The 224,363-nt window shown below is 65.8% G+C and carries 205 protein-coding genes, 1 tRNA gene and 1 pseudogene (1 of these 207 only partly in view); 47 read left to right on the top strand and 160 right to left on the bottom strand.

Annotated elements, in window-relative coordinates:
• From H0A72_RS22015 to H0A72_RS13475, 5 genes are all read left to right on the top strand, one after another.
• The coding region (locus tag H0A72_RS22015; protein ID WP_218953321.1) for a hypothetical protein at positions 1–195 on the top strand (195 nt) is incomplete at its 5' end.
• A complete protein-coding gene (locus H0A72_RS13490; protein WP_246814998.1) occupies positions 149–556 on the top strand; it encodes a hypothetical protein in 408 nt (135 codons plus the stop codon). The genes H0A72_RS22015 and H0A72_RS13490, both read left to right, overlap by 47 nt.
• A 2-nt stretch (positions 557–558) precedes the next feature.
• Positions 559–885 (top strand): hypothetical protein, encoded by a 327-nt coding sequence (locus H0A72_RS13485; RefSeq protein WP_128667427.1) that lies wholly within the window; start codon positions 559–561, stop codon positions 883–885.
• A 445-nt stretch (positions 886–1,330) separates the two neighbouring features.
• Positions 1,331–1,627: a type II toxin-antitoxin system RelE/ParE family toxin gene (locus H0A72_RS13480; protein WP_048279626.1), complete on the top strand. Its 297-nt coding sequence runs from the start codon at positions 1,331–1,333 to the stop codon at positions 1,625–1,627.
• 5 nt (positions 1,628–1,632) lie between these two features.
• Positions 1,633–1,947, top strand: coding sequence for an addiction module antidote protein (locus H0A72_RS13475; protein ID WP_172773523.1), 315 nt, complete (start codon positions 1,633–1,635; stop codon positions 1,945–1,947).
• Positions 1,948–2,135: 188 nt separating this feature from the next.
• Here the strand turns inward: H0A72_RS13475 and repC are convergent, their stop codons facing one another.
• The 5 genes from repC to guaA form a co-directional block, all read right to left on the bottom strand.
• Complete coding sequence (repC, locus tag H0A72_RS13470) at positions 2,136–3,035, bottom strand: replication protein C, IncQ-type (RefSeq protein ID WP_180156133.1); 900 nt, start codon at positions 3,033–3,035, stop codon at positions 2,136–2,138.
• The gene (locus H0A72_RS13465) at positions 3,022–3,912 is read right to left on the bottom strand and encodes a helicase RepA family protein (protein ID WP_425502540.1); all 891 of its coding nucleotides are present in this window, start codon (positions 3,910–3,912) and stop codon (positions 3,022–3,024) included. Before H0A72_RS13465 ends, repC begins: the two co-directional genes overlap by 14 nt.
• Before the next feature lie 15 nt (positions 3,913–3,927).
• Positions 3,928–4,158 (bottom strand): helix-turn-helix transcriptional regulator, encoded by a 231-nt coding sequence (locus H0A72_RS13460; protein ID WP_074182203.1) that lies wholly within the window; start codon positions 4,156–4,158, stop codon positions 3,928–3,930.
• Between the two features lie 282 nt (positions 4,159–4,440).
• Positions 4,441–5,649: a tyrosine-type recombinase/integrase gene (locus tag H0A72_RS13455; RefSeq protein ID WP_180156131.1), complete on the bottom strand. Its 1,209-nt coding sequence runs from the start codon at positions 5,647–5,649 to the stop codon at positions 4,441–4,443.
• 308 nt (positions 5,650–5,957) lie between these two features.
• Positions 5,958–7,544, bottom strand: a complete 1,587-nt coding sequence (gene guaA, locus H0A72_RS13450) for a glutamine-hydrolyzing GMP synthase (protein WP_180156129.1) — start codon at positions 7,542–7,544, stop codon at positions 5,958–5,960.
• A gap of 108 nt (positions 7,545–7,652) precedes the next feature.
• On the opposite strand from guaA, the gene H0A72_RS13445 reads away from it, so the two are divergent.
• The gene (locus tag H0A72_RS13445; protein ID WP_180156127.1) at positions 7,653–8,816 is read left to right on the top strand and encodes a YbfB/YjiJ family MFS transporter; all 1,164 of its coding nucleotides are present in this window, start codon (positions 7,653–7,655) and stop codon (positions 8,814–8,816) included.
• Here the strand turns inward: H0A72_RS13445 and guaB are convergent, their stop codons facing one another.
• The 14 genes from guaB to H0A72_RS13375 all read right to left on the bottom strand — a co-directional run bounded on the left by guaB (position 8,817) and on the right by H0A72_RS13375 (position 29,119).
• Positions 8,817–10,277 (bottom strand): IMP dehydrogenase, encoded by a 1,461-nt coding sequence (gene guaB / locus H0A72_RS13440; RefSeq protein WP_180156125.1) that lies wholly within the window; start codon positions 10,275–10,277, stop codon positions 8,817–8,819. It lies immediately after the preceding gene.
• Positions 10,278–10,357: 80 nt separating this feature from the next.
• The gene (gene purL / locus H0A72_RS13435; protein ID WP_180156123.1) at positions 10,358–14,413 is read right to left on the bottom strand and encodes a phosphoribosylformylglycinamidine synthase; all 4,056 of its coding nucleotides are present in this window, start codon (positions 14,411–14,413) and stop codon (positions 10,358–10,360) included.
• A 94-nt stretch (positions 14,414–14,507) separates the two neighbouring features.
• Positions 14,508–15,062, bottom strand: coding sequence for a transcription elongation factor GreB (gene greB / locus H0A72_RS13430; RefSeq protein ID WP_180156121.1), 555 nt, complete (start codon positions 15,060–15,062; stop codon positions 14,508–14,510).
• Between the two features lie 4 nt (positions 15,063–15,066).
• Entirely contained in the window at positions 15,067–15,897 is an 831-nt protein-coding gene (locus H0A72_RS13425; protein ID WP_180156119.1) for a 3',5'-nucleoside bisphosphate phosphatase, read from the bottom strand.
• 30 nt (positions 15,898–15,927) lie between these two features.
• Entirely contained in the window at positions 15,928–16,878 is a 951-nt protein-coding gene (locus H0A72_RS13420) for an alpha/beta fold hydrolase (RefSeq protein WP_180156117.1), read from the bottom strand.
• 69 nt (positions 16,879–16,947) lie between these two features.
• A complete protein-coding gene (gene lpdA, locus H0A72_RS13415; protein ID WP_180156115.1) occupies positions 16,948–18,345 on the bottom strand; it encodes a dihydrolipoyl dehydrogenase in 1,398 nt (465 codons plus the stop codon).
• Positions 18,346–18,350: 5 nt separating this feature from the next.
• Positions 18,351–19,748 carry a dihydrolipoamide acetyltransferase family protein gene (locus tag H0A72_RS13410; protein ID WP_180156113.1) on the bottom strand — a complete coding sequence of 466 codons (1,398 nt, stop codon included), beginning with the start codon at positions 19,746–19,748 and terminating at the stop codon, positions 18,351–18,353.
• Positions 19,749–19,750: 2 nt separating this feature from the next.
• On the bottom strand, positions 19,751–20,842 hold the full coding sequence (locus tag H0A72_RS13405) for an alpha-ketoacid dehydrogenase subunit beta (protein ID WP_180156111.1): 1,092 nt from the start codon (positions 20,840–20,842) through the stop codon (positions 19,751–19,753).
• A 2-nt stretch (positions 20,843–20,844) separates the two neighbouring features.
• On the bottom strand, positions 20,845–22,080 hold the full coding sequence (locus H0A72_RS13400) for a 3-methyl-2-oxobutanoate dehydrogenase (2-methylpropanoyl-transferring) subunit alpha (RefSeq protein ID WP_180156109.1): 1,236 nt from the start codon (positions 22,078–22,080) through the stop codon (positions 20,845–20,847).
• Positions 22,081–22,206: 126 nt separating this feature from the next.
• On the bottom strand, positions 22,207–24,693 hold the full coding sequence (locus H0A72_RS13395; RefSeq protein WP_180156107.1) for a DNA internalization-related competence protein ComEC/Rec2: 2,487 nt from the start codon (positions 24,691–24,693) through the stop codon (positions 22,207–22,209).
• Between the two features lie 98 nt (positions 24,694–24,791).
• The gene (locus H0A72_RS13390; protein ID WP_246814997.1) at positions 24,792–25,532 is read right to left on the bottom strand and encodes an SDR family NAD(P)-dependent oxidoreductase; all 741 of its coding nucleotides are present in this window, start codon (positions 25,530–25,532) and stop codon (positions 24,792–24,794) included.
• 32 nt (positions 25,533–25,564) lie between these two features.
• On the bottom strand, positions 25,565–26,542 hold the full coding sequence (locus H0A72_RS13385; RefSeq protein WP_180156097.1) for a Bug family tripartite tricarboxylate transporter substrate binding protein: 978 nt from the start codon (positions 26,540–26,542) through the stop codon (positions 25,565–25,567).
• Between the two features lie 147 nt (positions 26,543–26,689).
• Entirely contained in the window at positions 26,690–27,406 is a 717-nt protein-coding gene (locus H0A72_RS13380) for an SDR family NAD(P)-dependent oxidoreductase (protein ID WP_180156096.1), read from the bottom strand.
• Between the two features lie 9 nt (positions 27,407–27,415).
• The gene (locus H0A72_RS13375; RefSeq protein ID WP_180156094.1) at positions 27,416–29,119 is read right to left on the bottom strand and encodes a thiamine pyrophosphate-binding protein; all 1,704 of its coding nucleotides are present in this window, start codon (positions 29,117–29,119) and stop codon (positions 27,416–27,418) included.
• Between the two features lie 132 nt (positions 29,120–29,251).
• Here H0A72_RS13375 and H0A72_RS13370 point away from each other — a divergent pair, with 132 nt between their 5' ends.
• Positions 29,252–30,277, top strand: coding sequence for a LacI family DNA-binding transcriptional regulator (locus H0A72_RS13370; protein ID WP_180156092.1), 1,026 nt, complete (start codon positions 29,252–29,254; stop codon positions 30,275–30,277).
• A 31-nt stretch (positions 30,278–30,308) separates the two neighbouring features.
• Here H0A72_RS13370 and H0A72_RS13365 read toward each other — a convergent pair whose 3' ends face one another.
• Complete coding sequence (locus tag H0A72_RS13365; protein WP_343060243.1) at positions 30,309–31,019, bottom strand: FadR/GntR family transcriptional regulator; 711 nt, start codon at positions 31,017–31,019, stop codon at positions 30,309–30,311.
• 143 nt (positions 31,020–31,162) lie between these two features.
• Between H0A72_RS13365 and H0A72_RS13360 the strand changes: the two genes are divergently transcribed.
• Positions 31,163–32,032: a fumarylacetoacetate hydrolase family protein gene (locus H0A72_RS13360; protein ID WP_180156088.1), complete on the top strand. Its 870-nt coding sequence runs from the start codon at positions 31,163–31,165 to the stop codon at positions 32,030–32,032.
• Positions 32,033–32,061: 29 nt separating this feature from the next.
• The gene (locus tag H0A72_RS13355; RefSeq protein WP_180156086.1) at positions 32,062–33,060 is read left to right on the top strand and encodes a tripartite tricarboxylate transporter substrate binding protein; all 999 of its coding nucleotides are present in this window, start codon (positions 32,062–32,064) and stop codon (positions 33,058–33,060) included.
• A gap of 1 nt (position 33,061) precedes the next feature.
• Here the strand turns inward: H0A72_RS13355 and H0A72_RS13350 are convergent, their stop codons facing one another.
• From H0A72_RS13350 to H0A72_RS13340, 3 genes are read right to left on the bottom strand one after another with little or no spacing between them, the layout of a single operon-like run.
• Positions 33,062–33,892, bottom strand: a complete 831-nt coding sequence (locus tag H0A72_RS13350) for a TatD family hydrolase (RefSeq protein WP_180156084.1) — start codon at positions 33,890–33,892, stop codon at positions 33,062–33,064.
• A 12-nt stretch (positions 33,893–33,904) separates the two neighbouring features.
• Entirely contained in the window at positions 33,905–34,621 is a 717-nt protein-coding gene (lolD, locus tag H0A72_RS13345) for a lipoprotein-releasing ABC transporter ATP-binding protein LolD (RefSeq protein WP_180156082.1), read from the bottom strand.
• On the bottom strand, positions 34,614–35,882 hold the full coding sequence (locus H0A72_RS13340; protein ID WP_180156080.1) for a lipoprotein-releasing ABC transporter permease subunit: 1,269 nt from the start codon (positions 35,880–35,882) through the stop codon (positions 34,614–34,616). The genes lolD and H0A72_RS13340 overlap by 8 nt, the downstream gene beginning before the upstream one ends.
• A gap of 40 nt (positions 35,883–35,922) precedes the next feature.
• On the opposite strand from H0A72_RS13340, the gene H0A72_RS13335 reads away from it, so the two are divergent.
• Complete coding sequence (locus H0A72_RS13335) at positions 35,923–36,873, top strand: hypothetical protein (protein WP_180156078.1); 951 nt, start codon at positions 35,923–35,925, stop codon at positions 36,871–36,873.
• Positions 36,855–38,561: a single-stranded-DNA-specific exonuclease RecJ gene (gene recJ / locus H0A72_RS13330; RefSeq protein ID WP_180156168.1), complete on the top strand. Its 1,707-nt coding sequence runs from the start codon at positions 36,855–36,857 to the stop codon at positions 38,559–38,561. Before H0A72_RS13335 ends, recJ begins: the two co-directional genes overlap by 19 nt.
• A gap of 35 nt (positions 38,562–38,596) precedes the next feature.
• Here the strand turns inward: recJ and H0A72_RS13325 are convergent, their stop codons facing one another.
• The 3 genes and pseudogenes from H0A72_RS13325 to H0A72_RS22195 all read right to left on the bottom strand — a co-directional run.
• On the bottom strand, positions 38,597–39,475 hold the full coding sequence (locus H0A72_RS13325) for a DMT family transporter (protein WP_180156166.1): 879 nt from the start codon (positions 39,473–39,475) through the stop codon (positions 38,597–38,599).
• A gap of 127 nt (positions 39,476–39,602) precedes the next feature.
• The gene (locus tag H0A72_RS22200) at positions 39,603–40,145 is read right to left on the bottom strand and encodes a VOC family protein (protein ID WP_246437065.1); all 543 of its coding nucleotides are present in this window, start codon (positions 40,143–40,145) and stop codon (positions 39,603–39,605) included.
• Positions 40,146–40,160: 15 nt separating this feature from the next.
• Positions 40,161–40,550: pseudogene (locus tag H0A72_RS22195) on the bottom strand (YybH family protein); the annotation flags it as partial.
• Between the two features lie 122 nt (positions 40,551–40,672).
• Between H0A72_RS22195 and H0A72_RS13315 the strand changes: the two are divergent.
• Positions 40,673–41,344, top strand: a complete 672-nt coding sequence (locus H0A72_RS13315) for a winged helix-turn-helix transcriptional regulator (RefSeq protein WP_180156074.1) — start codon at positions 40,673–40,675, stop codon at positions 41,342–41,344.
• A gap of 13 nt (positions 41,345–41,357) precedes the next feature.
• Here H0A72_RS13315 and H0A72_RS13310 read toward each other — a convergent pair whose 3' ends face one another.
• Entirely contained in the window at positions 41,358–42,257 is a 900-nt protein-coding gene (locus tag H0A72_RS13310; RefSeq protein WP_180156072.1) for a DMT family transporter, read from the bottom strand.
• 140 nt (positions 42,258–42,397) lie between these two features.
• On the opposite strand from H0A72_RS13310, the gene epsC reads away from it, so the two are divergent.
• Positions 42,398–43,357, top strand: a complete 960-nt coding sequence (epsC, locus tag H0A72_RS13305; protein WP_180156070.1) for a serine O-acetyltransferase EpsC — start codon at positions 42,398–42,400, stop codon at positions 43,355–43,357.
• Between the two features lie 22 nt (positions 43,358–43,379).
• Here epsC and H0A72_RS13300 read toward each other — a convergent pair whose 3' ends face one another.
• From H0A72_RS13300 to H0A72_RS13290, 3 genes are read right to left on the bottom strand one after another with little or no spacing between them, the layout of a single operon-like run.
• Complete coding sequence (locus tag H0A72_RS13300; RefSeq protein ID WP_180156068.1) at positions 43,380–44,345, bottom strand: Bug family tripartite tricarboxylate transporter substrate binding protein; 966 nt, start codon at positions 44,343–44,345, stop codon at positions 43,380–43,382.
• Between the two features lie 42 nt (positions 44,346–44,387).
• On the bottom strand, positions 44,388–44,705 hold the full coding sequence (locus tag H0A72_RS13295; protein ID WP_180156066.1) for an AtuA-related protein: 318 nt from the start codon (positions 44,703–44,705) through the stop codon (positions 44,388–44,390).
• Between the two features lies 1 nt (position 44,706).
• Positions 44,707–46,044 carry an acyclic terpene utilization AtuA family protein gene (locus H0A72_RS13290; RefSeq protein ID WP_180156064.1) on the bottom strand — a complete coding sequence of 446 codons (1,338 nt, stop codon included), beginning with the start codon at positions 46,042–46,044 and terminating at the stop codon, positions 44,707–44,709.
• A gap of 128 nt (positions 46,045–46,172) precedes the next feature.
• Between H0A72_RS13290 and H0A72_RS13285 the strand changes: the two genes are divergently transcribed.
• A complete protein-coding gene (locus tag H0A72_RS13285; protein ID WP_180156062.1) occupies positions 46,173–47,117 on the top strand; it encodes a LysR family transcriptional regulator in 945 nt (314 codons plus the stop codon).
• A gap of 11 nt (positions 47,118–47,128) precedes the next feature.
• Here H0A72_RS13285 and H0A72_RS13280 read toward each other — a convergent pair whose 3' ends face one another.
• From H0A72_RS13280 to H0A72_RS13260, 5 genes are all read right to left on the bottom strand, one after another.
• Complete coding sequence (locus tag H0A72_RS13280) at positions 47,129–47,821, bottom strand: aspartate/glutamate racemase family protein (protein WP_180156061.1); 693 nt, start codon at positions 47,819–47,821, stop codon at positions 47,129–47,131.
• A 71-nt stretch (positions 47,822–47,892) separates the two neighbouring features.
• A complete protein-coding gene (locus tag H0A72_RS13275) occupies positions 47,893–48,723 on the bottom strand; it encodes a type 2 periplasmic-binding domain-containing protein (RefSeq protein WP_180156059.1) in 831 nt (276 codons plus the stop codon).
• Positions 48,724–48,733: 10 nt separating this feature from the next.
• The gene (locus tag H0A72_RS13270; RefSeq protein WP_180156057.1) at positions 48,734–49,507 is read right to left on the bottom strand and encodes an ABC transporter permease; all 774 of its coding nucleotides are present in this window, start codon (positions 49,505–49,507) and stop codon (positions 48,734–48,736) included.
• Positions 49,508–49,628: 121 nt separating this feature from the next.
• Positions 49,629–50,624 (bottom strand): ABC transporter substrate-binding protein, encoded by a 996-nt coding sequence (locus H0A72_RS13265; RefSeq protein WP_180156055.1) that lies wholly within the window; start codon positions 50,622–50,624, stop codon positions 49,629–49,631.
• On the bottom strand, positions 50,621–51,394 hold the full coding sequence (locus tag H0A72_RS13260) for an ABC transporter ATP-binding protein (RefSeq protein WP_180156053.1): 774 nt from the start codon (positions 51,392–51,394) through the stop codon (positions 50,621–50,623). Before H0A72_RS13260 ends, H0A72_RS13265 begins: the two co-directional genes overlap by 4 nt.
• Positions 51,395–51,634: 240 nt before the next feature.
• On the opposite strand from H0A72_RS13260, the gene H0A72_RS13255 reads away from it, so the two are divergent.
• Positions 51,635–52,183 carry a hemerythrin domain-containing protein gene (locus H0A72_RS13255; protein WP_180156051.1) on the top strand — a complete coding sequence of 183 codons (549 nt, stop codon included), beginning with the start codon at positions 51,635–51,637 and terminating at the stop codon, positions 52,181–52,183.
• A gap of 7 nt (positions 52,184–52,190) precedes the next feature.
• On the opposite strand, the gene H0A72_RS13250 is transcribed toward H0A72_RS13255, so the two are convergent.
• Positions 52,191–55,685, bottom strand: coding sequence for an ATP-binding protein (locus tag H0A72_RS13250; RefSeq protein ID WP_180156049.1), 3,495 nt, complete (start codon positions 55,683–55,685; stop codon positions 52,191–52,193).
• A 2-nt stretch (positions 55,686–55,687) separates the two neighbouring features.
• Positions 55,688–56,950 carry a metallophosphoesterase gene (locus tag H0A72_RS13245; RefSeq protein ID WP_180156047.1) on the bottom strand — a complete coding sequence of 421 codons (1,263 nt, stop codon included), beginning with the start codon at positions 56,948–56,950 and terminating at the stop codon, positions 55,688–55,690.
• Between the two features lie 193 nt (positions 56,951–57,143).
• Here H0A72_RS13245 and H0A72_RS13240 point away from each other — a divergent pair, with 193 nt between their 5' ends.
• From H0A72_RS13240 to H0A72_RS13220, 5 genes are all read left to right on the top strand, one after another.
• Complete coding sequence (locus tag H0A72_RS13240; RefSeq protein WP_180156045.1) at positions 57,144–58,874, top strand: methyl-accepting chemotaxis protein; 1,731 nt, start codon at positions 57,144–57,146, stop codon at positions 58,872–58,874.
• An 83-nt stretch (positions 58,875–58,957) separates the two neighbouring features.
• A protein-coding gene (gene prfB / locus H0A72_RS13235; protein WP_180156043.1) for a peptide chain release factor 2 occupies positions 58,958–60,062 on the top strand; the annotation gives its coding sequence in 2 pieces (ribosomal slippage) (positions 58,958–59,038 and positions 59,040–60,062; 1,104 coding nt in all).
• A 2-nt stretch (positions 60,063–60,064) separates the two neighbouring features.
• Complete coding sequence (locus H0A72_RS13230; protein WP_180156041.1) at positions 60,065–60,817, top strand: SDR family oxidoreductase; 753 nt, start codon at positions 60,065–60,067, stop codon at positions 60,815–60,817.
• A 13-nt stretch (positions 60,818–60,830) separates the two neighbouring features.
• The gene (lysS, locus tag H0A72_RS13225; protein WP_180156039.1) at positions 60,831–62,351 is read left to right on the top strand and encodes a lysine--tRNA ligase; all 1,521 of its coding nucleotides are present in this window, start codon (positions 60,831–60,833) and stop codon (positions 62,349–62,351) included.
• Between the two features lie 71 nt (positions 62,352–62,422).
• A complete protein-coding gene (locus H0A72_RS13220; protein WP_180156037.1) occupies positions 62,423–62,968 on the top strand; it encodes a DUF2799 domain-containing protein in 546 nt (181 codons plus the stop codon).
• 37 nt (positions 62,969–63,005) lie between these two features.
• Here the strand turns inward: H0A72_RS13220 and H0A72_RS13215 are convergent, their stop codons facing one another.
• The 7 genes from H0A72_RS13215 to uvrB all read right to left on the bottom strand — a co-directional run bounded on the left by H0A72_RS13215 (position 63,006) and on the right by uvrB (position 69,524).
• Positions 63,006–63,893 (bottom strand): methylglyoxal synthase, encoded by an 888-nt coding sequence (locus tag H0A72_RS13215; protein ID WP_180156035.1) that lies wholly within the window; start codon positions 63,891–63,893, stop codon positions 63,006–63,008.
• A gap of 43 nt (positions 63,894–63,936) precedes the next feature.
• On the bottom strand, positions 63,937–64,260 hold the full coding sequence (gene iscA / locus H0A72_RS13210; protein WP_180156033.1) for an iron-sulfur cluster assembly protein IscA: 324 nt from the start codon (positions 64,258–64,260) through the stop codon (positions 63,937–63,939).
• 3 nt (positions 64,261–64,263) lie between these two features.
• A complete protein-coding gene (iscU, locus tag H0A72_RS13205; RefSeq protein WP_180156031.1) occupies positions 64,264–64,650 on the bottom strand; it encodes a Fe-S cluster assembly scaffold IscU in 387 nt (128 codons plus the stop codon).
• A 26-nt stretch (positions 64,651–64,676) separates the two neighbouring features.
• On the bottom strand, positions 64,677–65,891 hold the full coding sequence (locus H0A72_RS13200; RefSeq protein WP_180156029.1) for an IscS subfamily cysteine desulfurase: 1,215 nt from the start codon (positions 65,889–65,891) through the stop codon (positions 64,677–64,679).
• A gap of 18 nt (positions 65,892–65,909) precedes the next feature.
• Positions 65,910–66,413: a Fe-S cluster assembly transcriptional regulator IscR gene (gene iscR / locus H0A72_RS13195; RefSeq protein WP_180156027.1), complete on the bottom strand. Its 504-nt coding sequence runs from the start codon at positions 66,411–66,413 to the stop codon at positions 65,910–65,912.
• Between the two features lie 265 nt (positions 66,414–66,678).
• The gene (locus tag H0A72_RS13190) at positions 66,679–67,170 is read right to left on the bottom strand and encodes a low molecular weight protein-tyrosine-phosphatase (protein ID WP_180156164.1); all 492 of its coding nucleotides are present in this window, start codon (positions 67,168–67,170) and stop codon (positions 66,679–66,681) included.
• A gap of 332 nt (positions 67,171–67,502) precedes the next feature.
• Positions 67,503–69,524 carry an excinuclease ABC subunit UvrB gene (uvrB, locus tag H0A72_RS13185; RefSeq protein WP_180156025.1) on the bottom strand — a complete coding sequence of 674 codons (2,022 nt, stop codon included), beginning with the start codon at positions 69,522–69,524 and terminating at the stop codon, positions 67,503–67,505.
• A 79-nt stretch (positions 69,525–69,603) separates the two neighbouring features.
• On the opposite strand from uvrB, the gene H0A72_RS13180 reads away from it, so the two are divergent.
• Entirely contained in the window at positions 69,604–70,806 is a 1,203-nt protein-coding gene (locus H0A72_RS13180; RefSeq protein WP_180156023.1) for an amino acid aminotransferase, read from the top strand.
• Between the two features lie 57 nt (positions 70,807–70,863).
• Positions 70,864–71,538, top strand: a complete 675-nt coding sequence (lexA, locus tag H0A72_RS13175) for a transcriptional repressor LexA (RefSeq protein ID WP_180156021.1) — start codon at positions 70,864–70,866, stop codon at positions 71,536–71,538.
• 31 nt (positions 71,539–71,569) lie between these two features.
• On the opposite strand, the gene H0A72_RS13170 is transcribed toward lexA, so the two are convergent.
• The 9 genes from H0A72_RS13170 to H0A72_RS13130 all read right to left on the bottom strand — a co-directional run bounded on the left by H0A72_RS13170 (position 71,570) and on the right by H0A72_RS13130 (position 79,576).
• The gene (locus H0A72_RS13170) at positions 71,570–71,776 is read right to left on the bottom strand and encodes a hypothetical protein (protein WP_180156019.1); all 207 of its coding nucleotides are present in this window, start codon (positions 71,774–71,776) and stop codon (positions 71,570–71,572) included.
• Between the two features lie 160 nt (positions 71,777–71,936).
• Positions 71,937–72,015 (bottom strand) — tRNA-Ile (locus H0A72_RS13165).
• A gap of 49 nt (positions 72,016–72,064) precedes the next feature.
• A complete protein-coding gene (locus tag H0A72_RS13160; RefSeq protein ID WP_180156017.1) occupies positions 72,065–72,958 on the bottom strand; it encodes an alpha/beta fold hydrolase in 894 nt (297 codons plus the stop codon).
• 19 nt (positions 72,959–72,977) lie between these two features.
• Complete coding sequence (gene dmpG / locus H0A72_RS13155; RefSeq protein ID WP_180156015.1) at positions 72,978–74,048, bottom strand: 4-hydroxy-2-oxovalerate aldolase; 1,071 nt, start codon at positions 74,046–74,048, stop codon at positions 72,978–72,980.
• A 10-nt stretch (positions 74,049–74,058) separates the two neighbouring features.
• Positions 74,059–75,009 (bottom strand): acetaldehyde dehydrogenase (acetylating), encoded by a 951-nt coding sequence (locus H0A72_RS13150; RefSeq protein ID WP_180156013.1) that lies wholly within the window; start codon positions 75,007–75,009, stop codon positions 74,059–74,061.
• A 38-nt stretch (positions 75,010–75,047) separates the two neighbouring features.
• Entirely contained in the window at positions 75,048–75,836 is a 789-nt protein-coding gene (mhpD, locus tag H0A72_RS13145; RefSeq protein ID WP_180156011.1) for a 2-keto-4-pentenoate hydratase, read from the bottom strand.
• Positions 75,836–76,801 carry a 3-carboxyethylcatechol 2,3-dioxygenase gene (locus H0A72_RS13140; RefSeq protein WP_180156009.1) on the bottom strand — a complete coding sequence of 322 codons (966 nt, stop codon included), beginning with the start codon at positions 76,799–76,801 and terminating at the stop codon, positions 75,836–75,838. The genes mhpD and H0A72_RS13140 overlap by 1 nt, the downstream gene beginning before the upstream one ends.
• Positions 76,798–78,570: an FAD-dependent monooxygenase gene (locus H0A72_RS13135; protein WP_180156007.1), complete on the bottom strand. Its 1,773-nt coding sequence runs from the start codon at positions 78,568–78,570 to the stop codon at positions 76,798–76,800. The genes H0A72_RS13140 and H0A72_RS13135 overlap by 4 nt, the downstream gene beginning before the upstream one ends.
• Before the next feature lie 16 nt (positions 78,571–78,586).
• Positions 78,587–79,576: a Bug family tripartite tricarboxylate transporter substrate binding protein gene (locus H0A72_RS13130; RefSeq protein ID WP_180156005.1), complete on the bottom strand. Its 990-nt coding sequence runs from the start codon at positions 79,574–79,576 to the stop codon at positions 78,587–78,589.
• A gap of 131 nt (positions 79,577–79,707) precedes the next feature.
• Between H0A72_RS13130 and H0A72_RS13125 the strand changes: the two genes are divergently transcribed.
• Together H0A72_RS13125 and H0A72_RS13120 are read left to right on the top strand one after the other, a co-directional pair.
• The gene (locus tag H0A72_RS13125; protein WP_180156003.1) at positions 79,708–80,523 is read left to right on the top strand and encodes a DNA-binding transcriptional regulator; all 816 of its coding nucleotides are present in this window, start codon (positions 79,708–79,710) and stop codon (positions 80,521–80,523) included.
• 41 nt (positions 80,524–80,564) lie between these two features.
• Entirely contained in the window at positions 80,565–80,963 is a 399-nt protein-coding gene (locus H0A72_RS13120) for a VOC family protein (RefSeq protein WP_180156001.1), read from the top strand.
• 73 nt (positions 80,964–81,036) lie between these two features.
• On the opposite strand, the gene H0A72_RS13115 is transcribed toward H0A72_RS13120, so the two are convergent.
• From H0A72_RS13115 to H0A72_RS13090, 6 genes are all read right to left on the bottom strand, one after another.
• A complete protein-coding gene (locus H0A72_RS13115; RefSeq protein ID WP_180155999.1) occupies positions 81,037–81,369 on the bottom strand; it encodes a hypothetical protein in 333 nt (110 codons plus the stop codon).
• Between the two features lie 308 nt (positions 81,370–81,677).
• Entirely contained in the window at positions 81,678–81,887 is a 210-nt protein-coding gene (locus H0A72_RS13110) for a cold-shock protein (RefSeq protein ID WP_180155997.1), read from the bottom strand.
• A 183-nt stretch (positions 81,888–82,070) separates the two neighbouring features.
• Positions 82,071–82,511, bottom strand: a complete 441-nt coding sequence (locus tag H0A72_RS13105; protein ID WP_180155995.1) for a hypothetical protein — start codon at positions 82,509–82,511, stop codon at positions 82,071–82,073.
• A gap of 95 nt (positions 82,512–82,606) precedes the next feature.
• Positions 82,607–83,212, bottom strand: coding sequence for a DedA family protein (locus H0A72_RS13100; protein WP_180155993.1), 606 nt, complete (start codon positions 83,210–83,212; stop codon positions 82,607–82,609).
• Between the two features lie 79 nt (positions 83,213–83,291).
• Positions 83,292–83,513, bottom strand: a complete 222-nt coding sequence (locus H0A72_RS13095; protein ID WP_180155991.1) for a hypothetical protein — start codon at positions 83,511–83,513, stop codon at positions 83,292–83,294.
• Positions 83,514–83,632: 119 nt separating this feature from the next.
• The gene (locus H0A72_RS13090; RefSeq protein WP_180155989.1) at positions 83,633–85,204 is read right to left on the bottom strand and encodes a bifunctional aminoglycoside phosphotransferase/ATP-binding protein; all 1,572 of its coding nucleotides are present in this window, start codon (positions 85,202–85,204) and stop codon (positions 83,633–83,635) included.
• Between the two features lie 139 nt (positions 85,205–85,343).
• Here H0A72_RS13090 and H0A72_RS13085 point away from each other — a divergent pair, with 139 nt between their 5' ends.
• Complete coding sequence (locus H0A72_RS13085; RefSeq protein WP_180155987.1) at positions 85,344–86,948, top strand: M10 family metallopeptidase C-terminal domain-containing protein; 1,605 nt, start codon at positions 85,344–85,346, stop codon at positions 86,946–86,948.
• 40 nt (positions 86,949–86,988) lie between these two features.
• A complete protein-coding gene (gene purT, locus H0A72_RS13080; protein ID WP_180155985.1) occupies positions 86,989–88,191 on the top strand; it encodes a formate-dependent phosphoribosylglycinamide formyltransferase in 1,203 nt (400 codons plus the stop codon).
• A 132-nt stretch (positions 88,192–88,323) separates the two neighbouring features.
• Here purT and H0A72_RS13075 read toward each other — a convergent pair whose 3' ends face one another.
• From H0A72_RS13075 to H0A72_RS13030, 10 genes are all read right to left on the bottom strand, one after another.
• A complete protein-coding gene (locus tag H0A72_RS13075) occupies positions 88,324–89,319 on the bottom strand; it encodes a Bug family tripartite tricarboxylate transporter substrate binding protein (RefSeq protein WP_180155983.1) in 996 nt (331 codons plus the stop codon).
• Between the two features lie 56 nt (positions 89,320–89,375).
• Positions 89,376–90,941 carry a hydantoinase B/oxoprolinase family protein gene (locus H0A72_RS13070; RefSeq protein ID WP_180155981.1) on the bottom strand — a complete coding sequence of 522 codons (1,566 nt, stop codon included), beginning with the start codon at positions 90,939–90,941 and terminating at the stop codon, positions 89,376–89,378.
• A 43-nt stretch (positions 90,942–90,984) separates the two neighbouring features.
• The gene (locus tag H0A72_RS13065; RefSeq protein WP_218953302.1) at positions 90,985–93,105 is read right to left on the bottom strand and encodes a hydantoinase/oxoprolinase family protein; all 2,121 of its coding nucleotides are present in this window, start codon (positions 93,103–93,105) and stop codon (positions 90,985–90,987) included.
• On the bottom strand, positions 93,102–94,259 hold the full coding sequence (locus H0A72_RS13060) for an NAD(P)/FAD-dependent oxidoreductase (protein WP_180155979.1): 1,158 nt from the start codon (positions 94,257–94,259) through the stop codon (positions 93,102–93,104). Before H0A72_RS13060 ends, H0A72_RS13065 begins: the two co-directional genes overlap by 4 nt.
• Positions 94,259–95,104: an NAD-dependent epimerase/dehydratase family protein gene (locus H0A72_RS13055; RefSeq protein WP_180155977.1), complete on the bottom strand. Its 846-nt coding sequence runs from the start codon at positions 95,102–95,104 to the stop codon at positions 94,259–94,261. Before H0A72_RS13055 ends, H0A72_RS13060 begins: the two co-directional genes overlap by 1 nt.
• 37 nt (positions 95,105–95,141) lie before the next feature.
• The gene (locus tag H0A72_RS13050; RefSeq protein ID WP_246437055.1) at positions 95,142–96,356 is read right to left on the bottom strand and encodes a pyridoxal phosphate-dependent aminotransferase; all 1,215 of its coding nucleotides are present in this window, start codon (positions 96,354–96,356) and stop codon (positions 95,142–95,144) included.
• Positions 96,357–96,363: 7 nt separating this feature from the next.
• Positions 96,364–96,963: a thiamine pyrophosphate-dependent enzyme gene (locus H0A72_RS13045; RefSeq protein WP_180155975.1), complete on the bottom strand. Its 600-nt coding sequence runs from the start codon at positions 96,961–96,963 to the stop codon at positions 96,364–96,366.
• A gap of 4 nt (positions 96,964–96,967) precedes the next feature.
• Positions 96,968–97,507, bottom strand: a complete 540-nt coding sequence (locus H0A72_RS13040; RefSeq protein ID WP_180155974.1) for a thiamine pyrophosphate-binding protein — start codon at positions 97,505–97,507, stop codon at positions 96,968–96,970.
• A gap of 23 nt (positions 97,508–97,530) precedes the next feature.
• Positions 97,531–98,979: an aldehyde dehydrogenase family protein gene (locus tag H0A72_RS13035; RefSeq protein WP_180155972.1), complete on the bottom strand. Its 1,449-nt coding sequence runs from the start codon at positions 98,977–98,979 to the stop codon at positions 97,531–97,533.
• Between the two features lie 122 nt (positions 98,980–99,101).
• Positions 99,102–100,010 carry a TrmB family transcriptional regulator gene (locus H0A72_RS13030; protein WP_180155970.1) on the bottom strand — a complete coding sequence of 303 codons (909 nt, stop codon included), beginning with the start codon at positions 100,008–100,010 and terminating at the stop codon, positions 99,102–99,104.
• Between the two features lie 243 nt (positions 100,011–100,253).
• Between H0A72_RS13030 and H0A72_RS13025 the strand changes: the two genes are divergently transcribed.
• The 6 genes from H0A72_RS13025 (at position 100,254) to accC (ending at position 106,789) form a co-directional block, all read left to right on the top strand.
• On the top strand, positions 100,254–101,216 hold the full coding sequence (locus H0A72_RS13025; RefSeq protein ID WP_180155969.1) for a Bug family tripartite tricarboxylate transporter substrate binding protein: 963 nt from the start codon (positions 100,254–100,256) through the stop codon (positions 101,214–101,216).
• A gap of 173 nt (positions 101,217–101,389) precedes the next feature.
• The gene (locus H0A72_RS13020; protein WP_180155967.1) at positions 101,390–102,925 is read left to right on the top strand and encodes an acyl-CoA carboxylase subunit beta; all 1,536 of its coding nucleotides are present in this window, start codon (positions 101,390–101,392) and stop codon (positions 102,923–102,925) included.
• A 28-nt stretch (positions 102,926–102,953) separates the two neighbouring features.
• A complete protein-coding gene (locus tag H0A72_RS13015) occupies positions 102,954–103,175 on the top strand; it encodes a biotin/lipoyl-binding carrier protein (RefSeq protein WP_180155965.1) in 222 nt (73 codons plus the stop codon).
• Between the two features lie 39 nt (positions 103,176–103,214).
• Entirely contained in the window at positions 103,215–103,931 is a 717-nt protein-coding gene (locus tag H0A72_RS13010; protein WP_180155963.1) for an acetate--CoA ligase family protein, read from the top strand.
• 6 nt (positions 103,932–103,937) lie between these two features.
• Positions 103,938–105,398, top strand: a complete 1,461-nt coding sequence (locus H0A72_RS13005; RefSeq protein ID WP_180155961.1) for a CoA-binding protein — start codon at positions 103,938–103,940, stop codon at positions 105,396–105,398.
• A gap of 14 nt (positions 105,399–105,412) precedes the next feature.
• The gene (gene accC, locus H0A72_RS13000) at positions 105,413–106,789 is read left to right on the top strand and encodes an acetyl-CoA carboxylase biotin carboxylase subunit (RefSeq protein ID WP_180155959.1); all 1,377 of its coding nucleotides are present in this window, start codon (positions 105,413–105,415) and stop codon (positions 106,787–106,789) included.
• A 25-nt stretch (positions 106,790–106,814) separates the two neighbouring features.
• Here accC and H0A72_RS12995 read toward each other — a convergent pair whose 3' ends face one another.
• Positions 106,815–107,045, bottom strand: coding sequence for a hypothetical protein (locus tag H0A72_RS12995; protein ID WP_180155956.1), 231 nt, complete (start codon positions 107,043–107,045; stop codon positions 106,815–106,817).
• A 249-nt stretch (positions 107,046–107,294) separates the two neighbouring features.
• Between H0A72_RS12995 and H0A72_RS12990 the strand changes: the two genes are divergently transcribed.
• A complete protein-coding gene (locus H0A72_RS12990; protein ID WP_180155954.1) occupies positions 107,295–108,464 on the top strand; it encodes a benzoate/H(+) symporter BenE family transporter in 1,170 nt (389 codons plus the stop codon).
• Here the strand turns inward: H0A72_RS12990 and H0A72_RS12985 are convergent.
• Both H0A72_RS12985 and exaC read right to left on the bottom strand, forming a co-directional pair.
• Positions 108,433–109,215 carry a LamB/YcsF family protein gene (locus H0A72_RS12985; protein ID WP_180155951.1) on the bottom strand — a complete coding sequence of 261 codons (783 nt, stop codon included), beginning with the start codon at positions 109,213–109,215 and terminating at the stop codon, positions 108,433–108,435. The two genes, H0A72_RS12990 and H0A72_RS12985, sit on opposite strands and share 32 nt — an antisense overlap.
• 73 nt (positions 109,216–109,288) lie before the next feature.
• The gene (gene exaC / locus H0A72_RS12980) at positions 109,289–110,815 is read right to left on the bottom strand and encodes an acetaldehyde dehydrogenase ExaC (protein WP_180155949.1); all 1,527 of its coding nucleotides are present in this window, start codon (positions 110,813–110,815) and stop codon (positions 109,289–109,291) included.
• 255 nt (positions 110,816–111,070) lie between these two features.
• On the opposite strand from exaC, the gene H0A72_RS12975 reads away from it, so the two are divergent.
• A complete protein-coding gene (locus H0A72_RS12975) occupies positions 111,071–113,008 on the top strand; it encodes a sigma-54-dependent Fis family transcriptional regulator (protein ID WP_180155947.1) in 1,938 nt (645 codons plus the stop codon).
• On the opposite strand, the gene rpoD is transcribed toward H0A72_RS12975, so the two are convergent.
• The 19 genes from rpoD to ndk form a co-directional block, all read right to left on the bottom strand.
• Positions 112,983–115,250, bottom strand: a complete 2,268-nt coding sequence (rpoD, locus tag H0A72_RS12970; RefSeq protein WP_180155945.1) for an RNA polymerase sigma factor RpoD — start codon at positions 115,248–115,250, stop codon at positions 112,983–112,985. The two genes, H0A72_RS12975 and rpoD, sit on opposite strands and share 26 nt — an antisense overlap.
• A 324-nt stretch (positions 115,251–115,574) precedes the next feature.
• Positions 115,575–117,503: a DNA primase gene (gene dnaG / locus H0A72_RS12965; RefSeq protein WP_180155943.1), complete on the bottom strand. Its 1,929-nt coding sequence runs from the start codon at positions 117,501–117,503 to the stop codon at positions 115,575–115,577.
• The gene (gene rpsU / locus H0A72_RS12960) at positions 117,504–117,716 is read right to left on the bottom strand and encodes a 30S ribosomal protein S21 (RefSeq protein WP_013742464.1); all 213 of its coding nucleotides are present in this window, start codon (positions 117,714–117,716) and stop codon (positions 117,504–117,506) included.
• A gap of 110 nt (positions 117,717–117,826) precedes the next feature.
• On the bottom strand, positions 117,827–118,369 hold the full coding sequence (locus H0A72_RS12955) for a phosphoribosyltransferase (RefSeq protein WP_180155941.1): 543 nt from the start codon (positions 118,367–118,369) through the stop codon (positions 117,827–117,829).
• A gap of 21 nt (positions 118,370–118,390) precedes the next feature.
• The gene (locus H0A72_RS12950) at positions 118,391–119,686 is read right to left on the bottom strand and encodes an adenylosuccinate synthase (RefSeq protein WP_180155939.1); all 1,296 of its coding nucleotides are present in this window, start codon (positions 119,684–119,686) and stop codon (positions 118,391–118,393) included.
• A gap of 88 nt (positions 119,687–119,774) precedes the next feature.
• Entirely contained in the window at positions 119,775–120,935 is a 1,161-nt protein-coding gene (locus H0A72_RS12945; RefSeq protein WP_180155937.1) for an ATP phosphoribosyltransferase regulatory subunit, read from the bottom strand.
• A 185-nt stretch (positions 120,936–121,120) separates the two neighbouring features.
• Positions 121,121–122,014, bottom strand: a complete 894-nt coding sequence (gene hflC / locus H0A72_RS12940; RefSeq protein ID WP_180155935.1) for a protease modulator HflC — start codon at positions 122,012–122,014, stop codon at positions 121,121–121,123.
• A 9-nt stretch (positions 122,015–122,023) separates the two neighbouring features.
• Entirely contained in the window at positions 122,024–123,343 is a 1,320-nt protein-coding gene (gene hflK, locus H0A72_RS12935) for an FtsH protease activity modulator HflK (RefSeq protein ID WP_180155933.1), read from the bottom strand.
• Positions 123,318–124,415 (bottom strand): GTPase HflX, encoded by a 1,098-nt coding sequence (gene hflX, locus H0A72_RS12930; protein WP_180155931.1) that lies wholly within the window; start codon positions 124,413–124,415, stop codon positions 123,318–123,320. The genes hflK and hflX overlap by 26 nt, the downstream gene beginning before the upstream one ends.
• Positions 124,416–124,490: 75 nt before the next feature.
• A complete protein-coding gene (gene hfq, locus H0A72_RS12925) occupies positions 124,491–124,727 on the bottom strand; it encodes an RNA chaperone Hfq (RefSeq protein WP_180068070.1) in 237 nt (78 codons plus the stop codon).
• Positions 124,728–124,847: 120 nt separating this feature from the next.
• A complete protein-coding gene (gene hisC / locus H0A72_RS12920) occupies positions 124,848–125,930 on the bottom strand; it encodes a histidinol-phosphate transaminase (RefSeq protein WP_180155929.1) in 1,083 nt (360 codons plus the stop codon).
• Positions 125,927–127,324, bottom strand: coding sequence for a ribosome biogenesis GTPase Der (gene der / locus H0A72_RS12915; protein WP_180155927.1), 1,398 nt, complete (start codon positions 127,322–127,324; stop codon positions 125,927–125,929). Before der ends, hisC (H0A72_RS12920) begins: the two co-directional genes overlap by 4 nt.
• Entirely contained in the window at positions 127,321–128,478 is a 1,158-nt protein-coding gene (gene bamB, locus H0A72_RS12910) for an outer membrane protein assembly factor BamB (protein WP_180155925.1), read from the bottom strand. The genes der and bamB overlap by 4 nt, the downstream gene beginning before the upstream one ends.
• Positions 128,479–128,481: 3 nt before the next feature.
• Positions 128,482–129,117: a YfgM family protein gene (locus H0A72_RS12905; RefSeq protein ID WP_180155924.1), complete on the bottom strand. Its 636-nt coding sequence runs from the start codon at positions 129,115–129,117 to the stop codon at positions 128,482–128,484.
• A 5-nt stretch (positions 129,118–129,122) separates the two neighbouring features.
• Positions 129,123–130,412 (bottom strand): histidine--tRNA ligase, encoded by a 1,290-nt coding sequence (hisS, locus tag H0A72_RS12900; protein WP_180155922.1) that lies wholly within the window; start codon positions 130,410–130,412, stop codon positions 129,123–129,125.
• A 12-nt stretch (positions 130,413–130,424) separates the two neighbouring features.
• Positions 130,425–131,708 (bottom strand): flavodoxin-dependent (E)-4-hydroxy-3-methylbut-2-enyl-diphosphate synthase, encoded by a 1,284-nt coding sequence (ispG, locus tag H0A72_RS12895; protein WP_180155920.1) that lies wholly within the window; start codon positions 131,706–131,708, stop codon positions 130,425–130,427.
• Positions 131,705–132,202, bottom strand: a complete 498-nt coding sequence (locus tag H0A72_RS12890) for a helix-turn-helix domain-containing protein (RefSeq protein ID WP_180155918.1) — start codon at positions 132,200–132,202, stop codon at positions 131,705–131,707. Before H0A72_RS12890 ends, ispG begins: the two co-directional genes overlap by 4 nt.
• Positions 132,199–133,350 carry a dual-specificity RNA methyltransferase RlmN gene (rlmN, locus tag H0A72_RS12885; RefSeq protein ID WP_180155916.1) on the bottom strand — a complete coding sequence of 384 codons (1,152 nt, stop codon included), beginning with the start codon at positions 133,348–133,350 and terminating at the stop codon, positions 132,199–132,201. Before rlmN ends, H0A72_RS12890 begins: the two co-directional genes overlap by 4 nt.
• A gap of 37 nt (positions 133,351–133,387) precedes the next feature.
• Positions 133,388–133,813, bottom strand: coding sequence for a nucleoside-diphosphate kinase (ndk, locus tag H0A72_RS12880; RefSeq protein ID WP_180155915.1), 426 nt, complete (start codon positions 133,811–133,813; stop codon positions 133,388–133,390).
• A 295-nt stretch (positions 133,814–134,108) separates the two neighbouring features.
• Here ndk and H0A72_RS12875 point away from each other — a divergent pair, with 295 nt between their 5' ends.
• Positions 134,109–136,964, top strand: coding sequence for a valine--tRNA ligase (locus H0A72_RS12875; RefSeq protein ID WP_180155914.1), 2,856 nt, complete (start codon positions 134,109–134,111; stop codon positions 136,962–136,964).
• A 95-nt stretch (positions 136,965–137,059) separates the two neighbouring features.
• Here H0A72_RS12875 and trmD read toward each other — a convergent pair whose 3' ends face one another.
• From trmD to H0A72_RS12780, 19 genes are all read right to left on the bottom strand, one after another.
• Positions 137,060–137,824, bottom strand: a complete 765-nt coding sequence (gene trmD, locus H0A72_RS12870) for a tRNA (guanosine(37)-N1)-methyltransferase TrmD (RefSeq protein ID WP_180155912.1) — start codon at positions 137,822–137,824, stop codon at positions 137,060–137,062.
• Positions 137,825–137,835: 11 nt separating this feature from the next.
• A complete protein-coding gene (gene rimM / locus H0A72_RS12865; RefSeq protein ID WP_180155910.1) occupies positions 137,836–138,432 on the bottom strand; it encodes a ribosome maturation factor RimM in 597 nt (198 codons plus the stop codon).
• Between the two features lie 14 nt (positions 138,433–138,446).
• Positions 138,447–138,701, bottom strand: coding sequence for a 30S ribosomal protein S16 (gene rpsP / locus H0A72_RS12860; protein ID WP_180155908.1), 255 nt, complete (start codon positions 138,699–138,701; stop codon positions 138,447–138,449).
• Positions 138,702–138,820: 119 nt separating this feature from the next.
• On the bottom strand, positions 138,821–139,075 hold the full coding sequence (locus H0A72_RS12855) for a sulfurtransferase TusA family protein (RefSeq protein ID WP_180155906.1): 255 nt from the start codon (positions 139,073–139,075) through the stop codon (positions 138,821–138,823).
• A gap of 12 nt (positions 139,076–139,087) precedes the next feature.
• Positions 139,088–141,709, bottom strand: a complete 2,622-nt coding sequence (alaS, locus tag H0A72_RS12850; protein WP_180155904.1) for an alanine--tRNA ligase — start codon at positions 141,707–141,709, stop codon at positions 139,088–139,090.
• 106 nt (positions 141,710–141,815) lie between these two features.
• Positions 141,816–142,328 carry an ureidoglycolate lyase gene (locus tag H0A72_RS12845; protein WP_180155902.1) on the bottom strand — a complete coding sequence of 171 codons (513 nt, stop codon included), beginning with the start codon at positions 142,326–142,328 and terminating at the stop codon, positions 141,816–141,818.
• A gap of 155 nt (positions 142,329–142,483) precedes the next feature.
• A complete protein-coding gene (locus H0A72_RS12840) occupies positions 142,484–143,506 on the bottom strand; it encodes a hypothetical protein (protein ID WP_180155900.1) in 1,023 nt (340 codons plus the stop codon).
• 4 nt (positions 143,507–143,510) lie between these two features.
• On the bottom strand, positions 143,511–144,089 hold the full coding sequence (locus H0A72_RS12835; RefSeq protein ID WP_180155899.1) for a type 4 pilus major pilin: 579 nt from the start codon (positions 144,087–144,089) through the stop codon (positions 143,511–143,513).
• Between the two features lie 29 nt (positions 144,090–144,118).
• Positions 144,119–145,240, bottom strand: coding sequence for a hypothetical protein (locus tag H0A72_RS12830; protein ID WP_180155896.1), 1,122 nt, complete (start codon positions 145,238–145,240; stop codon positions 144,119–144,121).
• On the bottom strand, positions 145,237–146,940 hold the full coding sequence (locus tag H0A72_RS12825; RefSeq protein ID WP_180155894.1) for an ATPase, T2SS/T4P/T4SS family: 1,704 nt from the start codon (positions 146,938–146,940) through the stop codon (positions 145,237–145,239). Before H0A72_RS12825 ends, H0A72_RS12830 begins: the two co-directional genes overlap by 4 nt.
• Complete coding sequence (locus H0A72_RS12820; protein WP_180155892.1) at positions 146,937–147,299, bottom strand: hypothetical protein; 363 nt, start codon at positions 147,297–147,299, stop codon at positions 146,937–146,939. Before H0A72_RS12820 ends, H0A72_RS12825 begins: the two co-directional genes overlap by 4 nt.
• Before the next feature lie 58 nt (positions 147,300–147,357).
• Positions 147,358–148,725 carry a hypothetical protein gene (locus H0A72_RS12815; protein ID WP_180155890.1) on the bottom strand — a complete coding sequence of 456 codons (1,368 nt, stop codon included), beginning with the start codon at positions 148,723–148,725 and terminating at the stop codon, positions 147,358–147,360.
• Between the two features lie 10 nt (positions 148,726–148,735).
• A complete protein-coding gene (locus H0A72_RS12810; RefSeq protein WP_246437056.1) occupies positions 148,736–150,343 on the bottom strand; it encodes a hypothetical protein in 1,608 nt (535 codons plus the stop codon).
• A complete protein-coding gene (locus H0A72_RS12805; RefSeq protein ID WP_180155888.1) occupies positions 150,340–151,212 on the bottom strand; it encodes a TrbG/VirB9 family P-type conjugative transfer protein in 873 nt (290 codons plus the stop codon). Before H0A72_RS12805 ends, H0A72_RS12810 begins: the two co-directional genes overlap by 4 nt.
• A 104-nt stretch (positions 151,213–151,316) precedes the next feature.
• On the bottom strand, positions 151,317–152,591 hold the full coding sequence (locus H0A72_RS12800; RefSeq protein WP_246437057.1) for an extracellular solute-binding protein: 1,275 nt from the start codon (positions 152,589–152,591) through the stop codon (positions 151,317–151,319).
• Positions 152,592–152,652: 61 nt separating this feature from the next.
• Positions 152,653–153,906, bottom strand: a complete 1,254-nt coding sequence (locus tag H0A72_RS12795; RefSeq protein WP_180155884.1) for a D-amino acid dehydrogenase — start codon at positions 153,904–153,906, stop codon at positions 152,653–152,655.
• A 75-nt stretch (positions 153,907–153,981) separates the two neighbouring features.
• Positions 153,982–155,016: a CDP-6-deoxy-delta-3,4-glucoseen reductase gene (locus H0A72_RS12790; RefSeq protein ID WP_180155882.1), complete on the bottom strand. Its 1,035-nt coding sequence runs from the start codon at positions 155,014–155,016 to the stop codon at positions 153,982–153,984.
• Between the two features lie 110 nt (positions 155,017–155,126).
• The gene (gene parC / locus H0A72_RS12785) at positions 155,127–157,436 is read right to left on the bottom strand and encodes a DNA topoisomerase IV subunit A (protein WP_425502548.1); all 2,310 of its coding nucleotides are present in this window, start codon (positions 157,434–157,436) and stop codon (positions 155,127–155,129) included.
• Between the two features lie 31 nt (positions 157,437–157,467).
• A complete protein-coding gene (locus H0A72_RS12780) occupies positions 157,468–159,429 on the bottom strand; it encodes a DNA topoisomerase IV subunit B (RefSeq protein ID WP_180155878.1) in 1,962 nt (653 codons plus the stop codon).
• 199 nt (positions 159,430–159,628) lie between these two features.
• Here H0A72_RS12780 and trxA point away from each other — a divergent pair, with 199 nt between their 5' ends.
• The 3 genes from trxA to gdhA all read left to right on the top strand — a co-directional run bounded on the left by trxA (position 159,629) and on the right by gdhA (position 162,787).
• Positions 159,629–159,955: a thioredoxin TrxA gene (gene trxA, locus H0A72_RS12775; protein ID WP_180155876.1), complete on the top strand. Its 327-nt coding sequence runs from the start codon at positions 159,629–159,631 to the stop codon at positions 159,953–159,955.
• Positions 159,956–160,036: 81 nt separating this feature from the next.
• On the top strand, positions 160,037–161,293 hold the full coding sequence (gene rho / locus H0A72_RS12770; RefSeq protein ID WP_180155874.1) for a transcription termination factor Rho: 1,257 nt from the start codon (positions 160,037–160,039) through the stop codon (positions 161,291–161,293).
• Between the two features lie 153 nt (positions 161,294–161,446).
• Entirely contained in the window at positions 161,447–162,787 is a 1,341-nt protein-coding gene (gene gdhA / locus H0A72_RS12765) for an NADP-specific glutamate dehydrogenase (RefSeq protein ID WP_180155873.1), read from the top strand.
• Positions 162,788–162,831: 44 nt separating this feature from the next.
• Here gdhA and H0A72_RS12760 read toward each other — a convergent pair whose 3' ends face one another.
• Positions 162,832–166,518, bottom strand: a complete 3,687-nt coding sequence (locus H0A72_RS12760; RefSeq protein ID WP_180155871.1) for a YhdP family protein — start codon at positions 166,516–166,518, stop codon at positions 162,832–162,834.
• A gap of 104 nt (positions 166,519–166,622) precedes the next feature.
• Here H0A72_RS12760 and glnE point away from each other — a divergent pair, with 104 nt between their 5' ends.
• Positions 166,623–169,397: a bifunctional [glutamate--ammonia ligase]-adenylyl-L-tyrosine phosphorylase/[glutamate--ammonia-ligase] adenylyltransferase gene (glnE, locus tag H0A72_RS12755; protein ID WP_180155869.1), complete on the top strand. Its 2,775-nt coding sequence runs from the start codon at positions 166,623–166,625 to the stop codon at positions 169,395–169,397.
• A 57-nt stretch (positions 169,398–169,454) separates the two neighbouring features.
• Positions 169,455–170,114 (top strand): epoxyqueuosine reductase QueH, encoded by a 660-nt coding sequence (locus tag H0A72_RS12750; protein ID WP_180155867.1) that lies wholly within the window; start codon positions 169,455–169,457, stop codon positions 170,112–170,114.
• A gap of 108 nt (positions 170,115–170,222) precedes the next feature.
• Here the strand turns inward: H0A72_RS12750 and clpB are convergent, their stop codons facing one another.
• Complete coding sequence (clpB, locus tag H0A72_RS12745) at positions 170,223–172,817, bottom strand: ATP-dependent chaperone ClpB (RefSeq protein ID WP_180155865.1); 2,595 nt, start codon at positions 172,815–172,817, stop codon at positions 170,223–170,225.
• A 157-nt stretch (positions 172,818–172,974) separates the two neighbouring features.
• Between clpB and H0A72_RS12740 the strand changes: the two genes are divergently transcribed.
• Both H0A72_RS12740 and fnr read left to right on the top strand, forming a co-directional pair.
• Positions 172,975–173,883, top strand: a complete 909-nt coding sequence (locus tag H0A72_RS12740; protein WP_180155863.1) for a LysR family transcriptional regulator — start codon at positions 172,975–172,977, stop codon at positions 173,881–173,883.
• Positions 173,884–174,014: 131 nt separating this feature from the next.
• A complete protein-coding gene (gene fnr / locus H0A72_RS12735; RefSeq protein ID WP_180155861.1) occupies positions 174,015–174,743 on the top strand; it encodes a fumarate/nitrate reduction transcriptional regulator Fnr in 729 nt (242 codons plus the stop codon).
• Positions 174,744–174,793: 50 nt separating this feature from the next.
• Here the strand turns inward: fnr and H0A72_RS12730 are convergent, their stop codons facing one another.
• The 10 genes from H0A72_RS12730 to aceA all read right to left on the bottom strand — a co-directional run bounded on the left by H0A72_RS12730 (position 174,794) and on the right by aceA (position 182,972).
• Positions 174,794–175,030: a hypothetical protein gene (locus H0A72_RS12730; RefSeq protein WP_180155859.1), complete on the bottom strand. Its 237-nt coding sequence runs from the start codon at positions 175,028–175,030 to the stop codon at positions 174,794–174,796.
• A 54-nt stretch (positions 175,031–175,084) separates the two neighbouring features.
• Positions 175,085–175,333: a FixH family protein gene (locus tag H0A72_RS12725; protein WP_246814996.1), complete on the bottom strand. Its 249-nt coding sequence runs from the start codon at positions 175,331–175,333 to the stop codon at positions 175,085–175,087.
• Positions 175,334–175,350: 17 nt separating this feature from the next.
• The gene (gene ccoG / locus H0A72_RS12720; RefSeq protein WP_180155855.1) at positions 175,351–176,856 is read right to left on the bottom strand and encodes a cytochrome c oxidase accessory protein CcoG; all 1,506 of its coding nucleotides are present in this window, start codon (positions 176,854–176,856) and stop codon (positions 175,351–175,353) included.
• A gap of 27 nt (positions 176,857–176,883) precedes the next feature.
• Complete coding sequence (ccoP, locus tag H0A72_RS12715) at positions 176,884–177,810, bottom strand: cytochrome-c oxidase, cbb3-type subunit III (RefSeq protein WP_180155853.1); 927 nt, start codon at positions 177,808–177,810, stop codon at positions 176,884–176,886.
• Positions 177,803–177,976 carry a cbb3-type cytochrome oxidase subunit 3 gene (locus H0A72_RS12710; protein ID WP_180155851.1) on the bottom strand — a complete coding sequence of 58 codons (174 nt, stop codon included), beginning with the start codon at positions 177,974–177,976 and terminating at the stop codon, positions 177,803–177,805. Before H0A72_RS12710 ends, ccoP begins: the two co-directional genes overlap by 8 nt.
• Positions 177,977–177,978: 2 nt before the next feature.
• On the bottom strand, positions 177,979–178,635 hold the full coding sequence (ccoO, locus tag H0A72_RS12705) for a cytochrome-c oxidase, cbb3-type subunit II (RefSeq protein ID WP_180155848.1): 657 nt from the start codon (positions 178,633–178,635) through the stop codon (positions 177,979–177,981).
• A gap of 11 nt (positions 178,636–178,646) precedes the next feature.
• On the bottom strand, positions 178,647–180,131 hold the full coding sequence (gene ccoN / locus H0A72_RS12700) for a cytochrome-c oxidase, cbb3-type subunit I (RefSeq protein WP_180155846.1): 1,485 nt from the start codon (positions 180,129–180,131) through the stop codon (positions 178,647–178,649).
• A gap of 153 nt (positions 180,132–180,284) precedes the next feature.
• Positions 180,285–180,482, bottom strand: coding sequence for a cbb3-type cytochrome oxidase assembly protein CcoS (gene ccoS, locus H0A72_RS12695; protein WP_180155844.1), 198 nt, complete (start codon positions 180,480–180,482; stop codon positions 180,285–180,287).
• Positions 180,483–180,530: 48 nt separating this feature from the next.
• Positions 180,531–181,499, bottom strand: coding sequence for a P-type ATPase actuator domain-containing protein (locus H0A72_RS12690; protein ID WP_180155842.1), 969 nt, complete (start codon positions 181,497–181,499; stop codon positions 180,531–180,533).
• Between the two features lie 153 nt (positions 181,500–181,652).
• Positions 181,653–182,972 (bottom strand): isocitrate lyase, encoded by a 1,320-nt coding sequence (gene aceA / locus H0A72_RS12685; protein WP_180155839.1) that lies wholly within the window; start codon positions 182,970–182,972, stop codon positions 181,653–181,655.
• Between the two features lie 316 nt (positions 182,973–183,288).
• Here aceA and queF point away from each other — a divergent pair, with 316 nt between their 5' ends.
• Positions 183,289–184,113 carry an NADPH-dependent 7-cyano-7-deazaguanine reductase QueF gene (gene queF / locus H0A72_RS12680; RefSeq protein ID WP_180156156.1) on the top strand — a complete coding sequence of 275 codons (825 nt, stop codon included), beginning with the start codon at positions 183,289–183,291 and terminating at the stop codon, positions 184,111–184,113.
• Here the strand turns inward: queF and H0A72_RS12675 are convergent.
• From H0A72_RS12675 to paaA, 14 genes are all read right to left on the bottom strand, one after another.
• Positions 184,103–185,383 carry an MFS transporter gene (locus H0A72_RS12675; protein WP_180155837.1) on the bottom strand — a complete coding sequence of 427 codons (1,281 nt, stop codon included), beginning with the start codon at positions 185,381–185,383 and terminating at the stop codon, positions 184,103–184,105. The two genes, queF and H0A72_RS12675, sit on opposite strands and share 11 nt — an antisense overlap.
• Positions 185,384–185,400: 17 nt before the next feature.
• Positions 185,401–185,982 (bottom strand): CDP-diacylglycerol--glycerol-3-phosphate 3-phosphatidyltransferase, encoded by a 582-nt coding sequence (gene pgsA / locus H0A72_RS12670; RefSeq protein WP_180155835.1) that lies wholly within the window; start codon positions 185,980–185,982, stop codon positions 185,401–185,403.
• Between the two features lie 15 nt (positions 185,983–185,997).
• Complete coding sequence (gene uvrC / locus H0A72_RS12665; protein ID WP_180155833.1) at positions 185,998–187,821, bottom strand: excinuclease ABC subunit UvrC; 1,824 nt, start codon at positions 187,819–187,821, stop codon at positions 185,998–186,000.
• Positions 187,784–188,842, bottom strand: a complete 1,059-nt coding sequence (gene nagZ / locus H0A72_RS12660) for a beta-N-acetylhexosaminidase (RefSeq protein WP_180155831.1) — start codon at positions 188,840–188,842, stop codon at positions 187,784–187,786. Before nagZ ends, uvrC begins: the two co-directional genes overlap by 38 nt.
• Positions 188,839–189,291, bottom strand: a complete 453-nt coding sequence (acpS, locus tag H0A72_RS12655; protein ID WP_180155829.1) for a holo-ACP synthase — start codon at positions 189,289–189,291, stop codon at positions 188,839–188,841. The genes nagZ and acpS overlap by 4 nt, the downstream gene beginning before the upstream one ends.
• Positions 189,292–189,344: 53 nt before the next feature.
• The gene (gene paaK, locus H0A72_RS12650; RefSeq protein WP_180155827.1) at positions 189,345–190,661 is read right to left on the bottom strand and encodes a phenylacetate--CoA ligase PaaK; all 1,317 of its coding nucleotides are present in this window, start codon (positions 190,659–190,661) and stop codon (positions 189,345–189,347) included.
• Positions 190,662–190,768: 107 nt separating this feature from the next.
• Positions 190,769–191,245, bottom strand: a complete 477-nt coding sequence (gene paaI, locus H0A72_RS12645) for a hydroxyphenylacetyl-CoA thioesterase PaaI (protein WP_180155825.1) — start codon at positions 191,243–191,245, stop codon at positions 190,769–190,771.
• Positions 191,245–192,033 (bottom strand): 2-(1,2-epoxy-1,2-dihydrophenyl)acetyl-CoA isomerase PaaG, encoded by a 789-nt coding sequence (paaG, locus tag H0A72_RS12640; RefSeq protein ID WP_180155823.1) that lies wholly within the window; start codon positions 192,031–192,033, stop codon positions 191,245–191,247. The genes paaI and paaG overlap by 1 nt, the downstream gene beginning before the upstream one ends.
• Positions 192,034–192,048: 15 nt before the next feature.
• Complete coding sequence (gene paaN / locus H0A72_RS12635) at positions 192,049–193,713, bottom strand: phenylacetic acid degradation protein PaaN (RefSeq protein ID WP_180155821.1); 1,665 nt, start codon at positions 193,711–193,713, stop codon at positions 192,049–192,051.
• Between the two features lie 99 nt (positions 193,714–193,812).
• Positions 193,813–194,895: a 1,2-phenylacetyl-CoA epoxidase subunit PaaE gene (gene paaE, locus H0A72_RS12630; protein WP_180155819.1), complete on the bottom strand. Its 1,083-nt coding sequence runs from the start codon at positions 194,893–194,895 to the stop codon at positions 193,813–193,815.
• Between the two features lie 20 nt (positions 194,896–194,915).
• The gene (paaD, locus tag H0A72_RS22190) at positions 194,916–195,422 is read right to left on the bottom strand and encodes a 1,2-phenylacetyl-CoA epoxidase subunit PaaD (RefSeq protein WP_343060251.1); all 507 of its coding nucleotides are present in this window, start codon (positions 195,420–195,422) and stop codon (positions 194,916–194,918) included.
• Positions 195,422–196,186 (bottom strand): 1,2-phenylacetyl-CoA epoxidase subunit PaaC, encoded by a 765-nt coding sequence (gene paaC, locus H0A72_RS22185; RefSeq protein WP_343060246.1) that lies wholly within the window; start codon positions 196,184–196,186, stop codon positions 195,422–195,424. Before paaC ends, paaD begins: the two co-directional genes overlap by 1 nt.
• 8 nt (positions 196,187–196,194) lie before the next feature.
• Positions 196,195–196,479: a 1,2-phenylacetyl-CoA epoxidase subunit PaaB gene (paaB, locus tag H0A72_RS12620; protein ID WP_180155817.1), complete on the bottom strand. Its 285-nt coding sequence runs from the start codon at positions 196,477–196,479 to the stop codon at positions 196,195–196,197.
• Positions 196,480–196,543: 64 nt separating this feature from the next.
• Positions 196,544–197,536, bottom strand: coding sequence for a 1,2-phenylacetyl-CoA epoxidase subunit PaaA (gene paaA / locus H0A72_RS12615; RefSeq protein ID WP_180155815.1), 993 nt, complete (start codon positions 197,534–197,536; stop codon positions 196,544–196,546).
• A gap of 149 nt (positions 197,537–197,685) precedes the next feature.
• Between paaA and paaX the strand changes: the two genes are divergently transcribed.
• Positions 197,686–198,642 (top strand): phenylacetic acid degradation operon negative regulatory protein PaaX, encoded by a 957-nt coding sequence (paaX, locus tag H0A72_RS12610; protein WP_180155813.1) that lies wholly within the window; start codon positions 197,686–197,688, stop codon positions 198,640–198,642.
• A gap of 21 nt (positions 198,643–198,663) precedes the next feature.
• On the opposite strand, the gene orn is transcribed toward paaX, so the two are convergent.
• The gene (orn, locus tag H0A72_RS12605; RefSeq protein ID WP_180155811.1) at positions 198,664–199,209 is read right to left on the bottom strand and encodes an oligoribonuclease; all 546 of its coding nucleotides are present in this window, start codon (positions 199,207–199,209) and stop codon (positions 198,664–198,666) included.
• Between the two features lie 45 nt (positions 199,210–199,254).
• Here orn and H0A72_RS12600 point away from each other — a divergent pair, with 45 nt between their 5' ends.
• Complete coding sequence (locus H0A72_RS12600) at positions 199,255–200,499, top strand: M48 family metallopeptidase (protein WP_180155809.1); 1,245 nt, start codon at positions 199,255–199,257, stop codon at positions 200,497–200,499.
• Positions 200,492–201,397, top strand: coding sequence for a ribosome small subunit-dependent GTPase A (gene rsgA, locus H0A72_RS12595; protein ID WP_180155807.1), 906 nt, complete (start codon positions 200,492–200,494; stop codon positions 201,395–201,397). Before H0A72_RS12600 ends, rsgA begins: the two co-directional genes overlap by 8 nt.
• Positions 201,398–202,142: 745 nt before the next feature.
• Here the strand turns inward: rsgA and H0A72_RS12590 are convergent.
• The 8 genes from H0A72_RS12590 to H0A72_RS12555 form a co-directional block, all read right to left on the bottom strand.
• Positions 202,143–202,871 carry an NUDIX hydrolase gene (locus H0A72_RS12590; RefSeq protein ID WP_180155805.1) on the bottom strand — a complete coding sequence of 243 codons (729 nt, stop codon included), beginning with the start codon at positions 202,869–202,871 and terminating at the stop codon, positions 202,143–202,145.
• A gap of 65 nt (positions 202,872–202,936) precedes the next feature.
• Entirely contained in the window at positions 202,937–203,326 is a 390-nt protein-coding gene (gene rplS, locus H0A72_RS12585; RefSeq protein WP_180155803.1) for a 50S ribosomal protein L19, read from the bottom strand.
• Positions 203,327–203,429: 103 nt separating this feature from the next.
• A complete protein-coding gene (locus H0A72_RS12580; protein WP_180155584.1) occupies positions 203,430–203,615 on the bottom strand; it encodes a hypothetical protein in 186 nt (61 codons plus the stop codon).
• 273 nt (positions 203,616–203,888) lie between these two features.
• Positions 203,889–204,530, bottom strand: a complete 642-nt coding sequence (locus H0A72_RS12575) for a peroxiredoxin (RefSeq protein ID WP_180155801.1) — start codon at positions 204,528–204,530, stop codon at positions 203,889–203,891.
• Positions 204,531–204,626: 96 nt separating this feature from the next.
• Complete coding sequence (locus tag H0A72_RS12570) at positions 204,627–206,450, bottom strand: acyl-CoA dehydrogenase (RefSeq protein WP_180155799.1); 1,824 nt, start codon at positions 206,448–206,450, stop codon at positions 204,627–204,629.
• A gap of 128 nt (positions 206,451–206,578) precedes the next feature.
• Positions 206,579–207,508: an electron transfer flavoprotein subunit alpha/FixB family protein gene (locus tag H0A72_RS12565; RefSeq protein WP_180155797.1), complete on the bottom strand. Its 930-nt coding sequence runs from the start codon at positions 207,506–207,508 to the stop codon at positions 206,579–206,581.
• Positions 207,509–208,258 carry an electron transfer flavoprotein subunit beta/FixA family protein gene (locus tag H0A72_RS12560; RefSeq protein ID WP_180155795.1) on the bottom strand — a complete coding sequence of 250 codons (750 nt, stop codon included), beginning with the start codon at positions 208,256–208,258 and terminating at the stop codon, positions 207,509–207,511.
• 51 nt (positions 208,259–208,309) lie between these two features.
• A complete protein-coding gene (locus H0A72_RS12555; protein ID WP_180155793.1) occupies positions 208,310–209,233 on the bottom strand; it encodes a histone deacetylase family protein in 924 nt (307 codons plus the stop codon).
• 10 nt (positions 209,234–209,243) lie between these two features.
• On the opposite strand from H0A72_RS12555, the gene mltB reads away from it, so the two are divergent.
• A complete protein-coding gene (gene mltB, locus H0A72_RS12550; protein WP_180155791.1) occupies positions 209,244–210,431 on the top strand; it encodes a lytic murein transglycosylase B in 1,188 nt (395 codons plus the stop codon).
• Here mltB and cysM read toward each other — a convergent pair.
• From cysM to gyrA, 15 genes are all read right to left on the bottom strand, one after another.
• Positions 210,424–211,329 carry a cysteine synthase CysM gene (gene cysM, locus H0A72_RS12545; protein ID WP_180155789.1) on the bottom strand — a complete coding sequence of 302 codons (906 nt, stop codon included), beginning with the start codon at positions 211,327–211,329 and terminating at the stop codon, positions 210,424–210,426. The two genes, mltB and cysM, sit on opposite strands and share 8 nt — an antisense overlap.
• A 93-nt stretch (positions 211,330–211,422) precedes the next feature.
• On the bottom strand, positions 211,423–211,875 hold the full coding sequence (locus tag H0A72_RS12540) for a ComEA family DNA-binding protein (protein WP_180155787.1): 453 nt from the start codon (positions 211,873–211,875) through the stop codon (positions 211,423–211,425).
• 252 nt (positions 211,876–212,127) lie between these two features.
• Positions 212,128–213,123, bottom strand: a complete 996-nt coding sequence (rfaD, locus tag H0A72_RS12535) for an ADP-glyceromanno-heptose 6-epimerase (protein WP_180155785.1) — start codon at positions 213,121–213,123, stop codon at positions 212,128–212,130.
• Positions 213,120–214,049 carry a D-glycero-beta-D-manno-heptose-7-phosphate kinase gene (gene rfaE1, locus H0A72_RS12530; protein WP_180155783.1) on the bottom strand — a complete coding sequence of 310 codons (930 nt, stop codon included), beginning with the start codon at positions 214,047–214,049 and terminating at the stop codon, positions 213,120–213,122. The genes rfaD and rfaE1 overlap by 4 nt, the downstream gene beginning before the upstream one ends.
• Positions 214,046–215,302, bottom strand: coding sequence for a lipopolysaccharide assembly protein LapB (lapB, locus tag H0A72_RS12525; protein WP_180155781.1), 1,257 nt, complete (start codon positions 215,300–215,302; stop codon positions 214,046–214,048). The genes rfaE1 and lapB overlap by 4 nt, the downstream gene beginning before the upstream one ends.
• Before the next feature lie 16 nt (positions 215,303–215,318).
• A complete protein-coding gene (locus H0A72_RS12520; protein WP_180155778.1) occupies positions 215,319–215,645 on the bottom strand; it encodes a LapA family protein in 327 nt (108 codons plus the stop codon).
• 132 nt (positions 215,646–215,777) lie between these two features.
• Positions 215,778–216,146, bottom strand: coding sequence for an integration host factor subunit beta (locus H0A72_RS12515; RefSeq protein ID WP_180155776.1), 369 nt, complete (start codon positions 216,144–216,146; stop codon positions 215,778–215,780).
• 5 nt (positions 216,147–216,151) lie between these two features.
• Positions 216,152–217,867: a 30S ribosomal protein S1 gene (rpsA, locus tag H0A72_RS12510; RefSeq protein WP_180155774.1), complete on the bottom strand. Its 1,716-nt coding sequence runs from the start codon at positions 217,865–217,867 to the stop codon at positions 216,152–216,154.
• Positions 217,868–217,981: 114 nt separating this feature from the next.
• The gene (gene cmk / locus H0A72_RS12505; protein ID WP_180155772.1) at positions 217,982–218,653 is read right to left on the bottom strand and encodes a (d)CMP kinase; all 672 of its coding nucleotides are present in this window, start codon (positions 218,651–218,653) and stop codon (positions 217,982–217,984) included.
• On the bottom strand, positions 218,650–219,972 hold the full coding sequence (aroA, locus tag H0A72_RS12500) for a 3-phosphoshikimate 1-carboxyvinyltransferase (RefSeq protein WP_180155770.1): 1,323 nt from the start codon (positions 219,970–219,972) through the stop codon (positions 218,650–218,652). Before aroA ends, cmk begins: the two co-directional genes overlap by 4 nt.
• Complete coding sequence (locus H0A72_RS12495) at positions 219,972–220,868, bottom strand: prephenate dehydrogenase (protein WP_180155768.1); 897 nt, start codon at positions 220,866–220,868, stop codon at positions 219,972–219,974. The genes aroA and H0A72_RS12495 overlap by 1 nt, the downstream gene beginning before the upstream one ends.
• Positions 220,865–222,001, bottom strand: coding sequence for a histidinol-phosphate transaminase (hisC, locus tag H0A72_RS12490; protein ID WP_180155766.1), 1,137 nt, complete (start codon positions 221,999–222,001; stop codon positions 220,865–220,867). The genes H0A72_RS12495 and hisC (H0A72_RS12490) overlap by 4 nt, the downstream gene beginning before the upstream one ends.
• 9 nt (positions 222,002–222,010) lie before the next feature.
• Positions 222,011–223,096 carry a prephenate dehydratase gene (gene pheA, locus H0A72_RS12485; protein ID WP_180155764.1) on the bottom strand — a complete coding sequence of 362 codons (1,086 nt, stop codon included), beginning with the start codon at positions 223,094–223,096 and terminating at the stop codon, positions 222,011–222,013.
• Positions 223,089–224,216, bottom strand: a complete 1,128-nt coding sequence (gene serC / locus H0A72_RS12480) for a 3-phosphoserine/phosphohydroxythreonine transaminase (RefSeq protein WP_180155762.1) — start codon at positions 224,214–224,216, stop codon at positions 223,089–223,091. Before serC ends, pheA begins: the two co-directional genes overlap by 8 nt.
• Before the next feature lie 3 nt (positions 224,217–224,219).
• Positions 224,220–224,363 carry the 3' portion of a DNA gyrase subunit A gene (gene gyrA, locus H0A72_RS12475; RefSeq protein ID WP_180155760.1) on the bottom strand. It continues 2,562 nt past the right edge of the window, so only the last 144 of its 2,706 coding nucleotides appear in the window; the start codon falls outside the window, past its right edge — the gene reads right to left on this strand; its stop codon occupies positions 224,220–224,222.

The following is a 224,363-nucleotide window of genomic DNA, read 5'->3' as shown; positions in this document are numbered from 1 at the left end:
AGGCTTGGCATGAGCTGCCATGATGCGCTGGTTCCAATTCATCTGAGTATCCATCTGCTTTATCTCCGAAAAGCAGGTGGGGAATTTTCAATGATCCCAACTGGGGATTATTGGATGACCGATGACAAGCCAAGAAGCAGGCAGCGGCTTGAAGCAAGCCGCCAAACAGGCCGGAAAAGCTGCGAAGGGCGGTGACGACGATATGGACCAGCAAGCCGTCGCGCAGCAACGGCAGATGACACCAAAAGAAGGGACTGGCGGCAACGGCAAGGCTGTTGCGCAGGGCGCCGAGGTGGCCACACGGGCGCTTGGCGTGCTGGGCGCTATCAGCGTACCGGGCATGGAAAGCTCCCACGGGCTTTCGCTCGGCGGTACCGGGTCTCCCCCTCCAGTCCCCGGCGGTGACAGTCCAGCGCCTGACGACGGCGCGGAACCGACAGCACAAGCGGAATCCAACATTATTCGTCCGACATCGGACACCACTAGCACCGGAGACGTCGGCGCGCTCAATGTGCCCGGCATGGCTTCTAGTGTTAACTCTCAATCGGAGACGTAATCATGATGAACGATATATTTTTTGGCCTGATGATGCTCGGCGGCTTTTTTGTTCTCGGTATTGGTATGTGGGCGCTTGGCCAATGGCTCCGACGCAAAGGCTTTGGCCCGCAGCTCGATGCACTGGATAAGCAGTACACGGCACTACAGCATCGGGTGAACCGATTGGCTCTGCCTGCCGCTGCGCATTTCTACGGCGGCATGGGTATGCTTAATCGCATGCCACTGTTCGGCAGCAAGAATCAAGTGGTACTGGTAGAGCGTGTGAGAATGGCCATCCTTCAGATGGAAGAGGAAGAACGGCAGCGAGGCAGGGTCATCAATCGCTGACGAGCACAGCCAGTTCCATCACCCACAACCCCGCCTGAGCGCGGGGTTTTGTTTTCCTGCCGCAGCAGCTCCGTCTATTACACACCGCAAAAACGGCCTGTATCTCGCTCTACTGAATTTTTCGTGCCGGGCGCTATAACCCCATAGGAGGTGGTGAAAAAACACGCCTGTGGGCCATACATGGCCATTTTGCGACGCATTTACAGCTCATTAGCCAGTCTTGGCGCTGCCTCGCCCTTTTTTTGGTGCCTGATCGTTCTTTGCCCTTCCTGGGTCTGACCAGGTGCAAATGGCGTGGTGGGTAATCCACGGGCTACTCCCGGCTGTGCCGGACAAAAGCGTCGGGCGCGTAAAATCTGGCACCAAAGGAAGGCTCCCTGCGGCAGCCGGCTTAGTGTTAGCAACTACAGTTGACACACGCCCAATTAGCAACTATAGTTGACACATGATCGAGCTAATAAAAACCGACCTATTCGACCGCTGGCTTGTCGGCCTTCGTGATCGTCAGGCCCGTGCGAGGATCGAGGCGCGCATTCGGCGCTTGAGCCTTGGCAACCCCGGTGACGTGAAGCCGGTAGGCGAAGGCTTGTCGGAAATGAGGATCGACCACGGCCCCGGCTATCGCGTCTATTTCATGCGGCGCGGCCCCTTGGTGGTGCTGCTGCTTTGTGGAGGCGACAAGAGCAGTCAGGAGCGGGACATTGCCCTAGCCAAGACCATTGCAGCGCAGTGGAAGGAGTGACCAAGATGGAAGTCAAATTCAGCCGTTACGATACGGCGGACTATCTCAAGACCGAAGACGATATTGCGGCCTATCTCGATGCCGTGATGGAGGACGGCGACCCCGCACTGATCGCGGCGGCACTTGGAGACGTGGCCCGTGCCCGCAACCTTAGCCAGCTTGCCCGCGACGTGGGAATGAGCCGCCAAGGGCTGGACAAGGCCCTTTCAGGCGACGGCAATCCGAGCCTCGCAACCGTGGTGAAAGTCGCTCAGGCGCTTGGCCTGCGGCTTGCCTTCAAACCGACCCACGGCGGGGCCGCACCGGCCGCAGGGGCCTAGACCGTCGCCCTTCCCTTTTTGGTGCCCAACGGCCGTAGGCCGACCAAGAGCAGCAAGCGATGAGCTGCGCCATCAAGGCGCGGCGCTTCGCGCGCATGATGGAGATTCTTAGAGAATCTTGGATGGAATTTGCGAATGGCCCGCAAAGGCCCGCCGTTGCTGGGTTTTCAGAAACCGGCCGGGTGCCGTTAAACAGGGGGTTGGGTACTGTTAAACAGGGGGTGGGGTGCCGTTAAACAGGGGGGAGCAGCGTTACAGTCGGATGCCTTGGGTCGCCCGATTTCCCATTTGCCCTTAGCATACTCGTCCAGCTTCCAACCCACGGCAGCAAGCTCGGCCAGCGCCTTGCGTGCCGTCTGGCGGCGTTTTTTGATGGTATTCGGGTTCGTCGGTGCATCCGGCCAAACATAGCCGCATAGCGTGTCCAGCTCTACCCGCCCCGACTTACCGAGGTCAATCCAGCCGCATAGTCGTTGATGAATCAGGCGGGCGGGGTCGGTCTGTAGCTTCCTAACTTCGGCCATGTCTATGCGGATGTGCTGCCCGCCCATGATTGCGCGAGCAATAAGAGGGTTCAATGCCACATACAGCTTGCCGTCCTGCTCATCACTTGCGTACTCGGACAGCAATCGGAAGCCCTGCCGCTTCCTTCCATTTTGCGCAATGATAGAGACTTTCCAGAGCCTCTCAATGCAATCGCGTACTGGCCTAGTATTGTCGATATCCGCGTAGCCAACCTCACGGGCCAGCGACCGATAGCTACCCTTGACCACCATCGCATCCTGCTGGACGGCTTCCCACTTAGGTTCGAGAAATAGCCGCAGCTGCCGACCGGCTTCTGTCTGAGGATCGGGAGAAAGCACAAGCCCAGAAGGCCCGGCCATTGCCACTAATCCTTGCAAAATGCGGAGATCGTCGGCTCCCAATGGTTCCGGGCCACTGAACTCGATACGCTTGCCATTGCCGTAGTCATATACCACGTCGAGCTTGCTGTGCTTGCGCTCTCCTTTCTTTAGGCTACGGAACAGACCGGGTGCCAGACAATGCACCGGGTCGTGCCGGGCGTGAGTCAAGTCATGCTTGCTCACGTTGACGCCCCTTTCCGCCGTCCTGCTTAGTGTCCAATAACTCCACCGGCAGCAACACGCCGCCGTCATGACGCTGATACCAGCGATCGTCGTCAATTTCGGCATAGTTCTGTTTGCTGACACCAAAACGAACAAAGAACTTCCGGCGGTTTTCCCCGATAGGCTGTCGGTCGTAGACGCGGTCAGTATGGTTCAACGCTTCTTTTTCAGTCATCTTGGCGACAAAACCGCACCATCGGGGATTATCGACAAGAGCCGACGCACCACGTACTGCCTGTTGCTGATCGGCCTGCCCGTCGCGGGCGCTGCCTTTGCTGACATGGTGCAGATAAAGCACTGACGCTTTAGTAATGGTCGCAATTTCCTCAAGCATGGCGACAAGCCGGGCCATATCGCCGTTGCTATTCTCATCAAGGGTATGAATACGGCTCAATGTGTCCAGAACGATTAGCCGAGCGCCTTCGCATTGCTTGATTATCTGGGACCGTTTATTTTTCTTCGTGACGTCCATTAGTTTTCCCATGATCGGCACGACCATGAGGTTTTCTATGATGGCTGCGCGAGCTTCTTGACCGAGGTGTTTGCCAACAGAGTGAATTCGCCCAATCAGCGCTGGCTTGGGGTCTTCTCCGGCGTAATAGACGACGCGGCCAGCTTTCGCAGGTGCAAGCCCTACCAAGTCACCACCGGCCGCTCTGCTTTCAACAGTTGCAGCACAGGCAACCGACATTGCCGCTTCCAGCGCCCAGAAGCTCTTACCCGTGGCTCCGGGAGCCACCAACGCGCCTACTGTCCCAGCAAGGAAGCCCGGCCAAATAAAGTCTAGTGCGGGCGGTTCGTTCTCGAACGCTGCCCGTAAGTCAATCAAGTCAATCAAGTCAATCGCCACAATTCAGGCCCCCATTCCGGGGCGAGGGGCCGGGCTGGAATGTTTGCACGCATCAATCCATGCCTCAACCTCAGCCAAATCCCACACGACCTTGCGGCTACTGAGTGCAATGCGTTGAGGGAATTTCCCCTGCTTTTCAAAGTTGTAGATCGTGCGCTCGCACAGCGGAATCATCTCCAGAAGTTGCTTTTTGCTGATGAGAACTTTACTGACTCTCCTTAATTCTTTTTCCACACCGAATACCTCGTTTTGTCATCGTCCGAGGTTTAATTATTGCCCCACAATGCCGGTGATTTCCAGCAGCATGGAGCAATTTTTCTCAATAAAATCAATTACATATCATCCGTAAAATGTCCGCCTTTCAAAATAGAAACCTTCGCAATTCTTTGTTTTTCTTGGCACTTTATTTGACGCAGATAGCGAAAATTGCTGTCCATCTGGAATACGTTTTACGGACAAAAAAAAGCCCACCGAAGTGGGCATTTCGCTACAAAATGCAGGTCTCAAGACTCCGAATCAGTCCTTGAGGCGGGGCTTCCTAATTGTCCACTCGTCAATCATGTCCGCCCAATCCTGTAGCATTGCCCGGCGCTGAACGCGGTACTCGGCCTTGTTGTAGACGGCTCGAACGCCCTTCTGTTCGTGCGCAAGGCACTTCTCGATCCAGTCGGTGTTATAGCCCGCCTCATGCAGCAGCGTGCTGGCTGTACGCCGCAAGTCGTGCGGTCCGAACTTGCCAAGCGACTGCCCTTCCTTCTGGGCCAGACGATAGGTCAGCGTGAGCACCTGATTGAGCGTGGCGCTGCTCATCGGCAAGTCCGAGTCATAGCGCGATGGCAGCACGTACTCCGAGCCGCCCGCGAAGGTTTTTAGAGCTATGAAAATGTCGAGCGCCTGCCTAGATAGGAACACCAAATGGGGATTGCGGCGCTTCATCCGCTCCTTGGGGATTGTCCAGAGCGCTTCGGTGAAATTGATTTCGCTCCACGTTGCGTTGGTCAGTTCGCTTTTGCGTACCATCGTCAGCAACAGCAACTTGGCGGCCGCGCGGATCGAAGGTGTGGTGCCAATGCGCTCCATGTACTGGTACATCAAGCCGATTTCATCGGGCGTAAGTGCTCGATCTCGCGGCTCAAACTTTGCAATAGTCGACGGGCGCACCAGATCGGCCGGGTTCTCAACCTTCTGGCCGCGTTCTATAGCCCAACGGAAGACCTGCATCACAATTTCGCGGCAAAGCACGGCCGTTGCCGGTGCCCCGCGCTCCACAATCGCATCAGTCAGCGCCCGTAAATCCTCATGGGTGATTTCTGTCAGCTTCTGGTTGCCGAACTTCGGCTTAAGCTCGCGCTCGAACGTAGCTCGACGCATATCGCGAGTCTTTTCTGCCATCTGATAGCCGCGCAGCCACTTCTCGGCCCACGCGCCGAATGTCTCGGCATCCTTGACGCGTGCTTTGTCCCGCGCCTTCTCCTTGGCTGGAGATTTCCCTGCGACGATCATCTTCTTGGCTTCGCCCAGCCGTTCGCGGGCTTCCGCTAGCGTGATCCCTCCGACACCGTAGCGGCCGAAGGTGATGGTCTCCTGCCTGCCGTGGATCGAGTAGTTGTAGCGGAATGAAATCGAACCCGCTGGCGTGATGGCCACGTAGAGGCCGTCACGGTCATTCACTTTGTAGAGCTTGTCCTTTGGCTTGAGGTTGCGCAGCTTGGTATCAGTCAGCATGGTCGGGTTAGGTTTCCTCTCAAAAATACCATGCTCAAAAAGCCCCACAAATTCTCAAAAAACCTCTTTAAGAACAATGTGTTACCTAAATTCAATACCATGAACACCCTATCAGAGGCGGCATGGTATCGAGTGCCGAACATGGCATCAGGTTCAAATCGTACCATCTACCATGCCATAGAAACGGGGTGCTTGGCGATGCGAAAATTTGCCAGACAGTGCTACACCAAGAACGAAAAAAGCCCGCAATTACGCGGGCTTATGGGTGTTTTAATGCTCTTTGGTGCCAGTCTGTGCCAAACGTGGGATCATTCCCACTCAATCGTCGCCGGCGGCTTGCTCGACACGTCATACGTCACGCGATTGATCCCCCGCACTTCATTGATGATGCGCGACGACACCTTCTTCAGCAAGGCATACGGCAGTTCCGCCCAGTCGGCGGTCATGAAGTCCGAGGTCTGCACGGCGCGCAGCGCCACGACGTAGTCGTAGGTGCGGCCGTCGCCCATCACGCCCACCGACTTCACGGGCAGGAACACCGCGAAGGCTTGGGAGGTCAGGTCGTACCAGTTCTTGCCGCTGTTGTGGTCGATGGTGTTGCGGAGTTCTTCGATGAAAATCGCGTCGGCGCGGCGCAGGAGGTCGGCGTATTCCTGCTTGACTTCTCCAAGGATGCGCACGCCCAGGCCGGGCCCCGGGAACGGGTGGCGGTAGACCATGTTGGGCGGCAGGCCCAGGGCGACACCCAGCTTGCGCACTTCGTCCTTGAACAGTTCGCGCAGGGGCTCGAGCAGCTTCAGGTTCATGTCGTCGGGCAGGCCGCCGACGTTGTGGTGCGACTTGATGGCGACGGCCTTGCCGGTCTTCGAGGCGGCGGATTCGATGACGTCGGGGTAGATGGTGCCCTGGGCCAGCCAGCGCGCGTTCTTGAGCTTGCCGGCTTCCGCCTGGAAGACTTCGACGAATTCCTTGCCGATGATCTTGCGCTTGGCTTCGGGGTCGGACACGCCCGCCAGCTTGCCCATGAAGGTTTCGGTGGCGTCGACGTGGATCACCCGGATGCCGAAGTGGTCGGCGAAGGTGGCCATGACCTGCTTGGCTTCGTTCAGGCGCAGCAGGCCGTGGTCGACGAACACGCAAGTGAGCTGGTCGCCGATGGCCTTGTGTATCAGCGCGGCGGCGACGGACGAATCCACGCCGCCGGACAGGCCCAGGATGACTTCATCGCCGCCGACCTGCTCGCGGATGCGCGCAACGGCTTCTTCCACGTAGTCGGGCATGTTCCAGTCGCGCGCGCAGCCGCAGATTTCGGTCACGAAGCGGGCGATGATGGCTTCGCCCTGGGCCGTGTGCGTGACTTCGGGGTGGAATTGCAGGCCGTAGAAGCCCCTGTCTTCGTCGGCCATGCCCGCGATGGGGCAGGAAGGCGTGGAGGCCATCAGCTTGAAGCCGGGGGGCAGCGCGGTGACCTTGTCGCCGTGGCTCATCCAGACCTTGAGCATGCCATGCCCTTCGGGAGTGGAGAAATCCTGCAGGCCGTCCAGCAGGCGCGTGTGGCCGTGGGCGCGGACTTCGGCATAGCCGAATTCGCGCTGGTCGGACCATTCCACCTTGCCGCCCAGCTGCGCCGCCATGGATTGCATGCCGTAGCAGATGCCGAGCACGGGCACGCCGGCCTGGAAAACCTTGGCGGGGACTTGCAGCGCGCCCTCTTCATAGGCCGAGGCATGGCTGCCGGAGAGTATGATTCCCTTCAAGCCCTGCTGCGCTTCGATGAAGGCATCGTCGACGTCGCCGGGATGTATCTCGCAATACACGCCCGCGTCGCGGACGCGGCGGGCAATCAATTGGGTCACTTGTGAGCCGTAGTCGAGGATGAGGATACGCTGATGCATGGCTGAGGAAGAAATAGAAAATCAAGGCGTTAATGTACCGTATCGGCGCCGTTTTCGCTGGCGCCCGGCGCCTTCGCCCGTCCTTTTTTTGCTCGATGAGGAGCCTTGATGTCTCGCCACGTGTCCGCCGCGCAGCTTTGTCTTGCGGGCTTTATCGCCTTGTCGGTCGCCATGGGCATAGGCCGTTTCGCCTTCACGCCCATCCTGCCCATGATGCAGCGGGACTTCGGCCTGGACCTGGTCCTGGCCGGGTGGCTGGCCAGCGCCAATTATCTGGGCTACTTGGCCGGCGCGCTGACGAGCGCCGCCCTGCCCTGGAAAGCCCCCGCGCAGCTCGTTGCGGCGCTGGCGCTGGTGGCCGCCACCACGCTGCTGATGGGCTGGACCACCGCGTGGCCGGTGTGGCTGGCGCTGCGTTGCCTGGCCGGCCTGGCCAGCGCCTGGGCCCTGGTCAGCACGGCGACGCTGTGCATGGCCCGGCTCGCGGCTCTGGGCCAGGGCCGGCTGAGCGGCCTGGTGTTCACCGGCGTCGGCGCCAGCATCGCGCTGGTGGGGCTGCTGTGCATGATGCTGGACATCGCCATGGCGGGTTCGTCGGCCACCTGGCTGATCATGGGCGTCCTTGCCCTGGCGGGCATGCTGGGCACGCGCCCGCTGTGGGGCGCTTCTTCCCAGCCGGCCGCGCAAGCCGCGGCCGCGCATGCGCCCGACGGCCAGGCGCCGGGCGCCGGGCGCCGGCACGCCACCATCATAGGCGCCTACGGGCTCTTCGGTTTCGGCTACATCCTGCCCGCCACCTTCCTGCCGGCGCAGGCCAAGCAGCTGATCGACGATCCGGCCGTATTCGGGCTGGCATGGCCGCTGTTCGGCCTGGCCGCCGCCGTCTCCACCCTGCTGACGGCGCGGCTGCTCGCCGTGCTGCCGCGCCGGCGGCTGTGGGCCTTGGCCCAGTTCATCATGGCCGTGGGCGTGCTGCTGCCCGTGCTCCGGCCGGGCATCGCTTCCATCGCCCTTGCCGCGCTGTGCGTGGGCGGTACTTTCATGGTGGTGACGCTGCTGGGCTTGCAGGAGGCCCATGCGGTGGGCGGCCGCCATGCGCAAAAGCTGATCGCCGCGCTGACGGCGGCTTTTGCGCTGGGGCAGCTGGCCGGCCCGGCGGTGTTCAGCCTGGGCAACGCCTGGCTGGGCCTGAGCCTGGAGAGCAGCCTGGCGCTGGCCGCGACGGCGCTGCTGGCGGGCAGCGCTTTGCTGTGGCGGCCGGCGGGGCGGTGATCAATCCGCGCGGTAGTTGGGCGCTTCCTTGGTGATTTGCACGTCGTGCACGTGCGATTCGCGCACGCCCGCCGCGGTGATTTCCACGAACTCCGCCTTGCTGCGCATTTCGTCTATGGACGCGCAGCCGCAGTAGCCCATGGAAGCGCGTATGCCGCCCACCAGCTGGTAGATGATGGCGATCACGCTGCCCTTGTAGGGCACGCGGCCCTCGATGCCTTCGGGCACGAGCTTGTCGACGTTGTTGGCCGGATCCTGGAAATAGCGGTCGGCCGAGCCGTCGGCCATCGCGCCCAGGCTGCCCATGCCGCGATAGGATTTGTACGAACGCCCCTGGAACAGGACGACTTCGCCGGGGGATTCTTCGGTGCCCGCGAACATGCCGCCCATCATGCAGGCGGACGCGCCCGCGGCCAGCGCCTTGGCGATATCGCCGGAATAGCGGATGCCGCCGTCGGCGATGAGCGGCACGCCGGTGCCTTCCAGCGCCTTGGCGACGTCGGCGATGGCGGTGATCTGCGGCACGCCGACCCCCGCGACGACGCGCGTGGTGCAGATGGACCCGGGCCCGATGCCCACCTTGACGCAGTCCGCGCCGGCGTCGGCCAGCGCGCGCGCGGCCGACGCCGTTGCGATGTTGCCGCCGATCACCTGGATCTTGGGGTAGTTCTTCTTGACCCAGCGCACCCGTTCGATGACGCCCTTGGAATGGCCGTGGGCCGTATCGACGACGATGGCGTCCACGCCGGCGTAGGCAAGTTTTTCGACGCGTTCTTCAGTGCCTTCGCCCACGCCGACGGCGGCGCCGACGCGCAGCTGGCCCTGGCTGTCTTTGGATGCGTTGGGATGCTCGGTGTTCTTGACGATGTCCTTGACCGTGGCCAGGCCGCGCAGCTGGAAGCTGTCGTTCACGATCAGCACGCGCTCGAGCCTGTGCTTGTGCATCAGCGCCTGGGCCTCGTCCAGCGTGGCGCCCTCTTTCATCGTGACCAGCCTTTCCTGGGGCGTCATGACGTCGCGCAGCGGGACGTCGAGGCGGTCTTCGAAGCGCAGGTCGCGGTTGGTGACGATGCCCACCACCTTGCCGGCCTCGACCACGGGCAGGCCCGAAATGCCGTGCTGGCGCTGCAGGTTGATGGCGTCGCGCACCTTCATCGTGGGCGTGACGGTGATCGGATCGATGACGATGCCGAACTCATGGCGCTTGACGCGCGCCACTTCGCGGGCTTGCTGGTCGGCGCTGAGATTCTTGTGGATGATGCCGATGCCGCCTTCCTGCGCCATGGCGATGGCCAGGCGCGATTCGGTCACGGTGTCCATGGCCGCCGAGACCAGGGGGATGTTCAGCGTGATGTCGCGCGTGAAGCGGGTGGCAAGGGAAGTATCGCGAGGCAGGACTTCAGAGTATGCGGGAACCAACAACACATCGTCGAAGGTGAGCGCTTTTTTGATGAGACGCATGAACTAAGCTCCGTGCAAAGCGGAATTATAAGCTCAAGACAGGGTTTTTACCTAGCCCTTGCGTCTCCTTCGCGCCGCGATCAGCCCAGCCACACCCTGGCGTTGCGGAACATGCGCATCCAGGGGCTGAAGCCGCCATGCGCGGCCGACCCGCCGCCGCTGTCCTGCACGCCCCATTTTTCAGGCGCCCACGACATCATCACATTGCGCGTCACGCGCTCGGGATGCGGCATCAGCACGGTGAAGCGGCCGTCGGGCGTGGTGACGCCCGCCAGGCCTTGCGGGCTGCCGTTGGGGTTGTACGGATAGCGCTCGGTGCGCGCACCGTGGTTGTCGACGAAATACAAGGCGCCGTCCACCTTGGAGGGATCCCCCTGCGCGGCGAAATTGGCATAACCCTCGCCATGCGCCACCGCGATGGGGATGCGCGCGCCGGCCATGCCTTGCAGGAAGATGGACGGCGAATCGGGCACTTCGACCAGGGACAGCCTGGCCTCGTATTTTTCGGACAGGTTGCGGGTGAAGCGCGGCCAGTGATCCGCTCCCGGAATCATGCGCGCCAATGCCGCCATCATCTGGCAGCCGTTGCAGATGCCCAGCGCGAAGGTGTCGGAACGCGCGAAATAGGCGGCGAACTGATCGGACAGCCTGTCGTTGAAGCGTATGGTGCGCGCCCAGCCTTCGCCCGCGCCCAGGACGTCGCCATAGCTGAATCCGCCCACGGCGACCAGGCCCTGCACGCCTTCCAGGCTAACGCGCCCGGACAGCAGGTCCGTCATGTGGACGTCCAGGGCCTCGAAGCCGGACTTGTCGAACGCCCAGGCCATTTCCACCTGGCTGTTGCAGCCCTGCTCGCGCAGGATAGCGACCTTGGGCCGCTTGCCGGCGGCGATGAAGGGGGCGGCGACGTCTTCTTGCGGATCGAATGCCACCAAGGGCGCAAGGCCGGGATCGGACGCGTCGTTCCAGACGTCGAATTCGGCCTGCGCGCTGTCGGGATTGTCGCGCAGCGCCATGATGCGGCGGCTGACCTCGGCCCACTGCCGGCCGAGTTCGGCGCGCGGCTTGTGGTAGATGCATTTTCCGTCGCGGTAGATCTGGATTTCGTCCAGCGTGTTCAAGCTGCCCATGACGTGGGAATGCGCCGACAGGCCGACCGCCCGCAAGGCCTGCATGACGCGGTCGCGCTGCGCCAGCGGCACCTGGATGACCGCGCCGGCCTCTTCGGCGAACAAGGCCTTGAGCGTGATTTCATCGCGCTGGACGGAGATCTGCTCGGGACGGATCTTGTAGTCGCCCCAGTCGGCCGCAACGGGATCTATGGTCAGCATGTCCAGGTTGATCGACACGCCCACATGCCCGGCGAACGCCATCTCGCAGACGGTGGCCAGCAGCCCGCCGTCGGAGCGATCGTGGTAGGCCAGGATCAGGCCTTCGCCGGCCAGCCGGCGGATGACCGAGAAGAAGGCCTTCAGGGCGTCGGCGTCGTCGATGTCGGGCACGGCCTGGCCGACCTGATTGAAGGCCTGAGCCAGGACCGACGCCCCCAGCCTGTGCCGGCCGAAACCGAGGTCGATGAGGATGAGCGCGGTGTCGCCGGCATCGGTGCGCAGCTGCGGGGTCAGGGTGGCCCGGACGTCGGTCACCGGCGCGAAGGCCGTCACGATGAGAGACACCGGCGCGATGACCTGGCGGGCCTCGCCGTCGTGGTCCCAGCTCGTGCGCATGGACAGGGAATCCTTGCCCACGGGGATGGAAAGCTGAAGCTGCCGGCACCACTCGCTGACCGCGGCCACCGTATCGTACAGGGCGGCGTCCTGCCCCTCCACGCCGCAGGCGGCCATCCAGTTGGCGGAGAGCTTGATGTCTTTCAGCGAACGCACATCGCCGGCGACCAGGTTGGTCAGGGCTTCCGCGACCGCCATGCGCCCTGAAGCCGGCGCGTCGATGACGGCGATGGGCGTGCGTTCGCCCATGGACATCGCTTCGCCGCGCACGCTTTCGAAATCGGCCAGGGTCACCGCGCAATCGGCCACCGGCACTTGCCAGGGCCCGACCATTTGATCGCGGCTGCACAGCCCGCCCACCGTGCGGTCGCCGATGGTGATCAGGAAATTCTTGCTGGCGACCGTGGGATGGCGCAGGACGCGCTCGATGGCCTCGCACAGGTCGATGCCGACCAGATCCAGTTCGGCGTGCGTGTTCTGAAGCCGCTGTACGTCGCGCGTCATGCGGGGCGGCTTGCCCAGGATCACGTCGATGGGCACATCGACCGGACGAGGCTCGCCCTCGGGCTGCGGGTGCAGGGTTTCGGAAATGCCGGGCAGGCCTTCGCCGAAGGTGACGCGCAGCCGGCGGTCCTCGGTGGCGACGCCCACGACGGCGTACGGGCAGCGCTCGCGGCGCGCGATGGCGTCGAAGCGGCCCAGGTCTTCGGGCAGTATCGCCAGGACGTAGCGCTCCTGCGACTCATTGCTCCAGATCTCGGCGGCGGACAAGCCGGATTCTTCCAGGTGCACTTGCTGCAGCTCGAACAGCGCGCCCCGCCCCGCATCGTTGACCAGTTCGGGGAAGGCATTGGACAGGCCGCCCGCGCCCACGTCGTGAATCGCAATGATGGGGTTGCCGCTGCCCTGCTGCCAGCAGCGGTCGATGACTTCCTGCGCGCGGCGCTCGAGCTCCGGGTTGCCGCGCTGGACGGAATCGAAGTCGAGCTCGGCGGTGTTGGCGCCGACGCCCATGCTCGATGCCGCCCCGCCGCCCATGCCGATGCGCATGCCCGGGCCGCCCAGCTGGATCAGCAAGGCGCCGGGGGGAATGGGGTCCTTGTGCGTCAGCAGTTCGTCGATGTAGCCCAGGCCGCCCGCGATCATGATGGGCTTGTGGTAGCCCCAGCGCACGCCGCCCGAGCTTTGTTCGTACGTGCGGAAATAACCCAGCAGGTTGGGCCGCCCGAACTCGTTGTTGAAGGCGGCGCCGCCGATGGGGCCTTCGATCATGATGTCCAGCGGGCTGGCGATGCGGTCCGGCGCGCCGTGCGCGTCGGCTTCCCAGGGCTCCGGGGCGTCGGCGAAGCGCAGGTTGGATACGGTGAAGCCGGTCAGGCCGGCCTTGGGCTTGGACCCCCTGCCGGTGGCGCCTTCGTCGCGGATCTCACCGCCGGCGCCCGTCGCCGCTCCTGGAAAGGGTGCGATGGCGGTGGGATGGTTGTGGGTTTCCACCTTCATCAGCGTGTGGACGGTGGCCGGGTAATGGCCGTAGCGCCCCTGCGCCGCGGGATCGCCCGCATGGAACAGCGTCGCCGGCCCGCCCGCCATGATGGCGGCGTTGTCCGAGTAGGCCACGACCGTGCCTTCGGGCTGGGCGGCATGGGTGGCGCGGATCATGCCGAACAGGGTATGGGGCTGCGGCCGGCCGTCGATCACCCATTGGGCGTTGAAGATCTTGTGCCGGCAGTGTTCGCTGTTGGCCTGGGCGAACATCATCAATTCGACGTCGGTGGGATTGCGGCCCAGTTGCTTGAAGGCGGCTTCGAGGTATTCGATTTCGTCGTCGGACAAGGCCAGGCCCAGGCTGCGGTTGGCATCGGCCAAGGCCCGGGCGCCCTGCCCGATCACGTCGACCGTCTGTATGGGCTTGCCGGGCAGCGTGGCGAACAGCGCCTGGCCGTCGAAGCCGGCGTCGACCACGGATTCGGTCATGCGGTCGTGCAGGCAGGCGGCGATGGCGGCCAGCTGGCCGGCATCGACGGTTTTGCTGCCCAGCAGGCCGCGTGTCGGCGTGATGGCGTAGCGGATGCCGCGCTCGATGCGCCGCACGGCGGGCAGGCCGCAGTTGTGCGCGATGTCGGTCGCTTTGCTGGCCCAGGGCGACACGGTGCCGAAGCGGGGCACCACGCGCAGGACCAGCGGGTTTTTGGTTTCTTTGCCGTGTTCTTCCAGGGTGCCGTAATCCAGCAACTGGGCCAGGCGATCTTGTTCTTGGGCGCCGAGCGAACCTTCGATCCAGACGTAGTGCTCGAAGCGGCCGTGGATGTCGGCGACGGGCAGGCCGAGGTCGGCGAATCGCTTGAGGAGGCGTTCGCGGCGGAAGGAGGACAGGACCGGGGAACCTGGGAAATACTGGACGGAATTCACGACGATGGCGGGCGAAAAGGAGGGAAATGGGTATTTTAGCCTACGGGTCGGCCCGCGGGGGCCAGGCCCCGCGCAGCGCTTGGCCCTTCGGCCTTTACTCCGGGTAGATCACTTCCAGTATGTCCAGCTCATCGACGCCCGCCGGGGTGCGCAGGGTGACGGTGTCGCCCTCGCGGGCCTTGAGCAGGGCGCGGGCGACCGGGGAGATCCAGCTGATTCGGCCTTGCAGGGGTTCGGCTTCGTCGACGCCCACGATGGTGACCCGGAATTCTTCGCCGTGCTTGTCGGAATACACGACGGTGGCGCCAAAGAAGACCTGGTCCTTGTTGGGCTGCTGGGCCGGGTCGACGACTTCGGCGATTTCCAGGCGCTTGGTCAGGAAGCGCATGCGCCGGTCGATTTCGCGCAAACGCTTTTTGCCATAGAGATAGTCGCCGTTTTCGGAACGGTCGCCGTTCGAGGCGGCCCAGGACACCACCTGCACGACCGCGGGCCGTTCTTCGTTCATGAGGTGGGCGAGTTCGGCGCGCAGACGCTGGTAGCCTTCGACCGTCATGTAGTTCTTGGTGCCTGACGGCAGCCTTACCGCTTCCGGGCCGAGGTCCTCGTCGTCGTCCTGGTCCGATTCTTTGACGAAAGCCTTGTTCATTGCGTCAGACCCAGTCCCGCCAGACCGGCGTGAGGCCGGGCGGCAAGGGCGGCATGATTCCCAGGTCGAGCTTGCCTTCCTGGGGGCTGTGGAAGTCGGAGCCGCAAGAGGCCAGGAAGCCGTAACGGCGGGCGACTTGCGCGTACTCGGTATATTGGGCCGGGCTATGGCTGCCGGTCACCACTTCGATGCCCACGCCGCCCAGGTCTTTGAACTGGTCGAACAAGGCTCCGAACTGGGTGGGCGTGTAGTCGTATCGCCCGGGATGGGCGATGACGGCGACCCCGCCGGCGCCGAGGATCCATTGCATGGCTTGTTCGAGCGTGGACCATTGCATGGGGACGTTGCCGGGGCAGCCGTCGCCCAGGTACTTGTCGAATACTTCCTGCATGTTCTTGCAATACCCCTGGGCGACCATGAAGCGCGCAAAATGGGTGCGGCTGATCAGGGCGGGGTTGGCGGCGTAGGACAGGGCGCCCTCGTAGCCGCCCGGCATGCCCAGGGCTTCCAGGCGCCCGGCCATTTCGCGCGCACGGGTGGCGCGGCCGCTGCGGATGTCGGCCAGCCCTTGCACCATGGCCTGGTTGCGCTCGTCGAGATTGAGGCCCAGTATGTGCACCGTGTGGCCGGCCCAGGTCACCGAGATTTCCACGCCCGTGATGAAGCGCATGCCCAGGGCCTCGGCGGCGGCGCGCGCCTCGGCCAGGCCGCTGAGCTCGTCGTGGTCGGTGAGCGCCCACATCTCCACCCCATGGGCGTGCGCGCGCGCGGCGACCTGCGCGGGCGCGAGGACGCCGTCGGAAACAATGGAATGGCAATGCAGATCGACTTTCACTGGACCTCCGGTAAACAAGTCCAGTTTACGCTAATCCTGTTCGAGTAAAAACCGCCGAACCGGCGCGATCTCGTCTTCGCTGCGGAAGGTCGGCGCATGGCCGACCTGCGGCACCGTGTGCTGCCTGGCCCCGGGATGGCGCTGCAGCATTTCCTGCAGGGTTTCGGGCGTGAGCAGGTCGGACTGTTCGCCGCGAACGATCAGCACCGGCCCCGGCAGGCTTTCGTAGGCGGACCACAGCAGGGCTTCGGAAGCCTTGAGCTCGGCTTCGGACTGCCTGGCGAACGGCTCGGCGATGCGCAGGTCGTAGTGCTTGACCCAGCGGCCGTCCTGTTCGAGCATGACGCTGCGCGTCATGTCTTCCCATGCGGCCTGGTCGTGCCGGCCAAAACCGTACGAGACGCTGCGCACGTAGTCGACGGCCTCTTGAAAAGAGGCATATTCCCCGGGCCGGCCCACGTATTCGCCGATGCGGGTCAGCCCCTGGTAGTTCAGGGCCGGGCCGATGTCGTTCAGCACGACCTTGCCCAGCTTCAGGCTGAGCTCGGCCGGCAGGCCGGCGCCGCCGCGGTCCGGGCGGAAGGCGGCCGAGTAGGCCAAGGTGCCCGCCAGGCCCATGCCGATCAAGCCGCCCATGGACGTCCCCACCCAGTCCAGGCGCTGCGGGCGCAGGCGGGCGATCAGTGTCAGCATGTCGGACACGTATTGCGGAATGACGTAGTGCGCGCTGTCGATCAGCCAGTCGGACAAGCCCCGCCCCACGACGTCCGGGCAGACCACCCTGTAGTGCGGCGCCAGCGCGCGGGCCAGCTGGTCGAAATCCCGGCCGGTGCGCGTCAGGCCGTGCACGCACAGCAAGACCTTGCCGTTGTGGGGATCGCCCCATTCCCGGTAGGCCATCCGGTGCACCCCCGCCGGGCTGGCGCAGGTCACGTAGTCCAGCCTGGGTTCCAGGCCGGACGCTGCATTGCTGTCTGTCATCAGGCACTCGCTCGCGATTTGTAACGGATAAGTTTCAAGGGATTGTACCGCCGCGGCGCCCGGGTGCGTTCAGGCATGCAGGGCCTGCCCCAGCGCGCGCAGCGCCGCCTCCTGGACGGCTTCGCCGAGCGTCGGGTGCGCGTGGATGGTGCCGGCGACGTCTTGCAGGCATGCGCCCATTTCCAACGACTGCGAGAACGCGGCGCTGAGTTCCGAGACGCCTCGTCCGACGGCTTGCCAGCCCAGGATGAGGTGGTTGTCCTTGCGGGCGACCACGCGCACGAAACCATCGGTGGATTCCAGCGTCATGGCGCGGCCGTTAGCCGTGAAGGGGAAAGTGGCCTGCAGGATGTCATCGCCCCGGCGCGCGGCCGCCTCCGGCGTCAGGCCCGCCACGACGATTTCGGGATCGGTGAAGCACACGGCGGGGATCGCCATGGGCACGAAGCGGCGCGGCGCGCCCGAAATCAGCTCGGCCACCATGTGGCCCTGGGCCATGGCCCGATGCGCCAGCATGGGCTCGCCGGTCAGGTCGCCGATGGCCCAGATGTTGCGCATCGAGGTGCGGCAGCGGTCGTCCACGCGCACGGCCCGGCCGTCCATGTCGAGCAGCAGCGATTCCAGGCCGTAGCCTTCCGTGCGCGGGCGCCGGCCCACCGCCACCAATACCTGTTCGGCCGGGAGCTCGACTTCCTTGCCGCCGGGCTCCTCCAGCAGCAGCGCCCCGCCCCCGTCCTTCATGCCCCGGACCCGGTGCTTGACGTGGACGGCGATGCCCAGGCCGTCCAGCCGCGCCCGGACGGGCTTGGACAAGGCGGCGTCGTAGGCGGGCAGAATGCGGTCTTGCGCTTCGACGATGCTGACCTTGACGCCCAGCTTGCCGTAGGCCATGCCGAGCTCCAGGCCGATATAGCCCGCGCCCACCACCGCCAGGCTGGCCGGCAGCCTGGCCGGCGCCAGCGCCTGGGTGGAGGAAATGACCGCGCCCCCGAAGGGCAGGCCGGGCAATTCGATTTCCTGCGAACCCGTCGCCAGCAGCAGGTGCTCGCAGCCCAGGCGCAAGGGCTTGCCGCCCTTGCCGGCGGCATCGACCTCGACCGTCTTGCCGTCGACGATGCGCGCCCAGCCCTGCAGCACTTGCACGCCGTTCTTCTTGAGCAAGGCCTCGACGCCGCCGGTCAGCCGCTTGACGATGCCGTCCTTCCAGGCCACCGTGCGGGCGATGTCCAGCGAGGGCGCGGCGACGCTCAGCCCAAGGCTGGAATCGCCCGCGTAGGACCGCAGCTTGTCGTATTCTTCCGCCGCGTGGATGAGCGCCTTCGACGGAATGCAGCCGACGTTCAGGCAGGTTCCGCCCAATTGGGCGCCTTCGACCAGGATGGTCGGTATGCCCAGCTGCCCTGCGCGAATGGCGGCCACATACCCGCCGGGGCCGCCGCCTATGATCAATAAAGTGGTCGATTGCATTTTGCCTACTCCACGAACAGCAGCGCCGGACATTCCATGTAGGCGCGCAGTTTCTGGATGAATTCCGCGGCGTGCATGCCGTCCACCACCCTATGGTCGAACGAGGAAGACAGATTCATGGTCTTGCGTACGGCGATGGCCCCCTGGATCACCACGGGTTTCTCGATGATGCGATTGACGCCCACGATCGCGACCTCGGGGTGGTTGATGACCGGCGTGGAAACGACGCCGCCCAGAGGACCCAGGCTGGTGAGCGTGATCGTGGACCCCGTCAGTTCCTCGCGCGTGGCCGAGCCGTCGCGCGCGGCCTGGGCCAGGCGCGCCACTTCGCGGCCCAGCGCCCAGAGGTCCAGCGCTTCGGCATGATGCAGCACGGGCACCATCAGGCCGCCGTCCGTTTGCGCGGCGATGCCCAGGTGGACGGGGCCGTAGTGCGTCACGATGCCCGCCTCGTCGTCGTAGCGCGCATTGATCTGCGGAAACTCGCGCAAGGCCAGCACCATGGCGCGCGCCAGGAAAGGCAGCAGCGTCAGCTTGCCGCGGGTTTCGCCCCATTGCGCGTTCAGGCGCGCGCGCAGGGACTCCAGTTCGGTCACGTCCAGTTCTTCGACATAGGTGAAGTGCGGAATGCGCCGCTTGGATTCCTGCATTTTCTCGGCGATGCGGCGGCGCAAGCCGATGATCCGGACTTCCTTCTGGTCGTCGCGCCGCTCGTAGGCGAACAGGCGCGCGGCGGCGCCCGCCGCCGTAGCGGTTTCGCGCGACAGGCAGGCGTCCAGGTCGGCGTGCGTGATGCGGCCCGCGGGCCCCGACCCGCGCACCGCCTGCAGATCGATGCCCAGTTCCCAGGCGCGCCGGCGCACCGCCGGCGATGCCAGCGGACGGCCGCCTTCGGGGCGCGCCGCCACGGCGCCGCCGGCGGGAACGGCCGGCGGCACGATGGACAGACGGGCCGGCGCGGGCGAGGCGCCCGCCTGCTCCGGCGGACCCGCGCGGCTTGCGCCGCCTTGCCGCGCCGTGTCCGGGCGAGCCGTATCTTGCTGCGCCGATTCCTGCGGCGTTCCGCCTTCCCGCCCGGCCGCGCCCGGATCTGCGGCGGGTCGCGCTGCGCCCGCACCGCCGGCTTTTTTCGCGTTGGGCGGCGGTTCGGCGGCCTCCCCTCCTTCCACTTCCAGCCGGATCAGCTCCGAGCCCACCGCCATGACTTCCCCGACTTTCCCGCCCAGCGCCAGCACCTTGCCGTTCACCGGGGACGGCACTTGCACGGTGGCCTTGTCGGTCATCACGTCGGCCAGGACCTGGTCTTCGGTGACGGTGTCGCCGGCCTGTACATGCCATTCGACCAGCTCGACTTCGGCGATGCCTTCGCCGATGTCGGGCATTTTGATGATGTGCAGACCCATGCTCAGCCCTCCTTGCGCAAAGGCAGGTCCACGCCCTGGAAGACAGGCGAGGAGGTCTCGTCCATGACTTTCCGGAACGCCCGCGCAACCCGGGCGGGGCTGGGGAAATAAGCCCATTCGTGCGCATGGGGATAAGGCGTGTCCCACCCCGCGATGCGTTCGATGGGCGCTTCCAGATGGTAGAAGCAATGCTCCTGGACGAGGGCCGTGAGTTCGCCGCCGAAGCCGCCGGTCAGGGTCGCTTCGTGCAGGATGACGCAGCGCCCGGTCTTCTTCACCGAGGCCAGGATGGTGTCGATGTCCAGCGGCCACAGGCTGCGCAGGTCGATGATCTCGGCATCCACGCCCGATTCCCTGGCCGCGACCTCGGACACATACACCATGGTGCCGTAGGTGAGCACGGTCAGGTCGGAGCCGGGCCGGAAGACCGAGGCCGATTCGAGCGGAACGGTGTAATAGCCCGTCGGCACCTTGCCCAGCGGATGCTTGGACCATGGCACCACGGGCTGGTCGTGATGGCCGTCGAAGGGGCCGTTGTACAGGCGCTTGGGTTCCAGGAAGATCACCGGGTCGTCGTTTTCGATGGAAGCGATGAGCAGCCCTTTGGCGTCGTACGGGTTGGACGGCATCACCGTGCGCAGGCCGCTGACGTGGATGAACAACGCTTCCGGGCTTTGGCTGTGGGTCTGGCCGCCGTAGATGCCGCCGCCGCAAGGCATGCGTATGGTGAGCGGCGCGATGAATTCGCCCGCCGTGCGATAGCGCAGCCGGGCCGCCTCGGACACGATCTGGTCGGTGGCGGGGTAGAAATAATCGGCGAACTGGATTTCGACCACGGGCCGCAGGCCGTAGGCGCACATGCCCACCGCCGCGCCCACGATGCCGCCTTCGGATATCGGCGTGTCGAATACGCGATGCCTGCCATGCTTGGCCTGCAGGCCTTCGGTGCAGCGGAACACGCCGCCGAAATAGCCGACGTCCTGGCCGAATATCACCAGGTCGTCGTCGCGCCCGAGCATGATGTCCATGGCCGAACGCAAGGCCTGGATCATGGTCATGGGCGCCATGGCGCCCTGTTCTTTTCGAGTGGCCATGTTCACACCCCCAGTTGCTGGCGCTGGCGCCGCAGGTGCCAGGGCATGTCTTTGTAGACGTCCTCGAACATCGTCGAAACGCTGCTGGTCTGGCCGGTGGCCAGGGTGCCGTAGCTCTCGGCCTCTTTCTGGGCCGCGATCACCTCGGCTTCGAGCTTCTTCTGCGTAGCCTGGTGTTCTTCGTCGGACCACGCGCCGATGTTGATGAGATGCCGCTTGAGCCTTTCGATGGGGTCGCCCAGCGGGAACCGCGCCCAGTCGTCCGAAGGACGATACTTGGATGGGTCGTCGGACGTGGAATGCGGGCCGGCGCGGTAGGAGACCCATTCGATCAGCGTGGGGCCCAGGTTGCTGCGGGCGCGTTCGGCCGCCCATTTGGACACCGCGTGCACCGCCAGGAAATCGTTGCCGTCCACGCGCAGGGACGCGATGCCGCTGCCGACGCCGCGCGCGGCGAACGTGGTGCTTTCCCCGCCCGCGATGCCCTGGAAGCTGGAAATCGCCCACTGGTTGTTGATGACGTTGAGAATGACGGGCGCCTGGTAGACGTGGGCGAAGGTGAGCGCCGTCTGGAAATCGGCGGCGGCGGTGGCGCCGTCGCCGATCCAGGCCGACGCGATCTTGGTGTCGCCCTTGATGGCCGAGGCCATGGCCCAGCCCACGGCCTGCACGAACTGCGTGGCCAGGTTGCCCGAGATGGAGAAGAATCCGTATTCGCGCATGGAATACATCACCGGCAGCTGGCGGCCCTTCAGGCGGTCGCGGTCGTTGGAGAACAGCTGGCACATCATGTCGACCAGGGGGACGTCCTGGGCGATCAGCAGGTTCTGCTGCCGGTAGGAGGGAAAGCACATGTCGCCTTTTTCGAGCGCCAGGACCTGCCCCGTGCCGATGGCTTCCTCGCCCAGGCTGAGCATGTAGAAGGAGATCTTTTTCTGGCGCTGGGCGATCTGCATGCGCGCATCGTAGATGCGTGTCTTGATCATGGCGCGCAGGCCGCGGCGCAGCAGTTCCGGGTCGATGGCGGGATCGGCCCACGGCCCCACGGCGTTGCCGTCGTCGTCGAGCACCCGGATGAGCGAGAACGCCATGTCCTGGATGTCGTGGAAGGAGGTGTCCAGCGGCGGCTTGCGCAGTTCACCCGCCGGCGCAAGCCGCAGGTAGGAAAAGTCGGTTGCGTGGCCCGGGCGCCCGGAAGGCTCCGGCACGTGCAGCCGTAGTGCAGGTGTTTGTCTCATGGTTGGCTCTTGAAAATATCTTATGGAATTTTCGGTACCGGCTTGTCTGTATTCTTCAGCCTTGTGGGCGAAACTATCATCGCCGATTCCATGCGCCGACGCAAGCAAGTCCTTTGCCCGGGGCGGTCAATATGCCTGCCAGTAGCGGCGGGAAACCTGTCTGGCGGCCCGTACGTCCAGCCCGTCCGCGCGGGAAGCGACCGTGACCGCGCCATGCCTGTCGGTGCGCCAGAAGCGCGCCCCGCTGCGCTCCCAGCGTTCCTGGACGGCGGGATGCGGATGGCCGTAGCGGTTCCATGGCCCCGCCTGGGCGATGGCGTGCGCGGCGCCGACGTGGTCGACGAAGGACGCGGACGACGAGGTCCGGGACCCGTGGTGCGCCGCCAGCACCACATCGACCGGGCCGAGTTCCCGGGCCACCAGCTCGGCCTCCGGCCCCGCGCCGATGTCCGCCGGCAGCAGAGCCGAGTGATACCGCCCACGCACGCGCAGCACGCAAGACTGGTCATTGCGCTCTTTGCTGCCCGTTTCGGCGGACGCGTCCTCCCGGGACGCGAGCGGCCACAGGAACTCGAAGGAGACCCCGTCGATCCGCCAGGCGAGCCCGTAGCGGCATGGCGACACCGCCAGCGGCAGCGGCGGCAGGTCGCCGGGCCGGCCCAGCAGCCGCGATTCCCGGCGCAGATAGGCGTCGAGATCGAACGAACTGAAAGACTGCTGGACCGGCACGCCGTCCAGCACGCTGCGCACGCCGCCCGCATGGTCGATGTCGGCATGCGAGACGATGAACGCATCGAGACGGCCGATGCCATGGGCGCGCAGGAAGGGCCGGACGATGCGCTCGCCGGCATCCGACGCCGCGCTATTGCGCAAGCCCGCATCGAACAGCAGCGCGTGGCGGGCGGTCTGGATGACGATGGCGCCGCCCTGCCCCACATCCAGCGCATGCAGCGTCCAGCCGCCCTCCGGCGGCTTGGGTGGACGCCAGGCCAGCGCCGGAACGATCAGCAGCCAGGCCAGGCGCCGCCCCGGCAGGCCATGAGGCATGGCCGCCCAAGCGATGCCCGCCAGCGCCAGCAGCGTCAGCGCCCAAGGCGCCGCGGCCACCGTGAAGCTGGCCGCCTGCCATCCGGCCAGCCATACCGTGGGCGCCATCATTGCATCCAGAGCGGCGTGGCCGGCCCATGCCAGTGCCGGCGCGACCGGGGCCGGAGCCGGGACCAGCGCCGCCGCGGCCAGCAGCAGGGAGAGCGGCGTCACCACCAGGCTGATCACGGGAATGGCATAAGCGTTGGCCAGGGGCGAAGCGAGCGACACTTCGTGGAAGATCAGCGCCAGCGCCGGCATGAGCGCCATCGTGATGGCGAGCTGCAGATGCGCCGCGCGCATCAAGAAGCGCTTCACGCTTTCGAGCCGATCCGGCTGCCCTTCGCCCACCGGCTGGCCCCACCATCCGGGGCTCGCAAGCAACACGCCGACGGCTCCGAACGACAGCCAGAAGCCGCCGGCCAGCAAGGCCCACGGATCGAGCAGCACCACCACGAACGCCACCATGATCAGCAGGCGCGAAGCGCTGAGCGGCATGCGCAGGACGTAAGCCGCCGCCAGCACGGCCAGCATGAAGAAAGTGCGCCGCGCCGGAACGCCCCAGCCGGCCAGCAGGCAGTACAGCCATGCGACGCAGAGCGCCCCCAGCGCCGCGGCGACTTGCGCGGGCATGCGCTCGGCCAGATAGCGGCCGCGCCAGCGCATGCGCCGCCAGATCCAGAAAACCAGCACGCCGCCCATGGCCGCGATCATCGTGACGTGCGAGCCGCTGATGGAGACCAGGTGCGTGATGCCCGTGCGATTGAAGACCTGCCAGTCGCCGGGCTCCACGCTCGCCTGGTCGCCGATCGACAGCGCCAGCAGCACGGCGCCGTAGCGCTTGCCCTCCAGATGAGGCTGCATGGCGGCCCGCACATGATGGCGCGCCCGGTTGGCGATGATTTCCAGGCTGGCCCAGGCCTGCGTGTCGAGATAGCGCGGCTGCCCTCTGACGGAGCCGGTCGCGCGTATGCCTTGAGCGAACAGATGGGACTCGTAATCGAAGGCATGCGGGTTGCGGCGCCCGACCGGCGTCTTGAGCGTCAAGGCCATGCGCCAGACCTGGCCGGGTATCAGATCGGGGAAGTCCGCAGGCGCCCGATCGGCCCGGCCGTAGGGGCCGGCCCAACCCGGCGCCTGCCATGACACCAAGATGCGGCCGGGCACGCCTTCCGGCATGGAAGAAATCACGTCCGCCTCGAATTGGCGGCCGTCCGGCGACAGGCGCGGCAGGCTCGCGATGCGCAGCTCGACGCGCGCGACCTTGTTTTCGTTGCCGGCGGCGAGCGCGTCGTTCAGCCGGTGTTCGACGCGGGCCGCCGTGATCGCCAGGCCCAGCAGGCCGGCCCACAGCGGCAGCAATATGCGTGTCGGCCATGGGGCGGGAAGAAAAAGCCGGATGAGGATGGAAGCCAGCACGGCCCCCGGGAACAGGACGGCCCAGAATTCGAATGCCGGCATGGCCGGCAGCGCCTGGACGGCCCCGCCGGCGGCCACGAACGCGAGCAAGGAAATGCGACCCGTCATCCCGATACGCCTCAAATCTGGAAGCGTAGTCGGTGGACCGGCTTACCGGGGGCTTTGTGGGCTCAAATCGGCACTACGGGAAGTACGAACCCCCTGCTTCACGCCATCGCCTGCCCTCCGTTCACATCCAGCGAGACACCCGTGATGAAGGCCGCATCGTCGGACGCAAGGAAAGCGACGACGCCGGCGATGTCGTCCACCCCGGCATGCCGCCGCAACGGTATCTCAGAGACGATGCGCTCGCGTTCCGCGGCGCTGCGGCGCTCCGCCCACAAGCCGCTGGTGCGGGGCGTCAGGACGACCCCGGGATTGATGCAGTTGACGGTAATGCCGTCGGGGCCGTATTCCATCGCCAACTGGCGCGTGAAGGACGCGATGGCGCCCTTGGCGGCGGCGTAATTGGGGCCGGCTATCAGGCTTCCGTAACGTCCGGCCTTCGAGCCGTAGTTGATGACACGTCCGCCGCCGCCGCGCTGCATCAGGGGCAGCGCGGCGCGGCACGCCCACACCGCACCCATCAAGTTGAGATTCATCACGCGATGCCAATCTTCATCGCTTTCCTCCGCGAAACGGTAGGGCGTGTGCAAAGAGCCCCCTGCGTTATTGACCAGCACGTCCAGCCTGCCGGCGGCCTCGAACGCCGTCCGGATGGCCAGGGCGATTTCCGTCTCGCTGCCGGAATCGGCCTGCAAGGCGTCCACCCGCAGCTTCAGACGCTCCGCTTCTTGAAGGGTGCCGTCCAGGGCGGCCGCATCGCGATCGGATACCCATACATGCATCCCTTCCTGCGCCAGGCGCAAAGCCGTGGCCCGGCCTATTCCAGCGCCTGAGCCCGTCAAAAATGCGGTTTTTCCAGCCAAGCCTCGCATTTTCATTCCACCTTGATGTCCGCAAACCGGATGACTTCGGACCAACGCTGCGTTTCCGTGTTCAGCAGTTCACGGAAGTCCGCGATCGATCCGCCTTTCGGCTGCGCCCCGACATTGGCCAAACGTTCCTTGAAGGTGTCGGTTGCCAGGATCTTGTTCACTTCGGCATTGATTTTTTCCAATATGGCGGGCGGCGTGCCGGCGGGCGCCAGCAGCGAGAACCATCCCTGCGATTCGAAACCCGGCACGCCGGCCTCGTCCATGGTGGGCAGTTCCGGCGCAGCGTCGCTGCGCTGCTTGGTGGTAACGGCCAGAGCCTTGACACGCCCTGATTTGATGTGCGGCAGCGCGGCCGGCAGGTTGTCGAACATGATGTCGATCTGCCCGCCCATCAAGTCGGTCAGGGCGGGAGAACTGCCTCGATAGGGAATATGCATGATATCCGTACCCGTCATCGACTTGAAGAGTTCCGATGAAAGGTGGGGCGTGCCGCCTATGCTCGATGAGCCATAATTGACTTTTCCGGGCCGCGCCTTGGAGTAGGAGATCAAGTCCTTCACCGACGATATCGGCAATTTGGGATTGACGATCAAGACATTGGGCACGGTCGCCACGACGACGATCGGATCGAGCTCTTTTTGCGGGTTGAAAGGATTGGATTTGAAAAGCTGGGGATTGATGGTCAAGGTCTGAGGGGCGCCCACGACCAGCGTGTATCCATCGGGCGCCGCGCGCGCCGCGGCCTCCATGCCTATGTTGCCGCTGGCCCCGCTGCGGTTTTCCACGACGAAGGGCTGCCCCAGCGCGCGCGCCAGCCTGTCGGAAATCTCCCGGCCCACGATGTCGGTGGCCCCGCCGGGCGGAAACGGCACAATCACCTTGACGGGACGCTCGGGATACGCGGCGGCATCCTGGGCCTGGACGGCAACCGGCATGGCCAGCAAACCCAAGACGATAGGAAGTGATTTAAGGAATTTCATGGATGGATCTCCTCTTTCGTTTTAATAAGCAAACACATCAACCCTGCATGAGTTCCGCGGCAATGAACGCCCGCCGCCTCCCTAAAATGGCCAAGCGACACGCCATACGGCACTTGATGCACGTTCGACATGGCGTATTCGATGCTGCTAATCCATCAACGTGCCGCCGTTTACATCGAGCACATGGCCGGTGATGAAGCTCGCCGCCGGGCTGGCTAGAAAATGCACGGCGTCGGCGATCTCGGCGGCCGTTCCCAGCCGCCCCAGGGGAACGCGAGCGGCGATTTCCGGCCAGCGGTCGCGGGGTATCATTTCGCCCTCGATGGGGCCCGGCGCAACGGCATTGACGCGTATGTCGGGCGACAGCTCGGTCGCCAGCGACTTCATCAATGAAATCACCCCCGCTTTCGACGCGCAGTAATGGGCTTTGGTGCCGGCCTTGCCGGCGTTCAACGCCGCAAAGCCTGTTTTCCCGGCACGAGAAGTCAGCAGGACCATGCTGCCCTTGGTTTTCAGCAAGGGGGTGATGGCGGCCTGAGCCACCACAAAGCTTCCCGTCAGATTGATGTCTATGAGCCGCCTCCATTCTTCCAGGGGAATGGAGGCGATCGGCCTGGCGGGCGCCGTAACGGCCGCGGAATGTACCAGCAGTTGCAGGGGTCCGAGTTTTTCCGCCTCCGCAAACAGCTTGCGCACTTGCTGCGGATCGCACACGTCGGCATGGAAATAGCCGCAGCCGTCAGGCAAAGGCTGTTGCGGCTCCGACAGATCGGCGATCAAAACGCGGTAGTCGGCGGCCAGCCGGCGCGCAATGGCCCAACCGATATTGCGGGCGCCGCCGGTAACAATGGCTACGGGCTTCATGAATGGTCCTCAATAGTCCGATACGTCGACGTGGCTGGAATCGGGGTCGACCGCGACGTCGATGACGGTAGGGATGTTCGAGCCACGGGCTTCCTCGAGCGCCGCGGCCAACTGCTCCGGCGTGGTGGCATTCACGCCGCGGCAACCCATGCCTCGCGCGATCTGGGCGAAATCGGTGGGCGAAAAATCCACCGCTATGCGGCGGTCTTTCAAGTTGTCGCGCACCATGCCGAGCCCGCCGTTGTTCGCCACGACAACGGTAATCGGCAGTTGCTCCTGTACGCAGGTGGCCATGACGTTCATGGTCATGGCAAAACCGCCATCGCCCGTGAGGCAGACGACGTTCTTCTCCGGATGAACCAGCTTCACCGCCGCCGCCGCGGGCGCGCCCCAGCCCATGCCGCCGATGCCGCCCGGCACCACCAGTTGCCCCGGCGTGCGCACTTTGAGCGTGGTGGTCGCCCAGATCCGATTGGTGCCGGCATCCAGCGTCAGCATATCGTCGGGCGTCAGGAAGGCATCCAGCGCCTTGATGACATCCGCGTTATGAACCGTTCCGGGAGCGGCGCGAGTCGGCGCATCGAAGACGGGATGCGCTGAGTGAACCTCCGCAATCCAGGCCAGGCGGTCCAGCCGCCGCTCCGCTCCGAGATCATGCGCGAGCAGCGCTTCGATCGCGTCGCCGCCGTCGGCGCATATTGCCAGATCGACCGGGTAAACCCATCCGGCGTTGCGCGGATCGACATCGATCTGGACGATGCGCTGAACCCCCGGCTTGATGAAGCCGGGGTCGCGAAATTTAATGTAGTCGGCCCCAAGGCTGGCGCCGACGACGATCAGCGTATCGGCGCTCTCGACGGCGGCGTTGGCGGATTTCATGCCCCATGTTCCCAGCATGCCGACCGCAATCTCGGAGGTTTCGTCCACTACGCCCTTTGCGTTGTAGCTGGTGGCCACGGCCACGCCAAACTTTTCAGCCAGCAGGGCCACCAGTTTTCGGCCCCGGGGATTCTGCATGCCGTTGCCCACGATAAGTACGGGCCGCCGGGCGTCGGCCACCATTCCCGCCAGCGCCTGGATGGCTTGCGGATCGGGCACGGGCATGACGACATCCTGGTACCCCTGGGCGGGATAGAGCTGTACGCGAGATTGCTCCGGCATCTCCCGGCGAATGATGGGAGACTTCAACACAACGGCCGTCGGCCCCTGGCGCGGCAGGCTGGCTTGCTTGTAGGCTTGCTGAATGGCATAGACCGCTTCGTGCGGCTCGGTCGCATAGTAAGTGGATTTGGTCATGGTCTTCATGACGGCGCGGACATCCGCCGCGCCATAATCGCCCGTCATGGTTTGATACACGCCGTACATGCCGAAGCCGTCATAGCAGGACGTATCCGTAAGCACGAGCATGGGCGAGCCGGCGAAATAAGCTTCCAGTATCCCGAAGGCGCCGGTGGTGCTGGCGAAAGGCCCCTGGCCCATGTAGACACCCGGCTTGCCCGTCAAGCGGCCGACGACCTGCGCCATGATGGAGGCGACCTGTTCGCCCCGCGTCAAAATCACGCGCAGTTCCTTTCTCGACCGGTAGAACTCGTCCAGCATCCAGGTCACGCCCAGGCCGGGCAGGGTAAACGCATAGTCGACCTTCAGGTCGGTAAGCGTCTTGACGATCGCCTGCTTGGTCGTGACGGCGGCGGTGGGGGATGATCCATCCATTCTTTTTCCTTTAAAGAAGCTTTTTTTCATAATACAAACGTTTGCATTGGCGAGTCAATGACATTTTCATAGGGAGTATCGATAATGAGTGGTATATTTTTGACTATCGTTTGCAATAGAGGTCGAAAGTAGATGGCAGCCAGCTTGCAGGATGTGGCCCGGATGGTGGGGGTGTCCATCAGCACCGTATCGAGGGCGCTGCATCGCCCCGACATGGTCGACGCCGAAACCCGGAAGCGCATCGATGTCGCGGTGAGTGCCTTGGGCTATGTTCCGCAAGGGGTGGGCCGCGCGCTCGTGTCCCGGCGCACGCGCAGTGTCGGCGCCGTCGTTCCGCGCATCGGCGCATCCGCTTTCGCGCAAACCATAGAGGCCTTGCGTCAGGGCTTGGGCAAAGCCAACTACACCTTGCTGCTCGCGCAGCCCGCCATCAACGAGCAGGCGGATTTGCGCCCTTTGCGCACGCTCATAGAAAGAGGCGTGGACGGCGTGGTGCTTCTGGGGAACGACTGTCCATCCGCCTGGCTGGATCTCATTGCCAAGAACGGCCTGCCCGTTGCCACGATCTGGGCCGATGCGGGGAACGCCCTGCCCGGCGCCATCGGGTTCGACAACTATATCGCCGGCCAACAGGCCGCCGAGCACCTGCTGAGCCTGGCGCATCGCGAATTCGCTTTCATCAGCGGCCATCTTGCGTCCAACCAGCGGGCCCGGCAACGCTATCAAGGCCTGCTTGAAACCATCGCCGCCGGCGGTGGGCGGCTGTCGCGCGAGCTGATCGTTGAAGCGGATTACGGATTCGCCGACGGCTACGAGGCAGCCCGCCATTTATTGAGTAAAAAACTGCCCTTTTCCGCCTTGATATGCGGCAACGACTATCTGGCTCTGGGCGCCATGGCGGGACTGCGCGAACAAGGCCTGGACATCCCTCACGATATATCCGTCATCGGCTTCAACGACAGCGAGTTCTCGCCTTTTGTGAATCCGCCGCTTACCACCATCCGTTTTCCTTCCGTCGAAATCGGCACGATCGCGGCTGAAACCCTGCTGGCGGCGATAGACTCAAAGAAAGCGATGCCGCCGCCCCAGATGCTGCCTACGGCATTGGTACGGCGAAGCTCGACGGGGCCGCTGCAACACGGGCGGAAACACGGATAGCTGCAGCGCCGGCGGCCTTGCCCCCCCGCTTTCAGGCGCCGGGCCGCGAGAACAGATTGCGCTGGATCTGCTCCAGGTGCTCGACCAAAAGCCGGCGCGCCTGGACCGCGTCACGGTCTTTCAGGGCGTCGACGATCGCCCGGTGCTGGACCTGATATTGGCGGCGGGTTTCGGGCGTGAGCGAAATGCGTTTCAGCCTGCCCCATTCGCCTTGTTCCCTGACCTGGTTGGTGAGATCGAGGATGCGCACGAAGAAGCTGTTGTGCGTGGCATGGGCGAACGAGCGATGCAGGGCTTCGTCCCAATGTTCGAATTCCTCGATGCTGCCCGCCGCTTCGGATTGTTCGAGGCAGTGGAACATGTCCTGGAAATCCGCCGCGGTGGCGTTTTGCACGATCAGCCCCGGCATGAGCGGTTCGATCAGCAGGCGCGCGACCATGAGTTCGGCCGGGCTGGTGTGCGCGGGCTCCGGTTCGGGCCGCGGCCGGCGCAGCGCTTCGGCTTGCGCCGCGACGAAAGTGCCGCTGCCCACGGTCTGGGTGATCAGGCCTTGTTCGCGCAGATGCGCCAGCACCCGCCGCACCGAGCCGCGCGAAATGCCGAAGCGCTCGCTGAGTTCGCGCTCGGGCGGCAGCTTCACCCCCCGGCGCAAGCCGCCTTCGGACATTTCCTTCAGCAAATGATCGGAAAGCGCGCGGATGCCCTCCGCCCGCGCCCCGGGCACGGCAAAACGTTGCTGCACAAGCGACTCCAGCATGGAAAACCGGTATTTTACTAAATTGTACCAATTGGTCAATATAGTCGGAAAATGCCGATTTTATAGATCCAATTTGGTCTTGTTTTTGTGCTACATTAGCGCGGTTGGATCAATCTACAGGAAGCGATATGAAATTAGCGACTCTCAAGCACAATGGCAACCCCGCGGTATGCCTGGTCGATTCGGGCAAGCAGCGGTACTGGCCGCTTGCCGACCTCATCCCGGGCTTTGGCTCGAACATGCACCAGTTGGTACAGCAGTTCGACGCAATCCGGCACCAGATCCAGCCGCGCGGCGAAGGCCTGCCGCTGGATGCCTCCCTGCTTCTCGCGCCCATCCAGCGCCCGTTCCGCAATGTGTTCTGCGTCGGCCGCAACTACCACGCGCATGCCAGGGAATTGTCCAGCTCGGTCTTCAAGGACAACGACAAGAACGTGCAGTCCTGGCCCATCGTCTTCACCAAGGTACCCGAATCCGTGATCGGCCCGAACGACGCCGTGGCGCTGCCCAAGGGCATTTCCGAACAGATCGACTATGAAGCCGAGCTCGCGGTCATCATCGGCAAGGGCGGCAAGAACATCTCGCGCGCCGACGCCATGAACCATGTCTTCGGCTACACCATCGTCAACGACGTCACCGCCCGCGACGTCCAGATGCGCCACCAGCAATGGGACATGGGCAAGTCCTTCGACACCTTCTGCCCCATGGGCCCCTGGGTCGTCACGGCCGACGAGCTCGACGGCGGCAACACCCGCGTGCGCTGCTGGGTGAACGGCGAACTGCGTCAGGACGGAGCCACGCCCGACCTCATCTTCGACCTGCCCACGCTGATCGAAACCTGCTCGCGCGGCATCACGCTCCACCCCGGCGACATCATCGCCACGGGCACGCCCGCGGGCGTCGGCATGGGCATGAACCCGCCGCAATACCTCAAGACCGGCGACGTCGTCCGCATCGAAATCGACGGCATCGGCGTTCTGGAAAACACATTCAAGTAAGCACAGCATTCCGCATCCGGAGCAGACACATGAACAAGCTTTCCATCAAGAAGACAGCCGGCGCCGCGGCCTGGCTCAAGGCATTCTGCGCAACGGCGGCCCTGGCGCTGTCCGGCCACGCCCTGGCCCAGTACCCCGAACGCCCCATCACCATGATCGTGCCCTTCCCGCCCGGCGGCGTCGCCGACACCGTCGCCCGCCCGGTGGCGGACGCGCTGTCCAGGGAATTGGGCCAAAGCGTCGTCATCGAGAACAAGGCCGGCGCGGGCGGCGCCATCGGCATCGGCTATGCCGCCAACGCCAAGCCCGACGGCTACACCATCCTGCTGAGCCTGTCGTCCATTTCCATACTTCCCGAAGCCGACAAGATTCTTGAACGCAAGCCGGCATTCCGGCTCGACCAGTTCAAGCCGATCGGCCGCATCACCGCCGATCCCACCGTGCTGGTCGTGCGCGCCGACGCGCCCTGGAAGACCGTCAAGGACTTCGTCGAAGACGCGCGCAAGCATCCGCAAGACATCACCTATGGCAGCTCGGGCATCTACGGAACGATGCACGTGCCCATGGAAATGCTCGCGCAGGCGGCGGACGTGAAGCTGTCGCACATTCCCTACACGGGCGCCGGCCCGGCGGTGGCGGCCCTGCTGGGCGGCCACGTCCAGGCGCTGGCGACCGGCCCCGCCAGCGCGCTGCAACAGATCAAGGCGGGCAAACTGCGCGCCCTGGCGCACTGGGGCGACAAGCCGCTGGAATCCATGCCCGACGTCCCCAGCCTGAGCTCACTGGGCTATGACGCGAAATTCATCCAGTGGTCGGGCATCTTCGTGCCCGCCGCCACGCCGCCGGAAGCCGTCGAGCGGCTCAGCGGCGCGGTGCAGAAAATCGCCGCCAGCCCCGATTTCCAGAAGACCATGCTGGCGACGGGCAGCCCGCTGGAATTCCAGGACTCGGCCGGCTTCGACGCCTACTGGAAAACCGACTCCCAGTCGATCGCCAAGGCGGTCCAGAAAATGGGCAAGGTGGACTGATTCAGCCCGCCATGGCCGGCGCCGCATGGCCGGCCAGCCTGGGCAGCACGCGCCGGGCATTCGCCGCGGTGGCGAACACCACGTCTTCGCGGCTCACTTCCCTGATTTCCGCCAGCGCCTGGGCGATGCGCCCCACGTGAGCCGGCTCGTTGCGCGCCGGCGGCTTGCCCGGCCCGCCCAGCCAGGCGGGCGGAATGTCGGGCGCATCGGTTTCCAGCACCAGGTCCTGCAAAGGCAGTTGCCGCGCCAGCCGGCGGATCTGCAGCGCCCGCGCGAACGTCATGGCGCCGCCCATGCCCAGCGCGAACCCGTGCTCGATGAACAGCCGGGCCTGCTGCAGGCTGCCGTTGAAGGCGTGCGCAATGCCGCCGATCGGCGGCCGCCGCCGCAAATGCTTCAGCAGCAGATCCTGTGAACGCCGCACGTGCAACAGCACCGGCAGCCCATAGCGCCGCGCCAGGTCGAGCTGGGCGCCATAGAAGCGTTCCTGCTTCTCGCGCATGGCGTCTTCCTTGAGCGCCGGCAGGAAAAAATCCAGGCCGATTTCCCCGATGGCGACGAAGCGCGGATCTTCCAGCGACGCCTGGACGCAGGACTCCAGGCGCTCCAGGTCCTGCTCGCGCGCCTGCGGCACGCAGATGGGATGAATGCCCAGCGCGTAGGCGCCGCCCTTGAAAGAGCGGGCCAGCGAGCGCACGGCTTCGAAATTGCCGACCTCGACGGCGGGGATGACGATGGCGCCCACGCCGGCCGCGCCGGCGCGCTCTATGACTTCCTTGCGGTCGTGCGCGAACTCCGCCGCATCGAGATGGCAATGCGTATCGATCAGCATGGGACTCCTCTGCTATGCCTGCGGCAACGGCGGTGTCTCGGGATCGACCAGGCGTCCTTTTTCCATGGCCAGTTGCCGGTGCGCCAGCGCCGCGAGCGCCGGATCGTGGGTCACGATAGCAAACGCCGTACCGAACTCCCGGTTCACCCGCCGGAGCAGCTCGAACATGCTTTCCGCCGTGTACCGGTCCAGGTTGCCCGTGGGCTCGTCGGCCAGCACGCAGCTGGGCCGCGTCACCAGGGCGCGGGCCAGAGCCACCCGCTGCCGCTCGCCGCCGGACAGCTGCCCGGGATAGTGGTCGATGCGTTCGGCCAGGCCGACCTGCTCCAGCACCGCCTGGGCCTGTTCGCGCGCGGCTTTGCGGCTTTCGCGCCGCACGATCAGCGGCATGGCCACGTTGTCCAGCGCCGAAAATTCCGCCAGCAGGTGATGGAACTGATAGACGAAGCCCAGGCTGCGGTTGCGCAGCCGGCTGCGCTGCGTTTCGGACAAGCCGTCGACCGGCTCGCCATTGATCAGGACCGAGCCGGAATTGGGCCGGTCGAGCAGGCCCAGGGTGTGCAGCAAAGTGCTCTTGCCCGACCCGGAGGCGCCGACGATGGCCACCATTTCGCCCTGGTCGACATGCAGGCTGACGTCGCGCAGCACGGGGATTTCGCGGCCGCCTTCGTGATAGGTCTTGACGAGGTTGCGGGCGCTGAGCGCGTGGACCGGAACGGGATCAATCATGGCGCAGCACCTCGGCGGGCTGGAGGCTGGACGCGCGCCAGCTGGGATACAGAGTGGCCAGCAAGGCCAGCGCCAGGGATGTCGAGGCCACGACGGCGATGTCGGCGATCTGGGGATTGGACGGCAATTCGCTGATGAAATAGATTTGCTGCGGCAAGAACTGCACGCCCAGCATGCGTTCGATGAGCGGCACGATGACGTCGATGTTGTAGGCCACCAGCGCGCCGAAGCCGACGCCCAGCAAGGTGCCCACCACGCCGATCAGCGAGCCCTGCACCAGGAAGATGCGGGCGATCTCGCGCGGCGTCGCGCCTATCGTGCGCAAGATGGCGATGTCGGAGCGCTTGTCCTTGACCGCCATGACCAGGGACGACAGCAGGTTGAAGGCGGCGACCGCCACGATGAGCGCCAGGATCAGGAACATCATGCGCTTTTCGGTCTGCACGGCGGCAAACCAGGTGCGGTTGTTCTGCGTCCAGTCCTGGGCATGGACGTAGGGCGGCAGCAGCGCGGCCAGTTCCCGCGCCACGAAAGGCGCCTGCTGCATGTCGGCGATGCGCAGCCGCACGCCGCTGGAGCCGCTGTCGCGGAACACCCTGGCGGCATCCTCGACGTTGATGAAGGCAAGCGTTGCGTCGTATTCGTAATAGCCGGAGGAAAAGACGCCGCCCACCGTGAACTGCCGCATGCGCGGCGTGAAGCCGGCCGGCGATATCGAGCCTTGCGGCGCCAGCAGCAGGACGGTATCGCCCACCCCGACGCCCAGGCTGACGGCGAGCTGGTTGCCCAGCACCACCGAGAACGCCCCGGGCTGGAGCGCATCCAGGCGGCCCGAGACCATTTGGCCGGCAATGTCCGAGACCGCGCTTTCCGCCGCCGGATCGATGCCGCGCACCTGCACGCCGGCCAGGGTTTCGCCGCGCACGATCATGCCTTGCGCCGCCACGAAGGGCGCCGTCCCGGTGACCGCCGGGTGGCGCGAGGCCCGGTCGGCGATCTGCCGCCACTGCGACAAGGCGTCGCCCGCGTTGCGGGGCACGTAGAGCTCTATGTGCGGCAGCACCGACAGCATGCGGTCGCGCACCTGGGTCTGGAAGCCGTTCATGACCGACAGCACGACGATGAGCGCGGCCACGCCCAGGGCGATGCCGGCCATGGAGCTGGCCGCGATGAACGACACGAAGCGGTCGCCGCGCCCGCCGCGCCGCCTGGACCGCGCCAGGCCGGCGTACCGGGCCCCTATCCACCATTCATAAGACATTATTCAAGCCACCGTTTCCCATTGACACTACAATTCAGGAATGCGAATCGTACTACCAGGCGCTCTGCCGGATCCGCGCGAAGCGCGCGAGCTGGTCCCATATCTTCAAAAAACCGCCCCGACCCTGTTCGGCTGGCTGGAACATGCCCGGGCTCGCATCCTGGACGCCGACCCCGCCGGAACGGGCTGTACGCCGTTCGAGTTCTGGCAGTTGCGGGCCCGCGGCTTCGAGCCTGAAGATGGACAGAATTTTGCCACAGGCCTGGGCCCACTGCGGGCCCAGGCATTGCAAAATGCTTCCATCGCGCCCGCCGACGCCGTCTGGCTGGTCGAGCTGGTGCATGTATCCCCCGCGCGCGACGGCGCGGCGCTGCTGCCCGCACAGGAATTGTCCATCACTCCCGAACAGAGTGTAGCCCTGTTCGAATCGGTGCGCGCCGGCTTCGCCGAGGCCGGCTTCACGCTGCGCGAGGCCGGCGGCGACTTCTGGCGCGTCGAACCGCCCGCCGCCTTCGCGCCGCGCTGCGCGAGCCCGCTCCTGGTCAGCCTGACATCGGTGAACGACTGGTGGCCGCAGGACATGGAGGCGCGGCCATGGCGCAAGCTCGTCAACGAAACGCAAATGCTCTGGTTCGACCACCCGGTCAACCGGCAGCGCTACCAGCAGGGCTTGCTGCCGGTGAACAGCCTGTGGCTCTACGGAGGCGGGCGCGGCGAACAGCTGCGCAACGCGCCTGCCGGCGACGACGTCCAGGTGCACGGCTCGCTGCTCGCCTTCGCCGTCGCGCAAGACTGGGGAGGCTGGCTGGCGGCGCTGTCCGAGCTCGAAACGCGCGTCTTCCGCCCGCTGGCCGGGCGGCCCATGCCCGGCCTGGTATTGACCGGAAGAACCCGGCTGGCCGAACTGGAAGCCCCTGGATGGAACAAGTGGAAACAATGGCTGCCAGGCAGCCGAGAAGCATGGAGAAAATGGTGGTCACCCCCCGACTGAGTACCCGGCCCGTCAATCACGCGGCCGCCAAAGCCCTGGAAGCGGCGGGCATACATCCCCTGCTCTCGCGCCTCTGGGCGGCCCGCGGGGTCGAATGCGCGCAAGACCTGATGCTGAACTGGGCCGCGATGATACCGCCCGGGAGCCTCACCCAGTCCGAGCGCGCCGCCAAGGTGCTGGCCGACGCGATCCAGTCCGGCAGGAAGCTGCTCATCGTCGCCGACTACGACTGCGACGGCGCGACGGCCTGCGCCGTCGGGCTGCGCGCCTTGCGCAGCATGGGCGCGCGCGTGGACTTCCTGGTGCCGAACCGGTTCGAGACCGGATACGGGCTTTCCCCGGCCGTGGTCGAGCTGGCGGTCCGGCATCCGGCCGGCAAGCCCGACATGCTGATCACCGTGGACAACGGCATCGCCAGCGTCGACGGCGTGGAGGCCGCCCGGCTCGCGGGCATGGACGTCGTCATCACCGACCACCACCTGCCCGGCGACGAACTGCCCGATGCGCTGGCCATCGTCAATCCCAACCAGCCCGGCTGCGGCTTCCCTTCCAAGAACCTGGCGGGCGTGGGCGTGATCTTCTACCTGATGCTGGCGCTGCGCTCGGAATTGCGCCGGCGCGGCGTCTACCCCTCGGACGGCGGACCGCGGCTGGATCAGCTGGCCGACCTGGTCGCCCTGGGCACGGTGGCCGACGTGGTCAAGCTGGACGCCAACAACCGCCTGCTGGTCACCCAGGGCTTGCAGAAAATGCGCAGCGGCCGCATGCAGGCCGGCGTGCGCGCCCTGTTCGCCGTCGCGGGGCGCGAGCCCCGGCAAGCCAGCGGTTTCGATCTGGGCTTCGCCATCGGCCCGCGCATCAACGCCGCAGGCCGCCTGGCCGACATGAGCCTGGGCATCCATTGCCTGACGACGGACGACGAAGCCCTGGCGCTGCGCCTGGCGCGCGAACTCGACGCCATGAACCAGGAAAGGCGCGGCATCGAGGCGACCATGCGCGAAGAGGCCCTGGCCTCCCTGGAGGCCGCCGCGCCGACCATCGGCGCGAGCGTCTGCGTCTATCACCCGGAATGGCACCAGGGGGTGGTCGGCCTGGTCGCCTCCCGCCTGAAGGAAACGTACTGGCGCCCGACGCTGGCCTTTGCGCGTTCGGACACCGGCGAGCTGCGCGGTTCGGGCCGCTCCATACCCGACGTGCACCTGCGCGACGTGCTGGACCTGGTGTCCAAGCGGCACCCGGGCACGATCCTGAAGTTCGGCGGCCACGCCATGGCCGCGGGGCTGACGCTGCGCGAGGACGCCTACGCGCTGTTCACCCGCGGCTTCGATGAGGCGGTGCGCGAGCTGAGCGGCAAAAGCAGTTTCGATCCGGTCATCGAGACCGACGGATCGCTGGAAACCGGCTATGCCAATGCCGACGTGGCCGGGCTGCTGCAGCAGCAGGTCTGGGGCGCGGGCTTCCCGCCGCCGATTTTCCGCGATACTTTCTATGTCAGGCAGCAGCGGCTGCTGAAGGACAAGCATCTGAAGCTCAGCCTGGAGCGGGGTCACCAGCGTTTCGATGCGATCTGGTTCAATCGGGCGGAAATGCTGCCCGAAATGGTGGATGCGGCTTATCGGCTGGACCAGAATGTGTGGAACGGCACGGTATCGGCACAGCTGATCATCGAGTACGCTTGTGGCGTCTAGGGCCCGTCCACGCCAAAAGGCGGGCGGCGCCGGCCCTAGTCATCCGCAACGGCTCGCGCCGGCAGGGTCGCCAGCAGCAGGCCGGCCAGCGCCATTGCGAACGCCAGCAGCTGCATGGGGCTGAACGCCTCGCCCAGCGCCGCCACGCCCACCACGGCGGCGCCCACCGGCAGCATGACCGTGAACACTCCCGCCCGCGACGCCGGGACCGACTTCAACCCCGTCATCCACAGCCACACCGTCCACACGCTGGCCGCCAGCCCATAGAACAGCAGCGACAGCCACATCGCCCCGGAAACGGCAAAGAAATCGAAGCTCAGGGCCGCATAAAGGCCCAAAGGCGTCATCAGCGCGAACCCCCACAGATTGATGACCGCGCTGATGCGCTTGGGCCCCATCACCGCCGTCAACCGCTTCCCGATGACCGCGTACGACGCTTCGCAGAACACGGCGCCCAAGATCAGCAGATTGCCCAGCCAGGCCAGGCCGCCCGGATCCGCCGGCGACTGCCCCGCGCCGGCGGCCTTCGCCTGCGCGAGCGACAGGATCAGCATGCCCAGCCCGCCGCAGGCCACCGCCGCCCAGGTGCGCCGGCCGATGCGCTCCTTCAGGAAGACTCGGCTCAGCAAGGCCACCGCGGCCGGAATGAAAGACAGGATCACGCCCGCGGAAACGACCGACGTCAGGCTGACGCCGGCCAGCATGCACAAGGTGAAAAGGAAATTGCCTAGGAAGGACTCCAGGAAGATGAGCCAGCGCGTGCGCGTGGAAAGCGCGGGCTCGTGGGCGGGCTTTCGTATCCAGCGCAGCATGGCCACGGCGCCTATGCCGAAACGGAGCCAACCCAGCAGGAACACCGGAAACACGGCCGCCAAAGGCTTGCTGAGCGCCACGTACGCGCCCACCAGCGACATGCTGAGCGCGAGGCAGCCGTAGGCCAGCAGGCGGTTTCCGGCGGCGGACAGAAGCGACGGATGCTTGGACAAATGCTCTTCCCAAAAATACCGTCAGCATACAACCGATCCGCCCAGCCTCCATCGCTCAGGCTCCCGGCTGGGGCGATGACGCGCACATTTCCGGAGAGCCGATCATCTTGCGGCCGGCCTCTTCGATTTCCTCCGGCGTCAAATCCCTGACGTGGCTGGCGATCGACCAGCGGTGGCCGTATGGGTCTTCGTAGACGCCGTAGCGGTCGCCCCAGAACATGTCGCGCACCGGCAGCATGGCTTTCGCGCTCGCCTCGTCCAGTTTCTTCGCCTGGGCATCCACGTCGCGGACGTAAAGGTGGATGCCGACCGGCGTGCCCTTGAGCTGCCTGGGGCCGGGCGCCCCCCATTCCAGGTTTTCTTCCGCAAGAAACACGGCGGATTCGCCTATGCGCAGGCAGGCATGGACGATTTTGCCGTCCGGCCCATGCAGCCTGGATTCTTCCCGGGCGTCGAACGCCTTCTTGTAGAACTCGATGGCGCCGGCCGCGTCCTTGCACACCAGGTGCGGCGTCACGGCGCTCATGCTCGGCGGTATCGGGCTCACGGCTCCGCCGCCATCCGGCTGGAGATCGAACAGCGCCTTCCAGGACCGCATGTCGAAGGGCGCCGAGAAATGCTCGTGCTCGATCAGCCATTTATCGCCCTGGCGGCGATAGACCGAGGTCATGCGCATCCATGAGGCCTGTTCCTTGCCTTGCTCGTCGACCATCCCGCAGCGGATCAGCCCGTAGGCGCAAGCGAAATCGCCCGCGACGTGTATGACCGGGTCCCGCAATTGGAAGATCATGGGGCCCGGGCACATTTCCATGCAGGCCTTCCAGTGCGCCCCATAGGCCTGCGCGCCCTTGAACTGCAAGGCCTGCACGGCGTCGAACGCCAGCACCTCATCCGCATAGTGCGCCATGATGGCCTGGACATCGCCCCTGCCGAGCGCGCCGACCCATGTTTTCATCGTGCGCTCGACTTCGCCGCGCGCGGTATTGCTGTCAATCTCGTGCATCGTCTTCTCCTGTCGTGAAAATTTGAGGAGGGTTCCACACCCTGGTTCAAATTTACCATCATGAAGTCCTAAAAAACAACTAAACAGATTTTTTTTAGGAGTTTGGTGGTATACTGTTACGCATGGCAATAAAACGAAGCTACTCCGACGGCTGCGCGGCGGCGCATGCGCTCGATCTCGTGGGCGAGCGCTGGGCGCTGCTCATCGTGCGCGAACTGCTGCTGGGCCCCAAGCGCTTCACGGACCTTCGCGCCGGCCTGGCGGGCATCAGTCCCAATGTGCTCACCCAAAGGCTGGGCGAGCTGGAAGCCGCTTTCGTGCTCAGGCGCCGCAAGCTGCCTCCTCCCGCCAGCGCCTGGGCCTACGAGCTCACCGATTGGGGGCGCGAACTGGAGCCCGCGGTCATGGAACTGGTGCGCTGGGGGCTGCGGTCGCCGGCATTCATCCGCGGCGCGCCGCTGGGGGTGGACGCCCTGGTCCTGTCATTCAAAGCCCTGGCCTGTCCCCGGCGTCTGCATGGGCGCGAACTGCGCATCCAGCTGCAGCTCGAAGGCCAGGCATTCCTCGTCGAAGCCGGCGGCGGCGAACTGAAGGTCCGGCGCGGGGAAGACGAGCACGCCCGGGCCTGCGCCACAACCGATACACAGACCTTGCTGCGGCTCGCGTATGGCAAGGCGGACCTGCATGAAGCGCTGCGGTCCGGCAAGCTCACGCTGTCGGGGGACCCCGCGGCCCTGCAGGCCTTCTTCGACCTGTTCGCGCTGCCCGGTCCGGCGCCGCAAGCGGGCGCGTAAGGCCGGCCGCTGCCTAGCGCCGGGTGGAAAACCAGATGCCGCCGACGATCAGGGCGAAGGCCGCGGCATGGTACAGATGCGGCATTTCGCCCAGGAAGGCCGAGGACATCAGCGCCGCGAACAAAGGCGTCAGGTTGCTGAAGAAGCCGGCCGTGGCCGGCCCCGCCCGCTGCACCCCTATGCCCCAGCACATGAAGGCGATGATGGCCGGGCCCACCGCCACGTACAGCAGCGCCGCGCCCAGCGGCAGGCTCCATTCGATCGCGGCGCTCGACAGCGCCCATTCCCCGGCGGCGAACAGGCCCGACCACATCACGCCGAAAGACAGTTGCGCGACCAGGAAAGTGGCCCAGTTCCGCCGGATCTCGGGCGTGTCGGCCGACTGCACCAGCATCCAGCTATAGAAGGCCCAGATTATGGTCGCGACGATCATGAAGATGTCGCCGGCGACGAAACGCAGCTGCAGCAGCTGCTGCCATTCGCCGCGCCCCAGCACCACCAGCACGCCCGTCAGGGACAGCATGGCGCCCAGCAACTGCCGGCCGGCGATGCGGCTGCGAAAGAACAGCATGCCGATCAGCAGCATCCACACGGGCATGCTCGCCCCCACCAGGGTGACGTTGATGGGCGTGGAGCTGTGCAGGGCCAGATACTGCAGGCCGTTGTACAGGCCGATGCCCAGCAGGCCGAGCATGGCGTAGCGCCGCCGCAGCCGCCACAGGCCGCTGCCCTTCTTGAATACCGAATACCCGAGGGGGATCACGAAAACGGCGGCGATCAGCCAGCGCAGGAAATTGAGGGTGATGGGCGGGATCATTTCGATGACCAGCCGCCCCACCACCGCATTGCCCGCCCAGAGCAGCGGCGGAACCAGTAAAAGCAGGACGGTCGACGGGCTGAGCTTGTGATCCATTGATGCGTGAGTCTGTTGCGGTTTCGTTGAAATAGGTTGGTATCATAATTGTTTCCGCAGCATCATTTGCGCTTCACCCCACCATTCATGCCGTGAATCGCGCGGATGCGCCGCCCAACGGTTCAGGCAGGAGACCCTACATGGCAGTTTTCGAGATCAACCACATCGTCCAGTCCCTCAATGCCATCCGGCAGGACTGGCGCACCCTGCAAGGGCGTTCGCTGGAACCCGGCGGGCGCGAATTCCCCTCGCCGCAGGCGCTGTCCCGCATACTCGACGACCTGAAAGGCGTGTTGTTCCCCATGCGCCTGGGGCCGCTGGACCTGCGCCAGGAAAGCGAGGACTTCTACATCGGCCATACGCTCGATTCGGCCCTGCACGCCCTGCTGGGCCAGGTGATGCTGGAACTGAGCTACCAGGCCCGCCATGAGCCCGATGCGCAAATCGACGTCGAGGCGCGCGCCGTATCGGTGGTGCAGGCCTTCGCAAGCTCGCTGCCCGACATCCGCCGGCTGCTGGATTCCGACGTGCTCGCGGCCTACCAGGGCGACCCCGCCGCGCGCAGCGTGGACGAGGTGCTGCTTTGCTATCCGGGCGTGCTGGCCATGATCCACCACCGCATCGCGCATCAGTTCTACAAGCAGGGCCTGCCTTTGCTCGCCCGCATGTCGTCCGAGATCGCCCATTCCCTGACGGGCATCGACATCCACCCGGGCGCGCAAATCGGGGAAAGCTTTTTCATCGACCACGGCACGGGCGTGGTCATCGGCGAAACCACCATCATCGGCAAGGGCGTCCGCATCTATCAGGCCGTCACCCTGGGCGCCAAACGCTTTCCCACCGACGCGAACGGCAAGCTCGAGAAAGGCCTGCCCCGCCACCCCATCGTCGAAGACGACGTGGTCATCTACGCGGGCGCCACGATACTGGGCCGCGTCACCCTGGGCCGCGGCTGCACCATAGGCGGCAACGTCTGGCTGATCCACGACGTGCCGCCCGGCAGCCACGTCACCCAGGCCGACTCGCTGGGCACGCGCAGCTGCGACCCGGCGGTGGAAGAACCCCACCAGCGGCCCGGCGGCGGCTTGAAAAGCGCCTGAGCCGCGGCCGCCGGCCCCCGCATCAACCCTTCTCGATGCCGGCCTTGGTGATGATCTCGCCCCATTTCCTGGTTTCGTCCGCCTGGAACTTCGCGAGTTCGTCCGGCGTCGTCACGTATACGTCGACGCCGCTGCGCCCATAGAAGGCCGACTTGGCGCCTGGGCTCTGCGCCGCGCGGGTCAGCAGCTCGTGCAGCTTCGCGATGACCGGCTCCGGCGTCTTGGCGGGCGCATAGGCCGCGAACCAGTAGCCGATGTCATAGCCCGGCACGCCGGCCTCCTCGATGGTGGGCACATCGGGCGCCAGCGACGAGCGGGTCTTGGCCGAATAGCCCAGCGCGCGCAGCTTCCCGCTCTTGATGTGCGGCAGCCCCGTCGACGTATCGGTGATCATCATGTCGATCTGCCCGCCCAGCAGATCCGTGACCGCGAAAGTATTGCTTTTGTACGGCACGTGCAGGATTTTCACATCGGCCAGCTGCTGGAACAGTTCGCCCGCCACCCGGCTGGAAGAACTGCCGCTGCCGAAGGTCAGGGTGCCGGGCTCCTTCTTTGCCAGCGCGATGAAATCCTTCACGCTCTTTACCGGCGACTCGCTGTTCACCACCATGATCTGCCCACCTTTGCCCAGCGCCGTGATCGGCGTGAAGTCCTTCACGGGATCGTAGGGCAGCGACTTGAACAGATGCTCGGCCGCCGCGTGCGTGGTGTTGGTGGTGATGAAGACCGTATAGCCGTCGGGCGCGGCGCGCGCGGCCTCGTTGGCGCCGATGAAGCCGTTGCCGCCCGGCCGGTTGTCGACCACGACCTGGTGCTTGGATTCCTCGGTGATGGCCTGGCCCAGCGCGCGCGCCAGCTGGTCGGTGGCCGTGCCCGCCGCGAACGGCACCACCAGGCGGATCGGCTTGTCCGGGAACTCGGCCGCGGCCGGCGCCGCCGCCAGCGCCAGGCATAACGCGGCGAGATAGGGTAGTTTCATTGAACGCATGACATGTCTCCTTTTGGTAATGGTCATGGGCGCCGGTCTTCTTCAGCCGGCCGGGGTCTCGGGAATCTCCATGCTCAGGATGGCCGAGCTAAGCGATTTGCCGTGCGCGTCGAGCGCCAGCGATCGTGTCACGCCGCCCGCCAGGGCATCGCGCATCACGAAATTCAACGCCCCCAGGCCGGGCACGGCGTAGCGTTCCACCGTGCCGTGCACGAGGCCGGCGAAATGGGCCTTCACGCGCTCGGGCATCAGGTGCCGCTCGATCAGGGCATAGTCTTTCCGGTCGTAGACGATGACGGCAATGCTGGAAATATTGCCTTTGTCGCCGGCCCGCGCATGGGCGATGTCTCTCAATAGCATGTCAGCTCACCCTGAAATGCACGGAAGTCTTCACTTCATCGCGCGGCAGGAAAGTGGAAACCACCGCCACGATGTCCCTGGCCGATTTGGTCGCGCCGCCGCCGCCCGCCGGGCCGCAGGTGTACAGGCTTTCCACCTCGTTCGCGATGCGCATGGCCTCTTTCAGGCTGTCCGCCCGGCCCGCCACGCGGGCCCGGACCTCGTAGGGTTCCGGCGCGCCGGCGGACAAGCCGTCCCCATGCAGGGCGTTCACGCCGATCAGGTCGTAGCGCAGATCGCGGGCTTGCACGCCCGTCATCCTCAGGCGCTCGGCCACGATGTCCAGGGCCAGCCGGGCCCGCGCCAGCGCGCCGGGCCCGGCATAGGAGATCTGGCCTTCCCCGAGGTAGCTGTCCAGATAGCCCACCGACACCTTCAGCGACGCCGGCGCGGGCCGGCCGCCGGCGCCGTCGATGCGCACCCGGTCCGGGCCCAGCGCTTCGACGCGGACGCCCGAAAAATCCGCGACCACGTCGGGCGTGATGTAGGAACGGGGATCATGGATTTCGTAGAGTATCTGCTCTTTGCAGGTGGCCGGCGTCACCCGGCCGCCGCTGCCCGTCACTTTCGTGATGACGGCGGATCCGTCCTCGTGGACTTCCCCGATGGGAAAACCCAGCCGCGCCAGGCCGGGCACGTCTTTGTACCCCGGATCGGCGAAATAGCCGCCCGTGATCTGCCCGCCGCATTCCAGCAGGTGGCCGACCAGGGTTCCCCGGCCCAGGCGGTGCCAGTCGTCCATGGCCCAGCCGAATTCGTGGATGACGGGCGCCAGGACCAGCGCCGGATCGGCGGCGCGGCCGGTGATGACGACGTCGGCCCCCTGGGCCAGCGCATCGACCAGCGGCGCGGCGCCGATATAGGCGTTGGCGGACAGCAGGCGCTCGCCAAAGCGGCTGATGGGCCGGCCGGTGTCGTCCGTGTACGCGCCGGCCCGAATGCGGTCCAGGACATCGTCGCCGAGCACCGCGGCCACTTTCAGCCCCGTCAGGTTCAGCGACCGGGCGATGTCCCGCACTTTTTCGGCGGCGGCCAGAGGGTTGGCCGCGCCCATATTGGTCAGGATCCGGATCCCGCCGCGGCGGCATGCGGGCAGCACCGCGCGCATGCGGTCTTCGAGCAGGGGGTCGAAGCCCGCGGCGGGGTCGGCGGACTTGGCCCGCTGCGCCAGAGCGATCGTGCGCTCGGCCAGGCATTCGAAAATCATGTAGTCCAGGCCGCCGCGCTCCGCGAGCTCGACCGCGGGTTCGATGCGATCACCCGAATAGCCGGCGCCCGAGCCGATTCTTATGCACTTCATTCATGCCCCTGATGTTTTCGCGGCGATGGCCGGCGAGTTGAAGGGAATCCGCCATCGATTGTGGTCCTGGAAATAAATTAAGTAAAATGAAAATCTCCGATTGATTGATCGTTTTCAGGTATCAATCCATGCCCGCCAATATTTCGTCCCGGCTGCTGTATGCCTTCGTCGCGCTGGCGGAGCTGAAGCACTTCACCCGTGCGGCCGAACGTTGCAATACTTCGCAATCGGCGCTCAGCGTCATGATCCAGAAGCTGGAAGCCCAGGTGGGCACGCGGCTGTTCGAGCGCGACACCCGGAAAGTGGCGCTGACCCCGGAAGGCGAGCTGTTCGCCGAAGCGGCCCGCTCGCTCATCGCCGAAATCGAATCGGCCTTCGAGAACATGGCGGACTACGTCGCGCGCCGCCGCGGCCGGGTATCGATCGCCGCCCTGCCCTCGCTGGCCGCCACGGTGCTGCCCAGGGTCATCGCCGAGTACCGGCGGCGCTACCCGGGCGTGGCGGTGAGCCTGCACGATGCGCTGTCAGACCCTTGCCTGTCTTTGCTGCGCGCCGGCAGCGCGGACCTGGCCCTGACCGCGGCGGGCCCCAAGGCGGCCGAATTCGATGCGCGCACGCTGCTCAGCGACCCTTTCTACGTGGTGTGCCGGCGCGACCACCCTTTGGCGCGCAAGAAAACGGTGAGGCCCGCCGAACTCGCCGGCGAGGAGCTCGTGCACCTGGCCAAGTCGTCCAGCGTGCGCCAGCACGTGGACGTGCTGCTGGGCAACGCGGCGGCGCGGGATTCGGGCTTCGATGTGGAGCACCTGGCGACGGCCGCCGGCCTGGTGAAGGAGGGACTGGGGGTATGCCTGGTGCCGGAGCTCACCTTGTATCAGTTCCGGCAACTGGACCTCGTGGCCATTCCTTTGAAGTCCAGTCACAAGCGGCCGATTCTATTGGTGAAGAGGAAGGATCAGTCGCTGTCGCTGGCGGCTCAGGCGATGCTGGAGTTGATCGAGGAAGTCGCGAAGGGGGGCTGGCGGGGAGGCGAGAACGCAGCAGCCGCCACGCAAATCACGTCAAGGGCATAGACCTCTGCGCGTCACCCCAACGCGAAGTCCACCGCGCGCCCCACATGCAGCTGAGTCGTGTCATACAAAGGCACCGCGGTGTCCCCCTGCTTCACCAGCAGGCCGATTTCAGTGCAGCCCAGTATGACCGCCTGCGCGCCCCGGCGCGCCAGCTCGTCGATGATCTCGAGATAGCGCTGCCTGGACTCCGCCCGAATGCTCCCCTGGCACAACTCCTGGTAAATGATCTCGTGCACCGCCTTCCGGCCTTCGTCCCCGGGCACCATCACTTCCAGGCCGTGCCGATCACGCAGGCGGCCCTTGTAGAAATCCTGCTCCATCGTAAAAGCCGTTCCCAGCAGCCCCACTCTTTCGACCCCGTCCCGGACGAGCGCCGCGGCGGTCGGGTCGGCGATGTGCAGGAACGGAATCGAGACCGCGCGTTCGATCTCGTCCGCGACTTTGTGCATGGTGTTCGTGCACAGCAGCAGGCCATCCGCGCCCGCCGCCTCGACGCGCCTGGCGGCGTCCGCCAGCACCCGGCCGGCGGCCGGCCAGTCGCCCGCATGCTGCAGGCGCTCGATGGGCTGGAAATCCACGCTGTACAGCACGATGCGCGCGGAGTGCAGCCCGCCCAGCGCCTGCTTGATGCCCGTGTTGATACCGCGATAGTAGTCCACGGTACTTTCCCAGCTCATGCCGCCCAATAAGCCTATCGTCTTCATGTCGCCTTCCTTTCAGGACGTCAGGATGAACGGGACACTATACCCCGGGAGGCGTCCGGCCTGGGGCCCGCTCAATGGCAGTCTTCCACGACCTGGTCCAGATAGACTTCGAACGCGATGTCCTGCACGCGCCGCCGGTTCAGCTCGGCCAGCCGCCGACTTGCCTTCCATTCGCTCGCCAGCTTTCTTGCCGCGACGATGGCCGCGGCGTTCTCGCCGGGCAGGACGAAGGTCAGCGGACGAGCGGGGCCGGGCGGCAGGCTGGCGGAGAACTTCTTCCATTCGGGCAGCTTCAGCAATTCTTTCAGCATGACGTCGTCATGGACCGCCGCATCGCATTCGCCGATGCGCAGGGCCAACAGGGAATCCGCCGGCGCGCGCTGAGGCTTTTCCAGGGCGCCGAAGCGGGCCGCCATGCTTCCCACGTACAAGCCGCCCTCGGACAGGCACACCGTCCGGCCTTTCAGCTGTTCCCAGGTCTTGATGTCGGTATCGCTGCGCATGATGGCCATGGGCCGCGCCACGTATCCCGACGGCACGGCGACGACGCCGTCGGGCAGCTGCGCCTCGTCGAGCGCGGCCAGCACGGCGTCCCGGCCGTCGAGCCTGGGGACGGCGTCCCGGGATTCGTCCAGCGCCACGGCGCGCAGGGGCTTGTGCAGGCGCTCCGCCAGCGCCGCGGCCAGGTCGGCGTCGAGCGCTTCGGGAGTGCGGACTTTCGAGCCGCCGACGAAGGGCGGGGCCACGTAATGCAGGCCCACCGTCACCCGGTCGGAGACGGGCTGCGCGCCGCCGGCCGCTCCGGCGCTTGCGGCGGCAAAGGCCAGCACGGCTGCCGCCGCCGGCACCCGCCAGCGCGCCGACCGCGGCGGGGACCGGAATGAGGTAGCGGCTTTGTTCATGATGGACGACCTATACGTATTGATAACGGAGCACGCGCCGCTTGAGGTTTTCCAGGATGACCTGGTCGATCAAGGTGGCCAGCACGGCGATGGTCAGGATGTTGGCCATCACGCCGACCATGTCGGCGGTCTCGCCCGCATAGGCCAGCGACCTGCCCAGGCCTTTCCCGAAGCCGATCAGCATCTCGGCGGAAATCAGCGCGCGCCAGGCATTGCCGAAAGCCAGCTGGGCGCCGGTGATCAGCTCCGGCATCACCGCCGGCAGGTAGACGCGCCGGAGCATGTCCCAGCGGCTCGCGCCCATGACGCGCGCCGCCGAGACGTGCACCTGCAGCACGCTTTCGGTCGCGTTCATGACGGACAGCGCGGCCGGGAAAAAGGCGGACAGCGCGATCACGACGATCATCGGCATGTTGCCGAAGCCCATCATGATCAGGAACAGCGGCACCCAGGCGATGGAGGGTATCGACTGCAGGATGATGATGGCGGACTTCAGGACCTCGCGGAAGAAGAACAGAATGCCCCCGATCAGGCCGAAGCCGACGCCGAACAGCAGGGCGAAGCCGTAGCCCAGCCCCAGCCGCAGCAGGCTGCCCGACAGCGCCGCCTGGAACTCGCTGGCCCGGATGTCTTCCCAGAGCCTGACGATGACGGCCGGGACCCCGGGCATGAGGAAGTCGGGCAGCGTCCATGCGGCCGACTGCCACAGCAGCAGGATGGCAAGCACCGCTATCACCATAGCAAGCTTTTTTTGATAACCGGAGATGCGTTTTTGGGTGCTCATGTATGCCTTGAAATGAAAGACGGCCGGTGCACAGGCCGGCCATCTCTGGGGGTTGAAGACCTAGTCGCGGCCGGGGCGGCCTCGCGGCTTGCGCCGCGGGAGCCGCGCCAGCCCTATGGGTTCACAGCTTGCGGGCTTTCTGCCATTCCAGGTCGATGATGGTGCCGACGTCGAAGGGCTTGCCGTCGCGCGTCTTGAGCGCGCCCTGCCCTTGCATGATGTCGGCGATCTCCTGCATGCGGGCCTGTTCCTTGTCCGTCAGGATGGGGCTGAAGGTCTGGCTCTTGATGGCGTCGCGGATGACGTCTTCGCGCGGCACCTCGCCGTGCTTCAGCGTTTTGAGCGTGGGCTCGGAAATGAAGTAGCTGGCGATCAGCTTGGCCGCCTCTTCGGGCTTGTTCTGCAGCAGATCGATGGCGTCGCGCTGGGCGTCCAGCGACTTCCAGACGTCTTCCTTGCGCTTCTTGAGCGTATCGCCGGACGTGATCACCACCATGCAGGGGAAAGGCCAGACTTCACCGATCTCGTAGATTTGCGTGACGGGCGCGACCAGTTGCGCAATGCGCGCCTGCGGCTCGAACAGGAAGGCCGCTTCCACGCGCTTGCCCACCAGGGACTGCACCGCCACCTGCGGGCTCACGCCCATGATGGTCAGGTCGTCGGCCTTCAGGCCCGCGTCCTTGAGCACCACGCCGCGCAGGACGGTGTCGGCCGTGCTGCCTTCCTTCTGGGACGCCAGCGTGCGGCCCTTGAGGCCGGCCACGTCTTTGATGCCGGCGTCATCGCGCACGACGATGGCATGGAAGCCGTGCTGCGCGCCGCCGACCACCTTCAGGTCGGCCCCTTTGGACGACCAGGACGCGGCGTTGGTGAAGCCCAGCACGCCGGTATCCAGCTGCCCGCCCACGATGGCCTTGATCAGGTCGGTGCCCGACTTGAATTCCACCAGCTCGACGTCGAGCCCGTGCTTCTTGTAATAGCCGCCTTCGTAGGCCGCGATGGCTTGCGCATCGTCCATGACGCGCAAATAGCCCACCTTGAATTTTTCCGCGGCCACCGCCTGGCCGGCGATGGCGAACGCCGCCACGACGGGCAATATGTATCGTGCTAGCTTCATGCTGCTATTTCCTCTGGTTGGGCCGCCGCGGCATCCGCTTCCGCGTGAATGCCGAGCAAGCCGAGTATTTCTCGTCGCATTGCGGCGAATTCGGACAAATCGTGCGTTTTTTCGTGGTGCGCCAGGTTGAATTCCTTCAGCACCGTGGCCGGCCGCGCGCTGAACACCAGGATGCGGTCCGCCAGGAACAGGGCCTCGTCCACGTCGTGCGTCACGAGCAGCACGGTGGGGCCGGCTTCGCGGATCAGCTGGCGCAGGACGTCTTGCAGCGTCATGCGCGTGAGCGCGTCGAGCGCGCCGAAAGGCTCGTCCAGCAGCAAGGCCTTGGGGTGCGAGATGAATGCGCGCGCCAGAGCGGCGCGCTGGCGCATGCCCCCCGACACCTGATGCGGGAAATACTGCTCGAATCCCCGCAGCTGCACCTTTTCCAGCCAGAACGCCGCCTGCTTCAAGGCGGCGGCCTTGGCGACGCCCTGGAATTCGAGCGCCAGCGCCACGTTCTGCGCCAGGGTAAGCCAGGGATACAAGGCGTTTTCCTGGAACATCAGCGTGCGCTCCGGATGCGGCCCGCGCACCGGCGCGCCGTCGACCAGCACCTGCCCGCGCGTGGGCGTTTCCAGGCCCGCCGCCATGTGCAGCAGCGTGGATTTTCCGCAACCCGAAGGGCCGACCAGCGCGACCAGCTCGCCATCGGAGATGTCGCGGCTGAAATCAGCGATGACCCGGAGATCGGAAAATTCCTTCTCTATATTCTTGAACGACAGTTTCATGCGGATGCGGGTTCCAAATAGTCATATGAAACTTTAGCGATCCGCCTAATGCCGGACAAGAATTTTATTTCTCTATGCTTATACCTTCCAGTTATTAAGATGCCTTGCCCTGCGGCGGCGCCGGCTGCCGGCCCTGCGCAGGCCGAATGCGGAAAACGCGGCCCGCGGCATGGCGCGCCCCGCGGCCGGCCGCGTGACTTGGTAGTATAGTTAAGCGTACTTCATCATCACGGAGGCCGCATGGGCACCGAATTCCCGGGCTTCTCCGGCCCGTCGGCCAGCACCGAAGCGCCGCTGGAAATGCTGGCGGCCTGTCATGTCCGGGTGGAACGCCAATGCGCCACGCTCGAACGCCTGCTGGCGCACCTGCCTGCGCACGGCAGCGACGCCCAGGCGCGGGCCGCGGCGGCCGCCATCATCCGCTATTTCGACACGGCCGCCGTCCTGCACCATGCCGACGAGGAAACCGACCTGTTCCCGGCGCTGCTGGAATCCATGGCGGGTTCCGACGCCGTATGCATCCAGGGCCTGACGGCCGGCCTGTGCGCCGACCACCGCAGGCTGGAATCCTTGTGGCGCACCCTGCGGCCCAGCTTGCAAAGCATCGCGGCGGGCGAACCCGCCACGCCGGCGCCCGAAGCCGTGCGCGAGTTCAACCAGCTTTATGCCGCGCACATGAAGCGGGAAGACGACGAGCTCCTGCCCATGGCGGCGCGGCTGCTGTCCGACCAGGACATCGACCGCATCGGCCGCGCGATGCGGGAGCGGCGCGGGATCAAAGACGTCTGAGCCCGGCTTATTCCAGCCGTATCACGTTCAGCTCATCGCCGAAGACCGACCGGGCCAGCCCTTGGATATGGTCGTGGTGGCTCAGGAAGATCACTTGCGTGCGCCGCGCCAGGTCGGCGAGCGCCCTCAGCCCCGCCTCGGCGCGCGCATCATCGTAGTTGACGAACAAGTCGTCGGCGATGAAGGGCAAGGGCGCCGACTGCTCCAGGTGCAGCTCCAGCGCCGCCAGGCGCAAGGCCAGGTAAAGCTGGTCGCGGGTGCCGTCGCTCAGGCCGTCCATGCCGACCAGCCTGCCGTCGGCGCGCTGGCCTTGCAGCGCCATGGGCTCCCGCTCGAAATCCACGCGCAGCCTTTCAAAAGCGCCCAGGGTCAGTTTTGCGAAAATATCGCTGGCGCGCGCCAGGACCGGCCCCTGTTTTTCCTCCCGGTAGCGGTCTATGGACCAGCGCAACAGACGCGCCGCCGTATATACCTTGACATAGCGCGCGGCGGCGTCGGCCATGGCCGCCAGCGCCTCCTGCCGCCGGGCCTCGGCGCGCGCCGCCTCGTCGGAGCCGGCGATGGCGGCCAGCTCCGCTTCGGCCCGCGCCAGCTCCACCGCCAGCGCATTCTGCTGCTCCTGCGCCTCGGCCATGTCTTCCTGGATGGCGGCCAGGTCGGCCTGCAGCCGCGCGGCGTCCACCTGCGCCATCTCGGCCAGCAGGCGCTCGCGGCCGATGCCGTCGCCGTCCTCGGCCAGGCGTTTCCGCAAGCCCTGCAGCCGGGCGCTCAGCTCCCGCAAGCGGTCGGAACGGGCGATCGCCTCGGGCAGCGCCGCCGGGTCGCCCAGCCCGGCGCTTTCGAGCAAAGGCTGCAACTGGGCCTGGGCCTCGGCCGCGGCCCGTTCGGCAGCCCGCAGCTGCGCATGCTCGTCCTGGATGGCCCGCGCGATTGCGCCGGCCCGTTCGTGGTCCTGGCGCGCCTGGGCCAGCTGTCGCGCCAGTTCGCGCGACAGCGCGAACGCCGCCTGCACGCCTGAGCCGCCGTCGGGCATGGCAAGGCCGGCGGCCTGGCGAAGCGCGGCGGCCCGCGCCACGAAGGCGTCCAGCTCATGGCGCCGGGCATCGATCTGTTCCTGCCGCAAGCGCTGCAGGTCGTCGAGTCTGGCCGCCATCCCCGACAAAAGCTGCAGGGCGCCGGCGGCTTCGCCCATGGCGATGTCTTCGGGCAAGCCCGCCCGGAGGGCCGCCGCCCGCCATTCGGCGCGCCAGGCATCCAGCCGTGCCCGGGCGGCCTGGACCGCCTGCTCGGCCGCCCGCAGCATGGGCCGCGCCTCGGCCTGCCGCGCCAGCCATTCCTGGCGGCGCACCCGGGCATCGTCCGCCTCTCGTATGCAAAGCTGGGCCTGCGCGCGCAGCGCGGCCAGGCTCGCGTCGGCCGCGACGGCCTGCCCATGCTGCAGGAGCGCCCGCTCCAGCGCCTCTCGCACCCGGGACTGGGCATCGGCCAGCTCGTCCCGTTCGTCCTGCGCCCGCGCCAGCGCATGCGCCGCTTCCAGGGCGGCGTCTTTCCGGGCCAGCCAGTCGGGCAATTCCTCCAGCGCCATGCCTTCCAGGCCCAGGCCGGCCGAGCGCTCGCGCCACGCCGCCTCCTGGACCTCCAGGGCCGACGCGCATGCCTCGTGGCGGCGCCGGATGTCCTCACAGGCGGCGCGCTCCTGTTCCAGCTGCTGCGCCAGCGCCCGGTACTCGGCGGTTTCCCGCGCCTTGTCGTGACGCTGGTCCGCCAACGCGTCGGCGCGCAACACGCTGGTTTCGTAGGCGTCGGCCGCTTCGGCCGGCGGCCGGCCGCCGTCGCGTATCGACCGCCAGACGGCGTCCCGCTGCCGGCGCGCGTCGATCACGTCTTCCCGGGTCACGGGCTGATGGAGTCTCTGGAATTGTTCGGCCGACAAGGCCAGACGCCGCACGGCGGCGGCCTGGTCGTCGCGCCGGGCCGCGATCGACTTGAGATCGGCTCGGCACGACTGCCTTTCCGCGAGCCAGCCGGCCACGACCGGCGGCGCCGGCCAGTCCGCCACGGCCAGCGCTTCCGGCGACCGCGCCCAGGCGCCGAGCCGCGCCATGGCCTGCTCCAGCGCTTCCCGGCGGCGTCGGATCGCCAGGTCCGCCCGGCTGGACGCCTGTTCCGCATCGCCCAGGTCCTGCGCCTGCGCCAGCGCCGAACGAAGCTCGGCGCCCGGATCGGGCGCGGCATGGTGCTGCAATTTGGCTTCCAGGGCCTGCGCATCGGCCAGCCGGCTCGCATGCGCGGCGCCGGCCGCGTCGGCGGCCAGCGCGATGGATTCGTGTTCCCGGAGCAACTGCGCCAGGCGCTCGCGCAGCGGCAGGCCGGGCACGCGTTCCCTCAAGGCCGGCAGCCCGTCCCCGGCCGAAGGATCGGGAACGCCCCAGCCCAGCTCTTGCGCCGAACGGAGCAATTCGTCGCGCAGCAGCGCGCTCTGCGCCTCGGCCTGGGCAATGGCCGACGCATGGCCGGCATAGCGATGGCGCAGCGCATCCAGCGCCTCGATGTCGTCCCCCAGCCCGAGCAGCTTGCCGTCGACCCGCAGTGCCGCGGCGTCGGCCTCCAGCCGGGCGAGTTCGGCGCGATGGATCTCCAGGCGCTGGCCCGCCCTGGCCAGCGCCAGCTGCGCCTGGGCCAGCACCTGGGACGCGTCGGGCGGCAACGGCGCGACGCCGTCCAGCGAGCCCAACTCGCGCTCGCATGCCTCGATTTCGTGCAGCAGGGGCATGACCCGGCGCAAGCGTTCCAGCTTGGCGCGCGCCTCCTGGCGGGCCGATTGCTCCCGCCGCTGCGTCTGCATCCGTTCGGATAGCTCGCGCACGCGGTCACTGGCCCCGGCCCAGTCGCGGGTGCGCACGATGGCGTTCTTCAGGTCCGAGCTCGCCTGGTCGTAGAGGTCGCGCGCGGCGTAGTAGGCGCGCCGGGAGGATTTGGCCGGCGCCCACAAGGCGTCCGCTTCCGCCTCCAGGGCGTCGCGCACCTTGCCCAGGCCGGCGATGCCCGACGCGGACTGGAACAGGACCTGGCCGACGTCGTCCTGCGCATTCAGGATGCTGTTGCCGCCCGCCACCAGGCGTTCGTGATCCAGGCCGAACATCTTGTCGAAAAAAGCCCGATGGGCGCTTCCCAGCCAGGGCTCCAGCGTGCCGTCGGGCAAGGGGGTTTCGTCCGGCGCCCGCAGAGTGTTGCGATTGGCCTTCAGCCGCAGGAATTCCAGCACGCCGCCATCGCGCTCGATGGCGGCCCCGAGCCGGAGATCCGCCTTGGCGTGCAGGAAATCCAGCGGCGTGCGATGCGGCAGGCCGAAAAGCAGGTCCAGGACGGCGCTCCGCAAGGTGGACTTCCCGGCTTCGTTGGGCCCGATCACCAGGTGGAAGTCGGCCGGACGCAAGGGAAATTCCAGGCTGCGGTCGGTGAACTTGCCGTAGCGTATGAGATCCAGGCGCTTGAACCGCATGCCTATTCTTCCGCGTCCAGCTGCGCCATCAGCCCGGGGGCGACTTCGCGCAGCAGCCCCGACACATCGCCGGCGCGTATGTCGCGGAACCACTCGACCTCGTCCTGGAGCTCGTGCGGCGCCTTGGCGACCAGGCCCATCAGCGCCGCCCGCAGGCCGGCCACGAAGGCTTCGTCGGTGTGCGCCTCGGCGATCATGTTGCGCAGCTCGGACAAGGCTTCGGCATGATCACCGGACGGCGCTTGCCGCCGCGCCGGCGGCGCCGTGGCCAGCTTCACTTTCTCGAGCCACAGGCGATCGTGGCCCAGGGCGGCCAGCTGCGCCAGGACTTCCTCGCGCAGCCGGCGCTCCAGCCCGAAGAGCTGCCCGTGGGCCTCGCTGCGGCCCACCACCTCGACTCGCAGCGCCAAGGGGTGATCCGACGGGCTCGCGCCGTTCAGGCGCTCGAGCTCGGCGCCTATGGCGCGCACCGCCTGTTCGAACGAAGCGCAGGCGCCGACGTCGACCTCGAGCCGCTGCCAGCGCAGCACGTCGACCAGCAGGCGCTCGACCTCGGGCCGGCCGGCGTCGTCCACCGTGACCAGCACGGCGCCCTTCGGGCCGGTTTCGCGTATGTTGCGCCCCTGCAGATTGCCGGGGAATACGGCCAGCGCATCGCCGATCGCATGGACTGTGTATTCATGCACATGCCCCAGCGCCCAGTACTGATAGCCCTTGGCCTGCAGTTCCGCCAAGGAGCACGGCGCGTAGGTGGCGTGCGCCGCATTGCCTTCCAGGGCGGTGTGCAGCACCCCGATGTTGAACATGCCCGGCACCGGGTCCGGGTAGGCGGCGGCCAGGTTCTCGGTCGTGGCCGCCACCTTGAAGCTGCGGCCGTGCAAGGCGACGCCGGGGCGGTCAAGCAGATAGCTGCAGGGCTTGCGGGCGTCGAACACGTGCACGTTGTCGGGCAGCAGCAGCTTGCGCGTCATTTCGCTTTCGGCGTCATGGTTGCCGTGCAGCAGGTAGACCGGGATGCCGGCCCGCTTCAGCCGCCCCATCTGGGCGACGAAGAACAGGCCGGTGTTGTAGTCCTTCCAGTTGCCGTCGTACAGGTCCCCCGCGATCACCATGAAATCGACTTCCTCGTCGATCGCCGCCGACACCAGATTCACGAATGCCTCGCGGGTGGCGGTGCGCAGCATTTCCGTGGGCGCATCCTCGTAGGCGCTCAGCCCGACCAGGGGGCTGTCCAGATGAATGTCGGCGGCGTGGATGAATCTCACGAACGGTGTTCCTGTCGATGGCGAGGGTGAAGGCGCGCCCGCGGGGCTGCGGATCCAGCCAATACTACTACGCCCCGCCGAGCGGCGTCACGAGGCTGTCATGCTGCGGGACAATAATGGCCGCCGTACACGCTTCCCCGTCCGCGGCCCGCAAGACCCTGGTCGGCAACCTTACGAAAACAGGCATCGCGGCATGAAGAATATTTTCAGCCTGAAGAAGAGCTTCATCATTTTCCTGGTCATTCTGACCCTGCTGTCGGCGCTGGTGCTGACCGCGGTGCGCAATCTCGACCGCAGCATCGCCCATCTGAAAGACATAGAGCGCCAGCGCGAGCGGGCGACCGCCCTGGCCACGCAGTACAAGAACCTGACGCAGGCCATGACCCGCGACGTGATGGCCTTCGTGGCCAGCGAACAGCCGGAATTCCATGAAAGCTACCAGCACCTGAGCGCCGTGCTTCGCGGCCAGGCGCCCGACCGGAACGGCACGCAGCAGGCCATGATCGACCGCTTCCGCGACGCGGGCTTCACGCAGGACGAGCTTGCGCGGCTGCAGTCCGCCCACGAGCAGATCACCGAGCTGGCGAAAACCGAAGTCGAAGCCATCAGCACGGCCAAGGGCGAATTCGATGACGGCGAAGGAGGCGTGCGCATCGCCCTGCCCAACGCCTTGATGGCGAAGGTCATGATCTTCGGCCAGCAGTATGCGGAGGCCGCCGCGGGCATCGCCAGGGCGATCGATGAATTCGACGCCATGCAGTCGCGGCGGCTCGCGCGGGACGCCGAGCAAGCCGGCGCGGCGAGCGCCTTCGCCGGCCGCATCGCCGTGTCGGCGATCGCCGCTCTGCTGCTGTGCAGCGCCCTGGCGTTATGGAGCCTGTACCGCTCCGTCAAGCGCCCGCTGGATCAGGGCGTGCGGCTGGCGCAGCGGCTGGCGGCCGGCGACCTGACCGCCCGTGTCGAGGTCCTGCGGCGCGATGAGCTGGGCGAACTGCTGCACGCCCTGAACGGCATCGGCGACGGCCTGCGCTCGGCCCTGCGGGACGTGCACGCGCGCGCGGCCCGGATCGCGTCGGCTGCGCAGCAGATCGCGGACGGCAATGCCGACCTCTCCCAGCGCACGAACGAGCAGGCCGCCAACGTCACGGAAACCGCCACGGCGATGCGGCAGTTGGCGGCGACCGTCCAGCAGAACGCCGAGAGCACCGGCAGATCCCAAGGCATCGTGACGCAGGCGTCCGAATGCGCCGCCCGCGGCGGGCGCATCGTGCACGACGCGGTGGAAAGCATGCGGCGCATCTGCCGGGACGCCGGCAAGGTGCGGGACATCACGGGCCTGATCGAGAGCATCGCCTTCCAGACCAATATCCTGGCCCTGAACGCCGCCGTCGAAGCGGCGCGGGCCGGACGGCACGGCAAGGGCTTCGCGGTGGTCGCCGCCGAGGTTCGCAGCCTCGCGCTGCGCTCGGCCGAGGCGTCGCGCGACATCGAGGCCCTGATCGCCGATTCCGTCGCCCAGCTCGATGCCGGCGCCGGCCTGGTCGAGGGCGCGGGCCGGAGCATGAACGAAATCCTGGCGCCGATCGGCCAGGCCCGGGAAATCATGGGCTCGATCGCCGAGGCGTCGCACGAGCAGGCGACCGGCATCGGCGAAGTCACGCTCGCGCTTTCCCACCTCGACGCGATCACGCAGCGCAACCTGGCCATGGTGCGCGAAGCCGCGCACGCCACCCACGTCCAGCAGCGCCAGGCGGAGGGGCTCATCGCCACGCTCGCCCGCTTCAGGCTCGGGGAAGCGGACGCGCCGGCCGCGGACGCCGCGGCCGAAACCGCCGCGCCGGCGAACCCTGCCGCCGCCCCGAGGCAGCCCCCGGGCCTGCGACGGAACGGCACGGGCGATCTGCCGGCGGCCGGCTACGCCTGAAAATGGCGCGGGCGAGTACAGGTTAAAATAATGGGTTGACCCAATGAAGGCGCCCTGCGCGCCATCGCAACTCAGGAATACTTATGGAAGCCGAACGCCAGAACCAACTCGCCGCCCGCCTGGAAGACTACGCGGAGCGCCAGGCTGCCCTTCGGAGGTATCTTTGACTACGATGCCAAAGCGGAACGGCTGCATGTCGTAAACGCCGAGCTCGAAAACCCCGATGTCTGGAACGACCCCAAGCACGCCCAGGATCTGGGCCGCGAAAAGAAAAACCTGGAAAACGTCGTCGGCACGCTGACCGAGATCGCCACCGGCCTTAAAGACGCCCACGAGCTCTTCGAACTCGCGGCGGCCGATGATGACGAAGCCACCCTGCTGGCCGTCGAGCACGATGCCGAAGTCATCGGACAGCGGCTCGAAGAGCTGGAATTCCGGCGCATGTTCTCCAATCCGGCCGATCCGCTCAACTGCTTCATGGACATCCAGGCCGGCGCGGGCGGCACCGAAGCGCAGGACTGGGCCGCCATCCTGCTGCGCCAATACCTCAAGTATTGCGAACGCAAGGACTTCAAGGCCGAGATCCTGGAAGAATCGCACGGCGAAGTCGCCGGCATCAAGTCGGCCACCATCAAGATAGAAGGCGATTACGCTTTCGGCTTCCTGCGCACCGAAACCGGCGTGCACCGCCTGGTGCGCAAAAGCCCCTTCGACTCCGCCAACGGCCGGCACACCTCGTTCGCCAGCGTGTTCGTCTATCCGGAAGTCGACGACACCGTCGAAATCGAGATCAACCCCGCCGACCTGCGCGTCGACACCTACCGCGCCAGCGGCGCCGGCGGCCAGCACATCAACAAAACCGACTCCGCCGTCCGGATCACCCACCTGCCCACCGGCATCGTCGTGCAGTGCCAGAACGACCGCTCGCAGCACCGCAACCGCGCGGAAGCCATGCAGATGCTGCGTTCGCGCCTGTACGAGCTGGAGATGCGCCAGCGCATGGCCGAGCAGCAGAAGATGGAGGACGCCAAGACCGACGTGGGCTGGGGCCACCAGATCCGTTCCTATGTGCTCGACCAGAGCCGCATCAAGGACTTGCGCACCAACGTCGAGATCTCCAACACCCAGAAAGTGCTCGACGGAGACCTGGACCCGTTCATCCAAGCCAGCTTGAAACAAGGGGTATGACCATGAAAGAACGCACCGTCGCCATCGTCACCGGGGCCAGCCGCGGGCTGGGCCAGGCACTGGCCGCCGCCCTGCTGGAACAGGGCGCGCAGCTGATCGCCATCGCGCGCGGCCGCAGCGCCGAGCTCGAGCGCCTTGCCGGCCAGGGCCCGGGCGGCCTGGAACAAATCCAGGCCGATCTGTCCGATCCGGCGGCGGCCGGGCGCGTCGCCGCGCAACTGGCCGGCAGCCTGCCCAAAGACGCCGGGCGCTACCTGCTGATCAACAACGCCGGCATGGTCGACCCCGTCCGGCAGGCCGACCAGCTGGACGACGCCGGCGCGATTTCGGCCGCCTTCAGCCTGAACGTGACCAGCGTCATCCTGCTGTGCTCGGCCTTCCTGAAGGCCGTCAAGCCGCTGCAGGCCGACGCCCGCATCGTGAACATCTCATCGGGCGCGGGGCGCAGCGCGACGCCCGGCTGGGGCGTGTATTGCGCCACCAAGGCCGCCCTGGACCACTACACCCAGGTGCTGAACGCCGAGAACCACGGGGTGCGCGCCGTTTCGCTGGCGCCGGGCGTCATCGACACCGGCATGCAGCAGGCCATCCGCGCCAGCGACCCGTGCGACTTCCCCAACGTCCAGCGCTTCGAACAGATGCACCGGCAGAACCAGCTCGCCGCTCCCGCCGACGTCGCCGCCCGCATTCTGCGCTACGTGAACGAGGCCGATTTCGGCTCGACCGTGCTCGACGACATCAGAAATTACGCATAACCCGAAAAGAATCATGAACGAACCAACGCCATCCAGCCCAGTCACGGACGAAAACCACCTCATTGCCGAACGCCGTGGCAAACTGGCGAAACTGCGCGCCGATGGCGTGGCCTACCCCAACGATTTCCAGCCCGACAGCAAGGCCGCCGACCTGCACGCCGCCTACGGCGAGCAGGACAAGGAAGCGCTCGCCGCGGCCGGCCACGCCGTGAAAGTCGCCGGCCGCATGATGCTCAAGCGCGTCATGGGCAAAGCCAGCTTCGCCACCCTGCAGGACGGCAGCGGCCGCATCCAGATCTTCCTGGACAAGGCCACCGTGGGCGAAGACGCCTACGCGCGCTTCAAGACCTGGGACATCGGCGACATCATCGCGGTCGAAGGCTCGATATTCAAGACCAACAAAGGCGAGCTCTCGGTCCACGCCTCGGCGATCCGGCTGCTGGCCAAGTCCCTGCGCCCCCTGCCCGACAAGTTCCACGGCGTGGCCGACCAGGAACTGCGCTATCGCCAGCGCTATGTCGACCTGATCATGACCGAGGAAACGCGCAACACCTTCATGGCGCGCAGCAAGACCATCGGCAGCATACGGCAATACATGCTGAACGCGGGCTTTCTGGAAGTGGAAACGCCCATGCTGCACCCGATACCGGGAGGCGCGGCGGCCAAGCCCTTCGTCACGCACCACAACGCGCTCGACATGGAAATGTTCCTGCGCATCGCGCCGGAACTGTATCTCAAGCGGCTGATCGTGGGCGGCTTCGAGCGCGTCTTCGAGGTCAACCGGAACTTCCGCAACGAAGGCGTCAGCCCCCGGCACAACCCCGAATTCACCATGATGGAGTTCTACGCCGCCTACACCGACTACAAGTGGCTCATGGACTTCACCGAAGCGCTGATCCGCGAGGCGGCTATCGCGGCCTGCGGCAGCGCCCAGCTCAGCTACCAGGGCAAGCCGCTGGACCTGGGCAAGCCCTTCGATCGCCTGACCATCGTGCAAGCCATCCTGAAGCACGCGCCCCGCTACACGGAAGCGCAGCTGCTCGACGAAGCCTTCCTGCGCGGCGAGCTCAAGCGCGTGGGCGCCGACATGGACGGCCCGGCCATGGCGCGCGCAGGCCTGGGCGCGCTGCAGCTCGCCCTGTTCGAGGAAACCGCGGAATCGCAGCTCTGGGATCCCACCTACATCATCGACTACCCCGTCGAGGTGTCGCCGCTGGCGCGCGCTTCCGATACCCAATCGGGCATCACCGAGCGCTACGAGCTGTTCATAACCGGGCGCGAGATCGCCAACGGGTTTTCAGAGCTCAACGACCCGGAAGACCAGGCCGCCAGGTTCCAGGCCCAGGTCGAAGCCAAGGACGCCGGCGACGAGGAAGCCATGTACTACGATGCCGACTACATCCGGGCGCTGGAATACGGCATGCCGCCCACGGGCGGCTGTGGCATCGGGATCGACCGCCTGGTGATGATATTCACCGACAGTCCCAGCATCCGCGACGTCATTCTGTTCCCGCATTTGCGCCCGGAAGACTGAAACGGCTTTACCCGGCACCGCCCTTTGTTGCATAATCCTGAACCAGATACATAACGTAACAAAGGGCGACGATGAATCGCGGGATACGACTACTGAGACTGGGCGCTGCGCTGGCCGCGGCCACGCTGCTGGCCAGCTGCGCCAGCATGTCCGAACAAGAATGCCTGAGCGCGGACTGGCGGGAACAGGGCTATCGGGACGGCCGCAACGGCCAGCCTTTGTCTCTGGTGGAAAGCCACCGGGAGGCATGCGCCAAGGTGGGCGTGACGCCGGACCTCGCGGCATACAAGGCGGGGCGCGCGAAGGGTGTCCTGGAATACTGCACGACCGACAACGCCGTCCGCGAGGGGCGCCGGGGCGCGAGCTATCGCAATGCCTGCCCGCCGGAGCTGGAAGGCCGCTTCCTGGATCATTATCGGGCCGGCAGGCGGGTGTACGACGCGGAGCAGCGGGTCAACAGCCTGGACAGCCGCTCGCGCGATCTGCAGCGGCGGCTGGAGAAGGAAAAGGACGAGGACAAGCGCAAGCGCCTGCGTCAGGAGCTGCGGGATCTGGACTGGAGCCTGCGCAATGCGCGTAACGACGTTTATGATGCCGAGCGGCGGCTGAGGTACTGAAAAGGCCCGCTTCGGCCCCGGCCACGGCCGGGCGCCCTCACCCCCGGCGCTCGACCGCTTCCGCCCACTTCCCCGCCACGGCCGGCGACGCAATGCAGCACGCCTTGTCGGTCACCACCCTGACCGCCCGTTCCAGCAGCTGGATGTCCGCTTCATGCTGGCGCGCGACATGGGGGTCCTCGAAGAAGATCACGCGCTGGCATCGCTCTTCGAGCACCAGTTCGGCGATCTGGGCATCCCCGCCCAGCGGCCCGCTGAGGTAAGGCTGCACCCAGGGACGGTCCGCGGGCCAGCCCCGGGACCAGGCCAGCTCGTTCAGGCGGCGGCTGGTCGTGCCCGTTCCCACCCGGTGCGCAAACCGGGACAGCAGATCGAAATGCCGCGCCGCATATTCCACCATTTGGTCCTTCAGGGCGTCGTGCGCGATCAGGGCCAGGGTCTGCCGCGAGAAATCGAAAATGGGATCGAGCTTGGGGTCGGGCGCCAGGCCCCGGCAAAGGCGTTCGACTTCTATCCATTCCACGGCGCCCATCAGCGTCGATATGAAAGGCCGGCCATGGGTGATGCACTGGCGTTTCAGGGCCAGCGCCTCCGGGAATATGGACGATGGATCGACCGGGTCGATCAGGTAGATGGCGCCGTCGAAGGGACGCTCATCGCCGGCGCCTTCGGTGACGCGGGCCACCAGCTTCATGAGCCCGCCTTCGCGGCCGTAGGGGTAGCGGATGAGGCCCGGATAGCCCTTGAGCAGGTCCGAGCGTTCGATGGCGTCCAGCGTGCGGCCCACGGTGTAGAGCTCCAGGCCGAGCTCGCGGATGCCGACCGCCGATTGTTCCAGCCAGCGGAAGATGGCGGCGCCGTAGGTTTCGTGATGCAGGCGGTTGGCGGCCAGGCCGAATCGCAGAACGGGAGGTGTGGGCGTCATGGGCTTGCGGCGTGCGGGATCCGGGGGGCCTCGCCCCCCTTCTTCAAACGGTAAAGGATTCCCCGCAGCCGCAGGAGGCTTTCTCGTTGGGGTTGGTGAACTTGAAGCCTTCGTTCAGGCCTTCGCGCCCGTAGTCGAGCTCGGTGCCGTCGATGAACGGCAGGCTCTTGGGGTCGACGAACACCTTCACGCCGCGCTGTTCGAACACTTGGTCGTCGGGATTGGGCGCGTCGACGTATTCGAGCTTGTAGGCCATGCCGGAACACCCCGTCAACTTCACCCCTAGGCGCAGGCCCAGGCCCGCGCCGCGTTTCTGGAGATAGCGGCTGATGTGGTCGGCCGCCTGCTGAGTAAGCGTAATAGCCATGTCTTAGTCCTGATGCTTGCCCTGGTAATCACGAACGGCCGCCTTGATGGCGTCTTCGACCAGGATGGAACAATGAATCTTCACTGGCGGCAAGGCCAGTTCCTTCGCGATATCGGCGTTGCGGATCAGCAAGGCCTGGGCCAGGGTCCTGCCCTTGACCCATTCGGTGGCAAGGGAGCTGGAGGCGATGGCCGAACCGCAGCCATAAGTCTTGAAGCGCGCATCTTCAATGATACCCGATTCGCCCACCCTTATCTGCAGCCGGACGACCCCGCCCTCCGCGGGCGTGCCGACCATGCCGGTGCCGACCCTGCGGTCGGACGCGTCCAGCGTGCCGACGTTGCGTGGGTGCTCGTAGTGATCCATTACCTTTTCGCTGTATATCGCCATGATGCCGCTTGCCGCCTTGCCATGAACTATGCGTTGACCGTCCACTGATAGGCGTCGACGTCGACGCCTTGCTGGTGCATTTCCCACAAGGGGGAAATATCGCGCAGCTTGGCCACGCGCCGCGTGACGACCTGGATGGCATAGTCTACATCCTGTTCGGTCGTGTAGCGCCCCAGCGAGAAGCGCAGGGAGCTGTGGGCGAGTTCGTCGCTGCGGCCCAGGGCGCGCAGGACGTACGAGGGTTCCAGGCTGGCGGAGGTGCAGGCCGAGCCGCTGGACACGGCAATTTCCTTGAGCGACATGATCAGCGCCTCGCCCTCGATGTAGCTGAAGCTGACGTTCAGGTTATGCGGCACCCGCCGATGCAGGTCGCCGTTCAGGTGTACCTGGGGGATGGCGGACAAGCCCGCCCAGAGGCGGTCGCGCAGCGCGAGCACGCGCGCCCGTTCGGCGGCCATTTCCTGGCCGGCGAGCCGGAAGGCTTCGCCCATGCCGACGATTTGATGGGTGGGCAGCGTTCCCGACCGGAAGCCTCGTTCATGGCCGCCGCCATGCATTTGCGCCGCGATCCGCACCCGGGGCTTGCGCCGCAGGTACAAGGCGCCCACGCCCTTGGGGCCGTAGGTTTTATGGGCCGAAAAAGACATGAGGTCGACATTGAGCGACCGGAGGTCGATGGCGACCTTGCCGGTGGCCTGGGCGGCATCGACGTGGAACACGATGCCTTTTTCCCGGCAGATGTCGCCAATGGCGGCGATGTCCTGGATCACGCCGATTTCGTTGTTGACCAGCATGACCGAGGCCAGGATGGTGTCCGGGCGCAGGGCGGCGCGGAATGCGTCCAGGTCCAGCAGGCCGTCGGGCCGGACGTCCAGGTAGGTGACGCTGAAGCCCTGGCGCTGCAGTTCGGCGCAGGTGTCCAGCACCGCCTTGTGCTCGGTTTCGACCGTGACGATGTGCCTGCCGCGGTCGGCATGGAATTGGGCGGCGCCCTTGAGCGCCAGGTTGTTGGACTCGGTGGCCCCGGAAGTCCAGACGATGTCGCGCGGATCGGCGCCCACCAGCTCGGCCACCTGCGCCCTGGCCTGCTCGACCGCTTCCTCGGCCTCCCAGCCGTAGGCGTGGCTGCTGGACGCCGGGTTGCCGAAGCGCTCGTACAGCCACGGCACCATTTTTTCGACCACACGGGGATCCACGGGCGTGGTGGCGGAATAATCGAAATAAACGGGGCGGCTGGGCATGCTTGGGGCTCCTGTGGTTTACACCGGATTGGCGATGATCATGTCGGGCGAACGCGCAAGCCGCATGGCGGCCCTGGCTTCGTTGGCTTCGTGCAGTTGGCGCATGCGCTGCTGATCGACCAGGTCCTGCAGGGACACGGAATCCAGATAATCGACCATTTTACGATTGAGCGTGGCCCAAAGTTCATGTGTCATGCATTTTCCGGTGCCGCCGTTGCGGCCGATGTTGCAGTTTTCCTTGCCCCCGCAGCTGGTGGCGTCCAGGGGTTCATCCACTGCGAAGATGATGTCGGCCACCGTGATGTTGCGGGCCAGGCGCCCGAGCGAATAGCCGCCTCCGGGGCCGCGCATGCTGTCCACCAGTTCATGCCGGCGCAATTTGCCGAACAACTGCTCGAGATAGGAAAGGGAGATATTTTGACGCTGACTGATCGCAGCCAGGGTAACGGGCCCGCTTTGCTGTCGCAACGCCAAATCTATCATGGCGGTCACCGCAAAACGCCCTTTGGTCGTTAAACGCATGGTGATTTCCTTGCCAAAGCCTGTTTTTTACTAGGGGAATTAGTCAGCGCTTTACCCGACTAATGTAGTCAAGTATAGCAAATTCCCGACTAAATCACTAGGGTATTATGGCTGCGATCATGGCGGGCAACGGGGCCCAGACGGCAAAAAACCGTGCCAGGCACGGTTTTCTTTCGCCGCGCCGCCCGGGCCCGCCCCTGCGGGGAGCGGCTGGCCGAAGGCGTGGCGCGGGCGTTTCTTGAGTGGGGTGGGAAAGAAGCCGGAATCAGGCCGCCTGATACTGCAGAGCCCGCTTGCGGACCATTTCCATGACGCCCTGACAGGCGTCTTCCAGGTAGTCCAGCACCTTGCCGAAGCCGTCCGGGCCGCCGTAATAGGGGTCGGGCACCGTGGCTTCTTCGAACTCGTTGGCGAAGCGCATGAGCAGCATGAGCTTGTGCTGGTATACTTTGGGGCATTGCTGTTGCAGCGCCGAAAGATTTTCCCAGTCCATGGCCAGGATCAGGTCGAATTCGCGGAAGTCGTCGGCGGTAACCTGCCGGGCGACGCAGTGCGAAAGTTCGTACCCGCGCTTGCGCGCAGCGGCCTGGGCCCGTGCATCGGGCGGTTCGCCGATATGAAAGCTGTGGGTGCCAGCCGAATCCACCCCCACCACCTCAGAGAGCCCCGCTTCGTCTATCAGACGACGGAAAACGCCCTCCGCGCTTGGCGAGCGGCAGATATTACCCATGCAAACGAAAAGTACCTTAGTCATCATAGACGAGAGTGTGAGGGAAAACCCGTTATATAGCAAGAGTTTTTGCAATACCACATTTATCGAATCATATCGATTGACAAAGCAAAAACTTAAATGGTGATAAGGCGTTACCGGCTGCTTGCGTGAACTTGCACTAACATGGGAAAGCGGGCTGCGCAGCCCCGGGCGGCCTCTGCTTTTGCGGCGCAACATAGTGTTTCAGCGCGCGGCAAAGCGTTAATATCTAATGGTAAACCCTAGCACCACCGAAAGCAATACCGCCGCCATGGTCGATTGCCATGGCTTCATGACATGAAGCTTAAACACGCCGATTGTTGGTGTTTTCCAACAAATCAGCTCAGCAAGGCTTTTTCCTTCAGGCGGTTCAGCGCGTCGCGAGCGGCGGCGGCCTGTTCGAATTCCAGGTTCCTGGCATGGTCCATCATGCGCTTTTCCAGGCGCCGGATTTCCTTGGCCAGCAGCTTGTCGTCGCGCAGGATCTCCAGCGGGATGTCGTCCGCCGCGGATGCCGCTTCGGGCGCCGCCATGACGCCGTCGATCATTTCGCGCACCGCCTTGCTGACGCCCCGCGCCGTGATGCCGTGCCGCTGGTTGAACTCGATCTGCTTGGCGCGCCGCCTCTCGGTTTCGTCGATGGCGCGGCGCATGGAATCGGTGATGCGGTCCGCATACAGGATGGCGCGGCCGTTGAGGTTGCGCGCCGCCCGCCCGATGGTCTGGATCAGGCTGCGTTCGGAACGCAGAAAGCCTTCCTTGTCGGCGTCCAGGATGGCCACCAGCGAGACTTCGGGAATATCCAGCCCCTCGCGCAGCAGGTTGATGCCGACCAGCACATCGAAGGCGCCCAGCCGCAAGTCGCGGATGATCTCCACCCTTTCCACCGTATCGATGTCGGAATGCAGATAGCGCACTTTCAAGCCGTTCTCGCCCAGGTAGTCGGTGAGGTCCTCGGCCATGCGCTTGGTCAGCGTGGTGACCAGCACCCGCTCCTGGACCGCGATGCGCTTCTTGATCTCGCCCAGCAGGTCGTCCACCTGCGTCAGCGCCGGGCGGACCTCGACCTCGGGGTCGACCAGCCCCGTCGGCCGGACGACCTGCTCCACCACGTTGTCGGAATGTTCGTTCTCATAGGCCGCCGGCGTCGCCGACACGAATACGCACTGGCGCATGCGCTGTTCGAATTCTTCCAGCTTGAGCGGCCGATTGTCCATGGCCGAAGGCAGCCGGAAGCCGAATTGCACCAGGGTGGACTTGCGCGAGCGGTCGCCCCGGTACATGGCGCCCAGCTGGCCCATGGTGACGTGGCTTTCGTCGATGAACATCAGGGCGTCGCGGGGCAGGTAGTCGATCAGCGTGGGCGGCGGCTCGCCGGGGGCGGCGCCCGACAGATGCCGCGAATAGTTTTCGATGCCCTTGCAAAAGCCCAGCTCCTGCAGCATTTCCAGGTCGAAGCGCGTACGCTGCTCCAGCCGCTGCGCCTCGACCAGTTTGCCTTCCGACACCAGGAAGGCGACGCGGTCGCGCAATTCTTCCTTGATGGTCTCGACCGCCCGCAAGACGGTTTCCCGCGGCGTCACGTAATGGGAACTGGGGAACACCGTGAAGCGCGGCACTTTCTGCTTGATCTTGCCCGTGAGCGGGTCGAACATTTCCAGGGATTCGACCTCGTCGTCGAACATCGTGACCCGCAGCGCCAGTTCCGCGTGCTCGGCGGGGAACACGTCGATGACTTCCCCCCTGGCCCTGAAATGGCCCCGGGTGAACTCGACGTCGTTGCGTTCGTACTGCATGGCCACCAGCCGCCCGAGCAATTCCTGGCGGGCGATGCGGTCGCCGGTGCGCAGGGTGAGCACCATGGCGTGGTAGTCGCCGGGGTTGCCGATGCCGTAGATACAGGACACGGTGCCGACGATGACCGTGTCGCGGCGCTCCAGCAGGCTCTTGGTGGCGGACAGGCGCATCTGTTCGATGTGCTCGTTGATGGACGAATCCTTTTCTATGAACAGGTCGCGGGCGGCCACATAGGCTTCCGGCTGATAGTAGTCATAATAGGAGACGAAGTATTCGACGGCGTTGCGCGGAAAGAATTCGCGCATTTCGGCATAGAGCTGCGCGGCCAGTGTCTTGTTGGGCGCAAGCACGATGGCGGGGCGGCCGGTGCGCGCGATGACGTTGGCCATGGTGTAGGTCTTGCCCGAACCCGTCACGCCCAGCAGCGTCTGGTACATGAGGCCGTCGTTTATGCCCTCGACGAGCGCATCGATGGCTGCCGGCTGGTCGCCCGCGGGCGGGTACGGCTGGTACAGCTGAAAGGGGCTGCCGGGAAAATCGACGAACCCGGGCGCTTTGCTCATACTAGACACCATCAGGGTAAACCCCTTATTATCACACTATTGTCCCCAGTTCTCCACCTATCCACTTTCTCCCTTCAAAATGAACTCACTCTTCGAATCCGTCGAACTTGCTCCGCGCGACCCCATTCTTGGCCTGAACGAACAATATAATGCCGATACCCGTCCGGGCAAGGTCAATCTTGGCGTTGGCGTGTACTACGACGACGAAGGGCGTATTCCCCTGCTTCAAGCGGTCCGCAAGGCCGAAGAGGCCCGGGTCGAGGCCCATGCCGCCCGCGGCTACCTGCCCATCGAAGGCATTCCCGGCTACAACAAGGGCGCGCAAACCCTGCTCCTGGGCGAGAACTCGCCCCTGGTGGCGGCCGGCCGCGTCCTGACCGCGCAGGCGCTGGGCGGCACCGGCGCCCTGAAGATCGGCGCCGATTTCCTGAAGCAGATCCTGCCCGGCTCCAAGGTGGCCATCAGCAATCCCAGCTGGGAAAACCACCGCGCCCTGTTCGAGCGCGCCGGGTTCACCGTCGAAACCTACCCCTATTACGACGCCGCCACGCATGGGCTGAACTTCGACGCCATGCTGGCCGCGTTCAAGGCCATGCCGGAAGAAACCATCGTCGTCCTGCATGCCTGCTGCCACAACCCCACGGGCGTCGACCCCAGCCTCGAGCAATGGGCCCGGATCGCCGACGTCATCAAGGCGCGCAACCTGGTGCCCTTCCTCGACATCGCTTACCAGGGCTTCGGCGAAGGGCTCGAGCAGGACGCCGCCGTGGTGCGCATGTTCGCCGAACGCGACATGACCATGTTCATCAGCTCCTCGTTCTCCAAGTCCTTCTCGCTGTACGGCGAACGGGTCGGCGCGCTGACCCTGATCACCTCCAGCAAGGAAGAAAGCGGCCGGGTGCTCAGCCAGCTGAAGCGCGTCATCCGCACCAACTACTCCAACCCGCCCACCCACGGCGGCACGGTGGTCTCCATGGTGCTGAACACGCCCGAACTGTTCGCCTTGTGGGTCGATGAACTGGCGGCCATGCGCGAACGCATCCGCAGCATGCGCGCCCAGCTGGTGGAAAAACTGAAGGCCCAGGGCGTGAAGCAGAATTTCGACTTCGTCCTGCAGCAGCGCGGCATGTTCTCGTATTCCGGGCTCACGTCCGATCAGGTGGACCGCCTGCGCGACGAACACGGCGTGTATGCCGTCGCCAGCGGCCGCATCTGCGTCGCCGCCCTCAACAGCCGCAACATCGACTACGTCGCCCAGTCCATCGCCAAGGTCCTTGCTTGATCTTTCCGGCAAAGTGCTGCACAATCCAGACTGTATAAAAATACAGTCTGGGTTATCATGTCCGTCAAGCTTACCGCGCGCCAGCAACAAATCCTGGAACTCATACGCAGCGAAATCTCGCGGACGGGCTTTCCGCCCACCCGCGCTGAAATCGCGCGCGCGCTGGGCTTCAAATCCGCCAACGCGGCCGAAGACCATCTCAGGGCGCTGGCCCGCAAAGGCACCATCGAACTCACCGCCGGCGCATCCCGGGGCATACGCCTGCTAGGCGCCGCCGCCGGCGCTGCGGCCGAATCCGGCGCTTCCGGCGGCCTTGCCTCGTCCGTCGCCGGCCCGGTCACGCAGCTGTTCGTGCCCCTGGTGGGCCGCGTCGCCGCCGGCAGCCCCATCCTGGCGGCTGAACACGTCGAACGCGAAGTCGGCATCGAACCCTCGCTGTTCACGCAAACGCCCGATTATCTGCTGCGTGTGCGCGGCCTCAGCATGCGCGACGCCGGCATCCTGGACGGCGACTTGCTGGCGGTGCGCAAAACGCCCGACGCCCGCAACGGCCAGATCGTCGTGGCCCGCCTGGGCGACGAGGTCACGGTCAAGCGCTTCATGCGTAGCGGCGGCCAAATCCAGCTGCTGCCCGAAAACCCCGATTTCAATCCCATCGTCGTCACCGCCCAAGACGACTTCTCGCTGGAAGGCATCGCGGTCGGCCTGATCCGCGCCACCCCGCTGCATTGAAGCGGGCGGCTCCCGGCCCCGCTCCTTCGCCTTACTGCAAAGCCTCTTCAGCCAGCGCCTCGCCTATGCATTGGGCAATGGCTTCGCGCCCGACCGCTATGCCGTACTGCCGGGCGCTGGTGGCCAGAAGATCCACCACTTGTTCCTTGTCGTTCATGGCATGCAAGCTAAGCAACAGGCTCGCATCCAATGCCAGGACTTTCTGCAGAGCGGCGTAGGTGTTGTAGGTGCTTTCCATGGTTTTATCCTCCTGTAGTGAAACCATGGTTTGCAGTGTAGGCAGCGCGGCGGGCCGTGTGAATAGCTCTTACGAGCCATATTCATGAACCGCGTCGCCACTCGTTCGGCCGCGCAAAAGAAAAGCGGGTTCCCAATTCCTTGGAAACCCGCATGAATGCTGGTGCCCCCCCCGTGAGTCGAACACGGCACCAACGGATTATGAGTCCGCTGCTCTAACCAGGCATGAGCTAGAGGGGCGCATCGGCAATGTTTGGGCTCAAAGCCCGAACAAAACGACAGCCTGCAATTATTGCATAAACTTCCCAGTGTTGCCTAGGGCAAGAAAGTCGGCAACCATGGCGTTGAACCTGTCGGCATGCTCCCATTGCACCCAGTGGCCGCAGCGGCTGAAGACATGCAACTCGGCGTTGCGCATGCCCGCCAGCAGGCGCAGGCCCGCGTCCAGCGGCACGAAGCGGTCGTCGCGCCCCCAGATGATCAGCGCCGGCGCGTCGATCTCGCCCAGGCGGTGGCCCACGTCGGGGAATTGGCGAGGATTGGCTTCGGCGCTTTTCACGAAGTTTTCCAGATGCTCGGGGCGGGAAAGCATGTTCTGCAGCCGGGCCATGTTGAGTTCCTTCGTCAGGCTGCCAGAGTCGTAAACGAACACGCTCATCATGCGTTCGAGGTTTTCGATGGTCGGCGCCCGGTAGAGCGCGCCGATCAGTTTGATGCCTTCCGTGGGCATGGGCACGAAGGGGCTGACGCCGCCTGTTCCGCCCCCCATCAGCACCAGCTTGCCCACCCGCTCGGGATGCGCCAACGAGAACGCCACCGCGCTGTGCGCGCCCATCGAATTGCCGACGATGTGGACCTTGCCGATGCCCAGCGCGTCCAGCAGGCCCTTGAGCGATCTGGCATTGAGCTCGGAACGCGAGCCGGTGCACACGATGGGGTCGCTCTTGCTCCAGCCCGGGCAGTCCATGAGGATCACCCGATAGCCGGCCCTGACCAGCGGTTCGACGTTGCGGTTGAAGTTGGCCCAGCCGCTGGCGCCCGGGCCCGAGCCGTGCAGCATCACGACGGTCTGCTCGCCGCGGCCGGCGTCGTTATAGTGCAGTTGCAGATCCAGCTCGCCGTCCTTGATGCGGACGTAGCGGCTGGTGGCGGATTCAGTGACGATGGTAGTGTCGACGGACATGCTTGATTTCCTTCATGTTCTAGTAGCTGGTTACGCTGGCGGCGGTCGATGGGCGGGCGCGCTCTTGCTCGCGGCTCTGCAGCAGATCCAGCGCCACATCGACGATCATGTCTTCCTGGCCGCCGACCATGCGGCGCTTGCCGAGCTCGACCAGGATGTCCACCGTTTTCAGGCCGTACTTCCGGGCCGCCGCTTCGGCGTGGCGCAGAAAACTCGAATACACGCCGGCATAGCCCAGCGCCAGGGTTTCCCGGTCGACCCGGACCGGACGGTCTTGCAGCGGCCGCACGATGTCATCGGCCGCGTCCATGAGCTTGTGGAGATCGGCGCCATGGTTCCAGCCCATGCGGGCCGCCGCGGCAATGAACACCTCCAGCGGCGCGTTGCCGGCTCCCGCGCCCATGCCGGCCAGGCTGGCGTCCACGCGGTCGCAGCCCTCTTCCACCGCGACGATGCTGTTGGCCACGCCCAGGCTCAGATTGTGGTGCGCGTGCATGCCGGTCTGGGTCTCGGGCCGCAGAACGTCTTTGAAGGCGCGGAAGCGGTCGCGCACGTCGTTCATGTTCAAGGCGCCGCCGGAATCCACCACATAGCAGCAGGTCGCCCCGTAGCTTTCCATCAGCTTGGCCTGCTGCGCCAGGGCCGCGGGCGTGGTCATGTGGCTCATCATCAGAAAGCCGACGGCCTCCATGCCCAGGTGGCGGGCATGCTCGATGTGCTGTTTCGAGATGTCGGCTTCGGTGCAATGCGTGGCCACCCGCACGATGCGCGCGCCGGCGTCGTAGGCGGCCTTGAGATCATGCACGGTGCCGATGCCCGGCAGCAGCAGCGTGGCGATCCTGGCGTGCTCGACCACGTCCGCAACGGCGGCTATCCATTCTGCGTCGGTATGCGCGCCGAAGCCGTAGTTGAAGCTGCCGCCTTGCAGTCCGTCGCCATGCGCCACTTCTATGGAGTCCACCTTGGCTTCGTCGAGCGCCTTGGCGATCCGCCTGGCCTGCTCCACGCTGTATTGGTGGCGTATGGCGTGGCTGCCATCGCGCAGGGTCACGTCCGAGATGTAGATTTTCTTGGCTGAAGCATTATTCATGAGCTTTCCTTCATACGGCGGCTGCGGCCCGCATGCGCGCCGCCATGGATTCGGCCGTGCGCAGCGCGGCACTGGTCATGATGTCCAGGTTGCCGGCATAGGCGGGCAGATAATGGGCCGCGCCTTCCACTTCCAGGAAGATCGAGGTCTTCAGGCCGTGCAGGCGGTCGCCGACGCCGGGAATCCGGATCGGCCGGCCGGCATCGATGCGGTCGAACTGCACGCGCTGCTTCAGGCGATAGCCTGGAACGTAGGCTTGCACCTCGGCGACCATGCTCTCCACCGAATCTGCGATCCGCTCCTCGGACGCGAGTTCGCTGAGCGTGTAGACCGTGTCGCGCATGATGAGCGGCGGCTCGGCCGGGTTGAGGACGATGATGGCCTTGCCCCTGGCCGCGCCACCGACGGCTTCGATGGCCCGCGACGTGGTCTCGGTGAATTCGTCGATGTTGGCCCGGGTGCCGGGGCCGGCGCTCTTGCTGGAGATGCTGGCGACGATCTCCGCATATTGCACCTTGGCCACCCGCGACACGGCGGCCACCATCGGGATGGTGGCCTGGCCGCCGCAAGTGACCATGTTCACGTTGGGCGCGTCCAGGTGTTCCAGGCCGTTGACTGGGGGAATGCAGTACGGCCCGATCGCCGCGGGCGTCAGGTCCACGAGCCGGATGTCCGGCCTGAGCGCGCGCAGGAAGGCATCGTTCTTGACGTGGGCGCTCGCCGACGTCGCATCGAACACGATGCCGATGTCGGCGAACACGGGCAGCCGTGCCAGGCCTTCCACCCCTTCGTGGGTGGTGGCGACTCCCATCCGCGCGGCACGCGCCAGGCCGTCCGACGCCGCGTCGATGCCGGCCATGGCCGCCATTTCGAGATGCCGGCCATGGCGCAGTATCTTGATCATCAGGTCCGTGCCTATGTTGCCGCTGCCGATGACGGCGGCTTTCAGTTTGCGGGTCATGTCGACTCCTTGCTGTTCTGTTCCATTAAGGGTGCGGCTCATGCCGCCGAGAAGCGCGCCCGCACCCGGCCCACGCCTTCGATGCAGGCCTCGAACCGGTCTCCCGCCGCGACCGGCGCCATCGGCCCCAAGGCGCCGGTTAGCACCAGGTCGCCGGCGCGCAGCGGCTGGCCCAGGCCGGCGAGCTTGCGCGCGAGCCACACCGCCGCATTCAGGGGGTGGCCCAGGCACGCGGCGCCGCTGCCTTCCGACACCACCGCGCCGCCGCGCGTCATCGTCATGCCGCACAGCTTGAGATCCAGGCCGTCCAGCCTGGCGGGCACCGCCCCGAGCACCACCAGGCCGCTGGATGCGTTGTCGGCCACAGTATCGGTGAACCGGATGTTCCAGTCGGCGATGCGGCTGCCCACGATCTCGATGGCCGGCAGTACATAGGCCGTGGCGCGGATCATTTCCACCAGGGTGGTGTCCGCGGCCGGCAGGTCGCGCTCCAGCACCAGCGCCACTTCAGCCTCGGCCTTGGGCTGCAGGGTCCGCGCCATGGGCACTTCTTCGTCGTCGCCATACAGCATGTCGGCGAACAAGGTGCCGAAGTCGGGCTGGTCGACGCCCAGCTGGCGCTGGACCGCCGGCGAGGTCAGGCCGATCTTGCGGCCCACCACACGGCGGCCCCGCGCCGTTTCGTGCGCCACATTCGCTTGCTGGATGGCGTAAGCCACCGAGCCGTCGGGATCGGCGCCGATTTCATCGCGCAACGGGCCGATGGGGGTCCTTAGTGCTTCGGCCTGGCGCAGGCGCTCGGCCCATAGTCGGATACGTGATTCCATTAGTTCTCCTGTGGGTGGCCGGCTTGCAGCAGCAGCACGCCGAAGCCTGCGATGTATTCGGGAATGGCTTGATAGTGGCGCAAGCGGCAGGCCGGCGCCGCGTCCCCCGGGAGGGCCGAGCGCGCGACCAGCCAGCTCTTGGACTCATGCGCCGACAGGCCGGCCTGCTCTTCGATGCTGTCTTCGCTCATCGTGCACAACGCATCGAGTTCGGCCGCGCCCGCCGCCAGGCTGTCCATCCATAGGGCGTCCCAGCGGGGGTTGAGCGGCTTCATGGCGCTGTCGCCCGCCGCCAATGCCCGGCCCGCCGCCATGACGCGCCGGGTTTTCGCATCGCGCTCGGCCTGGGTGGGCTCCGCCTTGACGGTGATGCGTTCGCGCACGGCCGGATCCGGGTGCGCCAAGGTGGGTACGGGCGGTTCATGCGACAAGCCGCCGGAGCCGATCGCCAGGATGCGCCGCGGGATGCCGTCGAGGAAGCGGCCGATCTCGCGCCCCAGCGCCCGGCAGCGGCGCAGGCGCGGAATGCCGGGCTGGGCGACGGCATTGAGGAAGACGGGCAGCACCGGCGGCGTGTCCAGGCTTCCCCACAGCATTTCCAGCGCCTGGGCAAAGCCATGGTCCACCCGCATGCGGCGCGAGACGGCGATGTCGAAATCGTGGTCCATCAGATGCTCGGCCAGCGCCAGAGCCGCCCCGCCGTCCACCTGCAGATCGCCTTTCGGGGTCAGATAGTCGCCCACCGAGTGCGCCTGCGTGCCGATGCAGAACGGCGGCATGAGTTCATTGAAGAAGCCGTTGTAATGGTCGGGGGCGACCAGCACCACCAGCTCCGGGTCGAAGGCGTGCACCCACGCGCGCGCCTGGTCGATGGCGGCATGCAGCGCGCGCTCCACCTCCGGGCCGATGGGATTGAGCCCCATCAGCGGCGAATGCGACATGCCGAGAAAGGCGCGCGGCGTCATGTCGGCTCCGCTTGCGATGGGTGGTCCAGCAGCATGGCAAGCGCTTGCCGCAGCTTATGCCGGGCCTCGCCGGCATCGGCCGCGGCGCGCGCGTGGCGCCAGGCCACCACGCCGTCGGGACGCACCAGCAAGGCGCCGGCTTCGTCGATTTCACGAACCGCATGCCAGCGGCTGTACAGGTCCAGCGCACCCGGCCGGCCGATCACCACGGTGCGCAAATAGGGCAAGTCCATCGCCTGCGCCGCATCCGCCCAGGCATGGCCCGCAATGCCGGTGACCAGCGAATAGCGGCCTTTGCCGACTACATCCAGGGTCGAAATGCGCCGCCCGTCCTCGCCCACCAGCCAGACGTGGGGAAGCTTCGCGCCGGGACGCGTCGTCGGCTGGAGATAGAGCTGCGGATCGCGCGCGAAGACCTCTTCGCCGGCGTCCGGATCCGGAATGACGGCGTCGGAAACGCAGCGCTGGTTGAGCTCCAGTCCCTGGGCATTGAATTCGTAGTTCTTCAAATCCAAGGCCTTGGCCAGCGCATCGCGCCTCGCCGCCCCTTCGGGCCCGGGATCCGCGAGTTTTTCCAGGCCGGCCGCGACCGGGTCCGCCGCGCCTTCGTCGCGAAAGCATCGATTCAGCGGCCCGTAGTCCAGGCGAGACTGGTTGGCCCGCGCCACGATCTGTGCGCCCACGGGGGCCCGCTCCAGGCTATAGGAATCCAGCAGGCGCGGCCCCGCATAGCCCTTAACCACGAACGCCAGCTTCCATGCCAGGTTGAAGGCGTCCTGCATGCAGGTGTTCGACCCCAGGCCGCTGGAAGGCGGGTGGCGATGGACGGCATCCCCGCCGCAAAACACGCGCCCCTTGGAATAGACCGGGGCATGGGCCTGGTTGACATACCAGGTCGAGGCCGCCTGGATGTCGATCTCCAGGTCGGGATCGCCGACCAGCAGCCGCACTTTGCGCTTCACTTCTTCAGGCGAAAAATCCGGCTCTCCCCGGGACATGTCGTAGCCCCAGCCGGCTATCCATTTTTTCCATGGCTCGATGCAGCGCAGCAACCCCATGCCGATTTCACCGAAGGCGGTGTCGGACGTGACGATCCAGTACAGGATGCTGGGCCGATGCGCCGCGTAGCGGGCCAGGTCCGCGCGGAAGATCACGTAGGCGGTCGCCGCGCGGGCCAGCTGCCCCTCGAGCTTCAGGCCCAGGTCGTCCATCACCTTGGAGCGCGCGCCGTCGGCCCCCAAGAGATAGCGGGCGCGGACCGTATATTCGCGGCCGCTTTTTTCGTCGCGCAGGCGGACCGTCACGCCGTCCGCGTCCTGCTCGTGCGACAGATACTCGGTATTGAAGGAAAAGACGGCGCCCCGCTCCGCCGCATTCTTGACCAGCACGGGCTCCATTTTTTCCTGCGTCAAATCCATCAGGGGGCAAGGGCTGCCCTGCATGTAATCGCCCTTGCGCTCATCGCCGGTGCCCCAGGTGCGCAGCCTGGCGATCTCGGGCCCGGCCAGGCTGGTGGTGAAGAGCGTGTCGCCCATCCATTCCCACGGCGTTGCGATGTGGCGCGCCTCTTCCTCCACGCCCAGGTCGCGCAGGACTTCCATGGCGCGCTGGTTGGTGATGTGCGCGCGCGGCGAGTTGGCGGTCCAGTTGAAGCGGTTGACGACGTGGACCCGCAGGCCGTGGGTGGCGAGCGCGAGCGCCGTGGTGGCGCCCATGGGCCCGGTGCCGATCACCAGCACGTCGGTCTGGTACTCGAATGCTTGAGACATGTTTCCGCTCCCGCGCTCACTTGAGGGTGTTCTGGATGACCTTGCCGTAGGTGTCGATGTCGCGGCGCAGCCGCGCCGCCAGCTCAGCGGGCCCGGCCAGATAGGGGTCGCCCGACAAGCCGAGCTTCTCTTTCATTTCGGGCGTGGCGAGCGCGTTCTTGAACTCTTGGTGCAGCGTATCCACGATGGCTTGCGGCGTGCCGGCCGGCGCGACGAAGAACAGGTAGTTGGAAATGTCCAGGCCCGGATAGCCGCTTTCGACCAGCGTCGGGACGTCAGGCAGCAGCGGGTGGCGCTGCGCGCCCAAAGTGGCGATGGGGACCAGCTTGCCGGTGCCGATGTACTGCTGCGCATAATGAACCGGCATGAGCATGATGTCGGTTTGTCCGCCGATCAGGTCGGTCGCGGCCGGCGCCAGCCCCTTGTACGGGACGTCGATGAATACGGCGCCGGTCGCTTCGGCCAACTGATGCATGTGGATGAACCAGGGGCTTCCGGTTCCCATGGTGCCGAAATGCAGGCCTTTCCTGTTCCTGGATACGTCGATCAGTTCCCGCACGCTGCGGGCGGGCACGTCGGGGTTGACCACCAGCACCAGCGGAATCAGAATCACGCCCGAGACCGGAACGAAATCATTCACCGCGTCGTAGGGCACCTTGGTGCCCAGGGCCTCCACGGCCTTGGGCAGCTTCGCCATGGCGTGGTTGATGGCATGCGAGTCCGACACCACGCCTATCGTGTAGCCGTCGGCCGGCGCGCGGGCCACCACCTCGGTGCCGATGATGGAGGACGCGCCGGGGCGGTTGTTCACGATGAAGGTCTGCTTCAGGCCGGCGCCCACCGTCTCGCCCAGCGCGCGAGCGGCCGAGTCGGCGTTTCCTCCCGCCGGATATGGGACGACGATGCGTATGGGTTGCTTGGCCGGCCACTCCTGTGCATGGGCCGTGGCGCTGAACATGAGCCCCAGCGCCATCACGGCGCAGAAGCTGCGTCTGGAAAAAATCATTTGCGACTCCAAGGTCTCGTTGGGCGTATCACCGCCTATGGTCGCCGGCGAATCCGGCGTACGCATGCAGTATTCTTGATCCACATCAATCCGTGTAGACTGTGCACACAGTGCACCAGCAAGGAAACAACATGCCCCTGATCAAGAACTCGGCAACTCTCCAGACCTACCGTGAAGTCAGGGGCCTGACCCGCGGCATTGCGGTGCTGCGGGCGCTCAATGCCATGCCCGGCGGCATCGGCGGCGTGTCCGACTTGGCGCGCAGCACCGGGCTGCACCGCACCACCGTGAAGCGACTGCTGGAAACCCTCAAGACCGAAGGGCTGGTCCACCAGAAAGACGACGGCGCATCCTATGCGCTGGGCTTCGAGGTGCGGCGCCTGTCGGAAGGCTATGTGGGCGCCTCATGGATAGACCGTATCGCTTCGCCCGCCATGCATGCGCACCTGCGGGCGCTTTCCTGGCCCAGCGACCTGGCCACGCCCGACAGCGGGTTCATGATCGTGCGCGAATCCACGCACCGGGTCAGCCTGCTTTCCCAGCACCGAGCCACCATAGGCATACGCATTCCGATGCTGGTGTCTTCGCTGGGGCGGGCCTGGCTGGCGGCGTGCGCGCCCGACGAGCGCGAAGCCACCTTGTCCTTGCTGCGCGAACGCAGCGACTCCATCGGCGAACATGCACGCGACGACGCCTACGTGAAGCGCGTGCTGCGCGAGACCCGAAGACGGGGATACGCGGTCAACAAGGGCGAATGGCTTTCCGAAGCGAGCGTGACGGCGATCGCCTTTCCGATCATGGCCGACACCCAGGCCATCGGCGCCATCAACCTCGTCCTGCGGCGCAGCGTCGTCACCGACAGGGAAATCGCCGTCCAGTATGTCCCGCTCCTGCGCACCCTGGCGGAAGAAATTTCAAAAGGCGCTTCCAGGCTCGGCCGAAACTGACGGCACTACAATGCGTCACTCAATGCCGCGGGAGACGCTTCATGATTCACCATCTCGATCACTTGGTCATCACCACGACAGACGAACAGGCCTGCGTCGACTTCTATGTCGGCGTGCTCGGCATGACGCTGGTGGTCTTCGGGGAAGGCCGCAAGGCATTTTCCTTCGGGCAGCAGAAAATCAACGTCCATGTCAAAGGTTCCGAACTGGAACCCAAGGCGCATCTGCCCGTGCCCGGCGCGCTGGATCTGTGCTTCATCGCCGACCGCCCCCTGGACGAGGTGATTTCGGCGCTGCAAGCCAAGGGCGCCGCCATCATCGAAGGCCCCGTTCCCCGCACCGGCGCCACCGGGCCGATACGCTCCATCTACCTGCGCGACCCGGATCTCAACCTGATCGAGATTTCCGAACCCATGGCGGGCCGGGCCGACCGGCGATGAAACCGGCGCCGCCGCGCTGAATCGCCATCCATCCCGCCGCGGACGCCATCGTCCCGCCAGCCGCCGGCGCGGCTCACCGCAGATCGCTGAAACGCGACAGGTAATACACTGCAAGCATGAGCGCCTCCCAGGGGCCGCCCTTTGCTTCGTCGTCGTCCGCCAGTGCCGATTCCACCAGGCCTTCCAGCGCCGAATGGAACGATACCCGGCCGTCATCGTGCAGGCCTATCGACAAGACGGTATCCCAGCGGTCCCTGTCGTATTTGTCGAGCTGCACTCTTTCGACCACGAGGACGCCGACCAGGTCCTTGGGGCTGCCCGCCCAGGCGGCGCGCAATCTGCCCAGGGACGTCGGGGTCGACAAGGCGAGCAGGATGTCTTTGCCTGCGGAGTTTTCGAGCGCCACGCCGGCATCCCGAAAAAAAGGCTGTGCGGCGCATTCGGCCATTGCCTGGGCAAACCTTTGCGCCTTGCTTCGGGCTGTGGCCGCCTTGTGTTTCAAAAAAAGAATGTCATCGCTGTCGATCATGGGCTTTCCACGGGTCTTCAAGAAGCCGTAGCATGCCATATTTCATGCTGCGCGCGGGCCTGCTCCGGCGCGGTTCCATGCAAGGACGGCGCCTCCAAATGAAAAGGCCGAACCCCATGCTGCAATGGGTTCGGCCTAACATCCGATCGCTATGCCTGCTCGCCGGTCAGGGCGAGCGCAGCGTTCTAGATGACTTGGATCATGGACGCTTGCGGGCCTTTCTGGCCTTGGGTCGCCACAAACGACACACGCTGGTTTTCTTCAAGGCTCTTGTGTCCGGAGCCCTGGATGTCGCTGTAGTGTGCGAAAAGGTCCTTGCCGCCGGATTCGGGCATGATGAAGCCGAAGCCTTTGTCGTTGTTGAACCATTTCACGATACCGATTTCTGTTTTCAATGTAAATCCTAAGTTAGAAGGGAAAGATATCCCCTCGGGCACTATGGGGCCCGGGGCATGGCAATGCCAGCTCTGTTACCAAATAACACAATTGGCGGGTGTGCGCCGCGGCGGCCCGCCGAGGGCCGTGGGGCGGTTCAGGGACCGGGGCCTGTCGACGTTGAAAGGCCACCGCTTGACGGATCAGCGCGAGCCGGATCCGGTGGCGCCGGATCCGCTGGAGCCGTCCGCTCCGCCCAGGCCGCTGGCGTCGCCGACGCCCGTCCCCGTGCCACCTGCGCCGGTGCCGCCCGTACCGCCCGTGCCGGCGCCGGCTTGTCCGCCCAGGCCGGACGACGATCCGCTGCCGCTGCCCGCCGCGGGGCTACCGGAGTCGGCTCCGCCGGTGTTGCCGTCTTTTTTGTCGCTCACGTGCTTGGGCGCGCCGCTGCGGTCCAGCGGAGGCGGCGTGGTGACGGCTCCCCTGCTGGTTTCGGTCTGGGACGGGGTGACGGGCGGATTGGCGGTCGAGGCGCCGGGCCCCGACCCGTTGGGGCCGCCGCCGCTACCGGTGGCCTGCCCGAATGCGGCGGGCGCGGCGATCAGCGCGGTGGAAGACAATATTGCTGCGAGAGACTTTTTCATAGCTACCTCCGATATATGGCCAACATGGCATGCGAAGTTCAGCAATGTGCGTGCCAGGTGCCTTGGGGAGTGCCATGCCTCGCGCCAGGGAAGCCTCAATCCCGCCGCGTCCCGGGAAACGTAATGAATCGCCACACATAGACGACCACCACCAGCGCCACGACCCCCAGCGACACCGGATCCAGCCATTCCTCCAGCAATTGGTAGTCATTGCCCAGCCAATACCCGAAAAGCGCCAGAAAAGCCGTCCACACCGTCGTCCCGATCGAGGTGTAGATGAGGAAGCGCCCGACGGGCATCTCTGAAAAACCGGCGGGGATCGAGATCAGCGTCCGGATGGTCGGAATCAGCCGCCCCAGAAGCACCGCCCAGTGGCCATGCTCGTCGAACCACCGATCCGTGCGCTCCAGGTCCGACCTCGTCAACGTCAGCCAGCGCCCATGCCGGTCGGCGAAACGCTTCACCCTTTCCTGATCGAACAGCCGGCCTATTCCATACCAGAACAGCGCCCCCGCCAAAGACCCCAGCGTGCCCGCCACGATCACCAGCGCGATGCTGGTTTCCCCCCGCGACGCCGCGAAGCCCGAAAGCGTCATGATCAATTCCGACGGTATCGGCGGGAAGACGTTTTCCAGGAACATCAATAGCGCGACGCCCCAGACGCCGTGAGTGTTGAGGATGCTTTCGATCCAGCTTGCCATGATCCGGTCCACCACGAAGTAAAGGTGGGTATGCTAGCAAACTGCGGGCGATCGCGCTCTGTAGCCGGGGCGGGCCGCGCTACGCCTTCCAGACGATGCGGTCTCCTTCTTCGTTGCTGGATATGCAGGTGCCGCACTCCGTCCAGGCCAGTTCCCGCCGGACGGCCTTGCCTTCGGAAAGCTCCAGTATGTAGCCGTAGAAAACCGTTTTCTGGCCGGCGTTTTCGCGCGTATGCAGGAAAGCCACGCGGCCGGATCGGGTCGTATAGACACTGAGATCGGTAATCAGAGCCGCCGCCATAACGCCCCCAATGAAATGAATGCTGCGGAGAACACAGTCGCTCGTACATCGTAACCAAATATATCCGCCTATCGCGCAGCATAGTGCGATTTCGTGATAATTCTTGACAATGGTATCGGTTAAAAACGACAGTTCGTCTCCAGTTCCTGGGACAGTTCCGCCAATGAGCCATCGTTCCGCACGATGTGGTGGAACGCTCGCCAGGCCTCGGGCACGGCTTCCGCGTAGCTTTCCTGTAGCTTCAGCACTTGCGGCGTCGCATCGGAAGGGTCGGTTTGCGCTTGGGCGCGCTGAAGAACCCGCTGCAGCATGACCGGCGCGCCGGCCCGGCACTCCACCACAGCAAAGGGGATGCCCAGCCCTTCCGCGAGCCGCCTCATGGCCTCGCGCTCGTCATGGCGAAGAAAGGCGGCGTCCAGAATGACCGGGAAGCCGGCGCCGAGCAGCAGTTCGGCGAGCCGGGACAAGCGGTCATAGGTGCGCGCATTGGACGCCTGGTTGTAGAGCTCGGCCGGCGCGGCGGGCCGGTCCAGGGCGGCCATGCCGGCAAGCCGCTTGCGCTCCACGTCCGACCGGATGCGAACCGCGCCCAGGCGCTCCGCCAGCAGGCCCGCCACCGTCGACTTGCCGGAGCCACTCAGCCCCATGGTCAGTATCAGCCGCCTGCGTTCCGGCGGCCGGGCAAACGACCAGGCCAGGTCCCAGTACTTGGAAAAGGCCGCCGCGCCGGGCTGACCCAGCAGGCAGAGCTTGGCCCGCACCAGCGCCTTGGCGGCGGCGTACGCGTACAGCAGGCGCAAGCCCTCGTAGTCGCCGGTGCGCTCGACATACTCGTTCATCAGGCGCCATGCCAGGGGGGCGCAGGCATTGGCGCAAAGATCCATGAAGGTGAAGGAAATATCATTGATCACGTCGATGCGGCGCAAGGCCGGATCGAACTCCAGCGCGTCGAAGGCCAGCACCCTGCCCCGCCATTCCACGATGTTGCCCAGGTGCAGGTCGCCATGGCCCTCCCGCACCCACCCTTCGGCGATCCGCCGTTCGCGCAGCGGCGCAAGGCCGGCGTAGGCGCCGGCCAGCGCCGCGCGCAATTCCGGGACGCCGAGGCCCGCTTCGAACCGCGGGGGATTCGGGCCGCCGGCGATTTCGTCCAGGCTTTCGGCGGCCCAGTCCCAGGCGTTCTTCGCCGGCACCTCGGCGCGCGGAATCGGCGGCAGCCGCAAATGGAAATCGGCGATGTGGGCGGCCAGGCTTTCCATGTGCGCCCGGGTGAGCCGCCCTTGGCGCGCCAGGACGTCGAAGCCGCCGTCGGGATCGAAGCGGCGCATGCGCAGCACCCATTCGACGGCCTCGCCGCTGCCGCCGACCTCGGGCTGTTCGAAGGACCCCGTGATGGGCAGCACGTCCAGATAGAGCGCTTCGGCGGTACGGCGATTCAGCTCCAGTTCCAGCTGCAGGAAACGGCGGCGCAAGGCCAATGTGGAAAAGTCGAGAAAAGGCAGCCGCACGGGCCGCTTGAGCTTGTAGGCGTGATCGCCGGCCAGAATGATGGACGAAGCGTGCGTGCGCAGAAGAACGGGCGGCGCGCCATGGCGTAGTTCGAATTGCCGCATCAGGGCGGCCACCAGGCATTCGTGTTCGGTTTGTGCTTGCGTGTTCGATATCAAAACAGACCTTGGGCAGTAAGCCATGAAAATTCCGCAAACAGCAAAATACCATCCTTCTTCGGCCGGCGCTTTGATCCGCCGCCCGCCATTTTCAGTATGATCTGGCTTTTCGCAATCGGGATGCGTTCGAGTCCCAAGCCACGACGAAAGAAGGAATGCCCACATGACCGCCCCTGTATGGACCGACCAGCAAGTGCTGGACCAACTCATATTCAAAGCCTGGACACTGCCCGTCCTGAAATACGGCTTCCCGGCCACCGCCCAGGACGCCGCCGCGACGGGCAACGAAGCGCTGACCTTCGCGCCCTTGAACGAACTACAGCAGGCGATGGCGAACCTGGGCATGGCGACGTGGGCCGATCTCATCTCCGTCCCCGTCCGCCTCGCCTCGGCGGCCACCGCCAACATCCGGTTCGGCTTGACGGCGACCGACATCGGCCTGGCCCACGCCCACCTTCCACCGTTCGGCGACATCTGGTTCCATGCCAAACTCGAACATCTGAAGGAGCCGGCGCCGGGCAATTACAGCTTCAGCACCTATCTCCATGAAATCGGCCATGCGCTGGGTTTGCTCCACATGGGCGACTACGACGGTGACGGGCAATGGCAGCCTTCTTCTTATCAAGACAGCGTGGTCTATTCGGTCATGTCCTACTTCGGTCCCAAGACCGGCGAAGGGCTGGTCGCCTGGGGCGAATGGATCAGCGCCGACGGCAGAGTCATCGCCCCGCAGACGCCGATGCTCAACGACATTTTCGCCATCCAGACGATGTACGGCGCCTCCAATGCCCGCGCCGACAACACCGTGTATGGCTTCGGCTCCACGGCGGCGGGCGCGACCGCGCCGCTTTATGATTTCAGCGTCAACCAGAACCCCATTCTCGCGCTGTACGACGCCGGCGGCATAGACACCCTGGACCTCAGCGGATGGGGCACCGACAGCCACGTCGACCTGCGCCCGGGCGCCTTTTCGTCGGCCAACGGCATGACGAACAACCTTGCCATTGCGCGCAACACCATCATCGAGAACCTGACGACGGGCGCCGGCAATGACAAGCTCATCGGCAACCACGCCGACAACGTGCTGCGCGGCGGCGCCGGCAACGACCTCTTCGTGGCCAGCGCGGGCTATGACCTCCTTTACGGGGAAGCGGGCGACGATACCGTGCAGTACCAGGGCCCGGCGGCGGACTTCAAATTCGACTACTACCTGCCCGAAGACCTTTTCGTGGTCACGGACATGAACGGGGCCTTCGGCGCCAACGCGCTGTTCGGCATCGAGAACGTCGTCTTCGACGACGCATCGGCCTCGGTCGCCAGCATGACTCCCAACGTGATGCGCTTCCTGAATACCGCCAACGGCGCGCATTTCCACACCGCCAGCATCGAGGAAGCGCGCGGCCTCTACCTCAACGCTCCCGAATTCGTCTACGAAGGCGTGCTGTTCAACCGCAGTCTTGAAACCGGTCCGGCGACGGTGGACGTGCACCGGTTCTTCAATACCGGCACGCACTCGCATTTCTACACGGCCGACGCAGCCGAGGCGGAATTCGTCAAGGCCTCTTTCCCGTCTTTCGTCTACGAAGGCGTCGCCTATCAGGCCGCGAGCGCCAAGGCGCCGGACACGGTCGAGGTGCACCGCTTCTACAACGCCAAGCAGGGATCCCACTTCTACACCGCCGACGCCGCCGAAGCCGACCACGTGAAAATCGCCCTGGCGGGCGAGTACGCCTATGAAGGCGTGGCTTACTACGCCGGCGCGGCATAGCGTCCGGCGGCATTTTCCGCATCCCACTGGAATTCCCATCATGAGTATCTTTGGAACCCCGCTCTCCCCTTCCGCCACGCGCGTCATGCTGCTCGGGTCGGGCGAGCTCGGAAAGGAAGTGATCATCGCGCTGCAGAGACTGGGCGTCGAAACCATAGCGGTCGACCGCTACGATCATGCCCCGGGGCAGCAGGTCGCGCACCACGCCCGCCGCATCGCCATGAGCGATGCGGAGCAGCTGAAAGCGCTCATCCTGAGCGAAAAGCCCGACCTGGTCGTGCCCGAGATCGAGGCCATCGCCACCCAGGCGCTCGAAGAGCTGGAAGCGGCGGGCGCGGCGCGCGTCATACCCACCGCGCGCGCGGCCCGGCTGACGATGGACCGCGAAGGCATCCGCCGGCTGGCCGCCGAAACCCTGGGCCTGCCCACCAGCCCCTATCGGTTCTGCGACACGCTGCAGGAGCTGCGCGCCGCCATCGAACAGCACGTCGGCTATCCCTGCGTCGTCAAGCCGGTCATGAGCAGTTCCGGCAAGGGCCAGAGCAGGGTCGACGGCCCCGACGACATCCAGCTGGCATGGGACCACGCCATGACGGGCGGCCGCGTCAGCCACGGCCGCGTCATCGTCGAAGGCTTCGTCGACTTCGACTACGAAATCACCTTGCTGACGGTCCGGTCGCGCGCGGCGGACGGCGGCATCGAGACCCAGTTCTGCGAGCCCATCGGGCACAAGCAGGTGGACGGCGACTACGTGGAAAGCTGGCAGCCGCAAGCCATGCGCCCCGCCGCGCTTGAAAAGGCGCGGCAAGTCGCGCGGGCCGTCACCGACAATCTGGGCGGCCAGGGCGTGTTCGGCGTCGAGCTCTTCGTCAAGGGCGATGAAGTCTGGTTCAGCGAAGTCAGCCCGCGCCCGCACGACACGGGCATGGTGACGATGATCAGCCAATGGCAGAGCCAGTTCGAACTGCACGCGCGCGCCATACTCGGCCTGCCCGTCAGCACCGCCCTGAAAAGCCCCGGCGCGAGCGCCGTCATCTACGGCGGCGTGGATGCGCAAGACATCGTCTATGAAGGCGTGGCCGAGGCGCTGCGGGTTCCGCAGACCGACTTGCGGCTTTTCGGCAAGCCTGAAAGCTATGTGAAGCGCCGCATGGGCGTCGCGCTGGCGCACGACCACAGCGCGGACGCCGCCCGCGCACGCGCGCGGGAAGCCGCCGGCAAGCTGCGGCCGCGGCTGCCCTGATTGGTCGATGGCGGGCCACGGAACCCCAAGCCCTTGTCGCCACGGGCTTTTTGAAAAGTACCCACGGGTTTTCCCTAGAGTTATGCACAGAATCTGTGGGTAACCTGGGGAATGCGGGTCAGGCAGCCGGCTTCATCTGGCGGCGCCGCCCGCGCCGAACAGCTCCTTGTACATCTGCGTGTCCCGCACGATGGTCTGGTGGAAGGCCCGCGCGTCGCTGCCCAGGATGATCGCTCCCTGCGATTCCATCTTTTCCACGACGGCCGGCTCCTTCAGTATTTCGGCAACCGTGGCCTCGATCTTTTGCACGACGCCGGCCGGCGTCCCCGCCGGCGCCGCGAGGCCGTGCCACATCCCCGCCTTCAGTTCGGGAAAACCGACTTCGGCGGAAGTCGGCACATCGGGCAGGGATGCCAGGCGCTTGTCCGACAGGGCGAACAGCGGGTATAGCTTGCCGTCGCGGACATGCCCGGCGATGGCCGGCACGACGTTGAACATCATGTTGACATGGCCGCCCAGCAAATCCACGGTCGCCGGCGAGGCGCCCTTGTAGCTGACGCCCATGATTTCCAGCCCGGTGCGGCGCGTGAACTGGATGGCGGAAACGTGCGATGCGCTGCCCTGGCCGGAATAGGCGTAGGTATAGGCGTTGGGCTTGCCCTTCTTCAGGAGTTCGAGCAGCTCCGGCACCGTCCGCGCGGGAAAAGAGGCATTGACCACCAGCACCGTCGGCGCCACGCCGATGTTGATGATGGGCACGAACTCCTGCAGGAAGCCCGACTCGGTATCGGGGTGCAGCGTCGCGTTCACGGCATTGTTGCTGCTGGCCAGGAACAGCGTATAGCCGTCGGGCCGGGCCGCCGCGACGCGCCGGGTGGCGATGATGGTGTCCGCGCCGGGACGATTCTCGATGACCACGGGCTGTCCCAGCTTTTCGCTCATGCGGGCGGCCACCACCCGCCCCATGAAGTCCGCGGCGCCGCCGGGCGGCCAGGGAATCACCATCGTGATCGGCCCGTTCGGATAGCCGGCGGGCGCCGCGCCGGCGGCGCCGCCCACCATGGACAGGGCGATCGACAGCCCGCCCAGCAGCATTTTTGCCGGATTGCGCAAGAGGTCGCTCTTCATGTCGGTCTCCGTAGCCAGGCCCAGGGCCTGTCAGCGTTAAAAGGCGGGCGGCACTGTCATTGCGGCGCGCCGAAACCGCCGCCGCCCGCGGTTTCCAGCACGATTCGGTCGCCCTTGCGCAACTGCTTCACGCTCGTCGGGTCGCGCAGCTCGCCGTTGATTTCCAGGCGGGCGGGCAGGCCCGCTTCGCCGCCCGCCGTGCCCTGCGGCGGCACGACGCGCCGCGCCATCAGGAAGGAGCATGAAACCGGTTCGTCTCCCACGTAGGTGAAGTCGAACCTGAGCCCGTCGCCCCCCGGGTGGACGCCGCGCCCGCCCGAGCCCCTGCGCAGGCTGCGCCCGTTGACGATGACGGGCGCTTCGGCCTCGATGATTTCGATCGGGCTGTTGCCCAGGTTGCTGGGGAAGCTCAGCGCGCTGAAGCCGGGCCGCTCGGCGGATGCGCCCTGGCCGGCGTTCACGAAGCTGCTGACGGCGAATTGCCGCCCCCGATGCCGACCCGACAGCGTCACGACGCAATTGCCGCTGCCTTCCGCCCGGCGGCGCGGGCCGAGTATGGGGCCCAGGGCGCCGAAGACCGCCGGCGGCAGCATGTGCCCGATCTGCCCCCGTGCACCGGTGCCCACGGGATGCTGCGCATTCAGGACCGATCCGACCGGGGCATGGACCGTGAGCGGCCGGAAGCTGCCCTCGGTGTTGGGCACGTCCGGCGACAGCAAGGCCTTGACCGCGAACGCCGTATAGGCATAGGTATAGGTTTCGACCACATTGATGGACTTGTCTTCGACCTGGGGCGACGTGCCGGAATAATCGACGTGCAGGTCGCCGCCCCGGACGCGGACCTTGCACTGTATGGTCAAGGGCGAGGAGAAGGCGTCGTGCTGCATCCGGTATTCGTATTCGCCGTCGGGCAGCGCATCGATGGCATCGCGCAGCGCGCGCTCGGACCGGCTGCAGATCTCCGCGCTCAGGGCGGCGAGGTCCAGCCCCGTTTCCGTCAAGAGCTCCAGCAGGCGGTTGCGTATCTGCTCGTGCGCCGTGCCCTGACCCCAGATGTCGCCCATGGTGGCGTCGGGCACCCTGACGTTGGCGCGTATGAAGGCCTCGACGGCGGCTTGCGGCGCCCCCTTGTCGATCAGCTTGAGCATCGGGATCTGCAGACCTTCCTCGAAAATGGACGGCACGTCGCTGGACCGCACGCGCCCGCCGATGTCGGGAACGTGGCTGGTGACCGCCGAGAAGGCGACCAGCTTCCCGCCCATGAAGATGGGCGCCACGGTGCTGACGTCGTGAATGTGCCCGGTCGCGAGCCAGGGGTCGTTGGTGATGATCAGGTCGCCGGGCGCAAGGGTTTCCCGGGGGAACATGCGTATGACGTGCTGCACGGTGCGCGGCAGGGTGCTGATGAAGGACGGGATGCTGAAACTGGATTGCGTCAGCGAATTGCCGTCGGCGTCGGTCAGCACGATGGCGTAATCGTTGGCCTCGCGGACCAGGCTGGAAAACGAGGTTCTGACGAACCCGGTCGCCGCCTCGTCCACGATGCTGCCCAGCCGGCTCCAGATGATCTCCAGCGTGACCGGATCGAAGCGCATGGACGGTTTTGTGATGTCGGACTTCATGTGTACCTCGCGAATGAGGCCGCTTTTCGGCCTGTTCCAGGATTCAAAGCAGTGTGATCGAGACCGTCAGGTCCTGCAGGATCTCCACCTGCGCTTTCCGGGCCACCACGATGGTCGATTCGGGTTCCTGCAACAGCAGCGGCCCATCGAGCCTGACGCCGGCCGGCAAGGCATAGCGATCGTAAACCGGCACCTCGGAAAAGGCGCGCTCGTCGGGCAGGTAGACCGAGCGCATGGCGCGCGGCCTGGCGCCGTCGTCTTGCCGGTCGACGCGCAGGTGGAAGGCCTGGACGGCTTTCTTCGAGCGCCCCGAAAGACGCCATGTCATGACCTGCACCACCCCGCCCGGCACGGGCTGGCCGTACAGCTCGGCATAGCGCTTGATGAAAAGCGGCTCGAACGCGGCCGGGTCGGCGGCATCGGCGCTTTCCAGAACGTGCTCGATGCTGATGGGATGACCCTGCCCCCTGTAGCGCAGGTCGGCCGACAGAACGAAGGCCATGTCCGCCGCCTCCACGCCCGCCGCGCGCAATTCCTCGATGGCGCTGTCCCGCATCTGGGCGGCCGCCGCGCGCAGCTCGGACGGATCCACCTCGGCAAGCAGCTGCGCGCGCGCCCATGCCCGGTCCGCGCGCGCCGGCGCCGCCAGGAAGCCCAGGCACGAGCCCACGCCGGCCGCGATCCCGCACAGCACCCGGCGGATGCCGAGCTTGTGCGCGACTTCTATCGCATGGACCGGCCCCGCGCCGCCCGTCGCCAGCATGGTCAGGGAACGCGGGTCCATGCCTTTCTCGGCGATGTGCATGCGGGCCGCCGAAGCCATGTTCTCGTTGACGATGTCGCAGATGCCGATGGCCACGTCCAGGCCCGACAGGGACAGCTGCCGGCCCAGCCCGTCCATGGCGCGCATGGCCTGGTCTTTGTACAGGCGCATCCTGCCGCCCAGGAAGTTGTCGGGATCGAGATAACCCAGCACCAGGTCGGCGTCGGTGACCGTCGGATCCGTGCCGCCCTGGCCGTAGCATGCGGGGCCGGGCGATGCCCCGGCGCTTTGCGGCCCCACGTTCAGCAGGCCCAGCACGCTGCGGTGCGCGATCGACCCGCCGCCGGCGCCGATCTCGATCAGGTCTATGCTGGGAACCAGTATCGGCAGGCCGCTGCCCTTCTTGAACCGGCGCGCCCGCGCCGCCTCGAACAGGAAGGTGATGGAAGGCGTGCCGTCCCTGGCCACGCAGGCCTTGGCGGTGGTGCCGCCCATGTCGAAGGTGAGCACGTCGCGCGCGCCCACCGCCGCCGCCGTGTTCAGCGCGCCCAGCACGCCTCCGGCGGGGCCCGATTCGAGCAGCACGATGGGCACGTCCGCCGCCGAACGCACGGACGTGAAGCCGCCGCTGGACACCATGATGTTCAAGGGCGACGGCGCGCCCACTTCCGCCAGCCGGTTCTGCAGGTTGCGCAGGTAGACCGCGGCGATGGGCTGCACGTAGGCGTTGGCCGCCACCGTGGACATGCGCTCGTATTCGCGCGGCTCGGAGGCCACGCGGCTGGACAGGCTGATGGACAAGTCGGGGAAACGCTCGCCCAGGTGGGCGGCGATCTTTTCCTCGTGGACCGGCGCGATATAGCTGTGCAGGGTGCAGATCCCGACGGACTCGACGCCGAGCGCCTGGACTTCGCGCGCAATGCCGTCGAGCATTTCGGCGGTGAGGGGCAGCAGTTCGTCGCCGTCGACGTCCAGCCTGCCCCCCGCCGTGACGATCGAGGCCCGCGGCACCAGGGGCTCGGGCAATTCGATGTCGATGTCGTACATGTCGTAGCGGATCTCGCGGGCGATCTCCAGCGCGTCTTCCGTGCCCGCGGTGACGACCAGCGCGGTCTTGACGCCCTTGCGTTCGAGTATCGCATTGGTCACCAGCGTGGTGCCGTGGACCACTTCCTGGGTGTGGACTTCCCGCCCCTTGAGCGCGCGCCTGGCGTGGTCCAGCAGCTTGGAGACGACCAGGGCCACGCCGCGGCTGGGATCGACGACGTCCGTCAGTTCCTTGGCCGTCAGGATGCGGCCTTCGCCGACCAGCTGCGCGACGCCGTCGGTGAACGTACCGCCGATGTCCACCCCGATCCGCACAGCCACCGGCCCCGCATCAGAATTCACTGTATTGTTCACGCTCTTGGTCCTTTATCGAGAAGTGGACGGCCCTCTATCACTCGCTGGTAGGAGAATGGGCCCAGGTCTATCGTTTCATATCGGCCCGTCGTCAGGAGCTCCGCCATGCCGCGCCCCACCGCCGGCGCATGCTGCAGCCCGTGGCCCGAGAAACCGGCCGCCATGTGGAAGCCGCGCAGCGCCCCGCACTCCCCGATGATGGGGTTGCCGTCGATTTCGCTCATGTCGTAGTGGCCGACCCACGCGTTCTGCAGGCGCAGCGCCTCGAACGCGCTGGAACGCTCTACCAGGCCGGGCCACAGATCGTTTTCAAAGCGGTCATGGTCCTGCGTCCAGTTGAAGCCTTTTTTTTCGTCGGGACGCGTGCGGGCGACGATGTAGCCGTCGCGCTCGGGCCGCAGTGCGAACCCGCAGGCCTCGCGCATCACGGGTATGCTTTCGATCGGGTCCTGGATCTTGAAGAAGAACTGCTCGCGCCGCATGGGGTAGATGGGCGCCTTGATGCCGGCCATCTCGCAGATCTCGGGCGCCCAGCAGTTGGCCGCGTTGACCACGATGTCGCAATTCAATGTCGCCCCCGACTGCAGGGCGACGCCGGACACCCTGCCATGGCCCTGGCCGATGCCCACCACCTTGTCCTTGAGATACACCGCGCCGTTGCCCTCGGCCGCCCTTCTGTACCCCATCAGGGCGGCGTGGGGGTCGATCTGCCCGTCCTGCGGCGACCACGCCGCCGCGACGACGTCCTGGAACCGGAACGACGGATAGCGTGCGCGCAAGGCGTCCCGGTCGAGCAGCGACACCTCGACGCCGCAAGCGCGCTGCATGGCGGCGCTGTGCTCCAGCTGCCGCGCGGACTCCGCGTCGGACACCATGTACAGATACCCCACGGTGCGCCAGGCCGGATCGAACGCCACCGCCGCGCCCTGCACCTGCGCCGCGAAGCCGGTGAAGACCTCGCGGCCGAACAGCGACATTTCGACGTTCTCGCGGATGTCGTGCAAGAAGCGCACGCCGCCGACCGAGCGCGGCGTCGCGGCGAATTCGTAAGTGGGGTCGGGCTCCACCACCGTGACGGGAGCGCCCGCCCGCGCCAGGTAATAGGCGATGGAAGACCCGATGATGCCACCGCCGACAATGACGATTTTTTCCATTACGTGATCTTCGATACGTCGCCGGCCCATTCCGACGCGGCCAGGTGGGCCGCATGGAACAGGCGCTCGAATTCATTCGAATCGGCCGCGGCGGGGTCTTTCAGCAGCTCGGCGCGGTACTGCTCGGAGTCGTCCTTGGGAAAGTAGCCGTAGCGCCGCGCATTGGGGTTGTCGTACAGCGAGCGGGTGTTGTTCGACACCCCCCAGAGGACGTCGAAATGGGTGTCCGGGTATTCCAGCGAGCAGCGCACCAGCTCGACCATGTCGCCCGGGCTGATCCAGGTGCCCAGGTCGCGCATCAGGGTCGGCCTGTGCTTGAAGGTGGCGATGCGCAAGGCCACCACCTGCAGCCCGTACTTGTCCGCGAAATAGCGGCCCGCGGCTTCGCCGAACGCTTTGCTGAGCCCGTATCGGGTGTCGGGCCGCGGCGGGGAATCGAGCCCCACGCGAGTGCTGCGCCGATAGTAGCCGTGCGCGTGTATGGAGCTCGCATACACCACCCGCTTCACGCCGGCGCGGCGCGCGGCTTCGAACACGTTGTAGGTGCCCATGATGTTGCTGCGCAGTACGTCTTCCCAGCAAGACTCGCCGACCATCTTGCCGTTTTCCCTGACGGCGCCCAGCACCCCGCCCATGTGGACGATGGCGTCCACGCCCTCGGCCAGCCGGTAGACCGCTTCCGCGTCGGACAGGTCCGCCGCTTGCGCTTCCTCTCCGGGCCCCGGTTCGCCCAGTTCGCGGATGTCGGTGAGGCGTAGGGAATAATCCGGCTTCAAGCCGTCGCGCAGCACGCGGCCCACCGCGCCGGCCGCTCCCGTCAGCAAGACGGTACGCTTGTCCTTCATTTGGCGTCTCCTGAATGATTGGAATGATTATGTTTATTTAGCCGAGCGCGGCGCAGGCGTCCCGCAGGCGCGCCGAGCCTTCCTCCAGGTTTTCCTGCGAGGTCGCGAAGCTGATCCGGAAGAAGCCCGGGCACCCGTAGGCGCTGCCCTGGATGACCACGAGCTTGTATTGGTCCAGCAGGTAGCGCACGAAGTCCAGGTCGGACTCCAGGCGCGCGCCCTGCGGCGTGGTCTTGCCCAGCAAGCCGCGGCAATCGCAGAAAAAGTACATCGACCCCTCGGGCGCGCGCACGCTCAGGCCGGGAATGCCCGCCAGGCGTTGCGCCAGGTAGTCGCGGCGCTGCGCCATGACGGCGCGCCTCGCGGCGACGTCGTCGTGGCTGGCGTTCAGGGCCGCGACCGCGCCCGCCTGGCCCAGGGACGACGCGCAAGACGTGGTCTGCGTCTGCAGTTTCACCATGGCCTTGACGAGCTCCGCCGGGCCCGCGCCGTAGCCGATGCGCAAGCCGGTCATCGCATAGGACTTCGATACGCCGTTGACGACCAGCGTGCGGGCCTTGATGCCTTCGCCGAGCGTCGCGATCGAGCGATGGACGGCGCCGCCGTAACGGAGGTGCTCGTAGATTTCATCGCTCATGATCAGCACATGGGGATGCCGCGCCAGCATCTCGGCCAGTTCGGCCAGCGTGGCGTCGGACAACATCGCGCCCGTCGGATTGTTGGGCGAATTGAGCACCAGCCACCGCGTCCTGGGCGTGATGGCCGCCTCGATGGCGGCGACGTCCAGCTGGAAGCCGCCGTCGGCGCCGCATTCCACGAAGACCGGCGTCCCGCCCGCGATGCGCACCTGATTGGGATAGGAAATCCAGTAGGGCACGGGCACGATGACCTCGTCGCCCTCGCCCACGGTGCACGCGAACGCGTGGTACATCACGCTCTTGGCTCCCGAGCCGATGATGATCTGGTCGCGGCCGTACTCCAGGCCGTTCTCGCGCAGGAGCTTGGCCCGGACGGCGTCGATCAATTCCAGGGTGCCGCCCGTGTTGGTGTAGTGCGTGTCGTCGCCGTCCAGGGCCTGCTTGATCGCTTCCTTGACGTTGGCGGGCACGGGGAAATCAGGCTCGCCGATGGAAAAGTCCACGACATGGTGGCCTTCGGCCCGCAGCGCGCGCGCCCGCGCGCCGGCCTCGGTGCTTTCAGAAGCTTTGAACCGCGCCATGAGCGGCGCGAAGGACAAGGGCATCGTCGTCATGGCCGCCTCATGGTTGACCGAGGAAAGCATTGCGGAAGCGCAGCTTCATCCAGACGCCGTCGCGGGTCTTGGCGAGATGGCCAGGATGCGCCGGCGATACCTTGAAGTTGATGACGACGGGGCCTTTGGCGTTGAGCAGGTCGTGGACCGCCGCGTCGACCTGGTCTTCTTTGTCGACCGTGCGCGCCACCGGCATGCCGCAGCCGGCCGCGATGTCGCCCAGCTCGACGCACTTGGCGGTGGCCGTCAGCTGGTTGCCGGTTTCCCCGTAGATGCCGTTGTCGAAGATCGCCAGCGACAGGTTGGTGGCGCCGGAGATCGCATACGTGGCGAGCGAGCCCAGGCCGCAAAGGACGTCGCCGTCGCCCATCAGCACCATGACGCGTTTCTCGGGCTGCGCCAGCGCCAGGCCCAGGCCCACCATGGCCGCCCCGCCCAGGGCGCCGTGCAGGTTGAAGTTGAGCGGATGATCCGCCCCGCGGGCCGCGACGGAATCGTAGGAAGCGCTGCTCAGGCCGGTCACCACCGGCATGTCGTCCCTGCCCTTCAGCAGTTGCTTGACGATTTCACGCCGGTTCAGCGTATAGCTATTGTGTCTCTCGTTCATGTTCTTACCTCAGGAATCTCTTGACGCCCATCACCCGCTGACTGAAGAAAACACCGACTCCATTCAACGTATTGAAAGCTTCTTCAGCGGCGGCCGCGACGCTGGCGCCGGCATCGTCGGCGCTGTCGACGGTCATGGCCTGGAAGCCCGCCATCTTGAAGTAGTCGCGGCAGCGCTGCCCCATCGGCACCTGCCACCGGTTGCCTTCCGCCCAGCTGGACCGCCAGGACACCAGGGCCAGGAACGGAAACTGGCAGACCTCCGACATGGAGGCGTTGTTGATGACGTTGCCCACGCCCGTGCTCTGCATGATGAGGCAACCCTTCGCGCCGCCCAGCCAGCATCCGGCGAGCAGGCCCGGGCCTTCGGACTCGTTCGTCAGCGGTATCGTCCTCATGTCCGGGTCCGCCAGACACAGGTCGATGACTTCCTTCATGCCTCCGTCCGGCACGAAGCCCACCACCGATATCCCCTGATCCTTCAATGCCTGGTAGACGTCCCGCGACCAGCTTCCGGCCGCGGCGCTTTCTGCTTCACTTACCATGACTCCCCCTCCTTTTTGCTGCACTATTGAAAAACGATGAACCGTTCCCGTGTCATGGCCTTGACCGAGTCCGCGGGGCTTTCGCGCCCGTAGCCGGACAGCCGGTCTCCGCCGTAAGGCATTTGATCGGGGCGGAACGTGGATGTGCCGTTGACGATGACCGCCCCGGTGATGACGGAACGATGGGCTTGCATGGCCACGGCGATGGACTGCGTAAACAAGCCGAAATTGATGCCGAAGCCCGTGGCGTTGACCCACTTGAACACGTCGGCGATGTCTTGGTATCGGTGGATGAGCACCACCGGGCCGAAGATTTCTTCGCATACCGCGCGCGTTTGCATGGGCGCGCCGGCCAGCAGCGTCGGTTCGACCATCGTGCCCTTGCGCCCGCCGCCGGCCAGGCATGTCGCGCCGTCCTGGACGGCTTCGCGGATGCGTTCGGCGATGCGCTCGGCGGCGGCCAGGTTGATCACGGGCCCGAGGTCCGTATCGGGATCGAGCGGGTCCCCGAGCTTGAGCGCCCGCACGCCTTCGGCCATGCGCTGCGTGACGCGCTCGGCCACGTCTTCATGGACGAAGACGTTCTGCACGGACGCGCAGCTTTGCCCCGCCAGGCGAAAGCCCGACGCGACGCATGCGGCCGCGGCGCGCTCGAGGTCGGCATCGGCATGGATCACGGTCGGCCCCAGCCCGCCCAGTTCCAGCGTGCAGGGCCGCAGTCCCGCGGCCGCCTTGACGGACTGCCCGGCCCGCAAGGAGCCGGTGAATGAAATGAAGTCGAGCCGCGGATCGGATACGAGGGCCTGGCCGACGTCGGCCCCGCCCTGCAGGAGATTGACGGCGCCGTCGGTGAAGCCGGCCCGCAGGAAGTGGCCGAACAAACGGCCGATGGTGCCGGCCGCCTCGGGCGGCGCCTTCAGGACGCAGGCATTGCCGGCGGCCAGCGCGGGCGCCAGTTTATGGCAGGCCAGGTTCACCGGCGCGTTGAAGGGCACGATCATCCCGACCGCCCCCACGGGGAAGCGCCGCGACACCGCAAGCGCCCCGGCCCCGAGCCGGCTGGCGTCGAGCGGCACCTGGCGCCCGGCGTTGCGGGTCGCCTCTTGTGCGCTCAGGCGGATGACGTCGATGGCGCGTTCCAGTTCGGTCCGGCTTTCGCGCAGGGTCTTGCCGGTTTCCAGGCTGAGCAGACGCGCCATGTTTTCCGCGTCCTGCCGCAAGCTTGCGGCGGCATCGAGCAGGCGTTCGGCCCGTTCATGGCCCGGCATGAGCGCCATGCGGTCGCGCGCCGCGCAAGCCGCGCCGACGGCGTCGCGCACGGAGTCGGCGGTGCCGCCGATGGCGGCCGTGACCACCGCGCCATCGTAAGGCGAGACGACATCGAAAGCCGGCCCGTCGGTGACCGGACGCCCGGCGATCACGGATGTGGCCGGAGCTTGGTTCGGGTACGAGGGATGCAGGGATTCATTCATTGTCGCCACGCCACGTTGACACCTATCGTGATTGAATTAAATCACATAGTAGCTGTTGTGACAACTACTTTAATTGCAGGCGCCGCGTCGTGCCGAAAACTACGGTGAATCGCAAACAGGCATCAGCTCTCGTTGACGGCTTTCTTCGCCTTTTCGAGATTGGCGGTGAGCTCGGACATCTGCTCCGGCGAGAACAGGCTGCGCCGCAGTTCGATGAGGCCCTTGCCGAAGCGCTCTTCGATTTCCTTGCCCAGATAGGCCATCATCTCGGCCATGTAGACATCGTGGCGGATCAGTGTTTCGGCCATGCGCACGATGGCAGGATTGGTTGTGTAGGCGCCCGTCAGCGTTTCGCCGAGGTTGGCGGTGAGGGCCAGGCGGTAATCGATGGCGATCGTGAACAGGTTGTCGGCGCCGCCGACGCGCTGCCCATTGCCTTCATGCAGGTAGACCTTGGTGCCCTTGCCGAAGCGCAGGAACTTGGTGTCTTCGCCGAACACGACGAAGATCAGCTTGACCCCGCGCGCGGCGGCCTTCTTGAGCCGCGGCGCATGGCGGCGCAGCACGTCGGTCGAGGCCTTGATCCAGACATGCTGAAGGGCATGGTCGATGAGCTCGTCGACTTTCGCGGCGATCTGCTCTTCGCCGTCTATGCTCCAGACGACATCGGGGCTTTCCTTGGGTTCGAGCGTTTCCAGCGTTTGCTGAAGGCGCTCGCAAAGATCGCCGACGTCGGACGCGATGCGGCCCAGCAAGGCCGAGGGCTCGACGGGCACGTAACGCGTGGGGTTTTCGCTGACGGGCTGCACCGCGCGCTTCTTGGCCAGGCTTTCCAGGGCGCCGTAGATATTGGCGCGCGGCAGCCCCGAATGCTTGCTGACCTCGTAGGCGGTGGCCGGGCTGCCCTGCAGCAGGCTCAGGTAGGTGCAGGCCTCGTATTCGGAGAATCCGAGGCGCTGTAGATCGTTGACCGGGCTGGATGCATCGGTGGATTTCTTGCTGGTGTTTTTGGTGGCGATTTGCTTGAACATATGGCAGCTCTGTGAATGATTCGGCCCATGGAACCGGTCAAGTTTGAGTCGATAGGCTGGCCCTGTCAACCTGGGCGCGGCGCCGGTAAAACCCGCCTCCGGAAAAATAATAGTAGTTCAAGCTGCTACTTAATGGCAGAATAGCCCGACCGGCCGCTAAGGGCCGGAATTCTCGCCAGGAGGAATGCCATGTTTTTCCATCAGAAAAGAGGCCTGGGCTTAGCGGCGCTGGCCAAAACAGGTATGAAAGCAGCGATCATCGCAAGCGCCCTGACCTTGGGCCCGGGCTCCGCCCTAGCCCAGGAAAACCCGCTGCGCAACAAAACCATCAACATCTCCGTCGGGTTCGGGGCGGGCGGCGCCATGGACCTGACCGCCCGCGTCATCGGCGACGCGCTGGGAAAGAATCTGGGCAATACCGTCGTCGTCCAGAACAAGCCCGGCGCGGGCGGCAACCTCGCCACCGACCAGCTGGTCAAAGCGGCGCCCGACGGCACCCATCTCATGCTGGGCGGCTACAACAACGCCCTGGCGCCCAGCCTGTACAAGAACTTGAATCATGATCCGCTGAAGGACCTCGAACCCATCGGCCGCGCCGTCACGACGGTGTCGGTGCTCGTCGTCAAGCCGTCGCTGGGCGTCAAGACGACCAAGGAACTGATCGAACTCGCCAAGAAGAATCCGGGCAACCTCGCCTATTCCAGTTCGGGCGTCGGGACTTCCGGCCACCTGGCCGCAGAAATGCTGGCGTCCATGGCGGGCGTCAAATTCCTGCACGTGCCCTATAAAGGCTCGCCGGAACAGCTGTCTTCCCTGTTCGGCGACCAGGCCGCGTTCTCCTTCATCGTTCTTTCCCAGGCCGTTCCGCAGATCGCGGCGGGCAAGCTCGTGGGCCTGGCGGTCTCGGGCCCCAAGCGCGATGCGCAGCTGCCCAATGTGCCCACCGTCGCCGAGTCGGGCTATCCCGAATATGAACACGTCCAGTGGTATGCCATCTTCGGCCCCAAGGGAATACCGAAAAACACCGTCCGCTTCCTGAACCAGGAAATCAACCAGGCGCTGGCCGCCCCGGAGGTCGCGAAACAGCTGCGGGACCGCGGCCTGGAGCCGGCGCCGAGCACGCCCGAGGAACTGGGCGAACTGCTGAAATCGGAGACCGCCGTGTTTGCCGGGATCGCCAAGAAAGCCAATATCCAGCCGCAATAGGCGCGGGGGCATCCGGAAGCCCGGCCGGACGCCGCGCCGGCCGCGCGCCGCCCCGTCCTTGCCGGGCGGCGTCCGACCTGGGGTCCCGGCCGCATCTGTTCTTCAGAAAGCAGTTGATTAGTAGTAGTCATTGCTACTACAATAATGACAAGACAGGGAGAAAGGATAGACACATGAGCCACGAACTCAATTCCAAGGAGCTGCAGGCACGCCGGGAAAAGGCGCTGGGCATGGGCGGGCCGGAACGCCTGGCCAAGCGGCGCGCACAGAAGGTGCTGAATGCGCGCGAGCGCCTGGCCGTGCTGCTGGACCCCGGCAGCTTCCATGAATCCGGCCTGCTGGCCACCTCGTATCGTCCCGAAGCCAAGGAAAAGACGCCCGCCGACGGCAAGGTCACGGGCTTCGGCGCCATAGAAGGCCGCCCGGTGGCGGTGGTGTCCAACGACTTCACCGTGCTGGGCGCATCCAGCAGCGTGGTCAACGGCAAGAAGATCAAGCACGTCCGGCAAGTCGCCGGCGATTCCGGCATGCCGCTCGTGCTGCTCGGGGAATCGGCGGGCGCCCGCATGCCCGACCGCATGGGCGCCGCGGGCCGCGCGATACTCGGGCAGGATCCCGCCGAGTACCTGCGCGACCGCCGCAGTCCCTGGGTGTCGGCGCTGCTGGGCAGCTGTTATGGCTCGTCCACCTGGTATGCCTGCCTGTCGGACTACGTCGTCATGCGCAAGGGCGCCACCATGGCCGTCGCCAGCAGCCGGGTCACCGAGCTGGCCATCAAGCAGACCGTCGACGCCGAAGAACTGGGCGGCTGGCGCCTGCATACGGGCACGACCGGCCTGGTCGACGCCGCCGTCGACACCGACGAGGAAGCGATCGAGCTGGTCAAGCGTTTCCTGAGCTACATGCCCAGCCACAACGGCGAGGCCCCGCCGGTGGCGCCGGTGCCCGAAGGCTCGGACGACGCGATTCAGGACATCCTGAGCGTGGTGCCGGAATCCCGCAGCCAGGTGTACGACAGCCGTGAAGTCATACGCCGCATCCTCGACAAGGACAGTCTGTTCGAGCTCAAGGGCCGCTTCGGCAAATCGCTGGTCACCGCGCTGGGCCGCATCGACGGCAAAACGGTCGGCGTCATTGCGAACAACCCGAAGTTCAAGGGCGGCTCCATCGACATCGACGCCTGCGCCAAAGCGACCAGCTTCCTGGTGCTGTGCGATTCCTTCAACATCCCCATCGTGCTGCTGGCCGACCAGCCGGGCTTTCTCATCGGCATAGACGGCGAAAAACGAGGCGCGCCGGGGCGCATCATGAACTGGATGAACGCCATCTCGCAGGTCACCGTCCCGAAAATATCGATCACCCTGCGCAAGAACTACGGCCAGGCCTACCTGAACATGGGCGGCGGGCGCAACAGCGACGAAGCGGCCGCCTGGCCCAGCGCCGACTACGGCTTCATGGACGCCGGCACCGCCGTCAACGTGCTGCACGGCGTCAGGTACGAGGACGACCCCGAACGCTTCCGCAAGCTCGCCGAAGCAATCAGCCAGGACAACGCCCCCTGGGACCTGGCCGCCCTGTACGAATTGAAAGACGTCATACATCCGCTGGAAACCCGGTCCTACCTGAAAAGCGTGCTTGCCATCCATTCCAGGAAACCCACGGGCGGCGTCGGGCGGCATCGGCTGTCGTGCTGGCCCACCAGCTACTGAAACCCCTCAAACAAACGGAGCACACACCATGACCGCACTCTCGATCACCAGCGACATCACCGGCACCGTCTGGAAAGTGCTGATCAAGCCGGGCGACAAAGTCGAGGAGGACGACGCGCTCGTCATCCTCGAATCCATGAAAATGGAAATCCCCGTCCTCGCCACGGAAGCCGCCACCGTTCTGGAAGTCCGCGTCACGGAAGGGCAGGCGATTTCGGAAGGAGACGTGGTCGCCGTCCTCGAGGCATGAGGACAACCGGACGATTCGACAACCCACTTGGAGTCGGCAATGCGGATTGCAGATAGGGCGCGTACCTTGTTCAAGCAAGCGAAGCAACAGAAGCGCCGGGCGCTGGACGAGCCCACCGCGAAGCGCATCCTCGATCTATACGGCATACGCACGCCCAGATCCGCCGTCGTGGACGGCGCCACCGCCTCGGACGCCATGCTGCGGGACCTCGGCGGCCGGGTCGTCGTGAAGCTGATCTCGCCCGACGTCCTGCACAAGTCCGACTTCGGCGGGGTGGCGCTGGGCGTGGAAGACGCCGCCGGCCTTCGCGCCGCCATGGACGCCATGTCGCAGCGCTGCCGCGAGCACGGCTACCGCGTCGAAGGCTTCCTGCTCGAAGAACAGATCCAGGAGGGCCACGAGATCGTCATCGGCGGCTTCCAGGACCCGTCTTTCGGGCCCGTCATCATGCTCGGCCTGGGCGGCATCTTCGTCGAGATCCTCAAGGATGTCTCTTTCAGGATCTGCCCCATCACCAGAACCGACGCGCTCGAAATGCTGGGCGAACTGCGCGGCGCCGCCTTGCTCAGAGGCGCCCGCGGCCGCCCGCCGGTGCCGGACGACGTGGTGACCGGCGCCCTGCTCGCCGTGGGAGGCGAGAACGGCTTGTTCTTCGAGCTGGCCGACCAGATCGGCGAATTGGACGTCAACCCGCTGATCGTGTCGGCGCAGGGCGCGATCGCCCTGGACGCACGCGTCGTACTTGTCTCGGAGTAAGCCAGCATGACCGCCATTGCGCCTGAAATCATCCAGGGCACCAGCCTGCACGCCTTGTTCCACCCGCGCACGATCGCCGTGGCGGGCGTATCGAGAAGGTCCGACGGCCAGGGCAACAAATTCATCCGTCGCCTGCGCGAGGCGGGCTATCGGGGCGCCATCTACCCCATCCACCCCACCGAGCCCGAGCTCGAAGGCTTGCGCAGCTATCCCAGCCTGTCCCAGACGCCGGAACCCATCGACTATGCCTTCATCGCCATCCCGGCGGAGGCCGTGCCCGCCATGCTGGCCGAGGCGGCGGGCAGGGTCCGCTTCGCGCAGGTGATGTCCAGCGGCTTCGGCGAAGGCGGGCGCGGCATGGCGCTGCGGCGGGCGCTGCTGGACGCGGTCCGCAGGGGCGGCATGCGTTTGCTGGGCCCCAATTGCCTGGGCACGTATTCGCCGGCGGCCGGCATGAGCTTCATCGACGGCCGGCCCGCCGCGCCGGGCTCGGTCGGGGTTTTTTCCCAGAGCGGCGGCTTGTCGGTGGACATCATCCGCAACGGCGAATACCGCGGGCTGCGCTTCAGCGGCGTGGTGTCGCTGGGCAACTGCCTGGACATCGGCCCTTGCGAACTGCTGGCCCACTATCTGGAAGATCCCTCCACCCGTGTCATCGGCGCCTATATCGAGGACATCCGCGAAGGACGCCGCTTCTTTGAAATCCTGCGCGACGCCCGCGCGGCCAAGCCCGTGGTGCTGCTCAAGGGCGGGCGCACCGCGCAAGGCCTGCGGGCCGCGGCCTCGCATACCGGCTCTCTCGCGGGCAGCGAGCAGGTCTGGACGGCGCTGGCGGCCCAGACGGGCTCCATACTGGTGGACAGCCTAGAGGACTTCATCAACGTGCTGGCCGCCTTCGAAAGCGAGCGCGATTCGAAGCCGCCCTTCGACGGGCGCGTGGTGCTGTTCGGCAACGGCGGCGGCGCCAGCGTGCTGGCGGCCGACGCCCTGGGCAAGCTGGGCGTCGACGTGCCCGCGCTCGGCGCCGCCACGGCGGCGGCGCTGGAAGCGTTGCGGGTGCCGGCCGGAGCGGGGCTGGAAAACCCGCTCGACGTCCCCGCGAACATCCTGGAACGCAGCAAGGGCCGGATCGCCGGCAGCATCCTGGAGGCCGTCATCACGCAGGAACGCCCCGGCGCCGTCCTGGCGCACATCAACCTGCCGGTCATCATGGGCTACCGCGGCGGCGCGCTGCTGGACGAGCTGATGCAGACGGTGCTGGGCCTGCAAGGGCTGCTTGCGCCGGCCACCCGCCTGTATCTCGTCCTGCGCTCCACGGGCCAGGCCGACTATGAGGAAAAGCGCCGGCGGTATGCGCAGCAGGCCATACAGGCCGGCATCCCGACGTTTTTCGACCTCGTCTCCGCGGCGCGCGCCCTGCACGCGCTGAACACCTACAGCCGCTACTACCATACCCGGCATCCGTGAAGAAGGACGCAATCATGGCCCGATCATTCGACACCGTACTCATCGCCAACCGCGGAGAGATCGCCGTGCGCATCATCCGCGCCTGCCGGGAGGCCGGCCTCAAGACCGTGCAGGCGTATTCGAGCGCCGATGCGGACACCCTGCCCGTCCGCATGGCCGACGAAGCCGTCCTGATCGGCGGCCCCAAGCCGGCCGAGAGCTACCTGAACACCGGCGCCCTGCTCCAGGCCGCCGCGCAGGCCGGAGCGGGCGCCGTGCACCCGGGCTATGGCTTCCTGTCGGAAAACGCCGATTTCGCCGATGCCGTCGTCGCGGCCGGCCTGGTCTACATCGGGCCGCAAGCGGAGATCATCCGCATGATGGGCGACAAAGTCCGGGCGCGCCAATGCGCCAAGCAGGCGGGCGTGCCCGTCATCCCGGGATCCGAAGGCGTCGTCTCGACCGAAGCCGAGGCGCTCGCGGTCGCCGCGGAAATCGGCTACCCGGTGCTGATCAAGGCGGCGGCGGGCGGCGGCGGCCGCGGGATGCGCGTCGCGCAGGATGCGAGCGAGCTGCGGGACAAGCTGGCCGGCGCCATGAACGAGGCGCAAGCCGCCTTCGGCTCGCGGGAAGTCTATCTGGAGAAATTCCTCGAACGCATCCGCCACATCGAAGTCCAGGTCGCCGGCGACGGCAACGAGGTCATCCACCTGGGAGACCGGGACTGCTCGATCCAGCGCCGCCACCAGAAGCTGCTCGAGGAAGGGCCGGCCGTCGCGCTGGACCACGCGCTCCAGGAAGAAATCCGGCTATCGGCGAGGACGCTGGCGGCGTCCATCGGCTATCGCAACGTCGGCACCGTCGAGTTCATCGTCGAGCCGCGCAGCCGGCAATTCTATTTCATCGAAATGAATACCCGCATCCAGGTCGAGCACCCCGTCACGGAGCTGCTGACGGGCGTCGACCTGGTCAAGATGCAGCTGGCCATCGCCGCCGGCCTGCCGCTTTCGGTCAGGCAGGAAGACGTACGCCTGCACGGCCATGCCATCGAGCTGCGCATCAATGCGGAAAACCCCGCCAAGGGCTTCATTCCCTGCGCCGGGCGCATCACCGAATTCGCCATGCCCTCGGGCCCGGGCGTCAGGGTGGACACCCACGCCTATGCCGGCTATGAATTGCCGCCCTATTACGATTCCCTGCTTGCCAAGCTGCTGGTTTGGGGACGCGACCGCGAGGAAGCCCTGGATCGCCTCAGGCGCGCCCTGGACGAGGCGCGCATCGAAGGCATCGCCACCACCCTGGCGTTCCACCGGCAACTGCTGCGGGAAGGCGATTTCCTGCGGAACGACACGCACACCCGGTTCATCAAAGAGCACATGTACGGCAAGCATCCCATGAGGCATCTGCTCTGACGCCGCGCGCCCGCGGGCCGGGCGCTCATACTTTTTCTATGATGTCGATGTGATCGTTGATCAGCGACTGGCAATGCCCGTCGGCGGACCACGCATACCACTGCTGTACGGCCGCATGCCGGTCCTGGTGCAGCACATAGCCGAAATAGCGCTGTTCGCCGCCGTCGGCGCCGCCGTCCACGTCGCTGATGAACGCCAGCCTGCCGCTACGCGTCACGTACACCCCGCAGCCGGTTATGATGGTCTGCCCGCCCATAGATGCCGTCCATTGGGGCTGTTAACGCTGAAGGTAGGCGGCACTGGCCCCAATCCGTGTCGCACCGCTTTCGGGCACGGCCAGCACATGATAGACAGGCCTGTGCCTATACTAGCAGCGCAAGCCCGGCGATGTAGCCCTGCGAACGGCTTCGGACATCTGGCCGGTCGCGGTTTCGCGGCCGGCCCGCGAGTGCTAGGATATCGGCCATCGCGGCGCACGGCCGCGCTTGAAAGGCATGGAAACAACGTGGGCAACTGGTTCAGGATTTCGCATATTTCGGCCGGCTTCATCGCCGTCCTCGTCGGCTACACGAGCTCCGTCGCCATCATCTTCCAGGCCGCCACCGCGGCGCACGCCACCCCCGCCGAACTGAACTCCTGGATGTGGGCGCTGGGCATAGGCATGGGCGTCAGCTGCATCGGGCTTTCGCTCCGCTACCGCAGCCCGGTGCTCACGGCCTGGTCCACGCCGGGCGCGGCGCTGCTCGTCACCGGGCTTTCCGGCCTCGGCATGGCGCAGGCGATCGGCGTCTTCCTGTTCTCCTCGCTGCTCATCACGGCCAGCGGCATGACGGGCTGGTTCCAGAAGACCATGGAGTACGTGCCCAGGCATGTTGCGGCGGCCATGCTCGCCGGCATATTGATACGCTTCGGCATGGATTTGTTCGTCGCGATGCAGACGCAATGGCTGATGGTCGGGCTGATGTTCCTCGCCTACCTGTCGGGGCGCTTCTGGATGCCCCGCTACACCATTCCCGGCGCGCTCGCGGTCGGCATCGCCTGCGCCGCGCCGCTGGGCCTGCTGCACCTGGACCTGCTCAGCTGGCAGCCGGCCGCGCCGCTGTTCATGAAGCCGGAGTTCTCGCTGTCGGCGCTCATCGGCGTCGGGATCCCGCTGTTCATCGTTACCATGACCTCGCAAAACGTGCCGGGCCTTGCGGTGCTGCGCGCCAACGGCTTCGACACGCCGGCCTCGCCCCTCATCACCTCCACCGGCATCGTCGGCCTGGTGCTGGCCCCCTTCGGCGGCTACGCATTCAACCTGGCCGCCATCACGGCGGCCATCTGCATGAGCAAGGACGCGGACCCGGATCCGTCGAGGCGCTACATGGCCTCGGTCTGGGCGGGGATCTTCTACCTGCTGACCGGCGTCTTCGGCGCCACCGTGGTCGGGCTGTTCACCGCCTTTCCCACCGAGCTGGTGGCCGCCATCGCCGGCCTGGCGCTGCTGGGCACCATAGGCAACAGCCTGGCGGGCGCGCTCGGCGACGAAAAAGGCCGCGAAGCGGCCTTGGTGACTTTCATTTGCACCGCCTCGGGCATGAGCTTCATGGGCATCGGCAGCGCATTCTGGGGATTGGTCTTCGGGATGTGCGTCCACGCCGTCATGGCGCGGGCCGGGAAACGGGTTCTATAGTCCGCAGCCCTATGCCCGCCTGCTGCAAGCCGGCGCAGATCGCGCGGGCGAAGACCAGGGCGCCGGGCTGGTCGCCGTGTATGCACAAGGTATCGGCCTGCACGGGGATGTCGACCCCTTGCACGGATTCCACCTTGCCTTCGGTGACCATGCGCACCACCTGGCGCAAGGCGATGTCCGGATCGACGATCATGGCGTCGGGCCGTTTCCGCGAGGTGAGGCTGCCGTCGTCCTGGTAGGTCCGGTCGGCGAATACTTCCTGGGCCACCTGCAGCCCCACTTCGCGCGCCGCCTCGACCTGGACGCTGGAGGCAAGCGCGTAGAGCACCAGGCCGGCGTCCACGTCCCGTACGGCCTGGGCGATGGCGGTGGCCAGTTCCCGGTTCTTGCAAGCCATGTTGTACAGGGCGCCGTGGGCCTTCACGTGATGCAGCCGCGCGCCCTGGCTGGCGGCCACGGCGGCCAGGGCGCCGACCTGGTAGACCACGATGTCGTAGGCTTCCGAAGGGGTGATGTCCATGACGCGCCGGCCGAAGCCCTGCAGGTCGGGCAGGCTGGGGTGGGCGCCCAGCGCGGCGTCGTTCTTGAGCGCGGCGGCGACGGTGCGGCGCATGGTGGTGGGGTCGCCGGCATGATAGCCGCAGGCGATGTTCGCGGAAGTGACGTAGGGGAGGATGTCGTCGTCATGCCCCATGGTCCATGCGCCATAGCTTTCCCCCATGTCGCAGTTCAAATCGATCGTCAACGCCATGTCTGCCTCCTGCCGATTGTTTCGTAAGCGTTTTGAACGGATGATAAAGCAAAATGGGGGTTCTGGGACTCGGTCAGAAGAAACCCAGCGCATTGGGGCTGTAGCTGACCAGCAGGCACTTCGTCTGCTGATACGCCTGTAGCGCCATCTTGTGGGTTTCGCGCCCGATGCCCGACTGCTTGTAGCCGCCGAAAGCCGCATGGGCGGGATACAGGTTATAGCAGTTGGTCCAGACCCGCCCCGCCTGGATCTGCCTGCCGACCCGATACGCGCGCGAACCGTCCCGCGTCCACACCCCCGCGCCCAGGCCGTAATACGTGTCGTTCGCGATCTCGATCGCATGGTCCTCGTCCTTGAACTTCATCACCGACGCGACCGGCCCGAAGATCTCCTCCTGGAATATGCGCATGCTGTTTTCGCCGAACAGCAGGGTCGGCTTCACATAGAAGCCCTGCTCCAGGCCCTCGCCCGGCGCATTGCGGGCGCCGCCGGTCAGGCATGTCGCGCCTTCCGCCCGCCCGATGTCGATGTAAGACAGGATCTTGTCCATCTGCACCTGCGAGACCTGGGCGCCCACCATCGTATTGCTGTCCAGCGGATGTCCCGTCCGGATGGATTCCACGCGCTTGACGGCCCGTTCGATGAAGCGGTCGTAGATCGATTCCTGTATCAGCACGCGCGACGGGCAGGTGCAGACCTCGCCCTGGTTCAGCGCGAACATCGCCAGGCCTTCCAGCGCCTTGTCGAAAAACGCGTCGTCCTGGTCCATGACGTCGGCAAAGAAGATGTTCGGGCTCTTGCCGCCCAGCTCCACCGTCGAGGGAATGAGGTTGTCCGCCGCGGCATGGAGTATGTGCTTGCCGGTGGGCGTCGAACCCGTGAACGCGAGCTTGCTGATGCGCTTGCTGGTGGCCAGCGCATTGCCCGCCTCCTTGCCGAAGCCGTTGACGATGTTCAGGACGCCGGGCGGCAGGAGGTCGCCGATCAGCTCCACCAGGACCAGAATGGAGGCCGGCGTCTGCTCGGCCGGCTTGAGGACCACGCAATTGCCCGCGGCGAGCGCGGGGCCCAGCTTCCAGGCGGCCATCAAGATCGGGAAGTTCCAGGGGATGATCTGCCCCACCACGCCCATCGGCTCGTGGAAATGATAGGCGACCGTGTCCTTGTCGATCTCGGATATCCCGCCTTCCTGGGCCCGTATGCAGCCCGCGAAATAGCGGAAGTGGTCGATGGCCAGGGGCAGGTCGGCGGCCATGGTTTCGCGCAGCGGCTTGCCGTTGTCGATGGACTCCGCCACCGCCAGCACTTTCAGATTCTTCTCCATGACGTCGGCGATGCGCAGCAGGATGCCGGCGCGCTCGGCCGGAGAAGTCTCGCCCCATTTGCGGCGGGCGGCGTGCGCGGCGTCCAGCGCCAGGTCCACGTCGGCGGCGTCCGACCGCGGCACTTCGCAGAAGGTCTGCCCCGTGATGGGCGACACGTTCTCGAAGTAGTTGCCCGCCACCGGCGCGACCCATCGTCCCCCAATATAGTTTTCATAGTGCTTTTTGTAGGGGTACTCGACGTCGATGCCGAAGTATTTCAGTTGAGTCAGGTCCACGTTGGTCTCCTTTGATGAAACACGCCCGCGGGATGCGGGCCCTCGTTTCCGTCAAAGCAAGATGCATGCCAATCGCCGCCCCACCCGGACCGCTGGGCAAACGATCGGGGAAGGTGTATGGTGGATCTGTTTCCAGGCCAGTATCCTGGCGGCATGATTTTTCTTATAAAACAATGGCCTGTCGCGTTTTGCGACAGTGGCGCCGGGGTTCGCGACACATCCGGCGCGCAACGCTACATAACGGAGACCATCGGCATGACCTCCTCCCGGCCTACCGTGACACGCGGGCTGTACGGCTTTGCCGCGAGCCAGCCCTCCAACTCCATCCTGCGCTCCTGGGAACGCTGCGCCGCCATGGGCGCCGGCCTGCATGCCGACCCGAACCCCATGCCGGCCCCGGAGCTGGCCGAGCGCCGCGAGCAGCATGCGCGCATACTGGAAACCGCCCGGCCCGAACTCGACACGCTTGCCGGCCTGGTCGCCGGCGCGCATGGGGTGGTCCTGCTGGCCGACCCCACCGGCCTCATACTCCAGGAAGCCGGCAGCACCGATTTCCTGCGCAAGGCGGAACGCGTGGCCTTGCGGCCCGGCGTCAGCTGGGCGGAATCCCTGCGGGGCACCAACGCCATCGGCACGGCTCTCCACGACGGGGCCGCGGTGCGCGTCCACGGCAACGAGCACTTCCTGCGCTGCAACCACATACTCAGCTGCCACGCGGCGCCCATCCGTTCGCCGCGCGGCGAGATCATGGGGGTGCTGGACATCTCCAGCGAGGCAAGCAGCCTGCAGGACTATGCCCTGGGCCTGGCGCAGATGTGCGCGCGGCAGATCGGCAACCGCTTGCTGGACACCGCCGACGGCAGGCTCCATCGGCTGGTGTTCCAGCGCCAGCCGTCTTTGCTCGACTCCGCGGAACGCGCCATCCTGCTGCTCGAGGACGACCGCATCGTCGGCGCCAACGAGGCGGCGCTTCAATTGCTGGGCGGCGACTGGAGCCTGCTCCACGGCTCCATCGACGCCTGGATCGAAGGCTGGTCCCGGCTCGACGACACGCCGAAGCCAGTCATGACCGCCGCGGGCCTGCCTCTGGTGGCGACGCTCCGGCACGGGAAGAGCCCGGCAATCCGGCCCTTGGCGGCGCCGGCCGCTCCGCGCGCCGCCAGGCCCGGCCGGTCCCGGCCCGCCGGCCAGGAGCCGATGCAATACGATCTGGGCAGCGTGGCCAGTGCAAGCCTGCGGCCCGCCGCGGATGCCCTGGACGCGGGGCTGGCGGTGCTGCTGCAGGGCGAGACGGGCGTCGGAAAAGAAGTCTTCGCGCGGCGGCTCCATGCGCTGAGCGGCTACCGGGCCGGGCCTTTCGTGGCCGTGAATTGCGGCGCGCTTCCGGAAAGCCTGGTCGAGGCCGAGCTCTTCGGCTATGAAGGCGGCGCCTTCACGGGCGCACGCCGCGAGGGCTCGCTGGGCCGGCTGCGGGAAGCCCACGGCGGCGTCCTGTTCCTGGACGAGATCGGCGACATGCCGCTGGCCTTGCAGACCCGGCTGCTGCGCGCGCTCCAGGAGCGCGAGGTCCAGCCCTTGGGCTCGAACAAGCGCATACCCGTCGATTTCGCCCTGCTCAGCGCCACGAACCAGGATCTGGCCGCCATGCTGGCGCAAGGCAGCTTCCGGTCCGATCTGTTCTATCGGCTGCAGGATTATCGGGTATGCCTTCCGCCGCTGCGCCGGCGCCAGGATCTGCGCGGATTCGTGCGCCGCGAGTTCGAGCGCCTGGGCGGCCTGGAGCGCGCGATGTCGCTATCGGATTCGGCGCTGGATGCTCTGGCGGGCCATGCCTGGCCCGGCAACTACCGTGAACTGCGCGCCGTCCTGCGCGGCCTGCTGTTCCTGAAGCCCGCCGGCAGCCTGCTGCAGGCGGCGGACCTGCCGCCCGGACTCGGGCAAGCGGCCGCGGCCGGAGAGCCCGGCGCGGGGCCGGCATCGCCGGGCGGCGCCCCGGCGCGCGGCGAGGCGGCCGGAGGGCGCAGCCTGCGCGAATGGAATTCGCAGCTGATCCTGCGGGTCCTGGGCGAGTGCGGGAACAATGTCAGCCATGCCGCAGGGGTGCTCGGCATACATCGCAGCACCTTGCACCGCTATCTGGCCCGCAGGAAGCAGGGCCCCCACGCCCTCATTGCCCCTCGAGAAAACTCTTGAGCTTGTCGGCCCGGCTGGGATGGCGCAGCTTCCGCAGCGCCTTCGCCTCGATCTGGCGAATGCGCTCCCGCGTCACGTCGAACTGCTTGCCGACTTCTTCCAGGGTCTGATCCGTGCTCATCTCGATGCCGAAACGCATGCGCAGCACCTTGGCTTCGCGCGGCGTGAGCGAATCCAGCACTTCCTTGACCACATCGCGCATCGAGCCATGCAAGGCCCACTCGGACGGCGACAGCGTGCCCGTGTCTTCGATGAAATCGCCCAGATGGGAGTCGTCGTCGTCGCCGATCGGCGTTTCCATGGAGATCGGCTCTTTCGCGATCTTCAGAATCTTGCGGACCTTGTCCTCGGGCATGTCCATCTTCTGGGCGAGCGTGGCGGGATCGGGTTCCGACCCCGTTTCCTGCAGGATCTGGCGATTGATGCGATTCATCTTGTTGATCGTTTCGATCATGTGCACCGGAATCCGGATGGTGCGGGCCTGGTCGGCGATCGAGCGCGTGATGGCCTGGCGTATCCACCAGGTCGCGTAGGTCGAGAACTTGTAGCCGCGGCGGTATTCGAACTTGTCGACCGCCTTCATCAAGCCGATGTTGCCTTCCTGGATGAGATCCAGGAACTGCAGGCCGCGGTTGGTGTACTTCTTGGCGATGGAGATCACCAGCCGCAGGTTGGCCTCGGTCATTTCGCGCTTGGCCTTGCGGGCTTTCGCTTCGCCGGTGGCCATGCGCTTGTTGACGTCTTTCAGGTCCTTCAGGGGCAGCACGACGCTGGCTTGCAGGTCGATGAGCTTCTGCTGGATTTCCTGGACCGCCGGGACGTGGCGTTCGAGGGTCTCGGAATACGAGTGGCCGGCGGCCACTTCATCGAGCACCCAGTTCAGATTGGTTTCGTTGCCCGGGAAGGCCTTGATGAAATAGGCGCGCGGCATGCCGGCGCGGTCCACGCAGGTGTGCAGGATGGCGCGTTCGTGTTTGCGGACCTCGTTGACCTGCTCGCGCAGCGTATCGGCCAGCTTTTCGACCATTTTGGCGGTGAAGCGCACGCCCATGAGCTCGTTCAGGATGGCCTCTTGCGCTTGCGCGTATTCGGGCGCCTGGTAACCGTCTCTTTCGAAGGCGGCGCGCATTTTCTCGAACCACTCGCCGATGATCTCGAATTTCTTGAGCGACTTGGTGCGCAGGTATTCGAGCTGCTTGCTGCTCATGCCGCCGGCGGGGCCGTCTTCGTTTTCGTCGTTGTCGACGGAAACGCCGGCGCCGGCGTATTCTTCGCCTTCCTGGTCGATCAGGCCGTCCACGATTTCATCGATCTGGACGGAGCCGTCGCGCACGCGCTGCACGTGCTGCAGGATCTCGTTGACCGTGGTGGGACACGCCGCAATCGCCATGACCATGTGCTTCAGGCCGTCTTCGATGCGCTTGGCGATCTCGATTTCGCCTTCGCGGGTCAGGAGTTCGACCGTGCCCATTTCGCGCATGTACATGCGCACGGGATCGGTGGTGCGCCCGAAATCGGAATCCACCGTGGTCAGCGCGGCTTCGGCCTCGTCCTCGACGTCGTCGTCGCTGGATGCGACGGGCGCGTTGTCGCTCATGAGCAGCGTTTCAGCGTCGGGAGCCTGGTCGTAGACCGAGATGCCCATGTCGCTGAACGTGCTGATGATGCCGTCGATGGCTTCGGCGTCGACCAGGTCGTCGGGCAGGTGATCGTTGATTTCACCGTAGGTCAGGTAGCCGCGTTCCTTGCCGAGCTTGATCAGCACCTTGAGGCGGTTGCGCCGCGCTTCCTGCTCTTCGGGCGTCAGCGCGCTGCGCGCGGGCAAGTCCTTGTCGCCCTTGCCGCGCTTGCCGCCGCGCTTGGGCAGCGGCTTGAGCTCGGGAATGATCTCGGCGTCGCCGTTGTCGTCGTCATTGAAGTCGACGGGATCCGTGTTGGCGTTCTTGGCCGGCCGGCCGGGCCTGCGCCCGGTGGGGGACTTGGCCGCCTTCTTGGCCGCGGGCGCCGCCTTGTCCACTGTTTTGCGTGCCGTCTTGGCCGCCCCGCCGGTGGCGGATTTCTTGGCGGCCTTCTTGGCGGGAGCCGTTTCTGTTGCCGATGCCGCATCAGGAGATTGCTCTGCCTTGACGCGTCCCCCGACTTTCACCGCCGCTTTGTCAACGCTTTTCGTTGCCGCAACAGATTTGGATTTCTTTGCGGTTTCATCAACCGCCTGGGGGGTCTTACCAGTCACTTGGGTCATAGTCGCTTCCGTAGACGCAAAAGCACTCGGTCCGCCTGAGGCGGACGAGTGTTGCAGGGGCAGAACTCATTCATCGCAAAGCTTCTTGTATACCGCGCCGGCAAGCTCGATTCCGGTCATGGGCCGCCTGGTGTCAGTATCCTTGGCGTATCGTGGCGTCCGTGGCGGGACCCTGCAAGGCGAAATGGCTGGCCAACCTGTGATCGAGCTGCTGCGCATCCGATTCCTCCGCCGTTTGCTGCAAGGCCCGCGCAAAACGCCTTGCAGCAAAATTTTTTCAAAACGGGGAATCAGTATATAGTTACTTGACGAAAACCATCAATTTTACCTCAGTTGTCGCAAACTGGCACTATGTAGCAGCGCCAATCGGCGGGTCAACTCCTGATATCTTCTTTGAGAAGACACATCTTTCAAGCCGGCCTGCACCAAGGCGGACTGTTCCGCCTTGATCGCCTCCAGTTCGATTCGCCGCAGCGCGTCGTTCCATTCGCCCCGCGGATCCGGCAATTCTTCCTGGGCCAGCAATTCAGGCGACAGCGAAGCCAGCACGCCCGCCAGGTCGCTGCCCGGCTCGGCCGCCTGCAGCAACGCCCCGGCATGGCGGGCGCCCGACATATTGGCCAGGGTGATCAGCTCGCGCACAAGTACCAAATGGGGGCCGTGCTCGAGAATTTCAAGCTGCTGGTCCCCCAGGCCCGAGACCAGTTCGGGATGCGCCAGCAAAAGCCGCAGCAGGCGCTTGGCCATGGGCGTGACGCTGCGCGGATTGACGCGCCGGGCGAAAGACTTGGCCGGCGCGGGCGTCTGCGGTTCGCCATGGTGAACCTCGAACCCGGGCGGCGGGAAGTCGTCGAGATCCATGGGAACCGCGTCCAGGAATCCGGGCGGTTCCTCGGCGTCGAGCCACGGCGCGCCCTGCGGCGCGAGCGCGGTGTCCTCCGCCATGGCGGGCTGCGCATCGGGAACGCCGCGGAACATCTGCGCGAGCTCTTCGGGCGTGAGCTGGACCAGCCGGGCGAATTCCCGCTCTATCTGCATGCGCAGCGCGCCGGCCGGCAAGAGATCGAACAAAGGCTTGGCTTCGTGCACGCAAGCCGCCCTGCCCTCGGGCTCGTCCATGGCATGGTGCGACGCCAGCTCCTCCAGCATGAAGCGCGACAAGGCCATGGCTTCGGCCACCGTTGCCTTGAACGCTTCGGCGCCGTATTCCCGGATGTAGGAATCCGGATCATGATCGGCCGGCAGGAACAGGAAACGCATGGATATGTCGTCCCGCAGCAGCGGCAGGCAGGCCAGCAAAGCACGCCAGGCGGCGCGGCGCCCCGCCTTGTCGCCGTCGAAGCTGAAGACGATCTTGCTGCTGGCGCGCAGCAGCTTCTGGATGTGGGCCGGCGTGGTGGCCGTGCCCAGCGTGGCCACGGCGTTCCCGACGCCGTGCTGGGCCAGCCCGACTACGTCCATGTAGCCTTCGACGACCAGCACATGGCCTTCGCCGCGGATGGCGGTACGCGCCTCCCATAGCCCGTAGAGCTCGTTGCCCTTGGAAAACAGCGGCGTCTCGGGTGAATTCAGGTACTTGGGCTCGCCCTTGCCGATGATCCGCCCGCCAAACCCGATGAGGCTGCCGCGCTGGTTCCGGATGGGGAACATGATGCGCTCGCGGAAGCGGTCGTAGCGGCGCCCGTCTTCCGACTCGATCACCAGGCCGGACTCGACCAGCACCGGCTCTTCGTAGTTGGGAAAAACGGCCGCCAGGCCGCGGCGGTCGTGCCCGGCCCACCCCAGCCCGAAACGCGCGGCGAACTCCCCCGTGACGCCCCGTTGCTTGAGATAGCGGACGGCTTCCGGCGATTGCTTGAGGGAGCGCGCATAATGCGCCTGAGCCATGTCCAGCACTTGCTGGTGGCGCGAGACTTCTTCTTTGCGGCGGACGTCTTCGGCCCGCTGCCGAGGGCTGCGGGGCTCTTCCGGCACGCGCATGCCCGCGCTCGCGGCCAGCGAACGCACGGCTTCGGGAAAACTCGCCCCGGTGTGCTCCACCAGGAAAGTGATGGCCGAGCCATGGGCGCCGCAGCCAAAGCAGTGATAAAACTGTTTGGTGGGGCTTACGGTGAACGAGGGGCTTTTTTCGTTGTGAAAGGGACACAGGCCGAGGAGGTTGGCCCCGCCCTTACGCAACTGTACGTATCGCCCGACGACGTCGACAACATCTATTCGGGCGAGCAGTTCCTGAATGAATGATTCAGGTATCAATCAATACAGACGCGGAGGCAGTTGTTGGCTGCGGATGCGCTTGTAGTGGCGCTTGACGGCTGCCGCATGCTTGCGCTTACGTTCGGCCGTGGGCTTCTCGTAAAATTCGCGCGAGCGCAGCTCGGTCAGAAGGCCGATTTTTTCGATGGTGCGCTTGAAGCGGCGCAGTGCGGCTTCAAACGGCTCGTTTTCTTTCAGACGAACGATAGGCATGTATTCTTGAGCCCTGGTTGAGTAAAAAAAGGTTGGAAATATCGAATGACAACCTGGGATTTTAGCATGAAAGCATGGCTGTGGGGGCAGGCCCCAAAAGCATTGCGCGATCAGCTGCGCCGCCCCTTGCGTATCCAGGCCTCGAGCTGATGCGGCCGCAGGCTGTCATAGTCTTCGAACGGCTGATGGATCCAAGGGTTGGTCGGCAGTTTTTCCACGTAATAATCCGGCGTCGCCTGCGAATGCCCCTTCCACCACAGCACCGCCGTCCGCAGTTCCGTGATCGCCGGAAACTGCGACAGCAGATGATCCCGCACGCGGTTGAACGTCATTCCCGTATCCACCATGTCGTCCACCAGCAGCACCCGGCCGTCGAGCGTGCCGCGAGTGATGGTGATGAACTGGGCGATGTCCAGCTGCCCCTGCTGCGTGCCCGCCGCCTCCCGGTAGCTGCTCGTGGCGAGAATGCCCAAAGGCAGATCGAAGATGCGCGACAGGACGTCCCCCACGCGCACCCCGCCGCGCGCCAGGCAGACGATCTTGTCGAACCGCCAGCCGGACGCGTGGATTTCCAGCGCCAGGCGCTCGATGAGGCCGTGGTATTCGTCCCAACTGACCCAGAGATCCCTGTCCGTGCTCGAAGGCTGACTCATGTGCGGCACCTTGAGCGTCCGTCAGCCGTTGAAGGGATGGCGCAGCACGATGGTTTCCATGCGGTCCGGGCCGGTGGACACCATGTCGATGGCGACGTCGCAGACTTCGGCGATGCGTTCGAGATAGCGGCGCGCGTTGACCGGAAGCTTGTCGTACTCGGTGACGCCGACGGTGGATTCCGTCCAGCCGGGCATTTCCTCGAGCACGGGCTCGGCTTCGGCGGCGGCATGCGCGCCGTAGGGCAGGACGTCCAGGAACTCGCCCTTGTAGCGATAGCCCACGCCGATCTTGATCTGCTCGACGCCGTCGAGCACGTCGAGCTTGGTGATGCACAGCCCGGAAATGCCGTTGATCATGACCGACCGTTTCATGGCGGCGCCGTCGAACCAGCCGCAGCGGCGAGGCCGGCCGGTGACGGAGCCGAACTCCTTGCCGACGGTGGCCAGGCGCACGCCGGTGTCGTCCAGCAGTTCGGTCGGGAACGGCCCGGAGCCCACCCGGGTGGTGTAGGCCTTGGCGATGCCGAGCACGTAATTCAAGGATTGCGGGGCCACGCCGGCGCCCGCCGACGCCGCGCCGGCGACGCAGTTGCTGCTGGTGACGAAGGGGTAAGTGCCGTGGTCGATGTCCAGCAAAGCGCCTTGCGCGCCTTCGAACAGCAGCTTGTGGCCGGCCTTCCGGGCGGCATGCAGGCTGCTGGAGACGTCGGCCACCATGGGCTCGATGCTGGGCGCCAGGGCCATGGCCTGGTCGCGGACCTCGCTGGCCGACACCGCCTTCGCGCCCAGATACTGGGTCAGCACGAAGTTGTGGTAGTCGAGCGCCTCGGCCAGTTTTTCGTCGAAGATTTCAGGGTCGTAGAGATCTTGCACGCGCAAGGCCCTGCGCCCGACCTTGTCTTCGTATGCCGGGCCGATGCCGCGGCCCGTGGTGCCGATCTTGCCTTCGCCCTTGCGGGTTTCGCGCGCCTGATCGACGGCGATGTGGTAGGGCAGGATCAGCGGGCAGGCGGGGGAGATCCGCAAACGCGTGCGGACGTCCAGGCCGGCTTCTTCGAGTTCTGCGATTTCCTTCAGCAGGGCGTCGGGCGACAGCACCACCCCGTTGCCGATGTAGCAGGTCACGTGGGAATGCATGATGCCGGACGGGATCAGGCGCAGAATGGTTTTCTTGCCGTTGATCCACAAGGTGTGGCCGGCATTATGGCCGCCCTGGAAGCGCACGACGCCTTGGGCCGATTCCGCCAGCCAATCGACGATCTTTCCCTTTCCTTCGTCACCCCACTGGGTGCCGATCACCACAATATTCTTGCTCATGTTACGTATCGAAAAAATTTCGGCCCGGCAGCAACAAGGCCAAAGTAGGTTTAAATCATACGACAGATCAGGCCCGCGACGCAGGCCCTCAGATCGCCCTCACCTTCCATGTGCCGTCATCCAGAACCAGCTCCCTGTCAACGGTGAATTCATCCAGACGCTGCGGCTGACCCGGCAGCATCTGGATAACGATTTCGCCTTCGTCGCGCAGCCGGCGCAATGCCGCCACGAGATCCGCGTCGGCGCCCCAGGGCGCGCGTATGGCCTGCGCCTTGCCGGCGGGCGGCAGGCCGCCCGACAGCTTGCGCAAGTCCAGGCTGAAGCCCGTGGCGGGGCGCGCCCGGCCGAAGGCCTTGCCCACGCCGTCGTAGCGGCCGCCCCGGACCAGGGCGTCGTGCCAGCCCTGGGCGTAGATGGAAAAGACCACGCCGGAATGGTAGCCGTAGCCGCTGCCCATATCGGCCAGGTCGACGCTGAATTCATGCCCGGGCAGCGCGGCGACCAGGGCCTGGAGGTCGTCCAGCGCGCGGTGCAGCGCCGGCAAGGCGGGCAGCACGCGGCGCGCCCGCGCGATGGTTTCAGTGCCCCCGTAAAGGGAGGCCAATGCCGTCAAGGCCTCGGTGGTTTCCGGACGCAGGCCGGGATAGCGTGCCTGCAGGGCCCGCAGGCCGGGGACGTCCTTGGTGCTGAGGAGATCGTAGACTTCTTCGGATGCGCCGGCCAGGGCGGCGTCGGAGTCGACGATGGCGCGCGGCACGCCGGGATGGTTGAGGTCCAGCCGGGCCTGCGCCACGCCGGCCCGCCGCACGCTGGCCAGGGCCAGCTCGATGATTTCGATGTCGGCTTCGAAGCCGGCATGCCCGAAGATTTCGGCGCCGATCTGCAGCAGCTCGCGGTCGGACAGCAGGCCGGCCGGCCGCGCATGCAGCACGGAACCGCAGTAGCACAGGCGGGTCACGCCCGCCCGGTTCAGCAAGTGCGCATCGATGCGCGACACCTGCGGCGTCATGTCGGCCCGCACGCCCACCGTGCGCCCGGACAATTGGTCGACGAGCTTGCAGGTGCGCAGGTTGAGATCGCCGCCGGTGCCCGACAGCAGGGAATCCAGGTATTCGATCAGCGGCGGCGCAACGAGCTCGAAGCCATAGGTGCGGTACAGGTCCAGCAGGCTGCGGCGCAATTCTTCAATGCGGCGCGCTTCGGCGGGAAGGATATCGGCCAGGCTTTCGGGCAACAACCAAGTGGACATCATTCAGTCCTGAAATATGCAATGCGAACGAAAATTGCCAAACAAAAAGCGACCTGGGGCGTAAGCCCGCCAAGTCGCTTGCGGTAAAGGTAAACAAAACTTACGCGATAGTATAAACGATCGGGCCGAATAAGTGAAACAAGGCCGCGATCGGCGGCCTTGCCTGTGGCTGCGGCGCCCCGCCCTTAACGCTGCGGGACTGGCTGCGCCTGGCCTTCGGCCTGCCCCCAGTACTTGAAGAACTCGGACTTGGGGCTGATGACCAGGGCGTCGCCCTGGCCGGCGAAGGCCGCCCGGTATCCTTCCAGGCTCTTGTAGAAGGAATAGAACTCGGGATTCTTGCCGTAGGCGTCGGCGTACAGGCCGGCGGCCCGGGCGTCGCCCTCGCCCTTGATCTGCTGCGCCTGGGCATAGGCCTTGGCCAGCAGTTCCTGGCGCTCGCGGTCGGCCTGCGCCCGGATGCGTTCGCTGTCGGCGGTACCGGTGGCGCGCAGGCGGTTGGCTTCCTGCTTGCGCTCGGCCTCCATGCGCCGGTAGACCGATTCGGAGATCTCGGGCGCGAAATCGATGCGGCGCAGGCGGACGTCGATCACTTCCACGCCCAGCGGCTTGGCGCGATCGGCCACGTTGTTGAGGATTTCGCGCATGATGGTGTCGCGCTCGTTGGACACCACTTCCTTGACCGTACGGATGTTGACGGCGGCGTTCAGCGCATCGCGGATCTGGGCCTGCAGGCGTTCGACCGCGGCGCGGTCGTTCGCGCCGAAGGTGACGTAGAACAGGCGCGGATCGGAGATGCGCCATTTCACGAAGGAGTCGATCAGCAGGTTCTTTTTTTCCGCCGTCTGGATGCGTTCCGGATCGTTGGTTTCGATGGTTTGCAGGCGCTTGTCCAGGCGCACCACGTTTTCGAAGGGCGGCGGGAACTTGAAGTAGAGTCCGGGCGTGGTGACGGTTTCACGCACTTCGCCCAGCGCGAACACCAGGACCGCGTCGCGCTCGCGCACGACGAACACACAAGAAGAAAGTACCGCCAGGACGATGACCAGGCCGATTAAAACAGGAAAGAAACGTTGCATCGCGGCCTCCTAGCGGGAATACGGGCTGACCAAAAGCGAGTTGCCGCCCGAGCCGCCGGGCGCCGTGCTGCGCGCCGGCGGGCGCGCCGGCGTCACGGGCTTGGAGGGCTGCTGGGCCGCGGCCGCCGCGGCGGCGCTGCTTTCGACGGAGGAGCTGAAGCCGGCCTGGTCGCCGGCCGCCTGGCGCATGATTTTGTCCAGGGGCAGATAAAGCATGTTGTTGCTGGCCTCGGAATCGATCATGATTTTGCTGGTGCTCTGCAGGATGTCTTGCATGGTCGACAAATACATGCGCTCGCGCGTGATGTCGGGCGCTTTCGCGAATTCGGCTTCGATGCTGCTGAAGCGCGAGGTATCGCCTTCGGCGTCGCCGATGATCTTGGCTCGGTAGCCTTCGGCCTCCTGCAGCATGCGGGCCACCTGGCCCTGCGCCTCGGGCAGGACCTTGTTGGAATAGGCGTTGCCTTCGTTGATCAGGCGCTCGCGGTCCTGGCCGGCCTTGACGGCGTCGTCGAAGGCCGCCTGCACCTGCTCGGGCGGCTGCACGTTCTGGATGGCCACCGTGCTGATCTGGATGCCCGTCTGGTAGCGGTCGAGTATGCTCTGGGCCAGGCGCTGCACTTCGGTCGCGACTTCGGTACGCCCCGAGTACAGCACGAAGTCCATGGGCTTCTTGCCGACGATTTCGCGCATGGCGGTTTCGGACGCCTGACGGACGGATTCGTCCGGCTGGCTGGTCTTGAACAGATAGTCGGGTGCGCCGTTGGGCATCAGGCGGTATTGCACTACGTATTGCAGGTCGACGATGTTCTCGTCGGTGGTGAGCATGAGGGCTTCGGGCAGGACCTTGTTGCGCGCATTGCCGCGGAAACCGACTTCGAAGGTACGCAGCTGGGCGATATTGACGGTCTGGTGATCTTCGATCGGGTAGGGAACGCGCCACTGCAGGCCGGGAGACAAGGTCTTGGTGTACTGGCCGAAACGGGTGACGACCGCCACCTGCCCTTCCTGCACGATGACGAAGCCGCTGGCCAGCCACAGCCCCACCAGCAGCACGAGAATGACGGCCACCAGCTTGGGCGAGCCTTTGGGCAGTTGCGGCACGCCCATGCCGGGGCCGTCGCCCCCGCCGCCGTAGCGGTTTCCGCCACGCCTGGGCTTGCGCCCGAACAGCGCGCCCAGGCGGTTGTTGAAATCGCGCCAGACTTCATCCAGATCGGGAGGACCATCGCCCTTGTTGGGCTGGCGGGGGGGTTCGGAACCGCCGTTGTTGCCGCCCCTTCCCCAACCGGGATCATTCAAATTAAATATTTTCGACATTAAACGCATTGTTTCCCGCGATTTGACCAGATTCGACGATTGCCCCACGCAATCCATCTAGACCCAAGCGCTCCGAGGCGCTGACAAAAACTCGTGCAATCGTACCATGTTCGTTACGTTCGACCCGGGGTTCATATCCTGCCAAGTCGATTTTGTTATACACCAGAATCGTCGGGATCTCGTCGGCGCCGATGTCCGCCAGGACCTTTTCCACCTCGGCGATCTGCTCCTCCCGCTGCGGGCTTGCCGCGTCGACCACGTGCAGCAGCAGGTCGGCCTGCACGGTTTCCTCGAGGGTGGCGCGGAAGGCGGCGATCAGCGTGGGCGGCAGGTCGCGGATGAAACCCACGGTATCGGAGATCACGACCTGGCCCGCCCCTTCGATCCAGATGCGGCGGGTCGTCGTGTCGAGGGTGGCGAAGAGCTGGTCGGCGGCATAGGCGCCGGCGCGCGTCAGGGCGTTGAACAGCGTGGACTTCCCGGCGTTGGTGTAGCCGACCAGTGAAACCGACAGCGTATCCCCGCGCGAGCGGGCGCGGCGCTGGGTGGTACGCTGGCGCTGCACCCGCGCCAGGCGTTCTTTCAGCAAACGGACTTTGGCGCCTATCATGCGGCGGTCCATTTCCAGCTGCGCCTCGCCCGGACCGCGCATGCCTATCCCGCCGCGCTGGCGTTCGAGGTGGGTCCACATGCGCGTGAGGCGGGTGGACAGATGCTGGAGCTGGGCGAGCTCGACTTGCAGCTTGCCTTCATGGCTTTTGGCGCGCAGCGCGAAAATATCCAGTATCAGGGCCACGCGGTCGACCACCCGGCGGTTGAGCGTCCTTTCGATATTGCGCTGCTGGGCCGGCGACAGGGGCTGGTCGAACAGGATGATGTCGGCGCCGGCGGCGTCGGCCGCCATGGCGGCTTCCTGGAGCTTGCCGGAACCGATGAAATAGGCGGCGTCGGGGCGGGATCGCCGCGCGACGATGGTGCCGACGATGTCGGCGCCGGCCCCCTTGGCCAGCATGGCGAATTCTTCCGCGTGGGCCTGGTAATCGAGATCGCCGAGATCGACGCTGATGATGAGCGCCTTCATGCGGCGCGCCCAAACGAAATGCCCGCCAACGCGGGGCGCGTGGCGGGCGTTCGGCGGCTGGCTATGAATACTGGGCTATTCAGAAGAGTCATCCACTTGAAAATTGACGGGACGGGCCGGCACGACGGTGGAAATGGCATGCTTGTACACCATTTGCGTCACGGTATTGCGTAAAAGAACGACGTATTGGTCGAATGATTCAACCTGCCCTTGCAGTTTGATCCCATTGACCAGGTAAATCGACACGGGCACGTGATCCTTGCGCAGCGCGTTCAAAAACGGATCTTGTAGTGTTTGCCCTTTATTGCTCATTGGCTAGGCTCCAATTGTGTTGTTATAAGGTGGTACGTCTTGCTAAGACGCATACTTTACAGGGTTTTCCCTGAATGCGCACGGAGCGAGACGTCGATGTCGGGTAGCGTCACCGCAATTTTAATGTGTTTTCGTCTGGATTTTGACCAAGGTTTCACATAGAAGTTCGCATTCTTCCGGGGTGCCGACGGTAATGCGCAGGAATTGGTCGATGCGCGGCTGGCTGAAGTGGCGCACCAGGACGCCTTCTGCGCGCAGGGCCAGGGCCAGCTCGCGCGCGTCGTGGTCGGGGTGCGAGGCGAACACGAAGTTGGCCTGGCTCGGTAATACTTTGAAGCCAAGAATTTCCAATCGTTGCGTCAAGTCGGCCCGGGTCGCCATGACCAGGCGGCGGGTACGGTCGAAATATTCTACGTCCCGGATGGCGGCGGCGGCCCCTGCGTGGGCCAGGCTGTCCAGGGGATAGGAATTGAAGCTGTCCTTAACCCGGTTGAGACCGCCGATAATTTCCTCGCTCCCGATGGCGAAGCCGACCCGCAGCCCGGCCAGCGAACGCGATTTTGAAAAAGTATGGATGGCCACGAGGTTGTCGCGACGCCCCAGCAGGGCGATCGCCGATTGCGCGCCGAAATCCACATAAGCCTCGTCGATCACCACCGGCGCGTCGGGGTGGGCGGCGGCGATGGCGTCGATCTGTTCCAGCGACAAGGCCCGGCCGGTCGGCGCATTGGGGTTGGCGACGATGACGCCGGCGATGGGCGCCGGGCGGGCCGCCGCGTAGTCTTCCGGCCGGATGCCGAAATCGTCGTCCAGCGGGACCAGCTCGGCCGGCACGTCGTACAGGCGGCAGTAGGTCTTGTAGAAGCTGTAGCTGATGTCGGGCATGAGCAGCATGCGGCCCTGGCGCCGGAACAAGGCATTGAAGACATGGGCGAGTATTTCGTCGGAGCCGTTGCCGACGAACACCTGGTCCGGCTTTACGCCGTGGTGTTCCGCGATGGCGGCGCGCAGCGCCGTGCTGTCGTTGTCGGGGTAGAGCCGCAGGCGGTCGCCCACTGCCTCCCGGATGGCCTCGAGCGCCTTGGGCGAGGGGCCGTATGGGTTTTCGTTGGTATTCAGCTTCACGAGCTTCGCGATCTTGGGCTGCTCGCCCGCGACGTAGGGCGAAAGCCCGGCGACGTGATCACTCCAGAAACGGCTCACTGTGTTTCCTTTGCATAAGGATTGTGGGAGGATTTGAATTCGATGCGCAAGGGCGTTCCGTCGAGCTTGAACGCGGCCCGGAAACGCGCTTCCAGATAGCGCTTGTAGGCGTCCGGCACCGCATCCAGCGCGTTGCCGTGGATGACGACGAGCGGCGGGTTCTGCCCCCCTTGGTGCGCATAGCGCATCTTGGGCCTGAATATGCCTTTGCGGGGCGGCGGCTGCTGCTCGACGGCCGCCTGCAGCACGCGCGTCAGCTTGGGCGTGGAAAGCTTGGCGAAAGCGGCCGCATGGGCGGCGTTCACCGACTTGATCAGCGCATTGACGCCCTGCCCGTTCAGCGCCGACACGGTATGCATTTTCGCGAAGGCCAGGAAACGCAGCTTGCGCTCGTATTCGCGCAGGATGCGTTCGCGCTGATCGGCGTCGATGCCGTCCCATTTGTTGATCGCCACCACCAGCGCGCGGCCGGTCTCGAGCACGAAGCCCGCGATGTGGGCGTCCTGGTCGGAGATCTCCGACTGGGCGTCGAGCATCAGCAGCACCACGTTGCAGGCCTCGATGGCCTGCAGTGTCTTGATCACGGAGAATTTCTCAATGGTCTCGAACACTTTGCCGCGCCGGCGCAGCCCGGCAGTGTCGATCAGGGTGTAGCGCGTGCCGCCGCGCTCGAAATCGATCTCGATGGCGTCGCGGGTGGTGCCGGGCATGTCGAAGGCGATGACGCGCTCTTCGCCCAGCAGGGTATTGATGAGCGTGGACTTGCCCACGTTCGGCCGGCCGACGATGGCCAGCTTGATGCGATGCTGGACCGGCGGTTCGGCCGCGGGGGCCTCCTGCGGCGCGGCGGGCGCGTCGGCTTCGGGCTCTTCCGGTTCGCCGGCCTCGTCCAGAAAGGACAGCGCGGTTTCGATCAGCTCGACGACGCCGTCGCCGTGCGAGGCCGATATGGCGTAGGGCTGCCCGAGGCCGAGCTCGTGGAATTCGGAAATGGCGGCGTCATAGCGCATGCCTTCCGCCTTGTTGACCGCCAGGAACACCCGCTGGCCCGTCTTGCGCAGCAGCCGGGCGATCTCGTGGTCATGCGCGTTGACGCCCGCGCGCGCATCCACCAGGAAGATGACGACGTCGGATTCGGCGATGGCCTGCTGCGTCTGGCGCGCCATTTCGAGCAGGATGCCGTCCTTGGCGACCGGCTCGAAGCCGCCGGTGTCGACGGCGATGAACGGGTGCTTGCCGACGCGGCCTTCGCCGTAGTGGCGGTCGCGGGTCAGGCCGGAGAAATCGGCCACCAGCGCCGCCCGCGAGCGCGTGATCCGGTTGAACAATGTGGACTTGCCCACATTGGCGCGCCCGACCAGGGCAACGACCGGCTTGAAGGAAACGCTGTTCAATTCACACCAACCAGAACCAGATTGCCGCTGCCGGTCTGGACGACGACGCCGCGCGGCGTCGCGACCAGCGGCGACATGATGGCGTCGCCGCCCAGTTGAATGCGGCCCAGCAGCTTGCCGTCGCTGCGCGACAGGAAATGCACATAGCCTTCGAAGTCGCCCACCGCCACGGCTTGCGGCACCACGACCGGCGCCGTCAGGCGGCGATTGCGCAGGCCTTCCTGCTTCCAGACCTCGTGGCCGTCGGTCAGGCCGAAGGCGTGGACGATGTCGCGCTGGTCGGCGGCGTAGGCATGCTGCCCGTCGGTGCCCATGCCCGTCTTGCTGGAGAAGCGCTGTTCCCATACCGGCCGGCCGCCCTGCGATACGTCGAAGCAGACCATGCGCCCCTGGTAGGTCACGCCGCAAAGCAGCGGGCCTTGGATCTGCGGCGTGCCGACCACGTCGTTGATGCGTTCGAGGTCGGTCGCCCCCTGGGAATGCGACACGGCGCCTTCCCACTGGACCATGCCGTTGGCGGCGTTGATGGCCATCAGCCTGCCGTTGGGCAGGCCGGCGATCAGCAGCCCTTCGACCACCAGCATCCGCATGCTGGTCTTCAGCGCCAGCGCGGGGCCCGGCCGCTGGAGGCTCCAGCGCAATTCGCCCGTGGCGGCATCGAAGGCCTGGATGCGGTAGTCGCTGCTGCGCACGGCGACGATGCCGGCGCCGACGGCGGGCGGGATGTCGACGGCGCTGCTGGCGCGGGCGCGCCATTTTTCCGCGCCCTGCTCGTTCAGGGCGATGACGGTTCCGCCCGTGGCGGCGACCGCGGTGGTGCTGCCGTCGCTGCCCACGCCCGCCGTCAGGCCGCCGTCCAGCGTCGTTTGCCAGAGCGCCCGGCCGCTGCCGAGGTCGAGCTTGCCGACCTGCCCCGCCGGCGTGGCCGCGTAGACGGCGTCGCCCAGCACGGCCGGCGCGAAGCCGTAGCCGCCCCCGCTGCCGACGGGCGCGGTCCAGGCGATGGAGGCCGACACGCCCGCCGCGTATTCCGTCAGGGGCGCGGGTTCATAGCGTGGATTCTTGTCGGCGAACATCGAGCAGCCGGCAAGGGAGAGCATCCCGACAGCCAGGACGGCGCTGCGCAAGACACGACGGGTAATGGCGATTCGCATAGATCAGGCTCCACCTAAAGCATCGATTTTCAATTGAATGATTTGCGCGAGCGGATCCGGGCCCAGGGCCTTGACGGCGCTTTCCCATTCGGCCTTGGCCTGGTCGGCCTTGCCCTGCGCGGCGAGGATGTCGCCGCGGCGGTCGGCATACAGGCCGGCAAAGGACTCCGGAGGATTGTTCAGCTGCGCCAGGGCCTGGTCGTATTGCTTTTGTTCGAGCAGCACGCCGGCCAGCCGCAGGCGCGCCAGCGGCAGCAGCGAGGCGTCCTTGCCATGGCGCGTCAGCCATTCGAGCTGTTCGCGCGCGCCGTCGACGTCGGCGCGCGCCTCGAGGGCCTTGGCGGCGATCAGCACGCCGCGCGAGGTATAGCCGGAATCGGGGAAATCCTGGCGCAGGGTGCCGCTGGCCGCCTTGATGCGGGCCACGGCGTCTTCGCCCTGCTGCCCCGCCGCGCCTTCCAGGGCTTCGAAATACCCCATGGCCTGCGTCGCCTTGTGCTGCTGGTACCACTGCCAGCCGCGCCAGCCCACGATGGCGGCCACGACGACGAACACCAGGACGACGCACAGCGTGCCATAGCGGTCCCACCATGCCCGGAGCGCATCCAGTTTTTCCTGTTCTTCCAAATCGTATGCCATGCTTCTCAAACCCTATTTTTCAAAACTGTCGTCAAGCGATCGAACCCGACCGACTCCTGTTGCGGCTGTTCGCCGGCGTCTTCCTGCCGCAGCCATTTGACGCTGGCCGAGTCCGAGGCGAGTTCGTCGTCGCCCAGGATGACCGCCGCCTTCGCGCCGCTGGCATCGGCCCTTCTGAACTGGGACTTGAACCCCGAGGAACCCGCATGCACGATGACCCGCAGGCCGGCGTCGCGCAGCTCTTCGGCCAGCAGCGCGGCGCGCCTTTGCGCCGCCTCGCCCTGGTGGATCATGTAGACCTGGCATTCGGGCGGCGCCTCGGCCTCGCCCGCCTGCGAGCAGAGGTCCAGCAGGCGTTCCATGCCGATGGCGAAACCGACGGCGGGGGCCGGCTTGCCGCCCAGCAATTCGATCAGGCCGTCATAGCGGCCGCCGCCGCATACGGTGCCCTGCGCGCCCAGCCGATCGGTGACCCACTCGAACACGGTGAGATTGTAGTAGTCCAGCCCGCGCACCAGCCTGGGGTTGAGCCGGTACGCGATGCCGGCATCCTGCAGGCGTTCGCATACGCCCTGGAAATGCGCCAGCGACGCCTCCCCCAGGAAGTCGAACAAACGCGGCGCGTTGTCGGCCATGGCCTGCATGGCGGGATTCTTGGTGTCCAGCACGCGCAGCGGATTGGTGTACATCCGGCGCAGGGCTTCCTCGTCGAGCACGCTCTTGTGCTGCTCCAGGTATTCGATCAGGGCGGCGCGGTGCGCGGCGCGCTCATGCGCCTGGCCCAGGGAATTGAGTTCCAGCCGGATGTCGGCCAGGCCCAGCAGCTTCCAGAGGCGGGCCAGCATGACGATGAGTTCGGCATCGACGTCGGGGCCGGCGAAGCCCAGGGCCTCGACGTCGATCTGGTGGAACTGGCGGTAACGGCCGCGCTGCGGCTTTTCATGGCGGAAGACCGGACCCAGCGCATACACGCGCTGCGGCCGCTCGTACAGCATGTTGTGCTCGATGCACGCGCGCACCATGCCCGCCGTGAATTCCGGGCGCATGGTGAGCTGTTCGTCGTTCAGGCTGTCCGTGAAAGAATACATTTCCTTTTCGACGATGTCGGTGACTTCGCCGATGCCGCGGGTGAAGAGCCGGGTGTGCTCCAGCACGGGGGTGCGCATGTTGCGGTAGCCGTAGCCGGCGAGCCAGTCGCGTACGGTTGCTTCGAGCCCTTCCCACTGGGCGCTCGTGTCGGGTAGTACATCTTTCATGCCCGTCAGGGCGCGGACCTTTTGAAACGACTGCGTCATAAATGATTCTGGTTATTGGTTACCCGCTCCGTAGCGGCGTTCGACATATTGCTCGACGATCAGCTGGAATTCCTCGGCGATGGAATCGCCCTTAAGGGTGACGCTGCGTTCGCCGTCGATGTAGACGGGCGCGGAGGGGATTTCCCCCGTGCCCGGCAGGCTGATGCCGATGTCGGCGTGGCGGCTTTCGCCCGGCCCGTTCACCACACAGCCCATCACCGCGACGTTCATGGTCTCGACGCCCGGATAGCGCGTCTTCCAGACCGGCATCTGCCGGCGCAGATAGGCCTGGATGCTGTCGGCGAGTTCCTGGAAGACCGTGCTGCTGGTGCGCCCGCAGCCCGGGCAGGCCACCACCATGGGCGTGAAGGCGCGCAAGCCCATGCTTTGCAGGATTTCCTGGGCCACGATGACTTCGCGGGTCCGGTCGCCGCCCGGCTCGGGCGTGAGCGAAATGCGTATGGTGTCGCCGATGCCCTGCTGCAGCAGCACCGCCAGCGCCGCCGTCGAGGCCACGATGCCTTTGCTGCCCATGCCGGCTTCGGTCAGCCCCAGGTGCAGGGGGTAATCGCAGCGCGCGGACAGGTCCCGATAGACGGTGATCAGGTCCTGCACGTGGCTGACCTTGCACGACAGGACGATGCCGTTGGGCGACAAGCCGAGTTCCTCGGCGCGCCGGGCGTTGCTGATGGCCGAGACGACCAGCGCGTCGCGCATGACGGCCTGGGCGTCCCAGGGCTGCGCCCTTTTGCTGTTGTCGTCCATCATGCGGGCCATGAGCTCGTGGTCCAGGCTGCCCCAGTTCACGCCGATGCGCACCGGTTTTTCGTAGCGGCAGGCGACTTCGATCATCTGCGCGAAATTGTCGTCGCGTTTTTTCCCGCCGCCCATGTTGCCGGGGTTGATCCGGTACTTGGACAAGGCCTGCGCGCACTCGGGGAATTGCCCCAGCAGCTTGTGCCCGTTGTAATGGAAGTCGCCCACCAGCGGCACCGACACCCCCATGCGGTCGAGCTGCTCGCGGATGGCGGGCACTTCGCGCGCCGCTTCCGGCGTGTTCACGGTGATGCGCACGAGCTCGGAGCCGGCCTGCGCCAGTTCCTTGACCTGGATGGCCGTCGCGATGGCGTCGACCGTATCGGTGTTGGTCATGGACTGCACCACCACGGGCGCGTCGCCGCCCACCCGCACGATGCGGCCGCCCCACTCCACTTGCACCTGGCGCGTGGGGCGGCGCGGCGCCGCGCCCACCGGCAGGGGCGCGCGTACCGGTTCGAGGTCGGAATGATCGGTCATGTCTTGAGGGATTTCAGCCAGTCGAAAATCAGCCATGAATCGGGCACCCAGCCCCGTTCGATGGCGTAGAAGCCGGCGACGAACAATAATATCAGGATGACGATGATCCACCCCCAGGGGCGGTGCGCCGGCTCGCCCTGGATGGAGAGGTCGGTGGGGCCGAGCGAATTGGCGCTGGTGATGGGCACGGCCTTGGGCGCGGTGCTTCCCACCTGGGCGTCGAGCATGACCAGCAGCGCGTCGACGTCGGCTTCCAGGAAGCGGGCGTAATTCTTGACGAAGCCGCGCAGGGACATCCCGCCGGGCAGGCGGTCCCATTGTTCGGTCTCCAGCGCTTCGAGCTGGCGATGCGAAAACTTGAGCCGCGCCGAGACCTCGGCCGGCGTATAGCCCTTGGCCTGCCTGAGGTGGCGCAAGGTGGCGCCGACGCCCATGGCGGCCGTCGCGGCCGGCGCTTCGGGCTGGGCTTCTTCTTTCAGTAAAGGTTGTGTCATCCACGCTCCTGTTTTATTTCAATGACCGCGCGGTCGGGCAGACGCTCGTTGATGCGCGTTCGATCCTTGACGTCGCCCGCCAGTTGCCCGCAAGCCGCGGCAATGTCGTCGCCGCGCGTCTTGCGGACCGTCGTCACGATGCCGGCGTCCATGAGCCGCTGCGCGAAGAGACGGACGCGCGGCGCAGGCGAGCGCTTCAGGCCCGACTGCGGAAACGGATTGAATGGAATCAGATTGAATTTGCAACGCACCTGTTCCGCAATAGTAATCAATTCGCGGGCATGCTGGTCGCCGTCGTTGACGCCGTCGAGCATGATGTATTCGAAAGTGATGAAGTCGCGCGGAGCATGTTCGAGATAGCGGTTGCAGGCCGCCAGCAGTTCGGACAGCGGGTGCTTGCGGTTGAGCGGCACCAGGCGGTCGCGCAAGGCATCGTTGGGCGCATGCAGGGATACCGCCAGCGCCACCGGGCAGTCGTGCGCCAGGCGGTCCATCATGGGCACGACGCCGGAGGTGGAGACCGTGACGCGCCGGCGCGACAGCCCGTATGCGTTGTCGTCGAGCATCAGGCGCAGCGCGCCCAGCACCTGATCGTAATTGAGCAGGGGCTCGCCCATGCCCATCATCACCACATTGGTGACGATGCGCGAGGGTTCGCCCGCGGACGGCTGCCCGATGCGGGCGGCGTCGGGTTCGGCCGCCAGGGCGCGCCGCGCATGCCAGAGCTGGCCGATGATCTCGGCCGTCGTGAGATTGCGGTTGAAGCCCTGGTAGCCCGTGGAACAGAACGGGCAGGCCACCGTGCAGCCCGCCTGGCTGGATATGCACAGGGTGCCGCGGTCGTCTTCGGGAATGAACACCGCTTCGACGGCGTTGTTCTTGCCCACGTCGAAGAGCCATTTGCGGGTGCCGTCCGCGGAGCGCTGCTCGGCCGACACCGGCGGGACATGGACCGAGCAGCGTTCCGCCAGCTGCAGGCGGAAATCCCGCGCCAGGTCGGTCATCCGGTCGAAGGAATCCTCGTTGCGCTGGTGCACCCAGCGCATCAGCTGCTTGGCGCGGAACGGCTTGCAGCCCCATTGCCCCAGCAGTTCGGCCAGGGCGGATGAGTCCAGGCCCAGGAGATTGACGGATTCGGTGGATGACATGGCTTGGTCGCGGGAAATGGCGCGGTCCCGTCAGGGATCAACGGCTATAGATGTTGCTTTCGGGAAAGAAGAAGGCGATTTCGACGGCCGCGGTTTCGGAGGCGTCGGAGCCGTGCACGGCGTTGGCGTCGATGCTGTCGGCGAAATCGGCGCGGATGGTGCCCGCGGCCGCCTTCTTGGGATCGGTGGCGCCCATCAGGTCGCGATTCTTCTGGATCGCGTTTTCACCTTCGAGCACTTGCACGAACACCGGGCCCGACACCATGAAGTCGACCAGATCCTTGAAGAAGGGACGCTCTTTGTGGACAGCATAGAAGCGCTCCGCGTCGGCGCGCGACAATTGCTGCAGGCGGGCGGCGACGACTTTCAGGCCGGCCTGCTCGAAGCGGGCGACGATCTGGCCGATGACGTTCTTGGCGACTGCGTCGGGCTTGATGATGGAAAGGGTGCGTTCAATAGCCATGTAGAATCCAAAGTGTTAAAAAGAAAGGTTGTCGACACATTGCCTTGCCAAAAATAGCGCGGGCGGTACGCAGCCGCCACGCCAGCCACGATAACCAAACATGGGGCGAACATGGACCAAGCATGGGGCGCGATAACGCATCAAGCCACGCTGAAAACAAAAGTTTTCCAGTAAAAACAATGACTTTGGCAAAGTTTATGTTAACCGGGCATTTTAGCACGCCAAAGCGGGCCCGCTCCATCATAAAATACCGGACACCCGGCCCGCGGGCCCCAGAGCATCTTATTTGTACATCATGACAACGAATCGCGCATCGACCGAATCCGAACAACTCTCGAAAAGCTTCGAACCCCAGGAAATAGAAACACGCTGGTACGCCGAATGGGAACGCCGGGGCCATTTTGCGGGAGGCCGGCACGTCGAGCCCGCGAACCCCGCCGAAAGCCGCCCCTTCGTCGTCCAGTTCCCGCCGCCCAACGTCACCGGCACCCTGCACATGGGCCATGCCTTCAACCAGACGGTCATGGACGGCTTGGTCCGCTATCACCGCATGCGCGGCGACGACACCGTGTTCATTCCCGGCACGGACCACGCCGGCATCGCCACCCAGATCGTGGTCGAACGCCAGCTCGACGCCCAGAACATCTCGCGCCACGACCTCGGCCGCGAAAAATTCGTGGAAAAGGTCTGGGAATGGAAGCACAAGTCCGGCAACGCCATCACCGAACAGTTCCGCCGCCTGGGCTCATCGTGCGACTGGTCGCGCGAATACTTCACCATGGACGAAAACCTGTCGCGCGGCGTGGTCGAGACCTTCGTCCGCCTGCATGAGCAGGGGCTCATCTACCGCGGCAAGCGCCTGGTCAACTGGGACCCGGTCCTCGGCACGGCGGTGTCCGACCTGGAAGTGGTCAGCGAGGAAGAAGACGGCTCCATGTGGGAGATCCGCTACCCGCTGGCGGCGCCGGCGGGCGGCCTGACCCACCTGGTGGTGGCCACCACCCGCCCCGAGACCATGCTGGGCGACGTGGCCGTCATGGTGCACCCCGAAGACGAGCGCTACGCCCACCTGATCGGCCGGCAGGTCATCCTGCCCCTGGTCGGCCGCCGCATCCCCGTCATCGCCGACGACTACGTCGACCGCGAGTTCGGCACCGGCGTGGTCAAGGTGACCCCGGCCCACGATTTCAACGACTACGCCGTCGGCCAGCGCCATCAGCTGGAATCCATCAGCATCCTGACGCTGGACGCCAAGATATCCGGCGAGGCGCCCGAGGCCTATCGCGGCATGGACCGCTTCGACGCGCGCAAGCGGATCGTGGCCGATCTCGAAGCCCAGGGCCTGCTGCAAAGCGTCAAGCCGCACAAGCTGATGGTCCCGCGCGGCGACCGCACCGGCACCGTCATCGAGCCCATGCTGACCGACCAGTGGTTCGTGGCCATGAGCAAGCCCGCGCCCGAGGGCTCCATCAGCCCGGGCAAAAGCATCACCGACGTCGCGCTCGAAGTCGTCGCCGACGGCCGCATCAAGTTCTACCCGGACAACTGGACCACCACCTACAACCAGTGGCTGGAAAAAATCCAGGACTGGTGCATTTCGCGCCAGCTGTGGTGGGGCCACCAGATCCCGGCCTGGTACGCGGAAGACGGCCGCATCTTCGTCGCACGCAACGAAGAAGACGCCATCCGGCAGGCGCGCGCCGCGGGCGTCCAGGGCCCGCTCACGCGCGACCCCGACGTGCTCGACACCTGGTTCTCGTCGGCGCTGGTGCCCTTCACCGACCTGGGCTGGCCCGAACAGAATCCCGACCTGGACCGCTACCTGCCCTCCAGCGTGCTCGTCACCGGCTTCGACATCATCTTCTTCTGGGTCGCTCGCATGGTCATGATGAGCATGCACATGACCGGCAAAGTGCCCTTCCACACGGTCTACGTCCATGGCCTGGTCTGCGACATGGACGGCAAGAAAATGAGCAAGTCCAAGGGCAACACCATCGACCCGGTGGATCTCATCGACGGGGTCGGCCTGGAGGCCTTGCTGGAAAAACGCACCAGCGGGCTGATGAACCCCAAGCAGGCGGCAAGCATCCGCAAGAAGACCAGCAAGGACTATCCCAACGGCTTCCCCGCCTACGGCACCGACGCCCTGCGCTTCACCATGGCGGCCTACGCGACCCTGGGCCGCAACATTAATTTCGACCTCAAGCGCTGCGAGGGCTATCGCAACTTCTGCAACAAGCTCTGGAACGCCACGCGCTTCGTGCTGATGAACACCGAGTCGCACGCGCTGCACGACCAGGCCGGCCAGGCGGAATCGTCGTTCGCGGACCGCTGGATCGTCAGCCGGCTGCAGCGGCTCGAAGCCGACGTCGAACGCGGCTTCGCGGACTACCGCTTCGACAACATCGCCAACGCCATCTACCATTTCGTCTGGGACGAATACTGCGACTGGTATCTGGAAATGGCCAAGGCGCAGATCCAGCACGGCGGCGCGGCCCAGCAGCTGGGCACGCGCCGCACCCTCATCCGGGTGCTGGAAACCGTGCTGCGGCTGGCGCATCCCATCATTCCGTTCATCACCGAAGAGCTGTGGCAGAAGGTATCGGTGGTGGCCGGCAAGCGCCGGCCCGGTCAGGAAATCAGCTTGTGCGTCCAGCCTTATCCGGTCGCCAACCCGGATTTCATCGATGAAGCCGCCGAGGCGCGGGTCGCGGGCCTGAAGGCGCAGATCGAAGCGGTGCGCGCGCTGCGCGGCGAAATGAATCTGTCGCCGGCGCAACGGGTGCCGTTGATCGCGCAGGGGGAAGCCGGGATGCTGGCGGAAAACAGCATGTATCTCACGGCGCTCGCCAAACTGGAAGGCGTGGAAATCGTCGACCGGCTGCCGGACATCGGCGCGCCGGTCCAGGTCGTGGGTTCGGCGCAGCTCATGCTGCGGGTCGAGATCGATGTGGAGGCCGAGCGGCTGCGTCTGGGCAAGGAGATCGAGCGCCTGGAAAACGAAATCGCGAAGGCCAACGGGAAGCTGTCGAACGCCAGTTTCATGGAGCGCGCGCCGCTCGCGGTGGTCGAGCAGGAAAAGGCGCGGGTGGCGCAGTTCGGCGAAACGCTGGCGAAAGTCCGGGAGCAGATGGCCAGGCTGCCGGCCTAAGGATTGGATTGCGGGGCGACGGCGCGGCCAGGGCCTGTTGACGCCAAAAGGTCGGCGGCGCTGGCCTTAGGCCGATACGCCGCGCCGTTGGGCGGTCAGGCCATTCCGCCGCCCAGCCCCTTCAAGAATTCTTCGTCGGCCCTCGACAGCAGCCCCGCCTCCCGAGCGGCAAGTATCAGGTCCGGGCGCCGCGCAGCCGTGAGCGCCAGCGACTGCCGCCTGCGCCACGCGGCGATGTTCGAATGGTGCCCGGACAACAGTTCCGCTGGAACCGACAGCCCCTGGTGGCATTCGGGACGCGTATAGTGCGGGCTGTCCAGCAAGCCCGTGAGCGCCTGGTTGAAAGAATCCTGCCTTGCCGACTCCGCGTCGTTCAGCACGCCGGGCAGCAGCCTGACGACGCTGTCGATGATCGCCAGCGCCGCGATCTCCCCCCCCGACAGCACGAAGTCGCCCATTGAAATTTCGTCCGTCACGCAGCGGTCGATGAAACGCTGGTCCACCCCCTCATAGCGCCCGCAGACCAGGATCGCCCCCGCGCCCCGGGCCATGTCCTCGGCCAGCGCCTGGTTATAGCGCCGGCCCGTGGGGCTCATGAGCACGACCGGCACCGAATCGCCGTCGGCGCGGCCGGCGCGGGCCGCCCGCACTGCGTCTTCCAGGGGTTCGGCCAGCATCACCATGCCGGGCCCGCCTCCGTAAGGGCGGTCGTCGACCGTGCGATGCGCATCATGGGTGAAGTCGCGCGGATTCCACAGGCCGATGGACCAGACGCCCTGCTTGCGGGCGCGACCCGTCACGCCCAGCTCGCTGACGACGGAAAACATATCGGGGAACAGACTGACGACGTCGAAACGCATGGCCGGCTCCGTCAGAACTCGACCGGCCAGTTGCTTTCCAGTCGCTTGTGCGGAAGATCCACGGTATGGACGTGGGCGGCGACGAAAGGAACCAGGACTTCCTTGATCTTGCCCTTCTCGGTCAATACCGGAACGAGCTCGCCGCGTTCATCCTCGGTATGGCGCTGCACCTGCAGGACGGCGTGCGCGCCGTTGTCGATGACGTTGGCGACGATGCCGATCAGGAGCGGGCCGCCCTCATGCTCGCCGAACAGCCGGCAGCCGACCAGATCGATCCAATAGTATTCGTCTTCCCCGGCGGCGGGAAATTCGCTGCGGGGAATCCAGACGGTGTGCGCCTTCAGGGCCTCGGCCAGATTGCGGTCGGACAGGTTTTCCAGTTGCGCGACCACCGTGTCGGCGTGGGCGCGCGAGTTGACCACCTGGTAAGGCACGGCAACGGGCAAAGCGCCCAGCCTTCCCGGGGGAAGGGGCGCTCTCAGCCACCAGGTCTTTGCCGCCAGCAAAGCTTCGGCGTCGCTCGAATGGGGCTGGACTTTTATCAGCCCCCTCACGCCATATGCCGCAACGACGCGGCCAAGCTCCACCAGGTCTTCGGGCATTGTCATGCCGCGAAGCCGTATCAGGCGGCGGCCTTGGCCGAAAATTCCTTGACGAGGCGAGCCACGGCAGGCGACAGTTGCGCGCCGTTGTCGGTCCAGTGCTGAACGCGATCCAGGGCGATGCGCAGGCTCTCCTGGCCTTCGTTGGCTACGGGGTTGTAAAAGCCCACGCGCTCGATAAAACGTCCATCGCGACGATTACGCGAGTCGGCGGCTACAACGTTGTAAAACGGACGCTTCTTCGAGCCACCGCGGGCTAGACGAATCACAACCATGGTAATCCTTTGAAAATATTGTGAAAAACAAAAGATTCTAGCATTCTTGGGCGGGGTTCCGCAAACCAAACAATGCCGAACCGGTCAATAGTAAGGGAAAAGCAACACTGTCGGGTGTTTCAGCGGCGGCGCAGAAAATGCACCGCGCCGGACTCGGTTTCGATCTGGGCCTCCAGGGCATTGCCCGTCTGCTTGGCGAAGGCCTGGAAGTCCCGCAGGGCATGGGCATCGGTCGTGATGACCTTCAGCACCTGCCCGGACGCGAGCTGGGCCAGCGCCTTCTTTGCCCGCAAAATGGGCAAAGGGCATTTCAGCCCGCTGGCGTCGACCTCGAGGTCGGCCGGCGGCGGCGCGGGTTGGAAGGCGTCCGGCATGGCGGGCCGCCCTCAGGCCAGGCGCTCGCGCACCCAGGCCTCGACGCCGGCCGTGGCGCCCGCCAGCGCGGCGACGTCGGTGCCGCCGCCCATGGCCATGTCGGGCCGGCCGCCGCCCTTGCCGCCGACCTGCGCGGCCACCATGCCCACGAGTTCGCCCGCCTTGACCTTGGAGGTCAGGTCGGACGTCACACCGGACACCAGGCTGATCTTGTCGTCCGCCACGGCGGCCAGCAGCACCACCGCAGACTTGAGCTTGTCTTTGAGCTGGTCGACCATGCCCCGCAGCGCCTTGGGATCGACGCCGGCCAGATTGGCCACCAGCAGCTTCGCGCCGCCGTCCAGGGCGATGGCCTGGCCGGCCAGGTCGTTGCCCGCCGATGCGGCCAGCTTGCTCTTCGCCTGGTCCAGGTCACGCTCGAGCTGCTTCATTTGGGTCTGGAGCAAGGCGATGCGGTCCACCAGCTCGGCAGGCTGCGCGCGCAGCAAGCCCGCCGCGCGCAGCAAGGTGCCGTTCGTTTGCTGCACCCAGGCAAGGGCGTTGTCGCCGGTGATGGCTTCGACGCGGCGCACGCCGGCGGCCACGCCGCCTTCCGACACGATCTTGAACAAGCCGATGTCGCCGGTGCGCGCGACGTGCGTGCCGCCGCAGAGCTCGCGCGAGAAGCCGATGTCGAGCACGCGGACTTCGTCGCCGTATTTTTCGCCGAACAGCGCCACCGCCCCGCCCTGCACCGCTTCGTCATAAGACATGAGCCGGGCTTGCGTGGCGTGATTGGAAAGGACTTCGGCATTGACGATGCGTTCGACTTCGGCGATTTGCTCCGGGGTCATGGGGGCATCGTGCGCGAAGTCGAAGCGGGTCTTGTCGGCATCGACCAGCGAGCCGCGCTGCTGCACATGGCCGCCCAGCACCTGGCGCAACGCCTTGTGCATCAAGTGGGTGGCCGAGTGGTTGCGCACCGTGCGGGCCCGCTGCGCGATGTCGACCTGGGCGTCCACCGCGTCGCCCACCTTGAGCCCGCCTTCCACCATGCGGCCATGGTGGCCGAATACGGCGCTCTGTATTTTTTGGGTGTCCTGCACTTGGAAGCGGGCCGCGCCGGAGCGCAGCACGCCGGTATCGCCCACCTGGCCGCCCGATTCCGCATAGAAGGGCGTGGCGTCGAGCACCACGATGGCGTCCTGGCCGGCGGCGATGGCATCGACGGACGTGCCGTCGACGTACAGCGCCGTGACCTTGCCCTGCGCCTGCAGGCGCTCGTACCCTTCGAAGCGGGTAGCCACCCCGCTGTAGGACAGCCCTTCGGCGGCCTTGAATTTGCCGGCGGCGCGAGCCTGTTCGCGCTGATGATTCATGGCGGTCTCGAAGCCGTCGAGGTCCACCTGGACATTGCGCTCGCGGCAGATGTCGGCGGTCAGGTCGACCGGGAAACCGTAGGTGTCGTACAGGGTGAATAGCGTCTGGCCGTCCAGCACGCCGTTTTCGGGTACGCCGGCCAGCGCGGCGTCGAGGATCTTCATGCCGTGCTCCAGCGTTTCGCTGAAGCGCTCTTCTTCTTGCTTGAGCACCTGCTCCACGCGCGCCTGTTGGGCGGCGAGTTCGGGATAGGCGGCGCCCATTTCCTTGACGAGGTCCGCCACCAGGCGGTGGAAGAAGACCCCCGACTGCCCGAGCTTGTGGCCATGGCGCAGGGCCCGGCGGATAATGCGGCGCAGCACGTAACCGCGCCCTTCGTTGCTGGGGATCACGCCGTCGACGATCAGGAAGCTGCAGGCGCGGATGTGGTCGGCGATGACCTTGAGCGAGTTGTTGTTCAGGTCGGTGGCGCCGGTTTCGCGCGCCGCGGCCTTGATCAGCGCCTGGAAGAGATCGATTTCGTAGTTGGAATGCACGTGCTGCAGCACGGCGGCGATGCGCTCCAGGCCCATGCCGGTATCGACACAGGGCTTGGGCAGGCGCGGCATGTTGCCTTGCGCGTCGCGTTCGAACTGCATGAACACCAGGTTCCAGATCTCGATGTAGCGGTCGCCGTCTTCTTCGGGCGAGCCCGGGGGGCCTCCCCAGACTTCCGGGCCGTGGTCGTAGAAGATTTCGGAACACGGGCCGCAGGGGCCGGTGTCGGCCATCTGCCAGAAGTTGTCGGACGCATAGCGGGCGCCCTTGTTGTCGCCGATGCGCACGATACGCTCCGCCGGCACGCCGATTTCCTTGGACCAGATGTCATAGGCTTCGTCGTCTTCGTGGTAGACGGTGACCCAGAGCTTTTCCGCCGGCAGCTCGTACACCGTGGTGAGGAGTTCCCAGGCATGGTGTATGGCGTCGCGCTTGAAGTAGTCGCCAAAGCTGAAGTTGCCCAGCATCTCGAAGAAGGTGTGGTGCCTGGCGGTATAGCCCACGTTTTCCAGGTCGTTGTGCTTGCCGCCGGCGCGCACGCAGCGCTGCGCGCTGGTCGCCCTGCTGTACGGCCGCGTTTCCTTGCCGGTGAATACGTCTTTGAACTGCACCATGCCCGAGTTCGTGAACAGCAAGGTGGGGTCGTTGCCCGGCACGAGCGATGACGATGGCACGACCTGATGCCCCTTCGATTCAAAGAAGGACAGGAACTTCTGACGTATTTCTGAGGTCTTCATTGCGGAACGACGCTGGTTGATGGGTAACCAGTAATTATAGAGGCATAAAAAGCGTTTTGCGCAAAAGCGATCCAGCCGTTGCGCAGCGGAAAACGGCTGGAAAAATTCAGGCGCCCTTGAGCGAACCGTCGATGAGGTAAGTGGCGCGCAGGTCGGCTTCGTCGCAATTGGGCGCGCCGTCAACGCGGTCCACGATGATGAAGTCGCCCTGGCGGTCCAAGGTGGTCAAGGGGTGGTGCCAAGTGCCCGCGCGGTAATTCACGCCCTGGCTACCGCTTGCGCGGAATGCCCGCAAGCCTGTTTCGTCGGGCCGGCCGTCGGGCCCGTTGGGCGCCACCACGACGAGGAAGGCGGTTTGCGTGCAGGGTATCCAGGCCTGGCTGCCGGCCGGGTGGCGTTCCAGCATGGACACGAAGACCGGATAGCTGAAGGCCTGGCCGCGCGCCATGCTGATGCCCGGGCGCCCGCCTTCCGGGCCGGCGTCTATGGGAGCGAGGTGGTGGTAGCGGCGTGTGGTGCCACCGTTGATGGGATGCCAATCGCTGCCTTCGATTTCGATGACCTCGCCGAAAGGCGCGAACGCTTCCTTGCTAAGCATTTCCAGTTTCAGGATATTCATTGCCCGCCCTTGTTGCCGATGACGCATGCGCGCCTGCCGAACCGGGCCGCGCCCGTAGCGGCATGATCGCCCGCCGGTCATGCCGTGTCAACCACGCCCCATGCCGCGGGCCGCGCCGGCCACGCCCTGGCGCCGCGGCCGGCGCGCCGCCGGGATCAATCCACGCACAGATACCCCTGTGTCCGCCCTTCCGGGAAAGCCTGGGGGCCGCTGTCGGAGATCTGGACCAGATAGGTGGCGGGCGGGCACGAGCATGAGCCGGTCAGCGGATTCGCCGTCGCCATCCCGCTGCTGTTGGCGCAGCCCCAGAACTGATTGATCGAGAACCCCCCGCCGCCCGCGCGGCTGGCCGCGCGCCAGGCTCCGTTGCGGCACATCAGCAAGCCTTTTTCGGGGTCGCGCGTGAAGGCGCCGTCCGCCGCGCAGGCCTGGTGCATGGCGCCGCCCGCCTCCATGCGCAAATAGCCCCCGAGGTCCAGGCCCGCGCCCACCCGCAGTTCGCCGGCCACGCCGGCGTCGGCGCGGAAGTCGGGATCTCGCAAGTCGCCGACCCGCAGGTATTCGAACTCGCGCAGATGCTCGCGCGTGACCGCCATGGCCACCGAGCCGGGGGCCAGCGCCGGCCCGGGCCACGAGGGATTGCCGAAACGGAAGGCGGGGCCCTGTATCCATTCCGGGCGCCGCGCGCTCACCGCCGCCCCCCACCCCTTGCTGGACAGAAGCCATTGGGCCACCATGTGCTCGTCGACCTGGCCCGAAGACCGCCGCAGGAAAGGCTGCTTGCTGTGGACCAGGCCCTCGACGTGGCAGCCCGGCCCCGGGCATGCGCCCTGCCGCAGGACCTTGATCGAGGCGCCGCCGCCCGGGGATACGTGCTCCGGAAAGCCCTGGGAGAGCAGGCGGTCCGCCTTGAGCTCATGCAGTTCCGGCGCCGACCAATCGGCATACCCGTGCGCGCCAAGGGCGGCCCGGTCTTCGGCGTGCGCGATCACGGGGCCGTATCGCTCCAGATAGCTGTGCAGGGCCTGGCGGACGGACAGCATCCAGGCCGCGCCGGACTGGGCAAGGGCTTCGTCCATGCGGTGCGCGAGCGTGCCCGCGCCCCATGCGGCAAGCAGGGTCGCCACGGCGGCCACCAGCATCAGCTCGACCAGCCCCAGCCCGCGTTGGCTTGCCATGGCCTCAGCCGGCGGTGAACACGAAGGTGTTCACGTCGCCCTTGGCGCAGCGGGATTCCGCCGCCAGGGCGCTGTACAGGACGGTGTCGCTTTTGATCACGGTGGCCCCCTGCCCGCCCGGCGCGACCGTCATGCTGTCCGACACCCGTTGCAGGATGGAAGCGATGGACGGGCAGGCGGCATTGTGGACCTTGGACAGCGTGATGGAGAACGACGCGCCGGCTTCCTCGGCCGCCACGCTGACCTGTCCTTCGCCGCCCAGCCCGTGCAGCACTTTCAGGGTGGAGCCTTCGCCGGACACCGCGAATATGCTGGAGTCGCGGACCAGGTTCGCGAAGTTCGCCGTATCGATGCCCTGGTAAGGCGCGGCGGTGGCGTTCGAGGCGTTCACCTTGGTCTGGAGGATGAAGCGCGCGATTTCCTCGCCCACCTTGGGGACTTTGTTTTCGACCACATAGGCGCCTATGGCCGGCACGCCGATGATGGCCAGCAGGAGCACGATGGCGGTGACGATCGAGACTTCGATCAGGGACAGACCCTGCTGGCTGGACTTGACGAGGGAATGGGACTGGATGGCGGACATGGAGGTCTCCTGGGAAATGACGCGCGCCTTCATTGGCTTGCGTAGAAAATCATGAGGGAACGGCGCAGTTCGTCGACGACGGCGTAGTGCCACAAGGCGAGCGCCAGCAGGCAGCCGAGGCAGGACAGCAAGATGCACCAGCGCAGGACCGCGGCGCGGCGCGCCAGCGTATCGAGGACGTGGCCGCGCAGGCGCTCGGCGCCCAGCCGCAGGCCCGCGCGCAAGCCGCGCGCCATGGCCATGTCGCTGAAGAACCAGAACAGCTCGCGGTCCATCAGGCCGCTGTCGAAGGTATCCGGGCCCGCGAGCCCGGAATCGATGCGCGCCAGCATGGCGTCTATGTGCCCGGCGAGCCATGGGCTCGCGCCCAGCTTCTGCATGGCCAGGGCCGTGCGCAGGGGCAAGGGCCCGGCCTCGTCGCCGTCGAGCAATATGGCCTGGAAGTTGAGGAAGCGCAGTGCCTGGACGTCCCGGTACAGGCGCCACGGCATGTGCCGGTCGAGCTTGCGGCGCAGCCTGCCGCCCAGGTTCGGAATAGACCACAGCAGCAGCGCGCCGCCGCCGGCCCCCAGCACGGCCAGCAGGGGCCAGTGCGCCTGCAGCAGGCCGGCAAGCGCCGACAGCGCCTGCGTGCGGGGGCCGTGGAAGGACGCCGGAACCGCGGCGAAAGCCTGCAGCAGCCCCGGCAGGGTGTACAACGGCACGGCCGCCAGCATGCTTGCGAGCAGCGCCATGGCGATCACCGAAGACCACAGCGTGGACGACAATATCCTGCCGGCCTGCTCGGCCAGGCGCTGCGCGCCGGACAAGGCCGCGAGCGTCTCGGCCAGGGCGGCGTTGCCGTGGGCCTGGGCGGTGCGGATCAAGGCGAGTTCGGAGGGCGAAAAACAGCCGGCCCAGGTGGCGTGGAGGTCGCCGCCCGCCGCCTGGAAGCCGTGCAGCCAGGCCTGGGACAAGCGGCCCCTGAGGCTGGATCGCCCGTGGCGCCGGGCGTCGTGCAGAAAGATGTCGCGCAAGGTGCGCGCCCCTTGCATGCCGGACAGCAAGGCCGCCAGGTACTCGTAATAGTCCGCGCGCCGGCCGGCGAAGCGCCAGCAATCGATGCGATGCATGAGCGCTTGCGCCGATGCGCCCAGAAAGGGAAAGTTCATGAGGCCACCTTCAAGCCAGGAAGAACCGCCGGGCGGCCGTGCGCGGCGCGGCGCATGGCCTCGGTTTCGAAGGCGTGGAAGCGCGCCTCGATGTCGCGCGGGTCGATCAGGCCCCGGCGGGCCTTGGATACGGCGGCGTCCATGGCGCTGAGCGCCGGGCCCGGCGCGAGGTCGGGCTCGTAGAGCTCGGCGGCAATGGCGCGGCCCGCGTAGCCATGGAGCTGCGGCGGCCGCCCCTGCCTGCAGGACTCGCAGCCGCGCGCATTGCGGACCCGGTATGGGTCCAGGTCGCGCCCATACAGCGCCTGGAACAGGCCCAGCCATTCGGGCCATGGCATGCCCGAAGGGTGCGCCCGGCCTTGGGCATCGGTGCGCAGCAAGGACGACATGGGCAAGGCGCAGTGCGGGCACAGCAAGGGCAGGAGGGCCTGGAAGACCAGCAGCTTGAGCATGCCCGGCGCGGCCAGGAATTCGCGCGGCACGCCGATGAAATCGGATGCCAGCCGGTCGGGGATGCGCTGGGCCGAGGGGGCGTGCACGGTGGTGTAGACGTTGACGCCCGACCCCGCGAGATCCATGAAGGCGCGCCCGGTTTGAGGGTCGCGGACCTCGCCGAGCAGCACGTCGGTCATGGCGGAGCGCTTCAGGGACCTGAGCTTGGCGGCGAAGCCCGCATGCGTCTCGGTGTCGAGATGGCGCGCGATGGTGTTCTGGATGGCGCCGGGTATGCGGTATTCGACCGGGTCTTCGATCGTGACGACCTTGCGGTGCGGCGGCAGGCCGGCGATGAGGGAGGCCAGACTGGTGGACTTGCCCGAGCCCACCACGCCCGCGATGACGACGGCCCCGCTTTCGGACAGCATCACGCGGCGTATGCTGCGCACCTGCTCGGGCAGATAGCCCAGCTGTTCAAGCGTGGGCAGATCCGCGCCGGCATCGTGCTGCACGCGCAGGCAGACGCTGGGCCCGGCGTCCGCCGCCAGGGACGACCAGCGCAGCACGATGCGCCTGCCGTCCACCTGCCGCAGCAGCCCGCCCTGCTGCTCGATGCCCGGGTCGAAGACCGCGCCGTTGCCGCCCTGGATGTCCATCCAGGCCACGGACAGCATGTCGAACAGCGTGCTGGTGGGCAGGCGCCGGAACCGCTCCGGCGCGAGATACCGGCCGGCCACGGTGTACTTGATTTCGGATTCGGCCTCGCCCTGCCGCACATTGAGGTGGATGTCGCTCGCACCGTTGCGCACGCCCCATTCGATGATGTCCTGGAAGGCTTCGGCCGGCGCGGTGCGCGCGGCGCCGCCGCCGGCGCCCGCCGCGAGGCCGAGCGCCTGGCCGGTGATCTGCCGCCGCGAGACGGCCAGCAGCAGCGGCGCCGCCAGCACGTAGCGGGACGGAGAGGCCAGCATGCCGCCCCGCGCGCGGATGCGGCGGACGAGCTCGTCGGCCTGATCGCTGCCGACGTGTTCCGCGAGCGCGAAGACGGCCACGGACTTGTCTTCCAGCAGCACCGGCACCAGCCGCCCCGCCAGCGCCTCGACGTCGAACTCATTGCCCAGGGCATGCATGAAGCGCGGCTTCAGCCTTGCCAGGTCGTCGGGGCCGCTGATGACCACGGCCGACGCGGAGTCGAACCTGGGCGCGGGCGCGTCGTGCAGAGGCGTGTCCGGCCCGCCCCGGCGCCACGGTAGCAGGCGGCTCATGGCCGGGCCGCCCACAGCCCCGGCCGCAGGCATAGCGTCTGGCTGTCGCCGGCGCGTTCCAGATGGACGCAGGAGCCCGAGATGCCGCGCAGCAGGTAGGTGCCGGGGCCGGCCTTGCCGCCCACGGGCAGCGCCTGGCCGCGCATGTAGATGTGGCTGCGCGCGCCGATGACGACCTCGGCGAGCAGTTTCTTGCCCACCCCGTAGATGGCCGCCACGTGCAACGCGGGGCTGCCGCCGCCGGCGGCGGGGGCTTCCAGCGGCGGACCCGCGGCGTTCAAACGCTGCCTGGCCTGCTTGCGCGCCAGCTCGGCATCCAGGTGCATGAGTTCGCGCACGCTCATTTCCGCCGATGCCATGTCGGCCGCCGCGAGGCAGTGGCTTGCGGCCAATGCCAGCGCCAGCGCCGCCGCAAGTTCAAGGCCCCGGCGCCGGCGTGGCGCCGGAGCCCTTGGCGGCGCCGTCGGCCGCCCCGCGAGGGGTGAATGGGCCATTGCTGATTTCATAGATTGCTCCTTCGAGAGTCAAGGTCAGGCCGCTGTGCGTTAGCGTGGGCCGGTCGGCCGCGCCGAGGACGAGTTCAGCTTTATCCCAGGCCACATGAGCCGTGTGAGGCAAAAGCAGCGCCGCCGAGCGCAAGGGCCCCACGGCCCGCAAGGCGCGCCGGTGATAGACCGGCAGGCCGGCGGGCCGGGGCAAGGGCCTGCCGTCGGGATCCGTCGGCGCCGCGACGGGCAGCGCGGCCGTCGCGGCAACATGCAGCTGCGCGAAGCCCGGCTTGATGGCCTGAAGCGCGCTGATGAGCGCGCGTTCGTTCTCGTCCACCGTCGCCAGGCGGTGGTGCGCCAGCGCCCCGCCCCGCGACGGCAGCTGCCAGCCGGCCCCGGCGTGTTCGGTGGGCGTGAATTCGACGGCCCATTCCGGCTGCGCCTGTTCGAGGAAAGTCTGGTTGCTGGCCGGCCGTCCCGCCCGCTCGAAGCGCGCCTTGCACCGCCAGTTCGAGGCCAGGGGCAGGCATTCGGCCTTGGTGAGTTTCCAGCCGCCCACCCAGAGCGGCAGCGCGTACAAGGTATCGAGCAGCGCCTGCGTGCCCGGCACGCCGTGCAGCACCCGGCCCGCGGCGGACTGGACGACCGCCTGGCGCCATGCGGCGGCCGGATCGATGCCCGGAGCGCCGGACCCCGCCGCCGGCCCACCCGGCTGCATGAACGCCCACAGCCGCGGCCCCAGGACGGCGACCAGCAGCGCCAGCACGAAGTACCGCAGCGGCCGGGGCAGCAGGGGCCGCCAGCGCCGCAAGGGCTGCAAACGGCTTTCGGGCGCGCACGCCGAACCGAGCGCCGCGAGATCGGGCGCAGCGGGCGCGCCGGGTTCGCCCAGCAACTGGAGCCGGGGGAAGGCGGGCCGCAATTCGTCCAGGAAGCGGACGGCGTCATGGCGGGCGCGATACAGCCTGTCGCTGCGCGAAACGACGATGCCGTCGTGGACGGCGGCCAGCCAGCAGCCCCGGCCGTCCAGTTCGAGCAGCATGGCGTAGCTGCCTTGCGGGTACAGCTGCGCCAGGTTCTGGGCGGCGGAGTACAAGAGCCCTTGCCCCCGCCCGGCTTTCATGGCCAGCAGGCCCACGGCCGCCGGCGGCGCGCCCGCCAGCAGCCAATGGCCGGCGCGATGCCGCCGCGCCAGCCGCCGCCCGCCCTGCGCCGCCTTGCGGCCGACCAGCGGAAACCAGTCCAGCCCGAAGACCAGGCCCGCGTCGGGCAGCGGCAGTATGAAAGTTTCCGTCATGGCGCCCCCTTCAGTAGCCTTCCTCGACTTGCGCGGAGACCATCATGATGGTGGTCAAGTGCTGCGCGGAAGCGCGGTCGGCGCCGCCCAGCGCCAGGGGAATGCCGGGATTCAGCCGCCTGCCTTCGGTTTCCTCGACCGTGCGGTCGAAGCCCGAGATCAGGACGGGCTGGCCGGGCTGCAGCGCGACCTGCTGCACCGTGCCGTTGCCGTCTATGGTGATCTGTTGCAGCTGAAGGGGGTTTTCCTTGTCGCCGAAGGTGACGGACTTCAAGGGCTGGGCCACGGTGTTGTCATAGGCGACGGATAGCAGGATCTGGCCGTCTTCCTGGGCGTCGGGAACGAGCGTGAGAAGCGAGCCCACGGTTTCTTCGCGCTGGCTGACGGAAACGGAAGGCAGGGCCAGGCCGGCGGCGGCGCCCAGCGCCGTGGTCTCCACCCGGTCGATGTAGGAAAAAGTGGTGCGCACGGCATGGGTGACGGGCCGCCGATTGAGGGTGAGCACGGGCATGCTGCTGCGCCTCACCACCTTGCCGACCTCGTTCAGGGCCTTGATCACGGCTTCGGACCCGGCGAAGGGGCCCTGGTCCAGGCGCGCGCCCAGCGCGCCGCCCACGACGCCCGAGCCCGGCGCCACCAGCGTGGCGGCCAGCCTGGCGCTGGAGAAAACCAGATTCCAGTCTATGCCCGCTTCGGCGCTGTCGTGCAGCACCACGGTGAATTCCTCGACGATGAGCCGCACCCGGCGGGTGAGCGCGCGGTTTTCCTGTTCCAGGTAGGCGGCGATGCGCGACAAGGCCTCGGGCGTGTCCGTGACCACCACCGTGGAGCCGGCGCCGGGCTCGGCCACGACGATGCCGGCCTGGGTCAGGAAAGGTTCCATGCGTGCGCGCACCACGGAGAAAACGTCTTTCGCGGTGCTGGCCAGCTGCGTTCGGGAGGTGCTGACGAAGCCTTCTGCGGCGGCGGTTCCGCCCTGCCCCAGCGAGGCTTCGGACGTGGCGTCGAGCGTGAGGGCCCGCACGTTGAAGCTGCGGGTTTCCGTGCGGTAGAACTCGATGCGGTCCTGGTGGTAGCGCCACATGATGCCCAGCCTTGCCCCGATGCGGTCGAGGATGCGGGCCAGGGGTTCGGGGCCGCCGCCCGGAGGCAGCAGCGGGGCCGTGGACGCCATGGACGGCACAGCCCCGGAACGGTTCAGGCGCGGCAGGAATGTTTCCGGAGGCAGCAAGGCGTCGGGCCGAACGTGGACGGGGATGTTGGTGGCCGCCGTGATCCGCTGGGCGAGCAGGGTCAGGTCGAGCCCGCCGTCGGCAAACAGCAGGGTGGTGTTCACGTCGGCCCGCAAGGCCGTGGGCAGCACGAGCTCGCGCGCCAGGGGCTGGGCCCGGCCGGCCAGCCAGGGGCGGGGAACGTCCTGGGCGGCGCGCCGGGTTTCGGGGTCGGCGACCGCATCGGCGAACTCGGACTGCTTCCGATGGATGCGGGCGTGCTGGGCGTCGACCGCCGTGGCGATCTGGCGCATGCGGTCGCCGAGCGCGCAGGACGACAGGGAGGCGCCGCCCGCCGCCACGACGGCGAGCCACAGCACCGACCGCGGCAGGGAGCGCGGCGTCATGAGGTTCTCCCGCCGGTGCTGCGGTCGCAGGGCTGGGCGTAAGGCACGATGCGCAGCACTTTGTTGGAATAGAAGCAAGGCTGCAGCGGCCTTTCGCCCAGCTCTGTGGAAGCGAGCAGTTCGCGCACCGCGGACTTGAATTCCGCTTCGAAGCTGGCCGAGCCGGCCAATGGAATGTCGACGTCGACCACCCAGTGCTCGGGCTCGAAGGTCCACCCGGCGCTTTTCGCCCAGCGGTCGAGGGCGGCCCGCATGGTGCGGTCTTGCGGACCGGCCTGGAAGGACGGCGGCGCTTGGGATGGGGGATCGGGAAAGCTGGGCGCCGTCAGGGCGGCGGCGTGCGCCTCGGGCGGGATGGCGTCGGCGGCGTCGGGAGCCGCCGCCGCGGGCGCCGCCGATACGGGCGGCAGGGCCGGCGCAGGCGGCGCGCCGAGGCCGCCCTGCACGCCCTGCACGCCCGGCGCAACCGGCCCGCCGGCGGATTCCGTCGCCATGCGCCGAACGTGGCCGACCAGGGAGCCGCCCCGCAGGACGAGTTCGGGCCAGACGCCGGGCAGGACGACGTAAGGCCCCTGCCGCGTGTAGTCCAGCAGCTGCTCGCCTTCGCCGCCGCGCGCGAAGATGGCGGGAACGGCTTGCGATTCGGAGAACTGCAGCCAGGTCCGGCGGCCGTCGTCGAACACCTGCAGCGGCGCGACCGCGCGGTCGCCCGACAGCCGCCACGCAAAGCTGTAGCGCGCGCCCTGCGCCGGCGCCGCTTGCGGCGCGGATGCGGCTGCGGGCGTGGAGGCGGGCCAGGGCCAGCGCAAGGAAGGCGTACAGGCGGCAAGCGTTGCGCAAGCGAAAAGAACCGCAAGAAATCTGGACATGGCAGTCACCCAAAACAAGATAGCCCGTGCTGCGGATTGCAGTACGGGCTATCTTGCGTTCTTGCGGCCGGCCTCGCCAGACCGAGATGTACGGATAGAAACTTTTATCGCGGCTGCGGTTTGCTTGCCATCATTTTCCCGGCTTCGACCGCCGCGGTCTTGAGCGCCGTCACGGCCGGCTGCTGGCCGTTAAGCGCCTGTTCCAGGGTGCGGTGGAACATGGCGTGGATCTGCGGGTAGTTGTCGATGCGGAAGCCGCGGCCGCGATTTCCCGGGCTGCGCGCATGAACGGCCACCAGCGACTGCCATTCGCCGAGGTCCTTGTAGTAGGACGGGTCGGTCTGCGCGAAGGCCTGCTGCGTAAGCGGCAGGAAGCCGGTTTTCTGGTACCACAGGGCGGCGTGCTTGGGCTCGGCCAGCCAGCCGAGGAAGCGGGCGCTGCCGGCATCGCTTTCCTTGGAGTGCCCGGCCGTCACCCACAGGGCCGAGCCGCCCACGAAGGGATTGCCGGGCTTGTCGGTGACCTGCGGATAATACGGCAAGCCGCTGACGGAGAAGTCCAGCTTCTTGGTGCCCTTGAACCAGCCCAGGTTGCTGGAGGTGGAGAACAGCACCGCGCATTCATTGTTGGCGAAGCGCTTGGCGGCCACGGCGCCGAATTCCGGCTTGACCATGAGCTCGGTGCGCACCCAGCTGATCATCAGCGACAGGTGGCGGATGTACATGACGTCGAACAGGAAGGCGGGCTTGCCCTTCAGGCCGTTGTCGTTGCTGGTGTACAGCTGGTTGTTGACGGCCGCCAGGTTTTCCAGGTTGATGGACACCGGCTGGTCGGACGTGAGCGGGCACCTGCGCGAACCGTTGTTGGCCAGCAGGACCAGCTGGTCCTGCAGGGCGTTCCAGGCGCGCTGGGGCACGGCCGGCTTCAGGTTGGCCTTTTTGAAGGATTCGATGTTGTAGTACATGACCGGGATGTCGACCATGTAGGGAAAAGCCAGCAGGCGGCCCTTGCCGTCGCGCGCAAAGGTGTTTTCTTCGGAAAGAAACCACTTGGCGTCCTTGATGGGATGCCTGGCCAGCAGGACGTGCAGCGGCTGTATGTAGGAACGGCCGGCGATCTGCTCGGGCGCGCGGTCGTCGTCCAGCTGCACCAGCTGGGGCCGGTCTTCGCGCTTCTTGGCCGCGGCCAGGGCGGCTTCGATGGCGTCTTCGTTTTCGAAGGCCTTCAGCTTTACGTTGACTTCGTTCTGGCTGCGGTTGAAGTCCTTGACCAGGTCTTCGAATACGGCGGTGTTGTAGGGGCTGAGGGAATGCCAGACCCGGATTTCGGTCGCGGCGGATACGGCCATGGACGATGCCAGCAGTGATCCGGCGCTCATCCAGGCGAGTTTGCGCATCGGACCCGATGCGCCAAATAGCCACTGAAATTTCATAAAGCAATTAACCTAGAAAAGGAAACTCGGGTTCGGGCCGGCGGCCGGAGACGAGGTCGGCCAGTGCGCGGCCGGAGCCCGCGCCCATGGTCCAGCCCAAAGTGCCATGCCCGGTATTGAGATACAGGTTCTGGATTTTCGTCCGGCCGACGAGGGGGACATTTGAAGGGGTTGCGGGACGCAAACCAGACCAGTAGTGTACGTTATCAAAATCGAGCACGCTTGGGAACAGTTCGCGCGCAAGCAGCGTCATATTATCGCAACGGGCGGTGTTCAGCGCCCGGGAATAGCCCGCCAGCTCGGCCGTTCCCGCCATGCGCAGGGTGTTGCCCAGCCGCGAATACACCACCTTGTTGGCGCTGTCCGTGAGGCTGACCATGGGCGCGCGCCCCGGGTCCAGGATGTTGAAGGTGGCCGAATACCCCTTGGCCGGATAGACGTTGCAGGGGATGCCCAGCGGCGTCACGAACTGCGGCGTGTAGGCGCCCAGGGCCGCCACATAGGCATCGGCCCGCAGGACCTCGTAGAGCCCTTCCGAGTTGATCAGCTCCGCCCCCTGGATGCGGCCGCCCAGCGACAGCAGCCGGCTCAGCCGGGTGGAATAGCGGAATTCGACGCCGGCCGCCTCGGCCTTTTCGGCCAGCGCCCGGGTGAACAGGTAGACGTCGCCGGTTTCGTCCTCGGCCGTGTAGTCGCCGCCCACGATGCGCTCGCGCATGCCGGCCAGCGCCGGCTCGAGCTGGATGATTTCCTCGGTGCTGACGATGCGCCGGTCCACGCCGAAGTCGCGCATCACCCCGGCCATTTCCTGCGACAGATCGAATTCGGCCTTGTCCCGGTAGAAATTGAGTATGCCGCGCTCCAGGTGGTCGTACTCTATGCCCAGCTCGCGGCGCATTTCCTGCAAGGTCCGGCGACTGTACTCGGACATGCGCACCATGGCGCGTATGTTGGGCGCAAGCCGCCCGGGCAGGCATTCGCGCAGGAAGAGCAGGCCCCACCACCACTGCCTGGGGTCGAGCTGAGGCTTGAAGACGATGGGGGAATCGTCCCGGAACAGCCAGCGCGCCAGCTTTCCGACCACATGGGGGTTGGCCCAGGGTTCGGAATACGAGACCGATATCTGCCCTCCGTTCGCGCGGCTGGTTTCCTGCGCGGGCCCGCTTCCGCGGTCGATCACGACGACGTCATGGCCATGTTGCCTGAGCCACCAGGCCGTCGACGTTCCGATGATTCCGCTACCCAGTACGGCTACTCTCATTGCGCTTTCCTTTGATGCTGGTTGGATTGCTTGGCGCCGCCTGCCGAGAATCCCGCCAGGCGCACGCGCACCAGGCTAGGCGATGTCCGCCTCGGTCGTGAAGGCGTCCGCGTAGAACTCTTCTTCCGGCAGCCCGCAGAGCTTCACGAAATCCCGCCTCGCGCTTTCGACCACGACGGGTGCGCCGCAGGCATAGACCTGGTGCCCGGAGAGATCCGGCAGGTCTTGCATCACGGCCTGGTGCACGTAGCCGCCTCGGCCCGTCCAGCCGTCTTCGGGCAAGGCGTCGGAGACGACGGGAACATAGGTGAAGTCCGGCAGGGTTGTCTCCCATTCGCGCGCCAGGGCATCCATGTAGAGATCCGCCGGCCGACGCCCGCCCCAGTACAGCACGGCCTTGCGCGTGCTGCCCGTTTCCATCATGCGCTCGATGATGGCCTTGATGGGGGCGAAGCCGGTGCCGCTGGCCAGGAAAACGATGGGCTTGCCGCTTTCCTCGCGCAGGAAGAAGGACCCCAGCGGACCCTCGACGCGCAGGATCTCGCGCGGCTTCATCTGCGTGGCCCCGGCGCCGAAGACGTGATCGGTGAACACGCCGCCGGGCGTGTGCCGGATATGCAGCTCGACGAGGTTGTTTTCGTTGGGGATGGTGGCCATGGAATAGCTGCGCCGCCGCCCGTCTTTCAGGATGAATTCCAGGTACTGGCCGGCGTAGTAGCGGAAGGGATCGGCGGCGGGCAGCTGCAGCTTGATGATTTTCACGTCGCTGGCGGCGTCTTCGATGGCCATCACCCGCGCCGGCATCTTGCGGATCTGGATGTCGCTGGCCATGCGGATCTCGCGCGCCTCGATGACCATGTCCGAGGTCGGCTTGGCCTGGCAGAACAGGGTGTAGCCCTGCTCGAGCTCTTCGGGCGCCAGCACATGGGCCGGACTGTCGCCGGCGTCGAAGCTGCCTTCCAGGACTTTGCCCTTGCAGGTGGAGCATGCGCCGTTGCGGCAGCTGTAGGGCAGGACGATGCCGGCGGCAAGGGCGGCATCGAGCACGGACTGACCGTCCTCGACCGTGAAAGCGTGGTTGCTGGGCTGGACGGTAACCTTGAAACTCATAAGTCTGACAATGGAAATGGATGAAAATTACGCCATTTTAAGGCTTTGGCGCCCGGGGCAGGAAAAGCGCCGCGGCGCCGGCGGATGCCCCGGCCGGCGCCGCGCCGCCGTCAGGCCCGCAAAAGTGTAGGTTGCTTCATCTTCAGGGACAAGGCCTTGCCTTTTCTGGCGCGCTTGCCCATGTATTCGGCCAGCGCTTGCATGTCCATGCTCCAGGTGGTGTCTTTGGCGCGGTATATGCCGCTGACCAGTATGCCCTCGGGGCCGACGGGCACCCACTGCGCCACCGCGTCGCCCTCGTCCAGCCCCATCAGGATGGTGCCGCGCCCGCCCCCCGACAGCGACTTGAACTCGTGCAGGTCGACGACGAGGAAGCGGCCCTTGCGGGCCAGCATGGCCACGTGCGTGTCGGTGCCGCGCAAGACCAGCGGCTTGAGCAGCGTGTCCGAGCCCTCCAGGCTGAGGAACTGCTTGCCGGCCCGCTGCCGGGTGGTCAGGTCCTTGTGTTTCGCGATGAAGCCATAGCCCGAGCGCGTACCCAGCACATAGCGCTGTTCCGCCGGCCCGGCCACCATGTGCACGATGCGCGCGCCCGGCTCCAGGTCGATCATGGAAGTGATGGGCTGGCCGTCCCCGCGCGCCGAAGGCAGGCTGGACACCGCGACCGTATAGACCCGCCCCGTGTTCGATATGGCGACCAGCTCGTCGGTGGTCAGGCACTCGGCGGTGTCGTACAGGGCATCGCCCGTCTTGAAGCCGAATTGCGCCGCATCGTGGCCGTGGCCCTGCCGCGCGCGCAGCCAGCCCTTCTGCGACATGATCACCGTGACCGGTTCCTCGACCACCTTGGATTCCAGCACCGCGCGCTCGGCCGTTTCGATCAGGGTGCGGCGGTCGTCGCCGTATTGCTTGGCGTCGGCTTCTATTTCCTTGACCATCAAGCGCTTGAACGCGGCGGGGTTGTCCAGCAGCTCGCGCAGGGACGCCTGCTCGGTGTTGCGCTCTTCCAGCTCCTTCTCTATCTTGAAGCCTTCCAGCCTGGCCAGCTGGCGCAAGCGCATTTCCAGGATGTCCTCGGCCTGCCTTTCCGAAAGCTCGAAGCGCGCCATCAGCGCCGCCTTGGGCTCGTCCGATTCGCGGATGGTCTGGATGACCTCGTCGACGTTCAGGTAGACCACCATGCGCCCTTCCAGCACGTGGATGCGGTCCGTCACCTTGTCCAGGCGGTATTCGGTCCGGCGCGTCATGGTGTGGGCGCGGAACTCCAGCCATTCGGCCAGGACCTGCCGCAGCGGCTTCTGGCGCGGACGGCCGTCCGTGCCCAGGCAGACGAGGTTGATCGGGGCGTTGCCTTCCATGCTGGTCTGCGCCAGCAGCAGGTTCACGAATTCGTCCCGGTCGATGCGGCTGGTCTTGGGCTCGAACACCAGGCGCACCGCCGCGTCCTTGCCCGATTCGTCGCGCACGGCGTCCAGCATGCCCAGCACGAGCGCCTTGGTCTGCTGCTGTTCGGCCGTCAGGCTTTTCTTGCCGGCCTTGACCTTGGGGTTGGTCAGGTCCTCGATTTCCTCCAGGATCTTCTGCGCGGAAGTGCCGGGCGGCAGTTCGTACGCCACCAGCTGCCATTGGCCGCGCGCCAGTTCCTCGAAGCGCCAGCGCGCGCGCGCCTTGATCGAGCCGCGGCCGGTGGCGTAGATGTGGGCGATGTCGGCGGGCGAGGAAATGATCTGGCCGCCGCCGGCGTAATCGGGCCCCGGCACCAGGGCGTAGAGTTCCTCGTCCGGCAGCTTGGGATTGCGGATGAGCGCCACGCAGGCATTCGCCACCTCGCGCAGGTTGTGGGACGGGATCTCGGTGGCCATGCCGACCGCGATGCCCGATGCGCCGTTCAACAGCATGACGGGCAGCCGCGCCGGCAGCAGGACCGGCTCTTTCTGGCTGCCGTCGTAGTTGGCGATGAAATCGACCGTGCCTTCGTCGAGCTCGTCCAGCAGGATGCGGGCGAAGGGCGTGAGGCGGGCTTCGGTATAGCGCATGGCCGCCGCGTTGTCGCCGTCGCGCGAGCCGAAGTTGCCGTGGCCGTCCACCAGCGGGTAGCGCAAGGTGAAGTCCTGCGCCATGCGCACCATGGCGTCATAGGCGGCCTGGTCGCCATGGGGGTGGTACTTGCCCAGCACGTCGCCCACGACGCGCGCCGACTTGACGGGCTTGGCCCCCGCCCCCAGGCCCATGGCCTGCATGGCATACAGTATGCGGCGCTGCACGGGCTTCTGGCCGTCGGCCACGTCGGGCAGGGCCCGGCCGCGCACCACCGATACCGCGTAATCCAGGTAGGCCTGCTCGGCATAGTGGGCCAGCGTCATGCCGGCGCCGTCATCGCCGCCCTGGTCGAACAAATCTGCTTGTGTACTATCCATTATCCATCCCGGTGTGGGTCAAGGCCTGCAGACGTCAGACGTCGACCTCGGCCAAATTGCCTTTTTCTTCCAGCCAGCTGCGGCGATGCGCCGATTCGCCCTTGCCCATGAGCATGTCGAACATTTCGGTCGTGGCCCGGGCGTCGAGCGCGCCATAGCCCACCCGCATCAGGCGGCGCGTGTCGGGATTCATGGTGGTGTCCCAAAGCTGCTCGGCGCTCATTTCGCCCAGCCCCTTGAAGCGGCTGATGCTCCAGCTGCCTTCCCGCAACCCTTCCGTGCGCAGTTTTTCCTGGACCACGTCGAGTTCGCCCTGGTCCAGGCAATACACCTTGCGGGCCGGCCGCTTGCCCGCCGCAGGGACGTCCACCCGGAACAGCGGAGGCCGCGCCACATGGACGTGGCCGGCTTCGACCAGCTTCGGAAAATGCTTGAAGAACAGAGTGAGCAGCAGCACCTGTATGTGGGAGCCATCGACGTCGGCGTCCGACAGGATGCAGATGCGGCCGTAGCGCAAGCCGGAGAGATCCGGGGAATCGGACGGGCCGTGAGGGTCCACGCCTATCGCCACCGAGATGTCGTGGATCTCGTTGTTGGCGAACAGGCGCTCCCGGTCGACTTCCCAGGAGTTCAGGACCTTGCCCCGCAAAGGCAGCACCGCCTGGAATTCCTTGTCGCGGCCCATCTTGGCGGAGCCGCCGGCGGAATCGCCTTCCACCAGGAAAATCTCGGTGCGGGCCGCGTCGCTGGACTCGCAGTCCGTGAGCTTGCCCGGCAGCACCGCGACCCCCGAGCTCTTGCGCTTCTCGACCTTCTGCAGGGAACGCGCGCGCGCCTGCGCCTGGCGGATGGCCGTCTCGGCGAGCTTCTTGCCGTACTCGACGTTGGCATTCAGCCAGAGGTCGAGCGCGTTCTTCACGAAGCCGCTGACCAGCCGGACGGCGTCCCGGCTGTTCAGGCGTTCCTTGATCTGCCCCTGGAACTGCGGGTCCAGCACCTTGGCCGACAGCACGAAGCTGGCGCGCGCGAAGACGTCCTCGGGCAGGAGCTTGACCCCCTTGGGAACCAGGCCGTGCAGTTCCGCGAACGCCTTGACGGCATTGAACAAGCCTTCGCGCAGGCCCGATTCGTGGGTTCCGCCCGCGGTGGTGGAAATGAGGTTGACGTAGGATTCGCGCAGCACCGTCCCTTCGGCCGTCCAGGCCACCGCCCAGTGCGCGCCCTCCCCCGGGGCGAAGGACTCGTCGTCCTCGGCGGCGTACTGCCGGCCTTCGAACACCGGGATGATTTTCTCGGCGCCGTCCAGGGCCTCTTCGAGATAGCCGCGCAGGCCGTCGCGATACTGCCATTCGCGCCGCTCGCCGGTCTTTTCGATGGTGAGCGTGACCTTGACGTCGTTGAGCAGGACCGCCTTGCTGCGCAGCACGTGTATCAGGTCGGCCAGCGGCACCGCCGCGCTGTCGAAATAATGCGGGTCCGGCCACACGCGCACGCGGGTGCCCGTCTTGCGGCGGGACACGGATTCGAGCGTGCGCAGGGGCTCCAGCACCTCGCCGCCGGCGAAGACCAGCTCGTGCGTCGCGCCGTCGCGCCAGATCCGCACTTCCAGGCGCTTGGCCAGCGCATTCGTGACCGAGACCCCCACCCCGTGCAAGCCGCCGGAGAACGCATAGGCGCCGCCGTCCTTCTTGTCGAACTTGCCGCCGGCATGCAGGCGCGTGAAGACGAGCTCGGCCACCGGCGCGTTCTCTTCCGGATGCAGGCCCACGGGGATGCCGCGGCCGTCGTCCTCCACCGTGACGCTGCCGTCGGCATGCAGGGTCACGTCGATCTGCCGGCCGAAGCCCGCCAGCGCCTCGTCGGCCGCGTTGTCGATGACTTCCTGGAGTATGTGCAAAGGGTTGTCGGTGCGGGTGTACATACCCGGCCTTTGCCGCACCGGCTCCAGGCCCTTCAGGACCCGGATGGATGCTTCGTCGTAGCGTGGTGTAGCCAATTTAGTCTCGAATCTGGTGTGAAGAGTGGGTATTTTACGGACTGCCGGGCGCCCGCGAACCCACCCAACACGGCACGACAGTGGTATGCTTGTCAGAATCCAGCAACAAACGATCACACACGATTAATAGAATACATTGTGCGGTTTGCTTGCATTCCCGTATAGTTTTCAGACTCCGATCTCTTTTTTCTTTTTTATCATGAGCGAATCCATCAAACACGTGAGCGACGCGTCCTTCGACGCCGACGTCATCAACTCCAGCCTGCCCGTGCTGGTCGACTACTGGGCGGCGTGGTGCGGTCCCTGCAAGATGATCGCGCCTTTGCTCGATGAAGCCGCCAAGCAGTATGAAGGCCGTGTTATCATTGCCAAAGTCAATGTAGATGAAAACCCCGAAACCGCCGCCAAGTTCGGCATTCGCGGCATCCCCACCCTGATGTTGTTCAAAGACGGCAAAGCCGCCGCAACCAAGGTAGGCGCATTGTCCAAGTCTCAACTGACCGCGTTCCTGGACGAATCCCTGTAATCTCGACTCGACTCCCATCGTTTTGCGCGCGAGCCTACTCTGGCTCGCCACGATCTTGCAAATACCCCCTTCTCTTCTCACATGCATCTCACCGAATTAAAAACACAGCACGTCTCGAAGCTGCTGGAAATGGCCGCAGAGCTGGAAATCGACAACGCTAGCCGTCTGCGCAAGCAGGAGCTCATGTTCGCCATCATGAAGCGGCGTGCCAAGCAAGGCGAGCAAATTTTCGGTGACGGCGTGCTTGAAGTGCTGCCCGACGGCTTCGGCTTTCTGCGCTCGCCCGACACTTCCTACCTGGCCAGCACCGACGACATCTACATCTCGCCGTCGCAGATCCGCCGCTTCAACCTGCACACCGGTGACTCCATCGAAGGGGAAGTCCGCACGCCCAAGGACGGCGAACGCTATTTCGCGCTGGTCAAGGTCGACAAGGTCAACGGCATGCAGCCGGAGGCCATCAAGCACCGCATCATGTTCGAGAACCTCACGCCGCTGCACCCCGACGAGGTCATGACGCTCGAACGCGACATCAAGAGCGAAGAGAACATCACCGGGCGCATCCTGGACATCTTCGCGCCGCTGGGCAAGGGCCAGCGCGCCCTGATCGTGGCCAGCCCCAAGTCCGGCAAGACCGTGATGATGCAGCACATCGCGCACGCCATCTCCACCAACTACCCCGACGCCGTCATGATCGTCCTGCTGGTCGACGAGCGCCCTGAAGAAGTCACCGAAATGCAGCGCACGGTGCGCGGGGAAGTCGTCGCCTCCACCTTCGACGAACCCGCCACGCGCCACGTCCAGGTCGCTGAAATGGTCATCGAAAAGGCCAAGCGCCTGGTCGAGCTCAAGAAAGACGTCGTCATCCTGCTCGACTCCATCACCCGGCTCGCGCGCGCCTACAACACGGTCGTACCCGCGTCGGGCAAGGTCCTCACGGGCGGCGTCGACGCCAACGCGCTGCAGCGCCCCAAGCGCTTCTTCGGCGCCGCGCGCAACGTTGAAGAAGGCGGCTCGCTGACCATCATCGGCACGGCCCTGGTGGAAACCGGTAGCCGCATGGACGAAGTCATCTACGAAGAATTCAAAGGCACCGGCAACAGCGAGGTCCACCTCGAACGCCGGCTGGCCGAAAAACGCGTCTACCCCGCCATCAATCTCAACAAGTCGGGCACACGCCGCGAAGAACTGCTCATCAAGCCAGAGCTTCTACAAAAGGTCTGGGTACTCAGGAAGTTCATACACGACATGGACGAAATCGAAGCCATGGAGTTTATTTTGGACAAGATACGCGCAACCAAAACAAACGCCGAGTTCTTCGACATGATGAAGAAATAAGCGGCTGAACACACCTGTAAGCCTCTCAACCGAGAGGCTTACTTGCGTAATGCATCCGCAAATCGACATAAGCAACTATGCCGACTCACAGCGCACAATTTCAATCCCGCTGAGTCCTGCTTACTCAGTACGCACCACATAGAGCACCTCTCGATGACACTACCTACATTAGACCGATTTCTTGACCAGATCCGCACGCGTGACCCGCACCAACCCGAGTTCATGCAAGCCGTCAAAGAGGTAATGAACAGTTTGTGGCCTTTCATCGAGCGTAACCCCCAATACGCCGATCAAGGCTTGCTGGAGCGCCTGGTCGAGCCCGAGCGCGCCATCCAATTCCGTATCGCCTGGGTCGATGACCAGGGCAAGGTACAGGTCAATCGCGGCTTCCGCATACAGCACAGCTCGGCCATCGGCCCCTTCAAGGGCGGCATGCGCTTCCACCCCTCGGTCAATCTTTCCATCCTCAAATTCCTGGCCTTCGAGCAGACCTTCAAGAACGCCCTCACGACCCTGCCCATGGGCGGCGGCAAGGGCGGCTCCGACTTCGACCCCAAGGGCAAGTCCGACGCCGAAGTCATGCGCTTCTGCCAGGCGCTCATGCTGGAACTCTACCGCCACCTGGGTCCGGACACGGACGTCCCCGCCGGCGACATCGGCGTTGGTGCGCGCGAAGTCGGCTTCATGGCGGGCATGATGAAAAAGCTGTCGAACTCCGCCGGCAGCGTGTTCACCGGCAAGGGCATCACCTTCGGCGGCAGCCTGATCCGCCCCGAGGCCACCGGCTACGGCACCGTGTACTTCGCCGAAGAAATGCTCAAGCACGCGAACCAGTCCATAGAAGGCCTGACCGTATCGGTGTCGGGCTCGGGCAACGTCGCGCAATACGCCATCGAGAAATGCCTGCAGCTGGGCGCCAAGGTCGTCACCGTGTCGGATTCGCACGGCACGGTGGTGGACAAGGCGGGCTTCACGCAGGAAAAGCTGGCCGAGCTCATCCGCCTGAAGAACGAAGAGCGCGGCCGGGTCGAGACCTACGCCCAGCGCTTCAACCTGGTCTATGAAGCCGGCAAGCGGCCCTGGCACGTGCCGGTCGACGTCGCCCTGCCCTGCGCCACCCAGAACGAGCTCGAGCTCGAAGACGCGAAGACGCTCATCCGCAACGGCGTGCGCTGTGTGGCCGAAGGCGCCAACATGCCCACCAGCCTGGAAGCGGTCGACGCCTTCGTCGAAGCCAAGATCCTGTATGCGCCCGGCAAGGCCAGCAACGCCGGCGGCGTGGCGGTATCGGGCCTGGAAATGAGCCAGAACGCGCAGCGCCTGCAATGGACGCGCGATCAGGTGGACGCCAAGCTGCACGCCATCATGCGCGACATCCACGAAAACTGCGTGCATCACGGCAGCGAAGGCAAGACGGTCAATTATGTGAACGGCGCGAACATCGCCGGCTTCGTCAAGGTGGCGGACGCCATGCTGCAGCAAGGCGTGTATTGATCCGTTGCGCGCTCTTTGGAAAGCCGGCCGCCGCGCCGGCTTTTTCAATGGGCGATGTGCTCCTCGCCGGCTTTCCCGGCGCCGCCGCCCTTGGCGTCCGGGCCGCCGGTTTCGCGTATCAGCGGGTCCTTCCATGAACCCGATACCTGGTATTGCACCGTCATCGCCCTGGCCAAGGGCGCCTGCAACAGCAATTGCGTCAGGAAGGCCCCCACGCCGACCACCGGATTGACCGCGATGCCCGCCGCGATGGCCGCGCCGCTGACGTCCAGATTGGGAATCACGACGGCGCGCAGATTCATCTGTTCATCGATCAGGTTCACTTTGCCGTCCATGACGATCGTGCCGACGGGCCCCGTCACCCGATAATCGCGCGTGCTGAGGACGCCCTGGCGCATCAAGATGGTGCCGCGCAGGTTGTCATAGGGGAAGCCTTCCTTGGTGAGACCGGTCGGGTTCAGGTCCAGCCGGGCCAGGCGGCGCACCGACTGCAGGGACAAAAGTTCCAGCAGCCGGGCGGAATAGGAATTGACCGAGCTGAAGCGCCCTTTTTCGAGCTTGAATTCGACGTCGCCGTTCAAATCGGCCTTGCTGAACTCCCAGGGCATGTTCCGCCACTGCAGCTTTCCGGTGATCGTGCCCTGCCCGGCTTTCATGGCGTCTTTCACGCCTAGCTGTTCCAGATAGGCCCCCAGGTCCTTGATGGCGACCCGGGCATCCAGTTCCAGCCCCCTCTGGGGCCCGCTCAAACGCCACAGCCCGCTGCCTTCCAGCGCCGCATGGGGGCTGGAGACCTTCATTTCATCCAGGCGCCAGAGCCGCCCCCTGGACTGGTTCACCCCCACCAGGGACAGCGCGCCCACGTGCCTGCCGTACAGGCGCAGCTCATTGACGCGCAGGTCGATGGCCGGAATGTCGAACTCGTCGTCCACCTGGAAGCTGTCGCCGTCATCGTCGCCGGACTCGTCCTCGGCGTCGTCGGCGCCCAGCGACAGCCGGTCGAAACGGGCGTCCACGCGGCCGGCGATCCGCCCTTGCGCCTCCTTCCAGTACAGCGTCCCCGCGGTCTGTTTGGAACTGACGTCGACACGCCATTGCTGCGCCTCGGGCTGGCGGGCGGTGAAGTTCAGCTCGTCCAGGGTCAGGCCTTGCACCCGGGCCTGGCCCGACTGCAGCCTGACCTGGGTCACGTCCGGCAGCAGGGGGCGGCCCCGGCTCTGATCGCGCGCGGGCGCGGACGCCGGCGCAAGCTCGGTGGAAAAGTCCTGGGCGACCCGGTGCCAGGCATCGAGGTCGACGGCGGGATAGCGCAAGTCCAGCGCCAGGCCTTGCATCGGCATCTGGATCTCCTGCCGCAGGCCCACGAAGCCGGCATGGAAATAGCTGGAGCTCTTGCCGCGCTCGCGATGCAGGAACAAGGCCTCGACGTCGCCGCCCAGGGTCAGGCTCAAGCCCATGTCGCCCCCCGCCGCCTGGCGCTTCCAGCTGGCGCGCAAAGGCAGCGCCTGGCCCGCCGGCTTGCCCAGCGGGGGCGGGAAGTCCAGGGCCAGGCCCTGCATGTCGGTGCTCACCGCCAGGGAAAGATCGCCGGCCTTGCTGCGCTGCAGGACGGCGTCATAGGCGAAGTCGCCGGACAGGCGCTTCATGCCGCGCAGGCCTACGTGCCTTTCCAGCGCCGCGGCGCTCGCCTTGCCGCGGAACGCCAGGCCTTTGGCGCCGCCGCCCACGCCGCCGCCGACGGCGACCGGGCCGCCCAGGAATTCGCCCTTCAGGTCCGCGGCCTGGATGTCGGTTTCCGTGAAGGCCAGGGCGCCGCTCAAGCGCCTGAAGGCCGGCATCTCGGGCATGGGCTGGAACTCGCCGCCGGAAAAACGGACCTCGCCCTTCACCGCGCCGTCCCGGCCGTCCACCAGCGGCAGGGACATGGCCAGGGGGACTTCCCATTCGCCGGTGGCGCGCGCCTCGTCCAGCAGACCGTCCAGCATCTTGCCCAGCGGGGAATGCCGGACCAGCGCCAGGTAGGCGTCCGCCTTCGCGGCGGTATGCCCTTGCACCTCCAGCACGGAGTCCCGCTCGAGGTTGGCGATGCGCGCCTCGATGCCCTTCAACTCGATGGGCAGCCCCGGCTGGGGCAGCATCGTGGCCCGTTCGGCAAACAGCCGCAGATCGACGCGATGCAGCGCCAGCCTGCCGTCCATGTCGGCCAGCCGCGGCCAGCCCGGCTCTTTGCCTTCGGCCGGCAAGTAGTCGATGACCGCCCCGTGGTAGCTGCCGTCGATACGGAAGTCGCCCTTGCCGGGCTCGTCGCCGAAAGGAAAGTGTTCGAGATCGCCCTTGAGCACCACGCCGGCGTCGCGGATGGTGCCCGCCAGCAGGCCCTTGGCCATCCAGTCCCGGGCGTCGAAATCCACGGTCTTGGGCATGTATTCGTCGATCGCTTCTATCATGGCCCGGCTGATCCGGCCCTGCACGTCGACCAGGCCGGCGGCCCCGTCGCCGCCCTCGCGCCAGGTTCCGCTGAGCGTGGCGTCGACATCCCGGTTCTGCACGCGCAAAGACCGGGCGCGCAGCCGCAGTGCGCCGCCCTCGGCCTCTTCGATGCTGCCGTCGGCGTCCACTTGGTCGACCGCGATGGCGTGCTCGAACAGCTCGGGCATGCGCAGGTCCAGGCCCTGCATCCAAAGACGATAATCGATGGGCGAGGCGGCGCCCGCCGCGCCGGGGCGGCCATGGAACACCTTCTGGTAGGAATCCCAGGATCCGTTCACATGCAGCCGGACCGCGCGCGCCCGGACGTCGCCGCCTTCGGGCAAGGACCAATGGCCGTCGGCAACCGAGGTGTCCGAGGCGATGCGCTGGATTTTTCCGTCGGCGAACCGCAGCCAGCTGCGGGTGGACAGCCGGTCGGTTCCGAAATGCGGCGGCATGTCGACCCAGGGCGTCCAGCTCGCGGGGCGCAGGTCTTCCAGGCCCAGGTAGAGCTCGCCCCTGAGGTCGGACGGGCGAAACGCCCGCTCCCGCGAGAACGTGCTGGCCAGCCGCCCGCGCAGGTCCAGGGCGCCGCCCAAGGCCGCGGGCGGCCTGGCCGTCAAAGAGAACTGGTGGTCGCTGCGCTGGTTCTGGACGATCAGGGTGACGTCTTCCAGCACCAGGGGCGGCGCCGCTTTGTGCTCGTCGAGCCAGCGGATCTTGGCATGGCGCAAGGTGATGCCGCGCTGAGCCAGCAGCCAGCTGAAAAATGCATCGCGCCCGCCTTCGTCCGCCTGGGCCGCGGCATCGCCGCCGATGGCCCGCCCCAGCACGTGCAGCTGCTTCCCGGCGTCGCGCCGCAAGGTCAGGTCGACGCCGTCCGCGGTCAGCGCCAGGAAGCGGGGCTCGAAAGAGAATAGGCTGCGCCAGCTGAGCGTCCCGTGGACCGCGGGCAGCGCCAGCAGGCGGCCGCGTTCGGGGTGCGAGATGACCACGTTTTCGATGTCGAAACTGGGATTCAGGCCTTTCCATTGGGCGCGGATCTCGCCCAGCCCCACCCGCATTTCCAGCGCCGCCGACAGCTGCTCCGCTATGGGCTCGCGCCAGCGGTCGATGTTGGGCAGCACCCAGTAGCGGACGGCGAGCACCAGCACGGCAAGCGCGAAATAGGCAAGCAACGCTGTTCTGAGAGCCAGCTTCAGGAAGGCGGCGGGAACCCGGAGCCATGCGTGGCGCCGAGGTTCCCGATATTCTTTAGCCATCGGACTTCCGATTCAGGACACTATCCAGAACAATAACATTTGCGGTATCTTGCCGTTGATCAGCCATTTTTCTGTTTCGAGCGTTATCGCATTCCACTCAGCCGATGCCTTCAGCCATTATATTAGAGCGCGCCCTGCGCTGGTCCGGCGCCCTGCGCCGCAAGACCGATGCCCACACCAGCTTTGGAACATGGCTCGAAGCCGCGGCCGCGCAGCCGCTGACCCGGCAAGGCATCGCCGGCTGGTTCCACGAATTATGCGGCACGGCCGCCGGGCCCGGCGGCGTGGTTCCGGTCGCCGACCTGAAGCGGGTGTTGCGCAAGCTGCGCGAGCGGGTGTTCTATTGCGCGATGGTGCGCGACCTCAACGCCGCGGCCGACCTGCAGGAAGTCGTCGGCGCCATGACGGCGCTGGCCGATCTCGCCATCGCGCAGGCTTACAGAAGCGTCGCGGCCGGCCTGGCCGAAACGCACGGCGTGCCCATCGACCCGTCCACCGGCAGGCCCCAGGAGATGATCATCGTCGGCATGGGCAAGCTGGGCGGCAAAGAACTGAACGTGTCCTCCGACATCGACCTCATCATGCTCTATGGCGAGGAAGGCGAGACCGCCGGCCGGCGCAAGATCAGCCATCATGAATTCTACGGGCGCGTCACCCAGCGCATGATGCCGGTGCTGTCGGAAATCGACGCGGACGGCCAGGTGTTCCGCACCGACCTGCGCCTGCGCCCCGACGGGGACGCGGGCCCGCCGGCCTGGAGCCTGGAAGCGCTGGAGAACTATCTCGTCGTCCAGGGGCGCGAATGGGAACGCTATGCCTGGCTGAAGGGCCGCGTCATTCCGTGCCGCGCCTTCGACGGCAGCGACCCTTCCGCCCAATGGGCGCAGCTGGAATCCCTCAGGACGCCTTTCGTCTACCGCAAGTATTTCGATTTCGACGCGCTTGCCGCCCTGCGCGGCCTGCGCGAACGCATACGGCAGGACTGGCAGCGCCGGGCGCTCGCGCGCACGGGCATCGACACCGTGCACAACATCAAGCTCGGGGACGGCGGCATCCGGGAAATCGAATTCGTCGTGCAATTGAACCAGCTCATCCGGGGCGGGCGCATGCCTTCCCTGCAGCAGCGCGGCCTGCTGGCCGCCATGGAAAAACAGGTCGCAGCGGGCGTCCTGGCCGCCGACGTCGCGGCGGGCCTGGGCTCCGCCTACCGCTACCTGCGCCGCGTGGAGCACCTGCTGCAATACCGGGAAGACGAACAGACGCACCTGCTGCCGTCCGACGAGCGCGGCTGCGACGCCCTGGCCGACGCCATGGGCATGGCGCGCGGCGACTTCGACCGCGCGCTGGCGGACCACCGCGCCTTCGTCGCCCGGACTTTCCGCGACGCCTTCCGCATCGCGGGCATGGGCGAGGCCGAGGGCGACGGCGGCCGGCACGGCCTCGAAGCGCCCTGCCCCAGCCTCGCGGAGCACCTGCGCACGCACCTGGGGGACGGCGCCGAGGACATCCAGCGCCAGGTGGACGCCCTGCTGGACAGCCACCGCATTCGCAGCCTGCCGCCCAGCAGCCGCAAGCGGGTGGAAAAGCTGCTGCCGGCGCTGATCGCCATGGCCGGCAAAACCGGGCAGCCGGCCACCACGGCCACCCGTCTGCTGGAGCTGATCGAACACATCGCCCAGCGCAGCGCCTACCTGGCCCTGCTTGCGGAATACCCCGAAACCCTGGCCCGCGTCGCGCGCATCGTCAGCGCCAGCCCGTGGGCATCGGAATACCTGCGCCGCTACCCCTTGCTGCTGGACAGCCTGATCGAATGGCATTCCTTGCTGGAACCGACGGACTTCACGCAGATTTCCGCCCAGATGCGGCGCGAGCTGGACGCCTGCGCCCTGCCCGACGGCAGCCCCGACGTGGAACAGCAAATGAACCTGATGCGCGACATCCAGCACCAGGTCACTTTCCAGCTGCTGGCCCAGGACCTGGAAGGCGTGCTGACGGTGGAGCAACTGGCCGACCAGCTGTCCGCGCTCGCGGACATGATGCTGGGTGAAACCATACGGCGGGTGTGGCCGCTGGTCCAGCCCCGCGGGCATGCCGCCCCCTTTCCCGAGCCGCGTTTCGGCATCATCGCCTACGGCAGGCTGGGCGGCAAGGAGCTCGGCTATGCCTCCGACCTGGACCTCGTCTTCCTTTACGACGGCTCGGGCGACGAAGCCGGCGAGACCTATGTCAAGCTGGGCCGGCGCATGGTGTCCTGGCTGTCGACCATGACGTCCTCGGGCCGCCTGTACGAGATCGACCTGCGGCTCCGCCCCGACGGCGAGGCCGGCCTGATCGCCATCCCCGTCGACGCCTTCGAGGAATATCAAACCAAGCAGGCCTGGGCCTGGGAGCACCAGGCCATCACCCGCGCGCGCTTCGTGGTGGGGGACCCCGCCATCGGCAAGCGCTTCGACGCGATCCGCGAGCGCATTCTGCTGCAGCCGCGCGACCCGGAAGCCTTCAAGAACGAAGTGCGCGGCATGCGCGACAAGATCAGCGCCGGCCACCCCAACCGCACGCCCGACTTCGACCTGAAGCACGACCGCGGAGGCATGGTCGACGTCGAGTTCATCACCCAGTACCTGGTTTTGTGCCATGCCCGGCGGCATCCGGTGCTGCTGGGCAACCTGGGCAACATCGCCCTGCTGCGCCTGGCGGCGGAAGCGGGGCTGATCCCCGCGGACCTGGCCGAACAAGCGGCCGACGCCTACCGGGAATTCCGCCGGCAGCAGCACGCGCTGCGGCTGCAGGGCGCCGAAAAGGCGCGCCTGCCCAGCGACCGCCTGACCCAAGAGCGCGCCGCCGTGATGGCGCTTTGGAATCTGGTCATAGGGGACTAAAATGACTCTTTACCTGTTTCACCAGCGCCTCGCCTTGCAGGCGGCGCATGTTTGCCCATGACGACCACCACCGAACGCCCCAAGCTGACGCTACCCCAAGGCCGCAAGAAAGTCTTGCTGCACTCCTGCTGCGCCCCCTGTTCCGGCGAGGTCATGGAAGCCATGACGGCGTCCGGCATCGAGTATTCGATTTATTTCTACAATCCGAACATTCATCCGGACCGTGAATACGAGATCCGCAAGAACGAGAACATCCGTTTCGCCGAGCGGCACGGCATCGAGTTCATCGATGCGGACTACGACCGCGACAACTGGTTCGAGCGGGTCAAGGGCCTGGAAAACGAACCGGAACGCGGCGCGCGCTGCACGGTCTGCTTCGACATGCGCTTCGAGCGCACGGCGCTGTATGCGCACGAACATGGTTTCGACACGATCACGAGTTCGCTGGGCATTTCGCGCTGGAAGGACATGAACCAGATCAACGGCTGCGGCGAGCGCGCGGCGGCGCGCTATCCGGAGCTCATCTATTGGACTTACAACTGGCGCAAGGGCGGGGGCTCGGCCCGAATGATCGAAATCAGCAAGCGCGAGAATTTCTATCAGCAGGAATACTGCGGCTGTGTGTATTCTTTGCGGGATACGAATCGGCATCGGCGGGCGCAGGGGCGGGAGCGGATCCATATCGGGGTGAAGTTCTACGGGAAGGACGAGCTTTAGGTCCTGTCGACGCGCACGGCGAAAGGGGGCGGACCCATTGCGAGTCCGCCCCCTTTCTTTTCCAGGCAACGGAGAACCGGCCCTCGGGCCCGGCTCCGCCGTCGCTGATCACTGCAGGGTGCGTTCGAACACGAACTTGTCGTCCTGCCAATCCACCGGCACCACATCCTTGGGCCCGAACTTGCCCTCCAGGATCAAGCGGGCAATCGGGTTCTCGATGTGCTGCTGGATCGCCCGCTTGAGCGGACGAGCCCCGAACACCGGATCGAAACCGGCGCGTGCTAGCTGCGCCAGCGCCCCTTCGGATACCTCCAGGCGCATTTCCCTCTGCGCCAGGCGCTGCGCCAGACGCTGCAGCTGTATCCGCGCGATCGACTCGATGTGCTTGGATTCCAGCCCGTGGAACACCACCACCTCATCGATGCGGTTCAGGAACTCGGGACGGAAAGACTGCTTGAGCTCGTCCCAGATCACTTCCTTGATCACCTCGTAAGGCTGCCCCGCCATGCTCTGGATGTGCTGCGAACCCAGATTGGAAGTCATGATGATCACCGTATTGCGGAAGTCCACCGTGCGGCCCTGGCCGTCGGTCAGGCGGCCGTCGTCCAGCACCTGCAGCAGCACGTTGAACACGTCCGGGTGCGCCTTCTCGACCTCGTCGAGCAGCACCACGCTATACGGCTTGCGGCGCACCGCTTCCGTCAGGTAGCCGCCTTCCTCATAGCCCACATAGCCCGGAGGCGCGCCGATCAAGCGGGCCACCGAGTGCTTTTCCATGAACTCGCTCATGTCGATGCGGATCATGTGGTCATCCGAATCGAACAGGAAGCCGGCAAGCGCCTTGGTGAGCTCGGTCTTGCCCACCCCGGTCGGACCCAGGAACAGGAAGGAGCCATAGGGGCGCTGCGGGTCGGACAAGCCGGCGCGCGAGCGGCGGATGGCATCGGAGACCAGCTTGACGGCTTCGTCCTGGCCGACCACGCGCTGATGCAGCTGATCTTCCATCTTCAGCAGCTTTTCGCGCTCGCCCTGCATCATCTTGGAGACCGGGATGCCGGTGGCGCGCGAAACGACTTCCGCGATTTCCTCCGCGCCGACCTGGGTGCGCAGCAGGCGCGGCTGGCCGGGGTCTTGTTCACCCTGCTTGCCGGCCTCGGCCGCCTGCAGCCGGCCTTCGAGTTCGGGCAGCTTGCCGTATTGCAGCTCCGCCAGCTTGTCGAACTGGCCCTTGCGCTGCAGCTCGGCCATCTCGGCGCGCGTGCGCTCGATTTCTTCCTTGATCGCCTGCGAGCCCTGCACCGCCGCTTTCTCGGCTTTCCAGATTTCCTCGTAGTCGTTGTATTCGCGCTGCAGCTTCAGCAGCTCGTCCTCGATGGCCTTCAGCCGGCGCTGGGATGCTTCGTCCGTATCCTTGTTGACGGCCTCGCGCTCGATCTTGAGCTGGATGATGCGCCGGTCCAGGCGGTCCATGACTTCGGGCTTGGAATCGATTTCCATGCGGATCCGGGCGGCGGCCTCGTCGATGAGGTCGATGGCCTTGTCGGGCAGGAAGCGGTCGGTGATGTAGCGGTGGGAGAGCTCGGCCGCGGCGACGATGGCCGGGTCGGTGATGGCCACGCCATGGTGCAATTCGTAGCGTTCCTGCAAGCCCCGCAGAATGGCGATGGTGGACTCGACATCGGGTTCGTTCACCATCACTTTCTGGAAGCGGCGTTCCAGGGCGGCGTCTTTCTCGATGTACTTGCGGTATTCGTCCAGCGTGGTCGCGCCGATGCAATGCAGTTCACCGCGCGACAGCGCCGGCTTGAGCATGTTGCCGGCGTCCATGGCGCCTTCGGCCTTGCCGGCGCCCACCATGGTGTGCAGCTCGTCGATGAAGACGATGGTCTGGCCGGCATCCTGCGAGAGTTCCTTCAGGACGGCCTTCAGGCGCTCTTCGAATTCGCCCCGGTATTTCGCGCCGGCGAGCAGGGCGGCCAGGTCGAGCGTCAGCACGCGCTTGCCCTTGAGGGTCTCGGGCACTTCGTTGTTGACGATGCGCTGCGCCAGGCCTTCGACGATGGCCGTCTTGCCCACGCCCGGTTCGCCGATCAGGACGGGGTTGTTCTTGGTCCGGCGCTGCAGTATCTGTATGGAGCGGCGGATTTCGTCGTCGCGGCCGATGACCGGGTCCAGCTTGCCCTGGCGGGCGCGCTCGGTCAGGTCGGTGGTGTACTTGGCGAGCGCTTCGCGATTCGACTCGCCTTCGGAATCCGACACGCTGGCGCCGCCTCGCACGGCTTCGATGGCGGTCTCGAGGGCTTTGCGCTGCAATCCGGCGTCGCGCAAGATGCGGCCGACTTCGCTTTTGTCGTCGCACATGGCGAGCAGGAAGAGTTCGCTGGCGATGTAGGAATCACCGCGGCTGGTCGCTTCTTTGTCGGTGCGCGCAAGCGCGGCTTGCAGGTCGCGGCTGATCTGGATGTTGCCTTCCGCGCCTTGCACCTGCGGAAGGTTGTCGATGTACCGGTTCAGGGCGGGGCCAAGCCGATTGACGGCCGTCCCCGCCCGCGCCAGCAGGCTGCCGGCGCCGCTGTCGGGGTCGGCGAGCAGCGCGGCGAGCACGTGGGCGGGTTCTATGTAGGGATTGTCGTTCTTGAGGGCGAGGCTTTGCGCGTCGGCGATGGCCTGTTGAAATTTGGTGGTGAGTTTGTCGAATCGCATAGTCGTGTCTTGATTGGGTGAGAGCGTGGCTCGAATGATGTCTATGTAGGGCCAAATGCCGTGATTTCAAGGCGCCAAGGCAAGCCGCGCCCCCCGCTCTGCTACTATACTGGCCGTGGCGGCCACCCCGGCGCCGCCCCGCTCACCACCATTTTGCATGGGCAAGTTCAAACAACTCGAAAGCTTCGTGGCCGTCGCCACGCTCGGCAGCCTCTCGGCCGCCGCGCGCGCCGAAGGCGTTGCGCCGGCCATGATAGGCCGGCGCATCAATGCGCTGGAAGAACGCCTGGGCATCAAACTGCTGCTGCGCTCCACCCGCCGCCTGTCCCTCACCTCGGAGGGCGAAGCGTTCCTCGAAGAAGCGCAGCGCATACTCCGTGACCTGAATGAGACCGAAGCGCGCATCAGCCAAGGCGGCATCGACCCCAGCGGCCACTTGCGCGTGACCGCGCCCGCGGGCTTCGGGCGGCGCCACGTCGCGCCCCTGCTGCCGGCGTTCATCAAGCGCCACCCCAACATGACGATCTCGCTGGACCTGAGCGACCGCCTGGTCGACCTGATCGAAGAACGCTACGATTGCGCCATACGCATAGGCGACCTGGACGACTCGCAAATCGTCGGGCTGCGCCTGGCGGACAACAAGCGCGTCATCGTGGCGGCTCCGGAATACCTCAAGGTGCATGGCGTTCCACGGCTGCCCGGCGACCTGGCCCAGCACAACTGCCTGTCTTTCGGCAACCAGGGAAACCAGGCGCGCGGGTGGCTGCTGCGCCAGGACGGCGAAGTGCGCGCGATACGGGTCAAGGGCAATATGGCTTGCAGCGACGGCTCCGTGCTGCACCAATGGACGCTGGACGGCGTCGGGCTGGCCTGGCGGTCGCTGTGGGAAGTGCGCGAAGACCTGGAAGCCGGCCGGCTGGTCAGCGTACTGGACGAATATGCAGCCCCCGCGAATGGAATCTTCGCCATGCTGCCCGAACGCCGCCACCTGCCGCTGCGGGTGAGGGCCTTCGTCGATATGCTAAAGTCCACCTATGCGCAGTCCTCTTACTGGGATGCGAATTAGCGAAATGCACGCAGATAGTGTGTCATTTAACCATCTATGCACCCCTTGACTTTTGACTCATGTCAAAAGCCGTGCAGATTTCCCCTAAATACCGCCTACAATAGGTTTTTTTTCGTCCTCGGGACGATCGTATGCAAAAGAAGATCGCCGTTACGCCAGAGTCCACGCATTGTTCCACATGCATGCTCAACGAAATATGCCTGCCCCTGGGAATGCCGCGAAGCGAGGTCTCTAAGCTCGACGAACTCGTCAAGGAACGCATCCGCATCCCCAAGGGGAAAGCGCTTTTTCACCTCGGCGACAAGACCGAAGCCATTTACGGCATACGCTCGGGTTCGCTGAAAACCCAGCTTGAAGATTCATCCGGCCAGGTGCAGATCACCGGTTTTCTGCTGCCCGGCGAAATCATCGGCATGGACGGCCTGGTGGACAACCGCCACGTATCGCATGCCATCGCGCTCGAAGACAGCGAAGTCTGCGTGATCAGGCTCGACGAAATGGACCAGCTGGCCTTGCAGGTGCCCTCTTTGCAGTGGCAGTTCCGCCGGCTGATGAGCAAGGAAATCAACCGCGCCCACCAGCTCGTCATGACGCTGGGCGCGCTGCGTTCCGAGCAACGGCTGGCGGCATTCCTGATCAACCTGTCGCAGCGGCTGGCGGCGCTGGGGTATTCGCCCACCGAATTCATCCTGCGCATGAGCCGGGAAGAAATCGGCAACTACCTGGGCCTGACGCTGGAAACCGTCAGCCGCCTGTTTTCGCGGTTTGCCCGCGAAGGCTTCATACGCGTGCAGCAGCGCGAAGTGCACATCCTGGACATGCAAGGCCTGCGGCAGCTGTCCGGCACCGACTGCGGCTAGGCCCTTCAACGGGCCCCATGCCGGAACCGGGCGCCGCCGCGCCCCGGCGATCATTCGTTGATGGGGTCGCCGAATTCATCCAGCAGCCGGCCGCGCGGCGCAAGATGCAAAGTCAGTGCGCTGGAGACCGCGGCCATCAGCCAGAAAAAGAAGAAACCGCCCGCATACACCTGCTGGCGGCTGGCGTGTATATGGCCAAGAAAGGTGATGTCCAGCGGGTCGACCAGCGCGAACACGGCTGCGCTGGTGGCCGCCGCGACCAGAAATGAAGGCCATAAAATCAACATTGCCTTAACATGCCTCATGAAAACGTCTCCTGATCTGATCTTTTTATTATCTTATCAGGGTTCCGCTTTAGAGGGCGCACTGGGTGCCGTCGCCGGCGCCTGCTTGGTTACGACGAGGCCGCGCTTCACGCCGCCGTCTTCTATGGCTTGATCGCTGAAGTTCTGCACCGCCAGCACGATGGTGATGATGCAGCCCACGATGGCGACGGCCGGCCCGGCCATGATGATCCAGGGCCACGGCTCGCGCCACCAGGGCCTGCCGTCGGGCTCGGACCCGCCTGCTTCGGCTTTCATTTGTGACATTTTTTACCTCTGGTAAATCATTTCGGCACGAAGAAGCTGGACCGCTCGACCACGGTCGCCTCGCGCCCTTCATCATAGTGGCCGACCGCATGCAGCTCGATCTCATGCAGGCCCGGAGACACCTGGCCCGCCGGCGCGCGCACCACGAAGGGCACCAGCTTGTTGGAGGCGCCCTCCACCCTGACCGAGGCGCCGCCCTCGTCGCCCGCCGCCACGGACAGCTGCGGCAGCCCCGTGGCGCTGAAGTCGAGCGTGACGGGCGACTCCGAGGTGTTGATCAGCTGCAGCCGGTAGACGTTCTCGATCATGCCGCCGGCGACTTCCCGGCCCAGCGCGCCCCGGTCGCGGATCACGTCGACCCGCAGCGTGGTGCGCGTCGCGAGCGAGACCACGAACGCGATCACGATCGCTCCGAGGATGATGGTATAGGCCAGCACCCTGGGCCGCAGCATCCGGCGGCGCACCTGGCTCTGGGTCATGCGGTCGGTGATGGCGCGCCCGGAGGTATAGCGAATCAGACCGCGTTCATAGCCCATCTTGTCCATGACCTGGTCGCAGGCGTCCACGCAGGCGCCGCAGCCTATGCACATGTACTGCAGGCCCTCGCGGATGTCGATGCCCGTGGGGCAGACCTGCACGCACAGGCTGCAATCCACGCAGTCGCCCATGCCCGCCTCTTTGTGGTCGATCTTGCGCGACCGGCCGCCGCGCGGTTCGCCCCGCACGTGGTCATAGGTGACCACGAAAGTGTCGTCGTCCACCATGACGCTCTGGAAGCGCGCATAGGGACACATGTATTTACAGACCGATTCGCGCAGGAAGCCGGCGTTGCCCCAGGTGGCGACGGCGTAGAAGATCATCCAGAACCATTGCCACGGCCCCAGGGACAGCGTCAGCAAGCCCATGCCCAGTTCGCGGATGGGCGCGAAATAGCCGATGAAGGTGGACCCGGTCCACCAGGCGATCAGTATCCAGGCGATGTGCTTGGTGGCCTTGATGCGGAACTTGCGCAGGCTCCAGGGCTGTTCGTCGAGCCGGATGCGGGCCATGCGGTCGCCTTCGATGTGGCGCTCGACCCACATGAAGATCTCGGTGTAGACCGTCTGCGGACAGGCGTACCCGCAGAACAGCCGCCCCGCCATGGCCGTGAACAGGAACAGGCCGAAGGCCGAGATGACGAGCAGGACGGACAGATAGATGACGTCCTGCGGCCACAAGACCATGCCGAACAGGTAGAACTTCCGGGCGCCCAGGTCGAACAGCACCGCCTGCCGCCCGTTCCATTGCAGCCAGGGCAGGCCGTAGAAGATCAGCTGGGTGACGAACACCATGACGATGCGCCAGCGGGCGAATATGCCCGATACGGAGCGAGGGTAGATCTTGCTCCGTACGTCCTTGAGCGCTTTTTCGACGTGAGGAGACGAACCGCCCCCCCTCCCCTTGGAAACGCGGGGCGGCTGCCAGGCTGGCACGGCTTCCGCGGTTTCTCCGGAGACGGGTTGGACGGGTGGTTCGCTACTCATTTTTTACCTCTTCGATGCTGCTCCGGCCTATTTGGCCGCTACTTTCTGGCCCTGGTTGCTCAGCCCCCAGACCCAGGCGGTGAGCATGCGGATCTGTTCCGGCGTCAGGATGCCTTCCTGGGCCGGCATGTGGTTCTGCCGGCCGTTCAGGATGGTCTCGACGATGGAAGCCTCGGAACTGCCGTAGAGCCAGACGCCGTCGGTCAGGTTGGGCGCGCCCAACGCCGTGTTGCCCTTGCCGTCGGCGCCGTGGCAGGCGACGCAGAAGCTGTCGAAGCCGCGCTTGCCGGGTACGACGCGCAGCGGATCGGCCGCCAGGCCGGACAGCGAACGGACGTACTGGGCGATGTCGGAGGCCTGCGACGGCGAGATCTGCGAGCTCCAGGGCGGCATCATGCCGTGGCGGCCCTTGGTGATGGTCTGCATGATCTGCTCGGGCGTGCCGCCGTGCAGCCAGTCCCCGTCCGTCAGGTTGGGGAAGCTGCCGCTGCCGCGGGCGTCGGAGCCGTGGCACTGGGCGCAGTTGTTCAGGAACAGCCGCTGGCCGATTTCACGCGCGCTGGCGTCGCGGGCGACTTCCTCGATGGGCATGGCCTGGTAGCGGGCATAGACCGGAGCGATCTGGGCCTTGAGCGCTTCCTGGTCGGCCTTGACTTCCCTGGCGGCGGTATAGCCGATCTTGCCCTCGTAGCTGCCCAGGCCCGGATACAGGAACAGGATGCCCAGCGCAACGACGCACAGGCCGATGTAGAACACCGTCCACCAGCGCGGCACGGCGGTGTTCAGTTCGGTGATGTCGCCGTCCCAGACGTGGCCGGCGTTGTCGTCCACTTGCGGAACGTTCTTGCCCAGCCAGGCGCGCTGGGTGAATAGCAGCCACAGACAGAAGGCTATCCCGCCCAAGGTGATGGCGGAAATGAAGTAGCCCCAGAAGCCGCTTACAAAATCACTCATGAGAGCCCCCTTCTTTCTTTTCCGTCATGAATTCGTCAGGCAAGGCGAAGGGCAGCATGGATGCCTCGTGATTTGCCTGCGCGCGTACGCGTGAAAATGCCCACCAGACGATGCCGAGGAAAGTCAGCATCGCGAGCACGGTTGCGATTGCATTGATGATTGCCATTTTTACAGAGCTCCCTCGGCGACGGCCTTGGCCGCGGCATCGCGCCCGGCAACGCCCAGGCCTTGCAGGTAGGCCACCAGCGCGTCCTCTTCGGTCTTGCCCTTCAGCTGCTCCGGCGCCTTTTCGATCTGTTCGTCGGTATAGGGAACGCCCAGCTTGCGGAGCACGCGCATGCGGGCCTGCACGTCGGCTTTTTCAACGCTGTTGCGCTGCAGCCACGGGTAGGCGGGCATGTTGGATTCCTTGACCACGTCGCGCGGGTTGCGCAAGTGGACGCGGTGCCAGTCGTCGGAGTAGCGCTGGCCCACGCGCGCCAGGTCGGGGCCGGTGCGCTTGGAGCCCCACAGGAAGGGGTGGTCGTAGGCCGATTCGCCGGCCAGCGAATACGGGCCGTAGCGCTGGACTTCCGAGCTCAGCATGCGGATCTGCTGCGAGTGGCAGCCCACGCAGCCTTCGCGGATGTAGACGTCGCGCCCGATGAGATTCAAGGGCTCGTAGGGCTTGACGCCGGGCGTCGGCGTGGTGGTCGAGTGCTGGAAGAACAGCGGAACGATCTGCACCAGGCCGGCGAAGGAAATCACCAGGATGCTCAGCACGATGAGCAGGCCGACGTTCGTCTCGATCAGCTTGTGCGAAAAACGGGAACTGTTGTTTGCCATGTGCGCTCTCCTTAAGCCGTGGCCGATGCGGGGCCCACCAGCGCCGGATCGCGAGCGTCCGGGCTATACAGAGGCACAACCGGGTTGACTTTGACCTGGCCCTTGATGGTGATCCAGGTGTTCCAGAGCATCAGGCAGACGCCGCCCAGGAAGCACAGACCGCCCAGCAGCCGGATGGCATAGAAGGGATAGGTCGCCTTGACGCCCTCGACGAAGCTGTAGGTCAGCGTGCCGTCGATGCCGGTGGCGCGCCACATCAGGCCCTGCATCACGCCGGCGATCCACATGGCGGCGATGTAGAGCACCACGCCCAGGGTGGACATCCAGAAATGCAGCTCGACCAGCTTCATGCTGGCCATCTGCTTGCGGCCGTACAGGCGGGGAATCATGTAGTACAGCGAGCCGAAGGTGATCATCGCCACCCAGCCCAGCGCGCCCGAATGCACGTGGCCCACCGTCCAGTCGGTGTAATGCGACAGCGCGTTCACGGTGCGGATCGACATCATGGAGCCTTCGAAGGTGGACATGCCGTAGAAGGACAGCGCCACCACCATGAACTTCAGGATGGGATCGGTGCGCAGCTTGTGCCAGGCGCCCGACATGGTCATGATCCCGTTGATCATGCCGCCCCAGGACGGCGCCAGCAGGATCAGCGACAGCGCCATGCCCAGCGACTGGGTCCAGTCGGGCAGCGAGGTGTACAGCAGGTGGTGGGGGCCCGCCCACATGTAGGTGAAGGCCAGCGCCCAGAAGTGGACGATGGACAGGCGGTACGAATACACCGGGCGCTCGGCCTGCTTGGGCACGAAGTAGTACATCATGCCCAGGAAGCTGGTGGTCAGGAAGAAGCCCACGGCATTGTGCCCGTACCACCACTGCACCATGGCGTCCTGCACCCCGGCATAGGCGGAATAGGACTTCCACATGGACACCGGCAGTTCCATGTTGTTGAAGATGTGGAGCACGGCGATGGTGAGGATGTAGGAACCGAAGAACCAGTTGGCCACGTAGATGTGCTTGACGCGGCGCTTGGCGATGGTGCCGAAGAACACGATGGCATAGGCGACCCAGACCAGGGTGATCAGGATGTCGATCGGCCATTCGAGTTCGGCGTATTCCTTGGTCGAGGTGTAGCCCAGGGGCAGCGTGATGACCGCCCCCACCAACACCGCCTGCCAGCCCCAGAAGGTGAAGGCGGCGAGCTTGTCGCTGAACAGGCGGACCTGGCAGGTGCGCTGCACCACGTAGTAGGAGGTGGCGAACAGTGCGCTGCCCCCGAACGCGAAAATCACGCCGTTGGTGTGCAATGGGCGCAGACGCCCATATGACAGCCAAGGCGTGTTCATATTCAATTCCGGCCATATAAGTTGCGCGGCGATCAGTACGCCGACCGCCATGCCGATGACGCCCCAGATCACGGTGGCGATCGCAAACTGCCGAACGACACCGTAATTGAAGACTTCGGCCTGTTTTCCGACAGTATCGGAAGTGCCCATGAGCTTCCCCTCAAACAAATAAAAATACGAGACGCCAGCATGATCCGCCATGCTGGACATTGCATCCTTGATTCATATCAAGACCAATTTCGCGCATGAAAGGCTGACGTGTTCGCACCACACATCAAAAAATAAAAAAAACCGGATTACCCGCTAATTCCCGCCCGCCGCGTCCCCGCCCTTCGAGGCGGCGCCCCGCTCCGCCTCGGGGCCGTCGTCGTCCAGCAGGATCGAATTGGCGGCCTCGTTGGTGTCGTCGAACTGGCCGGCGAAAATCGCCCACCAGAAAAAAGCCCCGATGGCGATGACCGCCGCGAGGGAAATCGGAAGCAGCAGGAATAAAGACGGCATGGCCTGTGGCCCTAGGGCCTGTTAACGTTACCTGGTGTGCTGCAAGCCTTAGCCTTGCACCGCGACGCCTCGCCATTCGGCCCCGGACACCTGCCGGGCTTGCCGCCGGAACAGGCGCCACGAATTGCCGGCGACGGCGAGCGAGGAAATCAGCATGGTCAGGGCCGCGACCCAGGGGGCCACGAGGCCGGCCGCCGCCAGCGGCGTCATGAGCAAGTGCCAGGCGACGGAGCCATAAAGGTTTTGGCGGGCCACCCGTCCGGTGGCCTTGGTCAGGAGGGCGACGTCGTTCTCGTTCATGGCGGGCGACGCCGAAACCGTGGCATGGGCGGCCGCGACGGCCGTGGGCACGGCCATGGCCATGGCACAGGGGCAGCTCATGACCAGCAGCGCCACCATGACGCCCAACGCATGCTGCGGGGCATGGACGGCCCATATGCCGCCGACCACGAAGGCCAGCGCCAGCTGCACCACCACGAACCAGAAGGCCACCCGGTCGGCGCGCCCCGACATGGCATGGCGGAATCGTTCGATGATGTGATGGGCGCCCCCGCCGCCGATGGACTGGCGGGCGCAGAGTTCCAGATAGCGGGCCGTGAGGAGAAAGGCCAGGAACATGGTGACGGAATCGAAATAGACTTCGCCGCTGCCCGCCCAGGTGGTGTAGACGCTGGGAATGAAGGCCGCGACGATGCTGAGCGCCACGGGGACGTCCATGTTGATGCGCCCCCGCGCCAGGCTGCGCAAGGCGCCGCCCCAGACCGGCCAGGCGCAATACAGCATGGCCGGGACGGTGATCACCAGGCTGACCCAGTTCATCATGTAGATGGCCTGGTCGAGCGTCTGGAGGTTGTCGGGCGCCATGGATTCCGAACGCAGGTAGCCCGGGAATGCGAACATCATGACTTGCATCATGGCAAGCCAGCCTAGCCCCATGCGGGCGAGCATGTGCCGCCGCTGCTGGCGATCGTCGCCGGACAGGCTGGGCGGCGTGGAGAAAATGGAGAAGGCGCGCATAATGGTTTGCAACTATAACAAACTAGCGTAAACACTACTTGATATAGATCAAAATCAAGGAGCAAATCCGGGAAAACGCGCCCTCGGCGCCGAACGGGCGCCGCCCCCGGCACGGCGGGCGGCGCCTGCCCGCAAGGCTCCGCGGGGCCTTGCTCAGGCGACCTTCAGGCCGGGCGCCTCGTCGAATTGCGCTTCTTCCGTCGAACCGGTCAGCGCCGTGGTGGACGAACGGCCCCCTTCGATGGCCTGGGTGACCGCATCGAAATAGCCCGTGCCCACTTCGCGCTGGTGCTTGACCGCCGTGAAGCCCAGTTCGGCCGCCGCGAATTCCTTCTGCTGCAGCTCGACGAAGGCGCTCATTTGCCGGCGCGCGTATCCGTGCGCCAATTCGAACATGCCATAGTTGAGCGCATGGAAGCCCGCCAGCGTGATGAACTGGTATTTGTAGCCCATGGCGCCGAGCTCCCGTTGGAATTTGGCGACAGTGGCGTCGTCCAGGTTCTTTTTCCAATTGAACGAGGGCGAGCAATTATAAGCCAGCAGCTTGCCGGGGAACTGCTTGTGGATGGCTTCGGCGAACTGGCGCGCGTATTCCAGGTTGGGGGTGGACGTCTCGCACCAGATCAGGTCGGCATAGGGAGCGTAGGCCAGGCCGCGGGAAATGGCCTGCTCCATCCCGGCGCGGGTGCGGAAGAAGCCTTCCACGGTGCGCTCGCCGGTGACGAAGGGGCGATCGTTTTCATCGATGTCGCTGGTGACCAGGTCGGCGGCGTCGGCGTCGGTGCGGGCCAGCAGCAAGGTGGGCACCCCCAGCACGTCGGCCGCCAGGCGAGCCGAGATGAGCTTGGCCACGGCTTCGCGGGTGGGCACCAAGACCTTGCCGCCCATGTGGCCGCACTTCTTGACCGACGCCAGCTGGTCTTCGAAGTGGACGCCGGCCGCGCCGGCTTCGATCATGGCCTTCATGAGCTCGAACGCGTTCAGCACGCCGCCGAAGCCCGCCTCGGCATCGGCCACGATGGGCGCGAAATAATCGATATAGCCCGGGTCTTGCGGGTCGACGCCTTCCATCCATTGGATCTGGTCGCAGCGCGTCAGGGCGTTGTTGATCCGGCGCACCACTTGCGGCACCGAGTTGGCCGGATAGAGCGATTGATCGGGATACATTTCGCCGGCGCCGTTCGCATCGCCCGCGACCTGCCAGCCGGACAGGTAAATGGCCTTCAGGCCGGCTTTCACCTGCTGCATGGCCTGGTTGCCGGTCAGCGCGCCCAGGCTGTTGACGAAAGGTTCGCTGTGCAAGAGCTTCCACAGTTTTTCAGCGCCTTGGCGGGCCAGCGTATGCTCGACCGTGGTCGAGCCGCGCAGGCGCACGACCTCGTCCGCCGTGTATCCGCGCTTGATGCCTTGCCAGCGGGGGTCTTCGGCCCAGGTGCGTTGCAGGTCGCGGATCTGGTTTTCTCTTGAGTTCATGGTGCTGCTCCTTTGAGTTGAAAACATAAGCGTGAAAGAATCCCGATGGAAAAATTCTACGCTCATGCTGCAGCGCACCTAACACTTATGTCTTATATAAGACAAATTATTTTTTTCTTTTAAAACAATGATGTACAAATAATATTTCACGATACGGAACAATATTTTCCGGTATGAAAAGAAGAATCATGCAACGCAACAGCGCCATTTCATGTAGCAAAATCAGCGTTTCACCATACGGAAAATACCGATGGCGGGTTACAATGCCGGCATTCATTCCTACGACGCCCCGGCCCAGCCGCCGTCCGCTCTCGTCATGACCCATACTCCCCTCGCCCACGCCCCCCTGGGGCAAGCGGTCGCCTACCCCAGCGCCTACGACCCTTCCCTGCTGTTCGCCATAGACCGCGCGGTCAACCGCGCGGCGCTGCCCCTGCCCGCGCACTGGCACGGCGCGGACATCTGGAACGCCTACGAAGTTTCCTGGCTCAACCCGAAAGGCAAGCCCATGGTCGCGGTGGCCCGCTACACGGTGCCGCATTCCAGCCCGCGGCTGATCGAGTCCAAATCGTTCAAGCTCTACCTGAACTCCTACAATGAAACACGCTTCGACGACGCCGAAACCGTCAGGCGGACGATGGCCCGCGATCTTTCCCAGGCCGCGGGGCAGGAAATCGGAGTGGAGTTGTTCAGCCTGGCCAGCCAGCACGGCCTGCCCCTGGGCGCCCTGGAAGGCGACGACATCGACGGGCAGGACATCGACATAGACCGCTACGAGCCCGCGCCGGATCTCCTGCGGTGCACCGGCGGCGGCGGAATCGTGAGCGAAAAACTGGTTTCCGACCTGCTCAAGTCGAACTGCCCGGTCACCGGGCAGCCCGATTGGGGCAGCGTGCAGGTCTGCTACACCGGCCCGCGCATCGACCGCGCCGCCCTGCTGCGGTACATCGTGTCATTGCGGCGGCATACGGAATTCCACGAGCACTGCGTCGAGACCATGTTCTGCGACATCCTGCGGGCGTGCAAGCCGGAATCGCTTGCGGTCTATGCGCGCTATACGCGCCGGGGCGGCCTGGACATCAACCCCTGGCGCAGCACGCATCCCTGGGCTGCAGGGCGGGTGCGTACCGTCAGGCAGTAAGCGGCGACCGGCGGGTGGCCGATTTGGCCACCCAGAGCGCCAGGAAGGCCGCGATGCCGAACGCGACGGCCGCGCCCACCCAAGGACCTTGGCGGAAGCCGGCGTCCATCAGCAGGCCGAAGCTGACCGGCCCCAGGGAGGAGCCGACGTCCATGCCGGAATACACCAGGCCGTAGACCGTGCCCGTGGCCCCCTTGGGCGTCACGCGGCGGATGAGCATGTCGCGCGAGGGCGCCGATACGCCGGAGCAGAAGCCGGCCAGGGCCACCAGCACCATGGCGAGCGAAGGCGGCACGGCGCCGCCGGCCAGCACCACCAGCAGGCCGCCCGCCAGGAACAGCGACACCGCCACCGTGCGTTCGGTGTTGGGCGTCGCGCCGACCAGGAAGCCGCCCGCGATCATGCCGGCAGCGGCCGCCACCATGTAGCTGGACAGCGCCGAGCCCGCCATGATCTTGTCGATGCCGTAGACTTCGCCCAGCATCGGTATGGTGTAGTTCTGGACGGCGGACAAGGAAACGGAAGTGAACAGGAAGAACAGGAAAGCGCCCCAGAGCGCCGGCTGCACCAGCAGCGCCGCCAGCGTTTCGGCCACGGACTTGCGCGCCAGGTCCGTCTGGGCGGATGCGCCGGACGCGGCCTCGCCGGCCGTGGGGAGAGGCTGGTTCCGGCCGGCCAGCAGGTCGCGCCCCAGCCAGGTCGTCAGCAGCACGGCGGCCACCAGCGCACCGGCGCCGAAGGCCGCCGTGCGCCAGTCGGCCGCGTAGATGATGGCGGCCATGAAGACCGGCGTCAGCGCCCAGCCCAGGTTGCCGGTCAGGCCGTGCGTGCTGAAGGCATGGCCCAGCCGCTTCTGGCTGACGCGGTGATTGATGATGGAATAATCGACGGGATGGAATATGGAATTGCCTATGCCGCCTATGGCGGCGGCGGCCACCAGCATGAAATAGCCGTTCGACAAGCCGATCAGGGCCGCCGAGACGATGAAGCAGGACAGCCCGAAGCGCAGCACGGGCGCCGGCCCGATGCGGTCGACCACGAAGCCGGAGGACGCCTGCCCCAGGCAGGACACCAGGAAGAAGACCGATGCCAGGAAGCCCAGCTTGACGAAGTCGTAGCCGTATTCATTGGCCAGCGACAGATACAGCGTGGGCAGCACCAGCTGGAAAAAGTGGGAGGTGCCGTGCACCAGGCCGATCAGGCCGATGATGGACCAGTCCCGGCGCTTGAGGTCGGGGGTGTCGAGGTAGTCGGTGCTGAGGGTGGACATGTCTGCTTCTCGGAATATCAGCCGCGGCGGTCGGAGCGGTCGCGGATTTCGGGCCAGGCGCGGCGCAGGTAATAGCACATGGACCAGACCGTAAGAATGGCTGCGATGATGATCAGCACCTCGCCGACGATGTCCAGCGGCACGCCGTACAGCGAGCGCCAGTACAGCAGGCAGGGGATCGCGACCATCTGGGCCGCCGTCTTGAATTTGCCCAGCCGGTGCACGGCGACGCTGCCGCTGGCGCCGATCTTGGCCATCCATTCGCGCAGCGCGGAAATGGTGATTTCGCGCCCGATGATGATCAGCGCGATGAAGGAATCGACCCGCCCCAGGTCGAGCAGGATCAGCAGGGCCGCGCACACCATGAGCTTGTCCGCCACCGGATCCAGGAAGGCGCCGAAAGAGGAGGTCTGGTTCCAGCGCCGCGCCAGCCAGCCGTCGAACCAGTCCGTCAGCGCGGCGACGATGAAGGCGAAGGCCGCGACCGTGTCGCGCACGGGCACTGAGATCCAGTCGGCCGGCAGGTAGAACAGGCCGACGATCAGCGGGATCATGGCGATGCGCAGCCACGTCAGGGCGATGGGTAGATTCATGGGCATAATGTGAATACTACCCTATCGGAGCGCCTGATAGATACGTTCCGCCAGCTCATCCGAAATTCCCTCCACCGAGCGCAGGTCGTCGATGCTGGCGTCCACCACGCCCGAGAAACCGCCGAAGCGCGCCAGCAGCCGCTGCCGCCTGCGCGCGCCCACGCCCTCGATCTCCTCCAGGCGCGACACGTTCCTGGCCTTGGCCCGCTGCGCCCGCATGCCCGTGATGGCGAAGCGGTGGGCTTCGTCGCGGATCTGCGCGACGAGCATCAAGGCCGCGGATTCCACGCCCAGCGCGACGGGCGGGCGATCATCGGCGAAGACCAGGGTCTCCAGCCCCACCTTGCGCCCCTCGCCCTTGGCGACCCCGACGATCACCCCGGTGTCCAGCCCGAGCTCGACGAAGACCCGCCGCGCGACTTCCACCTGGCCCTTGCCGCCGTCGATCAGCACGATGCCGGGCATCTCGGCCTGGCCGTCCGCCACCCGGCTGAAGCGCCTGGTCAGCACCTGCCGCATGGCGGCGTAGTCGTCGCCCGGCGTGATGCCGGCGATGTTGTAGCGGCGATACAGGGACGGCTGCATGGCATGATGCTTGTACACGACGCAGGACGCCTGCGTGGCCTCGCCCGCGGTGTGGCTGATGTCGAAGCATTCGATGTGCAGGGCGTCCAGCGCCGCCTCGTCGGTGTCCAGGTCCAGCTCGGTGGCGAGCGCCAGCGTGCGCGCCGCGCGCGCGCTGGATTCCGTCAGCACGCGGGCCAGCGCCATTTCGGCGTTCTTCGCGGCCTGCTCCAGCCAGGTCTTGCGCACGCCTTGCGGCCGGACCAGCACGCGCGGCTTGACGCCCTTCTGCTCGGCCAGCAGGCGCATCAGCCCGGGATCGGGCAGCCGATGCGAAAACACCAGGATGGGAGGCAGCGCGCTGTCCAGGTAGTGCTGGGCGACGAAAGCGGCCAGCACGTCGCCGGGGCTGTCCTCGTTGGTGTGCGTGGGAAAGAACGGCTTGTCGCCCAGGTGGCGGCCGCCGCGCACCATGGCGAGATTGACGCACACCCGCCCCCCCGCCGACGCGACGGCGACGATGTCGGCGTCCTCGCTGCCCACCTGCTCCATGGACTGCTGCTGCAGCACCTTGGCCAGCGCGCCCATCTGGTCCCGCAGCATCGCGGCCTGCTCGAATTCGAGGGCCCGCGACGCCTGCTGCATGCGCTGCTCGATGTCGCGCAGCACTTCGTCGGCGTGGCCGTCCAGGAAGCGCGTGGCGCGCAGGACGTCGGCCTGGTAGTCCTCCTTGGAGATCAGGTCGACGCAGGGCGCGGAGCACCGGCCGATCTGGTAGAGCAGACAGGGGCGCGAACGGTTCGCATACACGCTGTCCTCGCAGGTGCGCAGCCGGAACACGCGCTGCAGGATCTGTATGGTTTCCCGCACGGCCCAGGCGTTGGGATACGGCCCGAAATACCGGCCCTTGCCGCTGGTGCTGCCGCGGTAATAGGCGATGCGCGGCACCTCATGGCCGCTGAACATCAGGTAGGGATACGACTTGTCGTCGCGGAACAGGATGTTGTAGCGCGGCTTGAGCCGCTTGATGAGGTTGTTTTCCAGCAGCAGCGCCTCGGCCTCGGAACGCGTGACCGTGACCTCGACGCGCACCACCCGCGCGACCATGTGGGCGATGCGCGGGCTGCTGTGCGTCTTCTGGAAATACGAGCTGACGCGCCGCTTGAGGTCGCGGGCCTTGCCCACGTAGAGGACCTCGCCCTGGGCGTCGATGTGCCGATACACCCCGGGCAGCGGCGGCAGGTCAGCCAGAAACGATTTGAGATTGAAGTCTTCGGGCATATTGATAACGTTCGTCGGCCTGCAGCGCGTCCCAGCCGGGCGCCGGCCGCGACGGCCTGAGCCGCCTGATGCGATTCACCGATGCGCTGCCGTGCTCGAACGACAGCCGCCCCAGCAGCTCGTCCGCCAGGTCGGGGCGATTGCATACCAGGACCATGTCGCAGCCCGCGCCCAGCGCGGCATTGGCGCGGGCCAGGATGTCGCCGGCCACGGTCGCGCCCTCCATCGTCAAGTCGTCCGAGAACACCACGCCATCGTAGCCCAGCTCGCCGCGCAGCACCTGCTGTATCCAGTAGGGGGAAAAGCCCGCCGGGTTCGGGTCGACCTGGTCGTAGATGACGTGGGCCGGCATCACCGAGGGCAACACCATGTCGCCCAGCCAGCCATAGGGCGCGGCGTCTTCGCGCATGATGTCCTCGAAAGGCCGGTGGTCCACCGGGATCTCGTGGTGGGAATCGGCCTCGACCGCGCCGTGCCCCGGAAAATGCTTGCCGCAGGCGGCCATGCCGCTGAGCATCAGCCCCTGGATCAGCGCCCGCGCCAGCATGGCGACCACCCGGGGATCGCGGTGGAACGCGCGGTTGCCGATGACCTTGCTGACGCCGTAGTCCAGGTCGAGCACCGGCGTGAAGCTGAGGTCCACGCCGCAGGCGCGCAGCTCGGCGCCCAGCACATAGCCGGTTTCGGAGGCCAGCCGCATGGCGGCCATGGAATCCTGTTCCCACAGCTCGCCGAACACGCTCATCGCGGGAATGGAGGAAAAGCCGTCGCTGCGGAAGCGCTGCACCCTGCCCCCTTCGTGGTCCACCGCGATCAGCAGGGGTTCGTCGCGTTCTTCATGGATCGCCCGGCACAGCTCGGACAGCTGCTCGCGGTTCTCGAAGTTGCGCGCGAAGAGTATGACGCCGCCCACCAGGGGATTGCGCAGGCGCGCGCGCTCGTGCCCGGAGAGCGCCGTGCCGTCGACGTCGACCATCACGGGGCCCGGCGGCAGGCCGGCGCGCGTACTGTTGATTGTCATGTTTCCTTTCCGTTTGCTGCGTGGGGATGTGAGGATGGCGCTTCGATCACGACGAAGGCCGCGACGGTGTCGCTTTCATCGGTGATGGAAACGTGGGCGGCGCCGAAACGCTGCCGGTACCAGCCGAGCAGAGGCTCGGACAGTTCGACGCGGGGCCGGCCGCTGGGTTCGTTCAGGGTCTGCATGCGCGGCCAGGACATGGGAGACCGCATGCCCAGGCCGACGGCCTTGGAGAACGCCTCTTTGGCGGCGAAGCGGGTGGCCAGGAAGCGCATGCCGCGCCCGTGGTCGCGGGCCAGGCGGCGCTGGAATTTCTCGTATTCCTGCTCGCCCAGTATGCGCCGGGCGAAGCGGTCGCCGTGGCGGGCGTAGGCGCGCTCTATGCGTTCGAGCCGCAACAGGTCGACGCCGATGCCCGCCACCGCATTCCGCCCCGCATGCACGTCCATGGATACGCCCTCTTCAAAAGACGAATCATACCGTGCGGGCGCGGCGGCGCGCCTTATCTTTGGCGTTTGTCGATGACGCGGCGCGCTTTGCCGGTCAGGGTGCGCTCCACCAGGCCCGCCGTCTGCACCGTTACCCGCGCGGACACGCCGATATAGGTCTTGACGGCATGCTGCAGCCTCTTGGCCAGCGCGTCGCGATCGGCGACGCTCAGGTGATCGTACTCCGCCCGCACCTCGGTCAGGATCTCGAGCTCGTCCAGGTTGCCGCTGCGCGTCAGCACCAGCTGGTACTGGGCCGCGAGCTCGGGCATCTTCAGCACGATTTCCTCGACCTGGGTGGGGAAGAGATTGACGCCGCGCACGATCAGCATGTCGTCGCTGCGGCCGGTGATCTTGTCTATGCGCCGCATGCTGCGCGCGGTGGGCGGCAGCAGGCGCGTCAGGTCGCGGGTGCGATAGCGGATGACCGGCATGGCTTCTTTCGTGAGCGAGGTGAACACCAGCTCGCCTTCCTCGCCGTCGGGCAGGACTTCCCCGGTGTCGGGATCGATGATCTCGGGGTAGAAATGGTCTTCCCAGACCACGGGTCCGTCCTTGGATTCGACGCACTCCATGGCGACGCCCGGCCCCATGACTTCGGACAGGCCGTAGATGTCGAGCGCATCGATGCCGGAGCGCTGCTCGATGTCGGCGCGCATCTGCCCCGTCCAGGGCTCGGCGCCGAAGATGCCGATGCGCAGGGAGCTCTCGCGCGGGTCCATGCCCTCGCGCTCCATTTCCTCGAGGATGTTGCAGAAGTAGGAAGGCGTGACCATGATGATGCGCGGCCCGAAATCGCGGATCAGCTGGACCTGTCTTTCGGTCTGGCCGCCGGACATGGGCACGACGGAGCACCCCAGCCGCTCGGCGCCGTAATGCGCGCCCAGGCCGCCGGTGAACAGGCCATAGCCATAGGCCACGTGGGCGATGTCGCCCGGCCGCCCGCCGGCCGCCCAGATGGAGCGCGCCACCAGGTTGGCCCAGTTGTCGATGTCGCGCGCGGTGTAGCCCACCACCGTGGGCTTGCCGGTCGTGCCGCTGGAAGCGTGGATGCGCGCCACTTTCTCGCGCGGCACCGCGAACATGTTGAAGGGATAATTGTCGCGCAGGTCCTGCTTGGCGGTGAAGGGAAAGCGCGCCAGGTCGGCAAGCGTCTTGAGGTCGTCGGGATGCACGCCGGCCGCATCGAACGACTTCCGGTAATGGGGCACGTTGTCGTACGCGTGCCTGAGCGACCACTTCAGGCGCTCCAACTGCAGGCTCTTCAGTTCATCCTGGCTCGCGTGCTCTATGGCATCGCGTCCGCCTTTCGAGTTTCTGGACTCGGACATGTTTCACTCCTACCCTTGTTTTTCGCTTTTGAACGATGGATGCGGTGCGCAGCCGCCGGAACCGGCATCGCGCCCCGTTTATTTTTCGCCTATGGCCCGAACAGGCCTCATTCGCCGACGACCTGCCCTTTGATCCGATAGGACCGCCCTCGGAAGATCGCGATGCGCTTGCCGTCCTGGTTGGTGACCTGGACGTCGTAGACCCCGGTGCGCCCCGCCAGCGAATATTCCTTGGCCTGCGCCGTGAGAATGTCGCCCTCGTACCCGGGCGCCAGATAATCGATGGTGCAGCCCGAGGCCACCGTGGCGGCGTTGCGCGAGTTGCAGGCGAATGCGAAGGTGCTGTCCGCCAGGGCGAAGATGAAACCGCCATGGCAGGTGGCATGGCCGTTGAGCATGTCGGGGCGCACCTTCATGGACATGCGCGCCTCGCCCGGCGCGACCGATTCCAGGGTGATGCCCAGCGCCTGGGAGGCCGGGTCGTTGTCGAACATGACCTTGGCGGTCAGTTCGGCCAGTTCCTGCGGATCCTCGGGCAGTTCCACGGCGGCGTCCGCCGCCGCGCTTGAAGCTTGGCTTGCCATCATTTCCCCTTGAATGCCGGTGCGCGCTTGGCCAGGAAGGCGGCCACGCCTTCCGCGTAGTCTTCGCTGGCGCCCAGTTCGCGCATCAGGTCGCGCTCCAGGTCCAGCTGCTGATCCAGCGTGTTGTCCAGGCTTTGATTGAGGGCGCGCTTGGTATAGGCCAGCCCTTTGGTCGGCGCCGAGGCGAAATGCCTGGCCAGTTCTTCCAGCCGGGCGTCGAAGCGGTCGTCGGGGACGCTTTCCCAGATCAGGCCCCATTGCGCGGCCTGGTCCGCGCCGAGCTTGTCGCCCAGCAGCGACAGGCCCATGGCGCGCGCCTGGCCCACCAGCCGCGGCAAGGCATAGGTGCCGCCGGTGTCCGGCAGCAGCCCCAGGCGGCAGAAGGGCTGGATGAAGCTGGCCGACTGCTTGGCGATCACGATGTCGCCCGCCAGGGCGAGGTTGGCGCCCGCCCCCGCCGCCACGCCGTTGACGCCGACGACCACGGGCAGCGGCAGCGCCCGCAGGCGGCGCACGAGCGGCGCGTAGAACTTGCCGACGGTTTCGCCCAGGTCCACCGGTGCGGAATCCGCGCTCATGCGCCGTTCGGACAGATCCTGGCCCGCGCAGAAGCCGCGGCCGTTGCCGGTGATCACCAGGACGCGCGCGCCGCCGGATTCGATGGTGTCCAGGGCCTGCGCCAGTTCACCGTGCATGGCGGCGGTGAAGCTGTTGAGTTTGTCGGGCCGGTTCAGCGTGATGCGCGCGATGCCTTCGGCAAACTGGAATTCAATGTTTTCGTAGTTCATGTTCCGTCCTGCTGCTCAAGCGTGCCACCGGGTTTGCACGACGCGGAAGCGGTTCGCCACGAAGGCGGAGTCCGACAAGGAGGCGTTCGCGGCCGGGTTGGCCCCGGTGCCGTGGAAGTCGCTGAATGCGGCGGTCTGGTTGACGAACACCGCGCCCGTCAGGTTGAGCGACACGGACACGCCCGCCCGCTCGGCGGCCTTCTGGACCCGCTGCTCGACGGCGCTGTCGGTGGTGTAGGCGGACAGCGACAGCGCGCCGTGCTCGATGACGGTCCGTTGCGCGAGTTCGATGCTGTGCGCGGTGGAATCCGTGGCCACCACGAAGACGATGGGCCCGAACCATTCGCGCAAGATGGCGGGGTTGCCGGCCTCGGCCTGGAGCAGCAGCGGCGTCACCACCTTGGCGTCAGGGAACTGCGGGTGTTCCAGCTTGCGGCTGTCGCACAGCACGGGCAGGCCCAGCGCCCGCGCCTCGTCCAGGCGGCGGCCGACGCCCGAGTTCTGTATGGCGCCGGTGATTTCCACCGCCCGCGCCGGGTCGGACAGCAGCTTATCGACCGCCTGGGCCAGGCCCTGGGCGACCTCGTCGAAGCTCATGCGCCCTTCGGCCGTGCGAATGCCGTCGCGCGGCACGTAGACGTTCTGCGGAGCCGTGCACATCTGGCCCGAATAGAGCGCGAAGGAGAAGGCCAGGTTGCGCGCCACGGCCTTGAAGTCGTCGGCGGAATCGATGATGACCTGGTTCACGCCGGCTTTTTCCGTGTACACCTGGGCCTGCCGCGCATTGGCCTCCAGCCAGTTGCCGTTGGCGCTGCTGCCGGTGAAGTCGATGATCTTCACGGCCGGATTCAAGGCCAGGGCTTGCGCGGTGTCGTCGCCGGCCGCATGGGCGGCCAGCAGCACGACGTTGGGGTCGTAGCCCGCGTCGGCCAGGACTTCGCGCGCGATCTTGACCGTGATGGCCAGCGGCAGGATGGCGCCGGGATGCGGCTTGACGATGACGGTGTTGCCGGTTGCCAGGCTGGCGAACAGGCCGGGATAGCCGTTCCAGGTGGGAAAGGTGGAGCAGCCGATCACCAGGCCGATGCCGCGCGGCACCACGGTGAACCGCTTCTGCATCTTGATCGGGTCATGCTTGCCTTGCGGTTTTTCCCAGCTGGCCTGGCCCGGAATGCGGGACATTTCCTGCCAGGCATAGGCGACGGCCTCCAGGCCGCGGTCCTGGGCATGAGGGCCGCCGGCCTGGAAGGCCATCATGAAGCCTTGCCCCGTCGTGTGCTGCACGGCGTAGGCGATTTCGAAACTATGCCGATTGAGGCGCTGCAGGATTTCCAGCGCCACGCCCACCCAGGCGCGCGGACCCGCTTCGCGCCAGCTTTCCAGCGCGGCCTGCGACTGGTACACCAGGGTGTCGGCGGGCACTTGCGGATAGCGGATGCCCAGCTCGGGGCCGAAGGGCGAGACTTCGCCGGACACTTTGCCGGCTTCGCCGTCCTGCTCCAGCGGAAAGTCCTTGCCCTTGTAGGCCTCGAACGCGGCAAGCCCGAGCTCGTTGGCGGATTCCCCATAGGCGCGGGGGCTGGGCGACTCGGAGAACGGGCTCCAGTACCCGCGCTCGGCCGCAGCCGCCACCGCTTTTTCCAGAACCTCGCGGTGGGCGTTGAAATAATCGACAGACACTGCTCACTCCTTGTTGTTGCATTGCCAAGCCGTTTCCAGACATGGAAGGCCGGTGTTTTTGATCGGGGGGCGCGCATGGGCGCGCCGTGACGGACGCCGTCAGGTTTCCTGGTCGAAGTCGATGACGACCTTGTCGCTGACCGGGAAGCTCTGGCAGCTGAGGATGAAGCCGCGCTGGACTTCATAGTCTTCCAGCGCGAAATTGGCGTCCATGTCGACCTCGCCTTCCGTCACCTTGCAGCGACAGGTCGAACACACGCCGCCCTTGCAAGAATAAGGCAACTCCACGCCTTGCGCCAAGGCGGAATCGAGTATGCTTTCCTTGTTTTTTTCTATGGTCAGCGTGCGGGTGAAGCCGTCCTGGATGACCGTCAGCTCGCATTGCTGCCTGCCCGGCGCCTTGCGGGCCTCCTGGCCGGTGCGCAGCGCCCGCGGCCCCTTGGGCGAGCCGAACAGCTCGAACTTGATGCGCGACTTCTCCAGCCCCTTCTTCTGCAGCGACTCGATCACGGACTCGGTCATGTCCTGCGGGCCGCAGACGAAGGCGTAATCGATGGACGAGGGGTCCATCCACTTGCCCAGCAGCTGTTCCACCTTGGGGCCGTCCAGGCGGCCGTTGAACAGATCGATGTCCTGGTGCTCGCGGCTCATGATGTAGACCAGCGAGAACCGGTCCATGTATTGATTCTTCAGGTCCTCGATCTCTTCCCGGAACAGGACGGCCGACGACGCGCGATTGCCGAAGAACAGCGTGAAGCTGCTGGCCGGCTCGGTGCTCAGCGCCGTCTTGACCAGGGACAGGATGGGCGTGATGCCGCTGCCTACCGCGAACGCCACGTAGCGGCGCGCGTTGGCGGGGTCGAAATCCACGGTGAAATGGCCGTCGGGCGGCATGACCTCGATGGAATGACCGGCCTCCAGGTGCTCGTTCGCCCAGGAAGAGAAAGCGCCGTCGTTCAGGCGCTTGATGGCCACCCGCAACTGGCGGTCGCGCGGCGAGGCGCAGATCGAATACGAGCGCCGCAGCTCCTCGCCGTCTATGCTGGTGCGCAGGGTCAGGTACTGGCCCGGCCTGAATGAGAACTTGTCATGCAGGTCGGAAGGGACGTCGAACGTCACCACCACGGCGTCGCGCGTATTCTTGGCAACGGACGCAACTTTCAATGAATAGAATTGATTCATGAGTTTGGAGCCTGTTGACGCTAGTGCGCCTTGAAGTAATCGAAGGGTTCGCCGCAGTGGCTGCAGCGATACAGGGCCTTGCAGGAAGTCGATCCGAAGTGGCTGACCAGGCGCGTATCATGGGACCCGCATTGCGGACAGGGCACCACCACCTGCGCGTTGCGCCGCGTGATCCCGGATATGTCGACGGCTTTTTCCGCGGGCGGGGCGATGCCGTAGCCTTTCAGCGCGGCGCGGCCTTTTTCGCTCATCCAGTCGGTGGTCCAGGCCGGGGACAGCCGGGTATCCACCCGCACCCGCCCCACCCCCTGGGCGTTCAGCGCGGCCACGATGGCGTCGGAGATCTCGCGCATGGCGGGGCAGCCGGAATACGTGGGCGTGATCGTGACGACACAGGTGTCGCCTTCCCAGCCGACGTCCCGGATCAGCCCCAGGTCGGCCACCGACAGCACCGGGATTTCTGGGTCGGCGACGGCGGCCAGCCACTGCATGAGCTGTTCGGCGGAGGGGCGACCGGTAGCGGTGATCACCACGACGCCCCCGGATAAGCCCTTTGCAGATGCTGCATCTCGGCCAGGATATAGCCCAGCGCCTCGGTGTGGCGCCCGGTGATGCCGCCCCGGTGGGCGGGATGGGCGGCCTCTTCCTTGGGGGGCTGCGTCAGCGTGGCTTCGCGCAGCACCGCGCCGGCGTGGGCCTCCCAGGCCGGCCACAAGGACGAGTGCAGCGGAACGACGCCGCGCTCGGCCAGGCCGGCGATGACGTCGTCGTCGTGGAAGAGCTCGCCCACGTAGCGCCAGGCGTCGTCCAGCGCTTCCTGCATGCGGGCGTGGCTTTCTTCGGTGCCGTCGCCCAGGCGCACCAGGACGTCGGAGGAACGGCGCACGTGGTAGGTGACTTCCTTGAGCGACTTGGCGGCAATGGCGGCGATGCGCGGATCCGACGAGGCGGAGAGCTCCTGCAGCAGGAAATAATGCCAGACGTCGAACAGGAACTGGCGCGCCATGGTGTCGCCGTAATGGCCGTTGTCGCGCTCCACGAGCAGATAGTTGCGGTATTGCGGGGCGTCCCGCAGATAGGCCAGCTGGTCTTCGTCGCGGCCCTTGCCTTCGACTTCGCCGGCCAGCGTCAGCCACATGCGCGCCTGGCCCAGCAGGTCGAGCGCCACGTTGGTGGTCGCCATTTCCTCTTCGAGGGCGGGCCCATGGCCGGTCCATTCGGACAGGCGATGCGAAAGAATCAGCGCGGTGTCGCCCAGGCGCAGCAGGTACTGGAACAATGCTTGGTCCACGGCGCCCCCTACATCTTGATTTCGTCAGGCATGGGGAAGAAGGTGGGATGCCTGTACACCTTGCTTTCCGCGGGGTCGAACAGCGGCTCCTTGTCGCCGGGCGAACTGGCGGTGATGTCGGCCGCCTTGACCACCCAGATGCTCAGCCCCTCGTTGCGGCGCGTGTAGACGTCGCGGGCGTTGTTGATCGCCATTTCGGCGTCCGAGGCATGCACGCTGCCCACGTGCTTGTGCGCCAGGCCGTGCTGGCTGCGTATGAAGACCTCCCAGAGAGGCCATCCGTTCTGACTCATTTTTTCATCCTCCGTGCCGCTCTTGCCTTGGGCACTTTATCAATGTGGAACAGTTATCGGTGATTCAGGCGACCGCCTGCTTGCGGGCCTGCTTGTCGGCGTGGGCGGAAAAGGCGTCGCGCACCCAGGCGCCGTCTTCGTGCGCGCGCACGCGCGTCCGGAGCCTTTCGCGGTTGCACTGGCCGTTCCCCTTGATGACCGCGTAGAACTCGCTCCAGTCGATTTCGCCGAAATCGTAATGGCCGCGTTCCTCGTTCCACTTGAGGTCGGGGTCGGGCACCTTCAGCCCCAGGTATTCGGCCTGGGGCACGGTCTGGTCGACCATCTTCTGGCGCAGTTCGTCGTTGGAGAACAGCTTGATGCGCCATTGCATGGACTGCGCGCTGTTGGGCGAGTCGGCATCGGAGGGACCGAACATCATGAGCGCCGGCCACCACCAGCGGTTCAGGGCGTCCTGGCACATTTCCTTTTGTTCGGGCGTGCCGTGCAGGCACATCTGGAGCAGCAGGTCGTAGCCTTGCCGCTGGTGGAAGGATTCTTCCTTGCAGACCCGAACCATGGCCCGCGCATACGGGCCGTAGGAACATCGGCACAGCGGAATCTGGTTGATGATGGCGGAGCCGTCGACCAGCCACCCTATCATGCCGATGTCGGCCCAGGTCAGGGTGGGATAGTTGAAGATGCTGGAATACTTGGCCTTGCCGCTATGCAGGTCGTCGATCAGGTCGTCGCGCGACACGCCCAGCGTTTCGGCGGCGCTGTACAGGTACAGGCCGTGCCCGGCTTCGTCCTGGACCTTGGCCAGCAGTATGGCCTTGCGCTTGAGCGTGGGCGCGCGCGTGATCCAGTTGCCTTCGGGCAGCATGCCCACGATTTCGGAATGCGCATGCTGCGAAATCTGGCGCACGAGGGTCTTGCGGTAGGCCTCCGGCATCCAGTCCTTGGGCTCGATGCGCACGCCTTCGTCGATGCGCTGCTGGAACGCGAGTTCCCGGCCGGACAGCTGATCGACGGAGCGCACGCTTTTGACTCCGGTTTCCACGAGTTGGGCATACATGAGGTGTCTCCTGTGGTGTTTGCCTGCTTATTCGATTCTTTTTTATTATTTAATACATAAATCTTGATGTCAATCAAATTGTAGTATCAAATGAGCGTGTTCGCGCTTTGTTATAAGATCGACGCAAGCCGAAACGACCCTCCAACACCATGACCGACACCAGTCCCGCATTGCAACGCCAGATCCACACGCTGCTGGAACACGACCCGCCGCGCGCGAAATCGCTGTGCGTCACGCTCCTGGGCGATGCCATCGAGCCGCACGGCGGCAGCATCTGGCTGAGCGACCTGATCGACCTCGTCACGCCCCTGGGCATCAACGAACGCCTGCTGCGCACCAGCGTCTTCCGCCTGGTCGCCCAGGACTGGCTGCAGTCCGAGCGCCACGGCCGCCGCAGCCTGTACCGCCTGAGCGAACACGGCCTGGAACTGACGCGCCAGGCCTCCGGCCGCATCTATACCGGCTCGCCCGCGCTGTGGGACGGCGACTGGACGCTGGTCATCCTGCCGCGCTTCGGCAACAGCAGCCTGGGCAAGCGTGCGGAACTGCGCCACGAGCTCGTGTGGGCCGGCTTCGGCGCCATCGCCCCCGGCATCTTCGCCGTGCCGCGCAACCAGAAAAGCACCGCCTCGAAGATACTGGGCAAGCTCAAGCTGGCGCGCCACGCCCTGGTCATGAGCGCCAGGGAAATGAACGAAGGCGAAGGCCTGCTGATCAGCGAACTGGTGTCCCAGTGCTGGGACCTGGAAGGGGTGGCGCGGCAGTACCGGGCCTTCCTGGACGACCACGGCCCGCTGCTCGAATCCATCGGCCCGCAAATGCGGCCCATGCAGGCCTTTGCCATACGCGCCATCGCCTTGCATGCCTGGCGCAGGATCGTGCTGCACGACCCGCAGCTGCCCCAGCAGATGCTGCCGCGGAATTGGCCCGGGCATGCCGCCCGCGAATTATGCGGCCGGCTGTACTGGGCGGTATTCGACACAGCCGAAGAGCATTTGTGCGAAATACTGGAACGCGATCCGGCGCGCTTCCAGCCGCTCAAGCCCTATGTGCACGACCGCTTCGGCGGCCGCGACAAATACAGCGGGCGCCAGGCGGCGGCCTGAGCGGCGCCAGCCCGGCCGGCGTCAGAGCTTGATGAAATGCTCGCGGTAATGCTTGAGCTCTTCGATCGATTCGTAGATGTCGGCCAGCGCCTCGTGCCGGCTTTTCTTGACGAAGCTGCGATAGACTTCAGGCTTCCAGCGCAGTGAAAGTTCTTTGAGCGTGCTGACGTCGAGGTTGCGATAATGGAAGAAAGCCTCTAGCCTGGGCATGTACTTCACCATGAAGCGGCGGTCCTGGCCGATGGTGTTGCCGCACATGGGGGACTTGCCCGCGGGAACGTGCTGCGACAGGAAGGCCAGCAATTGCTCTTCGGCCTGCGCTTCGGTCAGGGTGGACGCCTTGACCTTGTCGATCAGGCCGCTTTTGCCGTGCGTGGACTTGTTCCAGCTGTCCATGGCGTCGAGCAGTTCGTCGCTTTGGTGGACGACCAGTACCGGCCCTTCGGCGACGAAGCTGAGGTCGGCTTCGGTGATGACCGTCGCCACTTCGATAATCCGCTCTTTTTCGGGGTCCAGGCCCGTCATTTCCATATCGAGCCACACCAGACGCTGATCGTTCGCCGCCATATAATCCTTCCTTAAAACAAAGATTTTCGCACACACCGGCTCGCCATGTTTACATCGTTGTTCGTCGCCTTCCTGCTTGCAGACATCCTGACCGGACTCTGGCTCGCTTCCCGCCAGATCCGGCACGTGCAAAAGCACCGCGATACCGTGCCCCCCGAGTTCGCCGACCGCATCGGCCTGCACAGCCACCAGCGCGCGGCCGACTACACGATCGCGAAGATGCAGTTCTCCATGGTCGAGCGCGTGACGGAAGCGGCGGTGCTCGTCGGTTTCACGCTGCTCGGGGGCCTGCAATTCCTGGACCACCACCTGGGCGTGCTGATCGACAACGAAATGCTGCGGCAGCTGATGCTTCTGGCGGCCGTGCTCGCCATCATGGGCCTGATCGGCCTGCCTTTCTCGGCCTGGCGCAAATTCAAGCTGGAAGCCCGTTTCGGCTTCAATCGCATCACTCCCCGGCTGTTCATCCAGGACAATCTCAAGACGCTGGCGCTCACGCTGCTGCTCGGCACGCCGCTGGCCGCCGGCGTGCTCTGGTTCATGGGCAATGCCGGTTCCAGCTGGGTCTGGTGGGCGTGGGGGCTGTGGGTGGGCTTCAACTTCCTGATCCTCTGGCTGTTCCCAACCGTCATCGCCCCGCTGTTCAACAAGTTCACCCCGCTGGACAACCCCGAAATCGCCGAGCGCATACAAGGCCTGGCCAAGCGCTGCGGGTTCTCCCTGAGCGGCCTGTTCGTCATGGACGGCTCCAAGCGCTCCGCCCACGGCAATGCGTATTTCACCGGCTTCGGCAATGCGCGCCGCATCGTGTTCTTCGATACGCTGCTGTCCCGGCTGAACGTCGACGAAGTGGAAGCCGTGCTGGCGCACGAGCTGGGCCATTTCAGCCACAAGCACATCATCAAGCGTATGGCGGTCAGCTTCGCCGTGGCCCTGGCTTTCCTGCTGCTGCTGGGCTGGCTGTCGAACCAGACTTGGTTCTACGTCGGCCTGGGCGTGCTGCCGCAACTGGGCCGCCCCAACGACGCGCTGGCCCTGATCCTGCTTTTCCTGGCGGTGCCGGTCTTCACGTTCTGGGCGACGCCGCTGGCCAGCTGGCTGTCCAGGCGCGACGAATTCCAGGCCGACCGCTACGCGGCCCGGCAATGCCCTCCGGACCGGCTCGTCTCGGCGCTGGTGAAGCTCTATGACGACAATGCCGCCACGCTGACGCCCGATCCAATACACTCGGCCTATTACGACAGCCATCCGCCCGCCGTGATACGCATACAGAAACTGAAGCATGGATAAAGCCGCCGCCCTGCAGGGCCGCATCATCGGGGCGCACGGGCGCCACTACACGGTCGAGTTCCCCGACGGCAGCCTGCGCCAGTGCTTTCCACGCGGCAAGAAGGCCGGAGCCGCCGTCGGCGACCACGTCGTCGTGAGCCCGCAGGCCGCCGGCGAAGGGTCGATCGAGCGCATCCTGGAACGGCGCAACCTGCTCTACCGTTCCGACGACATGCGCAGCAAGCAGTTCGCGGCCAATGTCGATCAGTTGCTGATCGTGGTGGCGCCCGAGCCGCTGTTTTCCGACGACTTGCTGGGCCGCGCACTGATCGCCGCCCGCAGCGCGGGCATCGAACCGATCATCATCCTGAACAAGACGGACCTGCACGACAGCCTGCCCCGGGCACGCGCGAAGCTGGCCGGCCTTGCGGGGGCGGGAGTGCGCGTCATCGAACTCAGCGCGCTGGCGGGCGATGCGGTACGCGGCGCGCTGCTGCCGGTGCTGCGGGGCAAGTGCAGCCTGTTGCTGGGGCAAAGCGCCATGGGCAAGTCGACGCTGCTCAACGCGCTGGTTCCGGACGCGCGCGCGCTGACTCAGGAGCATTCCCAGGCGCTGGGCGCGGGCAAGCACACGACGACCACGACGCGTCTTTATCATCTGCCCGACGGCTCGGGGGACTTGATCGATTCGCCGGGGTTTCAGGCTTTCGGCTTGTATCACCTGGGTCCGAGCGAGATCGAGCGGGGCTTTCCGGAGTTCCAGGACGGGATCGAGGGCTGCCGGTTCTATAACTGTACGCATCGGCATGAACCGGGCTGCGGTGTGCTCGCGGCGCTGGAACGGGGCGAGATCCCGCGGGAGCGGCATGAGCTTTACAAGCGCATTCTGGCGGAGAATGAGGCGCAGGGGCGGTATTGAACCGTAGGGCGCACGGGGTCGTTTCGATCTTGAGTGCGATGGGCTTGCATCGCGTTGCAAGGTTTACTTGGACGCGGTCTGTCTGGTGTGATGGTATTGGTCTCGACGTGATGGTGTTGGGCCTGATGGGGCGGTGCCATTACGCTGGAGGCCCGTTTCATGCCGCGATAGCCACCACACCACGGCCATCGCAGTACCACCATCGTACTGCCGCCACCGTGATCATGTCCCCTCCATCGCCATGCCACGGCTGCCACAGAGCCACGCTGCTGCTGGCCAAGCCCTCTTGCCGAGAACCAGCTCGCCACTGAGGCAAGCCCAGCCTCAATTCTCGATACCATGAGGCCTGCCAGGTGCTGCGCGGGTGCTCGGGCGACTTTCGGGGCCCGCCGGCCAAAGCACGCCTGGCGGGGATGCAAGGGCGCAGCTGTTTGAGCCCGCGCTTTCGGGCCACTGGCCCGAGCGGGCGAGTTCTGCGACCGCCCCGACAGGCGTGCTTTGGCCGGGCAGTCCTGCGCAGCAGGACCGGGTCACGGGAGCAAGAGCGCCCGCGCAGCACCTGGCAGGCCGCGTCAAGAAACCAATAACGGCGCAACAATCAATAAACAGGCCGCGTCAAGAAACCAACAACAACGCAGCGATCAATAAACCGCCCGCGTCAAGAAACCAACAACAACGCAGCGATCAATAAACAGCCCGCGTCAAGAAACCAGACAACAGCACGGCAACAAACAAGTCCCCTCGCCTACTGATCCTGCGCTGCCGAAAGAAACCGATAGAAATTGCGTATCAAAGCAGCCGTGGCGCCCCAGATGAAATAAGACTTCCAGGTAATTGAAAAATACAGACGCTCCCCCCCATCCGGCAGCTGCGCCCGATGCAGCCGATGCATGCCAGGATCCATCAACACCGACAACGGCACCTCGAAGACCTCGGCGACCTCGCTGACATCCGGAGCCAGCTGAAACCCCGGCCGTATCAACCCCACCACCGGCTTCATGATGAAGCGCGAAGACGTCAGATAATCAGGCTGCTTCCCGATGAGCTGAATGAACTCCGGCGACACCCCGATCTCCTCGCGGGTCTCCCGCAACGCCGCCGCGATCTCGTCGCTGTCGGTCGCTTCGATGCGCCCGCCAGGAAAACAGATCTGGCCGGCATGGTCATACAGATGCGACGCGCGGCGGGTGAAAAGCACGTGCAGGCCGGAAGGCCGCTGGACCAGCGGGAAAAACACCGCCGCGGGGATGGCGTCCTGGTTTTGCAAAGGGTCGGCTTCGAACGACAGCCTGAACAAGGGTTCGACCTGCCACGGGAACGGGCGCAGGAAAGCGGATTGGATGAAATCCAGCTGGATACTGTCGCTGCGCAAAGGCCGCAGCGGCTGGACTGGCAGGACCGGCTGCACCAGGGGATCAAAAACAGGGGTGACGATGACGCGCCTGCTTCTGGGAGATAATGGGTTTTGCGACATAGTTCCTAAAAAACAAAGGCACCCGCCGGGGGTGCCTTTGTGATTCTGGACCAGAGCCAGCAGGATTATTCTGCTGCCTTCTTGGCTGCCGATTTGCGAACCAGCTTTTCCTTGATGCGAGCGGACTTACCCGAACGGCTACGCAGATAATACAGTTTAGCACGGCGCACATCGCCACGGCGCTTGACTTCGATGCTGGCGATTTGCGGGGAATACAATTGGAACGTGCGTTCCACGGCTTCGCCGGAAGAAATCTTGCGCACGATGAACGACGAATTCAAGCCGCGGTTGCGCTTGGCAATGACAACGCCTTCGTATGCCTGGACACGCTTGCGCGCGCCTTCGACCACGTTCACATTGACGACGACGGTGTCGCCGGGGCCAAACTCGGGCTTGGCTTCGCCGCCGGTAAGGCGGGCAATTTCTTCTTGTTCAAGAAGTTCGATCAGGTTCACGTTGAACACTCCAGGTTTCATCTTGGATCGGGTCTGTTTTTGTTTGAAAACCCGCCAGAGGATGAGTTGCAAAGCCTGCCATTATACAGGGAAAGGCGCTTTTTTAAAAGCCGCCGGCAGCGCCCAGCCACATGAGGCCGGGAATGCTTGCGCCCCAGACGGCAACCAGGCAGATGTCGACGAACATGGCCCCCCTGCTCAACCGGCCGCGGCCGCGCTTGACGGGTTTTGCGGGCTTGGCGGGAAAAGGCCATTTGGAGGGAGTGTCTTTGTAGTGATGAATGTTCATGGTTTGCCTCTTGCGGGCCCGCCTTGCAGGTGACGGCGCCGGAACTACTGTTCATAAATACAGCTCTGTATAAGTCATACTGTATGGAAAAACAGTTGTTTTGGCAAGCCCGAATTTGCAACATGGGCGAAAAGCGGCAACGTAGCGCGCAGGCCGGAACCCGGACGCAAAGAAGCCCGCCGCAAAACGCGACGGGCTTCTTGGTGCCCGGGGCCGGTGGTTACCGTCGAAAGGCCGGCGGCACCGGCCCCATGCTGCGGGCCGGCGAACGGCTTATTTGTTGGGCTGGGGCGTGATGCGCAGATAAGGACGCAAGGCGGTGTACCCCTTGGGGAATTTTTCCTTCAGCACCGCTTCATCCTTCAAGGACGGAGCGATGATGACGTCGTCGCCGTCTTGCCAATTGACCGGGGTCGCCACGCTATGGCTGTCGGTCAGCTGCAGGGAATCCAGCACGCGCAGGATCTCGTTGAAATTGCGGCCGGTGCTGGCGGGATAGGTGAAAGTCAGGCGTATCTTCTTGGCCGGGTCGATCACGAAGACCGAACGCACGGTCACCGTGGTGCTGGCGTTGGGGTGGATCATGTCGTACAGGGTCGAGACCTTGCGGTCCTGATCCGCCAGGATGGGGAAATCCACCTTGGTCTTCTGGGTGTCGTTGATGTCTTCGATCCACTTGCGGTGGGACTCGGCATCGTCGACCGAAACGGCGATCACCTTCGTATTGCGCTTGGCGAATTCGCCCGCCACGATGGCGGTGTAGCCCAGTTCGGTGGTGCATACGGGGGTGAAGTCGGCTGGGTGCGAAAACAGCACCCCCCAGCTATCCCCCAGAAACTCGTGGAAGCGAATCCGGCCAATCGAAGAATCCTGCTCGAAATCAGGGGCGGTATCGCCCAGGCGCAAAGTTGTCATGTCAGTTCTCTCGTCAAAATGAGTGGTCTACGGAAGCACAGTCGATATATTTTGACAGCATGAACAAGCCAATGGAAATTGCCTGTAGCTATATACTTATGATCTCACCGCCAGCGCGGCGTAGCGGCTGGTGATCTCGCCTTCCAGCACGGCGTCGCACAGCGCCTGGCTGCGCGGCAGCACGTGCCCGGCATAGAACACGCAGGTGGCCAGCTTGCCCACGTAGAAATCGTCCCCGGCGCCGGCGCGCGCATGCTCCTGGCATGCCAGGGCGGCCCTGGCCATTTGCCAGCCTGCATGCACGAAGCCGGCCAGCATCAGATACGGCACGCTGCCCATGAACACCGGCCGCGCGGATTTCCCGGCCTGTTCCAGGACGAAAGCCGTGGCGCGTTCGCAGGCTTCCACGCCCGCTTCCAGGCGCCCGGCTATCAAGGCCAGGGCGTCGGCATGCTGTCCGCCGGTTTCCGCGGCCGCTTGCAAGGCCCGGGCCGTCGCGCGCATTTCCTTGGCCAGGCCGGCGGCCACGGCACCGCCGTCGCGCAGTATTTTGCGGCCGACGAAATCATTGGCCTGTATGGCCGTCGTGCCCTCGTAGATGGGCAGGATGCGCGCGTCGCGGTAATGCTGGGCCGCGCCGGTTTCCTCGATATAGCCCATGCCGCCGTGCACCTGCACGCCCAGCGACGCGACCTCGACGGAGACCTCGGTGGAAAAGCCCTTCACCACGGGAACCAGGTATTCGTATAGCGCCTTGTAGCGGGCGCGCGCTTCGGCGTCGGGGTGGCGGCGCGATTTGTCGCAGTAAGACGCGGCCACATAGGCGAGCGCCCTGGCCCCTTCGGTCAGGGACTTCATGGTCAGCAGCATGCGCTGGACGTCGGGGTGGCTGACGATCGTGACGGGGCCGGCCGAGCCTTCGAGCGCCTGACCTTGAATCCGTTCATGGGCATAGGCGGTGGCGAGCTGCAAGGCGCGCTCGGACACCGCGATGCCCTGGATGCCGACCGCATAGCGCGCCGCGTTCATCATGATGAACATGTATTCCAGGCCGCGGTTTTCCTCGCCCACCAGCTGGGCCACCGCGCCCTCGCCCACCTCGCCCTTGCCCGACCCGTACAGCAGCACGGCCGTGGGGCTGCCGTGTATGCCCAGCTTGTGTTCGAGCGAGGCGCACCACACGTCGTTGCGGGCGCCCAGCGTGCCGTCGGCCTGGACCAGGAATTTCGGGACGATGAACAGGGAAATTCCCTTGACCCCCTTGGGCGCGTCCGGCGTGCGCGCCAGCACGAGGTGCACGATGTTCTCGGCCATGTCGTGCTCGCCGTAGGTGATGAAGATCTTCTGGCCGAACAGCCGGTAGCTGCCGTCGTCCTGCCTGACCGCGCGGGTGGCGACCTGGGCGAGGTCGGAGCCGGCCTGGGGCTCCGTGAGGTTCATGGTGCCGGTCCAGCGCCCTTCGATCAGGGCCGGGATGTACAGGTCCTGCTGGGCCCGGCTGCCGACCGCGGCAAGCGCTTCGATCACGCCGTCCGTCAACAGCGGGCAAAGCGAGAACGCCAGGCTGGCCGCGTTGATGTTTTCGCTGGCCGGCGCGCCCACCAGCTTGGGCAGGCCCTGCCCGCCCTGCTCCGGATGATGCAGCAAGCCTTGCCAGCCGCCTTGCGCGAATTCCCGGAAGGCTTGCTTGAAGCCGGGCGACGTGGTGACTGCGCCATCGGACCACTGGGCGCCCACGACGTCGCCGCCCCGATTCAGCGGCGCGATCGCCTGCTCGACGAACCGGGCGTTCTCGTCCAGGACGGCGTCGATCAGGTCTTCGGACACTTCCTCGTAGCCCGGCAGGGCCAGGACGCCTTTCAGGTCCGCCAGTTCCTTCAGTGCGAAACGAATATCCCTAAGCGGTGCGCGATAGCTCATACAGTCTCCAGTTCGCCGAAGCCGGCCGGCATGTGCAATGAGGGGCCCGCGGCCGTGGCCGCGGGCCCTATTTTAAAAAAAAAGCCCGTAAACGGAGGTTTACAGGCTTTCTTGGGCAGCGCCGCCGATCAGAGCGCTTGGACCAGTTCGGGCACGGCCTGGAACAGGTCGGCCACCAGGCCGTAGTCGGCCACGCCGAAAATGGGCGCTTCGGCGTCTTTGTTGATCGCCACGATCACCTTGGAGTCCTTCATGCCCGCCAGATGCTGGATGGCGCCCGAGATGCCGACGGCCACGTACAGCTGCGGCGCGACGATCTTGCCGGTCTGGCCGACCTGCCAGTCGTTGGGCGCATAGCCCGCGTCGACGGCGGCGCGCGATGCGCCCAGCGCCGCGCCCAGCTTGTCGGCCAGGGGATCGAGGATCTTGAAGTTCTCGGCGCTGCCCAGCCCGCGGCCGCCGGATACCACCACCGTGGCGCCGGCCAGTTCGGGGCGGTCGCTCTTGGCCACTTCACGGCCCACGAACGACGACTTGCCGGAGTCGGCCACGGCGTCCAGGGCTTCGACCGCGGCGGCGCCGCCTTGCGCGGCCACGGGATCGAAGGCCGTCGTGCGCACCGTGACGACCTTGACCGCATCGGCGGACTGGACGGTGGCGATGGCGTTGCCCGCATAGATGGGGCGGGTGAAGGTGTCGGCCGATTCGACCGACAAGATGTCGGAGATCTGGGCGACGTCGAGCTTGGCGGCGACCCGGGGGGCCACGTTCTTGCCGGCCGCGGTGGCGGGGAAGAGAATATGGCTGTAGTTGCCGGCGATGGCCAGCACCTGCGCGGCCACGTTTTCGGCCAGGCCCTCGGCCAGCGCGGGCCCGTCGGCCAGCAGCACCTTGGCCACGCCGGCGGCTTGCGCGGCCTGGTCGGCCGCCGCCTTGGCGCCGCTGCCGGCGACCAGCACGTGGACGTCGCCGCCCAGCTTGGCGGCCGCGGCGATGGTGTTGAGCGTTGCGCCCTTCAGCTGGGCGTTGTCGTGTTCAGCGATAACCAGAATCGTCATTTAAACCACCTTTGCTTCGTTCTTCAGTTTGTCCACCAATGTCGCGACGTCGGGCACCATGATGCCGGCGGACCGCGCCGGAGGCTCGGACACCTTGAGCGTCTTCAGGCGCGGGGCGACGTCGACGCCCAGGTCTTCCGGCGTGACCACGTCCAGCGTCTTCTTCTTGGCTTTCATGATGTTGGGCAGGGTGACGTAGCGCGGCTCGTTCAGGCGCAGGTCGGTGGTGATGATGGCGGGCAGCTTCAGCGCGACCGTTTCCAGGCCGCCGTCGACTTCACGCGTGACCGTCACGGTGTCGCCGCTGACCTCGACCTTGCTGGCGAACGTGGCTTGCGGCCAGTCGAGCAGCGCGGCGAGCATCTGGCCCGTCTGGTTGGCGTCGTCGTCGATGGCCTGCTTGCCCAGGATGACCAGCTGGGGCTGTTCTTTGTCGACCAGCGCCTTCAGCAGCTTGGCGACCGCCAGCGGCTGCAGCTCGGCGTCGGTCTGGACCAGGGCGCCGCGATCGGCGCCGATGGCCATGGCCGTGCGCAGGGTTTCCTGGCATTGTGCAACGCCGCAACTGACGGCGACCACTTCGGTGACCACCCCTTTTTCCTTCAGGCGGGTGGCTTCTTCAACGGCGATCTCGTCAAAGGGATTCATGGACATTTTGACGTTGGCGATATCCACGCCGCTTTGATCGGATTTCACGCGTACCTTGACGTTGTAATCAACCACACGCTTGACAGGCACCAAGACCTTCATCGAGCTTCCTCCTGAGGAATTTTGGGAATTGCAAAACGAGAATTTTGTATTCTACAACTTTGCGAGCGATTTTATGTGCACTGCAGCACTTCTGCCCAGCGCCGAAAGCGCATAGCCGCCTTCCAGGAAGCTGACGATCCGGCCGTGGGCGGTTTCTTCCGCCAGATCGACGAGCTGGTCGGTGATCCAGGCGTAGTCCTGCTCGACCATGCCGAGCTGCCCCATCTCGTCTTCGCGGTGGGCGTCGAAGCCCGCCGAAATGAACACGAATTCCGGCCGGAAGGCCCGCAGCCTGGGCATCCAGACGTCGCTCACCAGCATGCGCAGGGCATCGCCCTTGGTGTAGGCTTCCACCGGCACGTTGACCATGTTGGCGGCGGGCGGATCCTGCCTGAGGTTGGGAAAGAAAGGATGCTGATAGAAGCTGCACATCAGCACCCGGGAATCGCCGCTGAACATTTCCTCGGTGCCGTTGCCGTGGTGCACGTCGAAATCGATGACGGCCACCCGGCTCAGGCGGTGTTTTTCGAGGGCGTGCGCGATCGCCACGGCGACGTTGTTGAAGAAGCAGAAGCCCATGGCCTGGGCCGGGCGCGCATGGTGGCCCGGCGGCCGGACCGCGCAGAACGCGTTGGCGTATTCCTTGCGCATGACGGCATCCACCGCCATGATGCCCGCGCCCGCCGCGGCCATGGCGGCGGCGAGCGTGTGCGGATTCATGATGGTGTCGGCGTCGATGGGGGAATAGCCGCTTTCGGGCGCGTGGCGGCGCAGCGCTTCCAGGTAGCCCGCGGCATGGACGCGCAAGATGTCTTCGTCCCGCGCGGGAACGGCTTGCCGCTCGTCCAGATAGTCCATCAGGCCGCTTGCCAGCAGGCGGTCGTGAAGGGCGTCCAGGCGCTCGGGGCACTCGGGGTGCCAGCTTCCCATTTCATGCAGCCGGCACTCCGGGTGGGTAATATATAGAGTCTCCATAAGGATGATTATGTTCAAACCTGCCCGTATATTGCAAGTTGCCGCACTGTCGCTGTCCCTGGCGGGTTGCGCCTCCACCCAGACCGCCGCGCCCATGGCGCCGAACATCGCTCCGGACCCGGCGGGCCGGCCGGGCGAGGCGGCCGCCGGCATGAATCCGCCGGCGGAATCCACGTCCATCAAGGCCGGCTCCTCGGTCCCGCGCGCCGAAGGCTTCCTGTCGGCCGACGGCCGCCTCAAGCCCGACATCCAGGCCTACGCCCAGGAAGTCTCCCAGCGCCGCGGCGTGCCGCTCGGCCATGTCGAAAGCCTGCTGCGGGCGGCGCAATACAACGCGACCGCCGCCAAGCTCATGGCGCCGCATCCGGCCCGCATACGCCGCAGCTGGGTCACCTACAAGAACCGCTTCGTCGAACCGGTGCGCATCAAGGCCGGCCAGGAGTTCTGGGCCGCGCATCGCGCACGGCTGGACGCGGCGGCAAAGGAATACGGGGTTCCCCCGTCCGTCATCGTGGCCATCATCGGGGTGGAGACGATCTACGGCCGGCACACCGGCAACTTCCGCGTCCTCGATGCGCTGGCGACGCTGGGCTTCCGCTATCCCGACAGCAGCCGCCCCGAACGCAGCCAGCTGTTCCGGGACCAGCTGGCGGACTTGATCCAGCTCGACCACGAAAAAAAGATCGACGCACTGAGCGCCACGGGCTCATTCGCGGGCGCCATGGGACTGCCCCAGTTCATGCCGGGCAGCCTGATGCGCTACGCGGCGGACGGCGACCGCGACGGCCGCATCGACCTGCACGGCAGCCCCGACGACGCCATCGCCTCGGTGGCCCGATTCCTGCGCCTGCATGGATGGGTGCCCGGCCTGCCGGTCTTTGCGCCCGTGACGCTGCCCGCCAACGCGGGCACGCTGGTCAAAGGCGGGCTTTACCCGACCTACGACTGGCGGCAGCTGGAAGCGCTGGGCGTGCGCGCGACACACCCGGCGCAGCCGGCCCAGGCGGGCGGGTGGCGGGACCACAAGCTGGGCGTCGTCGACCTGATCGACGAGCCCCGCAAGCAAGCCGAATACCGGCTGGGCACGCCCAATTTCTTTGCCATCACGCACTACAACCGCAGCTATTTCTACGCAAGCTCGGTCGCCGACCTGGCGCAGGCGCTGGCCGGCAAGATGGGCTACGGCGGCCCTAATTGAAAACGCCGGTGGACAGGTAGCGGTCGCCGCGATCGCAAACGATGAACACGATGGTGGCGTTTTCGGCCCGGGCGGCCACGCGCATGGCCGCCACCAGCGCCCCCGCCGACGAAATGCCGCCGAAGATGCCCTCTTCGGCCGCCAGCCGGCGCGCCATGTGCTCCGCCTCGGCCTGCGAGATGAGCTCGAATTCGTCGACTTTTTCAGGCCGGTAGATCTTGGGCTGGTATTCCTCGGGCCATTTGCGTATGCCCGGTATCTGCGACCCTTCCGCGGGCTGCGCGCCCACGATGCGCACGGCCGGATTCTTGGAATGCAGGTAGGAGGCGACGCCCATGATGGTGCCGGTGGTGCCCATGGCGCTGACGAAATGCGTCACGCGCCCATCGGTCTGTTCCCAGATTTCGGGCCCGGTGCCTTGCACGTGGGCGAGCGGGTTGTCGTCATTGGCGAATTGGTCCAGGACCTTGCCTTTGCCTTCGGCCTGCATCTTCAGCGCGAGGTCGCGCGCGTATTCCATGCCGCCCTGGTCGGCCCGGGTCAGGATGAGCTGCGCGCCGTAAGCGGTCATGGACGCCCTGCGCTCGACGGACAGGTTGTCGGGCATGATGAGGATCATCTTGTAGCCGCGCACCGCCGCGGTCATGGCCAGGGCGATGCCGGTGTTGCCGCTGGTGGCTTCGATGAGGGTGTCGCCGGGCTTGATGTCGCCCCGCGCTTCGGCCTGCCGGATCATGGAGCTGGCCGCGCGGTCTTTGACGGACCCCGCCGGGTTGTTGCCTTCGAGCTTGGCCAGGATGACGTTGCCGCGCCGTTCGCCGAATTCGCCGGGGATGCGCTGCAGGCGCACCAAGGGCGTGGCGCCTATGGTGTCTTCGATAGTCAGATATTTTTTCATGCCGGAAATCATACACCCAATCGGGACGTCGGCGGCGGGCGAAGCCCGCCGCACGGGAACCGCCTCGGGGAAGGCGGTCGACCCCATGGCCCTTCAGCGCGGCTTCGGACGCGGCGGTGACGAGGACTGCGAAGGCGGCGGCGAAGACTGCGCCTGGCCCGGCGCCACCTTGCCCACCGTCAGGCCCGCGGCCTGCAACGCCGACGCTTTTTTGGGCCCTATGCCCTTCACCCGGTCGGAAAGATCGTCCATGGACTCATAGCGGCCGCCGCGCGTGCGCTCTTCGATGATCAGCTCCGCCGTCTTGGGCCCGATGCCGCGCACGCCGCGCAACTGCTCCGGCGTGGCCGAATTGACGTCCACCCCATAAGACAGCGCGGGCAGGAATATCCCGGCCAATACGCCCGCGCGCAGCAGCGCGGCCAGGCCGGAGCCCGCGCCGGCGCGCCGCCCGGGCGCCCTTGCGCGGGTGAAGGGTCCACCGTATTTCGCATGCGCCGTTTCCGCCAACGGACGCGCCACGGTCGATTCAGTAAAGGGATTCATTTGCAGGCTCCTGAGAAGGATGTGAGCGGAGCGGCCCGGATGGGCCGGCCACCCGACCGGGCGGCCTCTCCTGCCTGCAATGATCCCGGCAACGGGCGCGCAGCGACAGCCGTTTTCCGGCAAAGCATCCATGCGCACAGTTACCAAAGGACAACTCGCGCCACCCGGCACGCCGGGCGGGCCGCGCCCCAGGAGGCGAACGCGCCGATGCGGCCGGCGCGACAGGGGCTTTTAGCGTGGACAGGCCCTAGCCTACAGCTTCCCTCGATGGAGCTGCGCCTTCACGTATTGCGACACCCCCGTCTGGACGTCGCGGAACGGCTTCTCGTACCCGGCCGCGCGCAACTGGCTGAGGTCCGCCTGCGTATGGCTTTGATAGCGGCCCTTCAAGTCTTCGGGAAAATCGATGTAGCGGATGAGCTGCTGCTCCACCAGCTCCTCCAGCGGCAGCGCATCATGGCCATGATGCTGGCGCAGTGTATTCACCACCGCCATGGCGACGTCGTTGAAAGGCTGCGCGCGCCCCGTGCCGCAATTGAAGACGCCCGACTTCATCGAGTGGTCCAGGAAGTGCAGGTTCACGTCCACCACGTCGTCGACGTGGATGAAGTCGCGCATCTGCCCGCCGTCCTCGTAGCCGTCCCAGCCCCCGAACAGACGCACATGGCCCAGTTCCTTGAACTGATTCATGTTGTGGAAGGCGACCGAAGCCATGCGCCCCTTGTGCTGCTCCTGCGGGCCATAGACATTGAAATAGCGCAAGCCCACCGCCGGCGCCGTCAGGTTCGGCATGTGCCGGCGCAGCACCTGATCGAAGAGGAACTTGGAATAACCGTAGACGTTCAGCGGCGCCTCGTTGCGCGGGTGCTCGGCATAGACCGGCCCCGCGCCGTACACCGCCGCCGACGACGCATAGATGAACGGTATCTTGCGGCTCTGGCAGTGCTGGAAAAGCTCGAGCGTGACGCGGTAGTTGTTGTCCATCATGTAGTGGCCGTTGCGCTCGGTGGTGTCCGAGCACGCGCCCTGGTGGAACACCGCTTCCACGCCGTCCAGCCCGCCGCGCGCAATGGCTTGCCGGAAATCGTCTTTGTGCATGTAGTCGGCGATGCGGCCATGGACCAGGTTGACGAACTTGTCGCCTTCGGTCAGGTCGTCGACCACCAAGATGTCCGTGAAACCGCGCAGGTTCAATCCGCGCACCAGATTGCTTCCGATGAAGCCCGCCCCGCCTGTTACGACGATCATGAGAGTTCTCCTGCCGTGACGACCGATGTGCCGAGTTTGCCGACCACCACGCCGCCGGCGCGGTTCGCCCACAAGACCGCATCGAACCAGTCCAGGCCGGCGGCCCGGGTGACGGCCAGCGTGGCCAGCACCGTGTCGCCGGCGCCGGACACGTCGAAGACTTCCTGGGCGTGGGCCGCCGTGTGCTGCCGCCCCGCCTCGGTGAAAAGCGTCATGCCCTGCTCGGAGCGCGTCACCAGCAGGGCGTCCAGTTCCAGTTCCCGGCGCAGCTTCTGCGCCCTGCGTTCGAGGTCGTCCTCATCGGCCCAATGCCCCACCGCCTCTTGCATCTCGGCGCGATTGGGGGTGATGATGCTGGCGCCGCGATAGCGCCTGTAGGCGTGCCCTTTCGGGTCCACCAGCACCGGAACCCGCGCTTCGCGCGCCGCCGCGATCAGGCGTTCGACATGGGCGAGCGCGCCCTTGGCATAGTCCGAAACGACCAGCATGTCGTGCCGGCCGATCAGTTCGCGCGCCTGCGACTCCAGGCCGTCCAGGCTGCCCGGGCCCGGGCCTTCCTCGAAATCCACCCGCAGCAGCTGCTGCTGCCTGCCCAGGACGCGCATCTTCAGCGTGGTGTGCATGCCCGGGTCGACGACCAGCCGAGCGTGTATGCCGGCTTCGTCCGCCAGCCGCCCCACTTTCTCGCCGGCCTCGTCGGCGCCCACCACGCCCAGCAGGCTGGCCTGCGCGCCCAAGGCCGCGATGTTGCGCGCGACGTTGGCCGCGCCGCCCAGGCGGTCTTCGCGGCGCGCCACCCGCACCACCGGCACGGGGGCCTCGGGCGAGATCCGGTCGACCTCGCCGAACCAGTAGCGATCGAGCATGATGTCGCCCACGACCAGTACTTTCGAGCGGCTGACCGCCACGGCCGGGAACGGCATCATTTCATTTCCTCCAGACGGCGGGGTTGGTAGGTTTCCCAGGAATTGCAGCCTGGACACTGCCAATAGAAGTGGCGGGCTTCGAAGCCGCAAACCCGGCAGGCATAGCGGTCCAGGCGTTGCGTATGCTTGTGGATGAGCGTGCGCAGCAGGCTCAGGTCGGCTCCGGCCACGATGTCGGCGGCGCTTCCCTGGGCGGCGCCTTCGGGCGCGGCGGGCCGGGCCCCCGCGGGATCCTCATTGAGGACCAGCTCGGCTTCCAGCATGCGATCCAGCCCCAGCAGGGACGGATGGGCGCGCAGCGCCTGGCGCGCGAACGCCCAGGCCGGCTTGTGGCCCTGCTGCGAGCGCAATTCGCGGAACACGACATTGAAGGTGTCCAGGGACGGACGGCGCACGTAGTGGTTCTGCAACACCGCCAGCCCTTCTTCCTGCTGCCCCACCCGCCGGTAGCTTTCCATCAGTTCGCCGGCGATCAGGCTGGCGTATTCCGGCGCGGTGTCCAGCACGGAAACCAGGTAGGCGCGTTCTTCTTCGGGCCTGCCCGCCAGGCGCGCCAGCTGGGCGCGCAGCATGGCGATGCGGGCCTCGGACGCCTGCCCGGCCTCGCCGCGCAGCGCGGAGGCCGCATGGTCGGCGGCGTCCAGGGCTTCGCTTGCCGCCTTGAAGTCGGGGCTCTTGCCCGACATCGCGGCCACGGCCCGCTCGCACTGATAATGCGCCAGCTGCGGCACGGGCTCGTCCACCAGGGCGCGCAGCCGCTTGACCGCTTCGATGGCGCGCGGCCAGTCGTGCTCGGACTCATAGATGCGGATCAGGGCGCGCACCGCCGGCACCGCGAAGCGCGTATCGAGCACCTGTTCGTAGGCCTGCTCGGCCCGGTCCAGCATGCCCGCCTTGAGGAAGTCCTGCGCCAGCTCGTGCTGGGCGCTTTCGCGGTCGGCCTGGGGCAGGTCGGCGCGCGCCAGCAGGCTCTGGTGCACGCGGATCGCGCGCTCCATCTCGCCGCGCCGGCGGAACAGGCTGCCCAGGGCGAAATGCAGTTCGGTGGTTTCCGGATCGAGCTTGGCCACTTCGACGAAGGCGTCGATGGCGCGGTCGGGTTCCTCGTTGAGGAGGAAATTCAGCCCTTTGAAATAGGAATTCGGCAGGGAGCGGGTTTCGGACAGCATCTGCCGGATGTCGACGCGAGACGCGATCCAGCCCAATGCGAACAGCACGGGCACGAAAATCAACCACCAGGTTTCAAAATCCACGGCTCGACCCCGGGCGCTACAGAGGGGCCATCGGAGCGACGGCCTCGGGAGCTAGCGTCTCGGCGGGGGCGCCGCCGTTCTGGCGGCTTTTTTCTTCCAGGCGCGCCAGTTCGCGCCGCAGGCGCGCCGCCTCGCGCCGGCGGCGCATGATGGAGGGCACGGCGATCAGCAGACCCAGGAACACGCCCAGCACGAAAACCGCCAGCATTACCACGATCAAGGGCACGCCCGTCACGACATGGTCCGCGAAAAAGTTGACGTCGACGGGACCGGTGTTCTTCAAGGCGAACATCAACACCAGCACGAAGACGGCCAAGCGCAGCAGCCAGACCAGATAACGCATGATTCACTCCAATAAACCGGGAATCCGCTAATTGTAAGGGAATTGGCGCGCAAACCGGCTCGGAGGGCCAAAAAGAAAACAGGCCTCCGTTTCAATGGAGGCCTGCCGTTCCCCGGGGTCGGACCCCGTGCGTCAGCCGTGCATGATGCGGGTGTCGAACTGCCCCAGCGTGAAGGCCGCATTGCCGGGCTCGCCGGCGGCGGCATTGGTTTCGCTTTCGAAGGCCGAATCCACCCGCTCGCGCAATTCCTTGCCGGGCTTGAAATGCGGCACCTGCTTGCCGGGCACCAAGACTTTCTCGCCCGACTTGGGATTGCGACCCACGCGAGGCTGGCGCTCGGAGAGCGAAAAACTGCCGAAGCCCCGGATCTCGATGCGCTGGCCGCTGGCCAGGGCCTGGGTCATGGCATCGAGCACCGTCTTCACGGCGTAATCCGTATCGCGCGCCGCCAGTTGCGGATAGCGACTGGCGAGAATCGCAATCAGTTCCGACTTGGTCACGCCGATTAACCGTCGTCGCGCTGTTGGTCGAGCTTGGCCTTCAGCAGGGCGCCCAGGTTGGTGGTGCCCGACGAAGCGCTGGCTTCCGACATGCGCTGGAGGGTATCGGCGGTTTCGGCGTTGTCGCGCGCCTTGATCGACAGCTGGATCGAACGCGTCTTGCGGTCGATGTTGATGATCATGGCTTCGATGTTGTCGCCGACGCTCAGCACGGAGCCTGCGTCTTCGACGCGGCCGGAAGAGATTTCCGATGCGCGCAGATAGCCTTCGACGTCGACGGACAGCGTCACGACGGCGCCCTTGGGCTCGACCGACTTGATCACGCCGGGCACCACGGCGCCCTTGTCGTAGGTGGCGACGAAGTTGTTGAAGGGGTCGCCTTCGAGCTGCTTGATGCCCAGGGAGATGCGCTCTTTGTCGGTGTCGATGCCCAGGACCACGGCGTCGATTTCGTCGCCCTTCTTGAAGTTGCGGACCGCTTCTTCGCCGGTTTCCGTCCAGGACAGGTCGGACAAGTGCACCAGGCCGTCGATGCCGCCGGGCAGGCCGACGAACACGCCGAAGTCGGTGATCGACTTGATGGCGCCGCGGACCTTGTCGCCGCGCTTGAAGTTGATCGAGAATTCTTCCCAGGGATTCGCGCGGCACTGCTTCATGCCCAGCGAAATGCGGCGGCGGTCTTCGTCGATTTCGAGAACCATGACTTCGACTTCTTCGCCCAGGGTCACGACCTTGCGCGGATCGACGTTCTTGTTGGTCCAGTCCATTTCGGAGACGTGCACCAGGCCTTCGATGCCGGCTTCGACTTCAACGAACGCACCGTAGTCGGTCAAGTTGGTGACCTTGCCGAACAGGCGGGTGCCTTGCGGATAGCGGCGCGCCAGGCCGACCCACGGGTCTTCGCCCAGCTGCTTGACGCCCAGCGAGACGCGGCTCTTTTCCTGGTCGAACTTGAGGACCTTGGCTTCGACTTCCTGGCCCACCTGCAGGACTTCGGAAGGATGGCGGACACGGCGCCATGCCATGTCGGTGATGTGCAGCAGGCCGTCGATGCCGCCCAGGTCGACGAACGCACCGTAATCGGTGATGTTCTTGACGATACCCTTGACCACGGCGCCTTCGCTGAGGGTTTCGAGCAGTTTCTGGCGCTCTTCGCCCATGCTGGCTTCAAGGACCGAGCGACGCGACAGCACGACGTTGTTGCGCTTGCGATCGAGCTTGATGACCTTGAATTCCATGGTCTTGCCCTCGTAGGGCGTGGTGTCCTTGACGGGACGCAGGTCGACCAGCGAACCGGGCAGGAAGGCGCGGATGCCGTTGGTCATGACGGTGAGGCCGCCCTTGACCTTGCCGGTGATCGTGCCGGTAACCATTTCACCGGACTCGAGCGCTTGCTCGAGCTGCAGCCAGGCCGACAGGCGCTTCGCGCGGTCGCGCGACAGGATGGTGTCGCCGTAGCCGTTTTCCAGGGAGTCGATGGCGACCGAAACGAAATCGCCTGCTTCGACTTCGAGCTCGCCCTGATCGTTCAGGAACTCTTCGAGCGGAATCAGCGCTTCGGACTTGAGGCCGGCGTTGACCACGACGAAATTGTGGTCGATGCGAACGACTTCGGCGGAAATCACCTCACCGGACTTCATGTCCTGGTTCTTGATGCTTTCGGCAAACAGGTCGGCAAAGTTTTCGCCGCCCGTGGCGGCAGAGGTTGAAATGGTGGACATTAAGTTAAATCCATAAGCCGGAAATGGCTGTTAAAAACACACCAGGAAGGAACACCCGCCCCAGTGGAGTAAAAGACAACCCCGGCGCAAGCCCGCCATGGCGGCGGCTTGCGCTCAGGACACCAGGCTCGACCAGTGGCCAAGCACGACTGCAACGGTTTCATCGATGCTCAGATTCGATGAATCCACGATTTTGGCATCGGGCGCCGCAACAAGCGGCGCATTAGCCCTGCTGCGATCGCGCTCATCGCGCAAACGCATATCTTCCAATAAGCCAGATAGATTAGCAGAAAATCCCTTTTCCTTCAACTGCTTACATCTTCTTTTCGCGCGCGCCTCCACATCGGCCACCAGGAAGATCTTCAGGGGCGCATCGGGAAACACCACCGTGCCCATGTCGCGCCCATCGGCGACCAGCCCCGGCGCCACGCGAAACGCCCGCTGCCGGCCCAGCAGGGCTTCGCGCACCGCGCCATAGGCGGCGATGCGGGACGCCAGGTTGCCCACCCGCTCTTCGCGTATGGCCTGGGTCACGTCGCGGCCCCGCAGGAAGACGTCGCCGTTGTGGAAAGAGACGTCGAGCCGCCCCGCCACCTCGGCCACGGCGGATTCGTCGGCCGGGTCCACGCCTTGCTCCAGCACGGCCAGCGCCGTCAGGCGGTACAAGGCGCCGCTGTCCAGCACCGACCAGCCCAGCGCCTGCGCGACGCGCATCGCGATCGTGCCCTTGCCCGAGGCCGTGGGGCCGTCTATGGCGATGACGGGAATTCGCGCGGGCGCCGTCATGCCTGCACCAAGCCCTTGAAGACGGAAAAATAATCGGGGAAGGTCTTGGCCACGCAGGCGGGGTCCTCGATCGTGACTTGCACCGGGCTGAACGCCGCCAATGAGAAACACATGGCGATACGGTGGTCGTCGTAGGTGGCGATGGAAGCCGCGCGCCACTCGCCTTCGCGCACCGGGTGGACGACGAGCCAATCCGGCCCGGACTCCACCTTGGCGCCCAGCTTTGCCAGTTCGGTGTGCATGGCGTGGATGCGGTCGGTTTCCTTCACACGCCAGCTGCCGATGTTGCGCAAGGCGCAGGGGCCGTCCGCGTACAGCGCCATGGCGGCGGCGGTCATCGCGGCGTCCGGTATCAGGTTGAAATCCCGGTCGAACGCTTTCAGGCGGCCGCCGCGCGCCACCTGGACGCCGCTGACCTCCAGGGCCTGCGGGTGCCGCGTCACGGTCGCGCCCATGGCTTCGACCACGTCCGCGAAAGCCATGTCGCCCTGTATGCTGTCGGCCCCCGCGCCGTCGATCCGGACCGGACCGCCGCCGATGGCGCCCAGGGCCATGAAGTACGAGGCCGAGGACGCGTCGCCTTCGATTTCCAGGCTGCCCGGCGACACATAGCGCGAGCCGGCCGGAATGACGAAACGCCGCCAGCCCGAGCGCTCGACGCGCACGCCGAAACGCTCCATCAGCTTGAGCGTGATCAGGATGTAGGGCTGCGAGATCAGCTCGCCGTCGACCTCGATCACGACCGGGGCGCCGGCGGCGTCCGCATGGAGCGGCGCCGCCATCAGCAAGGCGGTCAGGAACTGGCTGGACACGGAACCCTTGACGCGGATGGGCCGCAGGCCGGTGAACGCCCCCCGGCCGATGGCCAGCGGCGGATACCCTTGCTCGCCCAGATAGCGGATGTCCGCCCCCGCGCCCACCAGGGCGTCCACCAGATCGCCGATGGGCCGCTCGTGCATGCGCGGAACCCCCGCAAGACGGAAGTCGCCGCCCATGACGGCCAATGCCGCGGTCAGTGGCCGGAACGCCGTTCCGGCATTGCCCAGGAACAGCTCGCCGACCCGGTTGGGAAACGGGTTGGCGCCGTGGACGCGCACCCGGCCCGGCCCGGTGTCGTCGATGCGGACGCCCATTTGCCGCAAGGCGGCGAGCATGACCCGGGTGTCGTCCGAATCGAGCAGGCCCGTCAGTTCGGTCGCCCCCCGGGCCAGCGCGGCGATCAGCAGCACGCGGTTGGAAATGCTTTTGGACCCCGGCAGCCGCAGCCGGCCGGCCGCCCGGGTCACCGGTTCAAGAACCAGACGCTCGGATGCGCTCATTACATTCCGCTCCTGCTGCCCCATAAACGGCGGGCGGTCGCCGCCCGCTCAAGAAATTTTTCAAGTGCCGGGCCGTCGGCGTGTTCCAGCGCCTGTTCGGCCCGCGCCAGGGCTTCCTTGACCTCGCGCAGCTCGGACAGGACCGCGGCGCGATTGCTCAGGAAGATGTCCCGCCATACCTCGGCCGAGCCCGCGGAGATGCGGGTGAAGTCGCGAAAGCCGCTGGCGGCCAGCGCCATGCGCAGGTCGGAATCGGCCGCCGTCGCCACCTGCCACATGAAGACCGACGACAGGAAGTGCGGCACGTGGCTGACCGACGCCAGCACCTTGTCGTGGACCTCGGGTTCCATGACCATGACTTGCGCGCCGCAAGCCTCCCATATGCGCTGCAGGCGTTCCCGGTCCGCGGCGCGGTTCTGCGGCAAAGGGGTGAGCACCACCTTGCGCCCGCGATACAGCATCGGGTCCGCGGCTTCAGGCCCCGCTTTCTCGGCCCCCGCGACCGGATGGCCGGGAATGAACTGGCCGACGCGGTCGCCCAGCGCCGCGTGCGCCGCCTTGACCACGTCGGCTTTGGTGCTGCCGGCGTCCGTGATCAGCGTGTCGGCGCGCAGAAAAGGCAGCAGGCCTTCGAGCAACGGCCGCGTCGCGCCGACGGGGGCGGACAGCATGATCAGATCCGCCTCGGCGGCCGCCTGCTCCAGGGTGGCGATTTCATCGATCAGGCCCAGCTTGCGGGCTTCCATCACCGAGGCGCGCTGCCGCCCCACCCCGAGGATGCGGCCGACGGCCCCCTGCTTGCGCAGCGCGGCAGCGAAGGAACCGCCGATCAGCCCCACCCCCACCACCGCCAGCACCGGCACCAGCGGCGCCGCTCCGCTCGCGGCCTGGCTCATGGGCTGAGGATGTCGGTCAGCGCCTGCACGAAGCGCTGGTTCTCTTCCGGCAGGCCGATGGAGACCCGCAGCCATTCCGGCAAGCCGTCGCCCGCGACCGGGCGGACGATCACGCCGCGCTTGAGCAGTTCCAGGTTGATCCGCGCGGCGTCGCCCACGTGCACCAGCACGAAGTTGCCGTAGCTCGGCACGAAGCGCAGGCCCAGGCGGGTGAAGGCTTCGACCAGCGCCGCCTTGCCCGCCTTGTTGATCTCGTAGGACCGCTGCAGGAAGGCCGTGTCGCCCAGCGCGGCGATCGCCGCCGCCTGGGCCAGGCTGTTCACGTTGAACGGCTGGCGCACCCGGTTCATGAGGTCGGTAAGCCGCGGCTGGGCGATGGCAAAGCCCACGCGCAGCCCCGCCAGCCCGTAGGCCTTGGAGAACGTGCGCGAAACGATCAGGTTGGAGTACTGCTCGACCCAGCGGGCGCTGTCGAAGCGCAGTTCGGGGTCGAGATACTCGTTGTAGGCTTCGTCCAGCAGCACGGTGACCCGGTCGCCATGCCTGTCCCGCACCCGGGCGAGGAAGTCCGCGATCTCGCCGGCGGGCAGGAAGGTGCCCGTGGGGTTGTTCGGATTGGCGATGAACACGAGTCGGGTGTCGTCGTCGATGGCCTGGAACATGGCCTCGAGGTCGTGCCCGTGATCGCGCGCCGGGACCACGATGTGGCGGGCCCCGCGCGCCTGCGTCGCCAGGCGATAGACCGCGAATGCGTACTGCGAATACACGCTGGCGCGGCCCGGCGCCAGCAAGGCCAGGGAGGCGATTTCGAGCAGGTCGTTGGAACCGTTGCCCAGCGTGATCCAGCTTGCGGGCACCCCGTAGCGCGCGGCCAGCGCGGACTTCAGCTCGAAGCCGTTGGGATCGGGGTACCGGCCAAGCGAGGCGGCGGCCGCCGCCATGGCCTGCCGCGCCGACTCGGGCATGCCCAGCGGGTTCTCGTTGGACGCCAGCTTGACGATGCCGGCGGGTTCCAGCCCGAACTCTCGGGCCAGCTCATCGATGGGCTTGCCCGCCTGGTAGGGGGCGATCGCCAGTATGTAGTCGGGCACGTCCGGCGCCGGGGCGGTCTCTTTCAATTCAGCGGTATTCATGCGGCATTCCTATTGCCTGGGGTAGGATCCCAGGACCTTGAAAAAGGCGACTTCCTTCTTGAGTTCTTCCAGGGCGCGCGCGACCGGCGGTTCGTTGCGATGGCCGATCAGGTCGACGTAGAAATAATATTCCCACTGCCCCGTGCGCGCCGGCCGCGACTCCAGCCGCGTCATGGACACGCCGTTGGCCGCCAAAGGGGCCAGCATGTCGTAGACCGCGCCCGCGCGGTTGGGAACGGCCAGGATGATGCTGGTCTGGTCATTGCCGGTGGGCAGGGTCTCGATGGGCCCGATGGCCAGGAAGCGCGTGCGGTTCTGCGGGTCGTCCTGTATGCCGGAAGCCACGATCTGCAGGTCCCAGGCGTGGGCCGCCATGGTGCCGGCGATGGCGGCCACCGTGGGGTCCTCGGACGCGAGGCGCGCCGCCTCGCCGTTGCTGGACGCGGCGTCGCAGGGAAGCTCGGGATGGTTGCGCGAGAGCCACCCCTGGCATTGCGCCAGCGCCTGGGGGTGCGCCAGGATGCGCGTCACGCCTTCCAGCGTGCCCGACCGCGTCATGAGGTTGTGATGGATCTTGATGGATCTTTCGCCCAGTACTTTCAGCGGCGAGCTGAGGAAGAGGTCGAGCGTGCGATTGACCGCGCCCTCGGTGGAGTTCTCGACGGGCACGACGCCCACATTGGCCTGCCCCGCCTCGACCGCGCGGAAGACCTCGTCGAAGGAACTGCAGCGCAGGCGCTTGATCGCATGGCCGAAATGCTCCAGCGCGGCCTGCTCCGAAAAAGACCCCTGGGGCCCCAGATAGGCCACCGTCAGCACGCTTTCGAGACCGCGGCAGGTGGAGATGATCTGGGCCCAGACGGCGTCTATGGCCTCGGGCGTGAACGGCCCCTTGTTCAGCTGCTGCAGCCGGCGTATCACCATGGCCTCGCGCTCGGGCTTGAGCACCGGGCCGTCTTCGTCGAATTCCTGCTTGATCTTGCCCACCTCTTGGGCCGTGGCGGCCCGCTGGTTGAGCAATTCCAGGATCTGTTCGTCCAGCGTGTCGATGCGCTGGCGCAAGGGCAGCAGGCGGGCTTGCAAAGAATCATCCATGGCGACGCTCGAACTCCTGCATGAAGGAAACCAGGGCTTGCACGGCCTGCAGCGGCACGGCATTGTAGATGGAAGCGCGCATGCCGCCCACGCTCTTGTGGCCCTTGAGCTGCATCAGGCCGGCCTTGTCCGCCTGGGCGAGGAACTCGGCGTTGAGCGATTCGTCGCAAAGGAAGAAAGGCACGTTCATGCGGGAACGCGAACCGGCATGGACGCGGTTGATGTAGAAGCCGGAGCCGTCAAGGTAGTCGTACAGCAGCCGCGCCTTGGCGATGTTGGCCGCCTCGATGGCGGCCACGCCGCCCTGCTGCTTGAGCCACTTGAACACCAGGCCGGCAATGTAGATGGCGTAGGTCGGCGGCGTATTGAACATGGAGCCCGACTCGGCCACATTGACGTAGTCGAAGGCCGAGGGGCACACGGCCAGCGCATGGCCGATGAGTTCCTTGCGGATGAGGACCACCGTGACGCCGGCCGGACCGGCGTTCTTTTGCGCGCCCGCGTACACCAGCGCGGCCTTGGAGAAATCGATGGGGCGCGACAGGAAATGCGAGGACGCGTCCACCACCAGGGGCACGCCGGGCGCCCCCAGGGCGGCCATGTCCGGCCAGTCGGAGAACTCGACGCCGCCTATCGTTTCGTTGCTGCACAAATGCAGGTATGCCGCATCCGGGCGCAGGCGCCATTCGGCCACGGCGGGAAACCAGGTCCAGGGTTCCTGCCGGACGCCGTCGATCTCGGCCGCCGCGCCGCTCGTCGCGGCCACCGCGATATCGCCGTAGCGCTGCGCTTCTTTGTAGGACTTCCCGGACCAGATGCCGCTCAGGATGTAGTCGGCCTTGTGGGCGCCGCCGCGCCCGATGAGGTTCATGGGCACGATGGCGTTCTCGGCCGTCGCCCCGCCCTGCATGAAGAGGATTTCGAACTCGTCGGGGACCGCCAGCAACTCACGCAGGTCGGCGACGGCCTCGTCGCGGATCCGGGTGAACTGCTTGCCGCGATGGCTCATTTCCATCACCGACATGCCGCAGCCATGCCAGTCGGTCATTTCGGCCGCCGCCTGCTGCAAGACTTCCAGAGGCAGCGCCGAAGGGCCCGCCGAAAAATTCCATGGACGCATGGGTCAATCTTCCTTGTCGTGATCGCTGTCTTCATCGGCGGCGCGCTCCCCGCCTTCGCCGCCCCGGCCGTCGCCTTCGCCGCCGTCGTCTTCGCGCGCGAGGCCGTCGCCGTCCGTTTCCACGACCAGCACGTCGTCGGCATCGCT

This window comes from Parapusillimonas granuli (assembly GCF_013416525.1).
Taxonomy (GTDB): domain Bacteria; phylum Pseudomonadota; class Gammaproteobacteria; order Burkholderiales; family Burkholderiaceae_B; genus Parapusillimonas; species Parapusillimonas granuli.
The sequence above is the reverse complement of the archived record's forward strand: the minus strand, read 5'-3'. Positions and strand labels throughout refer to the sequence as shown.

Bases quoted from the DNA above. Each gene is read 5' to 3' on its own strand.
- H0A72_RS12905 (WP_180155924.1), bottom strand. From the start codon at position 129,117: ATGGCATACGATTTGGAAGAACAGGAAAAACTGGATGCGCTCCGGGCA.
- rfaE1 (WP_180155783.1), bottom strand. From the start codon at position 214,049: ATGATGCCGTTCCCGGCCGTGGCGGTCAGCCGCTCGAAAGTACTGGTC.
- H0A72_RS12840 (WP_180155900.1), bottom strand. From the start codon at position 143,506: ATGGCAAGCCAACGCGGGCTGGGGCTGGTCGAGCTGATGCTGGTGGCC.
- H0A72_RS12995 (WP_180155956.1), bottom strand. From the start codon at position 107,045: ATGGGCGGGCAGACCATCATAACCGGCTGCGGGGTGTACGTGACGCGT.
- H0A72_RS12800 (WP_246437057.1), bottom strand. From the start codon at position 152,591: ATGAGCGCCGGATCACTGCTGGCATCGTCCATGGCCGTATCCGCCGCG.
- H0A72_RS13280 (WP_180156061.1), bottom strand. From the start codon at position 47,821: ATGAAGACGATAGGCTTATTGGGCGGCATGAGCTGGGAAAGTACCGTG.
- H0A72_RS12950 (WP_180155939.1), bottom strand. From the start codon at position 119,686: ATGAGCAAGAATATTGTGGTGATCGGCACCCAGTGGGGTGACGAAGGA.
- greB (WP_180156121.1), bottom strand. From the start codon at position 15,062: ATGAACAAGGCTTTCGTCAAAGAATCGGACCAGGACGACGACGAGGAC.
- rimM (WP_180155910.1), bottom strand. From the start codon at position 138,432: ATGACAATGCCCGAAGACCTGGTGGAGCTTGGCCGCGTCGTTGCGGCA.
- epsC (WP_180156070.1), top strand. From the start codon at position 42,398: ATGGCAGTTTTCGAGATCAACCACATCGTCCAGTCCCTCAATGCCATC.
- rlmN (WP_180155916.1), bottom strand. From the start codon at position 133,350: ATGTCATCCACCGAATCCGTCAATCTCCTGGGCCTGGACTCATCCGCC.
- trmD (WP_180155912.1), bottom strand. From the start codon at position 137,824: ATGCGTTTCGACGTCGTCAGTCTGTTCCCCGATATGTTTTCCGTCGTC.
- H0A72_RS12740 (WP_180155863.1), top strand. From the start codon at position 172,975: ATGGGCAAGTTCAAACAACTCGAAAGCTTCGTGGCCGTCGCCACGCTC.
- aroA (WP_180155770.1), bottom strand. From the start codon at position 219,972: ATGAGCGCATCCGAGCGTCTGGTTCTTGAACCGGTGACCCGGGCGGCC.
- H0A72_RS13015 (WP_180155965.1), top strand. From the start codon at position 102,954: ATGACCGCACTCTCGATCACCAGCGACATCACCGGCACCGTCTGGAAA.
- paaE (WP_180155819.1), bottom strand. From the start codon at position 194,895: ATGAATCAATTCTATTCATTGAAAGTTGCGTCCGTTGCCAAGAATACG.
- H0A72_RS13215 (WP_180156035.1), bottom strand. From the start codon at position 63,893: ATGACGCCCACACCTCCCGTTCTGCGATTCGGCCTGGCCGCCAACCGC.
- hisS (WP_180155922.1), bottom strand. From the start codon at position 130,412: ATGACGCAGTCGTTTCAAAAGGTCCGCGCCCTGACGGGCATGAAAGAT.
- H0A72_RS13375 (WP_180156094.1), bottom strand. From the start codon at position 29,119: ATGGATGGATCATCCCCCACCGCCGCCGTCACGACCAAGCAGGCGATC.
- H0A72_RS12730 (WP_180155859.1), bottom strand. From the start codon at position 175,030: ATGTTGATTTTATGGCCTTCATTTCTGGTCGCGGCGGCCACCAGCGCA.
- H0A72_RS13105 (WP_180155995.1), bottom strand. From the start codon at position 82,511: ATGAAAAAGTCTCTCGCAGCAATATTGTCTTCCACCGCGCTGATCGCC.
- H0A72_RS13085 (WP_180155987.1), top strand. From the start codon at position 85,344: ATGACCGCCCCTGTATGGACCGACCAGCAAGTGCTGGACCAACTCATA.
- rpsA (WP_180155774.1), bottom strand. From the start codon at position 217,867: ATGTCCACCATTTCAACCTCTGCCGCCACGGGCGGCGAAAACTTTGCC.
- H0A72_RS12725 (WP_246814996.1), bottom strand. From the start codon at position 175,333: ATGTCACAAATGAAAGCCGAAGCAGGCGGGTCCGAGCCCGACGGCAGG.
- paaX (WP_180155813.1), top strand. From the start codon at position 197,686: ATGACCGACACCAGTCCCGCATTGCAACGCCAGATCCACACGCTGCTG.
- cysM (WP_180155789.1), bottom strand. From the start codon at position 211,329: ATGAAAAAATATCTGACTATCGAAGACACCATAGGCGCCACGCCCTTG.
- H0A72_RS13180 (WP_180156023.1), top strand. From the start codon at position 69,604: ATGAACTCACTCTTCGAATCCGTCGAACTTGCTCCGCGCGACCCCATT.
- rpsU (WP_013742464.1), bottom strand. From the start codon at position 117,716: ATGCCTATCGTTCGTCTGAAAGAAAACGAGCCGTTTGAAGCCGCACTG.
- H0A72_RS13070 (WP_180155981.1), bottom strand. From the start codon at position 90,941: ATGAAGTCCGACATCACAAAACCGTCCATGCGCTTCGATCCGGTCACG.
- H0A72_RS12975 (WP_180155947.1), top strand. From the start codon at position 111,071: ATGACCTCCTCCCGGCCTACCGTGACACGCGGGCTGTACGGCTTTGCC.
- lysS (WP_180156039.1), top strand. From the start codon at position 60,831: ATGAACGAACCAACGCCATCCAGCCCAGTCACGGACGAAAACCACCTC.
- H0A72_RS12710 (WP_180155851.1), bottom strand. From the start codon at position 177,976: ATGGCAATCATCAATGCAATCGCAACCGTGCTCGCGATGCTGACTTTC.
- H0A72_RS13295 (WP_180156066.1), bottom strand. From the start codon at position 44,705: ATGCTATTGAGAGACATCGCCCATGCGCGGGCCGGCGACAAAGGCAAT.
- paaA (WP_180155815.1), bottom strand. From the start codon at position 197,536: ATGTATGCCCAACTCGTGGAAACCGGAGTCAAAAGCGTGCGCTCCGTC.
- H0A72_RS12815 (WP_180155890.1), bottom strand. From the start codon at position 148,725: ATGACGGAAACTTTCATACTGCCGCTGCCCGACGCGGGCCTGGTCTTC.
- pheA (WP_180155764.1), bottom strand. From the start codon at position 223,096: ATGGATGATTCTTTGCAAGCCCGCCTGCTGCCCTTGCGCCAGCGCATC.
- H0A72_RS13075 (WP_180155983.1), bottom strand. From the start codon at position 89,319: ATGAAGAGCGACCTCTTGCGCAATCCGGCAAAAATGCTGCTGGGCGGG.
- lpdA (WP_180156115.1), bottom strand. From the start codon at position 18,345: ATGCAATCGACCACTTTATTGATCATAGGCGGCGGCCCCGGCGGGTAT.
- orn (WP_180155811.1), bottom strand. From the start codon at position 199,209: ATGGCGGCGAACGATCAGCGTCTGGTGTGGCTCGATATGGAAATGACG.
- H0A72_RS13270 (WP_180156057.1), bottom strand. From the start codon at position 49,507: ATGAGCACCCAAAAACGCATCTCCGGTTATCAAAAAAAGCTTGCTATG.
- H0A72_RS12570 (WP_180155799.1), bottom strand. From the start codon at position 206,450: ATGAGCTATCGCGCACCGCTTAGGGATATTCGTTTCGCACTGAAGGAA.
- H0A72_RS13125 (WP_180156003.1), top strand. From the start codon at position 79,708: ATGCCCCTGATCAAGAACTCGGCAACTCTCCAGACCTACCGTGAAGTC.
- mhpD (WP_180156011.1), bottom strand. From the start codon at position 75,836: ATGGAATCACGTATCCGACTATGGGCCGAGCGCCTGCGCCAGGCCGAA.
- alaS (WP_180155904.1), bottom strand. From the start codon at position 141,709: ATGAAGACCTCAGAAATACGTCAGAAGTTCCTGTCCTTCTTTGAATCG.
- cmk (WP_180155772.1), bottom strand. From the start codon at position 218,653: ATGACGGCGCCCGCGCGAATTCCCGTCATCGCCATAGACGGCCCCACG.
- H0A72_RS13315 (WP_180156074.1), top strand. From the start codon at position 40,673: ATGGCAATAAAACGAAGCTACTCCGACGGCTGCGCGGCGGCGCATGCG.
- H0A72_RS13370 (WP_180156092.1), top strand. From the start codon at position 29,252: ATGGCAGCCAGCTTGCAGGATGTGGCCCGGATGGTGGGGGTGTCCATC.
- iscA (WP_180156033.1), bottom strand. From the start codon at position 64,260: ATGGCTATTACGCTTACTCAGCAGGCGGCCGACCACATCAGCCGCTAT.
- H0A72_RS12955 (WP_180155941.1), bottom strand. From the start codon at position 118,369: ATGAGTCAGCCTTCGAGCACGGACAGGGATCTCTGGGTCAGTTGGGAC.
- aceA (WP_180155839.1), bottom strand. From the start codon at position 182,972: ATGAACTCAAGAGAAAACCAGATCCGCGACCTGCAACGCACCTGGGCC.
- ccoP (WP_180155853.1), bottom strand. From the start codon at position 177,810: ATGAGTGATTTTGTAAGCGGCTTCTGGGGCTACTTCATTTCCGCCATC.
- H0A72_RS12855 (WP_180155906.1), bottom strand. From the start codon at position 139,075: ATGCCGGACGCCTTCCAACCCGCGCCGCCGCCGGCCGACCTCGAGGTC.
- H0A72_RS13170 (WP_180156019.1), bottom strand. From the start codon at position 71,776: ATGGAAAGCACCTACAACACCTACGCCGCTCTGCAGAAAGTCCTGGCA.
- H0A72_RS12495 (WP_180155768.1), bottom strand. From the start codon at position 220,868: ATGAGCCAGGCCGCGAGCGGAGCGGCGCCGCTGGTGCCGGTGCTGGCG.
- fnr (WP_180155861.1), top strand. From the start codon at position 174,015: ATGCAAAAGAAGATCGCCGTTACGCCAGAGTCCACGCATTGTTCCACA.
- H0A72_RS12945 (WP_180155937.1), bottom strand. From the start codon at position 120,935: ATGTCCACTTGGTTGTTGCCCGAAAGCCTGGCCGATATCCTTCCCGCC.
- iscU (WP_180156031.1), bottom strand. From the start codon at position 64,650: ATGGCGATATACAGCGAAAAGGTAATGGATCACTACGAGCACCCACGC.
- H0A72_RS13035 (WP_180155972.1), bottom strand. From the start codon at position 98,979: ATGAATGAATCCCTGCATCCCTCGTACCCGAACCAAGCTCCGGCCACA.
- H0A72_RS13310 (WP_180156072.1), bottom strand. From the start codon at position 42,257: ATGGATCACAAGCTCAGCCCGTCGACCGTCCTGCTTTTACTGGTTCCG.
- pgsA (WP_180155835.1), bottom strand. From the start codon at position 185,982: ATGCCCATGAATCTACCCATCGCCCTGACGTGGCTGCGCATCGCCATG.
- H0A72_RS13275 (WP_180156059.1), bottom strand. From the start codon at position 48,723: ATGAACAAAGCCGCTACCTCATTCCGGTCCCCGCCGCGGTCGGCGCGC.
- H0A72_RS12540 (WP_180155787.1), bottom strand. From the start codon at position 211,875: ATGAATCCCTTTACTGAATCGACCGTGGCGCGTCCGTTGGCGGAAACG.
- uvrB (WP_180156025.1), bottom strand. From the start codon at position 69,524: ATGAGCAAAGCGCCCGGGTTCGTCGATTTTCCCGGCAGCCCCTTTCAG.
- purT (WP_180155985.1), top strand. From the start codon at position 86,989: ATGAGTATCTTTGGAACCCCGCTCTCCCCTTCCGCCACGCGCGTCATG.
- H0A72_RS13285 (WP_180156062.1), top strand. From the start codon at position 46,173: ATGCCCGCCAATATTTCGTCCCGGCTGCTGTATGCCTTCGTCGCGCTG.
- lexA (WP_180156021.1), top strand. From the start codon at position 70,864: ATGTCCGTCAAGCTTACCGCGCGCCAGCAACAAATCCTGGAACTCATA.
- hflC (WP_180155935.1), bottom strand. From the start codon at position 122,014: ATGCAACGTTTCTTTCCTGTTTTAATCGGCCTGGTCATCGTCCTGGCG.
- H0A72_RS13005 (WP_180155961.1), top strand. From the start codon at position 103,938: ATGACCGCCATTGCGCCTGAAATCATCCAGGGCACCAGCCTGCACGCC.
- H0A72_RS13260 (WP_180156053.1), bottom strand. From the start codon at position 51,394: ATGAAACTGTCGTTCAAGAATATAGAGAAGGAATTTTCCGATCTCCGG.
- hflX (WP_180155931.1), bottom strand. From the start codon at position 124,415: ATGAAGGCGCTCATCATCAGCGTCGATCTCGGCGATCTCGATTACCAG.
- H0A72_RS12810 (WP_246437056.1), bottom strand. From the start codon at position 150,343: ATGACGCCGCGCTCCCTGCCGCGGTCGGTGCTGTGGCTCGCCGTCGTG.
- H0A72_RS12690 (WP_180155842.1), bottom strand. From the start codon at position 181,499: ATGCGCGCCTTCTCCATTTTCTCCACGCCGCCCAGCCTGTCCGGCGAC.
- hfq (WP_180068070.1), bottom strand. From the start codon at position 124,727: ATGAGCAATAAAGGGCAAACACTACAAGATCCGTTTTTGAACGCGCTG.
- H0A72_RS13240 (WP_180156045.1), top strand. From the start codon at position 57,144: ATGAAGAATATTTTCAGCCTGAAGAAGAGCTTCATCATTTTCCTGGTC.
- H0A72_RS13350 (WP_180156084.1), bottom strand. From the start codon at position 33,892: ATGCTGATCGATACGCATTGCCATCTCGATGCGGCGGAGTTCGCGCAC.
- rpsP (WP_180155908.1), bottom strand. From the start codon at position 138,701: ATGGTTGTGATTCGTCTAGCCCGCGGTGGCTCGAAGAAGCGTCCGTTT.
- H0A72_RS12825 (WP_180155894.1), bottom strand. From the start codon at position 146,940: ATGAGCCGCCTGCTACCGTGGCGCCGGGGCGGGCCGGACACGCCTCTG.
- H0A72_RS13095 (WP_180155991.1), bottom strand. From the start codon at position 83,513: ATGGCGGCGGCTCTGATTACCGATCTCAGTGTCTATACGACCCGATCC.
- ccoG (WP_180155855.1), bottom strand. From the start codon at position 176,856: ATGAGTAGCGAACCACCCGTCCAACCCGTCTCCGGAGAAACCGCGGAA.
- rfaD (WP_180155785.1), bottom strand. From the start codon at position 213,123: ATGATCGTCGTAACAGGCGGGGCGGGCTTCATCGGAAGCAATCTGGTG.
- H0A72_RS13040 (WP_180155974.1), bottom strand. From the start codon at position 97,507: ATGGTAAGTGAAGCAGAAAGCGCCGCGGCCGGAAGCTGGTCGCGGGAC.
- guaA (WP_180156129.1), bottom strand. From the start codon at position 7,544: ATGCATCAGCGTATCCTCATCCTCGACTACGGCTCACAAGTGACCCAA.
- H0A72_RS13335 (WP_180156078.1), top strand. From the start codon at position 35,923: ATGCGAATCGTACTACCAGGCGCTCTGCCGGATCCGCGCGAAGCGCGC.
- H0A72_RS12985 (WP_180155951.1), bottom strand. From the start codon at position 109,215: ATGGCGTTGACGATCGATTTGAACTGCGACATGGGGGAAAGCTATGGC.
- H0A72_RS13120 (WP_180156001.1), top strand. From the start codon at position 80,565: ATGATTCACCATCTCGATCACTTGGTCATCACCACGACAGACGAACAG.
- H0A72_RS12565 (WP_180155797.1), bottom strand. From the start codon at position 207,508: ATGACGATTCTGGTTATCGCTGAACACGACAACGCCCAGCTGAAGGGC.
- H0A72_RS13380 (WP_180156096.1), bottom strand. From the start codon at position 27,406: ATGAAGCCCGTAGCCATTGTTACCGGCGGCGCCCGCAATATCGGTTGG.
- queF (WP_180156156.1), top strand. From the start codon at position 183,289: ATGACCCATACTCCCCTCGCCCACGCCCCCCTGGGGCAAGCGGTCGCC.
- ccoN (WP_180155846.1), bottom strand. From the start codon at position 180,131: ATGGGCACTTCCGATACTGTCGGAAAACAGGCCGAAGTCTTCAATTAC.
- ccoS (WP_180155844.1), bottom strand. From the start codon at position 180,482: ATGCCGTCTTTATTCCTGCTGCTTCCGATTTCCCTCGCGGCGGTCATC.
- H0A72_RS13045 (WP_180155975.1), bottom strand. From the start codon at position 96,963: ATGAACGAGAGACACAATAGCTATACGCTGAACCGGCGTGAAATCGTC.
- H0A72_RS13405 (WP_180156111.1), bottom strand. From the start codon at position 20,842: ATGGCCACTCGAAAAGAACAGGGCGCCATGGCGCCCATGACCATGATC.
- H0A72_RS12790 (WP_180155882.1), bottom strand. From the start codon at position 155,016: ATGAGTTTCAAGGTTACCGTCCAGCCCAGCAACCACGCTTTCACGGTC.
- paaB (WP_180155817.1), bottom strand. From the start codon at position 196,479: ATGAGTCAGAACGGATGGCCTCTCTGGGAGGTCTTCATACGCAGCCAG.
- H0A72_RS13385 (WP_180156097.1), bottom strand. From the start codon at position 26,542: ATGAAATTCCTTAAATCACTTCCTATCGTCTTGGGTTTGCTGGCCATG.
- H0A72_RS12795 (WP_180155884.1), bottom strand. From the start codon at position 153,906: ATGAGAGTAGCCGTACTGGGTAGCGGAATCATCGGAACGTCGACGGCC.
- H0A72_RS13100 (WP_180155993.1), bottom strand. From the start codon at position 83,212: ATGGCAAGCTGGATCGAAAGCATCCTCAACACTCACGGCGTCTGGGGC.
- H0A72_RS12890 (WP_180155918.1), bottom strand. From the start codon at position 132,202: ATGACACAACCTTTACTGAAAGAAGAAGCCCAGCCCGAAGCGCCGGCC.
- rsgA (WP_180155807.1), top strand. From the start codon at position 200,492: ATGGATAAAGCCGCCGCCCTGCAGGGCCGCATCATCGGGGCGCACGGG.
- H0A72_RS13010 (WP_180155963.1), top strand. From the start codon at position 103,215: ATGCGGATTGCAGATAGGGCGCGTACCTTGTTCAAGCAAGCGAAGCAA.
- H0A72_RS12835 (WP_180155899.1), bottom strand. From the start codon at position 144,089: ATGTCCGCCATCCAGTCCCATTCCCTCGTCAAGTCCAGCCAGCAGGGT.
- H0A72_RS13230 (WP_180156041.1), top strand. From the start codon at position 60,065: ATGAAAGAACGCACCGTCGCCATCGTCACCGGGGCCAGCCGCGGGCTG.
- H0A72_RS13050 (WP_246437055.1), bottom strand. From the start codon at position 96,356: ATGACGACGATGCCCTTGTCCTTCGCGCCGCTCATGGCGCGGTTCAAA.
- dmpG (WP_180156015.1), bottom strand. From the start codon at position 74,048: ATGAATAATGCTTCAGCCAAGAAAATCTACATCTCGGACGTGACCCTG.
- clpB (WP_180155865.1), bottom strand. From the start codon at position 172,817: ATGCGATTCGACAAACTCACCACCAAATTTCAACAGGCCATCGCCGAC.
- H0A72_RS12560 (WP_180155795.1), bottom strand. From the start codon at position 208,258: ATGAAGGTCTTGGTGCCTGTCAAGCGTGTGGTTGATTACAACGTCAAG.
- H0A72_RS12575 (WP_180155801.1), bottom strand. From the start codon at position 204,530: ATGACAACTTTGCGCCTGGGCGATACCGCCCCTGATTTCGAGCAGGAT.
- H0A72_RS12875 (WP_180155914.1), top strand. From the start codon at position 134,109: ATGACAACGAATCGCGCATCGACCGAATCCGAACAACTCTCGAAAAGC.
- H0A72_RS13055 (WP_180155977.1), bottom strand. From the start codon at position 95,104: ATGAAGGACAAGCGTACCGTCTTGCTGACGGGAGCGGCCGGCGCGGTG.
- H0A72_RS13200 (WP_180156029.1), bottom strand. From the start codon at position 65,891: ATGCCCAGCCGCCCCGTTTATTTCGATTATTCCGCCACCACGCCCGTG.
- trxA (WP_180155876.1), top strand. From the start codon at position 159,629: ATGAGCGAATCCATCAAACACGTGAGCGACGCGTCCTTCGACGCCGAC.
- serC (WP_180155762.1), bottom strand. From the start codon at position 224,216: ATGCGTCCATGGAATTTTTCGGCGGGCCCTTCGGCGCTGCCTCTGGAA.
- H0A72_RS12675 (WP_180155837.1), bottom strand. From the start codon at position 185,383: ATGTCCACCCTCAGCACCGACTACCTCGACACCCCCGACCTCAAGCGC.
- rho (WP_180155874.1), top strand. From the start codon at position 160,037: ATGCATCTCACCGAATTAAAAACACAGCACGTCTCGAAGCTGCTGGAA.
- H0A72_RS12600 (WP_180155809.1), top strand. From the start codon at position 199,255: ATGTTTACATCGTTGTTCGTCGCCTTCCTGCTTGCAGACATCCTGACC.
- ndk (WP_180155915.1), bottom strand. From the start codon at position 133,813: ATGGCTATTGAACGCACCCTTTCCATCATCAAGCCCGACGCAGTCGCC.
- H0A72_RS13290 (WP_180156064.1), bottom strand. From the start codon at position 46,044: ATGAAGTGCATAAGAATCGGCTCGGGCGCCGGCTATTCGGGTGATCGC.
- gdhA (WP_180155873.1), top strand. From the start codon at position 161,447: ATGACACTACCTACATTAGACCGATTTCTTGACCAGATCCGCACGCGT.
- H0A72_RS12845 (WP_180155902.1), bottom strand. From the start codon at position 142,328: ATGAATATCCTGAAACTGGAAATGCTTAGCAAGGAAGCGTTCGCGCCT.
- H0A72_RS13160 (WP_180156017.1), bottom strand. From the start codon at position 72,958: ATGTCCGTCGACACTACCATCGTCACTGAATCCGCCACCAGCCGCTAC.
- H0A72_RS13340 (WP_180156080.1), bottom strand. From the start codon at position 35,882: ATGTCTTATGAATGGTGGATAGGGGCCCGGTACGCCGGCCTGGCGCGG.
- H0A72_RS13150 (WP_180156013.1), bottom strand. From the start codon at position 75,009: ATGACCCGCAAACTGAAAGCCGCCGTCATCGGCAGCGGCAACATAGGC.
- uvrC (WP_180155833.1), bottom strand. From the start codon at position 187,821: ATGCCCGAAGACTTCAATCTCAAATCGTTTCTGGCTGACCTGCCGCCG.
- paaK (WP_180155827.1), bottom strand. From the start codon at position 190,661: ATGTCCGAGTCCAGAAACTCGAAAGGCGGACGCGATGCCATAGAGCAC.
- H0A72_RS13250 (WP_180156049.1), bottom strand. From the start codon at position 55,685: ATGCGGTTCAAGCGCCTGGATCTCATACGCTACGGCAAGTTCACCGAC.
- H0A72_RS13090 (WP_180155989.1), bottom strand. From the start codon at position 85,204: ATGGCTTACTGCCCAAGGTCTGTTTTGATATCGAACACGCAAGCACAA.
- H0A72_RS12830 (WP_180155896.1), bottom strand. From the start codon at position 145,240: ATGAACTTTCCCTTTCTGGGCGCATCGGCGCAAGCGCTCATGCATCGC.
- H0A72_RS13410 (WP_180156113.1), bottom strand. From the start codon at position 19,748: ATGGGTCTGCACATCATCAAAATGCCCGACATCGGCGAAGGCATCGCC.
- H0A72_RS13265 (WP_180156055.1), bottom strand. From the start codon at position 50,624: ATGAAGCTAGCACGATACATATTGCCCGTCGTGGCGGCGTTCGCCATC.
- H0A72_RS13455 (WP_180156131.1), bottom strand. From the start codon at position 5,649: ATGCTGACTGATACCAAGCTGCGCAACCTCAAGCCAAAGGACAAGCTC.
- H0A72_RS12750 (WP_180155867.1), top strand. From the start codon at position 169,455: ATGACGACCACCACCGAACGCCCCAAGCTGACGCTACCCCAAGGCCGC.
- paaI (WP_180155825.1), bottom strand. From the start codon at position 191,245: ATGGCAAGCCAAGCTTCAAGCGCGGCGGCGGACGCCGCCGTGGAACTG.
- H0A72_RS13360 (WP_180156088.1), top strand. From the start codon at position 31,163: ATGAAATTAGCGACTCTCAAGCACAATGGCAACCCCGCGGTATGCCTG.
- H0A72_RS12760 (WP_180155871.1), bottom strand. From the start codon at position 166,518: ATGGCTAAAGAATATCGGGAACCTCGGCGCCACGCATGGCTCCGGGTT.
- H0A72_RS13140 (WP_180156009.1), bottom strand. From the start codon at position 76,801: ATGACGCCGCGCGCCTTTCTCGGCATGTCGCATTCGCCGCTGATGGGG.
- lolD (WP_180156082.1), bottom strand. From the start codon at position 34,621: ATGATTGATCCCGTTCCGGTCCACGCGCTCAGCGCCCGCAACCTCGTC.
- H0A72_RS13060 (WP_180155979.1), bottom strand. From the start codon at position 94,259: ATGGAAAAAATCGTCATTGTCGGCGGTGGCATCATCGGGTCTTCCATC.
- H0A72_RS13255 (WP_180156051.1), top strand. From the start codon at position 51,635: ATGGGCACCGAATTCCCGGGCTTCTCCGGCCCGTCGGCCAGCACCGAA.
- H0A72_RS13395 (WP_180156107.1), bottom strand. From the start codon at position 24,693: ATGACGGGTCGCATTTCCTTGCTCGCGTTCGTGGCCGCCGGCGGGGCC.
- accC (WP_180155959.1), top strand. From the start codon at position 105,413: ATGGCCCGATCATTCGACACCGTACTCATCGCCAACCGCGGAGAGATC.
- H0A72_RS13355 (WP_180156086.1), top strand. From the start codon at position 32,062: ATGAACAAGCTTTCCATCAAGAAGACAGCCGGCGCCGCGGCCTGGCTC.
- H0A72_RS12555 (WP_180155793.1), bottom strand. From the start codon at position 209,233: ATGGAGACTCTATATATTACCCACCCGGAGTGCCGGCTGCATGAAATG.
- guaB (WP_180156125.1), bottom strand. From the start codon at position 10,277: ATGCGTCTCATCAAAAAAGCGCTCACCTTCGACGATGTGTTGTTGGTT.
- mltB (WP_180155791.1), top strand. From the start codon at position 209,244: ATGTTCAAACCTGCCCGTATATTGCAAGTTGCCGCACTGTCGCTGTCC.
- H0A72_RS13220 (WP_180156037.1), top strand. From the start codon at position 62,423: ATGAATCGCGGGATACGACTACTGAGACTGGGCGCTGCGCTGGCCGCG.
- H0A72_RS12580 (WP_180155584.1), bottom strand. From the start codon at position 203,615: ATGAACATTCATCACTACAAAGACACTCCCTCCAAATGGCCTTTTCCC.
- H0A72_RS13325 (WP_180156166.1), bottom strand. From the start codon at position 39,475: ATGTCGCTGGTGGGCGCGTACGTGGCGCTCAGCAAGCCTTTGGCGGCC.
- H0A72_RS12820 (WP_180155892.1), bottom strand. From the start codon at position 147,299: ATGGCATCGGCGGAAATGAGCGTGCGCGAACTCATGCACCTGGATGCC.
- nagZ (WP_180155831.1), bottom strand. From the start codon at position 188,842: ATGACAATCAACAGTACGCGCGCCGGCCTGCCGCCGGGCCCCGTGATG.
- H0A72_RS13130 (WP_180156005.1), bottom strand. From the start codon at position 79,576: ATGATTTTTTCCAGACGCAGCTTCTGCGCCGTGATGGCGCTGGGGCTC.
- H0A72_RS13485 (WP_128667427.1), top strand. From the start codon at position 559: ATGATGAACGATATATTTTTTGGCCTGATGATGCTCGGCGGCTTTTTT.
- H0A72_RS13190 (WP_180156164.1), bottom strand. From the start codon at position 67,170: ATGATGACTAAGGTACTTTTCGTTTGCATGGGTAATATCTGCCGCTCG.
- H0A72_RS12805 (WP_180155888.1), bottom strand. From the start codon at position 151,212: ATGTCCAGATTTCTTGCGGTTCTTTTCGCTTGCGCAACGCTTGCCGCC.
- H0A72_RS22200 (WP_246437065.1), bottom strand. From the start codon at position 40,145: ATGCGGTCCTGGAAGGCGCTGTTCGATCTCCAGCCGGATGGCGGCGGA.
- H0A72_RS13400 (WP_180156109.1), bottom strand. From the start codon at position 22,080: ATGAGACAAACACCTGCACTACGGCTGCACGTGCCGGAGCCTTCCGGG.
- paaG (WP_180155823.1), bottom strand. From the start codon at position 192,033: ATGAACTACGAAAACATTGAATTCCAGTTTGCCGAAGGCATCGCGCGC.
- H0A72_RS13030 (WP_180155970.1), bottom strand. From the start codon at position 100,010: ATGTTCAAGCAAATCGCCACCAAAAACACCAGCAAGAAATCCACCGAT.
- ispG (WP_180155920.1), bottom strand. From the start codon at position 131,708: ATGACCGATCATTCCGACCTCGAACCGGTACGCGCGCCCCTGCCGGTG.
- H0A72_RS13480 (WP_048279626.1), top strand. From the start codon at position 1,331: ATGATCGAGCTAATAAAAACCGACCTATTCGACCGCTGGCTTGTCGGC.
- glnE (WP_180155869.1), top strand. From the start codon at position 166,623: ATGCCTTCAGCCATTATATTAGAGCGCGCCCTGCGCTGGTCCGGCGCC.
- hflK (WP_180155933.1), bottom strand. From the start codon at position 123,343: ATGCGTTTAATGTCGAAAATATTTAATTTGAATGATCCCGGTTGGGGA.
- H0A72_RS13420 (WP_180156117.1), bottom strand. From the start codon at position 16,878: ATGACAGACAGCAATGCAGCGTCCGGCCTGGAACCCAGGCTGGACTAC.
- H0A72_RS12590 (WP_180155805.1), bottom strand. From the start codon at position 202,871: ATGTCGCAAAACCCATTATCTCCCAGAAGCAGGCGCGTCATCGTCACC.
- H0A72_RS13475 (WP_172773523.1), top strand. From the start codon at position 1,633: ATGGAAGTCAAATTCAGCCGTTACGATACGGCGGACTATCTCAAGACC.
- H0A72_RS13300 (WP_180156068.1), bottom strand. From the start codon at position 44,345: ATGCGTTCAATGAAACTACCCTATCTCGCCGCGTTATGCCTGGCGCTG.
- ccoO (WP_180155848.1), bottom strand. From the start codon at position 178,635: ATGGCAAACAACAGTTCCCGTTTTTCGCACAAGCTGATCGAGACGAAC.
- iscR (WP_180156027.1), bottom strand. From the start codon at position 66,413: ATGCGTTTAACGACCAAAGGGCGTTTTGCGGTGACCGCCATGATAGAT.
- H0A72_RS13020 (WP_180155967.1), top strand. From the start codon at position 101,390: ATGAGCCACGAACTCAATTCCAAGGAGCTGCAGGCACGCCGGGAAAAG.
- H0A72_RS12520 (WP_180155778.1), bottom strand. From the start codon at position 215,645: ATGCGTTATCTGGTCTGGCTGCTGCGCTTGGCCGTCTTCGTGCTGGTG.
- H0A72_RS13445 (WP_180156127.1), top strand. From the start codon at position 7,653: ATGTCTCGCCACGTGTCCGCCGCGCAGCTTTGTCTTGCGGGCTTTATC.
- bamB (WP_180155925.1), bottom strand. From the start codon at position 128,478: ATGCGAATCGCCATTACCCGTCGTGTCTTGCGCAGCGCCGTCCTGGCT.
- acpS (WP_180155829.1), bottom strand. From the start codon at position 189,291: ATGGACGTGCATGCGGGGCGGAATGCGGTGGCGGGCATCGGCGTCGAC.
- H0A72_RS13135 (WP_180156007.1), bottom strand. From the start codon at position 78,570: ATGTCTCAAGCATTCGAGTACCAGACCGACGTGCTGGTGATCGGCACC.
- H0A72_RS13025 (WP_180155969.1), top strand. From the start codon at position 100,254: ATGAAAGCAGCGATCATCGCAAGCGCCCTGACCTTGGGCCCGGGCTCC.
- rpoD (WP_180155945.1), bottom strand. From the start codon at position 115,250: ATGACCCAAGTGACTGGTAAGACCCCCCAGGCGGTTGATGAAACCGCA.
- hisC (WP_180155766.1), bottom strand. From the start codon at position 222,001: ATGAATACCGCTGAATTGAAAGAGACCGCCCCGGCGCCGGACGTGCCC.